The 225,896-nt window shown below is 68.0% G+C and carries 218 protein-coding genes, 1 tRNA gene, 3 rRNA genes and 1 pseudogene (2 of these 223 only partly in view); 100 read left to right on the plus strand and 123 right to left on the minus strand.

Going from position 1 to position 225,896, the window contains the following annotated elements; genetic code table 11:
- The 4 genes from DOE79_RS06485 to DOE79_RS06500 all read right to left on the minus strand — a co-directional run.
- On the minus strand, positions 1–4,097 hold the 5' portion of the coding sequence (locus DOE79_RS06485) for an Ig-like domain-containing protein (RefSeq protein WP_162942627.1). 1,831 nt of this gene lie to the left of the window's left edge; the window shows 4,097 of its 5,928 coding nt (coding positions 1–4,097); the start codon lies at positions 4,095–4,097; its stop codon lies beyond the left edge, outside the window.
- The gene (locus DOE79_RS06490) at positions 4,094–5,527 is read right to left on the minus strand and encodes a serine/threonine-protein kinase (RefSeq protein ID WP_120337786.1); all 1,434 of its coding nucleotides are present in this window, start codon (positions 5,525–5,527) and stop codon (positions 4,094–4,096) included. The genes DOE79_RS06485 and DOE79_RS06490 overlap by 4 nt, the downstream gene beginning before the upstream one ends.
- A 120-nt stretch (positions 5,528–5,647) precedes the next feature.
- Entirely contained in the window at positions 5,648–6,457 is an 810-nt protein-coding gene (locus DOE79_RS06495) for a PP2C family protein-serine/threonine phosphatase (protein WP_120337787.1), read from the minus strand.
- A gap of 48 nt (positions 6,458–6,505) precedes the next feature.
- The gene (locus tag DOE79_RS06500; protein WP_120337788.1) at positions 6,506–7,576 is read right to left on the minus strand and encodes an FHA domain-containing protein; all 1,071 of its coding nucleotides are present in this window, start codon (positions 7,574–7,576) and stop codon (positions 6,506–6,508) included.
- Between the two features lie 142 nt (positions 7,577–7,718).
- Here DOE79_RS06500 and DOE79_RS06505 point away from each other — a divergent pair, with 142 nt between their 5' ends.
- Both DOE79_RS06505 and DOE79_RS06510 read left to right on the plus strand, forming a co-directional pair.
- A complete protein-coding gene (locus tag DOE79_RS06505; RefSeq protein WP_120337789.1) occupies positions 7,719–8,201 on the plus strand; it encodes an Lrp/AsnC family transcriptional regulator in 483 nt (160 codons plus the stop codon).
- A gap of 131 nt (positions 8,202–8,332) precedes the next feature.
- Positions 8,333–9,667 (plus strand): aspartate aminotransferase family protein, encoded by a 1,335-nt coding sequence (locus tag DOE79_RS06510; protein WP_425455716.1) that lies wholly within the window; start codon positions 8,333–8,335, stop codon positions 9,665–9,667.
- Between the two features lie 5 nt (positions 9,668–9,672).
- Here DOE79_RS06510 and DOE79_RS06515 read toward each other — a convergent pair whose 3' ends face one another.
- Positions 9,673–10,920, minus strand: coding sequence for a DUF4192 domain-containing protein (locus DOE79_RS06515; RefSeq protein WP_120337790.1), 1,248 nt, complete (start codon positions 10,918–10,920; stop codon positions 9,673–9,675).
- A 218-nt stretch (positions 10,921–11,138) separates the two neighbouring features.
- Between DOE79_RS06515 and DOE79_RS06520 the strand changes: the two genes are divergently transcribed.
- Together DOE79_RS06520 and DOE79_RS06525 are read left to right on the plus strand one after the other, a co-directional pair.
- Positions 11,139–11,774, plus strand: coding sequence for an acetate uptake transporter (locus DOE79_RS06520; protein WP_245977164.1), 636 nt, complete (start codon positions 11,139–11,141; stop codon positions 11,772–11,774).
- A gap of 308 nt (positions 11,775–12,082) precedes the next feature.
- Positions 12,083–13,252: an IS30 family transposase gene (locus tag DOE79_RS06525; protein ID WP_120340204.1), complete on the plus strand. Its 1,170-nt coding sequence runs from the start codon at positions 12,083–12,085 to the stop codon at positions 13,250–13,252.
- Between the two features lie 74 nt (positions 13,253–13,326).
- On the opposite strand, the gene DOE79_RS06530 is transcribed toward DOE79_RS06525, so the two are convergent.
- The 3 genes from DOE79_RS06530 to DOE79_RS06540 all read right to left on the minus strand — a co-directional run bounded on the left by DOE79_RS06530 (position 13,327) and on the right by DOE79_RS06540 (position 18,062).
- Positions 13,327–15,285: an ABC transporter ATP-binding protein gene (locus DOE79_RS06530; RefSeq protein WP_120337792.1), complete on the minus strand. Its 1,959-nt coding sequence runs from the start codon at positions 15,283–15,285 to the stop codon at positions 13,327–13,329.
- A complete protein-coding gene (locus DOE79_RS06535) occupies positions 15,282–17,015 on the minus strand; it encodes an ABC transporter ATP-binding protein (RefSeq protein ID WP_120337793.1) in 1,734 nt (577 codons plus the stop codon). The genes DOE79_RS06530 and DOE79_RS06535 overlap by 4 nt, the downstream gene beginning before the upstream one ends.
- Positions 17,016–17,099: 84 nt before the next feature.
- Positions 17,100–18,062: an aldo/keto reductase gene (locus DOE79_RS06540; RefSeq protein WP_120337794.1), complete on the minus strand. Its 963-nt coding sequence runs from the start codon at positions 18,060–18,062 to the stop codon at positions 17,100–17,102.
- 132 nt (positions 18,063–18,194) lie between these two features.
- On the opposite strand from DOE79_RS06540, the gene DOE79_RS06545 reads away from it, so the two are divergent.
- Together DOE79_RS06545 and DOE79_RS06550 are read left to right on the plus strand one after the other, a co-directional pair.
- Positions 18,195–18,704, plus strand: a complete 510-nt coding sequence (locus tag DOE79_RS06545; protein WP_120337795.1) for a methylated-DNA--[protein]-cysteine S-methyltransferase — start codon at positions 18,195–18,197, stop codon at positions 18,702–18,704.
- Complete coding sequence (locus tag DOE79_RS06550) at positions 18,701–19,303, plus strand: DNA-3-methyladenine glycosylase I (RefSeq protein ID WP_120337796.1); 603 nt, start codon at positions 18,701–18,703, stop codon at positions 19,301–19,303. Before DOE79_RS06545 ends, DOE79_RS06550 begins: the two co-directional genes overlap by 4 nt.
- Here DOE79_RS06550 and DOE79_RS06555 read toward each other — a convergent pair.
- The 15 genes from DOE79_RS06555 to prmC form a co-directional block, all read right to left on the minus strand.
- Entirely contained in the window at positions 19,300–20,235 is a 936-nt protein-coding gene (locus tag DOE79_RS06555) for a malate dehydrogenase (RefSeq protein WP_245977297.1), read from the minus strand. The two genes, DOE79_RS06550 and DOE79_RS06555, sit on opposite strands and share 4 nt — an antisense overlap.
- A gap of 72 nt (positions 20,236–20,307) precedes the next feature.
- Entirely contained in the window at positions 20,308–21,063 is a 756-nt protein-coding gene (locus tag DOE79_RS06560; RefSeq protein ID WP_120337798.1) for a YaaA family protein, read from the minus strand.
- Between the two features lie 20 nt (positions 21,064–21,083).
- Positions 21,084–21,350, minus strand: a complete 267-nt coding sequence (locus tag DOE79_RS06565; protein ID WP_066593688.1) for a F0F1 ATP synthase subunit epsilon — start codon at positions 21,348–21,350, stop codon at positions 21,084–21,086.
- 2 nt (positions 21,351–21,352) lie between these two features.
- Complete coding sequence (gene atpD / locus DOE79_RS06570) at positions 21,353–22,816, minus strand: F0F1 ATP synthase subunit beta (protein WP_120337799.1); 1,464 nt, start codon at positions 22,814–22,816, stop codon at positions 21,353–21,355.
- Between the two features lie 18 nt (positions 22,817–22,834).
- Positions 22,835–23,734, minus strand: a complete 900-nt coding sequence (locus tag DOE79_RS06575) for a F0F1 ATP synthase subunit gamma (RefSeq protein ID WP_120337800.1) — start codon at positions 23,732–23,734, stop codon at positions 22,835–22,837.
- Positions 23,735–23,822: 88 nt separating this feature from the next.
- Positions 23,823–25,460: a F0F1 ATP synthase subunit alpha gene (atpA, locus tag DOE79_RS06580; protein ID WP_120340205.1), complete on the minus strand. Its 1,638-nt coding sequence runs from the start codon at positions 25,458–25,460 to the stop codon at positions 23,823–23,825.
- 88 nt (positions 25,461–25,548) lie between these two features.
- Positions 25,549–26,346: a F0F1 ATP synthase subunit delta gene (locus DOE79_RS06585; RefSeq protein WP_120337801.1), complete on the minus strand. Its 798-nt coding sequence runs from the start codon at positions 26,344–26,346 to the stop codon at positions 25,549–25,551.
- Positions 26,347–26,350: 4 nt separating this feature from the next.
- A complete protein-coding gene (locus DOE79_RS06590; protein WP_120337802.1) occupies positions 26,351–26,920 on the minus strand; it encodes a F0F1 ATP synthase subunit B in 570 nt (189 codons plus the stop codon).
- Between the two features lie 31 nt (positions 26,921–26,951).
- Positions 26,952–27,185, minus strand: a complete 234-nt coding sequence (gene atpE / locus DOE79_RS06595) for an ATP synthase F0 subunit C (protein WP_066593671.1) — start codon at positions 27,183–27,185, stop codon at positions 26,952–26,954.
- 48 nt (positions 27,186–27,233) lie between these two features.
- A complete protein-coding gene (gene atpB, locus DOE79_RS06600; protein WP_084020674.1) occupies positions 27,234–28,121 on the minus strand; it encodes a F0F1 ATP synthase subunit A in 888 nt (295 codons plus the stop codon).
- Positions 28,122–28,245: 124 nt separating this feature from the next.
- On the minus strand, positions 28,246–28,713 hold the full coding sequence (locus DOE79_RS06605) for a Cg1360 family ATP-synthase-associated protein (RefSeq protein ID WP_120337803.1): 468 nt from the start codon (positions 28,711–28,713) through the stop codon (positions 28,246–28,248).
- Positions 28,710–29,936, minus strand: coding sequence for an MraY family glycosyltransferase (locus tag DOE79_RS06610; RefSeq protein ID WP_120337804.1), 1,227 nt, complete (start codon positions 29,934–29,936; stop codon positions 28,710–28,712). Before DOE79_RS06610 ends, DOE79_RS06605 begins: the two co-directional genes overlap by 4 nt.
- Positions 29,936–30,634 carry an L-threonylcarbamoyladenylate synthase gene (locus DOE79_RS06615; protein ID WP_120337805.1) on the minus strand — a complete coding sequence of 233 codons (699 nt, stop codon included), beginning with the start codon at positions 30,632–30,634 and terminating at the stop codon, positions 29,936–29,938. Before DOE79_RS06615 ends, DOE79_RS06610 begins: the two co-directional genes overlap by 1 nt.
- A 60-nt stretch (positions 30,635–30,694) precedes the next feature.
- Positions 30,695–31,210 (minus strand): GNAT family N-acetyltransferase, encoded by a 516-nt coding sequence (locus tag DOE79_RS06620; RefSeq protein WP_120337806.1) that lies wholly within the window; start codon positions 31,208–31,210, stop codon positions 30,695–30,697.
- The gene (prmC, locus tag DOE79_RS06625) at positions 31,207–32,109 is read right to left on the minus strand and encodes a peptide chain release factor N(5)-glutamine methyltransferase (protein ID WP_425455695.1); all 903 of its coding nucleotides are present in this window, start codon (positions 32,107–32,109) and stop codon (positions 31,207–31,209) included. Before prmC ends, DOE79_RS06620 begins: the two co-directional genes overlap by 4 nt.
- A gap of 147 nt (positions 32,110–32,256) precedes the next feature.
- Here prmC and cysK point away from each other — a divergent pair, with 147 nt between their 5' ends.
- The 3 genes from cysK to DOE79_RS06640 all read left to right on the plus strand — a co-directional run bounded on the left by cysK (position 32,257) and on the right by DOE79_RS06640 (position 34,967).
- Entirely contained in the window at positions 32,257–33,195 is a 939-nt protein-coding gene (gene cysK / locus DOE79_RS06630; protein WP_066593652.1) for a cysteine synthase A, read from the plus strand.
- A 41-nt stretch (positions 33,196–33,236) separates the two neighbouring features.
- Complete coding sequence (gene epsC, locus DOE79_RS06635; protein ID WP_120337807.1) at positions 33,237–33,824, plus strand: serine O-acetyltransferase EpsC; 588 nt, start codon at positions 33,237–33,239, stop codon at positions 33,822–33,824.
- Between the two features lie 117 nt (positions 33,825–33,941).
- The gene (locus DOE79_RS06640) at positions 33,942–34,967 is read left to right on the plus strand and encodes an isopenicillin N synthase family dioxygenase (RefSeq protein WP_120337808.1); all 1,026 of its coding nucleotides are present in this window, start codon (positions 33,942–33,944) and stop codon (positions 34,965–34,967) included.
- A 3-nt stretch (positions 34,968–34,970) separates the two neighbouring features.
- On the opposite strand, the gene DOE79_RS06645 is transcribed toward DOE79_RS06640, so the two are convergent.
- The 10 genes from DOE79_RS06645 to argS all read right to left on the minus strand — a co-directional run bounded on the left by DOE79_RS06645 (position 34,971) and on the right by argS (position 47,686).
- A complete protein-coding gene (locus DOE79_RS06645) occupies positions 34,971–35,612 on the minus strand; it encodes a LysE family translocator (RefSeq protein ID WP_120337809.1) in 642 nt (213 codons plus the stop codon).
- Between the two features lie 2 nt (positions 35,613–35,614).
- Complete coding sequence (locus tag DOE79_RS06650) at positions 35,615–36,097, minus strand: GNAT family N-acetyltransferase (RefSeq protein ID WP_120337810.1); 483 nt, start codon at positions 36,095–36,097, stop codon at positions 35,615–35,617.
- 72 nt (positions 36,098–36,169) lie between these two features.
- On the minus strand, positions 36,170–37,249 hold the full coding sequence (gene prfA, locus DOE79_RS06655; protein WP_066593635.1) for a peptide chain release factor 1: 1,080 nt from the start codon (positions 37,247–37,249) through the stop codon (positions 36,170–36,172).
- A complete protein-coding gene (gene rho, locus DOE79_RS06660) occupies positions 37,249–40,167 on the minus strand; it encodes a transcription termination factor Rho (RefSeq protein WP_120337811.1) in 2,919 nt (972 codons plus the stop codon). The genes prfA and rho overlap by 1 nt, the downstream gene beginning before the upstream one ends.
- Positions 40,168–40,218: 51 nt before the next feature.
- Positions 40,219–41,172, minus strand: a complete 954-nt coding sequence (gene thrB, locus DOE79_RS06665; RefSeq protein WP_120337812.1) for a homoserine kinase — start codon at positions 41,170–41,172, stop codon at positions 40,219–40,221.
- The gene (thrC, locus tag DOE79_RS06670; RefSeq protein ID WP_245977168.1) at positions 41,169–42,290 is read right to left on the minus strand and encodes a threonine synthase; all 1,122 of its coding nucleotides are present in this window, start codon (positions 42,288–42,290) and stop codon (positions 41,169–41,171) included. Before thrC ends, thrB begins: the two co-directional genes overlap by 4 nt.
- Positions 42,290–43,627 carry a homoserine dehydrogenase gene (locus DOE79_RS06675; protein ID WP_120337813.1) on the minus strand — a complete coding sequence of 446 codons (1,338 nt, stop codon included), beginning with the start codon at positions 43,625–43,627 and terminating at the stop codon, positions 42,290–42,292. Before DOE79_RS06675 ends, thrC begins: the two co-directional genes overlap by 1 nt.
- Positions 43,624–45,060, minus strand: a complete 1,437-nt coding sequence (gene lysA, locus DOE79_RS06680; protein ID WP_120337814.1) for a diaminopimelate decarboxylase — start codon at positions 45,058–45,060, stop codon at positions 43,624–43,626. Before lysA ends, DOE79_RS06675 begins: the two co-directional genes overlap by 4 nt.
- A gap of 145 nt (positions 45,061–45,205) precedes the next feature.
- A complete protein-coding gene (locus tag DOE79_RS06685) occupies positions 45,206–45,997 on the minus strand; it encodes an LmeA family phospholipid-binding protein (RefSeq protein ID WP_120337815.1) in 792 nt (263 codons plus the stop codon).
- A gap of 12 nt (positions 45,998–46,009) precedes the next feature.
- The gene (argS, locus tag DOE79_RS06690) at positions 46,010–47,686 is read right to left on the minus strand and encodes an arginine--tRNA ligase (RefSeq protein WP_120340208.1); all 1,677 of its coding nucleotides are present in this window, start codon (positions 47,684–47,686) and stop codon (positions 46,010–46,012) included.
- Between the two features lie 43 nt (positions 47,687–47,729).
- Here argS and DOE79_RS06695 point away from each other — a divergent pair, with 43 nt between their 5' ends.
- From DOE79_RS06695 to DOE79_RS06705, 3 genes are all read left to right on the plus strand, one after another.
- Positions 47,730–48,377 (plus strand): iron ABC transporter ATP-binding protein, encoded by a 648-nt coding sequence (locus DOE79_RS06695; protein ID WP_120337816.1) that lies wholly within the window; start codon positions 47,730–47,732, stop codon positions 48,375–48,377.
- 108 nt (positions 48,378–48,485) lie between these two features.
- Positions 48,486–50,111, plus strand: a complete 1,626-nt coding sequence (locus tag DOE79_RS06700) for an HNH endonuclease signature motif containing protein (protein WP_162942628.1) — start codon at positions 48,486–48,488, stop codon at positions 50,109–50,111.
- 91 nt (positions 50,112–50,202) lie between these two features.
- Positions 50,203–50,274: transfer RNA gene (locus tag DOE79_RS06705), tRNA-Arg, on the plus strand.
- A 31-nt stretch (positions 50,275–50,305) separates the two neighbouring features.
- Here the strand turns inward: DOE79_RS06705 and DOE79_RS06710 are convergent.
- Positions 50,306–50,935: a recombinase family protein gene (locus DOE79_RS06710; protein WP_120337818.1), complete on the minus strand. Its 630-nt coding sequence runs from the start codon at positions 50,933–50,935 to the stop codon at positions 50,306–50,308.
- A 2,178-nt stretch (positions 50,936–53,113) separates the two neighbouring features.
- Between DOE79_RS06710 and DOE79_RS20445 the strand changes: the two genes are divergently transcribed.
- From DOE79_RS20445 to DOE79_RS06740, 6 genes are all read left to right on the plus strand, one after another.
- Positions 53,114–53,335 carry a hypothetical protein gene (locus DOE79_RS20445; RefSeq protein WP_162942629.1) on the plus strand — a complete coding sequence of 74 codons (222 nt, stop codon included), beginning with the start codon at positions 53,114–53,116 and terminating at the stop codon, positions 53,333–53,335.
- Positions 53,336–54,389: 1,054 nt separating this feature from the next.
- Positions 54,390–54,536, plus strand: coding sequence for a hypothetical protein (locus DOE79_RS20450; RefSeq protein WP_162942630.1), 147 nt, complete (start codon positions 54,390–54,392; stop codon positions 54,534–54,536).
- 165 nt (positions 54,537–54,701) lie between these two features.
- Positions 54,702–54,935: a hypothetical protein gene (locus DOE79_RS20455; protein ID WP_162942631.1), complete on the plus strand. Its 234-nt coding sequence runs from the start codon at positions 54,702–54,704 to the stop codon at positions 54,933–54,935.
- Positions 54,936–55,662: 727 nt separating this feature from the next.
- Positions 55,663–56,106 carry a hypothetical protein gene (locus DOE79_RS06730; RefSeq protein WP_120337822.1) on the plus strand — a complete coding sequence of 148 codons (444 nt, stop codon included), beginning with the start codon at positions 55,663–55,665 and terminating at the stop codon, positions 56,104–56,106.
- Between the two features lie 462 nt (positions 56,107–56,568).
- Positions 56,569–57,723, plus strand: a complete 1,155-nt coding sequence (locus tag DOE79_RS06735; RefSeq protein ID WP_162942632.1) for a hypothetical protein — start codon at positions 56,569–56,571, stop codon at positions 57,721–57,723.
- 139 nt (positions 57,724–57,862) lie between these two features.
- Positions 57,863–58,471, plus strand: coding sequence for a DUF4232 domain-containing protein (locus tag DOE79_RS06740; RefSeq protein ID WP_162942633.1), 609 nt, complete (start codon positions 57,863–57,865; stop codon positions 58,469–58,471).
- An 828-nt stretch (positions 58,472–59,299) separates the two neighbouring features.
- On the opposite strand, the gene DOE79_RS20460 is transcribed toward DOE79_RS06740, so the two are convergent.
- The gene (locus tag DOE79_RS20460; protein WP_162942634.1) at positions 59,300–59,785 is read right to left on the minus strand and encodes a hypothetical protein; all 486 of its coding nucleotides are present in this window, start codon (positions 59,783–59,785) and stop codon (positions 59,300–59,302) included.
- Positions 59,786–59,954: 169 nt separating this feature from the next.
- Here DOE79_RS20460 and DOE79_RS21125 point away from each other — a divergent pair, with 169 nt between their 5' ends.
- The 3 genes from DOE79_RS21125 to DOE79_RS20465 all read left to right on the plus strand — a co-directional run bounded on the left by DOE79_RS21125 (position 59,955) and on the right by DOE79_RS20465 (position 61,608).
- On the plus strand, positions 59,955–60,323 hold the full coding sequence (locus DOE79_RS21125) for a PadR family transcriptional regulator (protein ID WP_120337826.1): 369 nt from the start codon (positions 59,955–59,957) through the stop codon (positions 60,321–60,323).
- Between the two features lie 281 nt (positions 60,324–60,604).
- Entirely contained in the window at positions 60,605–61,066 is a 462-nt protein-coding gene (locus DOE79_RS06755; RefSeq protein ID WP_120337827.1) for a hypothetical protein, read from the plus strand.
- Entirely contained in the window at positions 61,063–61,608 is a 546-nt protein-coding gene (locus tag DOE79_RS20465; protein WP_162942635.1) for a hypothetical protein, read from the plus strand. The genes DOE79_RS06755 and DOE79_RS20465 overlap by 4 nt, the downstream gene beginning before the upstream one ends.
- A 251-nt stretch (positions 61,609–61,859) precedes the next feature.
- On the opposite strand, the gene DOE79_RS06765 is transcribed toward DOE79_RS20465, so the two are convergent.
- From DOE79_RS06765 to DOE79_RS06785, 5 genes are all read right to left on the minus strand, one after another.
- A complete protein-coding gene (locus DOE79_RS06765; protein WP_162942636.1) occupies positions 61,860–62,564 on the minus strand; it encodes an ArsR/SmtB family transcription factor in 705 nt (234 codons plus the stop codon).
- 4 nt (positions 62,565–62,568) lie between these two features.
- On the minus strand, positions 62,569–62,934 hold the full coding sequence (locus tag DOE79_RS06770; RefSeq protein ID WP_120337830.1) for an amino acid-binding ACT domain-containing protein: 366 nt from the start codon (positions 62,932–62,934) through the stop codon (positions 62,569–62,571).
- Positions 62,934–63,380, minus strand: coding sequence for an OsmC family protein (locus DOE79_RS06775; protein ID WP_120337831.1), 447 nt, complete (start codon positions 63,378–63,380; stop codon positions 62,934–62,936). Before DOE79_RS06775 ends, DOE79_RS06770 begins: the two co-directional genes overlap by 1 nt.
- A gap of 476 nt (positions 63,381–63,856) precedes the next feature.
- Entirely contained in the window at positions 63,857–64,324 is a 468-nt protein-coding gene (locus DOE79_RS21130; RefSeq protein WP_120337832.1) for a GNAT family N-acetyltransferase, read from the minus strand.
- Positions 64,325–64,548: 224 nt separating this feature from the next.
- Positions 64,549–64,827 (minus strand): hypothetical protein, encoded by a 279-nt coding sequence (locus DOE79_RS06785; RefSeq protein ID WP_120337833.1) that lies wholly within the window; start codon positions 64,825–64,827, stop codon positions 64,549–64,551.
- Positions 64,828–64,983: 156 nt separating this feature from the next.
- On the opposite strand from DOE79_RS06785, the gene DOE79_RS06790 reads away from it, so the two are divergent.
- Positions 64,984–65,532 carry a hypothetical protein gene (locus tag DOE79_RS06790; RefSeq protein WP_162942637.1) on the plus strand — a complete coding sequence of 183 codons (549 nt, stop codon included), beginning with the start codon at positions 64,984–64,986 and terminating at the stop codon, positions 65,530–65,532.
- A 233-nt stretch (positions 65,533–65,765) separates the two neighbouring features.
- Here the strand turns inward: DOE79_RS06790 and DOE79_RS06795 are convergent, their stop codons facing one another.
- From DOE79_RS06795 to DOE79_RS06820, 5 genes are all read right to left on the minus strand, one after another.
- Positions 65,766–66,404, minus strand: coding sequence for a DUF4232 domain-containing protein (locus DOE79_RS06795; RefSeq protein WP_120337835.1), 639 nt, complete (start codon positions 66,402–66,404; stop codon positions 65,766–65,768).
- A 1,088-nt stretch (positions 66,405–67,492) separates the two neighbouring features.
- Entirely contained in the window at positions 67,493–68,029 is a 537-nt protein-coding gene (locus DOE79_RS06805; RefSeq protein WP_120337837.1) for a DUF1697 domain-containing protein, read from the minus strand.
- Positions 68,030–68,051: 22 nt separating this feature from the next.
- Positions 68,052–68,453, minus strand: coding sequence for a RidA family protein (locus tag DOE79_RS06810; RefSeq protein ID WP_120337838.1), 402 nt, complete (start codon positions 68,451–68,453; stop codon positions 68,052–68,054).
- Positions 68,454–68,772: 319 nt separating this feature from the next.
- The gene (locus DOE79_RS06815; RefSeq protein WP_120337839.1) at positions 68,773–69,672 is read right to left on the minus strand and encodes a helix-turn-helix domain-containing protein; all 900 of its coding nucleotides are present in this window, start codon (positions 69,670–69,672) and stop codon (positions 68,773–68,775) included.
- A gap of 51 nt (positions 69,673–69,723) precedes the next feature.
- Entirely contained in the window at positions 69,724–70,260 is a 537-nt protein-coding gene (locus tag DOE79_RS06820) for a GNAT family N-acetyltransferase (protein ID WP_220094293.1), read from the minus strand.
- 81 nt (positions 70,261–70,341) lie between these two features.
- Here DOE79_RS06820 and DOE79_RS06825 point away from each other — a divergent pair, with 81 nt between their 5' ends.
- Entirely contained in the window at positions 70,342–70,602 is a 261-nt protein-coding gene (locus DOE79_RS06825) for a hypothetical protein (RefSeq protein WP_120337840.1), read from the plus strand.
- A gap of 600 nt (positions 70,603–71,202) precedes the next feature.
- Here the strand turns inward: DOE79_RS06825 and DOE79_RS06835 are convergent.
- On the minus strand, positions 71,203–71,856 hold the full coding sequence (locus DOE79_RS06835; protein WP_162942638.1) for a Pr6Pr family membrane protein: 654 nt from the start codon (positions 71,854–71,856) through the stop codon (positions 71,203–71,205).
- 152 nt (positions 71,857–72,008) lie between these two features.
- Here DOE79_RS06835 and DOE79_RS21135 point away from each other — a divergent pair.
- Positions 72,009–72,185 (plus strand): annotated as a pseudogene (locus tag DOE79_RS21135) (DUF6226 family protein); the annotation flags it as partial.
- Between the two features lie 118 nt (positions 72,186–72,303).
- Here the strand turns inward: DOE79_RS21135 and DOE79_RS06840 are convergent.
- Both DOE79_RS06840 and DOE79_RS06845 read right to left on the minus strand, forming a co-directional pair.
- Positions 72,304–72,546 carry a hypothetical protein gene (locus DOE79_RS06840; protein WP_120337843.1) on the minus strand — a complete coding sequence of 81 codons (243 nt, stop codon included), beginning with the start codon at positions 72,544–72,546 and terminating at the stop codon, positions 72,304–72,306.
- A 175-nt stretch (positions 72,547–72,721) separates the two neighbouring features.
- Positions 72,722–73,315 carry a TetR family transcriptional regulator gene (locus DOE79_RS06845; protein ID WP_120337844.1) on the minus strand — a complete coding sequence of 198 codons (594 nt, stop codon included), beginning with the start codon at positions 73,313–73,315 and terminating at the stop codon, positions 72,722–72,724.
- A gap of 104 nt (positions 73,316–73,419) precedes the next feature.
- On the opposite strand from DOE79_RS06845, the gene DOE79_RS06850 reads away from it, so the two are divergent.
- From DOE79_RS06850 to DOE79_RS06860, 3 genes are all read left to right on the plus strand, one after another.
- Positions 73,420–74,244 carry an SDR family NAD(P)-dependent oxidoreductase gene (locus DOE79_RS06850; RefSeq protein WP_120337845.1) on the plus strand — a complete coding sequence of 275 codons (825 nt, stop codon included), beginning with the start codon at positions 73,420–73,422 and terminating at the stop codon, positions 74,242–74,244.
- A 300-nt stretch (positions 74,245–74,544) separates the two neighbouring features.
- Positions 74,545–75,144, plus strand: a complete 600-nt coding sequence (locus tag DOE79_RS06855) for a hypothetical protein (protein WP_220094294.1) — start codon at positions 74,545–74,547, stop codon at positions 75,142–75,144.
- An 819-nt stretch (positions 75,145–75,963) separates the two neighbouring features.
- Entirely contained in the window at positions 75,964–76,749 is a 786-nt protein-coding gene (locus DOE79_RS06860; protein WP_162942639.1) for a CPBP family intramembrane glutamic endopeptidase, read from the plus strand.
- Positions 76,750–77,330: 581 nt separating this feature from the next.
- Here the strand turns inward: DOE79_RS06860 and DOE79_RS06865 are convergent.
- On the minus strand, positions 77,331–77,732 hold the full coding sequence (locus tag DOE79_RS06865) for a cupin domain-containing protein (protein ID WP_120337848.1): 402 nt from the start codon (positions 77,730–77,732) through the stop codon (positions 77,331–77,333).
- A gap of 238 nt (positions 77,733–77,970) precedes the next feature.
- On the opposite strand from DOE79_RS06865, the gene DOE79_RS06870 reads away from it, so the two are divergent.
- From DOE79_RS06870 to DOE79_RS06880, 3 genes are read left to right on the plus strand one after another with little or no spacing between them, the layout of a single operon-like run.
- Complete coding sequence (locus DOE79_RS06870) at positions 77,971–78,438, plus strand: SecDF P1 head subdomain-containing protein (protein ID WP_162942640.1); 468 nt, start codon at positions 77,971–77,973, stop codon at positions 78,436–78,438.
- Between the two features lie 5 nt (positions 78,439–78,443).
- Positions 78,444–78,650 carry a hypothetical protein gene (locus tag DOE79_RS06875; RefSeq protein ID WP_120337850.1) on the plus strand — a complete coding sequence of 69 codons (207 nt, stop codon included), beginning with the start codon at positions 78,444–78,446 and terminating at the stop codon, positions 78,648–78,650.
- 43 nt (positions 78,651–78,693) lie between these two features.
- Entirely contained in the window at positions 78,694–79,131 is a 438-nt protein-coding gene (locus tag DOE79_RS06880) for a VOC family protein (RefSeq protein ID WP_120337851.1), read from the plus strand.
- Between the two features lie 74 nt (positions 79,132–79,205).
- Here DOE79_RS06880 and DOE79_RS06885 read toward each other — a convergent pair whose 3' ends face one another.
- Positions 79,206–79,721: a GNAT family N-acetyltransferase gene (locus DOE79_RS06885; protein WP_120337852.1), complete on the minus strand. Its 516-nt coding sequence runs from the start codon at positions 79,719–79,721 to the stop codon at positions 79,206–79,208.
- A 26-nt stretch (positions 79,722–79,747) separates the two neighbouring features.
- On the opposite strand from DOE79_RS06885, the gene DOE79_RS06890 reads away from it, so the two are divergent.
- The 5 genes from DOE79_RS06890 (at position 79,748) to DOE79_RS06910 (ending at position 83,883) form a co-directional block, all read left to right on the plus strand.
- Positions 79,748–80,662, plus strand: a complete 915-nt coding sequence (locus DOE79_RS06890; RefSeq protein ID WP_245977170.1) for an MBL fold metallo-hydrolase — start codon at positions 79,748–79,750, stop codon at positions 80,660–80,662.
- Between the two features lie 24 nt (positions 80,663–80,686).
- Entirely contained in the window at positions 80,687–81,388 is a 702-nt protein-coding gene (locus tag DOE79_RS06895) for a GAF and ANTAR domain-containing protein (RefSeq protein ID WP_120337854.1), read from the plus strand.
- Entirely contained in the window at positions 81,385–82,134 is a 750-nt protein-coding gene (locus DOE79_RS06900; protein ID WP_120337855.1) for a GAF and ANTAR domain-containing protein, read from the plus strand. Before DOE79_RS06895 ends, DOE79_RS06900 begins: the two co-directional genes overlap by 4 nt.
- Positions 82,131–82,754 carry a dihydrofolate reductase family protein gene (locus DOE79_RS06905; RefSeq protein ID WP_120337856.1) on the plus strand — a complete coding sequence of 208 codons (624 nt, stop codon included), beginning with the start codon at positions 82,131–82,133 and terminating at the stop codon, positions 82,752–82,754. Before DOE79_RS06900 ends, DOE79_RS06905 begins: the two co-directional genes overlap by 4 nt.
- A gap of 109 nt (positions 82,755–82,863) precedes the next feature.
- Positions 82,864–83,883 (plus strand): NYN domain-containing protein, encoded by a 1,020-nt coding sequence (locus tag DOE79_RS06910; protein WP_120337857.1) that lies wholly within the window; start codon positions 82,864–82,866, stop codon positions 83,881–83,883.
- 28 nt (positions 83,884–83,911) lie between these two features.
- On the opposite strand, the gene DOE79_RS06915 is transcribed toward DOE79_RS06910, so the two are convergent.
- Entirely contained in the window at positions 83,912–84,862 is a 951-nt protein-coding gene (locus tag DOE79_RS06915; RefSeq protein ID WP_120337858.1) for an SDR family NAD(P)-dependent oxidoreductase, read from the minus strand.
- 87 nt (positions 84,863–84,949) lie between these two features.
- Here DOE79_RS06915 and DOE79_RS06920 point away from each other — a divergent pair, with 87 nt between their 5' ends.
- The 3 genes from DOE79_RS06920 (at position 84,950) to DOE79_RS06930 (ending at position 88,423) form a co-directional block, all read left to right on the plus strand.
- Positions 84,950–85,492, plus strand: a complete 543-nt coding sequence (locus DOE79_RS06920; protein WP_120337859.1) for a TetR/AcrR family transcriptional regulator — start codon at positions 84,950–84,952, stop codon at positions 85,490–85,492.
- A gap of 194 nt (positions 85,493–85,686) precedes the next feature.
- On the plus strand, positions 85,687–86,214 hold the full coding sequence (locus DOE79_RS06925) for a class I SAM-dependent methyltransferase (RefSeq protein ID WP_220094295.1): 528 nt from the start codon (positions 85,687–85,689) through the stop codon (positions 86,212–86,214).
- A 166-nt stretch (positions 86,215–86,380) separates the two neighbouring features.
- Positions 86,381–88,423 (plus strand): glucose PTS transporter subunit IIA, encoded by a 2,043-nt coding sequence (locus DOE79_RS06930; protein WP_120337860.1) that lies wholly within the window; start codon positions 86,381–86,383, stop codon positions 88,421–88,423.
- 76 nt (positions 88,424–88,499) lie between these two features.
- On the opposite strand, the gene trxA is transcribed toward DOE79_RS06930, so the two are convergent.
- Complete coding sequence (gene trxA, locus DOE79_RS06935; protein WP_066593520.1) at positions 88,500–88,895, minus strand: thioredoxin; 396 nt, start codon at positions 88,893–88,895, stop codon at positions 88,500–88,502.
- Between the two features lie 204 nt (positions 88,896–89,099).
- On the opposite strand from trxA, the gene DOE79_RS06940 reads away from it, so the two are divergent.
- Positions 89,100–89,933 (plus strand): class I SAM-dependent methyltransferase, encoded by an 834-nt coding sequence (locus tag DOE79_RS06940; protein ID WP_120337861.1) that lies wholly within the window; start codon positions 89,100–89,102, stop codon positions 89,931–89,933.
- A gap of 38 nt (positions 89,934–89,971) precedes the next feature.
- On the opposite strand, the gene DOE79_RS06945 is transcribed toward DOE79_RS06940, so the two are convergent.
- Positions 89,972–90,160: a hypothetical protein gene (locus DOE79_RS06945; protein ID WP_120337862.1), complete on the minus strand. Its 189-nt coding sequence runs from the start codon at positions 90,158–90,160 to the stop codon at positions 89,972–89,974.
- 96 nt (positions 90,161–90,256) lie between these two features.
- On the opposite strand from DOE79_RS06945, the gene DOE79_RS06950 reads away from it, so the two are divergent.
- From DOE79_RS06950 to DOE79_RS06960, 3 genes are all read left to right on the plus strand, one after another.
- Positions 90,257–91,168 (plus strand): alpha/beta hydrolase, encoded by a 912-nt coding sequence (locus DOE79_RS06950; protein WP_120337863.1) that lies wholly within the window; start codon positions 90,257–90,259, stop codon positions 91,166–91,168.
- A 90-nt stretch (positions 91,169–91,258) separates the two neighbouring features.
- Entirely contained in the window at positions 91,259–92,653 is a 1,395-nt protein-coding gene (locus tag DOE79_RS06955; RefSeq protein WP_245977172.1) for an AAA family ATPase, read from the plus strand.
- Between the two features lie 25 nt (positions 92,654–92,678).
- Positions 92,679–92,906, plus strand: coding sequence for a hypothetical protein (locus tag DOE79_RS06960; RefSeq protein WP_120337864.1), 228 nt, complete (start codon positions 92,679–92,681; stop codon positions 92,904–92,906).
- Between the two features lie 35 nt (positions 92,907–92,941).
- Here DOE79_RS06960 and DOE79_RS06965 read toward each other — a convergent pair whose 3' ends face one another.
- The 3 genes from DOE79_RS06965 to DOE79_RS06975 are packed head-to-tail and all read right to left on the minus strand — an operon-like array spanning position 92,942 to position 95,067.
- The gene (locus DOE79_RS06965; protein WP_120337865.1) at positions 92,942–93,130 is read right to left on the minus strand and encodes a hypothetical protein; all 189 of its coding nucleotides are present in this window, start codon (positions 93,128–93,130) and stop codon (positions 92,942–92,944) included.
- A gap of 53 nt (positions 93,131–93,183) precedes the next feature.
- Entirely contained in the window at positions 93,184–94,356 is a 1,173-nt protein-coding gene (locus tag DOE79_RS06970; RefSeq protein ID WP_162942641.1) for a hypothetical protein, read from the minus strand.
- A 39-nt stretch (positions 94,357–94,395) separates the two neighbouring features.
- A complete protein-coding gene (locus DOE79_RS06975) occupies positions 94,396–95,067 on the minus strand; it encodes a CG0192-related protein (RefSeq protein ID WP_120337867.1) in 672 nt (223 codons plus the stop codon).
- 108 nt (positions 95,068–95,175) lie between these two features.
- Here DOE79_RS06975 and ypfJ point away from each other — a divergent pair, with 108 nt between their 5' ends.
- On the plus strand, positions 95,176–96,060 hold the full coding sequence (gene ypfJ / locus DOE79_RS06980) for a KPN_02809 family neutral zinc metallopeptidase (RefSeq protein ID WP_120337868.1): 885 nt from the start codon (positions 95,176–95,178) through the stop codon (positions 96,058–96,060).
- A 15-nt stretch (positions 96,061–96,075) separates the two neighbouring features.
- Here ypfJ and DOE79_RS06985 read toward each other — a convergent pair whose 3' ends face one another.
- Together DOE79_RS06985 and DOE79_RS06990 are read right to left on the minus strand one after the other, a co-directional pair.
- Positions 96,076–96,261 carry a YegP family protein gene (locus tag DOE79_RS06985; protein WP_066593492.1) on the minus strand — a complete coding sequence of 62 codons (186 nt, stop codon included), beginning with the start codon at positions 96,259–96,261 and terminating at the stop codon, positions 96,076–96,078.
- Positions 96,262–96,296: 35 nt separating this feature from the next.
- Positions 96,297–97,016, minus strand: a complete 720-nt coding sequence (locus DOE79_RS06990) for a TetR/AcrR family transcriptional regulator (RefSeq protein ID WP_245977174.1) — start codon at positions 97,014–97,016, stop codon at positions 96,297–96,299.
- A 166-nt stretch (positions 97,017–97,182) separates the two neighbouring features.
- Between DOE79_RS06990 and DOE79_RS06995 the strand changes: the two genes are divergently transcribed.
- Positions 97,183–98,697 carry an MFS transporter gene (locus tag DOE79_RS06995; protein ID WP_120337869.1) on the plus strand — a complete coding sequence of 505 codons (1,515 nt, stop codon included), beginning with the start codon at positions 97,183–97,185 and terminating at the stop codon, positions 98,695–98,697.
- On the opposite strand, the gene DOE79_RS07000 is transcribed toward DOE79_RS06995, so the two are convergent.
- The gene (locus tag DOE79_RS07000; RefSeq protein ID WP_120337870.1) at positions 98,694–99,674 is read right to left on the minus strand and encodes an EamA family transporter; all 981 of its coding nucleotides are present in this window, start codon (positions 99,672–99,674) and stop codon (positions 98,694–98,696) included. The genes DOE79_RS06995 and DOE79_RS07000 overlap by 4 nt on opposite strands.
- Positions 99,675–99,757: 83 nt before the next feature.
- Here DOE79_RS07000 and DOE79_RS07005 point away from each other — a divergent pair, with 83 nt between their 5' ends.
- Entirely contained in the window at positions 99,758–100,351 is a 594-nt protein-coding gene (locus DOE79_RS07005; RefSeq protein WP_120337871.1) for a CGNR zinc finger domain-containing protein, read from the plus strand.
- On the opposite strand, the gene DOE79_RS07010 is transcribed toward DOE79_RS07005, so the two are convergent.
- A complete protein-coding gene (locus DOE79_RS07010; protein ID WP_162942642.1) occupies positions 100,308–102,308 on the minus strand; it encodes an ABC1 kinase family protein in 2,001 nt (666 codons plus the stop codon). The two genes, DOE79_RS07005 and DOE79_RS07010, sit on opposite strands and share 44 nt — an antisense overlap.
- Positions 102,309–102,429: 121 nt before the next feature.
- Here DOE79_RS07010 and DOE79_RS07015 point away from each other — a divergent pair, with 121 nt between their 5' ends.
- Entirely contained in the window at positions 102,430–102,870 is a 441-nt protein-coding gene (locus DOE79_RS07015; protein WP_120337873.1) for a hypothetical protein, read from the plus strand.
- On the plus strand, positions 102,863–103,192 hold the full coding sequence (locus tag DOE79_RS07020) for a DHCW motif cupin fold protein (protein WP_120337874.1): 330 nt from the start codon (positions 102,863–102,865) through the stop codon (positions 103,190–103,192). Before DOE79_RS07015 ends, DOE79_RS07020 begins: the two co-directional genes overlap by 8 nt.
- Before the next feature lie 31 nt (positions 103,193–103,223).
- Here DOE79_RS07020 and DOE79_RS07025 read toward each other — a convergent pair whose 3' ends face one another.
- The gene (locus DOE79_RS07025) at positions 103,224–103,724 is read right to left on the minus strand and encodes a MarR family winged helix-turn-helix transcriptional regulator (RefSeq protein WP_120337875.1); all 501 of its coding nucleotides are present in this window, start codon (positions 103,722–103,724) and stop codon (positions 103,224–103,226) included.
- Positions 103,725–103,825: 101 nt separating this feature from the next.
- On the opposite strand from DOE79_RS07025, the gene DOE79_RS07030 reads away from it, so the two are divergent.
- Both DOE79_RS07030 and DOE79_RS07035 read left to right on the plus strand, forming a co-directional pair.
- Positions 103,826–104,764: an NADP-dependent oxidoreductase gene (locus tag DOE79_RS07030; protein WP_120337876.1), complete on the plus strand. Its 939-nt coding sequence runs from the start codon at positions 103,826–103,828 to the stop codon at positions 104,762–104,764.
- Between the two features lie 170 nt (positions 104,765–104,934).
- Positions 104,935–106,584 (plus strand): ABC-F family ATP-binding cassette domain-containing protein, encoded by a 1,650-nt coding sequence (locus DOE79_RS07035; protein ID WP_120337877.1) that lies wholly within the window; start codon positions 104,935–104,937, stop codon positions 106,582–106,584.
- 33 nt (positions 106,585–106,617) lie between these two features.
- Here DOE79_RS07035 and DOE79_RS07040 read toward each other — a convergent pair whose 3' ends face one another.
- A complete protein-coding gene (locus tag DOE79_RS07040) occupies positions 106,618–107,067 on the minus strand; it encodes a hypothetical protein (protein WP_120337878.1) in 450 nt (149 codons plus the stop codon).
- A gap of 179 nt (positions 107,068–107,246) precedes the next feature.
- Between DOE79_RS07040 and DOE79_RS07045 the strand changes: the two genes are divergently transcribed.
- Entirely contained in the window at positions 107,247–108,005 is a 759-nt protein-coding gene (locus tag DOE79_RS07045; protein ID WP_120337879.1) for a LysM peptidoglycan-binding domain-containing protein, read from the plus strand.
- A 40-nt stretch (positions 108,006–108,045) separates the two neighbouring features.
- Here the strand turns inward: DOE79_RS07045 and DOE79_RS07050 are convergent, their stop codons facing one another.
- A complete protein-coding gene (locus DOE79_RS07050) occupies positions 108,046–108,831 on the minus strand; it encodes a hypothetical protein (RefSeq protein WP_120337880.1) in 786 nt (261 codons plus the stop codon).
- Positions 108,832–108,940: 109 nt separating this feature from the next.
- Positions 108,941–109,891 carry a DMT family transporter gene (locus DOE79_RS07055; RefSeq protein ID WP_245977175.1) on the minus strand — a complete coding sequence of 317 codons (951 nt, stop codon included), beginning with the start codon at positions 109,889–109,891 and terminating at the stop codon, positions 108,941–108,943.
- Between the two features lie 53 nt (positions 109,892–109,944).
- On the opposite strand from DOE79_RS07055, the gene DOE79_RS07060 reads away from it, so the two are divergent.
- Positions 109,945–110,532 carry a hypothetical protein gene (locus DOE79_RS07060; protein ID WP_120337881.1) on the plus strand — a complete coding sequence of 196 codons (588 nt, stop codon included), beginning with the start codon at positions 109,945–109,947 and terminating at the stop codon, positions 110,530–110,532.
- Here DOE79_RS07060 and DOE79_RS07065 read toward each other — a convergent pair.
- Positions 110,529–111,647, minus strand: a complete 1,119-nt coding sequence (locus DOE79_RS07065; RefSeq protein WP_245977176.1) for a low temperature requirement protein A — start codon at positions 111,645–111,647, stop codon at positions 110,529–110,531. The two genes, DOE79_RS07060 and DOE79_RS07065, sit on opposite strands and share 4 nt — an antisense overlap.
- Positions 111,648–111,779: 132 nt before the next feature.
- Positions 111,780–112,124 (minus strand): metal-sensitive transcriptional regulator, encoded by a 345-nt coding sequence (locus tag DOE79_RS07070; RefSeq protein WP_120337883.1) that lies wholly within the window; start codon positions 112,122–112,124, stop codon positions 111,780–111,782.
- 133 nt (positions 112,125–112,257) lie between these two features.
- On the opposite strand from DOE79_RS07070, the gene DOE79_RS07075 reads away from it, so the two are divergent.
- Positions 112,258–112,521 carry a heavy-metal-associated domain-containing protein gene (locus DOE79_RS07075; RefSeq protein ID WP_120337884.1) on the plus strand — a complete coding sequence of 88 codons (264 nt, stop codon included), beginning with the start codon at positions 112,258–112,260 and terminating at the stop codon, positions 112,519–112,521.
- Positions 112,522–112,550: 29 nt separating this feature from the next.
- Positions 112,551–114,758 carry a heavy metal translocating P-type ATPase gene (locus DOE79_RS07080; protein ID WP_120340213.1) on the plus strand — a complete coding sequence of 736 codons (2,208 nt, stop codon included), beginning with the start codon at positions 112,551–112,553 and terminating at the stop codon, positions 114,756–114,758.
- Here the strand turns inward: DOE79_RS07080 and DOE79_RS07085 are convergent.
- Positions 114,755–115,216: a hypothetical protein gene (locus tag DOE79_RS07085; RefSeq protein ID WP_120337885.1), complete on the minus strand. Its 462-nt coding sequence runs from the start codon at positions 115,214–115,216 to the stop codon at positions 114,755–114,757. The two genes, DOE79_RS07080 and DOE79_RS07085, sit on opposite strands and share 4 nt — an antisense overlap.
- 26 nt (positions 115,217–115,242) lie before the next feature.
- Positions 115,243–116,781, minus strand: coding sequence for an MFS transporter (locus DOE79_RS07090; RefSeq protein WP_120337886.1), 1,539 nt, complete (start codon positions 116,779–116,781; stop codon positions 115,243–115,245).
- 105 nt (positions 116,782–116,886) lie between these two features.
- Here DOE79_RS07090 and DOE79_RS07095 point away from each other — a divergent pair, with 105 nt between their 5' ends.
- Positions 116,887–117,417 (plus strand): TetR/AcrR family transcriptional regulator, encoded by a 531-nt coding sequence (locus DOE79_RS07095; protein ID WP_120337887.1) that lies wholly within the window; start codon positions 116,887–116,889, stop codon positions 117,415–117,417.
- On the opposite strand, the gene DOE79_RS07100 is transcribed toward DOE79_RS07095, so the two are convergent.
- Positions 117,414–118,208: a gamma-glutamyl-gamma-aminobutyrate hydrolase family protein gene (locus DOE79_RS07100; RefSeq protein WP_245977177.1), complete on the minus strand. Its 795-nt coding sequence runs from the start codon at positions 118,206–118,208 to the stop codon at positions 117,414–117,416. The genes DOE79_RS07095 and DOE79_RS07100 overlap by 4 nt on opposite strands.
- A gap of 140 nt (positions 118,209–118,348) precedes the next feature.
- On the opposite strand from DOE79_RS07100, the gene DOE79_RS07105 reads away from it, so the two are divergent.
- On the plus strand, positions 118,349–120,511 hold the full coding sequence (locus DOE79_RS07105) for a TPM domain-containing protein (RefSeq protein WP_245977178.1): 2,163 nt from the start codon (positions 118,349–118,351) through the stop codon (positions 120,509–120,511).
- A 248-nt stretch (positions 120,512–120,759) separates the two neighbouring features.
- Here DOE79_RS07105 and DOE79_RS07110 read toward each other — a convergent pair whose 3' ends face one another.
- From DOE79_RS07110 to DOE79_RS07125, 4 genes are read right to left on the minus strand one after another with little or no spacing between them, the layout of a single operon-like run.
- Positions 120,760–121,869 carry an FAD-dependent oxidoreductase gene (locus DOE79_RS07110; RefSeq protein WP_120337889.1) on the minus strand — a complete coding sequence of 370 codons (1,110 nt, stop codon included), beginning with the start codon at positions 121,867–121,869 and terminating at the stop codon, positions 120,760–120,762.
- A complete protein-coding gene (locus DOE79_RS07115; RefSeq protein ID WP_120337890.1) occupies positions 121,866–122,366 on the minus strand; it encodes a GNAT family N-acetyltransferase in 501 nt (166 codons plus the stop codon). Before DOE79_RS07115 ends, DOE79_RS07110 begins: the two co-directional genes overlap by 4 nt.
- Positions 122,363–123,694 (minus strand): M20/M25/M40 family metallo-hydrolase, encoded by a 1,332-nt coding sequence (locus DOE79_RS07120; protein ID WP_120337891.1) that lies wholly within the window; start codon positions 123,692–123,694, stop codon positions 122,363–122,365. The genes DOE79_RS07115 and DOE79_RS07120 overlap by 4 nt, the downstream gene beginning before the upstream one ends.
- Positions 123,694–124,245, minus strand: a complete 552-nt coding sequence (locus DOE79_RS07125) for an RBBP9/YdeN family alpha/beta hydrolase (protein WP_120337892.1) — start codon at positions 124,243–124,245, stop codon at positions 123,694–123,696. Before DOE79_RS07125 ends, DOE79_RS07120 begins: the two co-directional genes overlap by 1 nt.
- A gap of 158 nt (positions 124,246–124,403) precedes the next feature.
- On the opposite strand from DOE79_RS07125, the gene DOE79_RS07130 reads away from it, so the two are divergent.
- From DOE79_RS07130 to DOE79_RS07155, 6 genes are all read left to right on the plus strand, one after another.
- Complete coding sequence (locus DOE79_RS07130) at positions 124,404–125,135, plus strand: PspA/IM30 family protein (protein ID WP_120337893.1); 732 nt, start codon at positions 124,404–124,406, stop codon at positions 125,133–125,135.
- A 70-nt stretch (positions 125,136–125,205) separates the two neighbouring features.
- Entirely contained in the window at positions 125,206–125,865 is a 660-nt protein-coding gene (locus DOE79_RS07135; protein WP_120337894.1) for an NADPH-dependent F420 reductase, read from the plus strand.
- Between the two features lie 82 nt (positions 125,866–125,947).
- Positions 125,948–126,781 (plus strand): arginase family protein, encoded by an 834-nt coding sequence (locus DOE79_RS07140; RefSeq protein WP_120337895.1) that lies wholly within the window; start codon positions 125,948–125,950, stop codon positions 126,779–126,781.
- A 38-nt stretch (positions 126,782–126,819) separates the two neighbouring features.
- A complete protein-coding gene (locus DOE79_RS07145; RefSeq protein ID WP_120337896.1) occupies positions 126,820–127,611 on the plus strand; it encodes a crotonase/enoyl-CoA hydratase family protein in 792 nt (263 codons plus the stop codon).
- Positions 127,612–127,700: 89 nt separating this feature from the next.
- Entirely contained in the window at positions 127,701–129,206 is a 1,506-nt protein-coding gene (locus DOE79_RS07150) for a dihydrolipoyl dehydrogenase family protein (protein ID WP_120337897.1), read from the plus strand.
- Entirely contained in the window at positions 129,206–129,616 is a 411-nt protein-coding gene (locus DOE79_RS07155) for a Fe-S oxidoreductase (RefSeq protein ID WP_120337898.1), read from the plus strand. Before DOE79_RS07150 ends, DOE79_RS07155 begins: the two co-directional genes overlap by 1 nt.
- Here the strand turns inward: DOE79_RS07155 and DOE79_RS07160 are convergent.
- The 5 genes from DOE79_RS07160 to DOE79_RS07175 all read right to left on the minus strand — a co-directional run bounded on the left by DOE79_RS07160 (position 129,576) and on the right by DOE79_RS07175 (position 134,436).
- Positions 129,576–130,511, minus strand: a complete 936-nt coding sequence (locus DOE79_RS07160) for a siderophore-interacting protein (protein ID WP_120337899.1) — start codon at positions 130,509–130,511, stop codon at positions 129,576–129,578. The two genes, DOE79_RS07155 and DOE79_RS07160, sit on opposite strands and share 41 nt — an antisense overlap.
- Before the next feature lie 70 nt (positions 130,512–130,581).
- On the minus strand, positions 130,582–130,746 hold the full coding sequence (locus tag DOE79_RS20470; RefSeq protein WP_162942644.1) for a hypothetical protein: 165 nt from the start codon (positions 130,744–130,746) through the stop codon (positions 130,582–130,584).
- 118 nt (positions 130,747–130,864) lie between these two features.
- Positions 130,865–132,370 (minus strand): catalase, encoded by a 1,506-nt coding sequence (locus DOE79_RS07165; RefSeq protein WP_120337900.1) that lies wholly within the window; start codon positions 132,368–132,370, stop codon positions 130,865–130,867.
- A gap of 34 nt (positions 132,371–132,404) precedes the next feature.
- On the minus strand, positions 132,405–132,953 hold the full coding sequence (locus DOE79_RS07170) for a transcriptional repressor (protein WP_120337901.1): 549 nt from the start codon (positions 132,951–132,953) through the stop codon (positions 132,405–132,407).
- A 55-nt stretch (positions 132,954–133,008) separates the two neighbouring features.
- On the minus strand, positions 133,009–134,436 hold the full coding sequence (locus tag DOE79_RS07175; RefSeq protein ID WP_120337902.1) for an amidase: 1,428 nt from the start codon (positions 134,434–134,436) through the stop codon (positions 133,009–133,011).
- Positions 134,437–134,637: 201 nt separating this feature from the next.
- Between DOE79_RS07175 and DOE79_RS07180 the strand changes: the two genes are divergently transcribed.
- Entirely contained in the window at positions 134,638–135,462 is an 825-nt protein-coding gene (locus DOE79_RS07180; protein WP_245977179.1) for an SDR family NAD(P)-dependent oxidoreductase, read from the plus strand.
- A gap of 15 nt (positions 135,463–135,477) precedes the next feature.
- Here DOE79_RS07180 and DOE79_RS07185 read toward each other — a convergent pair whose 3' ends face one another.
- From DOE79_RS07185 to DOE79_RS07200, 4 genes are read right to left on the minus strand one after another with little or no spacing between them, the layout of a single operon-like run.
- The gene (locus DOE79_RS07185) at positions 135,478–136,056 is read right to left on the minus strand and encodes a GNAT family N-acetyltransferase (RefSeq protein ID WP_120337903.1); all 579 of its coding nucleotides are present in this window, start codon (positions 136,054–136,056) and stop codon (positions 135,478–135,480) included.
- 30 nt (positions 136,057–136,086) lie between these two features.
- On the minus strand, positions 136,087–136,809 hold the full coding sequence (locus tag DOE79_RS07190) for a uracil-DNA glycosylase (RefSeq protein WP_120337904.1): 723 nt from the start codon (positions 136,807–136,809) through the stop codon (positions 136,087–136,089).
- A 5-nt stretch (positions 136,810–136,814) separates the two neighbouring features.
- A complete protein-coding gene (locus tag DOE79_RS07195) occupies positions 136,815–137,546 on the minus strand; it encodes a Type 1 glutamine amidotransferase-like domain-containing protein (protein WP_120337905.1) in 732 nt (243 codons plus the stop codon).
- Positions 137,543–138,079, minus strand: a complete 537-nt coding sequence (locus DOE79_RS07200; protein ID WP_120337906.1) for a phosphoribosyltransferase — start codon at positions 138,077–138,079, stop codon at positions 137,543–137,545. The genes DOE79_RS07195 and DOE79_RS07200 overlap by 4 nt, the downstream gene beginning before the upstream one ends.
- A gap of 152 nt (positions 138,080–138,231) precedes the next feature.
- Between DOE79_RS07200 and DOE79_RS07205 the strand changes: the two genes are divergently transcribed.
- Positions 138,232–138,498 (plus strand): hypothetical protein, encoded by a 267-nt coding sequence (locus DOE79_RS07205; protein WP_120337907.1) that lies wholly within the window; start codon positions 138,232–138,234, stop codon positions 138,496–138,498.
- A gap of 22 nt (positions 138,499–138,520) precedes the next feature.
- Positions 138,521–139,132: an MOSC domain-containing protein gene (locus DOE79_RS07210; protein WP_245977180.1), complete on the plus strand. Its 612-nt coding sequence runs from the start codon at positions 138,521–138,523 to the stop codon at positions 139,130–139,132.
- On the opposite strand, the gene DOE79_RS07215 is transcribed toward DOE79_RS07210, so the two are convergent.
- Genes DOE79_RS07215 through DOE79_RS07235 form a run of 5 tightly spaced genes read right to left on the minus strand, consistent with a single transcriptional unit; the run spans position 139,065 to position 144,322 of the window.
- Entirely contained in the window at positions 139,065–139,910 is an 846-nt protein-coding gene (locus DOE79_RS07215; RefSeq protein ID WP_120337908.1) for an NAD-dependent epimerase/dehydratase family protein, read from the minus strand. The genes DOE79_RS07210 and DOE79_RS07215 overlap by 68 nt on opposite strands.
- 28 nt (positions 139,911–139,938) lie before the next feature.
- Positions 139,939–141,129: a bifunctional 2-methylcitrate synthase/citrate synthase gene (locus tag DOE79_RS07220; protein ID WP_120337909.1), complete on the minus strand. Its 1,191-nt coding sequence runs from the start codon at positions 141,127–141,129 to the stop codon at positions 139,939–139,941.
- A gap of 57 nt (positions 141,130–141,186) precedes the next feature.
- Positions 141,187–142,095, minus strand: coding sequence for a methylisocitrate lyase (prpB, locus tag DOE79_RS07225; protein WP_120337910.1), 909 nt, complete (start codon positions 142,093–142,095; stop codon positions 141,187–141,189).
- Complete coding sequence (locus tag DOE79_RS07230; protein WP_120337911.1) at positions 142,095–143,630, minus strand: MmgE/PrpD family protein; 1,536 nt, start codon at positions 143,628–143,630, stop codon at positions 142,095–142,097. The genes prpB and DOE79_RS07230 overlap by 1 nt, the downstream gene beginning before the upstream one ends.
- Before the next feature lie 23 nt (positions 143,631–143,653).
- Positions 143,654–144,322 carry a GntR family transcriptional regulator gene (locus DOE79_RS07235; protein ID WP_120337912.1) on the minus strand — a complete coding sequence of 223 codons (669 nt, stop codon included), beginning with the start codon at positions 144,320–144,322 and terminating at the stop codon, positions 143,654–143,656.
- A 104-nt stretch (positions 144,323–144,426) separates the two neighbouring features.
- On the opposite strand from DOE79_RS07235, the gene DOE79_RS07240 reads away from it, so the two are divergent.
- The 3 genes from DOE79_RS07240 to DOE79_RS07250 all read left to right on the plus strand — a co-directional run bounded on the left by DOE79_RS07240 (position 144,427) and on the right by DOE79_RS07250 (position 148,549).
- On the plus strand, positions 144,427–146,454 hold the full coding sequence (locus tag DOE79_RS07240; protein WP_120337913.1) for an AMP-binding protein: 2,028 nt from the start codon (positions 144,427–144,429) through the stop codon (positions 146,452–146,454).
- Positions 146,455–146,570: 116 nt separating this feature from the next.
- Complete coding sequence (locus DOE79_RS07245) at positions 146,571–146,918, plus strand: DUF485 domain-containing protein (protein ID WP_120337914.1); 348 nt, start codon at positions 146,571–146,573, stop codon at positions 146,916–146,918.
- Complete coding sequence (locus DOE79_RS07250) at positions 146,915–148,549, plus strand: solute symporter family protein (RefSeq protein ID WP_425455700.1); 1,635 nt, start codon at positions 146,915–146,917, stop codon at positions 148,547–148,549. Before DOE79_RS07245 ends, DOE79_RS07250 begins: the two co-directional genes overlap by 4 nt.
- A gap of 105 nt (positions 148,550–148,654) precedes the next feature.
- Here the strand turns inward: DOE79_RS07250 and DOE79_RS07255 are convergent, their stop codons facing one another.
- Entirely contained in the window at positions 148,655–149,464 is an 810-nt protein-coding gene (locus DOE79_RS07255) for an SDR family NAD(P)-dependent oxidoreductase (protein WP_120337915.1), read from the minus strand.
- A gap of 29 nt (positions 149,465–149,493) precedes the next feature.
- Here DOE79_RS07255 and DOE79_RS07260 point away from each other — a divergent pair, with 29 nt between their 5' ends.
- From DOE79_RS07260 to DOE79_RS07295, 8 genes are all read left to right on the plus strand, one after another.
- Positions 149,494–150,606 (plus strand): acyltransferase family protein, encoded by a 1,113-nt coding sequence (locus tag DOE79_RS07260; RefSeq protein WP_120337916.1) that lies wholly within the window; start codon positions 149,494–149,496, stop codon positions 150,604–150,606.
- A gap of 140 nt (positions 150,607–150,746) precedes the next feature.
- Positions 150,747–152,075, plus strand: a complete 1,329-nt coding sequence (locus tag DOE79_RS07265) for a bifunctional o-acetylhomoserine/o-acetylserine sulfhydrylase (protein ID WP_120337917.1) — start codon at positions 150,747–150,749, stop codon at positions 152,073–152,075.
- Positions 152,076–152,247: 172 nt separating this feature from the next.
- Positions 152,248–153,522, plus strand: a complete 1,275-nt coding sequence (gene metX, locus DOE79_RS07270; protein WP_120337918.1) for a homoserine O-acetyltransferase MetX — start codon at positions 152,248–152,250, stop codon at positions 153,520–153,522.
- 37 nt (positions 153,523–153,559) lie between these two features.
- Positions 153,560–155,065, plus strand: a complete 1,506-nt coding sequence (locus DOE79_RS07275; RefSeq protein ID WP_245977181.1) for a DUF4389 domain-containing protein — start codon at positions 153,560–153,562, stop codon at positions 155,063–155,065.
- Complete coding sequence (locus DOE79_RS07280; protein ID WP_181445868.1) at positions 155,052–155,777, plus strand: hypothetical protein; 726 nt, start codon at positions 155,052–155,054, stop codon at positions 155,775–155,777. The genes DOE79_RS07275 and DOE79_RS07280 overlap by 14 nt, the downstream gene beginning before the upstream one ends.
- 108 nt (positions 155,778–155,885) lie before the next feature.
- Positions 155,886–157,004 (plus strand): sensor histidine kinase, encoded by a 1,119-nt coding sequence (locus DOE79_RS07285; RefSeq protein ID WP_245977182.1) that lies wholly within the window; start codon positions 155,886–155,888, stop codon positions 157,002–157,004.
- A complete protein-coding gene (locus tag DOE79_RS07290; RefSeq protein WP_120337920.1) occupies positions 157,001–158,284 on the plus strand; it encodes a hypothetical protein in 1,284 nt (427 codons plus the stop codon). The genes DOE79_RS07285 and DOE79_RS07290 overlap by 4 nt, the downstream gene beginning before the upstream one ends.
- Positions 158,285–158,405: 121 nt before the next feature.
- A complete protein-coding gene (locus DOE79_RS07295) occupies positions 158,406–159,011 on the plus strand; it encodes a response regulator transcription factor (RefSeq protein WP_245977300.1) in 606 nt (201 codons plus the stop codon).
- A 27-nt stretch (positions 159,012–159,038) separates the two neighbouring features.
- Here the strand turns inward: DOE79_RS07295 and DOE79_RS07300 are convergent, their stop codons facing one another.
- The 4 genes from DOE79_RS07300 to DOE79_RS07315 form a co-directional block, all read right to left on the minus strand.
- Entirely contained in the window at positions 159,039–160,316 is a 1,278-nt protein-coding gene (locus tag DOE79_RS07300; RefSeq protein WP_120337922.1) for an MFS transporter, read from the minus strand.
- 34 nt (positions 160,317–160,350) lie between these two features.
- Positions 160,351–160,662, minus strand: coding sequence for a YkoF family thiamine/hydroxymethylpyrimidine-binding protein (locus DOE79_RS07305; RefSeq protein ID WP_120337923.1), 312 nt, complete (start codon positions 160,660–160,662; stop codon positions 160,351–160,353).
- Between the two features lie 2 nt (positions 160,663–160,664).
- Complete coding sequence (locus DOE79_RS07310) at positions 160,665–161,978, minus strand: glycosyltransferase 87 family protein (protein WP_220094297.1); 1,314 nt, start codon at positions 161,976–161,978, stop codon at positions 160,665–160,667.
- Positions 161,979–162,259: 281 nt separating this feature from the next.
- Complete coding sequence (locus DOE79_RS07315; protein WP_120337924.1) at positions 162,260–163,102, minus strand: ADP-dependent NAD(P)H-hydrate dehydratase; 843 nt, start codon at positions 163,100–163,102, stop codon at positions 162,260–162,262.
- Between the two features lie 22 nt (positions 163,103–163,124).
- Here DOE79_RS07315 and DOE79_RS07320 point away from each other — a divergent pair, with 22 nt between their 5' ends.
- A complete protein-coding gene (locus DOE79_RS07320) occupies positions 163,125–164,243 on the plus strand; it encodes an NADH:flavin oxidoreductase/NADH oxidase (protein ID WP_120337925.1) in 1,119 nt (372 codons plus the stop codon).
- A gap of 4 nt (positions 164,244–164,247) precedes the next feature.
- Here the strand turns inward: DOE79_RS07320 and DOE79_RS07325 are convergent, their stop codons facing one another.
- Positions 164,248–164,721 (minus strand): VOC family protein, encoded by a 474-nt coding sequence (locus tag DOE79_RS07325; protein WP_342767961.1) that lies wholly within the window; start codon positions 164,719–164,721, stop codon positions 164,248–164,250.
- A 99-nt stretch (positions 164,722–164,820) separates the two neighbouring features.
- Here DOE79_RS07325 and DOE79_RS07330 point away from each other — a divergent pair, with 99 nt between their 5' ends.
- The gene (locus DOE79_RS07330) at positions 164,821–165,684 is read left to right on the plus strand and encodes a Cof-type HAD-IIB family hydrolase (RefSeq protein WP_120337926.1); all 864 of its coding nucleotides are present in this window, start codon (positions 164,821–164,823) and stop codon (positions 165,682–165,684) included.
- Here the strand turns inward: DOE79_RS07330 and DOE79_RS07335 are convergent.
- From DOE79_RS07335 to guaB1, 3 genes are all read right to left on the minus strand, one after another.
- The gene (locus tag DOE79_RS07335; RefSeq protein WP_120337927.1) at positions 165,681–166,739 is read right to left on the minus strand and encodes a hemolysin family protein; all 1,059 of its coding nucleotides are present in this window, start codon (positions 166,737–166,739) and stop codon (positions 165,681–165,683) included. The two genes, DOE79_RS07330 and DOE79_RS07335, sit on opposite strands and share 4 nt — an antisense overlap.
- Positions 166,736–168,133 (minus strand): hemolysin family protein, encoded by a 1,398-nt coding sequence (locus DOE79_RS07340; protein WP_120337928.1) that lies wholly within the window; start codon positions 168,131–168,133, stop codon positions 166,736–166,738. The genes DOE79_RS07335 and DOE79_RS07340 overlap by 4 nt, the downstream gene beginning before the upstream one ends.
- Positions 168,134–168,236: 103 nt before the next feature.
- Positions 168,237–169,676 (minus strand): GMP reductase, encoded by a 1,440-nt coding sequence (guaB1, locus tag DOE79_RS07345; protein ID WP_120337929.1) that lies wholly within the window; start codon positions 169,674–169,676, stop codon positions 168,237–168,239.
- A gap of 134 nt (positions 169,677–169,810) precedes the next feature.
- On the opposite strand from guaB1, the gene DOE79_RS07350 reads away from it, so the two are divergent.
- On the plus strand, positions 169,811–173,620 hold the full coding sequence (locus DOE79_RS07350; protein ID WP_120337930.1) for a multifunctional oxoglutarate decarboxylase/oxoglutarate dehydrogenase thiamine pyrophosphate-binding subunit/dihydrolipoyllysine-residue succinyltransferase subunit: 3,810 nt from the start codon (positions 169,811–169,813) through the stop codon (positions 173,618–173,620).
- A 73-nt stretch (positions 173,621–173,693) separates the two neighbouring features.
- On the opposite strand, the gene DOE79_RS07355 is transcribed toward DOE79_RS07350, so the two are convergent.
- From DOE79_RS07355 to DOE79_RS07365, 3 genes are all read right to left on the minus strand, one after another.
- Entirely contained in the window at positions 173,694–175,916 is a 2,223-nt protein-coding gene (locus DOE79_RS07355; protein ID WP_120340219.1) for an MMPL family transporter, read from the minus strand.
- Positions 175,917–176,057: 141 nt separating this feature from the next.
- Positions 176,058–176,321 carry a GlsB/YeaQ/YmgE family stress response membrane protein gene (locus DOE79_RS07360; RefSeq protein ID WP_066593261.1) on the minus strand — a complete coding sequence of 88 codons (264 nt, stop codon included), beginning with the start codon at positions 176,319–176,321 and terminating at the stop codon, positions 176,058–176,060.
- Between the two features lie 103 nt (positions 176,322–176,424).
- Positions 176,425–176,880, minus strand: coding sequence for an Asp23/Gls24 family envelope stress response protein (locus DOE79_RS07365; protein WP_120337931.1), 456 nt, complete (start codon positions 176,878–176,880; stop codon positions 176,425–176,427).
- Positions 176,881–177,198: 318 nt separating this feature from the next.
- Between DOE79_RS07365 and DOE79_RS07370 the strand changes: the two genes are divergently transcribed.
- Positions 177,199–177,528: a hypothetical protein gene (locus DOE79_RS07370; RefSeq protein WP_120337932.1), complete on the plus strand. Its 330-nt coding sequence runs from the start codon at positions 177,199–177,201 to the stop codon at positions 177,526–177,528.
- Between the two features lie 27 nt (positions 177,529–177,555).
- On the opposite strand, the gene DOE79_RS07375 is transcribed toward DOE79_RS07370, so the two are convergent.
- Positions 177,556–177,798, minus strand: coding sequence for a zf-HC2 domain-containing protein (locus tag DOE79_RS07375; protein WP_120337933.1), 243 nt, complete (start codon positions 177,796–177,798; stop codon positions 177,556–177,558).
- Positions 177,795–178,412, minus strand: coding sequence for a sigma-70 family RNA polymerase sigma factor (locus DOE79_RS07380; RefSeq protein ID WP_066593248.1), 618 nt, complete (start codon positions 178,410–178,412; stop codon positions 177,795–177,797). The genes DOE79_RS07375 and DOE79_RS07380 overlap by 4 nt, the downstream gene beginning before the upstream one ends.
- A gap of 173 nt (positions 178,413–178,585) precedes the next feature.
- Between DOE79_RS07380 and aroA the strand changes: the two genes are divergently transcribed.
- From aroA to bcp, 3 genes are read left to right on the plus strand one after another with little or no spacing between them, the layout of a single operon-like run.
- Positions 178,586–179,947 carry a 3-phosphoshikimate 1-carboxyvinyltransferase gene (gene aroA / locus DOE79_RS07385; RefSeq protein ID WP_120337935.1) on the plus strand — a complete coding sequence of 454 codons (1,362 nt, stop codon included), beginning with the start codon at positions 178,586–178,588 and terminating at the stop codon, positions 179,945–179,947.
- A complete protein-coding gene (gene rsgA / locus DOE79_RS07390) occupies positions 179,944–181,008 on the plus strand; it encodes a ribosome small subunit-dependent GTPase A (RefSeq protein WP_120337936.1) in 1,065 nt (354 codons plus the stop codon). Before aroA ends, rsgA begins: the two co-directional genes overlap by 4 nt.
- A gap of 18 nt (positions 181,009–181,026) precedes the next feature.
- Positions 181,027–181,500, plus strand: a complete 474-nt coding sequence (gene bcp, locus DOE79_RS07395; RefSeq protein ID WP_120337937.1) for a thioredoxin-dependent thiol peroxidase — start codon at positions 181,027–181,029, stop codon at positions 181,498–181,500.
- On the opposite strand, the gene DOE79_RS07400 is transcribed toward bcp, so the two are convergent.
- Positions 181,497–181,937: a hypothetical protein gene (locus DOE79_RS07400; protein WP_220094298.1), complete on the minus strand. Its 441-nt coding sequence runs from the start codon at positions 181,935–181,937 to the stop codon at positions 181,497–181,499. The two genes, bcp and DOE79_RS07400, sit on opposite strands and share 4 nt — an antisense overlap.
- A gap of 184 nt (positions 181,938–182,121) precedes the next feature.
- Between DOE79_RS07400 and DOE79_RS07405 the strand changes: the two genes are divergently transcribed.
- A complete protein-coding gene (locus DOE79_RS07405; protein ID WP_035837005.1) occupies positions 182,122–182,370 on the plus strand; it encodes a WhiB family transcriptional regulator in 249 nt (82 codons plus the stop codon).
- Between the two features lie 102 nt (positions 182,371–182,472).
- Here the strand turns inward: DOE79_RS07405 and DOE79_RS07410 are convergent, their stop codons facing one another.
- Entirely contained in the window at positions 182,473–183,966 is a 1,494-nt protein-coding gene (locus DOE79_RS07410) for a sensor histidine kinase (protein ID WP_066593230.1), read from the minus strand.
- Positions 183,967–184,045: 79 nt separating this feature from the next.
- Between DOE79_RS07410 and DOE79_RS07415 the strand changes: the two genes are divergently transcribed.
- Both DOE79_RS07415 and DOE79_RS07420 read left to right on the plus strand, forming a co-directional pair.
- On the plus strand, positions 184,046–184,552 hold the full coding sequence (locus tag DOE79_RS07415; protein WP_245977183.1) for an LpqB family beta-propeller domain-containing protein: 507 nt from the start codon (positions 184,046–184,048) through the stop codon (positions 184,550–184,552).
- Positions 184,549–186,255, plus strand: coding sequence for a DUF5671 domain-containing protein (locus tag DOE79_RS07420; RefSeq protein ID WP_245977184.1), 1,707 nt, complete (start codon positions 184,549–184,551; stop codon positions 186,253–186,255). The genes DOE79_RS07415 and DOE79_RS07420 overlap by 4 nt, the downstream gene beginning before the upstream one ends.
- A 62-nt stretch (positions 186,256–186,317) precedes the next feature.
- Here DOE79_RS07420 and DOE79_RS07425 read toward each other — a convergent pair whose 3' ends face one another.
- Together DOE79_RS07425 and DOE79_RS07430 are read right to left on the minus strand one after the other, a co-directional pair.
- Positions 186,318–187,811, minus strand: coding sequence for a CpaE/TadZ family protein (locus DOE79_RS07425; protein WP_120337938.1), 1,494 nt, complete (start codon positions 187,809–187,811; stop codon positions 186,318–186,320).
- Positions 187,808–188,464 (minus strand): hypothetical protein, encoded by a 657-nt coding sequence (locus DOE79_RS07430; protein ID WP_120337939.1) that lies wholly within the window; start codon positions 188,462–188,464, stop codon positions 187,808–187,810. The genes DOE79_RS07425 and DOE79_RS07430 overlap by 4 nt, the downstream gene beginning before the upstream one ends.
- Before the next feature lie 251 nt (positions 188,465–188,715).
- Between DOE79_RS07430 and DOE79_RS21140 the strand changes: the two genes are divergently transcribed.
- Positions 188,716–189,075, plus strand: a complete 360-nt coding sequence (locus tag DOE79_RS21140; protein ID WP_120337940.1) for a helix-turn-helix domain-containing protein — start codon at positions 188,716–188,718, stop codon at positions 189,073–189,075.
- Here DOE79_RS21140 and DOE79_RS07440 read toward each other — a convergent pair.
- Positions 189,054–189,647, minus strand: a complete 594-nt coding sequence (locus tag DOE79_RS07440; RefSeq protein ID WP_120337941.1) for a hypothetical protein — start codon at positions 189,645–189,647, stop codon at positions 189,054–189,056. The two genes, DOE79_RS21140 and DOE79_RS07440, sit on opposite strands and share 22 nt — an antisense overlap.
- Positions 189,648–189,854: 207 nt before the next feature.
- Here DOE79_RS07440 and DOE79_RS20790 point away from each other — a divergent pair, with 207 nt between their 5' ends.
- Entirely contained in the window at positions 189,855–190,394 is a 540-nt protein-coding gene (locus DOE79_RS20790) for an Rv3235 family protein (protein WP_220094299.1), read from the plus strand.
- 109 nt (positions 190,395–190,503) lie between these two features.
- On the opposite strand, the gene secA is transcribed toward DOE79_RS20790, so the two are convergent.
- The 6 genes from secA to mtrA all read right to left on the minus strand — a co-directional run bounded on the left by secA (position 190,504) and on the right by mtrA (position 199,128).
- Positions 190,504–193,320: a preprotein translocase subunit SecA gene (gene secA, locus DOE79_RS07450; RefSeq protein WP_120337942.1), complete on the minus strand. Its 2,817-nt coding sequence runs from the start codon at positions 193,318–193,320 to the stop codon at positions 190,504–190,506.
- 100 nt (positions 193,321–193,420) lie between these two features.
- Positions 193,421–194,122: a ribosome hibernation-promoting factor, HPF/YfiA family gene (hpf, locus tag DOE79_RS07455; RefSeq protein WP_120337943.1), complete on the minus strand. Its 702-nt coding sequence runs from the start codon at positions 194,120–194,122 to the stop codon at positions 193,421–193,423.
- Between the two features lie 99 nt (positions 194,123–194,221).
- Entirely contained in the window at positions 194,222–194,962 is a 741-nt protein-coding gene (locus DOE79_RS21020; RefSeq protein ID WP_120337944.1) for a ComF family protein, read from the minus strand.
- Between the two features lie 141 nt (positions 194,963–195,103).
- Complete coding sequence (locus DOE79_RS07465) at positions 195,104–196,786, minus strand: LpqB family beta-propeller domain-containing protein (protein ID WP_162942645.1); 1,683 nt, start codon at positions 196,784–196,786, stop codon at positions 195,104–195,106.
- Positions 196,779–198,422 carry an MtrAB system histidine kinase MtrB gene (gene mtrB / locus DOE79_RS07470; protein ID WP_120340223.1) on the minus strand — a complete coding sequence of 548 codons (1,644 nt, stop codon included), beginning with the start codon at positions 198,420–198,422 and terminating at the stop codon, positions 196,779–196,781. The genes DOE79_RS07465 and mtrB overlap by 8 nt, the downstream gene beginning before the upstream one ends.
- Before the next feature lie 25 nt (positions 198,423–198,447).
- Complete coding sequence (gene mtrA, locus DOE79_RS07475; RefSeq protein ID WP_066593182.1) at positions 198,448–199,128, minus strand: MtrAB system response regulator MtrA; 681 nt, start codon at positions 199,126–199,128, stop codon at positions 198,448–198,450.
- 133 nt (positions 199,129–199,261) lie between these two features.
- Between mtrA and DOE79_RS07480 the strand changes: the two genes are divergently transcribed.
- Genes DOE79_RS07480 through DOE79_RS07500 form a run of 5 tightly spaced genes read left to right on the plus strand, consistent with a single transcriptional unit; the run spans position 199,262 to position 204,700 of the window.
- Positions 199,262–200,452 carry a hypothetical protein gene (locus DOE79_RS07480; RefSeq protein ID WP_120337946.1) on the plus strand — a complete coding sequence of 397 codons (1,191 nt, stop codon included), beginning with the start codon at positions 199,262–199,264 and terminating at the stop codon, positions 200,450–200,452.
- Positions 200,449–201,117, plus strand: a complete 669-nt coding sequence (locus DOE79_RS07485) for a DUF4129 domain-containing protein (protein ID WP_120337947.1) — start codon at positions 200,449–200,451, stop codon at positions 201,115–201,117. Before DOE79_RS07480 ends, DOE79_RS07485 begins: the two co-directional genes overlap by 4 nt.
- A complete protein-coding gene (locus tag DOE79_RS07490; RefSeq protein WP_120337948.1) occupies positions 201,114–202,367 on the plus strand; it encodes a DUF4350 domain-containing protein in 1,254 nt (417 codons plus the stop codon). The genes DOE79_RS07485 and DOE79_RS07490 overlap by 4 nt, the downstream gene beginning before the upstream one ends.
- Positions 202,364–203,389 carry an AAA family ATPase gene (locus DOE79_RS07495; protein ID WP_120337949.1) on the plus strand — a complete coding sequence of 342 codons (1,026 nt, stop codon included), beginning with the start codon at positions 202,364–202,366 and terminating at the stop codon, positions 203,387–203,389. Before DOE79_RS07490 ends, DOE79_RS07495 begins: the two co-directional genes overlap by 4 nt.
- Positions 203,390–203,392: 3 nt before the next feature.
- Positions 203,393–204,700, plus strand: coding sequence for a DUF58 domain-containing protein (locus tag DOE79_RS07500; RefSeq protein ID WP_120337950.1), 1,308 nt, complete (start codon positions 203,393–203,395; stop codon positions 204,698–204,700).
- A 22-nt stretch (positions 204,701–204,722) separates the two neighbouring features.
- On the opposite strand, the gene DOE79_RS07505 is transcribed toward DOE79_RS07500, so the two are convergent.
- Positions 204,723–205,718: a stage II sporulation protein M gene (locus DOE79_RS07505; protein WP_120337951.1), complete on the minus strand. Its 996-nt coding sequence runs from the start codon at positions 205,716–205,718 to the stop codon at positions 204,723–204,725.
- Between the two features lie 77 nt (positions 205,719–205,795).
- Here DOE79_RS07505 and DOE79_RS07510 point away from each other — a divergent pair, with 77 nt between their 5' ends.
- Positions 205,796–206,590 carry an RDD family protein gene (locus DOE79_RS07510; RefSeq protein ID WP_245977185.1) on the plus strand — a complete coding sequence of 265 codons (795 nt, stop codon included), beginning with the start codon at positions 205,796–205,798 and terminating at the stop codon, positions 206,588–206,590.
- Positions 206,591–206,936: 346 nt separating this feature from the next.
- Here DOE79_RS07510 and rrf read toward each other — a convergent pair.
- The 4 genes from rrf to DOE79_RS07530 all read right to left on the minus strand — a co-directional run bounded on the left by rrf (position 206,937) and on the right by DOE79_RS07530 (position 213,112).
- Positions 206,937–207,053, minus strand: a 5S ribosomal RNA gene (gene rrf / locus DOE79_RS07515).
- A gap of 120 nt (positions 207,054–207,173) precedes the next feature.
- A 23S ribosomal RNA gene (locus tag DOE79_RS07520) occupies positions 207,174–210,302 on the minus strand.
- A 467-nt stretch (positions 210,303–210,769) separates the two neighbouring features.
- Positions 210,770–212,290 (minus strand): 16S ribosomal RNA (locus DOE79_RS07525).
- The 16S, 23S and 5S rRNA genes sit together here, the layout of an rRNA operon.
- Before the next feature lie 624 nt (positions 212,291–212,914).
- Positions 212,915–213,112 (minus strand): DUF3499 family protein, encoded by a 198-nt coding sequence (locus tag DOE79_RS07530; RefSeq protein ID WP_245977187.1) that lies wholly within the window; start codon positions 213,110–213,112, stop codon positions 212,915–212,917.
- Between the two features lie 227 nt (positions 213,113–213,339).
- On the opposite strand from DOE79_RS07530, the gene DOE79_RS07535 reads away from it, so the two are divergent.
- The 3 genes from DOE79_RS07535 (at position 213,340) to DOE79_RS07545 (ending at position 216,431) form a co-directional block, all read left to right on the plus strand.
- Positions 213,340–213,648 (plus strand): hypothetical protein, encoded by a 309-nt coding sequence (locus tag DOE79_RS07535; RefSeq protein ID WP_342767955.1) that lies wholly within the window; start codon positions 213,340–213,342, stop codon positions 213,646–213,648.
- A 252-nt stretch (positions 213,649–213,900) separates the two neighbouring features.
- Positions 213,901–214,587, plus strand: coding sequence for a hypothetical protein (locus DOE79_RS07540; protein ID WP_120337955.1), 687 nt, complete (start codon positions 213,901–213,903; stop codon positions 214,585–214,587).
- A 260-nt stretch (positions 214,588–214,847) separates the two neighbouring features.
- A complete protein-coding gene (locus tag DOE79_RS07545; RefSeq protein ID WP_120337956.1) occupies positions 214,848–216,431 on the plus strand; it encodes a glycosyltransferase family 39 protein in 1,584 nt (527 codons plus the stop codon).
- A 16-nt stretch (positions 216,432–216,447) separates the two neighbouring features.
- Here the strand turns inward: DOE79_RS07545 and DOE79_RS07550 are convergent, their stop codons facing one another.
- Positions 216,448–217,860 (minus strand): glycosyltransferase family 87 protein, encoded by a 1,413-nt coding sequence (locus DOE79_RS07550; RefSeq protein ID WP_120337957.1) that lies wholly within the window; start codon positions 217,858–217,860, stop codon positions 216,448–216,450.
- Between the two features lie 109 nt (positions 217,861–217,969).
- On the opposite strand from DOE79_RS07550, the gene DOE79_RS07555 reads away from it, so the two are divergent.
- Complete coding sequence (locus DOE79_RS07555) at positions 217,970–219,241, plus strand: molybdopterin-dependent oxidoreductase (RefSeq protein WP_120337958.1); 1,272 nt, start codon at positions 217,970–217,972, stop codon at positions 219,239–219,241.
- Positions 219,238–219,720, plus strand: a complete 483-nt coding sequence (locus DOE79_RS07560; RefSeq protein ID WP_162942646.1) for a hypothetical protein — start codon at positions 219,238–219,240, stop codon at positions 219,718–219,720. The genes DOE79_RS07555 and DOE79_RS07560 overlap by 4 nt, the downstream gene beginning before the upstream one ends.
- Here DOE79_RS07560 and DOE79_RS07565 read toward each other — a convergent pair.
- The 3 genes from DOE79_RS07565 to DOE79_RS07575 are packed head-to-tail and all read right to left on the minus strand — an operon-like array spanning position 219,669 to position 221,664.
- Positions 219,669–220,361: a methyltransferase domain-containing protein gene (locus DOE79_RS07565; protein ID WP_120337960.1), complete on the minus strand. Its 693-nt coding sequence runs from the start codon at positions 220,359–220,361 to the stop codon at positions 219,669–219,671. The genes DOE79_RS07560 and DOE79_RS07565 overlap by 52 nt on opposite strands.
- Positions 220,358–220,999, minus strand: coding sequence for a TIGR04282 family arsenosugar biosynthesis glycosyltransferase (locus DOE79_RS07570; RefSeq protein WP_120337961.1), 642 nt, complete (start codon positions 220,997–220,999; stop codon positions 220,358–220,360). The genes DOE79_RS07565 and DOE79_RS07570 overlap by 4 nt, the downstream gene beginning before the upstream one ends.
- Positions 220,996–221,664: a glycosyltransferase family 2 protein gene (locus tag DOE79_RS07575; protein ID WP_120337962.1), complete on the minus strand. Its 669-nt coding sequence runs from the start codon at positions 221,662–221,664 to the stop codon at positions 220,996–220,998. The genes DOE79_RS07570 and DOE79_RS07575 overlap by 4 nt, the downstream gene beginning before the upstream one ends.
- Before the next feature lie 119 nt (positions 221,665–221,783).
- Between DOE79_RS07575 and DOE79_RS07580 the strand changes: the two genes are divergently transcribed.
- Together DOE79_RS07580 and DOE79_RS07585 are read left to right on the plus strand one after the other, a co-directional pair.
- Positions 221,784–222,551, plus strand: a complete 768-nt coding sequence (locus DOE79_RS07580) for a response regulator transcription factor (protein ID WP_245977189.1) — start codon at positions 221,784–221,786, stop codon at positions 222,549–222,551.
- On the plus strand, positions 222,548–223,699 hold the full coding sequence (locus DOE79_RS07585) for a sensor histidine kinase (protein WP_120337964.1): 1,152 nt from the start codon (positions 222,548–222,550) through the stop codon (positions 223,697–223,699). The genes DOE79_RS07580 and DOE79_RS07585 overlap by 4 nt, the downstream gene beginning before the upstream one ends.
- Positions 223,700–223,729: 30 nt before the next feature.
- Here DOE79_RS07585 and DOE79_RS07590 read toward each other — a convergent pair whose 3' ends face one another.
- Both DOE79_RS07590 and DOE79_RS07595 read right to left on the minus strand, forming a co-directional pair.
- A complete protein-coding gene (locus DOE79_RS07590) occupies positions 223,730–224,824 on the minus strand; it encodes an NAD-dependent epimerase/dehydratase family protein (RefSeq protein WP_245977190.1) in 1,095 nt (364 codons plus the stop codon).
- A gap of 43 nt (positions 224,825–224,867) precedes the next feature.
- On the minus strand, positions 224,868–225,896 hold the 3' portion of the coding sequence (locus DOE79_RS07595; protein WP_162942647.1) for a DUF5719 family protein. The gene runs 429 nt beyond the window's last position; only the last 1,029 of its 1,458 coding nucleotides appear in the window; its start codon lies off the right edge, out of view; its stop codon occupies positions 224,868–224,870.

Genomic DNA, 225,896 nt, shown 5'->3' on the forward strand with positions numbered 1-225,896 from the left:
CCGAGCACGATCCGGCCGGCCTTGCCCGTCGCCAGGGCGTCGCGCACCCCGATGGTGACCGAGCTGCTGCTGCCCTTGCCGGTGCCCTCGAGGGCTCGCACGGTGAGCAGGCTGCCGGCCAGCGAGTAGTCGAAACCGGTGGGCTGCGGGTCGAGCACGGTGAAGGCGAGCTCGTCCCGGTCGTCCGGGTAGGGGTAGGAGGTGAGCCGGGCCAGGTCGATGACCTTCTCCTGGCCGGGTTCGAAGTCGATCAGGGCGCCGTCGAAGGAGGGCGGTTGGTTCTCCCGCGGGGTCACCGTGATGGGCAGCACGATCGTGGCGGTGCGGCCGGCCGGGTCGGTGGGGGTGGCGCCGTCGGTCACCTCGAAGGAGATCGAGGCCGGGCCGAAGTACTGGTCGGCGCTGGTGAAGCTGAGGGTGCGGGGGCCGGTGGTGAGGTCGGCGCCGTTCGCGTGGGTGGCGCGCACGGTGTTGCGGTCGGTGAGCTGCACGGGCGCATCCCCCACGGCGACGACGTAGTCGTTGATGTCGATGCTCAGCGTCGCCTCGCTGGCCACGACGAGCTTGGCCGCGCCGGCGCGCAGCTGCGGGAGGGCGTCATCGGTGCCGGGCACCCAGACGAACGCGTAGGACACGATCCCGGGGTCCTGCGGGTGGGTGGCGCTGAACGGGATGATCTGGCTGGTCTGTGCCACCGTGACCCGGATGCGCTGGGTGTCGGTGACGCTCGCCGCTCCGGCCCCCGCATTGCCGGGCAGCACCGCCAGGGTCAGCGAGCGCGCAGGACCCTCCGCGAAGAACACCCGGGCCAGCACGTCGACGTCCACGGTGGCACGGCCGAGCACCTCCGACAGGCTGAGCCTCGTGTCGGCGGCCTCCGGGTAGGCGCGTGGGGCATTCGCGGCCACGACGACGGTGAGGAACGCCGAGCTTGAGCCGCCGCGGTCGTTCTGGATCTCGTAGACGAAACCGAACCGGCCCTCGATCGTCGGGGCCTTCACCACGATGAGGTCGCCGTCGACGGTCGCGGTGCCGGCCGCGGTGTCTCCGGTGCCGGTCCCGTCGACGCCCGCGATCGTCAGCGCGCCGCCGTAGGGGTCGGAGTCGTTGCCGAGCACCCGCACGGAGACCCGGGAGCCGGGCCGCACCGTGACCTCGTCGGGTACGGCCACCGGGTTGCGGGCGCCGTCCGGGCGTGGGCTGATGCCCACCCGCACGGTTCCGACGGCGCGGGCGCCGAGGGCGTCGATGACGGCGTAGGTGAAGGTGTCGGTTCCGGCCGAGTACTCCCCGGCGCGGTAGCTGAGCGAGTCAGCGTCGGAGGAGATGACGGCACCCTTCTCCGGGTTGGTCTCCTGGCCGAGCAGCTGCACGGAGTCGCCGTCCGGGTCGATGCCGGTGCGCGGGATGGGGATGCGCACCGTGTCGCCGGCGAGAACCCTGGCGGTCACCGTGGTGGGCCGCGGCGGGTTGTTGCTGGCGAGGTCGGTTTCACGGACGGAGATGCGCACCTCGGCGTTGGCGAACTGGCCGTCCGGCGCGTTCACCCGGTAGACCGCGGTGAAGTTGCCCGCGGTCAGCGGCGCCAGGTAGCGCAGCACCCGGCCGGACGCGAAGAGCAGCCCGGCGCCATCGGGCAGCGGGGTGGTCAGTGCGGGGTCGAGGGTGAGGTCATCGCCATCCGGATGCGTGTCGTTGGCGAGCACCGGGATGTCGACGGTGTCGCCCACCCGCACCGAGACGGTGTCCGGGGTCGCCACGGGCGGCTGCCGGGTGGCGGCCGCCGGAATCTCGATCACCGTGACCGTGCCGGTGGCTTCCGCCAGGCCGTTGCTCACCGTGTAGTCGAAGCCCGTCGTGCCGGAGGGCAACGGCCGGGTCAGGGTGACGCGCAGCAGGTGTTGGTCGAGGATCTCGACGGTCAGACCGCTGACTGCCGGCTGGTTGCTGCTCCCGGTGACCAGGAGCACTCCCCCGGCCGGGTCGATGTCGGTCGCCAGCACGTCGATCACGGTGGGCTGCTGGGCGCGGAGGAAGGCCGTGTGCGGCACCGTGATGGGCCGCCCAGGACTGTCCGGCGCGGGGGCCACATCCACCCGGATGATGCCGGTGGCCGTGGCCACCCCGTCGGTCACGGCGTAGTCGAGGTAGTGCACCCCCACCGTGTCGCTGTGGAAACGGAAGGTGCCGCCGGCGAAGTCGGCGGTGATGGTGACGTCGGGCCGGGCCGGCACGGCACCGAGCCGCAAGGGTCCCGCCCCGCCGCGGGCATGCTCGAGCGGGGACACCGTCACCTCGGTTCCCGCGGTGGCGCGCACGGCGAAGCCGTCGGCGACGAGCGGAACCGTGCCGGCGGGGCGAACGGTCACGTCGAGGGTGCCCGTGCCGGTGAGACTGCCGTCGGACACGGTCAGGCCGACCTGCGCCCCGCTGCCCCCGTCGCCCCCGTCGGTGAACACCACGAGTCCCTGCGGGGTGGCGGTGGCGGTGTCCGGGGCGATGGCGGTGGCGGCGGTGAGATAGAAAGGATCGCCGTCCGGGTCGACCCAGTCGCCGAGCACCTGGCTTTCGACCCGGCCGCCGGCCTCGACCGTTGCGCGGGTCGGGCGTTGCTGCTGCGGCGGCGAGTTCTCGTCGGGGCCGTGCACCGTCACGGTCACCCGGGCGGAGTCGCTGCCACCGCGTCCGTCGCTGATCGTGTAGTCGACGGTGAGGACGCCGGTTGCTTCGGCCGTGAGGGTGAGCTGGAGTTGCTGGTTGGCGGCGACGAGGTCCACCCGGCCCTGGCTCGCCGGTGGTTGGCTGACGGTGTCGATCACGAGCACGTCGTTGTTGGGGTCGTAGTCGTTCAGCAGCACCGGAAGGGTGACGGTGCGGCCCGGGCGGGCGCCGAACTCGTCGTCGACGGCCACGGGAGGCGCCTGGGTGTCCTCGTACTCCGGCGGGCTGTCGTCGGCGGCTGACGTCACGACCTGCCGGTCGGAGACCGGGTCGATCAGGTCGTCCCAGTTGTCGATGACGGTGTTGCCGTCCTGGACGTTCCAGGTGGTGCCGTTGCGGGAGTCGTTCAGCAGCAGCCGGCTGCCGTTCTGCCGGTAGTCCAGGCGCGCGTCGCCGCTGAGTCCGGCGAGGGTGGCCGTGCTGCCGGCCGGGGACCCGATGCCGCAGGCCTGCCAGGCTGTGCCGTCGGCCCAGGCCGCATAGGCGCACCGCCCGGAGACGGCGGGTCGGGCCGGGGTGCCCGCCGCGGCGCCGCCGGCGAGGAGTTCCGTGGCCGCCCCGCCGCCCACCGGCACGGCGAGGAGGCCCGCGCTGTGGGCGATGAGCACCCGGTCGCCGCCGGCGGCCGCGTCCTGCAGCCGGGACTCGGCATCCGCGCCGAGGTGTTCGGAGAGGTCGATGGCGCCGCTGGGCAGCAGCAGGGTACCCGTCGTCGTGTTGAGCAGGGCCCAGCTGCCGTTCACCTGGCTGAGCTGGTAGGCGTCGTCGGGGTCGCCCGCGGTGAGCGTGGTCGTCTCGGCCACGGCGTCGGCGTGGCCGGGGTCGATGCGCACGAGGGTCTGCGTGGAGGGAGTGAACGCGAACAGCTCACCGGAGGGCGCGAGGCTGAACAGGGTGCCGCCGCCGAGCGTGAGAGCGGGTGCCGCCGTGCCGTCGAAGTCCGCCAGCGTGTCGGGTGTGGTGGTCCACAGGTCGCCGTCGGACCAGATCGCGGCGAGGTCGCCGGCCAGCTGCACCTCGGGGGTACCCGGCGGCAGGGCCACGCTGTCGGCCAGGGTCGCCGTGGCGGGGTCGAGGATGCCGAGGGTGCCGGTGCCGCCGTCCACGACGAGGACGGTGCCGCCGCTCTGCACCACAGTGCTGGTGCCGGACTCGACAGGCACCACGGTGTTCAGCTCGGCGATCTCGGTGTTGACCCGTCCCACGAGCTGCCGGGTCTCGCTGGCCACCCAGACCGCGGCGTCGCCGAGGTCGACCTTCTGGGCGGAATAGCCGCCGGAGACCACGGCCAGGGTCGCGACGAGGGCGGTCACGACGGCGCCGCCCGTGACGGTCGCCGCGAGCGACCGGTGGCCGGCGAGCCAGGCGCGCATCATCGATCGAACGCGCCGGGGTCGACGCATTTCTCGGTGCTGGCGGCCCCGGTGCGGCCGTCCCGATTGACGCTCACGGTGACGCAGACCGGTTCGGTCTGGCCGGCGGCGGTTTGGGTCTGGTCGGTCTGCACGGTGTCGGTCTGCACGGTGAACTCGGTGCCGCGCTGCAGGCTGGTCTCGCCGGTGCCCAGGCGCACCAGGTAGCTGTCGTCCGGCAGGGTGCCTGGGTCGGCCCAGCTGAACACCACGGTGCCGGCCGAGCTGCTGCCGGCCACGTCGCTCACCCGGGGGATCCCGGTCGTGCCGGTGCTCGCCGCCGGCGGGGTGAGCAACGGGGCGATGAGCAGGACCCCGGCGATCACTCCGGTCGCGAGCAGTCCGCTCGTGATGCCCGCGACGATCAGTCGCCGTGGCCGCCTGGGCACGACTGCCACTGCAGCAGGGGCCGGGCGGGGGCCGGGCTCGCGGCGCCGGCGCCGCTCGGGACGGGCGGCCACGCCCACGAGGGCGGTGATGCGGGTCTGGTCGACCGCATCGCCGGCCACGTGCGCCTCCCACTCGGCGCTGGCGAGCTCGAGCGGGGTCTGCGGGAGCCCGAGCTCGGCCTCCACGGCTTGCAGTTCCCGGGCGAATTCGAGCGCGCTCGCCGGCCGCCGTTCGCTTCGTTTGGACAGTGCCCTGGCCAGCAGCAGCTCGAGGCGCGGGGGAACATCCGCCCGCCCGATGGCCGGCAGCGCCGCCTTGCCGATGCGTGAGATCAGCTGGGCGGGGCTGTTCTGGTCGCCGGGTAGCTCGAACGGTGACCGGCCGGCCAGCAGGGTGTACAGGGTCGCGCCCAACGACCAGACCTCCGCGGCGACCGAACCGGCACAGTCCTCGAGCAGCACCTCGGGAGCCGACCAGGGGATCGAGAGGCCCACCTGGTCGGCGGCCTCCACCTCGCCCAGCGTCGCCGCGATGCCGAAGTCGGCCAGCACCGGATGCCCGTACGCGGTGATCAGGATGTTCGACGGTTTGATGTCGCGGTGCAGCACGCCGGCCCGGTGGGCGGTTTCCACGGCGCTGGATATCGTCACGCCGATGCGGAGCAGTTCGGACACGGGCAGCCGGCCGGAGCGGTACCGTTCGTCGAGGGCGCTGGAGCAGTACTCCATCACCAGGTAGGGGCGGCCGTCTGCCGACACCCCGGCCTGGAAGACCGTGAGCACGGACGGATGCGCGGACAGCTGCGCCATCAGGTTCGCCTCGGCCTGGAACAGGCGCTGCACCGGGTCGCTCACGACCTCGGCGAGGAGCACCTTCACGGCAACCTGGCGGCGCGGCAGGTTCTGTTCGTACAGGAACACATCGGCGAATCCGCCGGAACCCAGCAGACGCAGATAGGAGAATCCCGGCAGGGCCGGGGGCGTCGACGGCAGTCGTCCTGCCATGGCGCCTCCCGTGATTCGTGTCGGCCGGTCGCTCGCGCGCCGGATTGCCTGCCGGTTACGGTGTGTCGGGCGTCGTCACGGGTAAACGACGACCCGGGTCAATTCTAGGGCCGTGGGCATTCAGGCTCCCGGAGCGTCGTCGGTGATGTCGTCCACGGCCAGCACGTCGAGCACGATCGCGGTCACGTTGTCGCGGCCGCCGTTCTCGAGCGCGGCGGTCACGAGAGCCGCCACGGCGTCGTCGGCGTTCGGGTTCGACATCAGGAAGTGCCGGATGCCGTATGCCGTGAGTTCCTTGGTGAGGCCGTCGGAGCAGACCAGGATGCGCAGGCCCTCGTGCAGCGGGAGGATCCGGTAGTCCGGCACGGGGGGTTCGTGGAAGCCGACGGCGCGGGTGATCACGTTGCCGTGCGGATGCACATCCGCTTCTTCGCGGGTGATCCGGCCGGCGTCTACGAGTTCCTGCACCACGGAGTGGTCGATGGTCACCTGTTCAAGCACCCCTGAGGTGAGCTGGTAGACCCGGGAGTCGCCGATATTGAAGGCGATGAGTTGCGCGGCATCCGAGACGATGGCCAGGGCCACGCCGGTGACGGTGGTTCCGGTGCCGAGGTCGGTGACGCCCTCACCGGCCTTCATGTCGTCCACGGCCAGGGCGAGGGCCTGGTTGAGCGACTCCGCCGTGGTGGTGGGGGTACCGCCGAGTTCGGCGAGCCGGGTGACCACGGCTTTGCTGGCGACATCGCCGGCCGAGTGGCCGCCCATGCCGTCGGCGACCGCGAACACGGGCCACGCCGTCACCAGGCTGTCTTCATTGACCTCGCGGCGGTGACCGACGTCGGTGAGCGCGGACCACGCCAGGGTGACTGATTTCTTCACCGCGGGGAGCGCGATCGTGTGGCTGGGAGAGCCTTGACCTATCTGGGTCACGGGTGGTGCCTTCCGAATGCGAACGTGCGGCTAGTCAACGAGAGACGCTCAACCCGCTGGCAGTATCTCGATCAGGTTACCTTCCCCGATGTCCACCGTCGTACCGGGCAGCACCGTGAGGGAGGCTCCGGAGCGGAGTCTCTGGGTGCGGCCGCGGGCGAATCGTACGAGAGTGCCGTTGGTGGAGCCGAGATCGGTGAGCACCACGGCGGTGCCTGCCTGACGGATTTCCAAGTGGCTGGCCGACACGAGAGCGTTCGGCGAGTCCACCGTCACCAGCTCGAGCACCTCTCCGGCCAGGATGCGGCGGGTGCGTGGGCTCCGCCCGATCCGGTACACCCGGTCGAGCCTGGCCTCGCGGCCGGTGGCCAGGCGGATGCCGCAGGGTCCCGTCGGCGCGGCAGCCGGATCGGCGCTGCTGTCGACGGTTCGGTCGGCGGTTGGGCCGACGGTTGGGTCGTGCGTCTCCGCCTCGTCGCCGGTGCCGGTGAGGGGGGCGGCGGCCCGTCGTTCGTCGGGGTCGCCGGTGCGCGTGAGGAGCACGGTGTCGTCCACGATCCTCCGGGGGCGCAAGACGGTGTCCGCCGCCCCGGCGCCGCGGCCGGCGACCGACCAGAACAGCGTGTCGCCGGCGTCGATGCCCTCGCCGAGCACCCGTCCGGCGCCGAGCTGGTGTGACCGGGCGACCGCGGCCAGTGGCGAGCCGATCACGAGCCCGGTCACGGCCTGGAACTCCGCCAACAGCCACGGCCGGATGTTGCGATCGGTGAACCGGCGCGACCCGCCGATGGAGAAGACGTCGACGGCGATGGCGCCGCGCACCAGGGCGTGCACGGGGATGCCGTCGTGCGGCGGCCCGTCGGGTGCCGGCGTGCTCTCCGGCCGCACACCGGGCACGATCACCGCGAACGAGTCCACGTCGTCCGGGCTGCCGAGCGGGATCAGGGCCACCAGGTCCTCGATCGGCACAATTGTCTGGGCGGCCAGACCGTGCAGGGCGGCGACGACAGGGGTGGGCGTGCCGACGGGCAGCACCACCAGGAATCCGCGGCCGACCACGAAGGTCCACTCGGCACTCTCCCCCGGCGCCGTCTGTCCCCCGACCCGTCCCAGTTGCATGATGCTCCCTCGTCCCTTCGATGCTAGACCTGCCGGCCCCGGGCACGCACACCCGCGAGCGGGGTACGGTAATCAGTTGTGAAACAGCCTGAAAACAACTGATTCGCTTGCCGCAGTGCAATTCGGCTGTCACAATCGGACGATGAGCAGCAATACACGCGGAAGTGCGGGCAAACCGGCACAGCTGGACGACGTGTCCAAGAAGATCATCGAACAGCTGCAGGTCGACGGCCGCCGCTCCTATGCCGAGATCGGCAAGGCTGTGGGGCTCAGCGAGGCCGCCGTGCGCCAGCGGGTGCAGAAGCTCACCGAGGCCGGCGTCATGCAGGTGGTCGCGGTGACCGATCCCATGCAATTGGGCTTCTACCGCCAGGCGATGATCGGCATCCGCGCCACCGGCGACACCCGGGTGCTCGCCGACCAGCTCGCGGCCATACCGGCGGTGGACTACGTCGTGCTCACCGCGGGCTCCTTCGACATCCTCGCCGAGGTGGTCTGTGAGAACGACGACGAGCTCATCGCCCTGCTCAACTCGCAGATACGCGCCCTCGAGGGGGTCTCGTCCACCGAGACCTTCGTCTACCTGAAGCTTCACAAGCAGCTGTACAACTGGGGAACACGGTGACCGACATGACCACGACAGAACAGACCACGACCGACCAGCCGACGGCACCGACCGCGCCGGCCAGCGCACCACGCGTCTACTCCGACGCCGAGAACGCGGATCTGCAGCAGAAGGCCAAGGACCATCTGTGGATGCACTTCGCCCGGCAGTCGGTGATGGAATCCGGCGCGGGCGTGCCCATCATCACCAAGGGGCAGGGCCACCACATCTGGGACTCTCACGGCAAGCGCTACATCGACGGCCTGAGCGGTCTGTTCGTTGTCAACGCCGGGCACGGTCGCACCCGCCTCGCCCAGGCCGCTGCCGCGCAGGCCGAGGAGCTGGCATTCTTCCCGCTCTGGTCATACGCGCACCCCAGCGCGATCGAGCTCGCGGACCGGCTCGCCGACCAGGCGCCGGGCGACCTCAACCGGGTGTTCTTCTCCACCGGAGGCGGCGAAGCCGTGGAGACGGCGTTCAAGCTCGCCAAGTACTACTGGAAGCTGCAGGGCCGACCCACCAAGCACAAGGTGATCTCCCGTTCCGTCGCCTACCACGGCACCACGCAGGGCGCCCTGGCGATCACGGGCATCCCCGCCCTCAAGGAGATGTTCGAACCGGTCACCCCTGGCGGCTTCCGGGTGCCGAACACCAACTTCTACCGGGCCGACGAGATGGGCTCCGGGCACGGTGACGACGTCGAGGCCTTCGGCCTGTGGGCCGCGAACCGCATCGAGGAGATGATCCAGTTCGAGGGTCCGGAGACCGTCGCCGCGGTGTTCCTCGAGCCCGTGCAGAACTCCGGCGGCTGCTTCCCGCCGCCGCCCGGCTACTTCAAGCGGGTGCGAGAGATCTGCGACCAGTACGACGTGCTCCTGGTGGCCGACGAGGTCATCACGGCGTTCGGGCGGATCGGCAATATGTTCGCCTCCACGACCTTCGGTATCGAACCCGACATGATCACCTGCGCCAAGGGCATGACGAGCGGCTACTCCCCGATCGGCGCCACCATTGTGAGCGACCGCATCTACGAGCCGTTCAAGCACGGCGATACGGCGTTTTATCACGGCTACACCTTCGGCGGGCACCCGGTCTCGGCCGCGGTGGCACTGGCCAACCTCGACATCTTCGAGGAGGAGAAGCTCAACGAGAACGTGCGGGAGAACTCTCCGGTGTTCCGCGCCGAGCTGGAGAAACTGCTCGAACTGCCGATCGTGGGCGATGTGCGCGGCGAGGGCTACTTCTTCGGCATCGAACTGGTCAAGGACAAGGCCACCAAGGAGACGTTCTCCGACGATGAGTCCGAACGCCTCCTCCGCGGCTACCTCTCCGGGGCCCTCTTCGAAGCCGGCCTGTACTGCCGGGCCGACGACCGGGGCGACCCCGTGGTGCAGCTTGCCCCGCCGCTGACGATCGGACCCGCCGAGATCCGCGAGATCGGCGACATCCTGCACGGCGTGCTGTCGGAGGCGCCGAAGCACCTCTAGCCGCATCAGGCGTCCACCTCCCTGGGCACGTCGAACGCCCACTCCGGCAGGTGGCCGCTGCCGAGCACCTGATGCAACAGCAGCGCCATGCCGTAGTCGCCCTCGATGTCCAGGGCCGTGTCGATGTAGATCCCCGCGACCGAGCCCTGGCCGAGGGCCCAGCAGAGCCAGGCCAGCATGCACAGCGGAGCCGGCCGGGCCGACCGCGGGGCCATCGCCACAAGGAGTTTGAGCAACTGGATGCCCCGGGCCACCCGCTCCGGATCCGGCCGTTCGCGGCTGAGGCCCAGCATCAGGTCGCCGGTGGTCGGTGGCGTCTCCTGGAAGGACCGTCCGGTGGCCATCTCCGCCTCGACCAGGTCGTCCATGCTCAGACCGGTTTCGCGTTGCCGTTGGGCGTAGTGCCGGTTGAGCGCGTGGCTGCGCGCGCCGATCTCCGCACCGAAGGCGAACTGCAGCATCATCTGGTCGCGGGTGGCCGGGCTCTGCACGAGGAAGAGCAGCACGGCGGCCTCGTCGATACTGAGCTCTGCCGGGGTGAGCCCGAGCGCGGTCTCGGCGGTGCCGACCGGGTCGAGCATGTCGCCCACCATCTCGACGAGTTCAGGGATGGGCCCCATGTCCGGGCCGAGCCGCTGGTAGCGGGCCAGCCTGCGCGCACAGCGTTCCCGCGTGGGCAGGTCCACCTTGGGCAGTTCGGCGCCGGTCTGCAGCCGGGCGAGTTCCCGGCGGTCACCCGGCGGGACGACCTCGGTCACGGTCGACTCCGCGATGTCGCTGAGCGGATGCCGCAGCATGCGACCCCGATCCCCGGGAACCGGTCCCGTCTGCCCCGGAACCTGCTCGAGGTCGAGGTAGGACGCCCACCCATCCGCTGCGACGCAGAGCGCATCCCGCACCAGGAAGCCGGACTGCGCGGCCCTGGCCAGGACGGCACGCAGGAACGCGCCCTCCGGCAGACCGGTACCGGAACCCACCGCCTCGTCGCCGATCTCCTCGTCGGTGTAGAGCACCGGCACCAGGGCGTCCACACCGGGAATCTTGCACAGCGTGCCCAGCAGCGTGCCGGCGATGCGGCGCAGCTCGGTCACACCGGCGTGCTCGTGGGGCAGGTTGAACCGCAGCGCACCGCAGGTGCGGTTGCCGCGGAAGGCGACCAGAACGAGGCTGCGTTCCGGCAGGAACCCCACAAGCTGGGGCACGAGGGCGAGAAAGTCCTGGGGAGTCGGGGTCTTCACGATTGTCTTCTGCATGCGCACCACCGTGCGCCCGCATTAGGCACCCCCACCGGGCGCCGCCGAAGCTGTGCAGAGTTTCGCCGTGCTCCCCCGCCTGTGGATAACGACTGTGCAACGGCCGTGCACACGACCGTGCATCCGCCGCCACAGCCCCGTGCACGACTGTGCAGGCCTGTGCATGACAGGGCCAACGACCCGGGCGCCGGTCCCGGCGGCTGATAATCTCAGAACAAATGACTCAGAATAATATGACTATTCCGGATGCTTCCCCGGCGTCCGCGACAGCACCCTCCGCACCAGCACTCGCAGCACCGTCCCACTCCGCCCTGGCCGACCCCGGCGCGCTGGGCCTGGCCGCATTCGCACTCACCACCTTCGTGCTCAGCATGTCCAACACGGGCATCGTCCCCTCCAGCGCCGCGGTGCTCGGCCTTGCCCTGTTCTACGGCGGAATCGCCCAGGTCATCGCGGGTATCTGGGAGTTCCGCAACCACAACACGTTCGGCGCGACTGCGTTCACCTCGTTCGGCACGTTCTGGCTGGCGTTCTGGTACCTCGAGAGCACCGGGGGCAACATCGCCGCCGGAGCGTCAGGCATGGGCACCTTCCTGCTCGCCTGGGCCATCTTCACGGTGTACATGACCGTGGCGGCCAAGAAGACCAACGGCTCGATCTTCGCGGTCTTCGTGGCCCTGTCGATCACGTTCGTTCTGCTGGCCATCGGCGCCTTCACCGGCATCACCGCCATTCACCAGCTCGGCGGTTGGTTCGGCATCCTCACCGCGCTGCTGGCCTGGTACGGCTCCTTCGCCGTCGTCTACAACTCCACCGCCGGCCGCGCCGTCCTCCCCGTCTGGCCCTCCAAGTAACTCGCGAACCGTGAGAAAGCCCCAGAAACTCGACGCTTGGGTTCTAGCGGTCGTTGCAACACCCCGCATATCTGGGAGTTGCAACGACCGTGTCTTGGGGCAAGAGAGTTTCGAAGAATCGTAGGTACTCGCAGGCGGATAGAGATGCGTTCTTTTCCGCTGTCGCCAGGCTCGGAACCCGGGCTGCAGCGGCAGCTGAGCTCGGCTTCAACGAGCGCACCTGTTATGGCTGGAATCCGACCAAAGGCGTCCCTGGTCGTGGGCCACACCCGTGCAAGGACGAGTACCTCCAGTTGCGTGCTGCGGGTATCCGTCGTTCAGAAGCGGCACGGCAGGTCGGCGTGCATGTTCGCACCGCCCATGACTGGGACCGTGGGATCCGACAGTCGGGGCACAAGAGAATTCACCCTGACGGACGGGTGATCGACTACACAAGTGGTGTGACCACGATTGTTCCTTCGGTGCCGGCGGCGCTGGCTGACCCGATCCATGCTCGTTACTTGTCATTGCTCGAACGGGAGAAGATCCGCGACATGACCGTGGCAGGTGCGTCGCTGCGGTCGATCGCGGCGGTGTTGCGCCGGTCGCCATCCACGATCAGTCGGGAAATCGCGCGCAATACCGTGCCTGAGCGCGGCTACCTGCCTTATGCGGCGCACCGCGCCGCTGCCACCCGACGGCCCCGACCCAAGCCCCGGAAGCTGGAAACGTCACCCCGACTGCGCGCGTTCGTCACGACGGGACTGCAATTCCACTGGTCACCAGAACAAATCAGCCACACTCTGATCAAGACTTATCCCGATGATCAGGAGATGCGCGTGACCCACGAGACGATCTACCAAGCCTTGTATCTCCAAGGCCGCGGTGGATTACGCCGGGAACTTACTGCGGCGTTACGCACCGGCCGGGCCCGCCGCAAAACGCAGAACACCGGCGACGCCCGCCGGCCTCGTTTCGTGGACCCCATGGTCATGATCTCCGAGCGTCCTCCCGAAGTCGAGGACCGGGCCGTTCCCGGGCACTGGGAAGGGGACCTCATCACCGGCACCCTCAACCAGAGCGCGATCGGCACTCTGGTCGAACGCACCACCCGCTACGTCATGCTGCTCCACCTGCCCCACGACCACACCGCCGAGTCCGTCCGCGACGCCCTGATCAGCACGATCGGCACCCTGCCCGAGCACCTGCGCGGATCACTGACCTGGGACCAAGGATCAGAAATGGCCGCCCACAGGACGGTCAAGACGGACACCGGTATGAACGTCTACTTCTGCGACCCCGCCAGCCCCTGGCAGCGCGGAACGAACGAGAACACCAACGGGCTCCTGCGCCAATACTTCCCCAAAGGCACAGACCTGAACATCTACGGCCCCGAAGACCTCGAACACGTCGCCCAAGAACTCAACGCCCGCCCACGCAAAACGCTCGACTGGGATACCCCAGCCGAGCGCTTACGTGATCTACTTTTCAGTACCTAAACCATCCGGTGTTGCAACGACCACTGGAAACCGCCACGTTTCTGGGGCTTTTCTCACACCTCAAGGCGGTGGGGTTACTCGATCGCCGCCGCGAATTGGGAATCGTAGAGGGCCCGGTAGGCGCCGTCAGCGAGCAGGAGCTGGTCGTGGTTGCCCTGCTCCACTATGCGGCCGGCCTCCATCACCAGGATCAGGTCGGCATCCCGGATGGTCGACAGGCGGTGCGCGATCACGAAGCTCGTGCGGTCGGCCCGCAGCGCGCTCATAGCGTGCTGCACGAGCACCTCGGTGCGGGTGTCGACCGAGCTGGTGGCCTCGTCGAGGATCAGCACGCTCGGCCGGGCCAGGAACGCCCGGGCGATGGTGAGCAGCTGCTTCTCCCCCGCGCTGACGTTGCCGCCCTCGTCGTCGAGCACGGTGTCGTAGCCCTCCGGCAGCGAGTGCACGAACCGGTCCACGTAGGTGGCCTTCGCCGCCTCGAGGATCTGCTCCTCGGTGGCGTCCGGTCGCCCGTAGGCGATGTTGTCGCGGATACTGCCGCCGAACAGCCAGGTGTCCTGCAGCACCATACCCATCCGGCTGCGCAGGTCGTTGCGGGTCATCTTCGAGATGTCCACGCCGTCCAGGGTGATCCGGCCGGCGCCGATCTCGTAGAAGCGCATCATGAGGTTCACCAGGGTGGTCTTACCTGCCCCGGTGGGGCCCACGATCGCAACGGTCTGGCCGGGTTCGGCCACCAGGTTGAGGTTCTCGATGAGCGGCTTGTCCGGGCTGTAGCTGAACGACACGTTCTCGAACACCAGGCGCCCGTGCGTCTCGACGGGGGTCTCTGCGGGCTCCTCGTCGGGCGTCTGCTCGTCGGCATCCAGCAGCTCGAACACCCGCTCGGCGCTGGCCACACCGGACTGCAGCAGGTTGGCCATGGAGCCCAGCTGCGCGAGCGGCTGGGTGAACTGGCGGGAGTACTGGATGAACGCCTGCACGTCACCGAGCTGCATGGCGCCGGAGGCCACCTGCAGACCGCCGACGACGGCGATGCCGACGTAGACCAGGTTGCCGATGAAGGTCATCGCGGGCATGATCATGCCGCTGACGAACTGGGCACCGAAGCTGGCCTCGTAGAGTTCGGCGTTCTTGGCGGTGAAGCGCTGCTCCACCTCCTTCTGGCGGCCGAAGACCTTCACCAGGGCGTGACCGGAGAAGGTCTCCTCGATCTGGCCGTTCAACTCGCCCGTGTGGGTCCACTGCGCCACGAAGAGCTTCTGCGAGCGCTTGGCGATGAGCACGGTGGTCACCAGGGTCAGCGGCACCGTCACGAGTGCGATCACAGCGAGCAGCGGCGAGAGCAGGAGCATCATCACGATCACGCCCACCACGGTGAGCAGCGACGTGACGACCTGGCTGAGCGACTGCTGCAGGCTCTGCGAGATGTTGTCGACGTCGTTGGTCACCCTGCTGAGCAGCTCGCCGCGCTTGACGGTGTCGAAGTAGCCCAGCGGCAGGCGGTTGATCTTCGCCTCGATCTCTTCGCGCAGCCGGTAGACGGTGCGCTGCACGACGGCGTTGAGCACCAGGGCCTGCAGCCAGCTGAACACGGAGGCGAGGATGTACAGCGCCAGCACCCAGAACAGAACGCTGGACAGCGCCGCGAAGTCGATGCCGAGGCCCGGCGTGAGCGTCATGGCGCTGAGCATGTCGGCCTTGGCCGTGTCGCCGGATGCGTTCAGCCCGGCGATGATCTCGGCCTGCGTCATGCCGGCGGGGAGCGTCTTGGACACGATGCCGGAGAAGATCAGGTTGGTGCCCTCGCCGAGCAGGCGCGGGCCGATCACCGAGAAGGTGACGCTGACCACGGCGAGCACCAGCACGAGGACCAGCCAGAGCCGTTCGGGGTGGAGCTTGCCGATCAGGCGTTTGGCGCTCGGGCCGAAGTTCATGGCCTTCTCGGCGGGCATGTTCATGCCGCCGAAGGGCCCGCCGCCGCGCGGCGGCCGGGCGGGAACCTTCACGTCGTCGTCGGTGCTGTCGCTCATTTGGTGGCCTCCGCTGCCAGCTGGGATGCCGCAATTTCCTGATACGTGGTCGAGGTCTCCAGGAGCTCCTCGTGGGTGCCGCTGGCGACGATCCGGCCGTCTTCGACGACGAGGATCTGGTCGGCGTCGATGATCGTCGACACCCGCTGGGCGACGATGATCATGGTGGCGTCGGAGACGTCCTCGGCAAGCGCCGCGCGCAGCCGGGAGTCGGTGGCGAGGTCGAGGGCCGAGAAGGAGTCGTCGAAGATGTACAGCTCCGGTCGTTTCACGAGCGCCCGGGCGATGGCGAGACGTTGCCGCTGCCCGCCGGACACGTTGGTGCCGCCCTGCGAGATCGGGGCGTCGAGGCCGCCCTCCAGCTTCTCGACGAAGTCTCGCGCCTGCGCGGTCTCCAGCGCCTGCCAGATCTCCGCCTCCGACGCATCAGGCTTGCCGTAGAGCAGGTTGCTGCGCACGGTGCCGGAGAACAGGTAGGGCTTCTGCGGCACCAGGCCGATGTGCCCCCAGAGCAGGTCGGGGTTGAGCTCGCGCACGTCGACGCCGTCGAAGAGCACGGTGCCGCTGGTGGCGTCGAACAGGCGCGGCATCAGGTTCACCAGGGTGGTCTTGCCCGAGCCGGTGCTGCCGATGATCGCGGTGGTGTAGCCGGGGCGGGCCACGAAGCTGATGTCGCTGAGCACGGGCTGCTCGGCGCCCGGGTAGGCGAAGCCCACCCCGCGCAGCTCGAGTTCGCCGCGCCCGATCGTCTCGTTCACCGGGTTCGCCGGCGGCCGCACGCTGGACGGTGTCTCGAGGACCTCGCCGATGCGGTCGGCCGAGACCGTGGCCCGCGGGATCATCACGGCCATGAAGGTGGCCATCATCACGGCCATCAGGATCTGCATGAGGTAGCTGAGGAACGCGATCAGGGTCCCCACCTGCATCGACCCGTCTTCGATGCGGAACGCGCCGAACCAGATCACGGCCACGCTGGAGACGTTGAGCACCAGCATGACGACCGGGAACATCAGCGCCATCAGCCGGCCGGCCTGCAGGGCGGTTGCGGTGACATCCGTGTTGGCCTGGCCGAACCGGCGGGTCTCCACGTCTTCGCGTACGAACGCGCGCACCACACGGATGCCGGTGAGCTGTTCGCGCAGCACCCGGTTGACGGTGTCGATGCGCACCTGCATGACGCGGAACAACGGCACCATGCGCACGATGATGAGTCCGACGGCCACCAGCAGAACGGGCACGCTGACCGCGATCAGCCAGGACAGCTCGAGGTCCTGGCGCATGGCCATGATGATGCCGCCGACGCAGAGGATCGGTGCGGAGACCAGCAGGGTGCACGTGGTGAGCACCAGCATCTGCACCTGCTGCACGTCGTTGGTGGAGCGGGTGATCAGCGACGGGGCGCCGAACCGGCTGACCTCCTGCTCGGAGAACTCACCCACCCGGGTGAACACCGCGCCACGCAGGTCACGGCCGAGGGCCATGGCCGCCTTGGCGCCGAAGTACACCGCGATGATGGCGCAGATGATCTGACCGAGGGTGATCAGCAGCATCACCCCGCCGACGCGCATGATGTACCCGGTGTCGCCCGTCGCAACACCCTCATCGATGATGTCGGCGTTCAGCGAGGGCAGGTAGAGCGACGCTATCGACTGGGCGAGTTGGAACACGACGACCGCGACCAGCAGCCGCCAATGCGGCCGCAGGTAGCGTACGAGCAATTTCCAGAGCATCCGGTGTCCTTGGTGTGGGGTGGAGCGAGGTGTGAATGGAGCGGGTGTGGGTGGAGCGTCGGGGTGAAGCCGGGTGCGGGCAGGTCAGGCGAAGAGGGCCGAGATGTAGGCGACATCCTCGTCGGTGGGCCGCCAGCTGGTGGCGGCCTCGGCGTTCTGCACGATCTGGTCGGGTTTGGTGGCCCCGGCGATCACACTCGTGAGGCCGGGCTGGGCCAGCAGCCAGGCCAGCGTCGCGGCGAGCATGGTGACGCCGCGGTCGTCGCAGAACTGCTGGTACCGCTCGATGGTGTCCCAGGGGGCGTCGTCGAGCAGGTGCCGGCGCACCATCATAATCCTGCTGTCGGCCGGCCCGCCGTCGCGGTTGAACTTGCCGGTGAACAGGCCGTTGTAGAGCGGGAAGAACGGCAGGAAGCCCAGGCCGTAGGCGTTCACGGCGGGCAGCACCTCTTCCTCGGCTTCACGCACGAGCAGGCTGTACTCGTTCTGCGCCGAGATGAACGCCGGATGCCCGCCGGCGCGCGCGGTGAACTCGGCCTCGGCGATCTGCCAACCGGCCAGGTTGGAGTGGCCGATGTAGCGGATCTTGCCCTCGCGGATGAGGTCGTCAAGCACCGACAGGGTCTCCTCGATGGGCGTGTTGGGGTCGGGTCGGTGCAGCTGATACAGGTCGATCCAGTCGGTCTGCAGCCGGGTCAGCGACGCCTCGACGGCCAGGCGCACGTAGCGCCGGGAACCGCGGGCGTCCCAGTCCGGCCCGTTCGCACCGCTCATGTCCATGCCGAACTTGGTGGCCAGCACGATCTGATCGCGTTTGCCGCGCAGCGAGTGCCCCATCAGGGTCTCGCTGAGGCCCCGCTCAGCGCCGTAGATGTCGGCGGTGTCGAAGAAGGTGACGCCGGTGTCGATGGCAGCGTCGATGACCAGGGAGGTTCCCGCCTGGGTCTCGGTGGTCGTGCCCGACCGCCCGAAGTTGTTGCAGCCGAGCCCGATAGTCGAAACGACGAGTCCGGAGTTGCCGAGAGTGCGATAGTCGATCTGAGCCATTGCTCCAGACTATTCCTCTCCGGCGCCAGAATGAGGGCCTTCCGCCCCTCCTCCACAGCCCGCCGTCCGGCCGGAAATTCCAGTGTCCGAAATCCGCCGGTTCCGCCCGGGCCCGCCGACTACAGTCGCAGTATGAGCAGCCCAACCCTCCTTCCCCCGAACCTGATTCGCCTCTCGAGTCCGCTCGGCGACCTCGAACTCACCGGCGACGACCGCGAGGTCTGGTCGTTGGCCATCGTGCGGAACGGCCACCTGCCTTTCGAGGGTCTCCCCGAGGCCCCCAACCCGTTGTTGCGCCGCGCGGCCGCACAGCTCACCGAGTACTTCGCGGGCGCGCGGACCGACTTCGACGTGCCCGTGCGGCTGTCCCGCGGCACCGAGTTCCAGCGGAGCGTCTGGCAGGGGTTGGCCTCGATTCCGTTCGGCGCGCACCTCTCCTACGGCGAGCTGGGCCGGTCGATCGGCAAGAGCGGAGCCGGCCGCGCGATCGGCGGCGCCGTGGGTGCCAATCCGGCGCCGATCCTGGTCGGCTGCCACCGCGTGCTCGCGTCCAACGGACGTATCACGGGCTTCAGCGCCGGCGAGGGCATCCCCACCAAACAGTGGTTGCTGCGGCACGAGAGCATCGAGTACGTCGGATGACCGAACGACCCTCCGTCCTGATCGGCGACGACGGCGTGGGCCGGTGCGGATGGGTCGGGACCGATCCCGAATACCGGCGCTATCACGATCAGGAGTGGGGACGCCCGCTGCGGGACGACCGGGCCCTGTTCGAGAAACTCTGCCTGGAGGGGTTCCAGGCGGGTCTGTCCTGGATCACCATCCTCAAGCGGCGGCCGGCCTTCCGGGCGGCGTTCGCCGGGTTCGACGTCCCGACGGTGGCGGCCTTCACCGACGACGACGTGGAGCGCCTGCTGACCGACGCGGGGATCATCCGCCACCGGGGCAAGATCACCGCCACCATCGGCAACGCCAGGGCCACGGTTGCCCTCGACGGGAGCCTCACCGAGCTGATCTGGGGTTTCGCTCCCACCGCCCGACCGGAGCCACTCCCCGGTCTGGCTGACGTCCCGGCGATCACCCGGGAATCCGAGGCTCTCAGCAGGGAACTGCGCTCCCGCGGCTACCGCTTCGTCGGGCCCACCACGATGTACGCGCTCATGCAATCCAGCGGGCTGGTGAACGACCACGTGGCCGGCTGCCACCTCGCGCCGTCGTCGGGTGGGGACTCTTCCGTCTAGGCCCGCCCGGGTCCCAGCAGCCCCAGCGCGCTGACGGCGTCGCGTTCCGACACCAGGTCGGCGATGGACGCGTCGATGCGGGCGCGGGAGAACTCGTCGATCGAGAGCCCCGGCTCGACGGCCCAACGGCCGCCGAGGGAGCGCACCGGGTACGACGACACCAGCCCCTCCGGCACCCCGTAGGAGCCGTCAGAGAACACCCCCGCGCTGGTCCAGTCGCCGCCGGTGCCGTTCACCCAGTCGTGCACGTGGTCGACGGTCGCACTGGCGGCGGAGCCCATGGATGAGGCGCCGCGCACGGCGATGATCTCTGCCCCACGGTTTGCCACCCGCGGGATGAACTCATTCGTGATCCAGTCCTCGTCGACGAGGTCGCGTACGGGCCGACCGTTGACGGTGGCGTGGGAGACGTCGGGGTATTGCAGGGCGGAGTGGTTGCCCCAGACGATCACGCCGTTCAGCTCGGTCACCTGCACCGACAGTTTCGCGGCCAGTTGGGCCACCGCCCGGTTGTGGTCCAGCCGGGTGAGGGCGGTGAACCGGTCGGCGGGCACGTCGGGGGCGTGGCTCGACGCGACAAGGGCGTTGGTGTTGGCCGGGTTGCCGACCACGACCACCCGGATGTCGTCGGCGGCCCCGGCGTTGATGGCGGCCCCCTGCGGGCCGAAGATCCGGGCGTTGCCCTCGAGCAGGTCGGCGCGCTGCTGGCCGGGGCCACGAGGCCGGGAGCCGACCAGGATCGCGACGTTGGTTCCGTCGAACGCCTGACCCGGGTCATCCGTGACCATCACGTCGCGGAGCAGCGGGAACGCGCTGTCCTGCAATTCGAAGGCGCTGCCCTCGGCGGCGCGAATGCCCGTGGGGATTTCCAGCAGCCGCAGGGCCACGGGAACATCGGGCCCGAGCAGCTGGCCGGAGGCGATGCGGAACATCAAGGCGTAGCCGATGTTGCCTCCGGCGCCGGTGACGGTGACGTTTACTCGTTGTCTCTGCACGCCTTCATCCTAGGCGTGCGAGTTCACGACCAGTTCGAGTTCTCCGGGGGCACCGGGCCGGAGAGTGAGGTCGGCGGTCGGGGCCCACTCGAGGAGCTCGTCGACGGCATGGAAATCCCGTGCGTTCTCGAGCAGGGCACGGGTGAACTCGCCCTTCGCCTTCTTGTTGAAGTGGTTCAGCGCCCGCATCCGGCCGTCGGCGCCCTCTGTGACCACCCGCAGGAAGTACCGCTGCGGGTGCCCGGCCGCGGAGCCGAGCCCGACGTACCCTTCGGAGCGCAGGTCGAGCAGCAGCCCCTCCGCCGCCTCGAGCACGGCGGACACGTCGGTGGCCCAATGCTTCTTCAGCGGCAGCGCGGGCAGCCTGGAGTCGTGCGAGAGCCGGTAGGCGGGGACCAGGTCAAGGCCGGCCACGGGCCCGAGCAACGCGGAGTGCACGAGAAGGTGCCGTCCGGCGAAGGCGCGAGCCTCAGCGGACAGGGTGTCGGCGGCCAGGGCGTCGTAGAGCACGCCGGTGTAGCGGTCGATGACCGGGGTCGTCGGGGACGAGTCGATGGTGGCGTTCCGCTCGACCTCGGCCAGTTGGGTGCGGCCGAGCTTGAGGGCGCGCACCGTGGCATCCGGGTCGCCGGCCAGGGCAGTCAGCGCGGTGACCAGAGTGCGGCGGCGGCCGGTCAGCTCGGGGAAGGCCAGCGAGTCGATGTCCAGGGACGCAAAACCGCCGCCGGAGCGTTTCGTCTCCGACGGCGGTAGCAATACAAACACAGTGTCCTAGCGGGCAGTTCCTAAACGAGTGCGGCCTTGCGGGCCACGATGGTGATGGTGTCGTTCTCGACCGAGAGGAACCCGTCGGCCGCCTCGGCGACGACCTTGGTGCCGTCCAGCAGGGTCAGACGAACCTCACCGCTGGACAGGATGGCCAGCAACGGCTCGTGGCCGGCGAGAATACCGATCTCGCCTTCCACGGTGCGCGCCACGACCATGGTGGCCTCGCCGGACCAGACCTGCTGGTCCGCCGAGACGACACTCACGGAAAGCGGAGCCGAAGCCATGCTTAGCCGTTCTCCTTCTGGATCTGAGCCCACTTCTCTTCGACGTCGTTGATGCCACCGACGTTGAAGAAGGCCTGCTCCGACACGTGGTCGAAGTCACCGTTGGCGATGGCCGTGAACGACTCGATGGTGTCCTTGAGCGACACCGTCGAACCCTCGACGCCCGTGAACTTCTTCGCCATGTAGGTGTTCTGCGACAGGAACTGCTGGATGCGCCGGGCGCGGGCCACGGTCACCTTGTCTTCTTCAGAGAGCTCGTCAACACCGAGGATCGCGATGATCTCCTGGAGTTCCTTGTTCTTCTGCAGGATCGCCTTGACGCGCACGGCCGTGTTGTAGTGGTCGGCGCCCAAGTAGCGGGGGTCGAGGATACGGCTGGACGAGGTCAGCGGGTCGACGGCCGGGTAGAGGCCCTTCGATGCGATCTCACGGGAGAGCTCGGTGGTGGCGTCGAGGTGCGCGAAGGTGGTCGCCGGAGCCGGGTCGGTGTAGTCGTCAGCAGGCACGTAGATGGCCTGCAGCGAGGTGATCGAGTGGCCACGGGTCGAGGTGATGCGCTCCTGAAGGATGCCCATCTCGTCGGCGAGGTTCGGCTGGTAACCCACGGCGGACGGCATACGGCCCAGCAGGGTCGACACCTCAGAACCGGCCTGGGTGAAGCGGAAGATGTTGTCGATGAAGAGCAACACGTCCTGCTTGGCGACGTCACGGAAGTACTCGGCCATGGTCAGCGCGGAGAGCGCGACGCGCAGTCGCGTTCCCGGCGGCTCGTCCATCTGGCCGAATACGAGGGCGGTCTTGTCGAAGACGCCGGCTTCTTCCATCTCGCCGATGAGGTCGTTGCCCTCACGGGTACGCTCGCCGACACCGGCGAACACCGACACACCACCGTGGTCCTGCGCGACGCGCTGGATCATTTCCTGGATGAGGACGGTCTTGCCGACACCGGCACCACCGAAGAGGCCGATCTTTCCACCGAGGACGTACGGCGTGAGGAGGTCGATGACCTTGATGCCGGTCTCGAACAGCTGGGTCTTGGATTCCAGCTGGTCGAAGGGCGGCGGCTTGCGGTGGATGGGCCAGCGCTCGGTGATCTCGATCTTCTCGCCCGGCTTGGCGTTGAGCACCTCGCCGATGACGTTGAAGACGCGACCCTTGGTGACGTTTCCGACCGGAACCATGATGGGCGAGCCGGTGTCCCGGACCTCCTGGCCGCGGACGAGTCCGTCGGTCGGGTTCAGGGCGATGGCGCGCACCAGGTCGTCGCCGAGGTGCAGGGCGACCTCGAGGGTGATCTCGGTCGACTCGTCGCCGATGACGATGGTCGTCTTGAGCGCGTTGTACATACCAGGGATCGAGTCGTGCGGGAACTCGATGTCCACGACGGGTCCCGTAACGCGTGCGATCCGGCCCACAGCGCCGGCTGTGTCCTCCGCGAGGACTGGCGCGATTGCGGTGTCAGTCATTGCTCTCTCTTCTCTGGGTTAGTTCTTGGCGGATGAGAGCGCATCGGCCCCACCCACGATCTCGGAAATCTGCTGCGTGATCTCGGTCTGACGCGCGTTGTTGGACAGCCGCGTGAAGTCCTTGATGAGCTTGTCGGCGTTGTCGCTGGCCGACTTCATCGCCTTCTGTCGGCTGGCGTGCTCGGAAGCGGCGGACTGCAACATGGCGTTGAAGATGCGGCTTTCGATGTACACCGGCAGCAGGGCGTCGAGAACGGTCTCGGCCTCGGGCTCGAATTCGTAGAGCGGCAGGACGCTGGCCACGTCGGAGGCTTCGCCTTCGACGACCTCGAGCGGCAGCAGACGAACGACCTCTGGCACCTGGGTGACCATGCTGACGAAGCGGTTGTAGACGATGTGGATCTCGTCCACGCCACCGTCGTCGGCTCCGCGCAGGAACGCCTCGAGGAGGGCCTCGCCGATCTCCTGCGCCGTGTCGAACACGGGCTGGTCGGTGGCGCCGGTCCAGGATCGCTCCGAGACACGACGGCGGAAGCTGAAGTACGCGAGCGCCTTGCGGCCGACGAGGTAGTAGACAACGTCCTTGCCCTGGCTGCGCAGCAGCTCGGTGAGCTGCTCGGCCTCACGGAGGACCTGGGAGCTGAACGCTCCGGCCAGACCGCGGTCCGAGGCGAAGATGACGACCGCGGCGCGGTTGATGGTCTCCGGTTCGGTCGTCAGCACGTGCTCGATGTTCGAGTAGGTGGCGACGGCTGAAACGGCGCGCGTGATCGCACGCGAATACGGGGTGGACGCAGCAACCCTCGCCTGCGCCTTCTGGATGCGCGAGGCGGAGATCAGCTCCATGGCCCGAGTGATCTTCTTGGTCGTCTGGGCAGATTTGATCTTCTGCCGGTAGACCCGAAGTTGCGCTCCCATGTGTCTCCTGTGCTTACTTGTCTGTCGTGTCGGTGGGTGTCGAGCAATCCGGTCCGCGCCTCCTGGGGAGGCGCGGACCGTACAGCGGCTAGCGCTTGTGCTTGACGATCTTTTCCTGGTTGACGTCTTCTGCCTTGGTGGCGACGAACTCTTCGCGGCCGACGGAGGCGAGTGCCTTGCCCTCACCGGTCTGGAATTCGCGCTTGAAGGTGTCGACGGCCGCGGTGAGCTCGGCGACGGTGTCGTCCGAGAGCACGTTGGTCTCGCGCAGGGTGGTGAGGATGCCCGTGTTACGGCCCAGGTAGTCGAGCAGTTCCCGCTCGAAACGCAGGATGTCTTCGAGGGGAACCTCGTCGAGCTTGCCGTTGGTGCCGGCCCAGATCGAGACGACCTGGTCCTCGACGGGGTACGGCGAGTACTGGGGCTGCTTGAGCAGCTCGGTCAGGCGGGCGCCACGAGCAAGCTGGCGACGGCTGGCCGGGTCGAGGTCGGAGGCGAACATGGAGAACGCCTCGAGCGAGCGGTACTGCGCCAGTTCGAGCTTGAGGGTACCGGAGACCTTCTTGATCGACTTGACCTGTGCGTCACCACCGACTCGGGAGACCGAGATTCCCACGTCGACAGCGGGGCGCTGGTTGGCGTTGAAGAGGTCGGACTGCAGGAAGATCTGGCCGTCGGTGATCGAGATCACGTTGGTCGGGATGTACGCGGCGACGTCGTTGGCCTTGGTCTCGATGATCGGGAGTCCGGTCATGGAGCCGGCGCCCAGCTCGTCGGAGAGCTTGGCGCAACGCTCGAGGAGACGGGAGTGCAGGTAGAACACGTCGCCCGGGTAGGCTTCGCGTCCCGGCGGGCGGCGCAGCAGCAGCGACACGGCACGGTAGGCCTCGGCCTGCTTGGACAGGTCGTCGAAGATGATGAGGACGTGCTTGCCGGCGTACATCCAGTGCTGGCCGATGGCCGAACCGGTGTACGGGGCGAGGTACTTGAAGCCGGCCGGGTCGGACGCGGGAGCGGCGACGATGGTCGTGTACTCCATCGCGCCGGCGTCCTCGAGAGCACCCTTCACCGAAGCGATGGTGGAGCCCTTCTGGCCGATGGCGACGTAGATGCAGCGAACCTGCTTGTTCGTGTCGCCGGACTCCCAGTTGGCCTTCTGGTTGATGATGGTGTCCACCGCGATAGCGGTCTTACCGGTCTGGCGGTCACCGATGATCAGCTGGCGCTGGCCACGGCCGATCGGGATCATGGCGTCGATGGCCTTGATGCCGGTCTGCATCGGCTCGTGCACGCTCTTGCGGTGCATGACGCCGGGCGCCTGAAGCTCGAGGGCGCGGCGGCCTTCGGTCTTGATCTCGCCGAGACCGTCGATGGGGGCGCCGAGCGGGTCGACGACGCGGCCGAGGTAGCCATCGCCGACGGGCACGGAAAGGACCTCGCCGGTGCGGTACACCTCCATGCCTTCGACGATGCCGGCGAACTCGCCGAGGACGACGACACCGATCTCGTCTTCGTCGAGGTTCAGCGCGAGGCCCAGGGTGCCGTCGGCGAACTTGATGAGTTCGTTGGCCATGACGCCGGGGAGACCCTCAACGTGGGCGATGCCATCGCCCGCGGTGGTGACGTAGCCGACCTCGGTCGTTGCGGTCTTGTTCGGCTCGTAGGACTTGACGAAGTCCTGGAGAGCGTCACGGATCTCATCGGGGCTGATCGTTAGTTCTGCCATCATCTTCCCTTTTCTGTACAGCAGTACAGGCTTTGTCTTTTCGACACGTTACCGTCTCGAGGTTTGTGTGTTCTGGGAAACCCGAAGGTTACCCAGCAAGCTGCAGTCTCAAGTCCTTGAGACGAGTGGCGATGCTGCCGTCGATGACGTCATCGCCGATCTGTACTTTCAGCCCGCCGACGACGGATGCGTCGATGACCTGATTGATAGTGAGGTTGCGGCCGTATCGAACCGAGAGGCTCTTCGCGAGTCGGTCCAGCTGAGTGCTGTGCAACGGCGTCGCGGAGATGACGGTGGCGATGATGGTGTCGGCCTGGTCGGCCACGATCGCGGCGGCGTCGCCGAGCAGCTCACCGATGCGACGGCCGCGGGGCTGCTGCACGAGGTGACGCACGATGACGAGGGTCTGCGCGCTCGCCTTGCCGGAGAGCAACGCGTCGACGAGGCTGACCTTGGCCGCGGCCGGGGTGAGCTTGCTGGTCAGCGCCAGTTCGAGTTCGGCATCGGAAGAAACCGCCGCGCCGAACGTGAACAGCTCTGAGTCGATCGACACGTCCGCCGGAGCGGACGCGGCGGTCACACGCAGGCCGAGTTCTTCGATCCCTGCGAGCAGGTCCTGGTGGCTCGACCAGCGCGCTGCCGCAGCCGACTGCAGCAGCTCGAGGGCTGCCGGTGTCAGCGTCGGAGCGAAGACAGCCTTGACCAGGGCGGCCTTGGCGGTCGCATCGGCTGAGGCGTCGCCGATGGCGGCCAGCAGCTGAGAGGAGTCGCCGATGACCCGGCCGGCGTCGAACAGGCTTTCGCCCGTCGCCAGATCGGCCGAGTCGGCGTGGGCGGCCAGGGCCGTCCGCGACGAGGCCAAGGCTTCTCTGGTGGCGCTTCCCATGTGTCTAGTGCTTTCCGGCCGAGGGGGCCGTGTTCTCGGAGGACTCGATGTCGGCGAGGAACCTGTCGACGATGGCGCTGGCGCGCGCGTCGTCGGTCAGGCTTTCACCGATGACACCGGAGGCCAGGTCGAGAGCCAGGGTGCCGACCTCGCTGCGAAGCGAGGTGATGGCGGCCTGGTGCTCTGCTTCGATCTGGGTCTTGGCCGTGGCCATGATCCGGGCGGCGTCGTTGGACGCCTGCTCACGAAGCTCGGCGACGATCTGCTGACCGTCGGTGCGAGCCTGCTCGCGGATCTGGCCGGCTTCGACGCGCGCCGCAGCGAGCTGAGCGGTGTACTGCTCGAGGGCAGCTTCCGCCTTGCGCTGAGCTTCGTCGGCCTTCGCGATGTTTCCTTCAATGGCCTCTGCGCGGTCATCGAGGAGCTTCTGCATCCGCGGAAGAACGAGCTTCCAGAAGAACAACAGAATGATGACGAAGACGAAGGACGACCAAATGATGTCGTAGATCGCGGGAATGAGCGGGTTGACCGCCTCTTCCGCTTCTGCGGCGGCTGCAATCACTGAGTGAAGCATCGTGCCTCCTAACTAGTTGTAGAAAAGAGGACTAAACGAAGATGAAGTACGTGGCAATACCGATGAACGCGAGCGCCTCGGTGAATGCGATACCGATGTACATCAGTACCTGGAGACGGCCGGCCAGCTCAGGCTGACGTGCGACACCCTCAATGGTCTTGCCAACGACGATACCAACGCCGATTGCCGGGCCGATAGCCGCCAGGCCGTAGCCGACGGTGGCAATGTTGCCGTTGATTTCCGCGAGAACGGTAACTGCGTCCACGTGTGTTTCCTTCCGTAGTGACGTATCCGGCGAGCGCCGAATGCGAGGTTAGTGCTCGTCAGCCAGCGCGAGCTGGATGTAGACAGCGGTGAGCAATGCGAAGACGTACGCCTGGAGCGTCGCCACCAAGAGTTCGAACAGCGTGAACACGAATCCGAACGCCAGGGTACCGACACCGAACAGCTTGAAGCCGCCGTCAGCGGTGAAGAAGAAGAACTGCGTGGCCGCGAAGAACAGCACCAGCAGGAGGTGGCCGACGACCATGTTCATCAGGAGCCGCAGGGTCAGCGTGACGGGGCGGATCAGGAACGTGGAAACGAACTCGATCGGCGTCACGATGATGTACAGCACCGGGGGCACGCCGGGCGGGAAGAGCGAGTTGCGGAAGAACTTGCCGGGGTGCTTCTTGATGCCGGCGTAGAGGAACGCGGCGTAGGCGACCAGGGCGAGCACCAGTGGGACACCGATGACCGAGGTTCCCGCGATGTTCAGGAACGGGATCACACCGGTGAGGTTCATGAACAGAACCATGAAGAAGATCGTGGTGATCAGCGGAAGGAAGCGCTTGCCGTCCTTCTTGCCGAGCAGGTCCTCCGCGATGTTGACGCGCACGAGGTCCAGGCCCATTTCGACCAGGCTCTGAAGGCGGGTCGGGACGATCTTCATACGACGGGTACCGGCCCAGAAGAGCAGCATCATCACGGCAACCGCGATGAAGCGGATGAGGATGATGCGGTTCATCTCGAACGGGGTGTCCGGGAAGAAGATCGCGGGCGGGAAGAACTCGTTGATCGTCGGACCGTGGAATTCACCGTCGTCGGACGCGAACGGAACGAGCAGGTTTACGGCGGTTTCTAGCAGCGCTTTCTCCTGGTTCGGGGCGTGGAGCTCTGCTCTCGCAACGACGAATATAGATGCCGGCCCTCGCGCCAGCATGGGCAACGTCGGACCGGGGTGAATCGCTCATAACCCTAGCAATAAACGAGCCCAGCTTACGAATCGGGTGGGCCCGGCTCAGTGCCTGATTGGCCCCTGCGGCGAGTCGCGAGTTAGGTCAGCCTCAGTCATCGTGCGGCGCGGGCGGGAGCACGACGTCGCTGGCGTACGGCATCCGGCTCTTGAAGAGTACGATCGCGTCGACCACGAGGGACCCCACGACACCGGCGATGATGCTCAGGAAGAGCACCAGCGGGTTGATCCACGGCTGGTCCTTGAGCAGGATCAACAGCACCAGGAAGACCACGAACTTGAGCAGCCAGCCGCCCATGACGATGCCGAAGAAGGCGCCGATGGCGGACTCCCGGCCCGCATAACGATTGGCCAACAGAATGCTGGCCGCGGTGATGCCCATGAACACGACCGCCATCAGCGTGCCGATCAGGGCGCTCAGCACGCCCACACCACCCACGGTCAGGCCGCCGACGACCATGCCGATCACGGCGATCGTGAGGGCCAGCACACCGCCGTAGACGAGCACCTGGCGGAAGACAGGGATCGAGGTGGGCTGGGTGCTGGGTGCGGGGGTCATACGGTCTCCTTGGCGTCAGACGCCTCGTCGAGGGGATCAAGCCGGGCAATGGTCGGGATGCCGATGGCATCGGTCACCGGCGCGAGCTGGCTGGCCGCTTCGATGGCCTTGCGTCGGCTCAGCGGGGCAAGCGTCACCACGGTGCAGATCACCAGGGCGGCCACCAGGAAGACGGTGGCCCACCAGGTGGGCAGACCGAAGAACACCGGCAGCACGTAGTAGAGCAGGCAGCCCACGGATGCCGCGGCGGTCCAGCCGTAGAAGATCAGTACGGCGTGCAGGTGCGAGTGGCCCATGTCGAGCAACCGGTGGTGCAGATGTTTGCGGTCGGCGCTGAACGGCGATTTACCGGCACGCACTCTCCGGAACACGGCCAGGCCGAAGTCGAGCAGCGGGATGATGAGGATAGCCACGGGCAGGATCAGCGGGATGAACGCGGGGAAGAGCTGCGCGCGGTTCATCGAGGTGGGGTCGACCTGGCCGGTGATCGCGATAGCGGAGGTGGCCATCAGCAGGCCCACCAGCAGGGCGCCGGCGTCGCCCATGAACATCTTGGCGGGGTGCCAGTTCAGCGGCAGGAACCCCACGCAGGCGCCGATCAGCAGGGCCGCGATGAGGGAGGCGAGGTTGAAGTAGTTGGTGGGCGAGGTGTCGCGCACCAGCAGGTAGCTGTAGATGAAGAAGACGCCATTGGCGATGAGGGCGACGCCGGCGACCAGGCCGTCGAGCCCGTCGATGAAGTTGATCATGTTCATCACGATCACGATCGCCATCACGGTGATCACGATCGACATCCAGGACGACCCGACGGTGAGCCCGCCGATGGGCAGCGAGAACACCTGCACACCCTGCCAGGCCACCAGGCCGGCGGCGATGAACTGACCGAGCAGCTTGGTCATCCAGTCGAGGTCCCAGATGTCGTCGGCCACGCCGAGCAGCACGATCAGCAGTGCGGCGCCGAGGATGGCCATGATCTGGTGCGGGTCGGCGAAGATCAGCCGCAGCGGCGCGAACTGCGACGCGACCAGGTAGGACACCCCGAAAGCCACCAGGATGCCCAGGAACATCGCGATGCCGCCGAGCCGGGGTGTGGGCCGGGTGTGCACATCGCGTTCGCGGATCTTGGGATACAGCCGGTATTTGTGGGTGAGCTTGAGCACCACGATCGACATGAGGAACGTGACGACGGCCGAGACGAGGGCCAGGAGGATGAAAAGGGTCATTACTCGGCCACCGGGGCGAGCGCGTCGCCGATCACGGCTTCGATGGCGGCCCGGGAGATCACGCCGTTCCGCACGATCACAAGCTTGCCGCCGTTGTCGGCGAAGCCGGTGGCGTCGACGATGGTGGACGAGGTGTCGCCGGGGCGGTCGCCGATGGCGTCGTAGTCCAGACCGGCCACTCCCCCGTCGAGGTAGACGGCGACGCTCTCGCCGAGCATGTCTTCGGCGCCGATCACGTCGATGGCCGATGGCAGGCCGCTGGTGTTGGCGCTCGAGACGGCCAGCGGGCCGGTCTCGGACAGGAGGTCGAGGGCCACCTGGTTGCGCGGCATTCGTAGAGCCACGGTGCCCTGGGTCTCTCCGAGGTCCCAGACCAGCGAGGGCTGGGCGTTGAGCACCACCGTGAGGCCGCCGGGCCAGAACTCCGCCACGAGCGCGCGCACGGGCTCGGGCACATCCGTGGCGAGGGCGTCAAGGGTGGGGATGCCGGGGATGAGCACCGGCGGCGGCGACTGGCGGTCGCGGCCCTTGGCATCCAGCAGCCGTTGCACGGCCTCGGGGTTGAAGGCGTCAGCGGCGATGCCGTAGACGGTGTCTGTGGGGATGACAACGAGCGCGCCGCGGCCGATCGCCGAGCGTGCCAGTCGCATGCCGGTCGCGAGTTCTGCGTCGACCGAGCAATCATAGATACGTGTCATCGGGCACGATTCTAGTGCAGCCTGCCTGGGAGGCCCGGGCGGCTGGCGGTGCGGCCCGTTTCACCGTTCGCGGGAAGAGAGCGTCTTTTCCAGGTAGATCTTGGTGGGTTCGTAGGCCAGAGACGCGTAGAGGGACCGGGCTGCCGCGTTGCGGGCGAACACGTTGAGGCTGAGTTTGGCGGCACCCAGCCGGGCGGCTTCGGTCTCGGCGAGCAGCATCGCCCGGCGGCCGTGGCCGTGGCCCCTGAATGGCTCGAACACGACGATGTCGAGGATCCACCAGTTGGTGGGGTCGTCGGCCGGTCCGGCGGCCAGCCACAGCACACCGACATGCTCACCGGAGACCGTCACCGCGTAGACGTGCTGCCCCGGTGCGGGGATACCGCCCGGGAACTCGCGCGCGGTGGACTCGTCCGCTTTTCTTTCGGCCGCGGCGCGGCTCAGTCCCGCGGCCTCGAGGTCGTCGGCGTAGTCGGTCGTGCTGGTGGCGAGCCAGGCCGCGAGTTCATCCGACGTCAGCGGGCGCAGGGCCGCCGCCGCCGCCGCGTCAGCGTCCGGCCGCCTGGATGCGGTCACGGCCGCAGCGCCGTCGTCGTGCGGTCGCGGGTGGTGAGGTCACGGTGGGTGGCGGTGGCCCGCCAGCCGTCGGCATCCAGCAGCGCCCGGATCTCGGCGCCCTGCAGTTCGCCGTGCTCGATGATGAGCACGCCGCCGGCGCGCAGCAGCCGGAGGGCCGTCTGCGACACCAGCCGCACCACGTCCAGCCCGTCCGGTCCTCCGTAGAGGGCGTGGGCCGGGTCGAACAGGCGCACCTCGGGGTCACGCGGAATCGCGTCGGCAGGGATGTACGGCGGGTTCGACACGACGACCGACACCGTGCCGTCGAGCTCTGGAAAGGCTTCGGCGAGATCGGCGAACACCAACCGGGCGTTGGGGGCGGCAACCTCGGCGAAGTTGCGGCTGGTCCACGGGAACGCGTCGGTCGAGTTCTCGCAGGCGAACACCCGGGCGTGCGGCACCTCGGTGGCCAGCGCCAGGGCGATGGCACCGCTGCCGGTGCCCAGGTCCACGCCGATCGGCTCGGGGTCGGCCATCGAGCGCAGGGCGTCGATGGCGAGTTGCGCCACCCCTTCGGTCTCGGGGCGGGGCACGAAGACGCCCGGGCCCACATTGAGTTCCAGCGCCCGGAATGGCGCCCGTCCGGTGATGTGTTGCAGGGGTTCGCGGCGGGCGCGGCGCTCGACGAGGGCCAGGACGCTCGTCGCATCCGCGTCGCTGAGGGCATTGCCCATGATGGCGGCAGCCTGCACCTGGCCCCGGCTCTGGCCGAGCACGAAGCCGATCAGCAGATCGGCGTCGACCTCCGGGTCAGCGATTCCGGACTGGCTGAGCGTGGCGGTCGCCTGCTCGCGCAGACGGGTGACCGTCGTCGGATTCGGGGAGGGCTGGGCTGGCGTGTTGCTGGGAGCTGTCACAAAGTGGAATCTTACGCAACTCTCTGGGTATCGTCTGGCTCTAGGCTGAACGAGGGACACAACAGAAGTCCCCGATGGCGGCGCTAACTCCCCGCGGCACGTCCGCACAAGTCGGGCTCCAGGTGAGCCCCCAGGAAAGGTCTACCGATGTCCGCACGGATCTACTCAGACATTACCAAGACGGTGGGTGGCACCCCTCTGGTCAAGCTCAACCGACTGACCGGCGACTCCACCGCCACGGTGCTGGCCAAGCTCGAGTTCTACAACCCGTCCAGCAGCGTGAAGGACCGTATCGGCATTGCCATCGTCGACGCCGCAGAGGCCTCGGGGGAACTGCTGCCCGGTGGCACCATCGTCGAGGGCACCAGCGGCAACACCGGTATCGCACTGGCCCTCGTGGGCGCGGCCCGCGGCTACAAGGTGATCCTGGCCATGCCGGAGACCATGAGCAAGGAGCGCAAGATCCTGCTGCGCGCGTACGGTGCCGAACTCGTTCTGACCCCGGGGGCCGCCGGCATGCGCGGCGCCGTCGAGAAGGCGCAGGAGATCGTGGCCGAGACGCCCGGTGCGATCTGGGCCCGTCAGTTCGACAACCCGGCCAACCCGGCCATCCACAAGGCCACCACGGGTGTGGAGATCTGGGACGACACCGACGGAGCCGTCGACCTGCTCGTCGCCGGCATCGGAACCGGCGGAACCATTACCGGAGCCGGCCAGCTGCTCAAGGAGCGCAAGCCCTCGGTGCGCGTGATCGGCGTCGAACCCAAGGACTCCCCCATCCTCAACGGCGGCGCACCCGGCCCGCACAAGATCCAGGGCATCGGCGCCAACTTCGTGCCGAGCGTTCTCGACACCCACGTGTACGACGAGGTCACCGATGTGACCCTCGCCGACTCGGTGGCCACCGCTCGCGCCCTCGGCACCCAGGAAGGCATCCTCGCCGGTATCTCCGGCGGAGCTGCGGTCTGGGCCGCCCTCGAGCAGGCCAAGCTGCCCGAGAACGCCGGCAAGACCATCGTCGTCATCGTCCCCGGCTTCGGCGAGCGGTACATCAGCACCGTGCTGTACGAAGACCTGGTCGACTAGGCCTCCGTTCCATCCGACCGACGAGAAGACTGGTGCCCGGTATGGGAGTGTTCGCCCGCGTTCGCGAAGACATTGCGATGGCGCAGCGACACGACCCCGCCGCGCACAGCAAGGCCGAGGTGGTCCTCGGCTACAGCGGCGTGCACGCCGTCTGGGCCTATCGGATCACGCACCGGCTATGGCTCGGCGGCTACCGGCTGCCGGCCCGGTTGCTCTCGCAGTTCGCCCGCTTCCTCACCGGGGTGGAGATCCACCCCGGTGCGAGCATCGGCCGTCGCCTGTTCATCGACCACGGCATGGGCGTGGTCATCGGCGAGACCGCCGTGGTCGGTGACGACGTGATGCTCTACCACGGGGTCACCCTGGGCGGGAAGAGCCGGCACGGGGTCGTGGCAGGCGCCCGGCGCCATCCGCTGCTGCACGACGGGGTGACGGTGGGAGCAGGCGCCAAGATTCTGGGCCCCATCACCCTGGGTGAGTGGTGCACCGTGGGGGCCAATGCCGTGGTCACCAAGGATGCTCCGGCGCGTTCGATCCTGCTGGGAATCCCCGCCCGCGTGCAGCCGGGCACGGCCGAGGACATCAAGGCCGCGCGCTGCCTGCTCAGTTCGACGCCTGAACCCGCCTGATCCGCGTTTTCTGCGAAACGGCCGCGCACAACGGATGCCGTCCCGCAGGATCTTCGAGCCCGGCAATCCGCTGTAACACCCGGCCGGATTGTGTCTGTTCTTGGCAGAATAGTTGTCATGACAACTTCAGCCGACGCCCCCACCGCCGCTCTCTCCCTGCCGATCCTGGACCTCTCCAGGCTCGACGCAGGCCCAGAGGAAGCCGCGGCGTTCCGTGCGGAGCTGCGCGAGGTGACCCACGAGTACGGGTTCTTCTACCTCACCGGCCACGGCGTTCCGGCCGAGCTGATCGAACGAGTCATGACCACGTCCCGCGCGTTCTTCAACCTCCCCGAAGGCGACAAGATGGCCATCGAGAACCTCCAGAGCCCGCACTTCCGCGGCTACACCCGGGTGGGCGGCGAACTCACCCAGGGCAAGGTGGACTGGCGCGAGCAGATCGACATCGGCCCCGAGCGCCCGGCGCTGGAGCTCACGGCGGACGACGCCGACTACCTGCGCCTCGAGGGACCCAACCAGTGGCCGGAGAACCTGCCCGCCCTCGAAGAGGTCATGACCCAGTGGCGCGCCGAGCTCAATGACGTCGCCCTCCGGTTGATGCAGGCGTGGGCGCTCTCCCTCGGCGCGCCGCAGGACATCTTCGACGCGGCATTCGCCGAGAAGCCCTCGACCCTGATCAAGATCGTGCGCTACCCGGGCAAGTCCGACCCCACTCCCAAGCAGGGCGTCGGGGCGCACAAGGACTCCGGGGTGCTCACGCTGCTCTTCGTGGAGCCCGGCAAGGGCGGCCTGCAGGTGGAGAAGGACGGCGAGTGGATCGACGCTCCCCCGCTCGACGGCGCGTTCGTGGTGAACATCGGCGAGCTGCTCGAGGTGGCCACGGATGGCTACCTCAAGGCCACCGTGCACCGGGTGATCTCCCCGCTGATCGGCACCGACCGCATCTCCATCCCGTTCTTCTACAGCCCGGCGCTGGACGCCACCATCCCGGTGCTCACGCTGCCGGACGAACTGCACGCCCCCGGCATCACCGTGGACCCGGAGAACCCGATCTTCGCCACCTACGGCGAGAACTCACTGAAGAGCCGAATGCGCGCGCACCCCGACGTCGCGGCCATCCACCACGCCGACCTGCTCACCTAGCGGTCAGGCCGCGGGAGCGGGGGCGTCGAGCGCGAGCTTGACGCCCACCGCGCCCAGCAGGGTTCCGGTGATCCAGCGCTGCACGACCAGCCAGGTGGGCCGGCTGCGCAGGAACACCGCGATGGCGCCGGCCGCCAGCACAATCGCAGCGTTCACCAGCATGCTCACGGTGATCTGCACCCCGCCGAGGATGAAGCCCTGGAGCATCACGTTTCCCGCGGAGGGCGTCACGAACTGCGGGATCAGGGCGAGGTACATGATGGCCGCCTTGGGGTTGAGCAGGTTGGTGACCAGGCCCATCCGGAACAGCTTCGCCCGGGAATCCACCGGCAGGTCCCTGGCCTCGAACAGCGACAGCCCGCCCGGCTTGAGGGTTTTCCAGGCCAGGTAGAGCAGATACGCCGCACCGGCGATCTTCACGGCCGTGTAAAGCCACGGCACCAGTAGGAACACCGCGGCGAGCCCCACATTGGCCATGGTCATATAGACGAGGAATCCCACCAGGGTGCCGGCCAGCGATACCATGCCGGCGCGCCAGCCTTGCCCGATGCTGCGGGAGACCAGGTAGATCATATTGGGGCCCGGGGTGAGGACCATGCCCAGGGCCACGAGGGCCATGCCGATGACGGCGGGTAACGTGACCATGATCAGGACAGCTCCTTCGCGAGCCAGTGCTCGGCATACGGTTCGGTGTTGAACGGGTCGACCTCGGCGTAGCCGGATCGGGCATAGAGACGGCGGGCCTCGACGAGATCGCTGCGCACCGTCAGCCGGAGAGTGCTCAGGCCCGCCGCCACGGCGAGGCCGTCGAGGTGGGCGAGCAGCCCGGCGCCGGCGCCGCTCCCCCGGGCCGCGGTCGCCACGTACACGCGGGTCAGCTCGCCGACGCCGTGGCCGACGAAGCGCACCCCGCCGCAGGCCACCGGGTCGCCGTCCAGCATCCCGATCACGAGCACGCCGGTGTCGCCTGTCAGGTCGTCGCTCGGCTCATCCGCCATCGCGGAGTCGACCTCGGCGGGCAGCGCGGCCCGGCCCCAGTACCGGCCGACGATGTCGTCGTAGTACTCCCTCAGCAGGGCCGCGGCAGCGGGCGAGCCCGGGTCGGTGGTGACAAAGGTGAGCCCGGGCATGGTTGAAATCCTAGCGGCACAGAAAAAGACGCCCGGGCCGAAGCCGGGGCGCCTTTTCAGGTGGAGCAGGAGCTAGTCGTGGTCGCCGATCTCGGCGAGGCGGGTGGCCTCGTCGGCGGTGATGCACGAGTCGATGACGGCATCCAGGGCGCCGTTCATCACGGTGTCCAGGTTGTACGCCTTGTAACCGGTGCGGTGGTCCGCGATCCGGTTCTCCGGGAAGTTGTACGTGCGGATGCGCTCTGACCGGTCCATGGTGCGGATCTGGCCCTTGCGCACCAACGAGGCGGCCTCGTCGATCTCTTCCTGCTGCCGGGCGAGGACGCGGGCGCGGAGCACCCGCATACCCGCTTCCTTGTTCTGCAGCTGGCTCTTCTCGTTCTGCATCGCCACCACGATCCCGGTGGGAAGGTGGGTGATGCGCACGGCGGAGTCGGTCGTGTTGACCGACTGGCCGCCGGGGCCGCTGGAGCGGTACACGTCGATCTTGAGGTCGTTCGGGTGCAGCTCTACCTCTTCGGGCTCATCGACCTCGGGGAAGACGAGAACGCCCGCCGCCGAGGTGTGGATGCGTCCCTGCGACTCGGTGGCCGGCACCCGCTGGACGCGGTGCACACCACCCTCGTACTTGAGGTGCGCCCAGACGCCTTCAGCGGGGTCGGCCGAGTTGCCCTTGATGGCCAACTGGATGTCCTTGATGCCGCCGAGGTCGCTCGTTGTCTGCTCGATGATCTCGGTCTTCCAGCGCTTGGACTCCGCATAGTGCAGGTACATGCGCAGGAGGTCGGCGGCGAACAGTGCGGACTCCGCACCACCCTCCCCCATCTTGATCTCCATGATCACGTCGCGGGCATCCAGCGGGTCACGCGGGATCAGCAGGCGGCGCAGCTTTTCGGCTGCGTCCTCCAGCTGGTCCACGAGCCCGGGAATCTCGTCGGCGAAGGACTCATCCTCGTCGGCGAGTTCACGAGCGGCTTCGAGATTGTCGCCAATCTCTTTCCACTCGTTCCACGCGGCGATGATGCGGCTGAGCTCGGCGTAACGACGGTTGACCTTCTTGGAACGGGCGGGGTTCGCGTGCAACTCCGGGTCCGCCAACTGGGACTGCAGCTCGTCGTGCTCAGCCTGCAGAGTCAGGACAGACTCGAACATCAGTGATCCTTGTCTGACCCGTTCGGGGTCGGCATCGACTTCTGAACCTGCATCAGGAACTCGACGTTGGACGAGGTCTCCTTCAGCCGGCCCAGGATGACCTCGAGCGCCTGCTGCTGCTCGAGTCCGGCCAGCGCGCGGCGCAGCTTCCAGGTGATCTTGACCTCATCGGCGCTCATCAGCATTTCTTCGCGGCGGGTGCCGGATGCGTTGACGTCGACGGCCGGGAAGATGCGCTTGTCGGCCAGGTGGCGCGACAGGCGGAGCTCCATGTTGCCGGTGCCCTTGAACTCTTCGAAGATCACCTCGTCCATCTTGGACCCGGTCTCCACCAGAGCGGAGGCGAGGATGGTGAGCGAGCCACCGTTCTCGATGTTGCGGGCAGCACCGAAGAACCGCTTGGGCGGGTACAGCGCGGATGCGTCGACGCCACCGGAGAGGATGCGACCCGACGGCGGGGCCGTCAGGTTGTAGGCGCGGCCGAGGCGGGTGATCGAGTCGAGCAGCACGACGACGTCGTGGCCCAGCTCGACGAGGCGCTTGGCGCGCTCGATGGCGAGCTCGGCGACCGTGGTGTGGTCCTCGGCCGGACGATCGAAGGTGGAGGCGATGACCTCACCCTTCACCGTGCGCTGCATGTCGGTGACCTCTTCGGGACGCTCGTCGACCAGGACGACCATGAGGTGGACCTCGGGGTTGTTCGTGGCGATGGCGTTGGCGATCTGCTGCATGACGATGGTCTTGCCGGCCTTGGGCGGTGCGACGATCAGGCCGCGCTGGCCCTTGCCGATCGGGGCGACGAGGTCGATGATGCGCTGGGTCAGCTTGCCCGGCTCGGTCTCGAGGCGCAGACGCTCCTGCGGGTAGAGCGGGGTGAGCTTCTGGAACTCGACGCGGGTCGCGGCTTCCTCGACGGTCAGGCCGTTGATGGAGTCGACCTTGACGATCGCGTTGTACTTCTGGCGGCCGCTCTGGTCACCCTCGTGCGGCTGACGGATCGAGCCGACGACGGCGTCACCCTTGCGCAGGTTGTACTTCTTGACCTGGCCGAGCGAGACGTAGACGTCGCTGGCGCCGGGCAGGTAGCCGGAGGTGCGCACGAAGGCGTAGTTGTCGAGGACGTCCAGGATGCCGGCAACCGGGATGAGCACGTCATCGTCGGTCAGCTCGGGCTCGAAGTCGTCGTTCGTGGTGGCGCCGCGACGCTTGCGGTCACGGAAGCGGCTGCGGTTGTTGCGGCCGTTCAGCTCATCCTCGGGGCCGGAGTTGCGGTCAAGGCCCTGGTTGCGGTCCTGACCCTGACGCTCCTGCTGGGCGCGGTCGCTCTGCTGGCGGTCGTTCTGACGGTCCTGCTGACCCTGGCCACGGTTGCCCTGCTGGCGCTGGTTGGCCTGGCGGTCGCCCTGCTCGTCGTTGCCACGGTCATCCGTGGACTGCGTCGAACGGTCACCCTGGTTGCGGTCACCCTGGTTGCGGTCGCCGCCGCGGCTGCGGTTGCGGTTGCGGCCCTGGCGCGGCTGCTCGACGAAGTCGGCCGCCTCGGCGGTCTCGCCGGCCTGCGCGTTGTCGGCGGACTCGGTCTCGGCGGGCACGGTCTCGGCCTGCTGGGTGTCGCTCTGCTGGGCGTCGGCCTGCTCGGCCGGCTCGGAGCGCTCGGTGCGGGCACCGCGCTGGTTGCGCTGGCGTCCGCCGCGCTCGTTGCGCTCGGCACGCACAACGCCCTCGGGGCGCTGGATGCGGGATTCGGTGCTCTCGGCCTCGACGACGTCGGCCTCGGCCGCTGCGGTCGTGGTCTCCTCGGCGGGAGCCTCGTAGCCGTCTTCGGCGTTCTGGGCTTCGATCAGCGCGCGGGCGTCGAAGGCGTTGCGCGCCGTGGAGGCGTTGTTGTTGTTGCGGTTGTTTCCGCCGTTGCGAGAGTTGTTGCGGCCCTCGTTACGGTTGTCGCCGCGGCCCTCGGTGCGCGCCTCGTTGCGGCCGTTGCCGCGACGGTTGCGGCCGGTGCCGGACTGCTCGGTGGCCTGCTCGGTGCCGGACTGCTCCGGAGCGGACTGCTGGGTGGCGGTCTGCCGGCCGGTCTTGGCGGCGGGCGCCTCGACGGCGGGCGCGGCGGCCTCGGCGGCGTTCGCCTTGGCGACGGCCTCGGAGATGGCGGCCTCGGTGATGGTGGCGGTGCTGGCGCGCTTGCGGGCCTGGCGAACCGGCTTCTCCACGACGGGGGCATCGGCGACGATGTCGCCCTCGGTGGCGCCGGCGTAGGTGGTGGGGGCCGTGGTCTTGCGGGTCTTGGCTGCCTCGGGGAGGATCAGGCCGAGACCCAGGTCGCCGTCGGCGTTGACGTGGGCGACGGCGGGGGCCGCGGTGGCGGTGGTGACGCGGCGCGAGACGCGCTTCTTCGGCGCGGCCTCAGCGGGCGCCTCGGCGACGGGCGCGCTCTCGACGGGCGCGGCGGCGACCTCGACGGGGGCGTCGATCACGATAGCGTCGGCCGCGGCGGGCTCGGTCGTCTGGGACTGGTTCGCGGTGATTGCATCCACGAGCTCTCCTTTACGAAGTTTTGATGCGCCCTGGATACCCAGTTCGCCCGCCAGAGCCTGAAGCTCGGCGACGCGAAGGGTGGCAAGGCGTGAGATATCCACACCATCGGTGTGGAGATTGACGTTGGTCACGAAGTATTGTCCTTTCCCCTGGCGCCTCTTGGCCGGCCAGAGAAGATGTTGCAGCGCAGGTGGGCTGCGGGTGATCCAGTCCCACGCAGTGGCGGATTGGAGTGAACACACACAGCCACGCACAAATACGCAATAGCAGTGAGTTACAGGGAATACACCAGAGAACAGATCCGCGCAGGCGGTTTCTATCGGGTGCGCAACCACTCTAGCAGGTTCGGGCGCCCGGATCAGGTGAGCTCTGCACCGAAACATGAGAAGAGCCCCGTCCCGGTGCCGGGAAGGGGCTCTCTACTCAGGCATCGGTCAGACGTCGGTACGGATGACCGTGGCGCCCTTGAAATCGACGGCCAGCATGAGCGTCTGCCAGGGCGTCTCGCTCTTCTCGGCCACGAGTTCCGCGGCCACCAGACGCTGGCCGGGGTCGCTGGCCAGCACCAGGATCGACGGTCCCGCGCCCGACACCACAGCGGCGAAGCCGTGTTCGCGCAGCAGCGTGATCAGCCGGTTGGTCTCGGGCATCGCGGCGGCGCGGTAGCTCTGGTGCAGCTTGTCCTCCGTTGCCGCGAGCAGCAGCTCCGGGCTCTGGATGAGCGCCGCGATGAGCAGTGCGGAGCGGGACAGGTTGAAGACGGCGTCTTCGTGCGGCACCGATTCGGGCTGCAAGCTGCGGGCGAGCGCCGTGGACATGGCGTGCACGGGCACGAAGACCAGCGGGGAGACGCCACGGTGCACCATGAGCTTCTTGTGCTTCGGGCCCTCCGGGGTCATCCAGGCGATGGTGAGTCCGCCGAACAGGGCGGGCGCCACGTTGTCGGGGTGCCCCTCCATCTCGGTGGCGAGCACGAGCAGCGCGTCCGAGTCGATGTCGACGATGCCCTCGAGCAGACCCTTGGCGGCCATGATGCCCGAGACGATCGCGGCACCGGATGAGCCCATGCCGCGGCCGTGCGGAATCACGTTCTCGGCGATCAGCTTGAGCCCCGGCATCGGGATGTCGTAGGCGGCGAAGGTGTGCGCGATGGCGCGCACCACGAGGTTGCTCTCGTCGGTGGGCACCTCGCCCGCGCCGATGCCGTGCACCTCGACGAAGACGCCGGGCTCGTCCAACACTTCCACCTGCAGGTGGTCGTAGTGGGCAAGGGCCAGGCCCAGGGTGTCGAAACCGGGGCCGAGGTTCGCGGTGGTGGCCGGAACCTTGACGACGACCGAACGGCCGGCCAGCGCGTTGCGTCCCGCTACGGGGAGCGCGGTGGTCATTTCTGGCCCAGGCCCAGGAGTTCGGCGATCGCGGAGGTGTCGACGGGCACGATCGTGGGCTTCACGTCGCTGCCGTCGGCCGTGCGGAGGGCCCACTGCGGGTCCTTCAGGCCGTGGCCGGTGACGGTGAGCACCACGGTGGAGCCGGCCGGGATCTGGCCGGCGTCGGCACGCTCGAGCAGGCCCGCGACGCTGATCGCGGAGGCCGGCTCGACGAAGATGCCCACCTCGGCGGAGAGGATGCGGTAGGCCTCGAGGATCTTTTCGTCGCTGATGGCGCCGAAGTAGCCGTCGCTCACCTCGCGGGCGTTCAGGGCGAGGTCCCAGGAGGCCGGGTTGCCGATGCGGATCGCGCTGGCGATGGTCTCGGGGTGTTCAACGCGGTGACCGAGCACGATCGGGGCGCTGCCTGCGGCTTGGAACCCGAACATCCGGGGCAGTTTGGTGGTGGCGCCGCGGGCGAGCTCTTCGCTGTAGCCGCGGAAGTAGGCGGTGTAGTTGCCGGCGTTGCCGACGGGCACGATGTGGATGTCGGGGGCGTCTTCGAGCACCTCGACGACCTCGAAGGCCGCGGTCTTCTGGCCCTCGATGCGGTCGGGGTTGACCGAGTTGACCAGGTGCACCGGGTAGTTCTTGGCCAGGTCGCGGGCGATGTCGAGGCAGTCGTCGAAGTTGCCCTGCACCTGCAGCAGCTGCGCGTTGTGCGCGATGGCCTGGCTGAGCTTGCCCATGGCGATCTTGCCCTCGGGCACCAGCACGACGGCCTTGATGCCCGCGTGGGTGGCGTAGGCCGCGGCGGAGGCCGAGGTGTTGCCGGTGGAGGCGCAGATGACGGCCTTCGCACCGTCTTCGACGGCCTTGGACATGGCCATCGTCATGCCGCGGTCCTTGAACGACCCGGTGGGGTTCATGCCTTCGTACTTCACCCACACCTTGGCGCCGGTGCGCGCGGAGAGCGCGGCGGCGGGGATCAGCGGGGTGCCGCCCTCACCGAGCGTGACGATGGGGGTGGCATCGCTGATGTTCAGCCGGTCGGCGTACTCGCGGAGCACACCCCGCCACTGACGGGACTGGGTTTTCACCATCTGGTGCTGACCGGTCTCTCGTTCGCTGGACATCAGACTCCTTCAACTCTTAATACGGATGCGACATTGGTGACGACACTGTTGGCGGCAAGGTCGATCACGGTCGCGGCAAGCGCAGCCTCCGTGGCCTCGTGCGTTCCAATGACTAGGGTAGCTGTGCCCGACACGGCGGCGTGACTGCCGCTGACGGGCTCTGCGGGCGTCATCGACTGTTCGACGAGCGCGAGCGAAACCTCGTTCTTGCTGAACACGCCCGCGATCGTGGCGAGCACGCCAGGTTCGTCGGTCACCTCGAGGGTGACCGCGTACCGCGTGGTGACCTTGCCGATATCGAGCACCGGCAGGTCCGCGTGGATGGAAGCGGCGAATCCCGGGCCGCCCACGACGTGGCGGCGGGCCACCGAGACGAGGTCGCCGAGCACGGCGGATGCGGTCTGCACTCCCCCGGCACCGGCGCCGTAGAACATCAGCGGGCCGGCGGCCTCAGCCTCGACGAAGACGGCGTTGTTGGCGCCGTGCACCGAGGCGAGCGGGTGGCTGTGGTGCACCATCGCCGGGTAGACGCGGGCGGAGACGCCCTCTTCGCCGGTCTCCGGGTCGATCAGGCGTTCGCAGATGGCAAGCAGCTTGACCACATAACCGGCCTTGGTCGCCGATTCGATCTGCTGCGGCGTGACGCCGGTGATGCCCTCGCGGTAGACCTTCTCCAGCGGCACGTGGGTGTGGAACGCGAGGCTGGCCAGCAGCGCGGCCTTCTGTGCGGCGTCGTACCCGCCGATGTCGGCCGTGGGGTCGGCTTCGGCGTAGCCGAGCTCGGTGGCGGTGGCGAGGGCCGCTTCGAGGGTGTCGCCGGCCACATGCATCCGGTCGAGGATGAAGTTGGTGGTGCCGTTGACGATGCCGAGGATGCGGTTGACCGTGTCGCCCGCGAGGCTGTCGCGCAGGGGACGCACGATGGGGATTGCACCGGCGACGGCGGCCTCGTAGTTGAGCTGGGCGCCCACCTGGTCGGCGGCTTCGAAGAGTTCGGCGCCGTGTTCGGCCAGCAAGGCCTTGTTGGCGGTGACGACATCGGCGCCGGAGTTGATCGCCGTGAGGATGTAGCCGCGGGCCGGCTCGATGCCGCCCATGAGCTCGATCACGATGTCGGCGCCGAGGATCAGCGAGTCGGCGTCGGTGGTGAGAAGCTCCCGGGGCAGGTCAGCCGACCGCGGGGCGTCGAGGTCGCGCACCAGGATGCCGACGAGCTCGAGGCCCGCACCCACCCGGTTGGCGAGCTCGTCGCTGTGCTCGAGCAGGAGCCGGGCCACCTGGGCGCCGACGGATCCACCTCCGAGCAGGGCGACTCGCAGATTGCGGTATTCGATCATCGGGTGCTTTCCTTCATGTCGTTGGTCGAGCCAGCCTCGCTGGTCGAGCGTGTCGAGACCCCCGCGTCCCGCGCCAGCAGATCGTCAATCGTTTCCCCGCGAACGATGACCCTGGCTTCTCCGTGAACGACCGCCACGACGGCGGGCCGCCCCACATAGTTGTAGTTGCTCGCGAGCGACCAGCAGTACGCGCCGGTCGCAGGCACCATGAGCAGATCACCCGGAGCCACATCCCCCGGCAGGTAATCGGCGTCCACGACGATGTCGCCGCTCTCGCAGTGCTTGCCGGCCACGCGCACCAGCGCGGGTGCGGCATCCGAGACCCGGTCGGCGATGCGCACGGAGTACTCTGCGCCGTAGAGGGCAGGTCGGGCGTTGTCGCTCATGCCGCCGTCGACGCTCACGTAGAGCCTGGTGTTCTCGCCGATGCGCACGGGCTTGGTGGTGCCGACCTCGTAGAGGGTGACGCCGGCCGGTCCGATGATGACGCGGCCGGGTTCGATGGCGATTACGGGCACCGGGATGCCGCGGCGGGCGCACTCGTCGGCCACGATGTCGGCCAGGGCTGCGGCCAGGTCGGCCACCGGGCTGGGGTCGTCGACGCTGGTGTAAGCGATGCCGAAGCCGCCGCCGAGGTTGAGTTCGGGCACCGGGCCGCCGGCCAGCAGGTCGGCCTGCAGGCTGAGCAGCCGGGAGGCCGACTCGGCGAAACCGTCGACGCCGAAGATCTGCGAGCCGATATGGCAGTGCAGCCCGAGGAAGTTGAGGCTCGGCTGGGCGCGGATCGCGGCGACGAGCGCCGGGGCGTCCTCGAAGACCACGCCGAACTTCTGGTCTTCGTGCGAGGTGGCGAGGAACTCGTGGGTGTGCGCGTGCACCCCGCTGTTGACCCGCAGGCGCACGTTCTGCACCAGGCCGTGGCGGCCGGCGGCCTCGGCGACCCGCTCGATCTCGATGGGACTGTCGATGATGATGGTGCCCACGCCCACGCGGGTGGCGTCGTCGATCTCGGCGCGGGACTTGTTGTTGCCGTGGAAGCCGATGCGGCCGGGAGCGACGCCCGCGGCGAGGGCCACGGCGAGTTCACCGCCGCTGCACACGTCGATGTTGAGGCCCGCGTCGACCATCCATCGGGCCACCTCGGTGGAGAGGAACGCCTTGGCGGCGTAGTAGACGCGCACGGTGGTGCCGATGCGGGCGAACTCGGCGTCGAACGCCGCGCGCAGCTCGGTGGCGCGGGTGCGAGCATCCGTTTCGTCGATCACATAGAGAGGAGTGCCGAATCGGGCGGCCAGGTCGACGGCGGTGACGCCGCCGATCGTGATGGCGCCGCCGTCGGTGCGCCGGGCCGAGGACGGCCAGAGGGCGTCGGTGAGCGTGTTGGCATCAGCTGGGGAGCTGAGCCACTCGGGGGCGAGTGGGTTATGGGCCACGGGTGAAAACCTCACAGGAGTCAAGTGGGTGTCTCACGAAGTGGCGAGCGAACCCGGATTGGTCCCTGAAGCCAGCGAAGAGACGCGCCGAAAGGGGCGCGGGAATCTACCGGAATTCTAGCGACTGCGAGTTGCGCACGCCGAATCAAGCGGGGGAACAGCTGCCCAGGGTGGTGAGCGACTGTTCGGTGAGCGTCAATGTGCTCGACTCCAGCGTAATGGTTACACGCTCGGGCGTTGTCTCCACGTCGCTGAGCGTGACCCCCTGGGGCAGGTAGTCGGCCACGCACACGCTGATCGGTTCACCGCCGAGCACCAGGTCCATCAGCCGGCTCACGTCCAGGCCGCCGGAGCCCGCGGTGACCTCGGCGCCGGTGGGAGTGAGCACCAGGGCGTCGGGGGTGACGCTCGGCGCGGCCGTGGCCTGGTAGCCGATGGTCACGCCGAAGATGCTGAGCTCGCCCGTGTAGGTGACCTCGTCAGTGCCGAGCTCGAGTTGGGCGTCGCGCGCCTCGGGAGCGGCATCCGCATCGGCCAGCGCGGTCTGCAGCAGCGCGTTGAGGGCGACCTGGTCGAGTTCGATGGCACCATCGACGTGGCCGATGGGCTGGCTGGTGTCGGTGGGCACATCCATGGCGTCAATCGACACGGATGCCGGCACGCCGTTCACGGCCAGCGCCGGCGCGGTCAGCTGCACGCGTTCGAAACTGCCGGTGAGGTACTGGACAATGACCGAGGTTCCGCCGATGGCCACGTTCACGTCACCCGTGACGCCCTCCGGCAGGTTGGCGTCGATCTCGCTCGCGATGCGGTTCTGCGCGTAGCCGCGGAGCCCGGCGTCGACGGCGAAGAAGATACCCACAAGCGCGAGCACCGCCACGACCGCCACCAGCAGGCGGCGGGCGGGTCGGCGTCGTTTCGGCGGCGTGGCAGTCAAGCGGGCGACTGCCTACATCCGCTCGGGCGCCGAGACGCCGAGCAGGCCGAGGCCGTTGCGGATGACCTGGCCGGTGGCGTCGTTCAGCCACAGGCGGGTGCGGTGCAGATCGGTGACCGGCTCCTCGCCCAGCGGGATGACGCGGCAGTTGTCGTACCAGCGGTGGTAGTAGCCGGCGACCTCTTCGATGTAGCGGGCGATGCGGTGGGGTTCACGCAGTTCGGCGGCCTGGGCCACCACGCGCGGGTACTCCTGCAGCACACCCAGCAGCGCCGATTCGCTGTCGTGGGTGAGCAGTTCGGGGGCGAACGCGCTCTGGTCCACACCGGAATCCACGGCGTTGCGGCCCACGGAACAGGTGCGGGCGTGCGCGTACTGCACGTAGAAGACCGGGTTCTCGTTGGTGCGCTTGCCGAGCAGGTCGAGGTCGATGTCCAGCTGCGAGTCGCTCGAGGAGCGCACGAGCGCGTACCGGCCGGCGTCCACGCCCACCGCGTCGACGAGGTCGTCGAGGGTGACGATGGTGCCGGCGCGCTTCGACATGCGCACGGGCTCGCCGTCCTTGAGCAGGTTGACCATCTGGCCGATGAGGATCTGCAGGTTGACGCCGGGCACGTCACCGAACGCCTCGACCATGGCCATCATGCGGCCGATGTAGCCGTGGTGGTCGGCGCCGAGCATGATCAGGTTCTGGTCGAAGCCGCGCTCGCGCTTGTCGAGGTAGTAGCCCAGGTCGCCCGAGATGTAGGCCGGTTCACCGTTCGAACGGATGATGACGCGGTCGCGGTCGTCGCCGAAGGTAGTGGTGCGCAGCCAGATGGCGCCATCCGCTTCAAAGATGTGGCCGAGCTCACGCAAACGCGCGATGGCCTTGTCGACAGCGCCGGACTCGTGCAGGGAGTCTTCGTGGAAGAAGACGTCGAAGTCGACGCCGAAGCCGTGCAGCTTCTCCTTGATCTCGGTGAACATGAGGTCGACGCCGATGGCGCGGAAGATCTCCTGCTGTTCCTCGCGGGGCAGGGCGGCGATGTCGCCCTCGTAGATCTCCACGACCTTGGCGGCGATGTCGCCGATGTACGCTCCGCCGTAGCCGTCCTCGGGGGTGGGCTCGCCCAGGTAGGCCGCGAGCACGCTGCGGGCGAACCGGTCGATCTGCGAACCGTGGTCGTTGAAGTAGTACTCGCGCGTCACATCCGCGCCCTCGGCCTTGAGCACGCGAGCGAGGCTGTCGCCCACCGCGGCCCAGCGCACGCCGCCCATGTGGATGGGGCCGGTGGGGTTGGCCGAAACGAACTCGAGGTTGATCTTGATGCCGTCGTACATGTGGCCGGTGCCGTAGACCTCGCCGGCGTTGACGATGGTCTGGGCGAGGGCTCCGGCGGCGGATGCCTCGAGGCGGATGTTGATGAAACCGGGGCCGGCAACCTCCACAGAGGCGATCTCGGGCATGGCTTCTAGGCCGGCGGCGAGCTCGGCGGCCACGGCGCGCGGGTTGGTGCCCAGCGGCTTGGCGATCTTCATGGACACGCTCGACGCCCAGTCGCCGTGGTCACGGTTGCGCGGGCGCTCCAGGGACACGTCGGCGAGGCTCAGAGACAGGTCAGCGACCTCGATGCCTTCCCCGCGTCGTCGCCCAACCAGGTCGTTGACGAGGTTGAGCAGGGACTGAGAAAGTTCGGCAGGGGTCACGGCGAACAAGCTTACCCGGCGTCCCTCTTGGTAAGGTCAACGCGTGACCCACTCCAGCACGTCTTCCCTCGCCACCGGCCGCCGACTGCGCGCTGGACTCGCCCTTTCCGGCGCCGCTCTCGCATTGATCGCCCTGGCCGGATGCGCGCCGGCCGGTGATTCCGCGTCGTCGGCCACGCCCACCCCCAGCGTCTCGGCCACTCCGACGCCCACTGCGTCGGCCACGTCCACCGCTGAGCCCACCGAGTCGGCCCCTCCGGCGCCTGTCGCCGAAGGCACCGCCGTCGACAAGACCTGCGACAGCATCCTGACCGCCGATGACGTCTACGCACTCAACCCCAACTACAGCGTCGACCCGGGCTATGCCCCGTCGAGCGACACCGCCGTTACCGCAACCACCTACAACGGTGTCTCCTGCGGGTGGATCAACCAGTCGAGCGGAGAGGTCATCGAGGTTTCGCTGGCGCTGCCCAACGAGACTCTCACCAATGCGCTCAAGGATGCGGCACTCGCGAACGGCGACATCGTTCCCACCTACGGCACCGCGCCCGAGGTCGAGGGCTACTTCAGCCAGTCCGCCAGCACCGCCCAGGTCTTCACCAACGGCTACTGGGTAGCCGTCGCCTCCCCCGGCATGGTGGAGCCCGGCGACGCCGAGCGCATCGTGGGCACGGTTCTCGGCAACCTGTAGGGCATCTCGCGGGGGTCGCCGCTCCTCCACAGGCGGTCGTGTTTTCGGGTTCTCCACCGCTGATTCATTGGGATGCAGGGTGTCGGTGGCTGGTGCTTCACTGTCCCTATGGCCACCTCGAATGCCACACCAGACAGCACCCCGGATCACACCCCGGATGATGCCGAACGCCTCACCGGACACTCCGCCACGGCCGGCGTTACCGACGAGCCGGACGACTATGCGGATCCGGTCGCGGAAGCGATCAGCGCGGTCATCGACCCGCTGATCGAGAACGAGAAGGCCATCGCAGCGGGGTACGCCGAGCGCACTCGGCTCCTGGCCGAGCTGGACCGGCTCGGCCACGACCGGAGGATCATCGCCGGCCTCTGCGGTGACCCCATCGAGTCCGGCCGGGGCGACCCCGACACCCAGAAACACGGCCCGGCGTGGGACGACGTTGAGTTGGCCCGTCGGGCGATGGCTGCCGAGGTCGGTTGTGCGTTGCGGATGCATTTCCAGACCGCCGGCATGATGATCTTCGACGCCGCCCGGCTCACGGAGCAACTACCGCGGTTCCACCGGGCGTTGGCGGAGGGCCGGATCGGCTGGGGCCACGTGATGAAGATGCTCGACGTCACCGCCGCCCTCCCCGTCGACCTGCCCGACCATGTGCTGCCGAAGCTCGAACAGATGACGCTCACGGCGGCGGAGAAACTCACTCCCGGCAAGTTCGGCAAGGTCGCCCGGGAACTCCTGGAATCCCTCCACCCGATCCCGCTGCAGGAGCGGGTCAACGCCGGCATCCGCGAACGCCGGGTGGTGCTCCGCCCCGACATCAACGGGATGTCGTGGCTGAACGCGTACCTCAAGGCCGACGAAGCCCAGGCGATCTACGAACGCCTCACCCAGATCGCGAAAACCCTCAACGACGACGCAGAAGCCGACGTCACGACCAGCGAGACCACCGGCGCCGCGCCCGGCGCTGCGCCCGGCGCTGCGTTCACCGCGCCGCGGCCCGACGCTACCGTCCGCCGCTCCCGCGACCAGCGCCGCGCCGACGCCTACCGCGACCTGCTGCTGGACGGTATCGGCCCCGACGGAAAACTCGGCCGCGGTATCCGCGGCACCGTGCACATCACCGTCCCGGTGCTCACTTTGCTCGGCCAGAGCGACCAACCGGCGATCCTCGACGGTTACGGGCCCATCGACCTGGAGACCGCCCGGCGCCTCACCGGTACGGCGACGAGTTTCACCCGCATCCTCACCCACCCGACCACCGGCTGCGTCCTCTCCGTCGACCGGGAGTCGCATAACCCGCCGGCGGATCTGCGCCGGTACGTGCAGATCCGCGACAACACCTGCCAAACCCCCGGCTGCAACCGCCAAGCCGTCTACAGCGAGATCGACCACACCCAGGCGTGGAACACCGGCGGCCCCACCAGCGCCACCAACCTCGTCAGCCTCTGCCGACCCGACCACCGGCTCAAACACCAAAGCAGCTTCACCACCCGACAAGCCCCCGACGGCACCCTCACCTGGACCAGCCCCGGCGGCAAGACCTACACAAACCCCCGCGCCCACGACCTCGTCCGCGCCGCCCTCCAGCCGCCCGCGACAACGCAGCCGCCCGGGCAACCAGCACAGACAAAGCCGCCGAAGATAGCCGGGCCGACACCCACCACCATGTCACCACCCCTCTCCCTACCGGTTTCTGGGCCTCCTCCCGAGCCCGACGAGACCCCGCCCTTCTAGCCCGCATCCGCGCACCCGGTGCGTCTCCGCTCCCCCGCCCCTCTGAGGGGCCAACACCGCAGCCCAGGGATGCTAACCTAGAGTTTCCTGGGCCCCCATAGCTCAGGGGATAGAGCACTGCCCTCCGGAGGCAGGGGCGGCAGTTCGAATCTGCCTGGGGGCACACTTCTTGGGGCCACGCCGCTCGGTGCCTATCAGTCGGCGTCCTCGCTTTCCGCTGTCTCTCCCCCGGCTTGATCTGACATCAGTCCCAGGGTGCGGGCGCGACGATAGAAGGTGGCGCGGGACATCCCGAAATCGCGCACTACCTGTGCCGTCGGCTCTCCGGCTTCGATGAGTCGGTTGGCGTTACGGATTTGTCGGTTCGTGATTCTTCGTGGCCGGCCACCAAGATTCTTGCCGGCCCTGCGGCGCCTGTCGATCGAGTCGAGCACGCGCTCGCGCTTGATTTCGTGCTCCATCTGCCCCAGAGCAGCCATGGTCGTGTACAGCATGGATCCCGGCTGTGTCGCCGTGTCGACGTCGCCGCCGCCAAAATCGAGGACTCGAAGCTCAACCCCGCGGCTGCTCAGGCTTTCGGCGAAGGCAAGCACATTCTGCGTCGATTTGCCCAGCCGGTCTAAAGACACGATCACGAATGTGTCGCCAGGCTCAAGCGCCATGACAGCGAGATCAAGCTGAGGACGAGGTGCCCGTGCTCCAGAACTCCCCTGATCGATATATAGGTCGTCACGCCGCACGCCCGCCGCCAAGAGTTCGGCCCGCTGTCCGTCCGTGGCTTGCTGCCGAGTCGAGATTCGGGCGTATCCAATCAGCTTGATCACAGCACTCCTTCGTTGTCTCATAACTGATACTGCGCACCGCAATTTAAGCCAACGGTTATGCGACGTAGTTACGAGATTCGACTCGCCCAACATGGAGATAATTTCAGAGGAAGCCCAGATCAAGGCTTGGAGATGTCTCGAAACCCTAGGGTTTCGAGACACAATTCGCACTTGAATGGGCCTGGAATGAAAGGCTGGTGCGCCGGCACCGTAGCAGCGATCCTCGGCTATGGTCGCGCGACGAACTCGGGTGAATCCGTGAGCGTAGTCGGAAACAACGGAAGCACCTGCAGCTCAGAGGATTGGGCGTACAGTCACGGAACACGAGCCGACTCGGCTTCGAAGCGGAGGTTATGTTGACCATTCTGATGGGAGTGCTGTTGGTGGTCGCGGGACTGGTTGTATCTACATTTTCAGGGGTTGTCGAGGCACGCGCTGCAAGCGGGCTGCAGGTCACTTTGTGGAAGAATCCGACGGGGTATCGACGCCCATTGGCCAGCTCACTCCTGCTCGTGGCTGCCACGCTACTTGTTGGTATCGGGGCATTCTTTCTCCTTCTCGACTGGGGGCCGGCGGCTATGTTGTTACTCAGCCTGGTCTTCGTACCTCCTTTCTTGGTCGTCGCAATTCACAACAGATCAAATAAGGCGAGCACATAGCGCTGTCGCTGGGTGAGTTTCACCCAGCGCGACGATGGTCTGGTCGCGTGATACCACGACCGGGCATAGCGGTGAAATCCTCGTATCCCATGGGATGGGAGACGTAAAAGATGCTTCTCGCCTCCGATGCCCCGGAAACTGAAGGTGGACCAGCTTGGCCGCATGACAACCCGAACCGCAACAGCAGTGCTCGTGCGGGCCATCCTCTGGTTCGTCGCTGGGGTAGCTCTCTCGATCTACGGGGAGTCTCTGTGGTGGCGGTTGTCAGGTGTCCTCTTGTATGCGCCAGCCATCGGCCTGATCATCTGGGCAGGACGCTCACTCCGCGCTGCACGTAACAGAATCGACCATGCATAGCTGGCTCCCACAAGGGATGGTGTCTCCTAACCGCAGCGCCTAATAACCCATGGGATACGAGACGGTGGTGTCGATGCCGATGACAGCCGGACAAGCGTTTCATCCCTAGGCGCGTGACGGCCGGTGGCGACTAATCTGACGAGTATCTCCGTCCCAGTCGGTAGGTGAAAGATCAGATCAGATCGAATATTCCCTTGTGCTAGCTTGGCGAAATGACTTGGGATGCATCCGCCGTTGGAGCAATGTGGTTAACCGTCGCTATTCTCGCTGGAGGCTATGCGCGCACACGTAACAGATCCGCTTGGACCTGGTTTCTCTTGACGCTGTTTCTGGGGCCGTTGGCGGCATATCTGCTCGTGGTATGGCCCACCCGTGAACGCATCACGGCCGGCACTGAACTGACGAACGGGCCCTCCGCCAGGTAGCTAACGGATGCCCCCAACTGGCAACGCCGAAGCTTGACCATTGCCTTCCTCGACAAGTGAGGAACGTGTCGCGAAACCTAACCGCCGCATATCCCATGGGATACGAGACACCGGGGTCTCGGTGCGTAGGGTTTCGAGAAAGCAGCTGTATCGTGCCGGTGACGTATCGCTCGGCTGAGAGCGTAGGGCAGCAAAGCAGCCAGGCTCTAGCGCTCTTCGTTTGACTTCGCTCGGAACCAGACCAAGAGCCCTGCCACCACGAGGCCGAGTCCTGCAAATCGGCCCAAGTAAAGCGCGAGAGAGTCTCTTGGCAAGAAGCCCGCAAGCAAAATCGTCGAAAGAAGAACGATTCCCCCAGAATGAGGAGGCTGAGCACAACCTTGCGCGCTCGAGTCTTACCTCGCATCACTCCTCCTTCATTGGCCTTCTAGCCGAGCGCGACTGTAACTAGCGGGTCGTCGCATACACGGACGCGCTTTGATTAGTGCTTCAGGCCATGTCCAAAAACTATGCTCATCAGCTCACATCCGGTAGGTCTTGCCGACGTGACTATCAGAAGCTGCCTCCTCACGGCCCGGAACGTCTGGTGCTTCAAAACCGATGCGTCTTGGACGGTATGGGATGTGAGGCCAGCACGTAGCCATGCCAGCCACCAGATTTTCGCCTCGCCGCCGCACAGGGGCAGCCTGCGGTCGATTCCCGTATTCAGAATGGCAGGTCATAGGTATGGTCCAGATATGGCAGACCCAACCCCCACTCCTGAAACGAAGGGTGCTCAATCAAAGAGCATCTACGGATGGCAAATCGCTAGCAGCAGCCTCCTGATCGTCTCGATGACTTGCACCGCGCTTGCTTCAGTTGGCTCGGGGATCTTCGTTGCAGCAATCGTCATCGGCCTCTCGGCAGTCGTCCTGCTGATCATTTCAGTCGTTCAGTTTCGTCGCCACAGACGGCTGTAGCTGCGCCTCTCGACGAACAGCTTCTTGCCGAGAGCCCGGACTGGATCCGTTCGCAATGTGTCTCATTACCCGAGTGCTCCATAACCCATGGGATTCGAGACGCTCGAGGTCGACTGTTCCCGCGGCGGGCGACGGTGACTTGTCTCGCATCCGGACCTGTCTCGGATCGGTACGGTTATGAGACAAGCACGTATGCCAGCCACAGTGGGATTGAGAGCGCTAGCGAATTACTGCTGGAAGATGATGTCCGCTACCGATGTCATCACCAAGACGTCTGATTCCGAGTTCTCGACGCAGCTGCGGATATCGTCGACTTTGAATCGGTCGTCAAGCGTGCCGGCCTTCATATAGAAACCGTGCGACTCGCTGAGGAGTTGTCCCACTGTGGCTTGGCCGTTTGGCCAGACGAGTGCGACCGGGTCTGCACCCTCAAGAACCCCGAATTCCGGCCAAACCACTGGAGCGGTCTTTCGTCATCTAAGGAGATCGAGACACAGGAGTCGTCGAAAACGATTGTGCCGGTCACTGGTATTGGTTCGTAGGGCGCGTCAGGAATTACCTTGGCTGACAGCATGATGGGGCTGGTTGGCGGGGAATTGGCTGGCGGTGTCGGGGACGCTGCGCAACCGGACAGCCCAAGCGCGACCACTCCAGCGCCTGCAAGCCACCTTGCGGACTTCATCATCTTGTACCCCTTAGGAGGGCTAGATCCATATCGCCACCGGTCCTATTGTGGAGCCGCCGTGGGGCTAATCGCTGGATGAGTCATCTCATCCCTTAATGTCCTGAACCAGTGGATTAGTTTCAAACGGCCCCGAACTCGGAATATAGCGAGAATGGACCCCGGTCACCACATCGCTGTAGACATGAGGGCTCTCGGTTCATCCGACTACACGACATATTCGCAGGCAGCGTCTCCAAACCAAAGCGCCTCATAAGCCATGGGATGCAAGACACCGCGCGAGCCAATCGGTGGGATAAAAGCGGATCCACCCATAAAGTCCGAGCGTCCAGAAGCTGAGGGGCTAGGCTCCCAGCAACGAAGGGTGTAGTCATGAGAGTCCTCCGCAGAGTCGGACGTGCGCTTAGCCTGGTGGTTCTCACGATCGCAAAGACCATCGGCGGCATGTCAGAGAAGAAGACCTTCGACCACGACAACGCCACGTCGGCCTACGCGCGCCGCGAGAGTTATCGGCCGTAGCAGAATCCGCTCTGGACGCTTGCGCTCGAGATGGTGCCTCGTTACCTGCGCGCCTCGAAACCTATGGGATACGAGACATAGGACATTGCCCTGCGACGCCTCGAGCGGCAGGCGACTTGTCTCAAATCTTGACCTGTCTCGCATCGGTAGGGTTATGAGACGCTGGTGAACTTTTTTCGACTCCAGCAGCAACTGGACCTTTCAGAGTGGACGCTAGCCGGTCCGACGGACATACATCAGGGGTGTGCCAACGACGAAGCACAGGATGCAGCTCCCGACCAGTGCCATTACCAGGCCGCCTTGCGGGTGCCCCTGGAAAGTGCCAATGAGAACAACAACCGCTCCAGCCAAGGCAAGAACGACGCCGCACAACACGAGCGCACCACCAAGACGAGCTGATCGAGAGAACCCCGATCGAGAGGTCCCTGCTGCAGTGATATCGCGGCCGGATCCGTCCGGCTCTCGCGGGAGCGTCGTCGGCGGTGTCAGTATCCGGTCACTGTGTCGTCTCGCAGTTTCGAAGGCCACAGGTGACGGGTGGGCGACGTAGCTGCCGGGCTGTGGGACGCCTGCGATAACCATGAAGTCATCGAATCGGTCCGGGCGAACCAGGTACATCGTGGGAACGGTCTTGTAAGTGGAGTACATGCTCAAGCCAATGTGCTGTGCCGCGAGTGCTCCCGCACGCCGTTTCAAAACTGTTCCGACGACCATTGCACCCATCACGACCGGGAGCACTCCCACGAAACCGACGACGAGTAGCGCAGCACCGTACTGCTCCGGCGCAGACACCATACGGCCTCCGAAAGTAGCCAACATGATGGTTCCGATGCCCGCTGCCACCGCCCCAAACATGATCGGGTCGGCCCTACGGCGCACTCTCGCTGCTTCCGAGCCGATTCGCTGAACCCACGCGTCGGTTTCTTCGCCCTTAGGCATTGATTTCCTCGTTTCGGCGACTGTCGAGTGCGGAGTGGCAGGTGCTCGTATGCGCGACGATTGACACCTTAGGACATGGGACGGCAATCGCATGATCGATGTGCGTGACCACCGGCTCCGGGAGGTCGCATATGCTCGGGCCATGTCGCGAAGATTTTCGCTAGCCACCCGAACAACTGTTGGCTTGATGGGCGGGCTCGTTTCAGCGTGGCTGCTGGCGGGGTGCAGCCTCCTCGAGCTGAGGACGTCGTCTCCCGACGAGGTCGAGACAGCGAACCTGCGGATCTCAGCTGATCAGATCAGCTACTCCTTCGACGGCTACTGCGGAGTCGGAGTGAAAATCGAGAACGTCAGCCCCACGCCGATCGAGTTCAACGAAAGCGACCTTGCAGTCTTCGACGGCTCAAGCTCGACCGAGTGGGATCTTCCCTTTGGCGGTCGCGCCGGATCAGTGACGCCGGAGCACCGAGGTTATGCAATCGGCGAGTTCCCCTCGATCATCGAGCCGGGCGGCACCGCTACGGATGCCTTCGTCGTGTACTGCAAGGAAGGCAACACGTACACAGTCACCGTCGCCTCATTCGACGGCGACAGCGCCTCATTCGATTTCACCAGCACGCCAGGCGGTTGACATGGGCGCAACTACGATCGGGCTCCAGCGGGCTCCTGCTGGTCGTCGTCCTGTGCATCTGCGCCGGGCTGTTGTTCGGCGTATAGGTGCCGGGTTGTTGCGTATGGGTATCCGCGTGCGGGCGCCGACTCCTTCTCTGAGCCCTTGAAGTGAACCTATTCCGTGCGCTCGCGGATGCGCATACGGGCGAGTATCCCGAAATGGGGGCAGAACGCGAGGATCGGGGACCAGAAGTGGATGGAGCTTGCCATTACAGTCGCAAAAGGAGCCGTGTTGTTCTTTCGCCCGGACAGAGGAGGACGATCAGACGACCCGCTCCGTTGTTCCAACGCCAATGCAACTGCGGATAGGACCTGATGCGGATCGACTGCGCACCTTCGCCAGGCGACTAGGCATGTTCAGCGTCGTTGGCTAGAGACCCTAGATACCCCGTCTGTCCGTTTCGTTCAAAGGATTCGCCGTATGCGCACGACCCGGACTGGCCGCATCGCCCTCACGCCGGGTGTTTTGCTCGTCATCGTGGTCCTCAGCGGATGCACCGCGGGGCGCCCGATAGAACCGTCAGCGTCAGTCGCACCAACACCAGCGGCAGCGAGCGTGTACACCTGCGACGACATTGCCGCCCTCGATGACGTGGCACCCGTTTTCGTCACCGCCGACGGAACCGCGCCGACCCCGGTTGCCGCGATCCAGCCAGCGCTTAACCTCATTGACTACGCCGTGCCAGCCCTGGGCGGTCTGTCCTGCTCCTGGCGGGTCGGCCCGGCGGCAACCACTCCGTTGTACGACCCCGTCGATTTCGACTGGGCTTACGTCAGCGTCAAGGTAGTTCCCGGCGGCGCCGACTCCTGGGCGCCCAACACGGTGGGCGACGACGCCTTATCGGTCGGCGACGGCCCTTTCGACACCGCGATGACCATCGGAGGCATTGAAGCGGCGACCGGGTGCGGCTACGACACCGGCTGCTTCATCAGCGCGCCGGTCGGCGATGCCTGGGTCGAAATCGTGTTGAGCACGAACTGGATCCAACGCGACGGTTGGTATTTCTCCGGGCTGACGCCCGACGCGATCCTGGCGCAGATGCAGCCGCTCGCGGCATCCGTTTTCACCGCTCTGACGGATGCTCAGCCCGGCCAGTTGGTCTGGCCGACGGTCGATCTGGTCGAACACGAACCGGACTGCACCCGCGCGCTCGGGTCGGAGGGCATCGCCACGGCCCTCGGCGTCGACTCGCTCGACTACGAAGTCCGGTCCGTATCAAGCGGCTCGACCTCCTTCGAAAACTACGTGTCGCAGCGGTCCGAGGTATTCAACTGCGCTGTGCAGGCCGACGGCGTCCCGGTCGACTTGATCGCCGCCGGGGTTCTGGGTACGTCGGTCACGGTCGGTTACGACCTGGCCGGACTCGTCGACACGATGGTCTCCACACCAGACAGCCAGGCCCTGCCGACGATTGCGCTGAAGGGCGCGGTCGAGGGTGAGCACGCCGTGCAGATGTGCTCCGACATAACACCGTTCTGCATCGTGATCTTCTCACTCGGCCAGTCGGCCTACCAGGTCGCGTCGAACAGCGACACGGTGGCTATCGCCGAAGCGATCATCGCCCACACCCGCTAGTGGTCATGTTTGCAAGTTCGTCGAGGGTTATTGACTGTCCGGCACCGCGCCACTGTCAATGGACGACAGCCCCCATCGCCTGACTGGCAAAAGAGACCTTAGATGCACCTTCTGTCCGTTCATTCAAAGGATTCGCCGCATGCTCAAGACCCGGACTGACCGCATAGCCCTCACCGCGCTGCTGATGCTGCCCACTCTCGCGCTCGTAGGATGCGCCGAAGGGGCCGCCGAGGCTCCGGAGCCCACTGTGGCCAGCGCACCCGCGTCGAGCTCGACCCCGACTGCAACCCCCCAAGCCGAAGCGGCGGAACCTGTGTGGCCAAACGACCGGTGTCAGGACGAACAGCTCGCCGCTGAGCTTGTGGAGCGTCCCGCGCTTTCTACAGCGACCCGGGAGGGGCTCGCGATCGTGCTCACGAACGTGTCGGAGCAATCCTGCTCCTACTACGGGGGACCAGGAGTGCTGTTGCTCGGCGCCGACGGCACCAATCTGGCCAGCCGTGACGACAAGATATTGGGCCCCATCGAGCCGGAGGCCGGGACGCTCGCCCCGGGCGAGTCGGCCCAGGTGGAAGCGCTCCTCACGTACGTCGCCACGTACGACTGCACGCCGGCGACCGTGACGACCATCCGGGTGCTCGTCACATCGGACGGTGCTGGCCCGGGCATCGACGCGCCAGCCGATCTGCAGGTCTGCGGCGATGCTTGGACCGACTTCACGGTCGGGTCACTCGTTCCTGCATCCTGACTCCGCCGGATGCCGCGCTGCGCTCGGCAGGCAGTCGTCCTGTCGAGACTGCACATCTGAAGCACTGTCTCGTTACTCATGTGTGTCATATCCCATGGGTTACGTGACGCAGCTAGTCAGCGTCCCATGCCCGTTTTGGTGGGGAGTTGGAGTATGCCCACAGCACCATACTCATCATGAACGCAAGAACGCCACTCCCCATCAAGCCCATCGCGGGCACTACCAGGTACGGACTGAAAGTGCTCCTCTCCGGCATTAAATATATCCAGAGTCCGCATGAGAACCCAGTGGCGGAGACGAGCAGTGCGGTCGGGCCGAACCGCAAGAAATGCCAGAGGACTCCGCGTGGTGGGGTTTCGGTGTTTGCTAAGCGGTTGTTCATGTGCTGGGCGAGAAGCCACCAAGTGAATATTGCCGGGGTGAGGGTCAATGAGATAGCGAGGACGAGCCAGAACACAACTGAACCAACGGGAGACTCCACTGGATCCACCGAATCACTACCCTCCTCGTGCCATCGCACTATGTGCAAACCCTCGCTGAGCGTACAAAAAAGTCATCTGGCCCGAGCACGAACTAAGACGAGATGTCTCGTATCTTATGTGCCTCGTATCCCATGGGTTTCGAGACAAAGGAGACCGCCTGTGCGGCGATCGAGCTGCAGGTCATTTGTCTCGCATCTGGACCTGTCTCGAATCCGTAGGGTTGCGAGACACAGATCGTTGCCGTGAGAGCAGCGCTGCGAATCGCCGCGAAACGAAACTGGTCAACCGTCAGGTTTGCGAGTAGTTGCGTTCCTTTCGGAGCGAAGTGTGCGCAATTATCAGAGGGCTAATGGGCACGCAATTCGGCCTTCTGGCTTCGGCCGCGATGTTCGACCCAAACCATCACACTGCTATCGCGACGATCAAACAGCTGTAGGCCGACATCGAGATCATCTCCGCACCACTGCAGGGGGCTGGGCTCGTCTGCCCAAACTCGCTCGGACGAGCCAAGAATCTGAGAGAGTGAAAAGGTCAACGACTCATACACCTCCTTGGTTTCCGCATTGTTTGAATCGGCGGCCGAGGCTATAAAAAAAACTACTCCTGTAGGCTCACCGTCTAATGTCGACAAGGATGCTTGATCTATCCCAGGAGGAGGCTCTAGCTCGCGCTGGACCACACCAGGTGACAGCTCCTCACCCGGTCCGTTACGCATTGAAAACCCCAGCCTCCACAGCTCGTCGGCCGTCGCCTTTTCGCTTTCGAGCCACCCTCCTTCGAGTAACGACGAGATGATCTTCAGAGCCTGCTCTGTATCCATGTCATCAACCATGGCCCAACGCGGACACATTTGGACCTGTCTCGCATCCGTAGGGTTACGAGACGCCTCAACCGCGGCATTCCAACCGACCCGGGATTGACTACTGCCCAGATTCAGCGCCGCAGTCAGGCTCGCCGTGGGGAACTTGCGAATAGGAAGCTATCTTCCTATAGCTGCACCTATGGCACGCAGACGACCAGGCACTTTGTTTCCGATCGAGGTTGACATTCTCGAGAGCGGGCTCGCGCTCCAAGCGAGCGAGGGCAGTTTCTACGGCTTCGCGCTGGCAAAACATCTCGCCTCCCGTGATGGTTCCGCCCTCACCGGGCACGGGACGCTGTACAAAGCGCTCGCTCGGATAATCGAAGCAGGTGTCCTCGAGGCCAGCTGGGAAGACCCAGCCCGTGCTGAAATCGAAGGGCGGCCACGACGTCGGCTGTACACAGTGACAGCCGAGGGCTCACGCGCACTGGAGAAAGCTCAGGCGGAGACGAGCCGTCAAGTGGCACAGGTACCTCGAATCACGCAGACAGGGGCGACCTTCGCATGAGTGTCCTCACATCCGCGCCGTACCACCACGCTGTTGCCCGTGTCGCTCGCTGGTGCTCGTGGTACACCCGACACGTTGATCCCCGGGCCGCCGAGAGCCGGCGGGATGAACTTGCGTCAGACCTGTACGAACACGCTATCTGGGCCGATGAAGTAGGGGCCACACCAAAGTCGGTGGCGCGCGCCATTCTCAGCCGCGCAGTGAGAGGCGCGCCAGCAGACCTAACCTGGCGTCGCGCACAACGCAGGAGACTCGCCCTCGCCGACCCGGTCGGCTTTCGAGTGAAGCGGGTCGACGGCGTTGTGTCTGCGCTCGTTCTGATCGTGGCCTGCACAGTCTTGGGTTGGGGGATCTTCGTCCTCGCGCGGATTGCGCTCACCGTGGGTGCGGAACAGATCCGGCCGAACTCAGTCACGTCCTTAACACTCGCCGCCTTCACCGTCCTCGCCATCGGTGGGGTGGCGCTGCTATCCCGCTCACGAACACGCGCTCTGGGCGCAATGATCATGGTGCTTCCGAGTATCGGCCTTGTCCATTTGGGTCTTTTCCAGCTGTACTCCCTCAGCGCCACCGTGGGAGCCCTGACCTTCACCATGCCGGGCTGGGAACTCGCCAGCAACAGCCTCATCGCCGCGTTCAGCCTGTTCTTCGTCGCGGCAGCCCTCTGGTCATGGCCCCAACAGCGCAACTCCCCCACTAGCACCGGCACCCGACTCAAAACCCTTGGAGAGATGGCCCGATGAAAAAGAAACTCGCACTCGGACTCGCCCTGATCGGAGCCACATCGCTGGCGCTCTCGCTGACGGTCTTTGCGATGGGAGCCGCGGCGACACTGAACCCCACGGCCACCAACTCGCCATCCGCACAGCCGCCAGAAACCTCACCGGCACCAGTTAGTGACGTTGTTCCCACTCCGACCGTGTCCCCGGCCGCACCTGCCGGGGAAACGAGCGAGGTCGCCGACAGCGCCGATCCATTTACATCAGACAAATTCATGGCCCTGACCCCCGACGAACGGGCCAACGGTAGGGATTGGATAGAAACACAGACGATCACCGCCGCCTGCATGAAAGACCAGGGATACGCCTACACATTCGAACCGTACTGGGAGAGAGCGCCCGGCGTCATGCCAGAGTCATGGGAGAGCACGCTTCCGAACAGCCAGCAAGCGGGAGCCCGCCTCGCGCTCGACGGCGACACTGGCGGCGGCGCGGACTACCACTGGGACGAAGCCGGATGCTATGGCTACGCGGTACACGTCATGGGCAACGACAACGCGCATTGACCCCACCAGCCATCCCTTAAGAGAACAACGTGGCAGCCACGCTGCGCTCGATATGGAGAATAGGCTCGCCGCAGCATTGGGCAGCCTGCCTACGGTGGGGATCAGTATCGCCCAAATTATGGCCGCTACATCCTGATTTCAAGACCCCGTCCTGAGACAGCGGAACGATTGAAAACGATCAGTTTCGAGGGATTACGGAAACCTACAAGCGGCGCCCCTGCCGGCGCTGAACTTCCGATTCCATCACGACGTCAGGAATGGATGATGGTGGATGCGTCAGCTTCCAGAGAACGAGTAGCTTCCTCGCCTCTCGGGGTGAGTCGGACAGCTCGACTGGTGGCCATCCTTGCCACCCAGTTGTTCGCCTCGAGAACCTCTAGCACCTGCGCTCCAAGTTGCCCGCCCGCGTGCGGGCGTCTGCCGCTCCAGTCGAGGCAGCCACGCGTCCAGGGGCGACGACCTTCCGGTGCTCGCAATCCCAGCGTTTCGACGATAACTCCGTGCGGGAACGGCTGCGGAGCATTTGCGACGATGCCTACGGTGAGGGTCGGCGTGATGCCCGCGGCAACCAGTAGATCGGTGAATCGCAGCCCAAGATCCCCGGCCAGGTGGTCGTAGCAGGTCCGAGCGGATCGAAGATCCGCCGAGATGGTCGACTGGCGAAGGGAACGCACCTGACGTGTCGGGCTTACCGCTTGCAGGGCTTCGATCGCGCGGGCGACGTCCTCGTTCGCCAGGCGGTAGAACCTGTTCCGCCCACGATTCTCAACCTCAATGAGACCTGCCCCCATCAGGACGTGAAGGTGTTCGCTCGCTGTCGAGGGAGAGACCCCCGCGATGCGTGCGAGCTCCCCCGCGGGTATTTGCCGGTTGCCGAGGAGAGCAGAGGCGATGAGCCCACGAGCGGAATCACCCAACGCGCGCGCTGGCACGGAAACGTCAGGCTCACCATCCATGCTTCTATGCTGCCCCAAGCACCTCACGAGCGCGGACCGGATCGTCGACCACGAGCACCTTCCGGTTGTCGTGGTCGCTGTACTGAAGCTGAAGCGTGACACCCGCATCAATCAACCGCTTCATCATTCGACCCAAGGCTCCGGGGACATCGGCATCCAACTCTGCGAGAACAACGGGTCGAACGATGACGGTTCCCCATCCAGCGTCCGCAAGGGCACGAACCGCGGTGTCAGCGTCCTCGATCAGGTAGTGCGCCACTCCCGACCACATGCCGCCCCCTTCGAGACTGACGCCGGCTTGACCGAGTGCGTGCCCGATCTGCATGAGCGATTCCGCACCGCCGGGCGCCATCACTTCGATATCGAACATCACACGACCTCGATGGAGGGCTCAACGATGACCTCAGTCGACAGACTGTTGGCGATGTAGCACTGCGCGTGCGCCTTGTGGACCAGCCGCTCCACCCGCTCGACGCTCGCACCCGCAACGACGATGTGCGGGCGAAGAACGATCCGGGTCAAGCGCATCGGCCGGCCACTCGTCGGCATCTCACCCACAGCGCTACCGCGATACTCGACCACGTCCACACCGCCGAGAGCCGCGACGGCGAGAAACGACAGAAGCTGACACGAACTCACCGCCGCGACGACCAGTTGCTCGGGATTGGGCAGAGATGAGTCGCCACGGAAGTCGGCGTCCGCACTCATCGCCAATCGCGTCCCCGCGACCGTCACATCGTGTCGCCGGTCGTAGCTGTCATAATCCTGCGTCCGGCCGCGCCAGTCCACCATCGTTTCGTATGTATGCGTCGTCATGAGATGAACCTACGTCCGAATTACTTCGGCATGCGCCGAAGCATGAATGACCTCAAGTCAGGTACTTGGACCGAACCGATCTACCCCGCGCCTCTGTGACTTAAAGCGAACCGCAGTGGGCCACAGCAGTCCGCCAGCACTGGCAGACGGGCCGAAACTCCGCCCCGAAACCGATCGTTCGGTAACTCGGTTTCGATACGGGCCACGTTTACGGTCGCAGCGCAGCGCACCCGGGAGAAGCCTCCCGTAAACGATGGGATAAGAGACGTGGGAAATCGCCCACACTTGCGACGAGCGGCACCTCACTTGTCTCACATCTTGACCTGTCTCGCATCGGTAGGGACATGACACGCTAGATCGTGCTGTAGATAGGGCACCCTTTCGGGCATATAACTCGGGCGGGGTAAACGGGCATCCCGATAACGACGCGGGCACTGCATCGCGACCAACGTTGAGGCGCCCGGTGGCCGACCGTCTTACGGGCGGTCGGAGATTGGATATGCCATCGCTGTGAAATGAGGGCGCTCGGGATCAAGGATTTCTTTGAACCCAGCTCGCCGGTAGGCCTTCACTGCAGGTTCGTTGTCCGTCACGACTGCCAGACGGACTTCGCTTATTCCGAGGCCCCGAGCTTTCTCGATTACAGCCCGGGTGAGAGCCTGTCCCAGGCCTTGTCCTCGGTATCGGGGGTCGATAATCACCCTTCCCAGGCGGGCCGCACGACCTTGCATGGTGAGGTCGAAATGTCCCCACGCGGCCTGATGTTCGTCATCTGCTGCCATCCAAGCGCTCAGACCTGGTCTCTTTGCGAGCTCTTCGAACTGTCCCACGGTAGGCGGCCAAACCAGGCTCGGACCGGCGAATAGGTACAACGCGGCGGCGTCGGGCACCCACTCCACAAGACGCGCATAGTCGGCAGCAGTTACAGGACGGGTCACAACCATGTCAAAGACAATAGTGTGCCTGTCATCGGTGCGCGCTGGGGGGATCGGCAAACGGGCATCTGCGCGGTCCTCACTAAGACTCCCGGTGTCTCGTAGCCGATCTCTCTCGTAACGTGGGATACAAGCCAGTGAGCTCGATCATGACAACCGCAAAAGCTGCACTGACGCGGCCGATCCGGTCAGCTACCTAGGGAGATGTGGCCCGCCGCCCAGCGTGCTGAACCTCAGTCGAGAACGCGCCATTCGCGTACGAACTCCTCGACGGTCTTGGTTTCGAGGTCGCGGCGCACGGTGTCCAAGAGGACGTGGGGGTCGCCGACGTCAGCGGCAGTGCGTAGAACCTCGGCCCCGCCCGCGCGCCGGCGGATGACAAGGTCGGCATCGACGTCGACGTCACCCCATGCTGCGCGAACCAATGCCCACGCCCGACGAAGTAGGAGTCGAGTGCGCGTGCCCGATGGCTCCTCGAGCTCTGCGATGAGGTGGTTTGAGGCGCGTTCCATTCCAATATCTTGTCGCATAGCGGAGCGCCCCTGTCAGTCGGACGTGTCTTGCAACCTCAGCGTGTCGGAACCCATGACATGTGAGACACAGAGTGCCCTCGCCTGAGCCGCGAGAGGCGCGGCGTCGGAATGCAGAGCGGCGATACCCTCGACATCATGAGACCACTCGCCCAGACTTACGCATCCGCCGGCCTTGCCTTGATTCTGGTCACCGGTCTCTCCGGATGCGTTGCTCCAACTCAACCCGAGACGGGCACCAAGAACGAATTGGCAACCTGCGACGAAATTCTGCCGGGAAAATTGCCTCAGGACCTCTTCGGGAGATCCGCCACGGTCGTGCAACTCCACGAAAAGGAGCCTGACGCAGTCGACCCCCTCGTCGACAAAATGGTTACCGATGGCATAGCCTGCGGGGGCCTCCTCAACGAAACCGTGATGTCCGATGGCGCTGTGGTCATTGGCCAACTGGCGATGGATGAGAATCAGTGGTCCGCGACTCAGTCCAAGTTCACCGAGGACGGTCATGAGGTGGCCGATGAGATCGTCCAAGGATGGGTGTACGTGTCTAAGCCCGGCGCCGACCCGACACTTGGCAGCGGCTTCGCTTGGCGCGACGGGGTGCTCTACTACGTACAAAATCCCTTCTTGCTTGCGCTCGTGTCACCCTTCGCTTCAGAATTCGCCGAGAATGCCCCTGCGTCATGACCGTTTGAGGAACGGAACAGACAGCGGTTCTTGCAACAGGCGAGCCAGAACGCGGCGCTGTGGCTATGGAAGGTTTCCGGTTGAAGCGGTGAGGTCGGCCAGGGTCGGCTCGGCCCGCCTGGCGAGGACTTGTCTCGTTGGTTCCGCTCTGACAGCAGGTGACCGACGGCATAAAATCCGGTTGCTACTCGTTCGCGGCATAGGCGTAATCAGTCACTGCCCGTGCCTTTAGATCAGAAGAGGCTGGTCGCGCTGATCCACGACACGTTGTAGGTAGCGGGGGTGTTGCATACGGTGACGGGGCTTTCCAGCGTTATGGTCCGCGACGAATCCCAGTTGGGTGGACTCACTTTGGCCACATCGGCGACGGCGGTGGCACAGTCGTACGCTCCGGCATTGCTGAAATGGATGGTGCTGTAAGCAGACGCTCCAGGAGCGAGTTGCACCACCTCCGGCATGCCGCTGTCCGCCGCGCGCTTCCCAACGACTGCCCCCGTAGCGCTGTCCGCGAGGTTGAAGATGGAAGGCGGTCCCTCAACCAAACAGTCGTCGCCGCTGGTGTTAGTAAACGTGATCTCGGAGAAGAACGAACCGGCTCCGCTGGCCATCGGCTGTGCGGCGATGGAGATATCCAGGTCGTCTCCGCCACACTCAGCGGCTTCGCCGGGGATCGGCGTCACATCCGGGTCAATTGCGGTGACCGATGCTTCGTCAGTGGGCTCGGACTCCACTGGATCAGGCGCTTCGGGCGAAGCGGAAGCAAAAGAGGGCGACGGCGTCGAAGGCTCTGCCTCACCGCTCACCTGGCCAGCACACCCAGTCAGAAAGAAAATGACGGCTATTCCGGAGCAGAGTGCAGAAGTTCTCTTCATGATCTTCCTCGAAGGGTCGTGGTGTCAGTTGATGCATGCGCCTGCGGTGTACGACTTCTGGGCGGCGGTCTCGGGTGATGGGTCCTAGAGGTACGTTATCTATGACACCCCCACGTGTCTCGTAATCCTCGTGTCTTAAAACCCATGGGATACGAGACGGTGGTGTCGATGCAGATGACAGCCACACGAGCGTCTCATCTCTAGACGAGTGACGGCCCGTGGTGACCAATTGCGACGGCGGGGCGTCTCGTTTCCCTAGGGTTTCGAGACACCGGGCGACGTTCTCGAGCTCGTTCGCAATACATTCCGTCATTGGCGGCGCTGGCGCTGCTAGGTTCACGACATGCTCCGCATTCGACAGGCACGTTGGAAAATTGCGTACGTTGTCGCCAGCAGCATCTTGCTCGCGCTCAATGGTCTGTTTTTCGTCTCCCTGCTTCCGTGGCAGGCCGGCTGGGTGATCGCACTTCTTATCCTGTTAGCTCGCGGTGGAACACGATCCTTCCGAGGTGCGGGCGAATCTCTCGCGGCACCCCGCGCCCGGTGGCGGATGACCTCTCGGCCTCGATCTGGCTTCGTTGTTGGCTCGCTATTTGTCCTCAGTTCTGCCACTAACGTCTACTCCGCGTTCTCCATGCCAACGAGCCTCACGTCCTTCCTCTGGAGGATGTCTTGAAGTTTCGACGTGACTACGTGAACAGCATCCCTCCGGAAGCGGCGCTGGTACTGCTCACGATCCGCGGATTCCTTTTGTGGCTGGTCCTTCCGATTGGGTTTGTCGCGTGGCTCACCTACTTCCGTTGGGCTCAGTCGGCGTCGCTGGGGCAATGTCTGGGATGGTTCGACCTCAACCTCGTGGCGTTCCTGCAGCGTCTCCTGAAACGCTTCATCCCTCGTGCAACTGTGCGGCAGATATCTAGCCGACAGATGTCAGCAGTAACCCACCGCGTCACATCAATGAGCTTGTTGTAACAGCCTTGAGGCACCGCCGGGAGAAGGCGACTTTGTCCCACTCGTCCGACGAGGGATGGCCCGACAGATTGTTTGTTCACTCAGTGGCAAAGCAGGCTATGTCAGGGACCCGTAACTCAGGTGTCGAGTAGCTTCATAAGCCGGGTCGTGACGCTCCATGTCCGCACGGTCATCTGCTGGAACATGGGCATTGCATAGAGCCGTTGGATACGGGTTGTGGTCGCCAGAGCGGCGACGCGGGAGAAGTAGAGCGCTCCCGGGCCGATCGCAACCGAATCGACTCCTTCGCGCAGCTCGGGTAGCCCAGCGAAAGCAGCTTCGGCCGTGAGCGGAAGCTTGAGGAAGAACACGTCGCTGCGCAATTGATCCGAGCCGTGATTGGTCGGTGCTTGCGCGACGGTCGCGGTCAGTTCTTGGTGCGAACGAATCAAGACGAGGATCGGGAGGCCAAAACGGTCGTGGAGAATGTCCTGGATCGAGTTTTCAAGTTCGATTCCCACACCGTCTGCTGCGAACAGGACGTTGCCGCTTTGGCCATAAGTGCTGACCTTCGTGAAGCCGGCCGCTCGAAATGACGTCGCAACGTCGCTCATTGCGATCAGGTTGTGACCGCCGACGTTGATTCCACGCAGGAGCGCCACGAACGAAGTCACTGCACACTCAAGATGGAACCACTCATCGCAGGACAGCGGCGATGGCAGCGATTTCGACCAGGGCTCCGGGAACGCCGAGCCCTGCAACGAGCGCGCTGATGACAAGCGGTGGTTCATCAGATGCCAGGTCGGCGGCAATGGCTCCATACGCGGCCGCGACGTCCACGCCATCAACGAAGAGCACCGTCCACTGCACGACGTCGTCGATACTTGCGCCGACCGACTGCAGTGCTGTTTTGGCGTTTGCAAGTGCACGGGTCGACTGAGCGGCCACGTCACCCACACCGATGAGTGCGCCGTTCGCGTCGACCGAGTTCTGCCCGCCGACATAGATTGTTGTCGCGCCAGGCGGTATCACGGCGACGTGGCTAAAGGCTGGGCTGGAGACGAGGTCCTCCGGGCGAAAACGTCGAATCGAGGTCATGATCCACGATGATACGCACCATCCACAAAGAAGCTATGGGTACGGACTGCACCTACAGCGATGTGCTCTGGGAACCACATCTGGAGGAGCGGCTGGGCAACGATGATCGCTTCCGCCGCCCAACGGCGGCGGCTCAGCCCATCCGCTGCTCGGGATCTTCAAGGCTCCGACCCAGAACTCGCTCGAGCCATGTCGGACGTGCGAGCCGACATCGAGCGGGGCCAGCGAGGGTTCTGAAGTCTCGCCGCGCCGGTATGAGCCGATGCCGCGTGGGGCCTCAAAACCTGAGTGCTTCATATCCCCGCGGCTGCAGGCCCACTTAGGGCGCCGGCGCCGCCGCCGCGCCGAGTTGTACCGCCAGCTCCATGCTTCGCAGGCGGGCCGGGGAGAAGTCGTAGGGCATGCTCCGGATGATCTCGCCCGCACTCCTGATGCGTGAGCCCTTTGCCGGCGTGGGGTCGGGCGCCGCGTCGGCGTCCTCGGGCGGGTGCAGCTCGTCCCAGGCGTTGAAGATAGCGTCGTCCTCCTCCAGCTGACCGGACTCCTCGATGACGCGCATCAGCGCGGTCTCGAAGGCGTGCCGCTCAGCCGCCACCTGCGCCACCCGGGGGTCGTCGACGGCGACCGTGTCGTCGAGCGCCTCCTCGGCGACATCGACGCGGTCGGACTCGGCGCGCAGCCCAGGATCGAGGGCCAGAGTGAGGAAGCGGCCCGCCTGCATGACGGCGCCGAGCGGACCGAAGATTCGTTCGGTGACCAGCAATACGTCCAGGTCGTCCTGGCGCAGCGAGCCCTCGGGCGCGCCCTCGAGGCGGTTGGAGACGAGATCGTCGAGCAGTCCCAGTCGGCTGCCGAGGGTCCGCATGCGCTGCACCGAGGCGCGCTTCCGCTGCAGCTCGGCCTCCTGCACGGCGAGGGCGTCCTCAAGTCGCGCGAGGACGCCTGCGATCTCGTCCTCGCCGTCGGGGCCACTCGGCGCGGCGCCGTCGAAGGCGTCCCGGATGTCGTTTAGGGCGATCCCGGCGTCGGCCATGCGGCGGATCCAGAGCAGACGGATGATCTCCGCGTAGGCGTACCGGCGGCGGCCGTCTCTGCCCCGCTCCCGCTCGGGCAGCAGGCCGACCTGGTGGTAGTGGCGGATCGTCCGCGGAGTGACGCCGACGAACGCCGCGGCATCGCCGATCAGGACCTCTCGGGGCGGTTCAGGGAACGGGCGCATGGCAAACCTCTCGGATCGGGACAGGATGTGCTTCCAGCAGACCACATGACGCTACGGCAGGAGCAACTCGCTCTGCCTCATATCGCATGGACTCTGGGCCACGCGAACCATCCGGATCTCTCGCACACCGTCTTCGACCTTGACCTTGCCGTCGGTGCGAAAGCCGTGCTTTCGGTAGAAAGCTTGCGCGCGCGGGTTGGGGTCGGCGACCCACAGCGCAGCAGGAGAACTCCAATCAATGACGGCGTCGAGGAGCGCGGCCCCGACCCCAGAGCCGTGAAACTCGGCATATGTGTAAAGCACGTACAACTGCTGCGGCACGCCGGAGGCGTCGAGCGACGGGCCCGACATCGCGATGCCTATCAGCGAGCCTGCGTGCGAGGCCACGGCGACGACGTTCTGGTGGAAACGCGGATCGGTCAGTGCTGCGGACCAGAAATCCTCGCGCCAGTTCAGAAGACCGGGATCGTCGAGCGTGGCGTCACTCATCAGACCGCGGTAGGTCTCCCGCCACGTGCCGACGTGAACCTTTGCCATCTCGTGCGCGTCAGCCGGCACGGCGGGACGGATCGCGTAGTCGATGACCATCAGCCCACGGTAGTGCCATCGGTGGCGCCCGTGACAGGCGGACTTCGGGACTACGGAACACACTCAAACTAGATTGGAGCGGTGAACTGGATAATTCTCGCAAGCATCGTCACCGTGATCGCGGTCGTAGCGTTTGTCGGGCAGCGCAAGGGGTGGGTCGACTTGTCGTGGAATCAGAAGCGTCGAGGCGGGTCAATGACGATCGCCGATGAGGCATTCAATCCGATACGTCACGAGGCGCAGCTAGAGCTGGACCGCCAGACGATCTTGCCCGCGCCGGCCCCACTGGCCGGCGACGACGACAAGGGCACTTACCGAGGAATTGTTCGCATCAATACTTGACGCTGTTGGCTGGGCCGATGCATCCGAACGGAATTACCGACGATACGTTGCGGAGGTTGAATCCCGCGGATGTCCGCTTGGAATGCCGTCAGTATGAGCATGGGCACGGCGATGATGCGGTTGGGTCACCAAAGGAGATGGTCAGGATCAGGACGAGTGCTTCGTGTTGTGGACGCCCGGGAAACGCTTGAAGGCTGGAAGGAATGAAGTTGAGTGCCTACAGAACCAGGGCCCGTCACGGAACCCTCGAAGGGATGCGCCGAAGCCGTGGGGCATCTGCGACCATGAGTCCATGGACATAGGTAATCAAGCAACAATCGGCGGGTGGTGGTTCGCCCTCACGCTCGTCAATGCAGGCCTTGCCGAGTCGAAGGGGCGCGGCCGACTGATCTGGTGGCTGCTATCTCTAGTCCTAGGTCCGCTCGCAACGTTCCTCATCGTTGTCATGCCGCGCGGCACTATCCCGTCCTGACTTTCAAGCGGGCATCTGAACAGATCCCCAGGGCCTGATCCATCTTCGACAGTGCGGCCGGGCTTGAATGCCCGCGAAGGAGGCTTGCTCGCAGCGCTGATTGTCGCGCAGGGGTGCGAGTGCCAAAGTCACTCTTGTTGCGGGCCCGGTCCCTGCACAAAGGCGATGCCGCGTAATCTGCTGGCAGCCCAAACGAGCGCTCCAGCGGCGACGATGGCGGCAAGTAGCCCGACGATGTGAACGGCGAGGGAGGCCAAACCGCGTTCGGGGAGGAGGAAACCGTACGGGACCCAGCCGTCGGTCACGCCACGGATCAGGACCGTGATCAGCCACAGCACCGGATATGGAAGGAGCAGCCAGAGCCTTCCCCACGGTAGGGGCGCGCGGTCGCCGAGGAAGAGCCAATCGCATGCAACAAGGAACGGGAAGAGCACATGGAGAAGGGCGCTCATCCAGGGAGGCGCCGATCCTGTGCCCGGGACGAGCAGGTTGTAGATGACTGCGACGACAAGCAGATACGACGTGGCCATTCCTCGGAGGAGGGTGAGCGTAGGCGAGATGCGTCCGCCGCGGATGGCGAGCACTCCGGTAACGATGAGGATGGCGCTCGCGAGCAGGCTCGTTTGGTTGGTGAAATATCCAAAGTAGTCGAACAGGTTATTGTCTCCGGCAGCGATGCGTAGGGAGTACCCGTAGACGAGAACCGCGACGACCACGATGCCGCTGCCGGCACGGCAGATCCCGACCAGGGCAGAGGCGGGGCGGAGAGCTGCGTCAGGCATCACAAGCGTCAGCCTAACGAGGACTGTCCGGGCGGGTTCAATTGGCCGCCCCTGCTTGCTCGCACGCATCCAACGGCGTCAGCTAGACGTCGCCCTTCCCCGGCCTCTTCCTCCACGCGGGTTCCCTCCACGATTTCCATTGCCCAGCATGCGGCTGCGATGCCTGTGACGACACAGTCCCGGATCTCATAGATCAACTCGAGTGGACCGTGCGTACCGTCGCATCAGGGGGCTACTCAGAGAGCTTCGCGCCTGGCTCGGGCGAGTGGATCGAATATCGGCTCGATGAATCGGGGGGTGGGAATGCAATCGGGGCGCAGACACACTGAGGAACTACCTGACGAGCGGGTGGCGGCCGCCCGAGCTGCACTACCGGCTTCGGGTCACTGGAACTCCTGACCCGTGCGCCCCGAAGCAGGGCCGACGCCGACGCCTGGCGGGTGAGCTTCAGGCCACCTCGTATAGGCCCTCGAGTGCGCTCGTGATCGAGTCAAAAACGCCGATTGCGTGCGTCTGATCGTCCCTGAGCAGGAATCCTCGAGGCGTGCGCTGGATGATGCCAGCCAATTCATTGGTCACCTCGTGCCGCACTTCCCACCGCGCCGGCCCTGCCGAGACGACGGCGAACAGTTCTGCGTAGTTCAACGAAAACCCTTCACGCTTCCGAATTCCCCCGCGGACGTCTTTCACACCACCAGTGTGATGCCAGTTCGGGCACGAACTCGCTGTCCATAGCAGGAACAACAGGCGACGAGCATCTAACCCAGGGGTAGCCCAGTCATGGACACTCGAATCGAACTGGACTGGGGCTACGAAGGCACGTCACAACGCGATGTGACCGAAGCCGGAAGCTGCGCGGTGAGGATCACGAGCCCATGCGCACGGCTGCGACCGCGCGATCGTAGAGAGCCGCGAGATCGCCCACGCCGCCGCCAGCGACCCAGATCTCCCCTGCCACGTCCAGGCAGGTGATCGCGCTAGCGACGATCGCGGTGGGCGCCGGGTCGTAGACGTCGTCGTCGGCCAGTCCGAGACGCCTCCGGATGTCGGGTACCAGCAGCGACTGCCAATGCAGGTGCTTCTCGATACTGCGCGCCCGCAGCGACGGCGTCCCGTACATCATCGTCGCGATCTTCCAGGTGACACCGGGCTCGACCTCGAGCGCATCCACGGCGTGCAATGCCTGCCGAAGAGCTTCCCAAGGCCCGACGGCCTGCGGCACCTTCTCGAGCGCATCCCGCATGAGTTCGCCCTGGCTCGCCAGATCGCCCAGCACGATGTCTTCCTTGGTGCCGAAGTAGCGGAAGAACGAGCGCCGCGAGATGCCGGCCGTCGACGCGATCTGATCAATGGTCGTCTGGTCGAAACCCTGATCCAGGAACAGCCGCATAGCGATACTCGTGATCTCGGCATAGGCCGACTGACGCGATCGCTGCCACAACGTCGGTTCAGTGCTCATGTCAGCATCGTAGCCTAAATGCCTGATTGACACTGAGTGCCAGTTAGGCATACATTCTCCTCGGGCGCAGATCGCGGCCACCCTCACGTTTATTGGAGCTGCTCGTGCCCGTACTGGACTATCCCACCCACACCATCCTCATCACCGGAGCGTCATCCGGTATTGGCGCGACCTTTGCCCGCTCTTTGGCTTCTCGAGGCGCCAACCTCGTGCTGGTCGCCCGACGCGGGGATCGCCTCGATGCACTCGCCACCGAGCTCACCCAGGCCCACGGCGTGACCGTCACTGCGATCACCCAGGACCTCGGTTCGCCCTCGGTGGGCGTCGAGCTCGCAGCTGCGGTGGCAGCGGCAGGGCTCCATGTCACGGGCATCATCAACAACGCCGGTTTCGGCACATTCGGCGACTTCGTCAAGGAAGACCCCGACCGCCTTGCCCAAGAGATCGCCGTCGACATCAGCGCACCCGTCCACATCAGCTCCGCGTTCCTGCCCGACATGGTCAAGGCGGGCACAGGCTTCCTGATCAACGTCGCCAGTATGGCCGCCTACACACCCACCCCGAGGATGGCCGTCTACGGAGCGGCGAAAGCGTTCGTGCTGAGCTTTACCGAGTCCCTCTGGGCAGAGACCCGCGCATCAGGAGTCACCATCTTCGCAGTCTCGCCCGGCGCGACGAGCACCGAGTTCAACGCCGTCGTCGGCACCGACGATGCCACCGCGGGAGCCCGGATGCGTACCCCGGACGACGTCGTGGCCACCGCGCTCGCCCACCTCGACCGGCGCAACCCGGGCCCGAGTGTGATCGATGGCTCCTCCAACCGGGTCGGCGCGAACATCGGCCGAGTGATGAGCCGACGCGGAACCGTCACAATGATGCACCGCCTCACCGACCCCGCACGGCGCAACCGCACCGCCGCGGCGAGATAGCGCTGCGAGATTCGCGGCTCGGCGGTGACCATGCCAACGAACCTCTCGTCCAATGCCGTCGGTGACGCGGTGGTGGGTGCGGCGTTAGCGTTCTTGTTCCTCCGGTCGTCAGTCCAGATGCAAAGGGTGCCGCCGGAGACAGTGCCCGATCCTGCCCCGCGCCACAGTGGAAGCCGATCCAGCGCTCTCCGACCTGAGTAGGCTCGGACCCGTGCCACCGGAATATCGAGCCGACAGCCGGCCAGTCGAGTTTTCTGGCCTGATGAAGCGCGGTGGCTCGGCGACCCGAAGGGGATGAACATGTTCATGTATCGGGCAGTGCGCTTGATCGACGCGGTCGGATGGTGGCTTCTCCTCGCCGCTTTGCTCGTGATCCCCGTCAGTTTTATCGTGCAGGACTCGTCATCCCGCTCAGGTCTGTTGACCACGCTCCCCGGTGCAGTCCTGAGCGAGACTCTCCTGGTCCTGGCCTTAGCAGGTGGGTACGCATTCCGCGTTCGATCGCGGCGCATCACACTCGCTCAACTCACGGACCTCCGCCCATCAGAACTTTCTTTCGTGACCGCCCTGGACGGTCAGACGTTTCGCTGGCTTGCCCAGCGGAGCACGAGCCCCAGTCTCTGGTCTGCTCCGCCGTCAGTCGTGAACGCAGTTGGGACCAATGCGGGATTGGAATTTTACTGGCCGCTGCAGGCGCACCCGCTGCACCTGATTCATCTCATCCCTTGGCCAGAGATTTCGTCGGTCACCTTCAAGAGAAGTGGTTGGAATCCAGGGGTCCTCATCGTGCAAGTCCGGACAGCACCCGCCAACCTGCGCTTCGTCCTGGCCCGCACCACCCTGATTCCTCTGAACGACGGACAACGCCTGGTCGAGGCCATTGATAGGAGGAGGAGCTGATTGCTGTCGCAATCGCCCATTCATGAGCATTGGGCGCGGTGGAACGTGGGCAAGTTCGACGGTAGTTTCGTTAGCCAACGAACTCGCGCAAACACGTTTAGAGAGCAGAGACAGAGCGGGTGAGACTCAGTCGAGTTCGTTTGTCTAGATCTCCGCTCGTCTTCGTTGTGATCAGTTCAGTCGCTGTGCCGATTCTCCAGCTGGTAAGTCGACGCCCCTGGGACTCGCGGTGGACGGCACTGACTGTCGCACTATATGCGGTGGGAGTTCTTCTCATGACGAGTTGGCGGTTCTACGGGCGGACGAGACTGGTCTTCGGTTTTACGGCAAGTCAGCCGTCCTCTTCGACGTGGGTTGGAGCGATGTGAGTGCACTTTCAGTGCATGCCATAGTTGGCACCGCTGCCGAGACCATTCAGATTCTCGATGACTCTCAATCCATCGTTGCTCGGTTCCTGTTCATGAAGCCGAGTGGGACACACCACGTACCCGGTTGGAAGAACGACGAGCTACTCAAGCAGATCGCTGCCCGTCGCCCGCAGCCAAGGCCTTGAACCCTGGCGTCTCGTGAAGCACGGGATTCGAGACGCGAACTCGGAGGTCATCCATGAGATGCCTCGACTCCCTGCGCTGTTGAGGCACACGTGGTGTGTCCGGTTGTCGCTCATGCGACGTAGACGCCAACTAGCGACCCCCGGCGTACGGCATAGTGGAACCGCCTCACGCAACATCAGTCACATCGCACCACGGCCCGTACCTGGGCCGGCGTCAGGGCGAACCGGAACGGTCTCGTTCTCACCTCTCCTCAGAGATGAAGTGCATGACAAACAAGCGCATCGTTGCAATGCTCGCTACTTTCCTCGCGGTTGCGACAGTAGCGTCCCCACTCCTTTCCCTGCTTCAAGGGGTCGTCGGGCTGGACCCCGAGATCCTGCGCCTGCCCACTCTCGCGACAGCAATCGGGGCCGCTGTTGTGTGGTGGAATTGGCGCGAGAGCTTCAGATTTCCGCGAGTGACCGGACGAAGCGCCAGGCGAGCTGCCGTTCTGGCGGTGCTCTTTGCTGCCGCGACGATCGCTGTCTTGATTGCTCTCAACTGGGCCGAAGGCAGCGCGTGGTCGCCACTCGAAGCGTCAACTCTGCCGACGTCGCTCGGGCTCATCCTTATTCTGCAAATGCTCGGTGCGGCCGGTGAGGAGGTTGGGTGGCGAGGTGTGGTGCAGCCTCTTTTCGAGATCCGATTTTCGTTGATCTGGTCAGGGGTGTTCACGGGCGCGCTGTTCGGTCTCGGTCATTTCTACGTTCTGCTCGCGGCGGGTGTGGTTGTGTATCTGGCATTTGTCGTCGCCGCGATCGGCCTCTCCGTGACCTTGGCGGTTCTGACCACGGGGAGGTCCTTCGCCGCGCGCGTTCTGATTGCGACGTTCTTCCATTGGATGGTGAACGCGGCGACGCTCGTGGTCTTCTCAGGTGGCGATGAGTCTCTGCTCTGGACCATCAACACTGCAATCGCGACCGGACTTGTTGCAGTCCTCGCCGTAGTTGCCACCCGCACCGTAAGAGAACGACGTGCAGACCGTGCCGAGACAGAGACGGTTGCTGTGTAGCCGCCCTTCGGGCTTTCTGTTCTGCGGATAGGACGAGAACCAAGCCCACCATCGCCAGGCAGAGTAGGGCGAAGGCCGCGAAATACTCGATCGTCAGCATGCTGTGAATGTAGCCCAGCCTTACAGCGTCGTCTTCTGAATTCGGCCATCGGGCCTGAGTAGTCTTCGTCCATGAGTGGGGCCATCGCAAACCTGCTCGACGCGAAGGGAGACGTGGTGACGTCGGTGATCCCACCCGGCTACGAATCGTACGTTCGTGTCCTCAATCCGATCGAACTTCGAGACGGCAGGGACCGACCGCGATGTTCTCTCGGTACCAACGCGAGATGGTGCTCTACTCAGGCAGCTTGGTCGATGAGAATCGCACCCATACAGCTCTCCGAACACCGCCGGGTTCTCGGCGGAGTACCGGATCACGTCGCTGTCGCTGTCTGTGCTCATACTTGTACTTGCTCTCCCGACACAAACAAGTTCAATCTCCGTCGACGCCCACGGAACAGCCGGGTGCCCTGACGACGCCAAGCGCGGCGAGAATGATCGAGCGGCGCAACTCGTTTCTCAGGGCATCGACCGCTAGGTACTCAGGAGCCGAGTCCGGGCAGGTTCAGGTTGCCTAACTGTCGTTCGAGCGGCACGGTGCCCTCTACGATCACATCTCCGGTGTGTGCGGTGGTCACGGTCTCGATGAGGACGATGTGCACCTCCTCGTCGGCAACCGGGTTGTGCAGCACTCCTCGGGGTACGACGTAGAACTGTCCAGGGGTGAGCACAACCTCCTGGTCGTCTGGCAGTTGGATTCGAAGCCGACCCGAGACGACGATGAACATCTCGTCCTCTGCGTCGTGGGCGTGCCAGACCAGTTCGCCGAGGAGCTTCGCAACCTTGACGTACTGATCGTTCACCTGCCCGACCACTCGCGGCGTCCAGTGCGCTTCAACCTGCCGGAGCTCTGCGTCGAAATCGATGCCGGGGATGAGTGTCATGGGACCATTCTGCTTCACGGCGTGCGCGTAAGGCTCCGTGACGTGTTTGCCTGGGGCGTGCTGATCCCGCAGGGGAACAGGGGTCTGTGAGGACTGCTGTGCCGATCCGGCCGCCCGAAGTGGGGCGGTCCGAGAGCCCGCGGGCGCCCCGAGACGCTGGCGCTTGTCTGCCGGGTCCTCTACGGTCGCAGGTAGGAGTCGTTTCGGCTCCCACGTGCCGCCCAGAGAACGGACAGTCATGGCTTCTCGAACCGCCAAGCTAACTTTGGCCGCACTCGCCCTGCTTGCTCTGAGCGCCTGCTCCTCCCCCGCCGGTTCTGGCGAGGCAGCGACGGGGAGCGGGGGAACGATCGAGATGGCGGTCTCGAACACGTGCACCACGGAGGCGGATTCCCAGTGTGAGATGGTCAACGGCGAGAGTGTCGTGCTCCCCTCCACATTCCAACAAGTCGGCGTTCAGGATTCGAGTGTCGCCGAAGATCAGCAGAGTGCGGTCGACGTCAAGTTCACGAGCGACGGCGCGAAGGTGTGGCAGGAACTCACGGAGGAAGCCGTCGATGCCGGGGACTCAGCGCGCCTGCTCATCAGGATCGGCGACAAGCTTCAAACGGCGGTCCGCGTCATGGATGCCTCCACCGACGACCAGGTGCAGATCGCTCTCTCGGCAGACGTTAACGCCCAGGACCTCGTCGACCTCATAGGTTGAGTCACATGACTACTCGTCGGATCGTCATTGTTCTTGCCGGTGGCGCTCTTCTGCTCGCCATCGCCGGCGGCGGCGTCGCCGTATCGTTGTTGTTCGCCACCGGCGGCGTGGATACCGCTCGAACAAACCTGATGGTGTGGTGTCTTTCCATCTCAGTACTGCTGATCCTTGCCGCGCTCATTGTGAGCCGCCGAGAGAAATCACACTTGTAGCGGAACCTAGGGGGCGACTGGCCCGCTCGATAACATGAACCGCATGTCCATCAAGCTTGAGAATGTCGGCATTGCAGTTCGCGACCTTGAAGCAACGATCTCCTTCTTCACAGACCTCGGCCTCACGGTTCTGGGCAGAGACGAAGTGAGTGGCGAATGGACCGACACTGCTGTCGGTCTGGACGGCAACCACGCCAAGATCGCCATGCTTCAGACACCAGACGGACACGGACGTCTGGAACTCTTCGAGTACCTCCGCCCCGACGCGATTGAGTCGGAGCCCACCCGACCCAACGAGATCGGCATGCACCGGATCGCCTTCTCGGTCGATAACCTCGACGCCGCCCTCGCGATAGCCGCGACGCACGGATGCTTTCCGTTACGCGGTGTGGCGACCTATCAGGATGTCTACAAGCTCACCTACGTGCGCGGGCCCAGCGGCATCATCGTGATGCTGGCCGAGGAGCTGCAGAAGAACTGACTTATCGAGGGGAACCGCACGCGGGCACTCGCGGCGCCCGAGCGGCCCCAGACAGTGAGGTACCTCACCGCTCTCTAACGAGCGGCGCCAGTTGCGCTCAAGGGTTGAGCGCGCTCCATGCAAAGAAGTCGTGGCCGTTCTTCCCATGACGCGACCGGGACGAACCCGCGACGGCCGTACAAGCGGATGGCGTCGTCGCGCCACTCCCACACCGTCAGGCGGGTCGGCAGGTCTTGTTGGCTGAGCGCCGCATCGATCAAGGCGGAGCCGACTCCATGCCCACGCGCGGCCGGATCGACCCAGACGCGCTTGAGTTCGTACGCGGTTGGCGTGTGCTGCACAATCACCACTCCGACCGGCGAGCCGGCCAGGTGAGCAAGGTATACACGCGCGTTCTCGTAGGCACGTGCCGGATCGTCGACCTCAGCGCGGTAGCGCTCCGGCAGCCGGGCGCCCGCGCCGCCCAGGTACGTGGCCTTCTCGAGTTCGGTGTGCGTCAGATAGGCCTCCACGAGGTGACTCACAGCCCCGGCATCGGCGCCCGTGAGATCCGCGAGACGGATGCTGAGTTCGTTCTGTTCGCCGACCATGGCTCCATTCTTGCAAGGTGCGCGGCATGCACCTGCCGGACCATCTGTCAGCCGCTTCGCCCGGATTGCTTGCACCCGTTCGCCAGCAGGAATACCGTCTCAACAAGCTGTTGACCACCACAAGCGGAAGGCACTGCATGTTGAAGCGCGTCGCCTCGGGCGTTCTGGTTCACGAGGCCGAGTTCCTGCAGAGTAACTGCGTTGTCGTGCAGGGGCAGCACGGCGTGCTGCTCATCGATCCCGGCATCACCCGCCAGGAGCTGGCAGCCATCGCACACGACCTTCGCGAGTTGGGCCAACCCGTCGTTGCCGGATTCTCCACCCACCCGCACTGGGATCATGTGCTGTGGCACGTGGAGTTCGGTGACGCGCCCCGGTACGGCACGTCTCGCAACGCGACAGTGATGCGTGAGTTCCTGTCGAACGCGGACTGGAAGGACCAGATCGCCGAAGGACTCCCGCCGGAACACGCCGAGGACATCCCGATGGAGCTGCTCGGTCTGGTGTCGGGCCTGCCCGACGGCGCCGCGCAGATCCCCTGGGATGGCCCGACGGTGCGCATCATCGAGCACCGGGCCCATGCCGTCGGCCATGCGGCGCTGGTCCTCGAGGAGAGCCGAGTGCTCGTCGCGGGCGACATGCTGAGCGATACCCTGATGCCGTTCCTCGACCTGGCGGCCGAGACACCGCTCGAGGACTACCTCGCCGCGCTGCAGCTGTTTGAGAACGTGGCCGGCCAAACGGATGTCGTCATCCCCGGTCACGGCTCCATCGGCGGGGCCGACCAGTTGCAGGAACGGATCGCGCAGGATCGCGCGTACGTACAGGACCTGCGCGACGGCAAGACGACCGACGATCCCCGGGTCGGCCCGGATGCGCCATTGGAATGGCTGCCCGACGTGCACAACTGGCAAGTCCAGCAGCTCACCCACACACAGTAGAAGAACGAGGGAGGAGTTGTAGCGATGGCACAGGATGCGTTCCGGATCGCATCGGATGCCCTCTCTGATAGCCGAGGGCAGATCTCCGAGCTTGCGCGCCCGTTCCTGCACTTTCTGCCCGTCTCGGGCGCGTCGGTGTCGACCTTCGGGGCGTTCCTGCAGGCCGAAACGGTCTCGGCCACGGACGCCAGGGCCGGGCGGGTGGACGAGCTCCAATTCGATCTCGGCGAGGGACCCTGCTGGGACGCGCTAGCCCAGCGTCGGCCGATTCTAGCCCCGGACCTCGCCGCAGGCACCGAGTCGTGGCCGGCCTTCTTGGCTGCCATCCAGGCCGAGCAGATCGGGGCGATCTTCGCCTTCCCCCTGCTCTTCGGCCCCCTCGAGATCGGCGCCGTCGACCTCTACTCGGCCGAACCCGTCGCCCTCTCGGACGAACAACAACGGCAGACCCTGGTTCTCTCGGCCATCGTCAGCCGCATCCTGCTGCGCCGCGCCATCATCGACGAGGGCGGCGACGACGAGACCACGATGTACTCCCGACGGCTGATCCACCAGGCGACGGGCATGGTCCTGGCCCAACTCGGCACGACCGCCGAGGACGCCCACCTGATCCTTCAGGCCCGCGCCTTTGCCGAGAACCGCCCGATGCGCCACATCGCCCAAGACGTCATCGACCGGCGGATTCGATTCACCGCGTTACCCGATCCGGGCAAGGAACACCCATGAATGAGACAACCCGTATCGAACGGCTCTTTGACGCGTTTGCCACGCTGGCGGATACCCTCGTGGCCGGCTACGACGTGATCGATCTGCTGCAAACCCTGGTGGAGACCTGCCACCACCTCCTCGATGTCGATTCCGCCGGCATTCTCCTGGCCAACGCCAGCGACGATCTGGAGGTCGTGGCCTCCACGAGCGAGGCCAACGCTCTCGTGGAGATGATGCAGTTGGACGCTGACGCGGGCCCGTGCCTGAAGTGCTTCCGCACCCGTTCGGTCGTTTCGGTACCGGACATCGACGTCGATTCGGGCCGGTGGCCGGATTTCTGCACCACCGCCCTCGCCCAGGGCATCCACTCGGTGTACGCCATCCCGCTACGCCTCAGGGAGACCACGATCGGCACCCTGAACCTCATGCGAAACGAACGTGGGGAACTCGGCGAGCGCGACATACGGGCCGCCCAAGCCCTGGCGGATGTCGCGACCATCGGCATCCTGCAGGAACGCACGATCCGGGATGCCTCGAAGCTGCGCGACCAGCTGCAGGAGGCCCTGTCCAGCCGGATCATCATAGAACAGGCCAAGGGCGTGGTCGCCGAAACCGCCGATGTGTCGATCGAGGCAGCGTTCGCCCTCATCCGGCACCACGCCCGCTCCCACCAATTGCCCCTGAGTCAGGTGGCCCGACAACTCGTCGGCCGCGACCTCCGCTTCGGACCCGGCGACACAGCCCAGGAGAAGACCCCAGCATGACCGGCCGTATCCACATCGACCACTTCACCACCCTCGACGGCGTCGCCCAGGCCCCCGGCGGGCCCGACGAAGACACCGACAGCGGCTTCAGGTTCGGCGGCTGGCAGGCGCCCCTGATCGGCGAAACCGACGGCGCCCAGATCTCCGCGGGTATCGAGGCCATGGACGCCCTGCTCCTGGGTCGCCGCACCTACGACATCTTCGCCGGCTACTGGCCCCACCAGCTGGAGGGCGCCGACTCCAGCATCGCGCGCAAGTTCGACGCGATACCCAAGTACGTCGCCTCGAGAGGCCGACCTCAGCTGGACTGGCGCGACTCGCACCTGCTCGGCCGCGATCTCGCCGCGGAAATGACCGCCCTGCGCGACCGGCACGAGGAGATCCACGTGATCGGCAGCATCGACCTGTCCCGCACCCTGGTGGCCCAAGGCCTGTTCGACCAGCTGAATCTCTGGGTGTACCCGATCGTGGTCGGCCCCGGTAAGAGACTCTTTCCCGATGACGGGCCGCCCGCGTCCCTGACGCTGCTCGCCGCCGATGCAGCGAGCGAGAAGGGCGCCGTTCTGCTGCGCTACGGCTGGACGGGATCGGTGCCCCAGGTAGGAGACATGAGTCGGTGAGCGTGCGCCCGCCGGGGGTGCGCAACTTGCCCTCGCCGCACCCCGCGCACCAGACTGGAGATACCGGATCGCTATTGAGTCTTCCGCCTGCGGCCAAGAGGAGCTCACCATGACCGAACCGACCGATGCCCGTGTTGGCCTGTACATCGACTTCGACAACATCGTCATCTCGCGCTACCAGCAGCTGCACGGCCGCAACGCGTTCCAGCGCGACGGCATCCGCGACTTCGACCGCACCAGCCGGGACGCCGACCCGGAGGTCGCCGCACGCCTGGCCGCCGCCACCGTTGACTTCAACGCCATCATCGACTTCGCCGCCTCGTTCGGCACCCTCGTGGTCAACCGCGCCTACGCGGACTGGTCGGTGCCGGTCAACGCCAGCTACCAGCGTCAGCTGATGAGCCGCGCGGTGGACCTCACCCAGCTGTTCACCACCACCACCCGCGGCACCAAGAACGGCGCCGACATCCGCCTGGCCGTCGACGTGGTCGAAGATCTCTTCCGGCTGCCCGACCTCACCCACGTGATCATCGTCGCGGGCGATTCGGACTACATCGCCCTCGCCCAGAAGTCGAAGCGCCTCGGCCGCTTCGTCGTGGGCATCGGCGTCGCCGGCTCCACGAGCACCTCGCTCGCGGCCGCGTGCGACGAGTTCGAGGATTACGACTCGCTCCCCGGCATCGACAAGGCCACCGCAGCAGCGGCCGCCGCGACCTCCACCGAGCGCCCGAAGTCCGGCCGTCGCTCGTCGGAGCGCGCGGAGACGCAGCCCGACACTCCCCCCAGCACCGCCCGCAAGCTCACGACCATCCCGATGTTCTCGCACACGGAGGACTCGCAGTTCGATGACCTGGAACCGGCCGATGACATCGACCCGCAGTCACTCGCCACCGAACTCCTCGTGCGCGCCCTGCAGATCGGTCACGCCAAGGGTGACGCCGACGAGTGGCTCAACACCGGCACCGTGAAGAACCAGATGCGCCGCATGGACCCGTCCTTCAACGAGAAGCCGCTCGGCTTCCGGTCGTTCACCGATTTCCTCTCGTCCCGCAGCGACGTGGCCGAGCTGCAGGAGGACGGCCCGCAGCGGCTGATCCGGCTGCGCCCTGAGGCCGACTCCCGCCGCTGAGGCGGTAACCTTCCCCGCGGCGAGGGGCCTACCCGGCTGCCTGGCCGACCAGGCCGGGGATACTGATTCCGGCCAGCGCCTCGACCTGGTGCCACACCTGGTCGGCGATCCCGGCGGGCGGTGTGGCCGTGCGCACCAGGGGCGGCACCGACACCGGTCGACCACGCAGGCTTCCGGCCGGCGCGTAATACTCGCCGCCCCGCACGGACGGATCGGTGACCGCCCGCACTGCCGACCACGCCGCCGTGTCCTTGCCCTGGGCCCACGGTGTGTACGGGTTGCGCTGGTACGGCGTCGTCGCATCCCGGATCCCGGGTCGCTCCGGGGTCTTCGCGTCGACTCCGACGCCGGGCCTGGTCACGACCGACAGCACCGGCAGGCCGGTCGCTTGCAACCGCCGGTCGAGCTCGAAGGCGACAACCTCGGTGACGGTCTTCGCCTTCGTGTAGGCGCCGACGCCGACCACCGGAACACGCGCGAGATCGTCGAGGTCATAGCGGAATCGACTGACAAACCCGGTGGAGGTGTGCACCACCCGGCCGACCGTCTCGTGGGCCGTCGCCGTCGCCGCCAGCGCCGGAAGCACCCCGGCGAGCAGGCGAAAGTTGGCGACGACGTGGGTGCCCAGAAGGATCGGAAGTCCGTCGGTGGTCCTGGCTCCCCGACCGAAATTCATCACGCCGCCGTTGAGCACGATGCTGTCGAGCCGGGGCAATGCCGCCAGCTCCGCCGCGGCGGCGTCGACGGAGGCGAGCAACCCCAGCTCGACCACGACGGATCGTACCGAGGCTCCCGGGACACGACCCAGTATCGCCTCCCGCGCCACGCGAAGCTTGACTGCGGAGCGTGAGGCGAGAACAACATCCGCGCCGGCCGCGGCGAGCTGCTCCGCGGCGAAGTAGCCGATCCCCGCCGTCGCGCCGGTGACCACGATGGTGCGTCCGGATTGGCTGGGCAGGTGTTCTGGGTTCCAGGTCATTGCTGTCCTCATCTCTAAGTGGATTGATTATCCGATTGGACGCTAGCACAATACGGATGAGTCATCCACTTCGGCTAGACTGGCGGCATGACCGTGCTCCGTTCCGATGCCGCCCGCAGTCGCGCCCGGATCCTCGAGGTCGCCAGAACCCACGATGCCCACGACCTCCGACTCAACGACATCGCCCGGGAGGCTGGCGTCGGCGTCGGCACGGTCTACCGGCACTTCCGCAGCGTGGGTGCTCTCGTCGAGGCCCTCACCGCCGACACGATCGAGCGGATGCTGCAGATCTCCCGCCGCGCCGCAGCCGAACCCGAGCCCGGCGCCGCGTTCTCGCTCTACCTACGCTCCGCCCTCACCCTGCAACTCGAGGACGACGGCCTCCAAACCGTCCTCCTCTCACGCGACGACGAGTCAGACGTGGTGCATGCAGCCAAGCGAGAGATTTTCGACACCTTTTCCAGCCTCCTGGACGGCGCAAAGAACGCCGGTGCTGTTCGCGCGGATCTCACCGTGGACCAGGTCTCGCACCTTGTCTGCGGCATCGAACACGCGGTGCGACTCGGCACCCCCGCCGACAGGGCCCCGCTCCTGGAGATTCTGTTCACCGGGCTCCGCCCCACGGTCTGACAGCACCGGGTTGCCGGATCGGCAAGCCGATTTCGCCACCAGCCGCCCAGCCTGCATGCTGCTGTGATGGACCAGACCAGCGACCACACCCCCGCCGTTCACACGCCGCAGGACCCCCACGACATCCAGGACGTCTGGGACCAGCGGTACGCCGGTGCTGAGAACCTGTGGAGCGGCAGCCGAACGCGACCCTGGTGGCCGAACTGGAGGGGATGCGGCCCGGCCGCATCCTGGACGTCGGCTGCGGTGAGGGTGCCGATGCGCTCTGGCTTGCCGCACACGGCTGGGACGTGACGGCGTTGGACGTCTCCCAGGTGGCACTGACCCGGGCGTCAGAGCGCGCCGACGACCTCGGCCTTCAGGTGCACTGGCTGCACGCCGGCCTGGTCGAAGCCGAACTCGCTCCGGGGTCCTTCGACGTGGTCTCGGCGCAGTACCCCGCGCTGCTTCGCACCGACGACGCCGCGGCCGAACGCGCCCTGCTTGATGCGGTGGCGCCGAATGGTGTGCTGCTCGTCGTGCACCACTCCCTGCCTAGCGTGGAGCAGGCCGCCGCGCACGGGTTCCACCCCCAGGACTACGTAAGTCCGGCGGATGTTGCCGCGCGGCTGGATGGCAGCTGGATCGTCGAGGTCGACGAGATTCGGCCCCGCCATGTGAGCAGCGGCGCCGGGGCGCACCACACCGAAGATGTGGTGCTACGCGCCCGCCGGCTACCCTGAGCACACTTTCCCGGGACCTTCGACCCAAATTTCGATGCCCAAACAGTGTAAATTTCAAGTGGTGTGTGAAATTTGACAGGATATTCTCAGTCGGCCAACCCGGTTTGTACTGAGCTGTGCCAGGCGGGAACCACGCGTTTGGCATCCACATCATAAGGAGATCCAGGTGGCGACCTCGCCCGCTAAAGACATTATTCAAAGCATCGGAGGGGCGTCGAACGTCGTCGCCCTCACCCACTGTGCGACTCGTTTGCGCTTCACGCTCAAGGACGCATCCGGAATCGATCAGGCTCAGGTAGAAGCCATCCCAGCCGTTCTGGGTGCCGTTCCCCAGTCAGGGGACCGCTTCCAGGTCGTCATCGGTGGCGCCGTCGAGACCGTGTACAACGAGATCCTCGCGCTGCCCGAGATGAAGAAGGTCGGCACCGGCGAAAGCGCCGACGACATCAAGGCCGCCGAGCGCGCCAAGGGCCCCCGCGGCAAGTTCGCCGGGCTCGACACCTTCTTCGAGGTCCTCTCCGACTCCTTCCGACCGATCCTGGGCGCGCTGCTGGGCGCCTCGCTCTTCATCACCTTCATGGCGCTGATGGCCACCCTCGGTGTCATCCCCGCGTGGAACGCCCCGGGCGTCACGCTCGAACCCGGCTGGGCCTTCATCAACCTGATGTGGCAGGGCGTGTTCGTCTTCCTGCCGCTCATGGTCGCCTACAACGCCTCCAAGCGCCTCGGCGCCGACCCGTGGGTCGGCTTCGGCATCATGGCCGTCGTCATGCTGCCGGGCTTCTCGGCCCTGGCCGCCTCCGACGGCGCCCAGACCGTGTTCGACGGCAAGGCTGCCATCGTGTCGATCTTCGGCCTGCCGTTGACCGTCACCGACTACAGCTCGCAGGTCTTCCCGCCGCTGCTGATGGCGGCCGTTCTCGCCCTCCTCACCAAGGGCCTGAAGAAGATCATTCCCTCCAGCGTCCAGCTGATCTTCGTACCGTTCCTGAGCATGCTCGTGATGATCCCCGTCACGGCCTTCCTCATCGGCCCGATCGGCGTCTTCGGCGGTGCGGCCATCGGCGAGTTCCTCAAGTCCATCAACGACTTCTCACCGCTCATCTTCGCGATCGTCATCCCGCTGGCCTACCCGTTCATGGTTCCGCTGGGCCTGCACTGGCCGCTGAACGCCGTCATGCTGCTGAACATCCAGTCCCTCGGCTATGACTTCATCCAGGGCCCGATGGGTGCCTGGAACTTCGCCTGCTTCGGTGCCACCGCCGGTGTGCTCGTCCTCGCTATCCGCGCCAAGAACAGCCAGATGAAGCAGACCGCGACGGGTGCTCTCGCCGCCGGCCTGCTCGGCGGTATCTCCGAACCGTCGCTGTACGGCATCCACCTGCGGTTCAAGCGCATCTACCCGCGCATGCTCGTCGGTTGCCTCGTCGGTGGTGTCATCATCGGCCTCGGCGGTGGCGTCACGACCAACGCGTTCGTGTTCACGTCGCTGCTGACCATCCCGGCCTTCAACAACATCCCGCTGTACGCGATCGCCGTTGCCGCGTCGTTCTTCACCGCGATGATCCTCGTGATCCTCTCCGGCTACCTCTCGCCCGAGCAGAAGGCCGAAGCGGCCGCTCAGCTCGCCGCCGACACCGCGATGGAAGAGGCCAAGCACGCTCCCGTCGCGACTCCGGTTGCCGTCGCATCCAGCACGGCTACCGCCACGGCACCCGCCGCCGCCGGCACGGCCACCCTGGTCGCCACAGTCCTCGCCACGATCGGTTCGCCGGTCGAGGGCATCGTCGTACCGCTCGACGAGGTACCCGACCCCGTGTTCAGCAAGGGCATCGTGGGCCTCGGCGTTGGCGTCGACCCGACCGGGGACACCGTCTTCGCGCCGGCCGCCGGCAAGGTCCTGGTCGCTCAGCCGACCGGCCACGCCTTCGGCCTGATGCTCGACGGCGGCATCGAAATGCTCATCCACGTGGGCATCGACACCGTCAACCTGGCCGGCAAGGGCTTCGACGTCAAGGTCAAGGCCGGCGACCGGGTCGAAGCCGGCACCCCGCTGGTGACCTTCGACCGCGCGATCATCGAGGAGGCCGGCTACTCGCTGGTCACCCCGGTGCTCGTGACCAACCCGAAGAAGTTCGGCTCCATCGACCAGGCCGCCACCGGCCACGTCGCCGTCGGAGACGCGCTGATCACGGTGACCGCCAAGTAACACCTGCACCAACACACAAGGTGGGCAGAGAGAAATCTCTGCCCACCTTTTTTGTGGCGTATGGTGCGAAGTCGCCTTACTCGGCGCCCTGCTGAGCGGCGGCCTGCTGCTCGGCCTTCTGCGCCGCCACCTGGCGGTGCACGTCGGCCATGTCCAGGCCCTTCACGGCCGTGACCACCTGCTCGAGCGCGGCCGGCGGCAGCGCGCCGGGCTGGGAGAACACCAGCACGCCTTCACGGAAGGCCATCAGGGTGGGAATCGACTGGATGCCCGCGGCCGCGGACAGCTGCTGCTCGGCCTCGGTGTCGACCTTGGCGAACACCACGTCCTGGTGCTGCTCCGACGACGCCGCGTAGGTGGGGGCGAACTGCTTGCACGGACCGCACCAGTCGGCCCAGAAATCCACCAGCACGATCTCGTTGGCCGCCAGGGTCTCGCCGAACGTGGTCTCGGTGACGTCAATGGTGGGCATGGGGTCTCCTTGCGTTCTCGAAAGATGAATTGACTAGTCTCGCAGGTGCCGCTGGGCGTTTCTCGGGTCCGGCCTGGGAACCGGCCCGGCGGTGCGTCTCATCGGCACAGTGGGGTTAACGCCGAGCGGCGCGCGCTCTATTCCTCACCGCCCGCTCTGCGCTAGTCTGGTCGGCTCGCCAACCCGGGCAGGACGAGGACCACCATGCAGCATTTCCTGGACACCAACCGCGCCAATTGGGACGATCGGGCATCCGCTCACGCAGCGCGCACCGGTCTCGGTTACCAGGTGCAGCGCTATGTGGACGACCCAGCGCGGTTATCGGATGTGGTGCGCTTCGACCGCGACCGGTTGGGCGACGTCACGGGGCTGCGCACGGTGCACCTGCAGTGCCACATCGGAACCGACACGCTCTCCCTGGCCCGCCTCGGCGCCCACGTGACCGGCCTGGACTTCTCCCCGGTGGCCCTCGCCGAGGCTCGTACCCTCGTGCACGAGACCGGTGACAGGGTGGACTTCGTCGAGTCCGACGTGTACTCGGCACTCTCCGTACTCGAACCGGGTGGTTTCGATCTGGTCTACACGGGAATCGGGGCACTGTGCTGGTTGCCGAGTATCGACCGCTGGGCGGCCGTCGTGGCCGGACTGTTGGCGCCGGGCGGTCGACTCTTCCTCCGGGAGGGGCATCCGATTCTGTGGGCGATGGACGAGAGGCTGGGAGACGACTTGCACCTGCGGTTCCCGTACTTCGAGCACGAGACGCCGCTGGAGTGGGACGACGATTCCACCTACGTGCAAACAGACCGACCGATGACGGCCACGAAGACCTACGAGTGGAATCACGGCCTGGGTGAGATCGTGACCGCGCTCCTGAACGCGGGCTTGAAGCTCACGATGCTCGTGGAACACGACAGCGTGCCGTGGGAGGCGCTGCCCGGCCAGATGGTCGAGCGGCCCGGTGGGGAGTTCGCGCTGAGCACGCGGGCCGGCGTCGCGCCGCTGTCGTACACGCTCCAGGCCGTCAAGCCCCCGCGGTAAGGGCGGCACCCGACACCCGGGAGTGGCGTCGTCGGGCGTTACCGGCGCCCCACCGAGACCGCGCCGACGCCGAAGGTGAAAAGCCCCAGTGCGACAAGCATCGCCAGGAACGCCGGCTCGAAACCGGTGGCGAAGACCACGACGGCGGCCACGAAGACCAGCACCGCCACCACCAGGCACCACATCCCGAGGTGTCGCATCCAGTCGCTGAGCAGCGGTGTGATCATGGCCTCATTATGCCTGCCCCGGGTGAACCGGTGAAGGCCGCGCGGCGACGATCGGGCGACCGAACATCGTCCGCCGATGTCCGCGAGAATGAAGGCATGGTCACTCTCCCGAGCAGCGTCATCGTTCCCGCTCTCCGACTGATGCGCGCGAACCGGGTCTTCGTCACGGCGGAAGGAGCGCGCCGGCATGTGCGCGAGCGCGAGCTTCGGCCGACGCCGTACGGGCCGCCGAGCCGGCTGCGCCGTGACGTTCAGGTGACGGTGTCCAGCGCGGCGTGGCCGGTCTACACGATCACGCCCCGGGGCGGCACCCCCACCGGCAGCGTGGTGTACGTGCACGGAGGCGGTTGGGTGAACCAGATCGCCGGGCAGCACTGGCACCTCGCGGCCCAGATCGCCGCGGAGGCGAACACCACCGTCACCGTGCCGATCTATCCGCTCGTACCGTTCGGAACCGCCGCGGCCGTGGCCACCGGCGTCGTCGACCTCGTGCGGGGCAACCTGGAGCGGTACGGCAGCACCTGCCTGGCCGGCGACTCCGCCGGAGGACAGATCGCGCTGTCCGCCGCCCTCGTGCTGCGGGACAAACACGACCTCACGCTGCGCCGCACCGTCCTGATCTCCCCAGCTCTTGACCTCACCTGGGCCAACCCGCTCATCCCCACTGTGCAGCCGAGCGACCCCTGGCTGGCGACCCCCGGCGGTGAGGTGCTCGCCGATCTCTGGAAGGGATCCAGTGACATCCTGGACCCCGTGGTGAGTCCGCTGATGGGCGACCTGGCGGGCCTCGGGCCGCTGACCATGTTCAGCGGAACTCGAGATGTGCTGAACCCCGACGCCCATCTCCTGGTCGACAAGGCGGCCGCGGCCGGAGTCGACCTGGAGTTCCACGAGGGCACCGGGCAGGTGCACGTCTACCCGCTGCTGCCCACCGCGGTGGGCCGTGCGGCCCGGGCGGCCATCGTGGAACGACTCCGACTGGCCGTGGCTGAGCCGCTCTCCGCCTAGGCACCCGGAGGGAACGGTAGGCACTAGCCTCGTCACAACAGCACCATCGACGATGCGGGGGTAGACGTGGACGATCGGCAGACAGCTTTTGTGGACACCTTCCGCCGCTTCATGGACGAGCTGATACTCGTTCCGCGGCCACAGGTCGACATGCGCACCCCGCTCGCGGATCTGGTCCAGGACTTCTTGCAGACGGATGTTTTCGCACTGCCCCTGGTCACCGAAAATCTTCCACCGCATCGCCTTGTCGATGCTGACATCGCCCTCGACGAGCTGGGAGCGGCATCCACCGCCCAGGTGGTCGGAGTGACCGGCGGTCAGCAGCGCGAGAACACGCCATTCCCGGAATTGCTGAGCAACCCCTACATGCGGTTCGCGCCAGGGCCGATCGATTACATCTCGGCGGCGACCGGCCCGGACACTGAGCGCCAGGTCGTGTCGTTCGGCGTGCGGCTGCTCGTCGTCGACGGGCACCGGGTGGCCGTGCTGCAGCGCGATGCCAGACCGGACCGTGGTCTCAACACGGCCAGGCTCGAGATACTGGCCGCAGACGAGGGTGGTGCTGCGGCGCTTCTCGGCGCGCTTCGCCGGCTGATGCTCCTGCGCAGTGTCCTCCGCGGGCAGGTGCTCTCCTTCAGCGGCAACGCTTTCGGCGCCGGCGCGGCCGGCGTGGACTTCCTGCCGCGCCCACAGGTACCGGCAGAGGACGTGATCCTGCCCGACGGGGTTCTCACGAGCATTGTGCGCCATGTGGTGGGGATCGGTCTGCACCGGGACGTGCTGCGCGCGGCCGGCCGACACCTCAAACGCGGCGTCTTGCTCTACGGCCCTCCCGGATCGGGCAAGACCCTCACCGTGCGCCATCTGCTCAGCGCCACCCCCGGCACGACAGCGGTGGTGCTCGCCGGCAACAGCATCCGGTTCGTCACCGAGGCTGCCGAACTCGCGCGCGCCATGCAGCCCGCGATCGTGGTGCTCGAAGACGTGGACCTGATTGCCGAGGACCGGAATCTGTCGCACGGCGCGCAGCCGCTGCTCTTTGCCATGCTCGACGCCCTGGACGGCCTGGACGGGGACGCCGATGTGGCCTTCGTGCTCACCACGAACAGGGTCGAGGTCCTGGAACATGCGCTGGCCGACCGGCCGGGCCGGGTTGACCTTGCGGTGGAGATTCCGCAGCCCGATGCGAGCGCACGGCACCAGCTGTTCCAGCTGTATGCGCGGGGCCTGCCGTTGTCGGCATCGGCGATCATGGATGCCGCCACTCGCTCTGACGGAGTCAGCGGCGCCTTCGCCAAAGAACTCATGCGCCGAACCGTGCTTCTCGGTGCCGAAACGGGACGGGAGGCGACGGACGATGATCTCGATAGCGCGCTCACGGCCCTGCTCGACGGTCGCGACAGGTTGACGAGCCGGTTATTGGGCTCCGGCGCGCCTGCCACGGCGGGCCCTTCGCCGGCCCAGGAGGATGCCCGTCCCGCATGACCATGCTCGAACGTAGACTCGGACCATGACTGACCTCTGGGTGGGCCTGTTCCTCGTCACCGGCGTGGCCGGTTTGATGGTGACGCTTGGTCTGCTCGCGCACCGCCTTCGGCGCGGCAGCGCCGGACCGGCGATCGGCGCCGCGATGGCCGCATACGACGAGGCTATGCACTCCACCGCGTACGACACCTTCGTCGAGACCCAGGCTCAAGCGGGTCGCGCGATACCGCTCCCAGCGCCCGGCAAACGCTAACCGCCCGAGGCTCTCCACCGACGGAGCCGATACGGCTACCTGTCGCTGAGCCCGGGAATCACGATCACGAGTTTGCAGCGCGGGCAGCGGTGACAGGACTCGAGCCCCTCGGCCGTGTCAACGCCATCCTCGGTCATCTCGGTGCCGCAGACCGGGCAGGGCGGACCGGGCTCGTCGATATCGATCTGCTCGAGGTCCTCCTCGTCGAATCCGTCCTCGTCCATCGCTCCAGTGTGCCGGTTTCGCGGGCCGCGCACCGACCGGTGCGTCCGGCAGGTCAGCGGGCCTGCGCGAGGATCGAGTCTGCGACGGCTCTCGAGTCCGTCGAGGTGGAGGCGACGTATATCGCATCACTCCCGAGCGTGAACCAGAGGTCGCAGTCCGGAATCCCGTCCACGCAGTTGGACACCGCGGTTTCGTCGTTCACCTGAAGTTCGAGGGGCTCGAGATGCAAAGCGCCCGGGGGCGCCAGGTGCTCGGCCATGTCGTTCACGAGGGCGGCGTTATCGAGCATCAGGGTGAAGGTCAGTCTGGCGTTGTCGCCGGCATCGGCGGTGCAGGTCACGAAGTGCGTTCGTTCCAGGGCGGCCACACGGAGGCGGAAAGGCGCACGGTCGCTCGGGCCCTCGACGTGCGTCTGGTATTCGGCGCCGCCCGGCACCCCGAGCGCCATCGACAGGTCGGTCTTCTGCAGGAAGCTCGAACAAATATCGACAACCGGGTTGATGGGACGCCCGGGACTGGACGGCCAGCTTATTTGTGCCGCCGATGCATTCGCGATGGAGGAGAACACGGCCGTCGCGGCCGGCGTGAGCTTGGCGAAGACCCCCTCCGAAGTCGAGGCGATCCCCGCAAAACCACCGGCCTGGCTGGGCACGTGCACGATGATGCTGACCCACGCATCATTGATCGCCGCGGTCGCGGTGCACCCCGGATCGCCACAGGAATGCGCGCCGACGAACCCGGCGAACGGCAGGGACTCGCCACCGTCCAGGTCATCGCCTCCGATATACGGCGTCCATTGTGCGGCAGCGCCCGGCAGCACTTCCACGTCGAGCCACGGCACGCCGGGCGGGCCGAGCAGGATCGGGGACCTGTCCACCGAGCCGTCGGCCAGCCAGACGCAGCGGATGCCTCCGGCGGCCGTGGGGGCGAAATCGGCCGGGGCGAGGTAGGGCTGGGCGGTCGCGATATCGCTGGCCACCGATGCCGAGCCAAGCGCCTCGTCCACGTCCGCCTGACCGACGAGGTCGGCACACGTGAGGGGCGCGTCAGCAGAAGATTGCGTGGTTTGTGGTGGCACGGTCGGTACGGGATCGCTCGGTGCGGGCGCGGCCCGGGTGGGCGGCGGGGGCGTCTCGGAGGCCGCAAGCTCCCCGCCTGGCGCGGACGCGCATCCGCAGAGCAGGAAAGCCAGCATGCCTGTGACAACGATCCGCGACAGCCCCATGGGCTGACGCTAGCAGTGCCGGGCGTCCAGGTGCCCGGGTTAGTCGGCGACGACCCCAACCAGCACAAGTGTGCGCAGGCTCGGTTGCTCGGTCCAGGTTCCGGCGAGCACCTCGTGGACGGCCGAGTCGGGCACCTGGTCCGCCAGCACGTCGTTGTCGCCGAGCTCCCGGGCCACGACGATCCGTAGCGGGCCGGCCGTCACGATGGTGGCGCCCGATGTCTCGCTGATGCTGATCTCGCCGACGGCGGGCAGCGTCACGGCAGGTCCGCCGGGCGCTCCGCTGCCGGCGACCACGGCCGTGGGTTCGCGGAGGACCATTTGGCCGTCGATCTCGATCTGCAGCTCGGCCTGGCGACCACCGGTGAACGCAGCCGTGGCGACGGCGGCGAGGTAGACCGGGTCGCCGACTCCGTCGTAGACCCACCGCTTGCCCAGCACCGAGTGCTCGGTCGTTCCGATGAGGGCGGCGTCGGCGCCCGTGAGCGGCGCACTCCGGTACGTCACGGGCACCTGCAGCGCCGGGCCGGTGCCGGCACTCACGAGGAGGGTCTCGACGCCCACCTCGCCGTCTGGGTCGTCGAAGCGGTACGCGGCGACGTTCTCGAGCGGCGCATCCGCCTCACCGGAAAACCACGGCTGACTGGGTACCCAGCCGCTGAGCAGTTCGATCTTGGTGGGCGTCAGGTCTGCTGTGTGGAGGAGGGCCATGAACCCGATCCTACGGGGGCGTGCCGTGAGGCCCGCGAGCCGCCAGGATTCGGCCGCGCGGCGCCGTGGCGACACCGGCCGGAACTGAGGATCGCTTAGTGTCGAGGAATGAGTTTTAACGACGACGCCAAATACTCCGGCCGCGGGGTCCGCAAATCGGGCCGCCGCACCGGCCTCGCCGTCGGCGGCGGCGGCCTGGGCCTCGTCGCCATCGTGCTGCTCTCGCAGCTGCTCGGGGTGGACCTCACCGGCCTCGTGGGCGGCGGCACGAGCGGCACGAGCAGTCAGAGCGAGGGCACCGCCCTGACGAACTGCGACACCGGTGCCGACGCCAACGCCGACGTGGATTGCCGGGTGGGCTTGACCTACGACTCCCTCGACGCCTATTGGTCCGAGCAGGCTCCGGCGATGGGCATCGGGTACGCCTCCCCCATGATTTACCTGTTCGAGCAGGCGGTCGACACCGGGTGCGGCTCGGCGACGAGCGCGGTGGGGCCGTTCTACTGCCCGAGCGACCAGCAGATCTACCTCGACACCGCCTTCTACGACGAGCTGCGCAGCCAGTTCGGAGCCACGGCCGGCCCGCTCTCCCAGCTCTACGTCGTGGGGCACGAGTTCGGCCACCACATCCAGAACCTCGCGGGCACGTTCGCCAGCGCCGACACCTCCCAGACCGGGCCCACCTCAGACGCCGTGCGCCTCGAGGTGCAGGCCGACTGCTTCGCCGGCGCCTGGCTGGGCTCGGCGACCGAGACCACGGATGCCGACGGCGTCCCGCTGCTCGACCCGATCACCGACGCCCAGATGGCGGACGCGCTGAACGCCGCGTCGGCCATCGGTGATGACCGCATTCAGGAGAAGGCCCAGGGCCAGGTGAACCCGGAGACCTGGACGCACGGCTCGAGCGAACAGCGTCAGAAGTGGTTCCAGACGGGCTACACCGGCGGGGCCGCTGCCTGCGACACTTTCGCGGTGGCCGACACCGAGCTCTAGGGGCGGTGGCCGGGCCTACTTGGGCTCGGTGAGGTCGACGACACGGCCCTTGGCATCGGCCTTGACGATCTCGATGCCCTTGAGGGCGTCCGCCTTGGTCTGGTAGCTCTCCGAGGTCATCAGCACCTGGCCGTTGTGGGCCTTGAGCTTGAAGACATAGCCACCGGATCGGTCTGCAGTCAATTCATACTTGCCGGACATGACACGCTCTCTTCGTCGAGATGGAACTCCGCCGGCTACGAGGCCGGTGGCGCAACCTTACCGCGCCGCGCCGTGTCACCGCCGCGCAGACCGAGCGCCGGCAGCAGCACGCCGTCGATGAGCGAGATGAGAAAGTCCCGGTCAACGGGCTTACGTTCGATGAGCGTGCGGTAGGTGGCCATGGCGGGGGTGACGAGGCACAGGGCGTCTATGTCGCAGTCGGCGTCGACCTCGCCGCGATCGATCGCCCGCTGAATCAGAAACCGGTTGGCCGCGGCGCGCGGCTTGATGAGAGCATCGTTGGCCGCGTCCGCGAGGTCGGGGGTGGCCGAGATCATCGACATGACACCGGCCATGATCTGCATCTTCTTGACGGCGTCATCGATCGTGCGGGGCTTGATCATCGCCACCAGGTCGCCGCGCAGCGTACCGGTGTCCGGCAGCCGGGACTGGTCAAGGTCGGCCTGCTTCATGCACGCGACCGCGTCTATGACGAGTTCGTTCTTGGACGGCCACCGCCGGTACAGGGTGGCCTTGCCGGCCTTCGCCCGGGTGGCGACCATGTCGATGGTCATGCCGTCGAAACCCGTCTCGGCGAGAATTTCGAGCGCAGCGGCGAGGATCTCAGGGTCGCGGGTGTGGTCACGCTTGCGGCCGAGCTTGGTTCCGACCACTGTAGGTTCGACCACCGTGGTCTCCGCCACAACACTCTCCAGCGCACCGGGTTCGACCTGCGTCATTGCGGCGATCTCCATTCTGTCGGTCCTGATTCCGGCCCCTGCCGGGTCCTGAAATTATGCGCCACCAGTCTGTACGTCGGCAGGCACCGGACCTTCCCTGTACAACTCCACATGTTACCGGGGCGTAAATTCAGGAACTGTTAAGATCCGGAACTCCACAGTATCGTATAGAGTCGCGTTTATGTCTAAAACGATCCCCGCTTCGTCTCCCGCGACGAGCACCCCCGTGCCCCATTCCCGCCGGTGGTGGACCCTGAGCGTGGTGGCCCTCGCCCAGCTCATGGTCGTGCTCGACTCCACCGTCGTGAATATCGCCCTCCCTTCCGCCCAGGCCGACCTCGGCTTCTCCAACGGCGACCGCCAGTGGATCGTGACCGCCTACTCCCTCGCCTTCGCCAGCCTGCTGCTGCTCGGCGGCCGGCTCTCCGACCTGATCGGCCGCAAGCGCACCTTCATCATCGGGCTCATCGGCTTCGCCATCGCCTCCGCGCTGGGCGGTGCCGCCGACAGCTTCGGCTGGCTCGTGGCCGCCCGCGCCCTGCAGGGCGCCTTCGGCGCACTGCTGGCGCCCACCGCCCTGGCGGTGCTCACCACAACCTTCACGATCCCCAAGGAGCGCGCACGCGCCTTCGGCGTCTTCGGCGCGATCGCCGGCGCGGGAGGCGCCGTGGGCCTCCTGCTGGGCGGCTTCCTCACCGAGTACTTCGACTGGCGCTGGAACCTCTACATCAACGTCGTCATCGCGATCGTGGCCGTGATCGGTGCCGCGATCTTCGTCGACACCCTCAAGCGCACCGGGCCCCGCCCCAAGCTCGACATCCCCGGCACCCTCCTCGTCTCCGCGGCCCTCTTCGGGCTGGTCTACGGGTTCTCCAACGCCGAGACGGATGGCTGGGACTCGCCGTTGACCTGGGGCATGCTCGGCGGCGCCGTGGTGCTTCTCGTCGCGTTCGTGCTCTGGCAGCGGAAGGCCACGCATCCGCTGCTGCCGCTCTCGATCGTTCTCGACCGCAACCGCGGCGCCGCGTACCTCTCGGTGATGATCGCCGGCGCGGGCATGTTCGGAATCTTCCTGTTCGTCACCTACTACCTGCAGACCTCACTGGGCTTCACCCCGATGCAGACCGGCTTCTCGTTCCTGCCGATGATCGCGATGCTGGTGCTTTCTGCGCAGCTGTCGACGAACATCTTCGTGCCCCGGTTCGGCCCGAAGATCATGGTGCCGTTCGGCATGGGGCTGGGCATGATCGGCATGATCCTGCTCACCAACCTGGACCTCGACAGCACGTATGCGGCCAACGTGCTGCCGCCGCTGCTGATCCTGGGCTTCGCGATGGGCTCGATCATGCCCGCCTCGATGCAGACCGCCACGCTGGGCGTCGACCGCCAGTTCGCCGGCGTCGCATCGGCCATGGTGAACACCAGCCAGCAGGTCGGTGGGTCCATCGGCACGGCTCTGCTGAACACTCTGGCGGCCACCGCGGCGGCCGACTACGTGGCCGCGCACCTGCCGGCCACGGCCGAGGTGGCCGCTCAGGCCGCTGTCACCAGCTACGCCACCGCGTACTGGTGGGGCGCCGGGTTCTTCGCCGTCGGCGGCATTATCGCGGCGCTGCTCTTCCGCCGGATGGGCCACGGCCTGTCCCTGGCCAACGCGCACCTGAGCGAGGATGCCGAGCCGGTCGTCGCCCACTAGCCCGGTCGGCCGGGCAGCCCCTCGCTTTCGAGGGGCTCTCCCAGGGGGACGGATGCCGGTTCGATCACGGCATCCGTCTTCTCTGAGCGCACAAATCCGATGCCGATGAGGATCAGCAGCCCGCCGAGCAGCTGCGGCACGGTGAGCTGCTCGCCCAGCAGCAGCCAGGCGTAGAAGGTGGCGGCCACCACCTCGAGCAGGCCCACGAACGACGCCAGCCGGGAGCCGAGCATCTCGCTGGCGGCGATGCTTGTGGAGTAGGCGACGGCCGTGGCCACCACGCCTATGATCATCAGCGGCAGCCACCACGGTACCTCGGCGCCGAACATCGCCACATCGGCCGTGGACGTGCGGAACGGTACGAGCCCGGACAGCCCGACGAGGCCCAGCAGCAGACCGCCGAGCAGCAGGCCGAATCCGGCCAGCGCCACGGCCGGCAACCCGTCGCTCGGATGCGCCGCCACGAGATAGTAAATGGCGCACCCCACCATCGCCCCCAGGGCGAGCAGCAGCCCGAGCACATCGAAGCTGGCCGACCCGCCCGGCGACACCACGAGCACCAGGCCGGCCAGGGCCACGACCGAGCCGATCAGCACCACGGCCTTGGGGCTCTGCCGGCTGCGCGCCCACGCCCAGCCCACCAGCAGCAACGGCGCCATGTACTCGATGAGCACGGCGGTGCCCACGGGGATGCGTTCGATCGCCCCGAAGTAGAGCAGCTGTGTGGCCGCGACGCCGATCAGGGCCATCGCCAGCACCCGCCAGCGCGCCCGCCAGAGCAGTGCCCACTTGCCGTGCAACGACAGCACCGCCAGCGGCGACAGCACGATCCCGCCGATCAGCACCCGAGCGGTGACCGCAGCGGCCGGGCTCCAGCCGCTCTCCAGCAGCGGCTTGGCCAGGGCGCCGGACAGGCCGAACGTGGCCGCGGCGACGACCGCGATAACCAGGCCGAGCGAGGTGGACGAGCGGTTCATGGGGCTCCTGTGCGCCGGGCGGGTCAGAGGTCTTGCCGGGGCGCTAATCATGAAGATAGTGTGATCGTGAGTAAGGAGTCAATTTGCATTTTGCCCCTGACACCGAGGCGAGTCTCGCCTTCACCGTCGACCTCGCCAACACCGTGGCCGGAGCCACCAAAAGCGGGCTCGACGAGCTCATCTCCCCCGCCCAGGTCGTGCAGTTATTCGAGTCTCACCGGTTCTCCGGGCGCCTGGACCGCAACGAGACCGAGTTGGCCGAGGTACGAGCCACCCGCCAGCGGCTGCGGCGAATTTGGACGCTCGATCGCGACGATGCGGCCTTGGAGGTGAACGGACTGTTGCAGAGCGCTCAGGCGCTCCCCCGGCTGATGCGGCACGACGGCATGGACTGGCACCTGCACGCCACCGACCCGGCCGCGCCGCTGGCCGAACGCATCCTGGTGGAGGTGGCGCTGGCGCTCGTCGACGTGATCCGCAGCGACGAGAGCGCCCGGCTCCGCGCCTGCGCGGCGGAGGATTGCGACGGGCTGCTGGTGGACCTGTCCCGCAACGGGTCGAAGCGGTTCTGCAGCATCCGTTGCGGCAACCGGATGAACATGGTCGCGTTCCGGCAGCGTGCCGCAGGCGACGTTATTGCGGATGCCGCAGGAACAGTTGCCGGAGCGCCCGGATGATCAGCACGAAGCCGACCAGGCCGATGGTGGCGCCGAGGAAGGCGTAGAGCCGCACCCCGGAGACCAAGTCTGGGCCGGCGTCGGACACCACGAGCACCACGCCCAGGCTCACGGCGGCGATCGCGATGAGGGCGCCGATGGTCTCGATGACCACGGAGCCCAGCCACCAGCGGTCGTCCGGTTCGGAGAAGGCGCGGATACGCACGCTGAAGGTGCCCTTTTCCAGCGCGGCGCTGATAGTCTCCAGCCGGCGCGGCAGCCGACGGGCGGTGGTGCGCAGCACGGCCACCTGCGCCTGGGCCGAGCCGAGCACCGACTGCGGGGTGAACAGCCGGCGCAGGAAGTGCGGCACCCGTTCGAATGCGGTGCTCACCATGTCGAAGCTGGGGTCCAGGATCGCCAGGCAGCGCTCGAGCGTGGTGAGCGAGCGCAGCGCCAGGCCGAGGGTCGACGGGATCGCCAGGTGGTGTTCCCGCACGATGTCGAGCATGGCCGTGAAGATCGATCCCTCGCCCTCGGCGCTGTGCCGGGCGAGGGTGAGCATGCGGCCCAGGTCGCGTTGCAGGCCCTTGATGTCAGCGTCGGCCGGCGCCTCGACCACGAGCAGCAGCGCATCCGTCGTGGCGACGTCGTCGTCGTGGGCCGCGGCCAGCAGCAGGGTGACCAGGCCCTCCCGCATGCTGCGCTCGAGCACCCCGACATTGCCGAAGTCGATCATGCCCAGCCGGCCGTCGCCGAGTAGCATCAGGTTGCCCGGGTGCAGGTCGCCGTGGAAGATGCCGGTGACGATCAGCTGCTCGAGCACGGCGTCGAGCAGCGCCGCGGCGAGCGCCGCGCGCTCCTCCGGCCACATCTGGTCGAGCTGCTCCCCCGCCGCGTTCAGCGGCACCCCGTCCATGAGATCCATGGTGAGCAGCCGCCGGGTGCTCGCTTCTGAGTAGACCCGCGGCACCACGAGCACCTCGGCGGCGGCCGACGAGGCGACGACACTGCCGATCTGTTGGGTGCTGGCGAATTCGATGCGGTAGTCCAGCTCGTTGCGGAGCGACCTGGCGAACCCCTCCGCGAGCGACACCGCCCCGAAATCCCGGCCCCAGCTGGTCTGGTTCTCCACCCGCTGGGCAAGCCGCACGATGATGTCGATGTCGGCGGCCACCTGGGCGGCCGCGGCGGGCCGCTGCACCTTGAGCACCACAGCGGTGCCGTCGAGCAGGGTGCCGGTGTGCACCTGCGCCACGGATGCCGCCGCGAGCGGCTCCTCGTTCACCGTGGCGAACACTGTCTCCAGCGGGGCCTTCAGCTCAGCCTCGATCACGGCGCGCACGGCCGGCCACGGCAGAGTCGTGGCCCCCGACTGCAGCGACGAGAGCGCCACCGTGTAGCTGTGCGGCAGCAGGTCCCGCCGAGTGGAGAGCAGCTGACCCAGCTTGACGAAGGTGACGCCGGCGTCGTTGATGGCCGAGACCAGGGCTTCCGGCGCCCGGCCGCCCACCCGCTGCTGGCGCGCGGCGGCGCCGGGGCGCTCCTGCACGATCCAGCCGATGCCGTGCCGGGAGAGCAGGGTGAGGATCTGCAGGTACCGCTTGGTGCGCCGACGCCGGTGCAGCGCGGCCCGGAACGCATCAACGGGGTTGGCGGCGGTGGTCGGCCACAGTGCCTCCGTCGCCACCAGGAGAGCCATGCCGAACGCGAACACCCAGCCGAAGGCCAGCGCGACGAACAGCACCAGCACGACCGCGGGCACCTTGAGGTCGCCGTTCTCGGTGATCAGCCGCGCCTGAGTGGCGGTGAAGTAGGCGAACGGCCAGCAGCCGATGAACACCAGCGCCGCCACGAGGGTGGTGCGCAGCCATCCCACCGTGGTGCCGAGCAGAGACCGAGTGGCGAAACCGATGGCGGCCGCGTAGCCGAGAGCGATCAGGCCCAGCACGATCCACACCCAGAACGATCCCAACACCGCACTCCCCGCAATCTCTCGCTTGGCCTCAGGGTAGCGCGGGCAGGTTGACTAGTCTCGACCTGACACTGTGAGCTGCCGCAGAGCGATCCGATCGCGCAGCCGTTTCGAAGGAGTACGCATGCTCGGGCGCAAGACCTACACTCTCGACGAGATCAACGCCGCGCGGTTCAGCGTGGCGGAACAGCTCGCCGCCTATGCCACCCTCGCCGCTGAAACGACGGGAGACACCGCCCAGGCGGCGTTGAATGACTTCGAACCGCTGTTCTGCAACAACCTGGTGCTGGCCCTCGACAGGTTCTTCGTGCACCGGGTGCGCGCGATCACCGGCACCGACAGCAATGCGCTCAACGAGGTGGAGCTGATCGCCGCCTCCCTGCTCACAAATCACGCCGTGCTGCGCGGCGACACCGTGCTGAAGTACGTGCCGGCGAAGACCGTGCTGAAGCTCGAGGTGGGCGACGACATCCGCCTCACGGCCGCGGAGTTCGAGAGCCTGTCGAACGCGTTCTTCGCGGAGCTCGAGGCCCGCTTCCTCGACGCGAGCACCTCCGATGCTTGAGCCGGGGCTGGCATTCCTCACCACGACCTGGGCCGATGTGCCCCGCACCGTGCACAACGGCACGACCGGTGAGGCGATCTGGCGCACCGTGACGGTCGGCGACGTGCGCACCCGCATGGTGGAGTACAGCCCCGGCTACGAGGCCGATCACTGGTGCTCGCGCGGCCACGTGCTTCTGGTGCTCGACGGCGCCCTCCGCACTGAACTCGACGACGGTCGCGTCGTGCTGCTGACGGCCGGCGAGAGCTATACGGTCTCCACCGGCATGGAAGCGCACCGGTCGAGCACCCAGACGGGCGCCCGGCTGTTCATCGTGGACTAGGTGCTTCTCGGGAGCCGGGTGGCACCGGGTCTTAACCGGTCTTGCGGCGCCGTGGCGCGGCCGACCGGGGCGGGGCCGCGCGCAGATGGTCGCGCACCGAGGTCAGCGACCCGGCCAGGGCTTCCACGTCCGGGCGGCTCAGCGGGGCGAAAAACAGGTTCTTGAGCACCTCGATGTGCCCGGGGAAGACTTCGGCCAGCACGGAGCGCCCAGCGTCGGTGATGGTGATCGTGACGCTCCGTTCGTCGTCGACGGACGGCGCCCGGGTCACCTGACCGGCCTTCTCGAGCAGTCCCGCCTGGTGGGTGAGACCGCTGCGACTGTAGACGATGCTGTCCGCTAGATCGGTCATCCGCTGGCTGCCGCGCGGCGAGTCTCCCAGCCGGGCCAGGATCTGGAACTGCACGTAGCTGAGCCGGCCCACGTCCATGAGTTGCTGCTCCACCGCGTGGCGAATCAGGCTGCCCACTTCCATGAACGCGAAGTACGCGCCCAGCTCAACGGGGTCTAGCGACGGCGTCTGTTCTGGCATTCCCCCATCGTAGTTGCTTTGACGTCGAAGCAATGCTACGTTTTCTCTCACTTGCTTCGACGTCGAAGCAATAGCCGTTTTCCGAAAGAGAGAGAATTCCCATGAAGGCAGTACGTTTCCACCAGTTCGGGTCCCCCGAAGCCCTCCGCTACGAAGACGCCCCGCAGCCCCGTGCGGCCGCGGGCCAGGTGCTCATCCGGGTGGCGGGCTCCGCGTTCAACCCGGCCGACAACGGCATCATGGCTGGAACCCTGCCGTTCCCGGTGACCCTGCCGCACGTGCCCGGCTACGACGTGTCCGGCACCATCCACGCCGTCGGCACCGGTGTCACCGGCATCCAGGCCGGCGACGCCGTCGTGGGCTTCCTTCCCATGGTCGAGGATGGCGCGGCGGCGGAGTTCGTCGTCGCTCCGGCCGATGCGATCGTCACAGCGCCCTCGAGCATCCCCCTCGCCGACGCGGCCGCACTGCCGTCAGTCGCACTCACCGCGTGGCAGGGCCTGTTCGACCTGGGCGGGCTCACGAAGGGCCAACGGCTGCTGATCACCGGTGCCGGTGGCGCGGTCGGCGGATACGCCATCCAGCTCGCCAAGCGGGCCGGCGCCTATGTGATTGCCACCGCGAGCCCGCGCAGCAGGCGCGCCGTCGCGGCGGCAGGCGCCGACGAGATCATCGACCACACCGACGCCGCGGTCCTCGATTCCGTCGCCGAGCCCGTCGACGTCCTGTTCAACCTGGCGCCGATCAGCGAGGAGGAGTTCGCCGCGCTCGTCCCGCTCGTGCGCGACGGCGGTATCGTCGTCGCCACAACCGCCTGGATGACGACACCGGGCGACGCGGAGCGCGGCGTGCGCACCGCTGGGGTCTTCGTCCGTGCCGACCGGGATCAGCTGGCCCAGCTGGTCGCCCTCGTCGACAGCGGCGAACTCACCGTCGAGGTCTCGCAGCGCGTCTGGCTGAGCGAACTTCCCGCTGTGCACGCCCGGGCCGCCGCCGGCGACCTGCACGGCAAGGTCGTCGCCGTGCCCGATGCGGGGTGACCCGGCTCGCCACAAACGCCCGGGCCGTGGCAGACTGGAGCGGTCCCATTCCCCAGAGTCAGGTTCAGCCAGTGAAGTTCTTCGCCGTTTTCGCGCTCACGCGCTGACCCTGTCGATCGGCCGCGCCGCGGCATCCGGGGTCAGTGCATTCACTGACGACGGGGAGCCCCATGGCTGCGACACACACTTCACCTGCACACGCCTCGACCATTGTTCTGACGGATGTGGGCCTCACTTGGCCCGACGGTTCCGCGGCCCTCACGGGTCTCTCCGCCGCCTTCGGCCGGGGACGCACCGGCCTGGTCGGCGCCAACGGCTCCGGCAAGTCCACCCTGCTGCGCCTCATCGCCGGCCAGCTGCGCCCCAGCACGGGCAGCGTCGTGCTGTCCGGCGATGTGGGCTACCTGCCGCAGACGCTCACCCTGGGCGTGACCGCCACGGCGGCCGACCTGCTCGGGGTGCGCGCCAAGCTCGACGCGCTGCGGGCGATCGAGGCCGGCGATGTCGAGGAGCGGAACTTCGACGTGCTCGGCGACGACTGGGACCTGGTGAGCCAAGCCGGCGAGGCGCTGCGCTCGGCCGGGCTGGCCGAGGCCGATCTCGACAGGCCCGTCGGCGCGATGTCCGGCGGCGAGGCCATCCTGGTGGCCGTCGCGGGCCTTCACCTGACGAATGCGCCCATCACGGTGCTCGATGAGCCCACCAACAACCTCGACCGGGCGGCCCGGGCGCGGCTGGCAGCCCTGGTGCGCTCCTGGCCGGGCGCGCTCGTCGTGGTCAGCCACGACACCACGCTGCTCGAGCTCATGGACGACACCGCGGAGCTGTACGCGGGCGGCCTCACGGTTTTCGGCGGACCGTACAGCGCCTTCTTCGAGCACCGCGACCGCGAGCAGACCGCCGCGATGCAAGCACAGCGCACCGCCGACCAGGCCGTGAAGAAGGAGAAGGCGCAGCGCATCGAGGCCGAGACCAAGCTTGCCCGCCGGGGACGGTTCGCGCGCAGCGAGTTCGAGAACAAGAGCGTGCCCAAGATCGTGATGGGGCTTCGCAAGTCTGCGGCGCAGGTCTCGGCGGGCAAGTTGCACCGTGAGGCCGACGGCAAGGTGGCGGATGCGCGCAGGGTGGCGGCCGACGCATCCGCCCGGGTGCGCTCAGACGAGAGCATCCATGTGGACCTGCCCGACCCGCAGGTGCCCAGCGGCAAACGGCTGGCCGAACTCGCCGGCAGCAACCGCACGTTCCTGCTGCACGGCCCCGCCCGGGTGGCCCTCACCGGGCCCAACGGAGTGGGCAAGACGAGCCTGCTCGAAACGCTCGTGCATCCCCAGACTGCGCGGGCGGGCCTGGCCACCGCGATCGCGCACACCGGGCGCATCGGGTACCTCAGCCAGCGGCTCGACGGGCTCGATGAGGAGCTGACCGCCCTGGAGAATCTGGGCGCGGCGGCCCCGCAGGCCTCCATTGGTGAGCTGCGCAGCCGGCTCGCCCGGTTCCTGCTGCGCGGGGAGGCGGTGGGCCGGCCGGTGCGCAGCTTGTCCGGCGGTGAGCGGTTCCGGGTGTGCCTGGCCCGGCTGCTGCTGGCCGACCCGCCGGCACAGCTGATCGTGCTCGACGAGCCGACCAACAACCTCGACCTGCAGAGCGTCGACCAGCTGGTCGGGGCCCTGGGCACGTACCGCGGCGCATTGCTGGTGGTCAGTCATGACGACGCCTTCCTCGGGCGGCTGGGCATCACCGACTGGCTCACCCTTGACGCCGATGGGCGGCTCACCGAGGAACACCCGTCCGGGCAGGCCCGGGGAGAGGAGAGGCCGTGACCGGAGGCGCCGACACCCCGCGCAGCACCGGGCTCACATGCCGATGGTGTCGCGCATCGCCCGGGTCGGCCAGCCGGTGGGAGCCCAGCTGGAGGCGGGCCGGGCGGACAGCGCGGTGAAGGCCGCTGCGGCGCTCGGGTTGTCGGCCGGCAGCTCGCTGCGGAACCGTCGGCTGGCCACGCCGGCCTCGTAGGTTGCGAACTCGACGTCGAAGCCGGCACCGAGCTGCACCGCCAGACGCAGGGCAAGGGCGACGCCATCACTTGTGAAGGCGCTCGCGTGGGCGGGGCTCTGCCAGTTGAAGCCGGCGTCGAGGGCGTCGTAGTACCCGAGCTCCCAGCGGATCAGGTCGGTGATCAGGTCGGGATGCAGCCGGGTGTGCGCGTAGGCGACCGGATGCGGAAACCAGAGCACAGTGCCCGCATAGTCGGGCACGAGCCGCACCACCCCGCCGTGTGCCGCCCCGAGCCCCCGCTGCGTCATGGTCGCGCTCTCTCCGTCGTGTCTGATTGGACCTCGCGCTCGAAGCCCCCCACTGCATAGAGTTTCAGGTGCACGCCGAGTTTGCAATTCCCGTAGCGCTGTGTGCGGCTGACCCTGCACTGCTAGATTGCAGCCGGGGGGTCACGGTGACGGGTGCGACTGGGCGGCGGGTGTGGGGCATGGCCCTGGTTCTGGTGACTCTGAGCGGGTGCACGGCTGATCAGGGCCTCACCTCTCCACCCAGCCCGAGCATCGCCAGCCCGGCGCCCCAGCCCATCACCGAGTTGTACGAGCTGGCTGCCGGCACCGTGCTGGGCACGGGCACCTTCGACGCCAGCACCAAGGTGCCCGTTTCGGGAACCGTCGAGATCAGCACTGATTCCGGCCGGCTGACTCTGAGCGTGCTGAACCTCGACCTCGGCCCCACCGAGAGCACCGTGACCCTCGAGCTCAACGCCCTCACCGACGACTCGTCGGCGGCCCGATTCCGGACCGCCCGCAGCTACGTCGCCGACGCCCCGGTGCTCACGACAGACCGGCAGACCTTCGACATCGCGGCCGGCAACGGATACGGCGACCAGCTGATAACGAACGATCCCAGCTGGATGCGCACGGCCGTGCTCTGGGAGCAGGTCGACGGGATCACCTTCGGGCGGGTGATGGCCACGGCCGAACTCGTCTGGGCGGTACCGGATATGCACCCCGACCTGGCGGTCGTGGATTCCGGAGAAGTAGCCACCGCTCGAGGGACCGTGATTTACGACAGCGCGGGAAACCCGTCGGGGTACGTGGTGGCGCCACAAGACGCGCTGGAGACCATCGCCGACCGGTTCGGCATCACCGTGGCCGATCTGCTCTGGTTGAACCCGATGCGCGGCTGGGCCGAGGCCCGGGCCGACGAGACCATCAACCTGAGCCGGTACGAACGCGGCCGGTGAGCGCGTGCGGCACCCTCGTCGGCCACCCTGGCCGAGTGCGCTAGTGGCCGCTGGTGCTCACGACGGCCGCGTTGGCGCAGGATGAGGTCTGCGCCGCGCTGACCCGGCGGTCGTCTTCCGGCACGGAGCCCGACACGGCCGTATAGCCGTTCATGGCGGAGAGCCCGTTCTCGGAGACCGTGATTCCGGTGGCCATCAGGGCATAGGTGTCCCCGTGCTTTTCGGCGACTTGCAGGCCGTTCAGCTCGAGCCCGCCCTCCACCTCGAGGCAGCCGACGCCGGTGCCGTTGCCGCGCAGGTTCTGCATGTCGAAGGTGTACGGCCGGCCGTCCACGCCGATCGGTGTGACGTACTCGCAATCCACGAATGCGTGCAGGCTGGCGCTGCGACCGTCGTCGAGAACCGTGACGACCACCCCATTGTGCAGCGTCGCCGTCCAGCCGCTGTGCGTCCCCGGCCCGGCCAGATCGTCGGTGAGGGTGTGCGTGGCGCCCGATGCCGTGGTGATGCCGTAGGTGAATGGCGAGCTGGCTTCGGAATACCACTCGGTGTCGTTCTCGCCGTCGCCGTCGACATCCGCGATCTCGGCGCTGGCGGCTCCGGCCGGCATCTCGGCGGGGGTGGCAGGGCAGCCGGCGGCCTCGGCGGCAGGCTCCTCGGCCTCCGCGGTCGCAGTGGCGTCACCGGAACCGTCGATGTCTGATGACGTCACCAGAGAGCTCTGGGCCACCCCGGCCGCACCGCACCCCGTGAGGACGAACAGCAGCACACCGAGTACGACGAAAGACCGGCCTGCGCGGTGGGTTTTCGAATGAACGGTTGACATCAGATCGATGCTACCCACGTTGGCTGGGCGCCCTCCGTGATTCGGCCGTGCTTTCGGAGGGTATTGCCAGTGTGCCACTGGAACCTGGTTCAGCACCTGGTTCGGCGGCCTATTCCGGCCGTGCCGGTTCCAGCGTCGACTGCGGCCGGTGCCGGGACAGCCCGACGACCCCGAAGGCGGCCACAGCACCGGCGAGCACGAAGGCCACCAGCGCATAGGGTGGCGCGGCGGAGGCCTCCCCCAGCACCACGATGCCGATGCCGACCGCCACGAGCGGGTCCACCACGGTCAGCCCGGCGATGACGAGGTTGGGCGGTCCGGAGGAATAGGCGATCTGTACGAAGATGCCGCCGACGACGGCCGCGGTGAGGACGCCGCCCACGCACAAGAGGGTGAGCAGCGAGATCTGGCCCGACACGAGCTGGGTGATGGTGAGCTTGGCGAGCGTGGCGACGAAGGCGTAGAGCACTCCGGCGCCGACCACCCAGGCCACGGCCGTGAGCCGGGCGCGCAGGAACACGAAGACCAGGCCGAAGCCCACCAGCACCGCGGCCAGCAGGATCAAGATGATGGTCACCTGCGGTGGCCGGATCGGCCGGTCGGCGGCGTACACCGCGGCGATGGTCACGAAGACAACGATCCCGCCCACGGAGAGCGCCACCGAGCGCAACACCGTGCCGTCGAGCCGGGTGTGCGCGAGCCGGGAATCGACGACGGTGGAGAGCACCAGGGCGGCCACACCGAGCGGCTGCACCACGAGCAACGGCGCCAGGCCCAGGCTGGTGAGCTGCAGCAGGATCGCGCAGCCCAGCAGCAGCGTGCCGAGCAACCAGGACGGCCGGCGCAGCAGGGCGAGGAGTTGGCCGGCGCTCATCCGCTGCCGGTCGGCCGCGCGGATCCGGGCGGCCTTGCCCACCCCGCGGTGTTGCAGCTGGGCCCCGAGGGCCAGGAAGATCGTGCCCAGCAGCGCCACGGCGATGCCGAGATTCTTGCGCGCGGCCGGGTCGAGGAACCCCACGATCGCGTCGGTGACTTCGGAGGTGGTGAACGGGTCGGGCACATGCCGACTTTACCCGCTGCCGACGTGTCCGCCGCTGGTGCTAGCGTGCCAGCATGAAGCAGAGAGAGCTCTTCCTCCAGGCGGATGCCGCGTTGCGCTCCGTCATCGACCGGATCACTCCCCAGCAACTCGACCTGCCCGCGCCGGCGGAGTGGTCAGCCACGCCCGACCCGACCCTGCGCGATGTGCTTGCCGCGCACGCCCGCGACGAGGCCTGGGTGCCCGATGTGCTGCTCGGGCGCACCATCGAAGACGCCGGCGGCACCTACGACGGCGATCTGCTCGGCGCCGATCCGATCGCCGCGTACGACCGGCTCAACGACCTCGCCACCAGGGCCGTGAGCGAGGACCTCGACCCCGAGAAGATCGTGCACCTGAGCTACGGCGACTTCCCGCTGCGGGAGTACCTCGAGCACGTGAGCATCTACCGGGCCTTCCAGGCCTGGTCGATCGCCCGGCAGCTCGGCTGGGACTACTCCCTGCCCGCCCCGCTGGTGGACACCCTCTGGGACGTGATCGGCCCGCAGGTCGAGGGGTTCCGGGCCATGGGCGTGTTCCCTCCCGAGGTGGAGGTCCCCTCCGACGCCGACCGGGAGACCCAGCTGCTGGGCCGGGTGGGCTACTGGGTGCCCAAGCCCTAGCCGCGGGCGCGGCGTAACTGGTCGGCCACGGTGAGCGCCACGATGAGCACGCACAGGGCGGCGATGACCAGCACCACCACGGTGACCCCGACCGTGCCGGCGAGCAGCGGAACGAGCAGCACGGCCGCCGCCGCGGGCAGGATCACGGCCGGCCGCACCTGCGACCGGGTATCCAGTACGGCGTGGGTGGCCCAGAGCAGCAGCAGGAAGGCACCGACCGGCAGCGCCACGGCGAAGGCGAGGGTCGTCGCCGACGCTTCGACGTGATGACCGGCGTCGGCCACGGCCACTTCGAGTCCGGCGCCGAGGGCCGCCAGCGACACGAACACCCCGTAGTGCCCGTAGCCCCACAGATAGGAGCGACCGCGGTTGGCCGAGAGTCCCTCCCCGGCCGGTTCGAGGAAGTAGAGCCACCAGAGCGCGAACACCGCGATGAACGACGCCACGGACACGAGCACCAGATCGCCGCTGAACCCGCGCGCTTCGAGCGCATCCTGCACCCCGTAGATGGCGGCGAGCACACCCTCGCCGAGCAGGATGATCGTGAACAGTCCGTACCGTTCACTGATGTGGTGCGGGTGCCAGAAGGTGCTGCCGGAGCGCTCGGCCCACGGCGGCACGGCCAGCTCAAGCGCCACGAGCACCACGAACGACGCCAGGCCGAGCTCCTCTGGCAGCGCGAGCCGGGCCAGCCAGCCGAGCTGTACGAGGCTCACCCCTGCCGCATACCGCCATGCCGTCGCGCGACCGTCCGGATGCTCGGCGCCGGCCCGTATCCACTGGGCCACGAGACCCAGCCGCATGATGAGGTAGCCCACCGTGATGGCCCGGAAATCCTGGTCGAGGAACGCGGCCGGAACCCCGGCCGCGAGCACCAGCACCCCGCCCATCTGCACCAGGGTGAGCAGCCGGTACGGCACGTCATCGGTGTCGTACGCCGAGGCGAACCAGGTGAAGTTCATCCACGCCCACCAGATGGCGAAGAACACCATCAGGAAGGGGGCGATCTCGTCGGCCCCGTGGCCGCGCTCGAGGCCGTGCGCCAGTTGCACCACGAGCTGGGCCACGGCCACCACGAAGGTGAGGTCGAAGAGGAGCTCTAGCGGGCTCGACACCCGGTGTGGCTCTGCGGTGTCGCGCGCAGTCATCCGACGGTGCAATCTGATGCCAGGCGCGTCTGTCATGCGCTCAGCCTAGAGAGGCCTGCGGCTTGAATGCCAGCGCATGTCGCACCGCGCGCCGAGGGGTCAGGAACGCACCAGCCGGGCGATGGCGTCGCCGGCTTCCTTGAGCTTGAGTTGGGCCTCCTCGCCGCCTGTCGCGACGGCGTCCACGACGCAGTGGCTGAGGTGGTCGTTCAGCAACCCAAGGGCCACCGACTGCAGGGCACTGGTCATGGCAGAGACCTGGGTGAGGATGTCGATGCAGTACTTGTCGTCGGTGACCATGCCCTGCAGGCCCCGCGCCTGGCCCTCGATGCGGCGCAGACGCTTGAGGTAGTCGTCCTTGTTGGAGATGTAGCCGTGCGGACCGTCGTGGGAATGCCCGGCGTGGGGATCGATGGCGTCGGGAACGGCGGCGTCGGTCGTCATGGTGTGCTCCTGGTGTCGGCTGGCCCTATACCCCCTCACGGTATCACGAAAGTGCGCTAGAGTACCCGGAGGGGGTATCCAAACCTCCCATCAGTTTCGTCAGCATCCGCTTCAACACGAAAAGGTTCGTCCCATGGCTCAGCTCGACAGCACCTCCGACACCGTCACCGACTACCTGGTGAGCGGCATGACCTGTTCACACTGCGTGGCCAGCGTGATCGAGGAGGTGTCCACGGTCACCGGCGTGAGCGCGGTGACCGTTGACCTCGTGGCCGGCGCCGTGAGCACCGTGCACGTCACGAGTGCCGGCTCCCCCGACCTGGCCGAGATCCGGGCCGCCGTGGATGAGGCCGGTTACGAACTGCAGGGCCCGGCCGACACGGGCGCCGCCGAGTGAGCGACCCCGTCGACCTTCTCGTCGGCGGCATGACCTGCGCGTCCTGCGCCGCCCGGATCGAGAAGAAGCTCAACCGGCTGCCGGGGGTCGAGGCCACGGTGAACTACGCCACCGACAAGGCCACCGTGCGGCTCCCCGAGGGCACCAGCATCGACGACGCCATCGCCACCATCGTCGCCACCGGGTACACGGCCACCCTGCCCGCTCCGCCACCGGTCCAACCCCCAGCCGGCGCCGACGCCCCGGCGGCCGCCCCTGATGCCGAGACCGCGGCGCTCCGCCAGCGCCTGTTGATCTCCACCGCCCTGGCGATCCCGGTGACCCTGCTGTCGATGATTCCGGCCCTGCAATTCACCAACTGGCAGTGGCTGGCCCTCATGCTCGCCGCTCCCGTGGCCGTCTGGGGCGCCTGGCCGTTCCACCGCGCCGCCTGGCTGAACGCCCGCCACGGCGCCGCGACCATGGACACCCTGATCAGCGTGGGAGTGCTGGCCGCCTTCGGCTGGTCGCTCTACGCCCTGTTCCTCGGCGACGCGGGGCTCGCCGGCATGACCATGCAGCTCAGCTTCAGCATGACCGGCGGCACGGAGATCTACCTCGAGGTCGCTGCTGCCGTCACGGTGTTCATCCTCGCCGGACGCTTCGCCGAGGCCCGCGCCAAGACCCGCTCGGGTGCGGCACTGCTCGCGCTGCTCAATCTGGGGGCGAAAGATGTGGCGGTGCTGCGCGACTCCCTCGAGCAGCGCATCCCCATCGCCGAACTGTCGGTGGGCGACCTCTTCGTGGTGCGCCCCGGCGAGAAGATCGCCACCGACGGTGTCGTCGTCGACGGCATCTCGGCCATCGACACGAGCCTGCTCACCGGCGAGACCGTGCCCGTGGAGGTGGGCCAGGGCGACGCCGTCGTCGGCGCCACCGTCAACTCGGGCGGCCGGCTCACCGTGCGCGCCACCCGGGTGGGCGCCGATACCGAACTGGCGCGCATCGGCCGCCTCGTGGAGCAGGCCCAGTCGGGCAAGGCCCCCGTGCAACGCCTCGCCGACCGGGTGTCGGCGGTGTTCGTTCCCATCGTGTTCGTCATCGCGCTGGGCACCCTGGCCACCTGGTTGGCGCTCGGCGCCGGCGCTGAGCAGGCGTTCACCGCCGCCGTGGCGACGCTGATCATCGCCTGCCCCTGCGCGCTCGGGCTGGCCACCCCCACCGCGCTGCTGGTGGGTACCGGGCGCGGCGCCCAGTTGGGCGTGCTCATCCGCGGACCGCAGATCCTCGAGTCCACCCGCCGGGTCGACACCATCGTGCTCGACAAGACCGGCACGGTCACGACCGGGAAGATGGCGCTGCTGGCCGTGCACGGCCTGGCCTCGGCCTCGGCCGCCTCCCACACCGAGCTGCTGCGTCTCGCCGGAGCGGCGGAGGCCGGCTCGGAGCATCCGATCGGCGTCGCGATCGCTCACGGGGCGCTCGAGAGGGTCGGCGTGCTGCCGGCTGCCACGGAGTTCGCCTCTGCGCAGGGTTTCGGCGTGCAGGCCTCGGTCGACGGCCGTCGGGTGCTCGTCGGTCGACCGCGCTGGCTGGCCGACGCGTGGCAGATCACCCTGCCGGGCGAGCTTCGGACAGCCCTCGACACGGCGGAGGCGGCCGGCCAGACCGGTGTCGCCGTAGCCTGGGACGGGGTCGCCCGCGGCATCCTGGTCGTGGCCGACGAGGTCAAACCGTCGAGCGCCGCCGCCGTGGCGCGGCTGATCGACCTGGGCCTGACACCCGTGCTGCTCACCGGCGACAACGAGACCGCGGCCCGCGCCGTGGCCGCGCGGGTGGGCATCGACGAGGTCTTCGCGGGCGTTCTGCCGGCCGACAAGGTCGACCGGGTGCGCGCCCTGCAGGCCGCCGGGCACGTCGTGGCCATGGTGGGCGACGGGGTGAACGACGCCGCCGCGCTGGCCGCGGCCGACCTCGGCATCGCCATGGGCACCGGAACCGACGTGGCCATCGAGGCCGCCGACATCACCCTGGTGCGATCGGATCTGCTGGCCGTCGTCGACGCAATCCGGCTGTCGCGGCGCACCCTCGGCACCATCAAGACCAACCTGTTCTGGGCCTTCGCGTACAACGTGGCCGCGATTCCGCTTGCCGCCCTGGGGCTGCTCAACCCGCTGATCGCGGGCGCCGCCATGGCGCTCTCCTCGGTGTTCGTGGTGACCAACAGCCTGCGGCTGCGCGGGTTCCGGGCGGTCTAGCGAGCTGCGGCGGTCGCGCCGTGCCTGGCCGAGGGCAACCGCCAGGCCAGGTACGCCGTGGCCGCGCCGACCACGCCGAACACGGCCTGCAGCGGATGTGGGCCGATCACCGTGAACTGCACGATCTCGAAGGCCACCAGCCCGACACCGGCGGCCAGCGACACATGCCTCGCGTAGGGTCCCCTGCGCCACTGCCAGACCGCGCCCACGCCGAACCCCACGCCCACGAAGAGAGTGAGCGCGGCGCCGGGCAGCAGCCAGTCGTCGAACGGGCTGCCCTCGAGCACGGCGGGGTCCGCGGCGAGAAGCGCCCCGTCGGGACCGAGCATCAGCAGAATCCCGCCGGCCAGAGCGCTGATGCTGGTGACGGCCTCCACTGTGACCAGCGTTTTCTCCGTGCCGGAGCGTGCGGGCGGACGGCTGGGCGCGAGGGTGCGGTGACTGCCGGTTGAGGTCATGCCCCGAGTATCACCCCGGGCCGCGCTTACCGCGAGGGGCGCATGCTGCGGTGCACGGCAGCCGCGGCGACGAGCATCAGGAGCACGGCGATGAGGGAGGTCACGCCCACCCCGCTGTCGAAGGCCGCCCGGGCCGACTCGGTGAGCGCGGCCGCCGACGCGGCAGGAAGGTCGCCGGCCACTCCGAGCGCCCCGCCGAGGGTTTCGCCGGCCTGGGCGGTCTCGGCGCGACCGAGCCCCTCCGGCAGCACCACGCTGGCCCGGTACGACGCCGCGAGGATGGCGCCGAGCACGGCCGTGCCGAGCACCGCGCCGAGCTCGTAGGCGGTTTCGGAGACACCGGCGGCGGCCCCGGCCTTGTCGGCCGGTACCGAGCTGAGGATCGTGTCGTTGGAGATGGTCTCGGCGGCGCCCACGCCGACCGACAGGATGCCGAAGGCGAGCGCCACCACACCGGCGGTGAGGTTGTCCCGCAGCAGGATGATCACGCCGAAGCCCAGGGCCGAGAGCAGGATGCCCGCCACGATCACGAGACGCGGCGGCACGAGGCGCACGACATAGGCCGCGGTCAGGCCGGCGGCCACCGAGAGCACCGCGCCGGGGAGCAGCAGCAGGCCGGCGGCCAGCGGGTCGAGGCCGAGCACCAGCTGGAGGTGCTGGGAGACGAAGAACAGGAAGCCGACCAGGCTGAACACGGCGAGGAAGTTGGCCAGCACCGACCCGGCGAACGGCGCGTGGCGGAACAGGCTCAGGTCGAGCAGCGGGTTGGCGATGCGCAGCTGGCGGCGGAGGAACACAGTTCCGGCGGCCAGTCCGAGTGCCAGTGCGCCGATGCCGACCAGCCCAACGCCGTCGTGCGTCAGGGTCTTGATCGCGAAGACCAGCGGCGCGAGGGTCAGCAGCGACAGGCCGACGCTGACGAGGTCGATCCGGAGCGGCGCGGGGTCCTTCGACTCGGGGATGAGGAACCCGGCGAGCGCCAGGAGCGGCAGCAGGATGGGCACGGCGATCAGGAACACCGCTCCCCAGGAGAAGTGCTGCAGCACGACACCGCCCACGATGGGGCCCAGGCTCGAGCCGGCCGCGAAGGCGCCGGCCCACACGGCGATGGCCAGGGTGCGCTGGCGCGCATCCAGGAACAGGCTGCGCAGCAGTGACAGCGTGGACGGCATGATCATGGCACCGAAGAAGCCCATGACCGCACGGGCCGCAATGAGCAGCTCGGCGGTGGGCGCGAAGGCGGCCAGGGCCGACACCACGGCGAAACCGGTGGCGCCGATCAAGAGCAGCTTGCGGCGGCCGACGCGGTCGCCGAGGGTGCCCATGGCCACAAGCAGGCCGGCGAGCACCAGCGGGTAGATGTCGACGATCCAGAGCAGCGTGGTGCTGCTGGGTCGCAGGTCGAGGCTGATGGCCGGCAGGGCGAAGCTGAGCACAGTGTTGTCCACCGAGATGAGCAGCACGGGCAGCATCAGCAGCACCAGGCCGAGCCACTCGCGTCGGCCGGCGCGGGGAATGGCCGACTCGGCGTCCGAGTGAGTGCGGATGGGGCGTGTGGTGCTCATATCAACCTGGCTGGAGAACGGGTTCCTGGCGGAACGACGGGCTTTACTGCACCATCTGGTACAGCAGAATAAGACTATACCACCAGGTACAGTAAAGTGGCGGTCATGGCCCAACATCGCGACAGCGCGCGGGAGAGCATCCTCACCGCGTTCCAGGAACTGCTCATCGACACGAGCGGGTCCGGTGCCTCGCTCGACGCCGTCGCGCAGGCTGCTGGCGTGACCAAGGGTGGCCTGCTCTATCACTTCGGCTCGCGGGACGGCCTGGAAACCGCCCTGATCGAGCGGTTGGAGACGCTCGCCGCGGCCGAATACGACCGCATGCGCGCGGCACCGAACGGCGCGGCCGCCTACTACGTGACCCTCACCGAGTACGTCGACAGTCCTCTGGACCGGGCCACGCTGGCCGGCGGCACACTGGCCCGCCGCAACCCCCGTGCCCGGGGCGTGGTCCTTGAGATGCGCCGCCGCTACTTCGCCATCCTGAACGACGACCTGCGCGACCCCGAACTGGCCCGTGCCACGATGCTGCTGGCCGACGGGCTGTACTACGACGCCACCACTCTTGCCGAACCGTTCGAGCACGAACTCGACGTGCCCGCCTTCCTCGCCCGGATGCGCCCCGCGCGAGGTTAGGCGGCGCGGGCGGCCTCGGAGCGGGTGAGCGCGTTCTGCAGGGATGCCAGCAGCAGGGGCAGCTGGGCGGCCGGCGCATCCGGAGCCTCGGGGTGCCACTGCACACCCGTGATCGGTGCGGTGCGGTGCTCAACGGCCTCGACCAGGCCGTCGGGGGCGGTGGCCACGGGCGTGAGGCCCGCGCCGAGCCGGCCGACGCTCTGGTGGTGGGCGCTCTGCACCGAGATGCGGGTGTCGCCGAGGGCCTCGGCGAGGGTGCTCGTGGAGCGCAGCACGACGGCGTGGGTAGAGAGGATCTCGTCGATGGGCACGCCGACGTTACGGTGGATGCCGTCGTCGATGTGCTGCACGAGGTCGCCGCCGAGGGCCACATTGATGATCTGCAGTCCGCGGCAGATGCCCAGCAGCGGGGTGCCGCGTTCGGCGGCGCGCTGCACGAGCGCGATCTGGCCCGCATCGGCGTCGGTGAAGTGCACCGTCTCGCCCTCATAGCCGGAGTCGGCGCCGTAGAAGCGCGGGTCGATGTCCTCGCCGCCTACGATCACGACGGCGTCGGCCGAGTCGGTGAGGTCGAGCAGGTCGGCGGGGTCGAGGTCCGCGGCGGCCAATCGCACGACGGTCCAGCCGCCGTCAGTGCCGGCGTCCACGACGGTGGCGTTGAGGGTCTGCACCTTGGCGTGGTACTCGGGGCGGTCCGGCCGGCTGCGGGTGACTTCGACGACGGCGAGAGTGGGCCGGTCTTCGCGGGCCGTCGGCAGGGCGGTCATCGTGGCGAGCGTCTGGGTGGTCATGGCTCGCCTTTCGTGACGTGCAGGGTGCAGCGGGTGCTGGTGTCGTTCCAGTGTGCCCGAGGCGACCGGCCGGCATCCGGGCGGCGGTAACAGAGCGCAACAGAGCGAGGGGTTCTATGCTCGAGGGAAATACGCCGCACGTGAGCGCTTCCGAGGAAATGGACCCCATGCAGCCAGGCCACCCGCGCATCCGACCGACGATCTCCGGGCTTGCCGCCCGCGTGGCAGCGCTCGTCGCGATCGTCGCCCTTGCGCTGGTCGGGACCGGGCTGGGCGCGGCCGCACCGGCCAGGGCGGATGACCCGGTGAACTTCGGCGAGAGCCACATCGTCGACACCGTCGGGGCTCTCGGCGACCGGGAGCCCGAGGTGGTTGCCGCCCTCGACGCACTGTTCGCCGACACCCAGATCGACCTCTTCGTGGCCTACGTGGCGAGTTTCGAGGGCGTGGACGACCCGTCGACGTGGGCCGATTACACAGCGGTGGACAACGGCTTCGGCGACAACGACGTGCTGTTGGCCGTGGCCACAAATGACCGGCAGTACCAGCTGTCGGTCGCCACCGATTTTGTGCTCGACGAAGCCCAGCTCGCCGAGGTGCAGAGCACCGCCATCGAACCGTCGCTGCGGGTGAACGACTGGGCCGGCGCCGCGATCAACGGGGCCACAGCCATGCAGCAGAGCGTGGCCGGCGAGCCGCTCAGCGATCCGGTGATCACCCCCGGGGACGCCAGCCCGTCCAGCGGCGGCGGGTTTCCCAATTGGGTCACGGTGCTGCTCGTGCTCGCCGTCGTGGGCGGTATCATCGCCGTGGTGATCTGGGCGCTGCGGCGCCGCGGCACGGCCCCGGTGGCGAGGCCGGGTGGCGCCGAGGCGTCGACGCCTGAGCTGAAACGCGACGCCTCCAGCGCGCTCATCGCGACCGACGACGCCATCAAGACCAGCGGCCAGGAGGTGGGCTTCGCCGTTGCCCAGTACGGCGCCGATGCCGCCGCGCCCTTCCAGGCGGCGGTGGGCGCCGCCACGGCGAAACTGTCCGAGGCGTTCACCCTGCAGCAGCGGCTCGACGACGCCGAACCCGACACCGAAGACCAGGTGCGGGCCTGGTACCGGCAGATCATCGCGCTGTGCGCCGAGGCCAACCAGCTGCTCGACGAGCAGGCCGCCGACTTCGACGAGCTGCGGAAGCTCGAGGCCAACGCGCCGGCCGCGGCCGCCGGGCTGGAGACCGAGCTCGGGGCCATCGACGCCCGCCTCGACCAGGCCGAGGCCCGGGTGGAGGAGCTGTCCGCCCGCTACACGCCCGAGACCATCGCCACGGTCGCCGACAACCCCGACCAGGCTGCCGAACGGCTCACCTTCGCCACCAATGCGCTGGCTGAAGCCCGCGCGCGACTGGCCGCCGGCGAACCGAGTGCCGCGGCGGTCGGCATCCGCGCCGCGGAGGAGGCCGTCGACCAGGCGAAGCTGCTCGTCGACGCCGTCGACAGGCTCGCCGCCGACCTGCAGCGCGCGGAGTCGGGCATCCCGGCGGTGCTCGCCGACCTCGACACCGACGTCGCGATGGCACGCGGGCTGCCCGCTACCGGGGTGGCGTCGGCCGATGTTCCGGGCGTGATCGCCCGCACCGAGCAGACACTCACCGAGGTGCGCTCCGCGCTCGCGGCCCCGCCGGTGAACCCGGTCGACCTGCTGCAGCGCCTCGAGGCCGCCAATGCCACCATGGATGCCACGCTGCAGGGCGTGCGGAACGCCCAGGTGCAGGCAGAGCGGCTGCAGGCCGCGCTGGCACAGAGCCTGCAGGCGGCCCGCAGCCAGGTATCCGCCGCTGAGGACTTCATCACCGCCCGGCGGGGCGCGGTCGGCGCTGAGGCCCGCACCCGGCTGGCCGAGGCAGGCCGGTTGACCGCCCAGGCCGAGTCCCTCGTGGCGAGCGATCCGGCCGCCGCCCTCGCCGTGTCGCAGCGAGCCGGCTCCCTGGCCGCCGAGGCCACAGCCATGGCCCGGCGCGACGTGGACGGGTTCTCCACAGACAGCGACGACTTCGGGGACTTCTTCGGCGGCGGGGTCAGTCGCCGCGGCGGCAGCAACGGGTCGATGGGCGCCGTCCTCGGCGGCATCCTGATCGGCCAGATCCTGGGCGGCGGCGGGGGCGGCGGGATGTTCGGCGGCGGGGGCGGTTTCGGCGGGATGGGCGGCGGCGGACGGCGCTCGAGCGGCGGAGGCTTCGGGGGCGGCCGCAGCCCGGGCAGCTTCGGCGGTGGGGGCACACGCGGTCGGCGCGGCGGCGGCGGCCGGTTCTGAGCCGCCCGGGCGACCTCCCCTTCCGGGCCCCTCGGCCAGCCTCCCTCGCCTGCTGAGGCTGCTGAGCCTGCTGTCCAGCCTCCCGACCACACAGCCCTCGAGTTGCCGCAAAGCTGCCCTTCCGCGCGCGCGAAGGGGCGCTATGCCGCAAGTGGGCGACATGTCCTTCGCCGACTTGCCGCCAAAGTCCCCTTCCCCGCTCGCGAAGGGGCGCTATGCCGCAACTCGCGAGGAGCCCGCTCGATAGCTCAGCGGGCCAGCGCGAACAGGGGCGGGGCGGGCACGTCGACCGTGAGGTCGGCGAGGATCCGGCCGACGGTGGGGGTGAACTTGAAGCCGTGGCCGGAGAAGCCGGCGCCCACGATGACCGGGCCGCGGCGGTCGAGCACGAAGTTGGAGTCCGGGGTGGTCGTGTAGGTGCAGCTGATCTCGGTGAAGGCATCCGGGTCCGCGCCGGGCAGCCACTCGCGGGCGTAGCGGCGGAGGGCCAGCAGCTGCTCGGGCTCCGAGGTGAAGTCGCGAAGGTCGGGGTCCACGACCGGCCCCACACCGTGCCAGCCGGCCTTGATCCCCTCGCCAGGGGTGTGCATGCCGTAGACCGGTGAGCGCCAGTACTCGTACCCGGGCGTGCCAGGCCGGTAGCCGTGGTTGAAGCCCGGCCAGGTGAAGCTCGTGTCGAGCACGGCGAAATGCGCCGGCTGTTCCTGCGTCACCACGAGGCGCGGCAGCGGCAGCACGCCTTCCAGGAGCGAGCCGGTCCAGGCGCCGAGCGTGACGATCACCCGTCGGGCCCGGAACTGCTCGGTGTCGGTGTCGACCAGCACGCTGTCGTCGCCCTGCACCGTGAGGCGGGTGGCCGCCATGCCGTGCTGCACCCGGGCGCCGCGCGCTATCGCGGCCTGTTGCAGAGCCGTCACCGACGCATCCGCGTTCACCCGGCCGGCTTCGGGCGTGTAGAGCACCTCGGTATCGAAACGGATGCCCGGCCACCGCTCCGCCGCCGCCTCGACACCGAGTAGCTCCGGGTCGAAGCCCACGGCGGACAGCGCTGCGTGCACCTCGGCGAACGGCTGGCCCTGCCCGTGGTTGACCAGGCCCACCTGCTCGAGCAGCCGGGTGTCGGTCTCGTCCTCCAGCTCGCGCCAGAGCCGCAGCGCCTCCACGAGCATGGCCACATAGGTGGGGTCAGAGTAGCTGAGGTTGAAGTTGCGCGAGGCGCCGTGCGACGCGCCGTTCTTGTGACCGGGAGCGAAGCGCTCGAGCAGGGTCACGTCGCGGCCCCGGCGAGCGAGCTCCCAGGCGGCGGCCGAGCCCATGGCTCCGCCGCCGATGACGAGAGTATCGACGTGCGTAGTCATGCGGGCAGCATCCTTTCGTAGCAGAGCGAGAACCAGATCGCACTGTAGGGAGGATAGATCGGGATCGGGGTGTAGCCGAGGTGTTCGTAGAGGCGCACGGCCTCGGGCTGGCGGTCGCCGGTCTGCAGGACCAGCCGGCGGGCGCCTCGCTCGGCCGCCGCGTCCTCGATGGCGCGGATGAGTGCTTTGCTCAGGCCCCTGCCCCGGTACTCCGGCAGGGTGACCAAGCGCTTCAGCTCATATTCCGTGCCGAGCATGCGCAGGGCGGCGTGCGCGGCGGGCACGCCGCCGACGGTGGCGACGAGGGTGAGCACCATGGTGTCAGGGTCGATCGCGAACGCCTGCGCCAACTCGGCGGCGGTCTCGGCCGACGGGTTCTCGAAGCGGTCGGCGTAGCGGGGACCCACTTCGTCGTCCATGGCCCGGCGCAAGGCGACGGCCCTCGGGTCGGTCCAGTCCACGACGTGGAGCTGTACGAGTCCGGTCGCCGCGGTCATGCCAGCACCTCACGCACGGTGAAGTCGAGGGCGGCCACGGTGAGCGCGATCGAGTCCACGTCGATGCGTTCGTCGTTGCCGTGGAAGAGCATCCGGAAGGTGCCGTAGTCCCAGCGCCGGCTGAGCAGGCCGAACCCGTAGGCGGGGATGCCCCGGCGGCGGTAGAAGCGGGCGTCGGAGCCTCCAACGCTGAGCACCGGCAGTAGGTCGGCGTTCGGGTAGGCCCGGGCCACGGCTGCGCTCAGCGCGGTGAACAGCGGGGTGTCGACGGGCGACCGGGTGGCCGCCTCGAACCTCTCGCCGACGATCTCGATGTCCACCATCAGTTCGCCGAGGGCATGGCGCAGGTAGCCGTCCACCTGGGCGGCGTCGACACCGGGCAGCACCCGGATGTCCAGGTCCACCGTGGCCAGCGACGGGATGACGTTTTCCTTCTCGCCGGCGCGCACGATGTTGGGCGAGATGGTGGTGTGGCTGGAGGCGTGCGCGAAGCCGGCCAGGCTGCCCAGCTCGTGCACGGCGTCGTCGATGTGGGCCGGGTCGGTGAGCCGTTCGGCCAGTTCGGCGGGCAGGCCGAGAACCGAGACGTAGTGCCGCCAGTCCGCGGTGATCTGCACGGGGGCCTCGAACCGCGCCAGCCGGCCCACGGCCTCGGCCGCGATCACGGCCGCGTTGCGGGCGCCCCACGGGGCGGAGCCGTGACCGGGCGTGCCGCGCACCACCAGCCGCCGGCCGGCGATGCCCTTCTCCCCCACCGTGGTGGTGATCGACGGGCGCACGCCCACGGGCGCCCCGCCGGATTCGGTGAGCACGAACGACGCGTCGATGGGGTCGAGCCGGTGCTCGGTCATCCAGCCCACCCCGTAGCGGCTGCCGCTCTCCTCATCGGCGACGGCCGCGAAGATCAGGTCGCCCCGCGGCCGGAACGGCCCCATGGCGATGTCGCGGATCACGACGGCGTAGCTGGCGGTGAGGTAGAGCATGTCGAGGGCGCCGCGTCCCCAGATCTCACCGTCGACGAGTTCGGCGGCGAACGGGTCCCGGCTCCAGCCGTCCCGGTCCACGGGCACGACGTCGATGTGGCCCACGAGCGCGAGCGACGGGGCGGCCGGGTCGGTGCCGCGGATGCGCGCGATCAACGACGCCCGCCCGGGGTGCGGCTCCACCACCTCGAGTTCGAGGCCGGAGCCGGCGAAGAAGCCCTCGAGCGTGCGCACGCTGCGGATCTCGCCGCCGGAATCGGGGGTGCCGTCGTTCACGCAGGCATTGCGGATGAGGTCGCGCAGCAGGTCGACGGTCTGGCGGGTGAGCACATCCGGGTCGGTCATCAGCGCACCATCCCGCCGAGGCTCTCGGCGAACTCATCGAGCAGGGCACGGCCGGCCGGCCAGGCGCCGAGCTTGCTGATGATGTTGATGTGGCCCAGGTTGCCCACCTCGACGAACCCGGCGCCCCACGACGCCGCAAGGGTGCGCGCGACGCCGAGAGCACAGTACGGGTCATCGGCGCTGGCGACCACGAGGGAGGGGGTGCCGAGCACGGCCGGTTCGGCATCCCGGAAGGTCGGGGCCGCAGACGGGAACCCGGGTCCGAACCGGTCGGGCGGGGCCACCAGCAGGGCACCGCGCACCCGGCCGGGGTTGTCCGCCAGCCAGGCCCCGACGGCCAGGCAACCCAGGCTGTGCGCCACGATGATCGTGTCCGGAGTGCTCACGGCCGCATCCACCGCGGCGACCCAGTCCTCGAGATCGGGTGCGTCCCACGAGGTGGGGCGGATGCGCACGGCATCCGTCTGCGTCGCCTGCCAACGGGTCTGCCAGTGCTTCTCGGTGGAGTCGTTGATGCCCGGCACGATCGTCAGGCTCAGGGGGGTCGGCATGATCGGGATCCTCGACAGTTGTTCGGCTGGGCGTTTCGGCGTGTGAACACACACTATCCGTCCCCAATCCATCCCGTCCTGACCGGTGGTCACACAGGCACTTGTGGAGGTGAACGCGGTAGTTTCTAAGCGTTGACCCCCTTCGAAAGGACATTCACATGACCAAGCAGTCGATCTTCGGCCGCATCGCCCAGCTCACCAAGGCGAACATCAACGCGATGCTGGACTCCGCGGAACACCCGAAGAAGATGCTCGACCAGATGGTGCGGGACTTCACTAACAGCATCGCCGACGCCGAAAGCGCGATCGCAGAGACCATCGGCAACCTGCGGTTACTCGAAGACGACCACCGCGAAGACGTGCAGGCCGCAGGCGAGTGGGGTCGGAAGGCCCTCGCCGCCAGCCGCAAGGCCGACGAGCTGCGCGGAGCCGGCAACACCGTCGACGCCGACAAGTTCGACAACCTCGCCAAGGTGGCCCTCGGCCGCCAGCTGCAGTCCGAGAAGGAGGCGAAGGACGCCGAACCGCAGATTGCCAGCCAGACGGCGATCGTGGAGCAGCTCAAGACCGGCCTGAACACGATGAAGACCAAGCTGAGCCAGCTCACGTCCAAGCGCGACGAGCTCATCGCCCGCTCGAAGACCGCGGCCGCGCAGGCCCAGGTGATGGACGCCGTGAAGAGCATCGACATCATGGACCCGACCAGCGAGGTCAGCCGGTTCGAAGACAAGATCCGCCGCGAAGAGGCCAAGGTGCGCGGCGCCAGCGAGCTCGCCGCATCCAGCCTCGACGCGCAGTTCGAGAGCCTCGACGACCTCGGCGAGCTCACCGAGGTGGATGCCCGCCTGGCCGCTCTCAAGGCCGGCACGCCCTCCTCGATCGAGCAGTAACAGGCCGGTCACAGCAGCATCCGAAAACGGCCGCGGGAACAACCCGCGGCCGTTTTCAGTTGGGTCAAGCATGACTACTCTCGGAATCATCGGTGCCGGTAACATCGGCAGTCAGCTCGCCCGCCTCGGCGTGGCCAACGGATACGACGTCGTGGTGAGCAATTCACGCGGCCCCGCCACCCTCGAGGCGTTGATCGCTGAACTCGGGCCACGCGCCCGCGCGGCGCTCCCCGCGGAGGCCGCCGCCGCCGGCGACCTGGTCATCGTGACCATCCCGCTGCACGCCATCGACACCCTGCCGCTGCCCGAACTGGCCGGCAAGCTCGTGATCGACACCAACAACTACTACCCCCAGCGCGACGGCAACATCGACGCCCTCGACGAAGAGACCACGACCACCGCCGAAATGCTGCAGGACCTGCTCACCGAGTCCCGGGTCGTGAAGGCGTTCAACCACATCTACGCCGCCGACCTCAGCACGGATGGCCTCCCCTCGGGCGCTGAGAACCGTCGCGCCCTCGTCATCGCGGGCAACGACCCCGAGGCCCGCGAGACCGTCACCGCCCTGCTGGACGCCTTCGGCTTCGACACCGTCGACCTCGGCCCGCTCACCGAGAGCTGGCGCATCCAGCGCGACACCCCGGGTTACGGCCCGCGGATGGACGCGTTCGAGCTGCGCGAAGCCGTGAGCGCGGCCATCCGCTACCGCGACATGCCGCAGGCGGTCTAACCCACAGACGCGCCGGCTCCACGGCACCTGACCCGCGAACTGGCAGATGCGGCGGGCAGGGGCCGAGGAGCATACTGAGGGGGTGTCCCCCAACTACGTGGTCGTCCCACAGTGGCAAGGTTCTGTCTCCCCGCGCGCGATGCGCCTGGTCGACGGGGCGGAGGCGATCCAGGGCGACCTGCCCTCCTCGGTCACCTACCCCGTGGACGTGCCCGTCGAGGCCGGCGACTCGCTCGACACCGGCATCCACCGGTTCTCGTCACTGCTGACGGTGCGCGACCGGCAGCTGGCGGTGCTGCGCACCAGCACCGAACCGGTGCTCACCATCGGCGGCGACTGCGGGGTCTCCTTCGGCGCCGTCGAGCACGCCTCCCGCCGGCACCCCGGCGAGATCGCGCTGGTCTGGTTCGACGCCCACCCCGACCTGCACACGAGCGACTCCTCGCAGTCCGGCGGTTTCGGCGGCATGGTTCTGCGCGCCATCCTCGGCGACGGCGTCGACGGCCTCGCGCTCGGCCCCGATGAGCGTCTCACGGCCGACCGGGTGGTGCTGGCCGGGGTACGCGACATCGACCCGGCCGAGGATGTCTACATCACCGAGCAGGGCATCCCCCTGGTGCCGGTGGAGAACTTCGGCACTCCAGAGGCCATCCTGGCCGCGGTCAAGCGCACCGGCGCCGGCCACATCTACCTGCACATCGACCTGGACGTGCTCGACCCGGCCACCATCGTGGGGCTGTCGAACATCTACCCGTTCGGGCTGGCCGTGGAGAACCTCACGGCCGCGATCGTGGCGTTGCGGGCCGAGTTCACCCTGGCCGGGGCAACCATCGCGGGCTTCGCGCCGTCCTCCCCCGAGGCCGCCGGCGACGACCTGCCCAGCATCCTGCGCATCATCAGCGCCCTCACCCGCTAATCCTTCGGGACGGACGGAACGATCGAAGGAGATCACACGTGACCACGGATGACGCGCGCGTCCTGCTCGAACGACGGGGGCACCTGCTCCTGATCGGGCTGAACCGGCCGGAGAAGCGCAATGCGGCGGACTTCGCCCTGCTACAGCAACTCGCCCTGGCCTACGGGGAGCTCGAGCGTGACCCCGAGCTACGGGTGGGCGTGCTGCACGCCGTGGGCGAGCACTTCACCGCCGGGCTCGACCTGGCCGACATCGGCCCGCGGCTGGGCCCAGACGGGCTGGACATGGTGCCGGAGGGAGGCATCAACCCCTGGCAGGTCGACGGCACCGCCCTGAGCAAGCCAGTGGTGATGGCCGTGCAGGGCACCTGCCTCACCCTGGGCATCGAGCTGATGCTGGCCAGCGACATCGTCGTCGCCGCGGAGTCCGCCCGGTTCGGCCAGATCGAGGTGAGCCGCGGCATCCTGCCGTTCGGCGGCGCCACGATCCGGTTCCCGCGCGCCGCCGGCTGGGGCAACGCCATGCGCTGGCTCCTCACCGGCGACCTGTTCGACGCCCGCGAGGCGCACCGGATGGGCCTGGTGCAGGAAATCACGCCGAACGGCCGCGAGCTGCACCGCGCCATCGAACTCGCCGAGCGCATCGCCGCACAAGCCCCACTGGCCGTGCAGGCCACCCTGGCGAACGCCCGCACCGCCCTGCGCGACGGCCCGGCCGCAGCCGAGGCCGAACTGCAGCCCGCCCTGGCCCGTCTGGCCGGCAGCACGGATGCCCGTATCGGCATGGAGGCGTTCCTCTCCCGCACCCCGGCCGAGTTCCAGGGCCGCTAGAGGCCGCCGCCCCTCCCCCGCTCGCCAGCGGCAGAACATCCAGAGGCTTGGTCTGGATTCTTCGGAGGTACGGTCGGTAGGCTGCGACGATGAGCGACACGACCTCGACAGCGCCCGCCCCCAGCGCCCCTGACAGCACGACCCGCAGCTATGACGTCATCGTGATCGGCGCCGGCGCCGTGGGCGAGAACGTGGCCGACCGCACGGTGCAGGGCGGCCTGACGACCCTCATCGTGGAGGCCGAACTGGTGGGCGGCGAATGCTCCTACTGGGCCTGCATGCCCTCCAAGGTGCTGTTACGCAGCGGCGCGGTGCTCGCCGCCGCCCGCCGGGTGGCCGGCGCAGCCGAGGCCGTCACCGGGCAGCTCGACGTGGCGGCTGTGCTCAAGCGCCGCACCGAGTTCACCCACGACTGGAACGACGACAGTCAGGCCGAGTGGCTCGATTCCGCCGGCATCGACCTGCTGCGCGGGCACGCCAGACTCAGCGGCATCCGCGAGGTCACCGTCGAGACCACGGATGGCCCGGTGATCATCACCGCGAAACACGCCGTGGTGCTCAGCACCGGCTCCAGCGCGCTACTGCCCGACATCGACGGCCTGGCCGACGTCTCCCCGTGGACCAGCAGGGACGCCACCTCGGTGAAGCATGTTCCCGGCCATCTCGCGATCATCGGCGGCGGTGTCGTGGCCGTGGAGATGGCCGCCGCCTACCGCTCGCTGGGCGCGCAGGTGACCCTGCTCGTGCGCAGCTCGCTGCTGCGCGACCAGGAGCCCTTCGCCGGCGAGATGGTGGCCGCCGCGCTCGCCGACGCGAGGGTGGAGGTGCTCACCGACGCGAGCCCCACCGGAGCCCGCCGCACCGACGAGGGCGAGGTGACCCTGGTTCTCGCCGACGGTCGCACGGTCACGGCCGACGAGGTTCTCGTGGCCACCGGCCGAACCCCGCGCACCCAGGACCTGGGCGTGGAGACCGTGGGCCTGACGCCCGGCGACTGGGTGAGCGTGGACGACACCATGCTCGTGCAGGGCGACTCCCCCGCGCTGGCCGGCGAGTGGCTGTACGCCACGGGCGACCTCAACCACCGGGCCCTGCTCACCCACCAGGGCAAGTACCAGGCCAGGGCCGCGGGCGACGTCATCGCGGCGCGCGCCGCCGGCCTCGTCGTGGACGACGCCCCCTGGGGCACCCACGTCGCCACCGCCGACCACGCGGCCGTGCCGCAGGTCACCTTCACCGACCCCGAGGTCGCGTCGGTCGGGCTCACCGCCGCCGCGGCGGAGAAGGCCGGTTTCCGAACCCGGGTGCTCGACTACGACCTCGCCTCAGTGGCCGGGGCAAGCGTGGTCGCCGACGGGTACACGGGCCGGGCCCGCGCGATCGTCGACCTCGACACCGAGGTGCTCCTCGGCGTCACCTTCGTGGGCGCCGGGGTGGGCGAGCTGCTGCACGCGGCCACCATCGCCGTGGTCGGCGAGGTGCCGGTCAGCCGGCTCTGGCACGCCGTGCCCAGCTACCCCACCCTCAGCGAGGTCTGGTTGCGGCTGCTCGAGGAGTACGGCCGCCCGCCCGCCGCCGGCACCCGGAGCGAGTGATGCGGCGCATCCTGTTCGACTCGCCGATCAGCCGGGCCGGGTACCTCTACGCCACCGCCGTCGGCCTGGTCTGGGGTTCGATCTGGAGCACCGGCCGGGTGGAACGCCGAGAAGGACTGTTCGTCTTCCGCGGGCTGCCGGCCTGGGCGTTCGGCCGCGGCGGCTCCTGCGTGGGCGGCTGCTACCTCACCAACCAGAATGTGTCGGCGGATGTGCTCGAGCACGAGGCCGTGCACAAGGCGCAGTGGCAGCGCTACGGCATGCTGTTCCCGCTGCTGTACTTCATCGCCGGGCGCGACCCGCTGAAGAACCGGTACGAGATCGAGGCCGGCCTCGAGAAGGGCGGCTACCTGCGGAAGAAGCGGGTGGTCACGCGTGCTCCGCGCGACCGTTCCGCCAGTACCCCATGAAGGCCACCTGGCGTCGGTCGATGCCGACCTCGGAAACCAGGAACCGGCGCAGCCGCTTGATCACACCGGCTTCACCGGCCAGCCAGGCGTAGAGCTCGCCGTCCAGGGCGGACCCGTCGGGCACCTCCCAGAGGATGGACTCGTCGATGTCGATGTCGGGGAGCACGGTGCCGCTGTGGTGAGCGGTGATGAACCTGGCAGTCCAGCCCTTCACCGCGGACTCGAGCGCCGCGCCGTGGCCGGCGCCGTTGCGGGGCAGCCAGGTGACGGTGACGCCATCCGGGGCGTTCGTCTCGTGCGCGTCGCCGGCCTCTGGCACCTCGATGTAGGCGCAGCCGCGGGCCGTGCGGGGCAGGGCGGAGAGGATGGCGCAGATCGCCGGCGCCGCGGTCTCGTCGCCCGCGATCAGCACGGTGTTGGCGTTGCCGGGGGCCCATTCGATGCCGACGATGGGGTTGTCGCCGTCGGCGACGGGTCCCACGATGGCGACCTCGTCGCCGACGATGGCGGCGCGCACCCAGCGCGACGCGGGTCCGGCGTCACCGTGGGTGACGAAGTCGATGTCGACCTCGCGGTGCTCCGGACGGGCGTGCCGCACCGTGTAGGTACGGATGGGATTGCGGCGCTCCTCGGGCAGATCCCGCCAGGTCTCGTACCAGGAGTCGCTGCGGGGGAAGGACGAGACGCCCACCCCGGGCAGCGGGAGCACGATCTTGATGCGCTGGTCGAGGCCGGCGGTGCCGAATTCGTGCAGGTCGGGGCCCGTGAAGGTCACCCGGGTGAAGTTGGTCGACAGCCGTTGAACGCGCGCCACGGAGACGGCAAACGGGCGGTAGCTGGGGCGCGGTGCCCGCACACGTGCGGCCGGCGCGGGAGCGACTGTCGAAGTAAGCATGGCCTAAGTATGGCATGCCTAACCTTCATTGCACCCCGAGAGTTCCCTGAATCCTGCCCACTGGCGGGTGTTACGCGGCGGTGACCCAGTCGCTGCTGACGTAGCTTCCGGCGCCGGGGCGAGTGGCGGGGCTGACGTAGCCGGTGGGGATGCCGGCCGGCCGGCCGGTGCTGACGTAGCCGGCCTGTTCGCTGCTGCGGTCGGTGTGGGCGGTGGTGCTGATGTAACCGTTCATGATGCTCCTGTCGGGGATGGTGCCGGTCGACGCAGAGCTTCATTGGACGCGTGCTGGTGGGGGTCGTGCGGGGCCGCGCGGCCGGTGTCCGACCGCGCGACCCTGTGGTGGTGCTGTGTTACTCGCCGACGCCGACGGGCTCGGCGGACACGTTGGCCGAGGTGGCCTCCGCTTCGCCGTCGGCCAGGTTCAGCCGCAGGCTCGCACCGAGGGTGGCGTCCACGTTCGTCCAGTACTGGATGGCGCGCTCCTTGACCTCGGGGCGGGTGACGCCGCCGACGGCACCGGTGATGGTGTCGAGGAATCGGGCCTTGGCCGCGTCGTCGAAGACGTCGCGGTACAGCGTGCCGGCCTGACCGAAGTCATCGTCGTCGGCTCGCAGGATCGCGGCGCTGCGCACGAGCGCACCGTCGCTCTCCCAGGTGCCGTCGCCCGCGAGGGCCTCGTCGGCGACGGGGCCGCCGAGCGAGTTGGGCGCGTAGTTCGGCGCACTGGCGTCGTTGAAGTGGTACCGGGCCGCGCCATCCTGTGAGTAGTTATTCACCGGAGCCTGCGGGGCGTTGATGGGCAGCTGGTTGTAGTTGGTGCCCACGCGGTAACGCTGCGCGTCCGGGTAGGAGAAGATGCGCGCCATGAGCATCTTGTCGGGGCTGGCCGCGATGCCGGGCACGAAGTTCGCCGGCGAGAACGCGGCCTGCTCGATCTCGGCGAAGAAGTTGCCCGGGTTGCGATTGAGGGTGTGCGTGCCCACCTTGATCAGCGGGAAGTCGCTGTGCGGCCACACCTTGGTGAGGTCGAACGGGTTGAACCGGTAGGTCTTGCCCTCTTCGTACGGCATGACCTGCACGTGCACGTCCCAGGACGGGAAGTCGCCGGCGTCGATGGCCTCGTAGAGGTCGCGGCGGTAGTAGTCGGCGTCGGCGCCCGCGATGAGCTCGGCCTCGGCGCCTTCCATCTCGACGTTGCCCTGGTTGGAGGTGAAGTGGTACTTCACCCAGAAGCGCTCACCGGCGGCGTTGATCCACTGATAAGTGTGCGAACCGAAGCCGGGCATGGTGCGCCAGGAGCGCGGCAGGCCGCGGTCGCCCATCAGGTAGGTCACCTGGTGCGCGGACTCTGGCGAGAGGGTCCAGAAGTCCCACTGCATGTCGGCGTCGCGGAGGCCCGAGCCCGGCAGGCGCTTCTGCGAGTGGATGAAGTCGGGGAACTTGATGCCGTCGCGGATGAAGAACACCGGGGTGTTGTTGCCGACGATGTCGTAGTTGCCCTCGGTCGTGTAGAACTTGACCGAGAAGCCGCGCACGTCGCGCCAGGTGTCGGGCGAGCCCTGTTCGCCGGCGACGCTGGAGAAGCGCTGCAGGGTGTCGGTGCGGGCGCCGGGCTGGAACAGCGCGGCACGGGTGTAGGCGGACACGTCGCCGGTAACCTCGAAGACGCCGTGCGCTCCGCCGCCCTTGGCGTGCACGATGCGCTCCGGGATGCGCTCACGGTTGAACTGGGCGAGCTTTTCGACCAGGTAGCGGTCGTGCAGGGCGGTGACGCCCTCAGAGCCGGCGGTGAGGGAGTGCTCGTCGCTCGGGACCGGGGTTCCGGTCTGGGTGGTGGTGGGGGGCAGTGTTGTCATGGTGCTCCTTTGTGTCATGTGCTCGTCGTTCACGTCATTCAAAAGGTGTGGGTCGAAGATCGGGGGCGGATACCGCGGCGCCGGCCTGGCAGGCGGGGCAGAGACCCCAGAAGGTCACCTCAGCGGTCTGCACGATGAAGCCGGCGGAGTCGCTGGGAGTGAGGCACGGGGCCTCGCCCACGACGCACTCGACGTCGGTCACCGAGCGGCAGCCGGTGCAGATGAGGTGGTGGTGGTTGTCGCCCACCCGGCGTTCGAACAGGGCGGCGGACCCGGCCGGTTCGATCCGGCGCACGAGGCCCGCGCTGGTGAAGGCATTCAGCACGCCGTAGACCGCCTGCAGGCTGGTGCCGGGGAGCCCCGCGCTCACGGTGTCGAAGAGCTGCTCGGCGGTGGCGTGAGCCGACTCAGCCAGGCCGGTGAGCACGGCCAGGCGGGGAGCGGTGACCTTGAGGCCGGCGGCGCGGATGACCGCGGCGAAGTCATCCGCGTGGCCATCGATCGCGTGGTCGGCGGCGTGGTGGCCGGTCGCATGGTGACCGGCAGAGCGCTGCTCCGCGGTGATCGTTCCGCCTGTGGCCATGCCTCACGGTAGCAGTTGTTTTGAACTCCTCAAAATAAGACACGCCGCGCCGGGGTCACACCCCGGGCGGAACCCGGTCCTGCCAGCGCAGCCGGCGCTCCAGTTGCGCGCCAAGGGCCAGCAGGGTGGCCTCACCGCCCGGCCGGCCGATCAGCTGCACGCCCATCGGCAGGCCGTCCGAGGTCTGCGCCACGGGCAGGGTGATGGCCGGCAGTCCGGAGACGTTGACCATCGAGGTGAACGGCGTGTACTGCACCTGCTGGGCGAAGTTGCGTTCGCCGTCTTCGGCGTCGTACCAGCCGACCGGCCGCGGGGTGAGCGCCAGCGCCGGGGTGAGCACGGCGTCGAACCGGCCCAGCTGGCGGATCAGGGAGCGCTCGTAGGTGGCCAGGGTGGTCAGCGCCTCGGCGACGTCACGGCCGGTCAGCGCCCGGCCGCGGTGCATCAGCCAGCGAGTGAGGGGTTCGAGCAGGGCCTCCTGCTCGGCGGTCTCGGCCGGAATCCGGGCGGCGCTGAGCTGCCAGAGCGCCCGGAACGCCGGCGCGTAACTCGGGTCCGGCTCCAGCGCGGTCTGCTCGATGCCGTGGCCCATGGCCGCGAAACCGTCCACGCCCACGGCGAGCGCCGCCAGCGCCTCCGGGGCCAGGCTGATCTCGTAAGCATCGTCCCAGGCCGAGGTGGTCATCACACCCAGCTGGTAGCGCCCCTCGCCCCGCACGGCGGCGCCGAGCAGTTGCTGGTCTGCCCCGGGTGCCCGCACGGCGAACGGATGTGCCGGCCGACCGCCGGCGGGCGCGATCATGGCATCCAGCAGCAGCGCGGCATCCGCCACGGTGCGCGCCAGCGGGCCGGCCACGGGGAGACCCCCTGGCACGTCGAGGCCACTCGCCGCGGGGATCCGGCCGCGAGACGGCTTGAGGCCGACGAGCCCGCAGGCGGCCGCGGGGATGCGCACCGACCCGCCACCGTCGCTGCCGGGGGCGAACGGCAGCATGCGGGCGGCCACGGCCACGGCGGCGCCGCCGCTGGATCCGCCGGCGCCGAGATCGGGGTTCCAGGGGTTGCGGGCGGGAGAACCGGCCACGGGCTCGGTGTACGAGGGCAGGCCGAATTCAGGGGTGGCGGTCTTCCCCAAGCTCACCCCGCCGGCCTCGTCGAGAGCCTGCACGAGCAGGTCGCTGGTCTCGGGCACCGTGCCCTGCATCAGCCGGGAGCCGAACCCCACGGGCACCCCGGCGCGTTGCTGCAGGTCCTTGTCGGCGAAGGGCAGCCCCCACAGCAGTGCTGTCCTGGGCACCTCGGTTTCCACGTGCCGCGCGCGGGCCAGGGCGGCCTCGGCGGTCACGGTGACGAAGGCGCCGAGGCCGGGGTTCAGCCGGTCGATGCGGGCCAGGTAGTGCCTGGTGAGCTCGGTGGGGCTGATCTCGCCCTGCTGCAGGGAGCGCCACTGTTCGAGGGCGGTCAGTTCGTGGAGGTCGGCCATCCCCCGAGCCTAGCGACCGGCCCTGACGAGGCCCCGGACCGGGGCCGCTGGCGAAGGGCAGGTTGCGCGCCAACTGTTCCCGCTCCGGACATCTGCGTCCGGTGCGCCGGGCGCAGATGTCCGCTTTGGCAACAATCCGCCGGCGGATGCTGCGGATGCGCGGACTGGCTCTGGCCGCCCACGCCCGGGTAGCCTCGAAGGATGACCCGCACTGACGCTGCCGCTCTGTACAACCCGATGGGCACGACCGCACTGATCACCGGGGCGTCGAGCGGGCTGGGGGTGGGCTTCGCGCACGAACTCGCCCGCCGGGGCGCCGACCTGGTGCTCACCGCACGCCGGCTGGACCGGCTCGAGGCCCTCGCCGTGGACCTGGCCGAGAAGTACGGCACGGTGTCCACCGTGATCCCGCTCGACCTCGCCGCCCCCGGCGCGGTCGCCGAGCTCGTGCGGGACCTCGCCGACCGGGATATCCGGGTGAGCACCCTGGTCAACAACGCCGGCTTCGGCCTGTTCGGCAGTCTGGTGGATGCGCCGGCCGCGCCCGTGCACGACCAGGTGGCGGTCAACGTCCAGGCGCTCACCGACCTCACCCACGCCCTCCTGCCTGGCCTGCTCAGCGCGGCGCTCACGCATCCGCAGGGCGCGGCGCTGGTGAACGTCGCGAGCACGGCGGCGTTCCAGCCGGTGCCACGACTGGCCGTGTACGCCGCGAGCAAGGCCTACGTGCTCAGCCTCACCGAAGCGCTCTGGTACGAGACCCGCAGCACCGGTCTCAAGGTGACCGCGCTGTGCCCCGGCCCGACCGAGACCGAGTTCTACACCGTCGCGCAGCGCTCCACGGCCGGCCCACGCCGCCTGGCGAGCGTGGACGAGGTGATGCGCACGGCCTTCGCCGCGCTCGATGCGCCCCACACTCCCCCGCACGCGGTCAGCGGCGGGCAGAACCGGGTGCTGGCCTGGCTGGCCGCGGTCTCGCCCCGGCGCACCGTGGTGACCGTGACCGGGCGGCTGTCGCGCCGCTGAGCGCCGGGCTGCGGCCTACTTGAGGCTCTTCTGCAGCAGAACGGTGCCGAGCCAGCGTTCGAACTTGAAGCCGACCTTGCCCATCCGGCCGATCTCCTCGAACCCGAAGTCCTGGTGCAGCTTGATCGACGCCTCCGCGCCCTGGTCGGCGATGACGGCGATGATCTCCTTGAGCCCGGCGGCCTTGGAGCGTTCGATCAGCTCGGCCAGCAGCACCCGGCCCAGGCCCTTGCCGGTGGATGCGGCGCCCAGGTAGATGGAGTTCTCCACCGTGAACCGGTACGCCTTCTTCTGCTTCCACGGGCTCACCAGCGCGTAACCGAGCAGCTGCCCGGCCGGCGACTCGGCCACGATGAACGGCATGCCGAGCTTGGTCAGGTAGGCGAACTTGTCGCGCCACTCGGCGAGGGTCATCGCATCCTCGTCGAAGGTGACAGTGCTGTTGGCCACGTAGTAGTTGTAGATCTCCCGAATGTCGGGCAGGTCGGTGTCGACCGCATCCCGCAGCGAGTACTCGAACGCCGCCTCGGGCACCGGCGCCGGTGTCAGGTGGCGCGGCAGCCGTCGACGCGGCTGGTATTCCTCTTCTAGCACCGGATGGGTCCTCTCCACATGGGAATCAGATTACTGCAGCGACCAGTCCACGGCTTGCGCGCCCTGCTCGGCCAGCAGCGCGTTGGCACGGCTGAAGGGGCGGGAGCCGAAGAATCCGCGGCGGGCCGAGAGCGGGCTGGGATGCGCCGCGACGATTGCGGGGGTCGACCCGAGCAGTGGCAGGAGGTTCTCGGCGTCCTTGCCCCAAAGAATGGCGACCAGCGGCGTGCCGCGGCCGGCCAGCGCCCGGATGGCTTGCTCGGTCACGGCCTCCCAGCCGTGCCGGCGGTGCGACCCGGCGGCGCCGGCCTCGACCGTGAGCACCCGGTTGAGCAGCAGCACCCCGTGCCGAGTCCAGGGCGTGAGGTCGCCGGCGACCGGTTTCGGCAGGCCGAGGTCGTCGTGCAGCTCGGTGAAGATGTTCGCCAGGCTCCGCGGCACCGGGCGCACCTCCGCGGCCACCGAGAAGGACAGGCCCACCGGATGCCCGGGCGTGGGGTACGGGTCCTGGCCCACGATGAGCACCCGCACCTCGTCGAACGGTTGCCGGAAGGCGCGCAGGACGTTCTCCGGCGCCGGCAGCACCTCGGCGCCCGCCGCGGCCCGCTGCCGCGCGAAGGCGAGCGGGGCCGCAAACGGGGCCAGGGCGCTGACGTCGAAGGGGCCGGTGTGGTCTCCGAGCCCGAAGGCGCGCGCCCAGCCGGGCTCGATCAGGGCCGGCCCTGTCGGGTCAGTCGGCGAGGGTGCGGGCATCCGGCTCAGGAGCCGAAGGTGCTCACCAGCACCCCGCCCTCGGATTCGCTCACGGTCCAGACGCTGCCGCTGCCGGCGACGCCCAGGGTGCCCTGGCCCACGATCAGCACGGTGCCCTCGTCCACGGCGAGGCCGCCACGGATGAGTCCGGCCTCGGTGGCGGCGACCATGCGGGAGAGCGTGCCCCACTGGGCGGCGTGCACGTCCACGGTCACGTCGAGCAGCCCGATGCCGTTCTCGATGGTGATCTCGTCGAGTCCCTCAGAGGCGTCCTCGGGGCTCACCGGCACGCCGCCGATCTGCCAGCCGCCGAGCACGGCGCGTTCGGCGGCGATCATGGCGCCCGCGGAGTAGCCGAGGTAGGGGATGCCGGCCGCCACCTGGCGGCGGATCTCACCGGCGATGGGTGTCACGGCCGTGAGGTAGGCCGGGGTGAGGCCGCCGCCGATCACGATGCCGTCGACATCCGCCACGGCGAGCAGGGTGGCTTCGTCGGTGAGGCCGAGTACCGTCAGGTGCGGGTCGACGGGGCCGGCGGCACCGAGGGCCGCAACGAGCTTCGCGGCGTGGTCGTCGCCGTCGCCGTCACGCACGACCAGAACGGCCACGCGGGGTTCCTCGCGGCCGGCCGCGGTGGCGCGCAGGGCGGCTTCGGCCAGGAACGGTCCGTAGACCACGGCGTCGTTCTCGGTGGCGTTCTCGGCAGCCCAGCCGCCGCCGACGAGGTGGATGCTCATGCGTCCACCACGCTCGTCAGCGGGGTGGCGGTCACGGGCGGCAGCGCCGACCACGGGAAGACGATCCAGCCGTCGGTCTCCCGCCAGGTGAAGTCGGGCACGTGTACCGTGCGCGGCTTGGTGTACAGGGTCGCCGAGCGCACCTCGCCGGCGGATTCCTTGAGGATGCCGACCACGAGGGCCAGGGTGTGGCCGGAGTCGGAGACGTCGTCGACCAACAGGACGCGCTTGCCGGCCAGCGCCGGGGCGTCGAGCATCGGGCCGGAGAGCACGGGCTCCGGCAGGCGCTCGTCGATGCCGGTGTAGAACTCCACGTTGATGGAGCCGCAGTTCTTGGTGCCCAGGGCGTAGGAGATGGCCCCGGCCAGCAGCAGGCCGCCGCGCGCGATGGCGATGACGACATCGGGCTGGAACCCGCTCGCCAGCACCGTGCTGGCCAGCGACCTGGACGCGTCGGCGAATTCAGTCCACTCCAGCACCTCACGGGGCGGATCGACGGTAACGGGGGTCTCGGCGTGCTGGTCCTGTTGCATTTGTCAATGGTAGAACCTCCCGCGCCCGCCGCGCGCGGACGAAGGGCCCGGTGCGGGCCCGGTGTGTACCCGGTATGGGCATAGTGAGGGCCCGGCGTCACGGCCGGTACGGGGCGGTGTCACGGCCGGCGCGGATACGGAAGACTAGCGGGATGATCACACTGCAGCAGGATGCCGACGGCTTCGTCCGCATGAACCGGCATTTCCCCGCCAAGACGCCCATTGCCATCCGTTTCACCGACGGCACGACCGGCGAGTACACCGGCGCGCGGCTCAACGAGTTGTACGACGCGGCCCTGGCCATCTTCCGGGCCGAGAACCGCCTCGACGCCAAGGGCTTCTCCCGGTCGCCGGCCAAGACCGTGCACCCCACCCACAACGTCGAGTTCGTGCCCGTGCAGTCCGGAATGACCCCTTAGGTCACATCCGGGAGACCGCCCCATGAGCCAGCAGCTGAGTGACCTGCCGTACAGCGCCGAGGTGGAGATCGTGCTCCTGCACGCCTCCCCCGTGCACCGGTACGAGGGGCGCCCGGCCGACGGGCCACTGCCGGCGGTGGGCGGAGAGAGTAACGAACGCATCGAGGTGCGCGCGGGCCTGGGCATCGTGGGCGACCGGCACTACGCCCGGCGGGCGCACGTGCAGGCGTCCGTCACGGTGATGGACGCCGAGGTGCTCGACCGGGTCGCCGCCGAGCTGACGTTGACGCACCCGCTGGATGCGGCCGCCACCCGGCGCAACATCCTGCTGCGCGGCGTGGAGATCGATGCCCTGCGCGGGGCGACCTTCTCGCTCGACAGCGGCGACGGTCCCGTCGAGCTCAGGGCGCACCGGCCCGCGAACCCCTGCGCGTGGATGGACGTGATGCTCGCCCCCGGCGCCCACCGCGCCCTCCGCGGGCGTGGGGGCCTGCGCTGTGAACCGGTGACCGACGGGATGCTGCGGCTCGGCCCGGCCACCATGCGGTGCAGTGTGCCGATGGTGGTTACGGGTGCCGCACTCCCTGGCCGGCCAGAACGGCCCGGTAGCCCTCCCGGTAGCTCGGGTAGCTGAAGCTGAAGCCGGTCTCGAGGATGCGCCGGTTGCTCACGCGCTTGTCACCGCCACGCTTGCTGCCGGTCTCGACGATCTCGGGCACGGGCAGGCCGAGCTCACCGGCGACGAAGGCCAGCACCTCCGCGGCGGGCACCGGGGTGGAGTCCACCCCGAGGTAGAGCGGGTCGGGCGCCTTGGCCCGGAGCAGCAGGTGCACGATCATCGCGGCGGCGTCGTCACGGTGGATGCGGTTGGTCAGGCGGGTGCGCTCGCCCACGGTGGCGCGTCCAGAGCGCACCTGGTCGATCAGGCGCTCACGGCCGGGACCGTAGATGCCGCCGAGTCTCAGCACCACGGCCGAGGGGATCCGGCTGCGGAGCAGCTGTTCGGCCTCGAGCAGGATCGCGTCGGTGCCGGGGCCAGGGGTCGCCGGGGTCGTCTCGTCGACCGTGCTGCCATCGTCCACGTCGTAGACGGCCGTCGAGGACACCATCAGGAACCGGCGCGGCGTCACCTGTGCGTCGTCGAGGGCGTCGAGCACGTTTCCCAGGCCGGTCACATAGGCGGCCCGGTAGACCTCCGGGTCGGGGTTGCCCGCCGCGATGGCCACGATCACGAGGTCGGTGTCCGGCGGCACCACGGGCTTCTCCCTGGCCAGGTCGACGGACTGCCCGTCGAGCGCAGCCGGCAGCAGCCCGGCCCGGCGGCGGAGGCCCACCACGTGCTGGCCGAGCGCCGCCAGGCGCAGGCCCGTCTCGGTGCCGAGGTCGCCGCATCCGGCAATCAGTACTGTCATCCCCCCAGTATGGAGGCGCGCCGGACGCTCAGAGCACCTCGCCCGGCGGCGGCGGGGCCAGGTGCCGCTCCGGCGTGCCGTTGTAGAACGACAACGGCCGGATCAGCGAGTTCGCGGCCAGCTGTTCCATGATGTGCGCCGTCCAGCCGGTCACCCGGGCCGCCACGAAGATCGGTGTGAAGCTGGCGGTGTCGAAACCCATCAAGTGGTAGGCCGGTCCGGACGGGTAGTCCAGGTTGGGCAGGATGCCGGTGCGTGCTGCCATGCCGGCGGCCAGGGCCTCGTAGAGCTCGAGCAGGTCAGGGCGGTCATAGTGGTCGATGAGGGTGAGCAGGGCCGCGTGCATGGTGGGCACCCGGCTGTCGCCGTGTTTGTAGACCCGGTGGCCGAAGCCCATGACCTTGCGCTTGTGCGCGAGGGTGTCGTCCAGCCAGCGGTCGGCCCGCTCGGCCGAACCGGCGCCGAGGCCGATCTCGCTGAAGATGTGCATCACGGCCTCGTTGGCGCCACCGTGCAGCGGGCCCTTCAGCGCGCCAACGGCCCCGGTCACGGCGGAGTACAGGTCGGAGAGCGTGGAGGTGATCACCCGGGCGGTGAATGTGGAGGCGTTGAAGGAGTGCTCGGCGTACATGATCATCGACACGTCGAAGGCCTCGACCACGGTCAGTTCGGGCACCTCGCCGAAGGTCATGTAGAGGAAGTTCGCCGAGTAGCCCAGGTCGTCGCGCGGTTCGACGAGCTCGAGCCCCTGCCGGCGGCGCTGGTCGTAGGCGACGATGGCCGGCAACTGCGCGAACAGGCGCAGCGACTTGGCCAGGTTCGCTTCGACCGAGGAGTCCGGCGTCGTGAGGTCGTTCGCGCCGATCACGCTCACGGCCGTGCGGACCACGTCCATGGGGTCGGCGGAGGTGGGGATCTCGTCGATCACCCGGCGCACGGAGTGGTCGAGCCGGCGCAGGGCGCGCTCGGCCTGTTCGAACTCGGCGAGTTCGGCTTCTCCGGGCAGCTCACCGTTCCAGAGCAGGTAGGCCACCTCCTCGAAGCTCTTCTGGGCGGCGAGTTCCTGCACCGGGTACCCCCGGTACAACAACGAGTTCGAGTCGGGGTTGACCTTGGAGACGGCCGTCGAATCGGCCACCACCCCGGCCAGACCACGGTGGATCTCGGGCACGACCGGTGGTTCCGCCGCTGACGTGTGGGTGGGCTGGTTGATGGTCATGTCGCTCCTTTGCGTCCTGATTCGTGGCCGTGCTGGTGATGCTGTCGTGGTGGTGGGTCAGCCTTCGTGTCCGGTCAGCGTGAAGTTGAAGATCCCCGAATCGAAGCGATTGTAGGCCTCGTAGTCGAGCAACTGATAGAGCTCCGCGCGGGTCTGCATGGCCGGAAGCAGGCCGGTCAGCGACCCCTCGGCGACGATGGTGTCCAGGCCCTGTTCGGCCGCGCCCATGGCCAGCCGCAGCAGCGACACCGGGAAGATCACGAGGTTGATTCCGACGTCGGCGAGCTGGTCCACCCGGAACAGTTCACTCTTGCCGAATTCGGTCATGTTCGCCAGGATCGGCACGTCCACCGCGGCCCGGATCGCCTCGAACTCGGCCAGGGTTCCCATGGCCTCGGGGAAGATCGCGTCGGCGCCGGCATCCACCAGCGCCTTCGCCCGGTCGATCGCCGCGTTCAGTCCGTCGACGGCACGGATGTCGGTGCGCGCCATCACGAGCAGGTTCGGGTCGCGCCTGGCGTCGACGGCGGCGCGGATGCGCTTGAGTGCGGTGTCGGTGTCGACCACCTGCTTGCCGTCCAGGTGGCCGCAGCGCTTGGGGTTGACCTGATCCTCGATGTGGAGGCCTGCCACACCGGCATCCTCGAGGGTCTGCACAGTGCGGGCCACGTTCATCGGTTCGCCGAAGCCGGTGTCGGCATCCACCAGGGTGGGCAGGTCGGTCATCCGGGAGATCTGCTGGCTGCGGCCGGCGACCTCGGTGAGGGTGGTGAGGCCGATGTCCGGCAGGCCGAGGTCGGCGGCCAGCACCGCCCCTGAGATGTAGACGCCCTCGAAGCCCTTGGCCTGGATGAGCTTGGCGGAGAGCGGGTTGAACGCGCCGGGGAAGCGCAGCAGGCCGCCGCCGGCGAGGTCGGCACGCAACTGGGCGCGCTTGGCGGCGGGGGTGAGGGCGGAGTAGAGCATCAGAAGATTCCGTTCAGGCTGGGCAGGGCGTCGAAGAGGCCGGGCCGGGCCACGAGGGTGAGCGAGCCGAGCTCGGCGCCGGAGAGCTCGGGGAGCCGCTGGGCGAGGTCGAGGAACCGCTCGATCTCCGGCGGCTCCAGGGCGTCGGCGGCGAGCAGCCGGAACTTGGCGACGTAGTCCTCCCGCACGAAGGGGCGGGCGCCGAGCGGATGCGCATCCGCCACGGCCAGTTCGTCGACCAGGCGGGTGCCGTCGGCGAGCAGGATCTCCACCCGGCCGCCGAACGCTTTCTCGGCCGGGTCGGTGGAGTGGTAGCGGCGGGTCCACTCGGCGTCCTCGCTCGTGGTCACGGTGTTCCACAGGGCCACGGTGTCGGCCCGCCGGGCCCGTTCGGGCAGGTAGGAGTCAACGTGGTGCCAGGTGCCGTCCTGCAGCGCCACGGTGAAGATGTACGGCACCGAGTGGTCCAGGGTCTCCCGGCTGGCCCGCGGGTCGTATTTCTGCGGGTCGTTGGCGCCGGAGCCGATCACATTGTGGGTGTGGTGCGAGGTGTGGATGACGATCGACCGCACCGCGCCGGGCACCAGGATCTCGGGGTGCTCGCGGTTGAGCTTCCGGGCCAGGTCGACAAGGGCCTGGGCCTGGTATTCGGCCGAGTGCTCCTTGGTGAAGCTGTCCAGGATCGCGCGTTTGGGCTCGCCGCCGGCCGGTAGCGACACGTCGTAGGACGCCTCGGGCCCGTCGAGCAGCCAGGCGATGACACCGTCCTCGCCCTCGTAGATCGGGGTGGGGCTGGTCTGGCCGCGCATGGCCCGGTCCACGGCCTCGATGGCCATTTTGCCGGCGAAGGCCGGCGCGAAAGCCTTCCAACTGGAGATCTCGCCCTTGCGGGACTGCCGGGTGGCAGTGGTGGTGTGCAGGGCCTGGCCGATGGCCTGGAAGATCGTGTCCGGGTCCAGGCCCAGCAGGGTTCCGATACCGGCCGCGGCCGACGGGCCCAGGTGGGCGACGTGGTCGATCTTGTGCTTGTGCAGGCTGATCGAGCGGGCCAGGTCGATCTGCACCTCGTAGCCCGTGGCGATGCCGCGCACGAGCTCGTGCCCGGTGAGGCCGCGGGCGGCGGCCAGGTGCTGGGCCACGGCCACGATCGGCGGGATGTTGTCGCCCGGGTGCGAGTACTCGGCGGCGAGGAAGGTGTCGTGGTAGTCGAGCTCCCGCACGGCCACACCGTTGGCCCAGGCCGCCCACTCCGGCGACACCCGGCGGCCGCTGGGCGGACCGAACACCGTGGCGCCGTCGCCGCCGCCTGAGCGCGGATGCGCCAGCGCCTGCGAGCGGGCCGCGGCGACCGGGTCGCGGGTGAGCGAGGCCGCCGCGACGGCGGCGTTGTCGATCACGCGGTTGATGATCATCTCGGTCACGTCATCGTCGACGGGCACCGGGTCGGCCGCGCAGGCGGCGAGCTTCCAGGCCAGTTGTTCGGTGCGGGCGGGGCTGTCCTCGCTCGGGTGAACGCGCACTTCGGTGGACTGCACGGGTGGTCCTTTCGGTCGGGAGGTCAGGAAGCCTGGTCGGTGGAGCCGAGCACCGCGAGCACGCTCGCCAGGCTCAGGTGGAGGTGCACATGGGTGGCGTGCGCGGCGAGCGCCGCGTCGCCGTCGATGATCGCGTCGAGGATCAGCAGGTGTTCGGCCGCCGCCTGGCGCAGCCGCACCGGGTTGCCGCGCGCGACCCGGCGGATGCGCGCCAGATGCGTGCGCACAGTGTCGAGGGCTCCCACCAGGAAGGCGTTGTCGACGGCGGCATCGATGGCCGCGTCGAACTCGTCGATGAGGGCGTAGTACTCGTGGATGCCGGTCTCCCCGTCGTCGAGCAGCGCGGGAGCGGCGAGGAACCGCTCGCGCAGCATCCCGAACGCCGAACGATCGGCGCCGCGGGCGGCCAGGGTCGCCGCGCGCTCCTCGAGGGCCTCGCGCAGCTCGTAGAGATCGTTGATCGACTCGACCGACATCGCGGTGACCGAGAAGCCCCGGCCGCTGCGGCCGGCGACGAGGCCGTCGGTGACCAGCCGGGCCACGGCGGAGCGCAAGGGGGTGCGGGAGACCCCGAGTCTGGCGGACTGTTCCACCTCCAGAAGCACGGTTCCGGCCGGGAGCACACCGTCGAGAATCTCGTCTCGCAGCACCCGGTAGGCCCGGTCGCTGGCCCGCTCCGGTGCGGTCCTCACGGTTTCTGTATACACAAGCGCATTCTATTCCCCTATTGCCGCGATTGTGCAAGACTAACCGCACCTTGTGTATACATGAGAGCTTCAATGGAGAGGTTCACACCATGACCGACCACACCGTAAGCACTCGCACCACACCGCTCACCGACGCGCCCGACACCCCGCGGGCCACGCCGCAGCCCGCCCCGCCGGAGGCCGGCACCGGCACCGGCGCGTACCGCGCGGCCTGGCGACGCAGCATCGAGCAGCGCGAGGAATTCTGGCTGGACGCCGCTCGGCTCGTCGACTGGGTCGACCCGCCCCGCGCGGCGCTCACCGAGCGCTCCCCCACCGACTACCGCTGGTTCGCCGGCGGCACCCTCAACACGAGCTACAACGCCCTCGACCGGCACGTGCTGGCCGGCCGTGGCGACCACACCGCGCTCATCTACGACTCCGCCATGACCGGCACCCGGGCCCGGATCAGCTACCGCGACCTGCTCGACCGGGTCGCCCGCTTCGCCGGCGTGCTCCGCGCGGCCGGTGTGGGTCGGGGCGACCGGGTGGTCGTCTACCTGCCGATGATCCCCGAGGCCGTGGTGGCCATGCTCGCCTGCGCCCGCATCGGGGCCGTGCACTCGGTGGTCTTCGGCGGTTTCGCCGCCAGCGAGCTCGCCGTGCGCATCGACGACGCCCGGCCGTCCGTGCTCGTCACGGCCTCTGGCGGGCTCGAACCGGGCAAAGCCGTCGAGTACCTGCCGCTCGTGCGGAAGGCCCTCGACCAGAGCGCCGGGTCGGTGCACACCGTCATCGTGCAGAACCGGCAGGCCATCCCGGGGTCCGCCGCCGACTACGCGTCCGGTGCCGACTCCGATACCGGGCCGGCCGTGCGCTGGCTGGACTGGGCCGAAGCCGCGGCCGCGGCCACCCCGGCCGAGCCGGTCACCGTCGCCGCCGACGACCCGCTGTACATCCTCTACACCTCCGGCACGACCGGAAACCCGAAGGGCATCATCCGCGACAACGGCGGCCACGCCGTGGCGCTGACCTGGTCGATGCGGAACATCTACGACATCGGCCCCGACGATGTCTTCTGGGCGGCGTCCGACGTGGGCTGGGTGGTCGGGCACTCCTACATCGTCTACGCGCCGCTGCTGGCCGGGGCCACCACCGTCATCTACGAGGGCAAGCCCATCGGCACCCCGGATGCCGGCGCCTTCTGGCGCGTCGTGCAGGACTACCGGGTGACCGTGCTGTTCACCGCTCCCACCGCCATCCGCGCCATCCGCCGGGTCGACCCGGAGCTGGCCGAACTGGCCAGGTACGACGTGTCCAGCCTCACCGCGCTGTTCCTGGCCGGCGAGCGGCTCGACCCGGAGACCTTCCACTGGGCCAACGACGGCCTGCACTGCCCCGTCGTCGACCACTGGTGGCAGACCGAGACCGGCTGGGCCATCTGCGCCAACCCGCGCGGCATCGAGGAACTGCCCACCAAGCCCGGGTCAACGGCAGTGCCGGTGCCCGGCTACGACATCGCCATCCTCGACTCGAAAGGTGCCCGCATCACCAAGCCGGGCAAGGACGGCAACATCGCCATCCGGCTGCCGCTGCCACCCGGCTCGCTGCTGGGCATCTGGGGCGGCGAGGACAGGTTCGCCAGCGCCTACCTCACCGCCTTCCCCGGGTTCTACGCCACCGGCGACTCCGGCCACATCGATGCCGACGGCTACCTCTACGTGATGGGCCGCACCGACGACGTGATCAACGTCGCCGGGCACCGGCTCTCCACCGGATCCCTCGAGGAGGTGCTCACCCGGCATCCGGCAATCGCGGAGTGCGCGGTGCTGGGCGTGCACGACCCGCTCAAGGGCCAGCGTGCCGCCGGTTTCGTGACCCTCAAGGCCGGCTGGGTCGTCGACCACGACCTGCTCAGCATCGAACTGGTCAACCTGGTGCGCGAGCACATCGGCCCGGTGGCGGCGTTCAGGGATGTGACCGTCCTGGAGCGGTTGCCCAAGACCCGCTCGGGCAAGATCTTGCGTAAGACCATCCGTCAGATCGTCGACGGCGAGCCGTACAAGGTGCCGCCCACCATCGAGGACCCCGCCACCCTCGACGCCCTCGTCCGAGCCGTGCGCCCCACCCCCGACTGACTGTCTCCCATGCGGACATTTGCGCCCGGCACACCGGACGCAGATGTCCGGGTCGGGCGCAGTCGTAGCCCACCCACCACTCAGCCATCCCATTTCACCGGAGCAAAGGAGCCCCCATGAAGGAATCACTGAAAGACACCCGGCCGGAAGGATCGATCGACTACGTCGAATTCGAGACCTCTGAACGCTTCGTCAACCTGCAACGCAGGCGCCGGAGGTTCGTGGTGCCGTTGGCCGTGTTCTTCCTGGTCTGGTACTTCGCGTATGTGCTCGTGGCCGCCTACCTGCCCGAGGTGATGGCGCAGCCGGTGTTCGGCAGCGTCAACCTGGGTCTGCTGCTCGGCCTCGGCCAGTTCGTCACCACGTTCGCCATCACCATCTGGTACGTCGCGTTCTCCAACCGGGTGCTCGACCCGCTGGGCGCGGACCTGCGCGCCGAGCTCGAAGCGAAGGCCACCGCATGAGCGCCCTGGGCATGAGCCTCGGCGCGGTCGCCTCCGCGGTCGAACCGGCCGAGAACAACCCGGTCCTGAACATCTCGATCTTCCTGGCCTTCGTCGCCGTCACCCTGGTGATCGTGATCCGGGCCGGCCGCAACAACCGCACCGCCGCCGACTACTACACCGGCGGGCGCTCCTTCACCGGCCCGCAGAACGGCTTCGCGATCGCCGGCGACTACCTCTCGGCGGCGTCGTTCCTCGGCATCGTCGGCGCTATCGCCGTCAACGGCTACGACGGGTTCCTCTACTCGATCGGCTTCCTGGTGGCCTGGCTCGTGGCCTTGCTCCTGGTGGCCGAGCTGATGCGCAACACCGGCAAGTTCACCATGGCGGATGTGCTCTCCTTCCGGCTGGCGCAGCGTCCCGTGCGCGTCGCCGCCGCCACGACCACCCTTGCGGTGTGCTTCTTCTACCTGCTCGCTCAGATGGCCGGCGCCGGCGGACTCGTGTCGCTGCTGCTGGGCATCAACGACAAGCTCGGCCAGTCCATCGTGGTCACCGTGGTCGGCGGCCTGATGATCCTCTACGTGCTCATCGGCGGCATGAAGGGCACCACCTGGGTGCAGATCGTCAAGGCGTTCCTGCTCATCATCGGCGCCGGCGCCATGACCGTGTGGGTGCTGGTGATCAACGGGTTCAACCTGTCCACCCTGCTCGACGCGGCGGTCGCGAACTCCGCGGCCACCCCGGCCGACGCCATCCTCGCCCCCGGGCTGCAGTACGGCCACAACCCGCTGGACTTCATCTCGCTGGCGATAGCCCTGGTGCTCGGTACCGCGGGCCTGCCGCACGTACTGATGCGCTTCTACACCGTACCCAGCGCCAAGGAGGCCCGGCGTTCGGTGGTCTGGGCGATCTTCCTGATCGGGGCGTTCTACCTGTTCACGCTGGTGCTCGGCTTCGGCGCCGCAGCCCTCGTGGGCGCCGACACCATCCTCGCGTCTCCCGGCGGGGTGAACTCGGCCGCCCCGTTGCTGTCCTTGGCGCTCGGTGGTCCGCTGCTGCTCGGCCTGATCTCGGCGATCGCGTTCGCGACCATCCTCGCGGTGGTGGCCGGACTCACCATCACGGCGGCCACCTCGTTCGCGCACGACATCTACGCGAGCGTGATCAAGAAGGGCAAGGGCGACCCCGACGGCGAGGTCAAGATCGCCCGCCGCACCGTCGTGGTGATCGGCATCCTCGCGATCGCCGGCGGCATCGGCGTGCAGGGGCAGAACATCGCGTTCCTCGTGGCGCTGGCCTTCGCGGTCGCGGCGAGCGCCAACCTGCCCACCATCCTGTACTCGCTGTTCTGGCGCGGCTTCACCACTCGCGGCGCCCTGTGGAGCATGTACGGGGGCCTGGGTTCGGCGATCCTGCTGATCGTGTTCTCGCCGGTGTTCTCCGGCACCCCCACCTCGATGTTCGGTGAGGGCGTGGACTTCGCGCTCTATCCGCTGAACAACCCTGGCATCATCTCGATCCCGCTGGGCTTCTTCCTCGGCTGGCTCGGCTCGGTCACGAGCACCAAGCGGGAAGACCCGAAGCTGGCCGCCGAGATGGCGGTGCGCTCACTCACCGGGTTCGGCGCCGAGAAGGCGAGCGACCACTAGCCACCCGCCCTCGCCCGATCCCACCCGTGGCCCGACTGGGGCCGGAACGGACAATTGCGCCCGGTACGCCGGGCGCAATTGTCCGTTGCGGGAACAGGTACCGGGTCAGGGGCGCGGGGCCAGGGGGCCGCGGGCGACCAGGGTGGTGGAGGCCTGCGCGACGGGCTTGACCACCACGAGGTCGAGGTTCACGTGCGCGGGCAGCTCAACGGCGGCCACGATGGTCGCGGCCACGTCCTCGGCGACCAGCGGGTTGGCCACGTTGGTGTACGCCGCCTTGGCCTTGTCCGGGTCGCCACCGAAACGCACGAGGCCGAACTCCTCGGTCTGCACCATGCCTGGCGCCACCTCGATCACCCGGATCGGCTCGCCGTTCAGCTCCAGGCGCAGCACCTCGGTCATGGCGTGCGCGGCGAACTTGGCGGCGTTGTAGCCGCCACCGCCGATGTAGGCGGTGTGCCCGGCGGTGGAGGTGATGTTGACGATGTCCGCGGACACGTTTGCAGCGCCACCCGGCGCGTCGTCCGCATCCGGTGCCGTGACCGATGCGCGCAGCAGCGGCAGCAACGCGCTGGTGACCCGCTTCACGGCGAGCACGTTGATCTCGTACATCCACGCCCAGTCGTCGAGCGAACCGTGCTCGACCGAGTCGAGCCCTTTGGCGCCGCCGGCGTTGTTGACCAGGGCGTTCACCGGCCCGGATGCGGCGAGGAAGTCCCGCAACGCGTCAACGTCGGACTGCACCGTGAGGTCGGCTGTGAAGACAGCGGCCCCGGTCTCCGCGGCGAGCTCCGCCAGCCGGTCGGCGCGTCGGGCCACGCCCACCACATCCCAACCGTGCTCCCGGAACAGGCGCACGGTGGCCGCTCCGATTCCGCTGCTCGCACCGGTGACCACGACTCGTCTTTTGCCCATTGCCCTATTCTGCCCGGAGAATGGACCCGATGAGTTCGCCGACCAAGACCCCGCACGACGCCGGCCCGCACAAGCCGAAGCGCCGGGTTCCGCTCTGGGACAACGCCCGCTGGATCGCGATCACCCTGATGGTCATCGGGCACGCCATCCTCAAGCTCATCGGCGAGTCCGACACCGCCTACGGCGTCTACCTGTTCATCTACGCCTTCCATGTGCCGGTGTTCGTGGCCGTCAGCGGGTATTTCGCCAAGTCCGGCCCGCCAGGACCCCGGCAGATGCACCGCCTCATCACCGACATCGTCTTCCCGTACCTGATCTTCCAGAGCATCTGGACCCTGCTCGGCTGGGGGCTCAGCGGTACCCTCAAGATCGACTATTCGAGCCCGTCCTGGACGCTCTGGTTCCTGATCGCCCTGGCCATCTGGCGGGTGCTGCTGCCCTACCTGGTGCTGCTGCGGTATCCGCTGCTGATCGCCATCGCCATCTCGGTGGGCGCCGGTTACGTCGGCGACATCGACAGCACCTTCTCGCTGTCGCGCACGCTGGGCCTGCTGCCGTTCTTCGTGTTCGGCTGGAAGCTGCGCCAGTGGCCCCTCACCGCCCGGTGGATGCACCTGTCGCCGGGCGCGGTGTGGCGCTGGCGGAGCGGGGCGATCGCCCTGTTCGGGGCGTTGGCGCTGCTCGTCACCGTCAACATCGTGGGTGTGCGGGACCTGCGCCTGCGCAGCTTCACGCTCTACGACGAGGCCTACTGGCAGTTCGGCTACGACCAGTTCTGGGCCGGTGTCATCCGGCTGGGCCTGATGCTCGCCTCGTTCGGGTTCATCCTGGCGTTCCTCATGCTGATGCCCCGCCGGGCCACCTGGTTCACTCCGCTGGGCGCGGCCACCATGTACATCTATCTCCTGCACACCTTCCTGCTCTACCCGTTGCGGGAGACCGGCGTGCTCGACGGGCCGCAGCCGGCCTGGGTGCTACCCGGCATCATCCTGCTCGCCATCGGCATCTCGGTGCTGCTGTCATTGCCCGTCGTCAAACGGGTCTTCCGGCCGCTCGTCGAGCCCCGGCTGCGCTGGCTGTTCCGTCAGGAGCCGTCCACCCACACGGGCACCATCGTGTTGCCGCACGGGCCGGGGAAGTAACCGCTCCGGCAGATGACGTTGTGTGTCCGGAACCGTTGTCGCGCGCGGCCGGGCTGCCTAGGGTTGCTGCAGACGGAGCGAAGCGCTCCGCACACCGCTGCCGGGCATGCCGGCCCACGCACGAACAGGGAGACCGACCCATGAGCGATTCCGCAGACTGGAAGTTCGAAACCAAGCAGGTCCACTCCGGGGCCCGCCCTGACCCCGTGACCAATGCCAGGGCCACGCCGATCTACCAGACCACCTCGTACGTCTTCAACAGCGCAGAGCACGCCCAGAACCTGTTCGCGCTGGCCGAATTCGGCAACATCTACACGCGCATCCAGAACCCGACCCAGGCCGTTGTCGAAGAGCGCGTCGCCGCCCTCGAGGGCGGCACCGGCGCGCTGCTGCTGGCGTCCGGCCAGTCGGCCTCGACCTTCGCGGTGCTCAACATCGCGCAGGCCGGCGACCACATCGTCTCGTCGAGCTCGATCTACGGCGGCACCTACAACCTCTTCAAGTACACGCTCGCCAAGCTCGGCATCGAGACCACCTTCGTGGAAGACCAGGACGACGCCGCAGAGTGGGCGCGTGCCGTGCGGCCCAACACCAAGCTGTTCTTCGCCGAGACCATCGGCAACCCCAAGATCAACGTGCTCGACATCGCCCTCGTCGCCGAGGTCGCGCACACCAACGGGGTACCGCTGATCGTGGACAACACCATCGCCACGCCGTACCTGATCCGCCCGTTCGAGCACGGCGCCGACATCATCGTGCACTCGGCCACCAAGTTCCTCGGCGGCCACGGCACCGTGATCGGCGGCGTCATCGTGGACGGCGGCCTGTTCGAGTGGACGGCCAACGTCGAGAAGTTCCCCGGCCTGACCGAGCCAGACCCGTCGTACCACGGCGCCAGCTACACCGCAGCTGTCGGCGACGGACTCGCCTACATCATCAAGGCCCGGGTCCAGCTGCTGCGCGACCTCGGCAGCGCCATCGCCCCGGCCAGCGCCTGGCAGCTCATCCAGGGCATCGAGACGCTGAGCCTCCGTATCGAACGCCATGTCTCCAACGCGCAGACGATCGCCGAGTTCCTGGAAAACCACCCGGACATCGCATCGGTCAACTACGCGGGCCTGCCATCCAGCCCCTGGTACGCCACGGCCAACACCTACGCCCCGCTGGGTGTGGGCGCCGTGCTCTCGTTCGAGCTCAAGGGCGGGGTGGATGCCGGCCGCGCGCTGGTCGACAGCCTCACCCTGTTCAGCCACCTGGCGAACATCGGCGACGTACGTTCGCTCGTCATCCACCCGGCGTCCACGACCCACGCCCAGCTCACCCCGGAGCAGCAGCTCACCGCCGGTGTCACGCCCGGCCTCGTGCGGCTGTCGGTCGGCATCGAGAACGTCGTCGACCTGCAGGCCGACCTCGAGGCTGGGCTCGCCGCGGCACGCGCCGTGGTGCAGGCGTCCCGGGCGAACGCGTAGTCCGTCTGCGCTGGTCGGGCTGCCCTGGTCGGGACCGCTGAGCCGGTCACCGGGTCTCGACAGGCTCGACCAGCGCAGGCACAATCGACCAGCGCAGACAGGCTCGACCAGCGCAGCGCCGGATGACGTAACAATCGGCGGTCAAGGCCGAAGTTGGCCACAATGGAGCCGTATGGAATGGCAATACTCCGAGGACACCGTCCCGTCCAGCCTCGTGACCGAGGCACAGGTACGGTCCGTCGCGGGTAAACCACCGGTCACCGGGGCGTGGCGCGACGGCGACCCGGTGGGCCACCGGCGCTTCGTCGACATCGGCGGCCTGGATCTCGAGGCCGGCCAGCGCCTTCCGGCGGCCCGGATCGCCTATGAGAGCTGGGGCGAGCTCTCCCCCGCCGGCGACAACGCCGTGCTCGTGCTGCACGCCCTCACGGGCGACAGCCATCTGGTGGGCGCCTCCGGATCCGGGCATCCCACTGCCGGCTGGTGGAGCGGAATCGTGGGACCCGGTCTGGCCCTCGACACCGACCGCTGGTTCGTGGTGGCGCCGAACATGCTCGGCGGCTGCCAGGGCAGCACCGGGCCGGCCTCGCTCGCGCCCGACGGTTCCGAGTGGGGGCCCCGGTTCCCCTACCTCACCATCCGGGACCAGGTGGCGGCGCAGGTCGCCTTCAGCGACCGGCTCGGCATCGACAGGTGGGCCGCCATCGTGGGCGGCTCGATGGGCGGGATGCACGTGTTGGAATGGGGCATCGACCAGCCCCACCGGGTCGACCGGCTCGGCATCCTCGCGGCCCCGCCCGTCACGACGGCCGACCAGATCGCACTCAACTCGGTGCAGATCGAGGCGATCCGCACCGACCCGCTGTTCCGCTCCGGCGAGTACTACGACGCCGACGCCGGCGACGGCCCGAGCCGCGGCCTCGCTCTCGCCCGGCGGATGGCCCTGCTCAACTACCGCAGCCCGTCCGAGCTGAACCAGCGCTTCGAGCGCAGCTGGCAGAGCGACATCACCCCGCTGGGTGCGCACGGCCGGTTCGCCGTGGAGTCCTACCTCGACTTCCACGGCAACAAGTTCACCCGGCGTTTCGACGCGAACAGCTACATCACCCTGGTCGAAGCCATGAATTCCCACGATGTCGGCCGCGGGCGCGGCGGCGTCGAGGCCGCCCTGGCCCGGATCACCGCCCGTACCCTGATCGTCGGCATCGACAGCGACAGGCTGTTCCCCGTCGACGGGCAACGCGTGATCGCCGCCGGCCTCGGCGCAGGCCTCGGCCTGGGCCCAGACCCGGCGGGCGCAGAAACCGTGGTGATCGAGTCCGGCTACGGGCACGACGGCTTCCTCATCGAGGACGAGGCCATCGGCGCCCAACTGCGCAGGCTCCTGGCCTCCGCGGGCCCGACCGGGAGGGTTGACAGTCCCGGCGTTCGGGAGAACTCTGGCTGAATTCGGTAGGTTCGCCCGCGCGAAAGGATCCGCAGCCATGAAGCCCGGCCCCCTCGTGATGCTCCTGATCGGCACGATCCTCACCCTGCTGGGTTTCGGGCTCACCGCCGCCGGGACCGTTGCGGCCATCGCCAACGCGGCGCAGGGCGACAACGGCTACTTCTCCACCCGCACAGCTTCGTTCGTCGCGAACTCGTACGCGCTCACCAGCGCCACCGTGGGCCCGGTCACCACCACGGACACACCGCCGCCGCTGAACCTCGATATCGCCCGCATCCGTCTGGAGGCCACCAGCAGCAACGGGAGTGACGTCTTCATCGGGATCGCGCCCCGCACCGAGGTGGACAGCTACCTGGCCAGCGTCGCGCACACCGAGGTGAGCGGCATCCAATCCGCCCCGTTCCGGGTGACCTACCGGGAGATCGCCGGTTCGGACCGGCCCGAACTTCCCGCGGAGCAGTCCTGGTGGACCGCGTCGGCCGCCGGTCCGGGCACGCAGGAGATCACCTGGTCGGTGCAGCCGGGGTCGTGGGCGGTCGTGGTGATGAACGCGGATGCCAGCCGGCCCGTGGCCGTGGACCTGCGGGCGGGTGTGCGGTCAGGGCTGATCGCCCCGGCAGCGGCTGCACTGTTGCTCACCGGTCTCGTGACCCTCATCATCGGCCTGGCCCTCGTGATCCTCGGCGTGATCGGCCTCGGCCGCAACGGACCGCCCCCGTCGAGCCGGCCCGACGCCCATGGGCCCCAAGCGCCCGTCGATCCGGACCGGCCCGGCGCTGACTACCCGGCGCGCCTGAACGGCTGGCTCCAACCCGATCTCTCGCGGGCGCTCTGGCTGGTCAAGTGGGTTCTGGTCATCCCGCACTACATCGTGCTGTTCTTCCTGTGGTTCGGCTTCTGGATCAGCACCATCGTGGCGGGCTTCGCCATCCTCTTCACCGGCCGGTATCCCCGGGCGATCTTCAATTACAACGTCGGGGTGCTGCGCTGGAACTGGCGGGTGGCGTTCTACGCGTATTCGGCCCTCGGCACCGACCGGTACCCGCCGTTCACGCTCGCCGCGACCGACTATCCGGCCGACCTCGAAGTGGATTACCCTGAGCGCCTCTCGCACGGCCTGGTCCTGGTGAAGTCCTGGCTGCTGGCGATTCCGCACCTGATCATCGTGGCCATCATCACCGGGGGCACCTGGGCGTGGACGACGAGCTGGAACAACTGGGCCACGGGCGGCGGTGCCGGGTTCTCCCTGTTGACCGTGCTGGTACTCATCGCGGCCGTGGTCCTGCTGTTCAGCGGCCGGTACCGTCGCGGCATCTTCGACCTGGTCCTGGGGCTGAACCGGTGGCTCTACCGGGTGATCGTGTACGCGGCGCTGATGCGGGACGAGTACCCGCCGTTCCGGCTCGATCAGGGCCCCATCGACCCCGGATCCCTGGCACCGGCCGGCTCGGCACCCGCCGCACCCGCACCCGCACCCGCACCCGCACCTGCACCTGCACCTGCCGTGCCCGGCCCCACCCTCGCTCCCGATGACGGTCGATAGAAGCGCCGCAGCGCCCCCGCCACGCGCCCATCCCGACCTCGTCGACCGATTCCTGCGGTACTGGGTGCTGTGGGTCACCCTCGGCGAGACCGTGGGCTTTGCGGCTCCGGCGCTCGCCCAGCTGGCTTTCGCCGGGTCGCCCGTCGCCACCGCCGCGCTCATCCTCGCCGGGGCGGTCGAGGGTGCGGTGCTCGGCTGGACCCAGGCGACGGTGCTCCGGGTCGTGCTGCCGGCACTGGACCGGTCCCGCTGGGTCGGCGCCACGGCACTCGGCGCTGCCGCGGCCTGGTTCGTCGGGCTGCTGCCCGCCGAGTGGGCCGATGTCTGGCAGCGCTGGCCGACTGTCGCCCAGTTGGTCACCGCCGCGCTGCTCGCCACGTTCCTGCTGTGCACCCTGGGGTTCGCCCAGTGGTTCGAACTGCGTCGGCACCTGCCCAGTGCCGGCTGGTGGATCGCGGGAAGCGCGGCGGCCTGGTGCGCGGGCCTCACGGTCTTCTTCGCGGTCGCGACGCCGCTCTGGCAGCCCGGGCAGTCCGCCGCGCTGGTCCTCGCGATCGGGTTGCTCGCCGCCGTGTTGATGGCCCTGGCCATGGCCGTCGTCAGCGGCGTGGTGCTCCGCACCCTCCTGCGCCACGCCCGCTCGGGTTCCCGGCGGCATATTCGACGCCGAGACCACCCCGCCGGCGGCGAAAGTCCTAGTCAAACGGCGTAAAACCGACCCCGGCCCGATAGGGTGCTGTGTAGAGCACTCACGAGGAGCACTGCATCCATGCCACGCATTGCCAGAGAGCGAGACCGGGTCCTCCGGCGGGTCAGCCGCATGGTCGGATTGACCGCCTCGGTGACGACCTTGGCCTACCTGGCTGTACCCGGCGGGCTGGACCCGCGCGTGACTCTGGTGGTCGTTCCCCTCCTCCTGCTCGTCATGGGCTGCCAGTACCTGCTCGGCCGCAGCAGCGCCCTCCGCTGGGCGCTGGGCGTCGTGCTTCTAGGCAACACCACCATCCTCATCATGGGGATGTCCCTGCCCCAGGGGCTCGGACTCAACGTGCTCGAAGAGGCCGTGATCGCCTCTATCGCGGCCGGCGCGATCAGCTGCGTCGCCCCCGTGCTGGTCGTCGGGCCGGGGAGACAAATCGTCCTCTTGACGTCGTTCGGGCTCACCGTGGCTGCCGTGGCACTCGTCACCATCTCGGCGGGCGGGTCGGTGCTCCCCCTCGCCTTGACCGTGTGCGGCTGGGCGGCGCTGTCGTTGGGCGGCTGGTGGATCGCGCAGAGCGTACCCCGGGTGCTGCAACGCATCGCGGCCATCGGGCGGGCCCATCAGGCCGAACGACACGCCAGCGAACTCGAGGCCCAGCGCCGGCAGGGCGCCCGACTGCTGCACGACACCGTACTCGCCACTCTCACCCTCCTGGCCCATTCCGGAGTGGGCGTCAGCCCCGCGGCGTTGCGACAGCAGTCCGGCGACGACGCCCGGCTCCTGCGGCAGCTCCGCCTCGGCGGGCTGCCCACCCCGAGCAGGTCCGGCGTGTACACCCTTGAGCCGGCGAAGGCCTCGATGCTCGGCAGCACCCTCGAGTCGGTCAAACAACGCTTCGGCAGGATGGGCCTCGAAGTGGACTGGCACGGCAGCGGCCAGGTGTTGCTGCCCAGCGACGTGCTCGATTCGTTCCTGCTGGCCCTCGGTGAGTGCCTGGAGAACGTACGCCGGCATTCCGGCGTCACCCGCGCGGACGTCACCATCTCCGACGACGACACGACGGTGCGCGCCATGGTGACGGATGCCGGCAAGGGTTTCGACCTCAGCGCGGTCAGCACCGAACGGCTCGGATTCGCTGAGTCTGTGGTGGCGCGCCTTCGTGACGTCGGCGGATCGGCACGCCTGTTCTCCTCCCCCGGCGCCGGCACGACAGTTGTCCTCGAGGTGCCCAAATGACCTCCGGAACCGTACCGGCACCGTTGAGCACTGGCGGGTCGTCCTCGTCCCGCGCGCACCGCCAGCTACTCGAGGAACAACGCGACGAGCGTCGGCGCGCGTTCCGACGCCCGCAGCGCACCGTCAACACCACCAGGGCCAACGGCGCCGGGCTCGGCGGGCGCCATCTCGGTGTCGGGATCTCCCTGAGCGGCGGCTTCTTCGCGCTCTTCCTGCTGTGGCGGTTCGCCATACAGTGGGACCGTTATCCGAACCCGTTGCCGACCCTGGCCGCCTGGGTGATCCTCGTCCTCGCCACGGCCCTCACGATGGTGTGCGTGAACCGGCTGTCCGGCCGGATGCCCACCTGGATGTTCCTGACCGTGCTCGCCATCGGCGAGGTCATTGTGGGCCTCGACCTGGCCGGCTACGGCCGTGGCGATGCCATGGGCACCTACCCGACGGCCGCGGCCGGGGTGGGCGCCCTGTTCGCCATGCTGGTCACCGTGCGACGCGGCAGGGAAGTGGTCGCCGCCACCCTGGTGCTGGGCGCCGTCATCGCCGCGGGCTCCCTCACGGCCGCGGCCACCCTCCCGTTGACGTTCGCCCCGGCCATCCTCACCATCAGCCTGTGTGTGTTCCCGCCCCTCGTCGGTGTCTCGATCGTCCGCGGCTTCCGCCGCATGGTGCAGCGGGAACTCGACCTGGTCCTGGTGCAGAGCACGGTCACCCAGCTGTCCTCCGCCGTCGGGATGCTCGCCTCCGAGGAACTGGCCCGCATCGACCTCGACGCCGAGACGCTGCTCGACGACGTCGCGACGGGGCGCACCGCCCTGCCGCTCAGCTCGGCGAAATCGGCCGCCGCGGCGACCCTGGCCACCCAGCTGCGCCTGCACCTCATCGAGGGCCGCCGTGAGACCTGGCTGCGCCACGCGCTCACCGAGTCGGAGTTCCTCGGTCCGGCCGTCAACCTCGACGACCCGGCCGGGCTGGCCGGCCAGCTCTCGCCCGAGCAGCGTGATGCGTTGCTTCTGGCGATATGGCTTCTCATCAGCGACACAGAAGGTGCTGAACCGACGGTTTCGCTCGTATTCGGGCCTTTAGGCCGTACTAGCGGCCGAGAAATCGGTGAGATGCTGCGGTTTCCGATCAAAATGATCGTCGAGGGTGTGCCTCGGCGACGCGTGGACCCGGAGACGTGGCAAGCTATCCGAGTAGTCGGCCCTCACATCGATTCGGTGCGTAGTGGGCAGCTCCACGTCGACATCGAATGCAGTATTGACAATCCTGCGGACGCCTGACCGTGCCAGCCGGCACGAGTGCGTCTGACGGGGGAACATGCAACAGGAGGCAGCAGTGACGAACACAGCAGTGACGCTCATCGACAATCCCATCCGGTTGGCCCTGGTCGACGACCACCGGATGCTCTTGGGGGCGCTGACCGAGTGGATCAGGGGAGCCGCGGACGACATCAACATGGTGGCCGCCGTGACCACCTGGTCGGAGCTCCTCACCCATCCGGAGTTCCCGGTCGATGTGGTCCTGCTCGACCTGGACCTCAAGGACAACATCCCGGTCTCGCTCAAGATCTCCACGCTCAAGACGGCCGGGGTGAAGACTGTGCTCATGAGCACCTACTCCGAGCCCGCCCTGGTGCGCGAAGCCCTGGCCGCCGGAGCGCTCGGCTACCTCGTGAAGACCGAGGAAGCCAGCACCATCGTCGAAGCCATCCACGCCGCGAACGAAGGCGACTCGTACATCTCCGCCGAACTCGACCTGGCCCTGCACAGCGGAACGGCCGGCACGTCGCCTCGCCTGAGCGCTCAGGAGCGCCGGGTCATGGCGCTGTACGGCGCCGGCGAACCGGTCAAGGCCGTGGCGCACCAGCTCGGCATCTCCGAGGAGACCGCGAAGTCCTACCTCAAGCGGATCCGCGAGAAGTACCGCCTGGCGGGTTTCGACGTGGGCACCAAGGTAGCGCTGCGGAAGCGCGCCATCCACGACGGCATCCTGCTGCAGTCCGACTAGGCTCCACCGGGCCGGTCGGCGCGCGACTCAGTTCGCGTCCACCACGGTGATGAGGGCGGTGCCGTATGGAACGGGCCGCCCTCTCCGGCGTCGGGCGCGGTCGATCCCGAAGGTGATCACCGCGAGCGCCAGGCCCACCACGCTGAGCCCGAAGCCGACCCAGATCGGGGCGAGGTAGCCCAGGCCGCCGGCGATGACGACGCCGCCCAGGAACGCGCCGAGGCTGTTGCCGAGGTTGAGGGCCGAGTGGTTCAGGGCCGCCGCGATCGACTGGCTGTCGTGCGCCACATCCATCAGCCGGGTCTGGATGGTCGGCGACAGCGCCGCCGCCGACGCGCCCACCAGGAACACCCCGATCAGCAGGCCCGCGAGGTGCTGGGCGGAGAGGGCCAGCAGCAGCAGGGCCGCGAGCATCACGGCGAAGAAGGCGTACATGCTGCGCCGCACACTGCGGTCGGCGAAGACCCCGCCGGCGAAGTTGCCCACGGTCATGCCGAGCCCCACCACGATGAGCACGAGCGGCACGGCGAAGGCGGGCAGCCCGGTGATCTCGATCACGAGCGGCGCCACATAGGTGTACACGGCGAACAGCCCTCCGAAGCCCACGGCTCCGATCATCAGGGCGAACCAGACCTGGAGGCGACCGAACGCCCGCAACTCGTTGCGCATGGTGGCGCCGGCGTCTCCGGCATGGAAGGGCACGGCCACGATCACGGCAACGAAGGTCACGGCGAACAGCGCGGCTACCGCGATGTAGGCCACCCGCCAGCCGGCCAGCTGGCCGAGCCAGGTGATCGACGGCACCCCGATGACGTTGGCTATGGTGAGCCCGGAGAGCACGATCGCGACCCCGCGGGCCCGGTTACCCGGCCCCATCAGCTCCGCCGCGACGAGCGAGGCGATGCCGAAGTAGGCGCCGTGGGGCAGCGCGGCGACAAACCGCGCCACGAGCACGAGGCCGAAGGTCGGCAGCAACGCCGACGCGATGGTGGCCAGGGTGAAGCAGGCTAGCAACACCAGCAGCAGTTGCTTGCGCGGCCAGCGGGCCGCCGCCGCCGCGATGGTGGGCGCCCCCACAACCACGCCGAGCGCGTAGGCGGAGATGATCCAACCGACCTGCGCGTTGGCGAAGTCCGGGGAGTAAGCGTAGAGACCAGGCAGCAGATCCGCGGCGAGGTTGGGCAGCAGGCCCATGGCCACGAATTCGGTGGCACCGATGGCGAAACCGCCCAGGGCGAGGGCGAGCAGCGCGAGGCGGACCCGGGCCGGCGTCAGTGCCGCCGTCCCGTCGGTGAGTGAGGGCATCGACCCAGGATACGCACCCGTCGTGTCGACGGTGTTACGCGGGTTCGTCCGTCTGCTCCATGGCCGCCTCGAGGCGGTCCAGTTTGGCGGTCAACTCTCCCGAATAGCCGGGGCGGATGTCGGCCTTGAGCACCAGCGAAACCCGGGTGCCGAACGCGCCCACGGCATCCGCCGCCGCCTTGACGACCGCGAACACCTCGTCCCAGTCGCCCTCGATGGTGGTGAACATGGAGTCGGTGTGGTTGGGCAGGCCCGATTCGCGCACCACGCGCACGGCGGCGGCGACGGCGTCGTGCACCGAGTCGGTGGGGGCTCCGGAGGGGGCCAGTGAGAATGCGACAAGCATGATTACTCCTTCAGGATCGAACGGTACAGGCCGGCGTCCGGCGCGACCTGCGATTGTGCTCCTGGGCCGACGGGCTGGCTGCCCAGCCGCCACAGCCGCACCGCCATCCAGCCCAGCAGCACCACCTCGAGCAGGTTGCGCACCGTGAGGATCAGCACCATGGCCGGGGTGGTGGCGAGCAGGCCGTCGTAGAAATACGGATAGACCACCTGGGTGAGCGCCGCCATGACCAGGGCGACCAGGGCCGGCCGCCACCACGACCGCGGCGAGCTCACCAGCCCGAGGATCAGCGGGGCAGCCAGCCAGGTCATGAACTGGGGCGACCCCACCTTGTTGACGACGATCAGCGTGAGCACCAGGGCCAGCAGGAGCGGCGGGAAGAGCCTGTCGACGGAGGCGCCGCGGCGTTGGGCCCGCCAGCCGAGCGCAAGCACGGCCGCCACACAGAGCACGAGCAGCGGGGTCATCACCGCGATGGCCAGCTCGGTGCCGGTGCCGATCACCTGGTAGGTGAGGATCTGCTGGTCGTAGTACACCAGCGTGCCCGGGATGCCCAGCGCCGACTGCCACAACCACCAGTCGGCCACCGGGGCCTCGATCTGGATGCCGCGGTTGGTCTGCTCCGTGACGAAGCTGAGGATGGTGAGCCCGCTGCCCATCGTCAAGGCCACCACGATGATCAGTGCGGAGGTGCCGGCGAAGGCGGCGAGCACCTGCCAGCGGCGCCGGGATGCCACCACGAGGGCGACGATCGCCGCGACCGGCCAGACCTTGACCCAGGTGGCCACGCTGAGCAGCACGGCGCCCCAGAACGGACGGGTGCGCAGCCACAGCAGACCCAGGATCACCAACGGCGCCGTCACCGAGTCGATCCGGGCCAGCGCGACGGGTCCGAGCAACAGCAGGAAGCCCAGCCACCACCAGGCGGCCCCGGCAGCGGCCCGGCCGGGCCGGCGGCCGGTGAGGACGCCGAACGCGACGCCGTTGAGCACCGTGACCAGGCCGAGCCAGGTGAGCGCGTACAACGGCGCCCCGAACGCCAGGGACGCGAGGATCGGGGCCAGGGCCAGGATCGGGTAGACGAAGTCGGTGTCGATGCCCAGCCGCACGGCACCGGAGACGGTGCCCTCTGCCCAGCCCAGGTACACCCGTTCGACATCGCCGAGCGGCCAGCCGACACCGCTGAGGTTGAGGCCGATGAGCACGGCGTGCACGAGCGCGAAACCGCCCCAGAGAACGAGAGGCCGGCGCAGGAACCGCGGGCGAACGGTCGATGGTGCGACCGATGCTGCGGCGGGGATCGGGGATTCAGGCACGCTCCACTGTGGCACATCTCCGGGGCGACGCTACCGGGAAGGAACGCAGCCTCGACCAGACCCCCGGCACGGCCTCCTGCAGAGGCGGCGGGGACGCCCGGCCCCGTAGGCCCGAGGGCTGGGTCGCCCAGGCTCCAGCAGAGGTCGCATCCCGGCTCGGGCGAGCATGAGCACCACGATGAGTGCGGTCACCTGGAAGAAGCGTCCCAGCTGGACCGAGCCCTGGAAGCGAGTGTAGCCACCGTCACCGAGGGCCGCCAGACTCCGACGGGTCGGTAGGGTCAGGCGAGCAGCGCGGCCAGGGTCGCCGGAACAGCCTCGGCCACGTCCAGCGCCACGAGCGGTCCCCCGGCGCTGGCCCGGTGCGCCGCCGCCGCGTGCACGAACGCGGCCGTGGCGGTGAGGGCGGCGAGGGCATCGGCATCCGCCTCGATGCGCGCGGAGTGGGTGGCCAGCAGCGCGCCGAGGATGCCGGCGAGCACGTCGCCGGAGCCGGCCGTGGCCAGCCAGGCCGGTGCGCCCGAGACGGTCAGGCGGATGCCGGACGGTGAGGCGATGTGCGTGACACTGCCTTTGAGCAGCACCGTGCAGCCGAGCGTGCCGGCGGCCCGCACGGCCCACTCCCCGGGGTCGCCGGCGATCTGGTCGGCTGTGACGGTCTGGCCGGAGCGGCCCAAGACGCCGGCCAGCTCACGGAAGTGCGGGGTGATCACCGTGGGCCCGGCCGTGCCGCCCACCAGATCGAGGGCGCCGGCATCGACGACCGTCGGCAGTCCCTGCTTCAGGGCCTTCCGCAGCCGCGCCGTCTCCTCGTCGCTGCGGGCACCGGCGTCCATACCCGACCCGAGCAGCCAGGCCTGTACCCGGCCGTCGGCCGTGACGACCTCCGGGCGGCGTTGAAGCACCAGGGCGGAGACCCGCTTCGGGCCGAGGTAGCGCACCATGCCCACGCCCGTGCGGCTCGCTGCTTCGACGCCGAGCACCGCAGCCCCCGGGTACGCGGTGGAGCCGGTGCGCACGCCCAGCACGCCGCGGCTGTACTTGTCGTCGGTCGCCTGCGGAACCGCGATCCAGTCGCGGGCCTGGGCGGCCTCCCATTCCAGCCATCGTCGTGGTTTCGCCATGCACTCACGATAGGTTGTTTCGGTGCCCGATACCTCCACAGCTCCCTCCACGGCCCCAGCCGTCTCGCTCTTCGACCCGATCACCCTGCGCGGTGTCGAGATCCGCAACCGGCTCTGGGTGGCTCCGATGTGCCAGTACTCCGTGCACCGTCTGGACGGCATCCCCACCGACTGGCATCTCGTGCACCTGGGCTCCCTCGCCGCGGGCGGTGCCGGCCTGATCGTGACCGAGGCGACCGCGGTCAGCCCCGATGGCCGCATCACCGACCGGGACACCGGCATCTGGAACGATGCCCAGACCGAGGCCTGGACCCGGATCGTCGCCTACCTGCACGAGCAGGGCGCCACGGCGGGCATCCAGCTCGCCCACGCCGGCCGCAAGGCCTCCACCTTCCCGGCCTGGGGCACCGCCGAACACGGCAGTATGCCCGCCGAGCAGGGCGGCTGGGCGGCCCTCGCCCCGTCCGACATCGCGTTCGGCGGCTACGCCACCCCGACGGCGCTCGACGCCGCCGGCATCGCGGCCGTCATCGCCGACTTCGCCGCGGCCGCCCGCCGGGCCCTGACCGCGGGCTTCGACGTGCTCGAGCTGCACGCGGCGCACGGCTACCTGCTGCACCAGTTCCTCTCCCCGCTCAGCAACGAGCGCACCGACGAGTTCGGCGGTTCGCTGGAGAACCGTGCCCGTCTGCTGCTGCGCGTGATCGAAGCGGTGCGCGCCGAGGCCGGCGAGAGCGTTCCCCTGCTCGTGCGGTTCTCCGCCACCGACTACGCCACCGACGGCTGGAGCGTCGAGGAGACCGCGATCGTGTCCGGCTGGGCCGCGGCGGCGGGTGCCGACTTCTTCGACATCTCGTCCGGCGGCAACGTCACCGGGGTGCAGATCCCGCTCGCGCCGGGCTACCAGGTGCCGCTGGCGCAGTTCGTCAAGGACAACGCCCAAGTGCCGGTCAACGCCGTCGGTCTGATCACGACGGCCAGGCAGGCCGACGAGATCGTGGCCTCAGGCGCCGCCGATGCCGTGATGCTCGGCCGCGAATTCCTGCGGGACCCGCACTTCGCCCTGCGCGCCGCTCATGAGCTCGGCGTGCAGCTTGACTACTGGCCCGGCCAGTACCTGCGGGCCGCCTGGCCGGCCTGACGCCTCAGCGTTCCTCCGCAACACGTTCCTCAGCAACACGTTCTTCAGCAACACGTTCTTCAGCAACACGTTCTTCAGCAACACGTTCTTCAGCAACGCAGAGGATGTTGCCCTCTGAGTCTTTGAACCACGCGGCGCGTTCCTGATCGGTCGTCGCGATCCCGTTCTCGGTCTTCAGGCCGGGCAGGTCGTACTCCTCGAACACCACGCCGGCGTCCCGCAGGCGGGCTACCTCGGCGGGCAGGTCGTCCGTCGTCCAGAGCAGGGCCGTGTTCTTGGCCGTGCCGGCGTTCTCGGTCTCGTAGACCAGCACCGACGCGCCGGACGGTGCGCGGAACCGCAACTCGCCCTCACGTTCCTCGGCCGGCTGCAGGCCCAGTTTCTCCGTGTAGAACGTCCGCGCACGCTTGATGTCCCGCGCCGGGAGCACGGCGGACGGTTCCAGTTGACTCAACATGATTTGTTCCCTCGCTTCCATTTTCACCCAACACGGTACGCCCGCTGCGCTCGTGCGGCGAGAGCCCCGGCCGGGCCGGCAACACGCCAGCCGGGACCGCCCGGCGGTAAACTCTGCCAAATGACCTCTTCCCTGCCCGCCGACATCCGTTTGATCGCCTCGGACATGGACGGGACCCTGCTCGATGCCGACGGGCGCGTGCCCGACCGGTTCTGGCCCCTGCTCGATCGCCTGCAGGCGGCCGGCATCGTCTTCGTTCCGGCCAGCGGACGGCAGTACCAGACCCTGCACGCGGTGTTCGGCAGCCGGGCCGGGCTCGTGTACATCGCGGAGAACGGCACCAACATCGTGCAGGACGGCGTCAGCATCGCCCGGGAACCGGTCATCGGGTCGATCATCGCCCCCGTGGTGGACTGGGTGCGCCGCGCCGCCGCGGACGGGGCCGATGTGGGCATCGTCGTGTGCGGCGCCGGATCCGCCTATGTGGAGCGCGCCGATGAGGGCTTCCTCCGGCACGTGCGCCCCTACTACGCCGCCCTCGAGGTCGTGGCCGATGTGCGGGCGGCCTCGGCGGAGGACGACGTGCTCAAGCTCGCCGTCTTCGGGCTCGGCCAGGCGGAGACCCGGATCGCACCCGCCGTGCGGGCGCTCGGCCTGAGAGCCGACGTGGTCATCTCCGGCGACAACTGGGTGGACATCATGCGCCCTGGCGTCAACAAGGGCACGGCGCTCACCCGGCTGCAGCAGAGCCTCGGCATCCACCGGGAGCAGACCATGGCGTTCGGGGACTTCCTCAACGACGCCGAGATGCTCGGAGCGGCCGGGCAGTCCTACGCCGTCGCCAACGCCCACCCCAGCATCCGGGCCCTGGCCAGGCACCAGGCTCCGTCGAATGTCGACGAGGGCGTCATCACGAGCATCCTCGACGCCCTGCCTGAACTGCCTGAACTGCCTGAGCCGGTGCCTGTGCCGACCCTGGCCTAGAGCCGCCTGGTGGCGTCCTGCACCTCGCCGACCAGTTCCTCGATGATGTCCTCGAGGAACAGGACCCCGGTGGCGTCGCCCGTGGCGGTGAAGGTACGCGCCAGGTGGGCGCCGGAGCGGCGCATGGTCGCCAGGGCGTCCTCGAGGTCGGTGTCTTCGAAGATCGAGACCAGCTGGCGGATGAGCTTGGCCGGGATCGGGTCGGTGTACCCGTTGCGGCCGCTCTCGACGGGATCGACGTTCAGCCCGAGCACGTCCTTGAGGTGGATGTAGCCGGCCGGTTCGCCGTTCGCGCCGTCGAGCACGTACCGGGAGAAACCGTGCCGGGTGACGGCCTTCTCGACGTCGGCGGGCGTCGCGGACTCCGGCAGGCTGACCAGTTGGTCCAGCGGCACCGCGATGTCCCTGGCCTTGCGGGTGGTGAACTCGAACGCCGCGGTCAGCGCGCCGGAGTCGTCGGTGAGCACGCCCTCGCGGGTGGACTGCGTGACGATGGTGGCGACCTCGTCGAGCGTGTAGGTGCTCGTGGCCTCGTGCTTGGGCGCCACCCCGAACAGCCGCAGCACGCCGTTGGCGGTGGAGTTCAGCGCCACGATGACGGGCTTGACCAGGCGGCCGAAGAAGACCAGCGGCGGGGCCAGGATCAGCACGGCCTGGTCGGGGACCGAGAACGACAGGTTCTTGGGCACCATCTCGCCGAACACCACGTGCAGGTACGACACGATGAACAGGGCGATCACGAACGCGATGGTGCCGATGGCCTCTTCGGGCAGCCCGGTGAGGTTCAGCGGGATCTCGAGCAGGTGGTGGATGGCCGGCTCCGACACGTTCAGGATCAACAGGGAACACACCGTGATGCCCAACTGCGAGGTCGCCAGCATGAGAGTGGCATGTTCCATCGCCCACAGCGCGGTCTTGGCGCTGCGCTTGCCGGCTTCCGCGAGCGGCTCGATCTGCGAGCGCCGCGCCGAGATCACGGCGAACTCCGCGCCGACGAAGAAGGCGTTGCCGATCAGGAGCACGACCAGCCAGCCGAGTCCGGCCCAGTCGCTCATCGGCCGCTCACCCCATCACGTTCTGACTGTGTGTTCACGTCGGCTTTCTGGATGGTGCGGACCGCGCCTGTCGCGCCGGTCGGGGGTTCGACGGGGTCGGGGGTGTAGCGCAGCCGGTCGATGCGGCGGCCGTCGAGCCGCTCAACGCGTAGTTCGCCGGTGGGGATGCGCACGATGTCGCCCACCACGGGCAGCCGGCCGAGTTCGCTCATCACGAAACCGGCGACGGTCTCGTAGGGGCCGTCATCCGGCACCGCGAGGCCGGCGCGTTCGTCGAGTTCGTCGGGCCGCAGCATGCCGGGGAAGGTGAGCGAGCCGGGCGAGCGCACGATGCCGGCGCGGGTACGGTCGTGCTCGTCGGCGACCTCGCCGACGAGTTCCTCGACCAGGTCCTCGAGGGTCACCACCCCGGCGGTTCCGCCGTATTCGTCGACCACGACGGCCATCTGGAAGCCACGGCCGCGGAGTTCCGCGAGGAGCCCGTCGAGTTTCATCGTCTCCGGCACCCGGAGGGCCTCGGACTGCAGGGCAGACACCGGCACATCCGCCCGGCGGAACCGGGGAACGGCGACAGCCTGCTTGACGTGCACGAGGCCCACCACGTCGTCGACGCCCTCGTCGATGACGGGGAACCTGGAGTAGCCGGTCTGCCGGGTGAGGTCGATGACGGCCTGGGCGCTGGCGGTGCGCGGGATGCTGGCCAGCCGGGGGCGCGGCGTCATGACGTCGGATGCGGTGTGGCCGGAGAAGAGCAGGGTGCGGTGCAGCAGCGTCGCGGTGTCCTCCTCGAGCAGGCCCGCGCTGGCGGAGCGGCGCACGAGCGAGGAGAGCTCCTCGGCGGTGCGGGCGCCGGAGATCTCCTCCTTGGGTTCGATGCCCACGGCGCGGAGCAGCCCGTTGGCGCTGCCGTTGAGCACGGTCACGGCGGGCCGGAAGACCGTGGTGAACACGGTCTGGAACGGGATGACGAACTTGGCGGTCTGGATCGGCAGCGCAAGGGCGAAGTTCTTCGGCACGAGTTCGCCGATGATCATAGAGATCAGGGTGGCCAGCACGATCGCCACCGCCGAGCCCACCACGGGGACGGCGATCGAGGGAATCCCGACCGCGCCCAGCGGACCGGACAGGAGGGTACTGATCGCCGGCTCGAGGGCGTAGCCGGTGAGCAGGGTCGTGAGGGTGATGCCGAGCTGGGCGCTGGAGAGGTGCGTCGAGGTGATCTTGAGCGCGGCGATGGTCATCGCCAGCCGGGTCTCCCCGCGGCTCTGCCGCGCCTCGAGGTCAGACCGGTCGAGGTTGACCAACGCGAATTCGCTGGCCACGAACAAGCCCGTGCCGAGGGTCAGGATCAGGCCGATCCCGAGCATGATCCACTCATACACGGGCGGCTCCATCGCAGGTCACGGGCGAGGGTTTGTGTTCGGGCGAATGCGCAGAGGGGGGGTCGTCCATTAGAGGGTCAACTATACCGTTCGCACCTGTTACCGACACTCCCCGTTACCAGGAAACCACCAGTGCCTTGCCCTCTTCGTAACCGGCCGCCGACTGGATGCCGACCCGGGCCCGGTCGTGGAATTCAGCCACGCTGGCCGCCCCAGCGTAGGTGAACGAACTGCGCACCCCGGAGGTGATCATGTCGAGCAGGTCTTCGAGCGAGGGGCGCAGCGGGTCGAGGTAGATCTTCGACGACGAGATGCCCTCGGCGAAGAGGGTCTTGCGCGCCAGCTCGTACGCGTCGAGACGGTCGAAACGTTCCCGCACCGCCTTGGTCGAGGCCATGCCCCAGCTCTCCTTGTACAGGGCGCCTGAGGCGTCGGTGTCCAAGGTGCCCGGCGCCTCGATGGTGCCGGCGAACCAGGAGCCGATCATCACGGAGGCGGCGCCGGCGGCCAGGGCCAGGGCGACGTCGCGCGGGTAGCGCACCCCGCCATCCGCCCAGACGTGCGCGCCGAGACCGGCGGCGGCCTCGGCCGTCTCGATCACGGCGGAGAACTGCGGGCGTCCGACGGCCGTCATCATGCGGGTGGTGCACATGGCGCCGGGGCCCACGCCCACCTTGATGATGTTCGCGCCGGCGCCCACGAGGTGCTCGACGGCGTCGGCGGTGACCACGTTGCCGGCCACGATGGGGATGCCCAGCTTCAGCGCCGAGACGGTCTTCAGTGCGCGGATCATGCCGTCCTGGTGGCCGTGCGCGGTGTCCAGCACCAGAACGTCCACGCCGGCGGCGGCCAGGGCTCGCGCCTTGGCGGCGACGTCGCCGTTGATGCCGACCGCGGCGGCCACGAGCAGCCGGCCGGAGGCGTCCACAGCGCTCTGGTAGAGCGTGGAGCGCAGGGCGCTCTTGCGGCTGAGCGTGCCGACCAGCTTGCCGCGCCGGAGCACCGGGGCGAAGTCGAGGTCCGCGGCGGTCATCACGTCGAAGGCACTGCGGGCGGTGTCGATGTCTTCGGCGTCCAGGGAGGCCAGCCGGCCGTGCAGCAGGTCGCCCAGGCGGGCATCCGGCAGCGCGGTCGCGAGCCTGGACGCGTCGATGCAGCCCAGGTAGTTCTCCTGTGCGTCGTGGATGACCAGGCCCTGGCCCTCAACGGGCGGCACCTGGCGCAGGGCGTCGGCCACGGTGGCGTCGGGCGCGAAGACGAACGGGGTGTCGAATTGCACCGGTTGCGACTTCACCCAGCGGATGGCCGCATCCAGGTCTTGCAGGTGCATGTCCTGCGGCAACACGCCGAGGCCGCCGCGCCGGGCCAATGCCGCGGCGAGGCGAGGGCCGGTGACCGAGTTCATGTTGGCCGAGACGATAGGGATCGTCGCAGCGGTGCCGTCCCCAGGGGCGAGCGACACGTCGAGGCGGCTGTTGATGGCCGACTGGCTGGGAACCAGGAAGACGTCCGAATAGGTCAAGTCGTGGCGGGGAACCGCTCCATAGAACTGCATGTTTTTAACGCTAGTCCCCCGCGGCCGTGCCGGTGCAGCACCTCGATGGGATTAGTCTTGATATCAACACACTGACCCGGCGGTTGTGATCGCCATGGAGAATCAGAATCAACGAAGAGAGTGGGCGATCAGCTGTGTCGAACCAGTTGACCGGCGGTGGGTCCGAAGAAACGGCCTCTGCTGAATTCGGAGCCAACGAATGGCTCGTAGACGAATTTTACGAACGATACCTCATCGATAAGAACTCGGTGGATCGGTCCTGGTGGCCGATCCTGGACAGTTACCACCAGACGGCCACGGGCCAGGCGGGCGCCGACGCCCCGCCGGCATCGGACGGGGCGGCCTCCCCCGCCGCTCCCGCCGCGGCCGAGACGCCGCCGCTGGCCGAAGAACCGGCCACGCCTACCGCGCAGGCGCACCCGGTGACGGCGCCGATCCCCGTGGTCGGCGGTCCGCTCACGGCGCGCACCACGTCGATCGCGCCCAAGCCGGAGCCCGTTCCGGCCGACGCCCCCATCACCAGCCCGCAGCCCGTGGTCTCCGCTGCGGCGCCCACTCCCCCGCAGGACGTCGTCACGCCGCTGCGCGGCATGGCCAAGAGCCTCGCGGCCAACATGGCCACCAGCCTCACCGTGCCCACCGCCACGAGCGTGCGCACCATCCCGGCGAAGCTGCTCATCGACAACCGCATCGTGATCAACAACCACATGAAGCGGGCCCGCGGCGGCAAGGTGTCCTTCACGCACCTGATCGGCTGGGCGCTGATCCGGGCGCTCAAGATGTTCCCGACCCAGAACGTCTACTACGACGAACTGGACGGCAAGCCCTCCGTCATCGCACCGGCGCACGTGGGCCTGGGCATCGCGATCGACCTGCCCAAGCCCGACGGCACCCGGTCGCTCATGGTTCCGGCCATCAAGCGCGCCGACACCATGACCTTCGGTGAGTACCTCACCTCCTACGAGGACCTCGTCGGCCGTGCCCGCAAGGGCAAGCTCACCGCCGACGACTTCTCCGGTGCCACGGTCTCGCTGACCAACCCGGGCGGCATCGGCACCGTGCACTCGGTGCCCCGGCTGATGAAGGGCCAGGGCTGCATCATCGGCGCCGGCGCCCTCGACTACCCGGCCGAGTTCATGGGCGCGAGCGTCAAGACGCTCACCAGCCTGGCCATCTCCAAGACCATCACGCTCACCAGCACCTACGACCACCGCGTCATCCAGGGCGCCGGCTCCGGCGAGTTCCTCAAGATCGTGCACGAGCTGCTCATCGGCCAGCACAACTTCTACGAGGACATCTTCGCGGCCATCCGCATCCCGTACGACCCGATCCACTGGGCGCCGGACATCAGCGTCGACCTGGCGAGCGCCGTCGACAAGACGGCCAGGGTGCAGGAACTGATCAACGCCTACCGGGTGCGCGGTCACCTCATGGCCGACATCGACCCGCTGGAGTACAAGCAGCGCACCCACCCCGACCTGGACATCGCCAGCCACGGCTTGACCTTCTGGGACCTGGACCGCGAGTTCATCACGGGCGGCTTCGGGACCAAGCGCACCATGCTGCTGCGCGACATCCTCGGCGTCCTCCGCGACTCCTACTGCCGCACCACGGGCATCGAGTACATGCACATCCAGGATCCGGCCCAGCGCAAGTGGGTGCAGGAGAAGATGGAGAAGACCTACGTCAAGCCCACGCACGACGAGCAGATGCGCATCCTCGGCAAGCTCAACGAGGCCGAGGCGTTCGAGACCTTCCTGCAGACCAAGTACGTCGGCCAGAAGCGCTTCAGCCTCGAGGGCGGCGAGTCCACCATCGCCCTGCTCGACCAGATCCTGCAGGGCTCAGCGGATGCCGGCCTCGACGAGGTCTGCATCGGCATGGCCCACCGTGGCCGCCTGAACGTGCTCACCAACATCGCCGGCAAGACCTACGGGCAGATCTTCCGTGAGTTCGAGGGCACCCAGGACCCCCGCAGCGTGCAGGGCTCCGGCGACGTCAAGTACCACCTCGGCACCGAGGGCACCTTCACCGGTGGCAACGGCGAGGAGGTGGCCGTGTACCTGGCCGCCAACCCGTCGCACCTCGAGGCCGTCGACGGCGTGCTCGAGGGCATCGTGCGGGCCAAGCAGGACCGCAAGCCCATCGGCACCTTCTCCACCCTCCCGGTGCTCGTGCACGGCGACGCCGCCATGGCCGGCCAGGGCGTGGTGCTGGAGACCCTGCAGATGTCGCAGCTGCGCGGCTACCGCACCGGCGGCACCATCCACGTGGTGGTCAACAACCAGGTCGGATTCACCACGCCTCCCGGCGAGGGCCGCACCTCGGTGTACTCCACCGACGTGGCCAAGACCATCCAGGCGCCCATCTTCCACGTGAACGGCGACGACCCCGAAGCCGTCGTGCGGGTGGCCGAGCTGGCGTTCGCCTATCGGCAGGAATTCAAGCGCGACGTCGTGATCGACCTCGTCTGCTACCGTCGCCGCGGCCACAACGAGGGTGACGACCCGTCGATGACGCAGCCGTTGATGTACAACCTCATCGAGGCCAAGCGGAGCGTCAGGAAGCTCTACACCGAGGCGCTGGTCGGCCGTGGTGACATCACCCAGGCGGAGTTCGAAGCGGCACACGCGGACTTCCAGGACCGCCTCGAGCGGGCCTTCATGGAGACCCACGCGGCGCAGACCGCCTCGATCCCGATCATCACGAGCGATGCCGCCGCCGCGAACCGGGAACTCTCCAACGCAGCGGCACAGGACGACGCCATCGGCGAGCCCCTCACCACCGGGGTACCGGAGAGCGTCGTGCAGCTGATCGGCGACACCTTCAACAACAAGCCCGCCGGCTTCACCGTGCACTCCAAGCTGCAGCAGCTGCTGCAGAAGCGCCTGGACATGAGCCGCAACGGCAACATCGACTGGAGCTTCGGCGAACTGCTGGCGCTCGGCTCGGTACTGCTGGAGGGCACCCCGGTGCGCTTCGCCGGCCAGGATGCCCGCCGCGGCACCTTCGTGCAGCGGCACGCCGTTCTGCACGACAGGGTCAACGGCCAGGAATGGCTGCCGCTGGCGAACCTGAGCGAGAACCAGGCCCGGTTCTGGATCTACGACTCGCTGCTCAGCGAATACGCCGCCATGGGCTTCGAATACGGCTACTCGGTGGAACGCGCCGACGCCCTCGTGCTCTGGGAAGCGCAGTTCGGCGACTTCGCCAACGGCGCCCAGACCATCATCGACGAGTTCATCTCCTCGGCCGAGCAGAAGTGGGGCCAGCGCTCCAGCGTCGTGCTGCTGCTGCCGCACGGCTACGAGGGCCAGGGCCCGGACCATTCCTCGGCCCGCATCGAGCGCTACCTGCAGATGTGCGCGGAGAACAACATGACCGTCGCCCGTCCGTCGACGCCGGCGTCGTACTTCCACCTGCTGCGCCGTCAGGCCTACATGCGGCCGCGCCGCCCGCTGATCGTCTTCACCCCGAAGTCGATGCTGCGTCTGCGCGGGGCGACCAGCCCCGTCGCCGACTTCACCAGCGGCAAGTTCGAACCGGTGATCGACGATGCCCGGATCCAGGACAAGTCCGCCGTCAAGCGGGTGCTGTTCATGGCCGGCAAGCTCTACTACGACCTGTTGGCCGACCTCGAGAAGAACCCGAACCGCGAGATCGCGCTCGTCCGCATGGAGCAGTTCTACCCGCTGCCGGGCGCCGAGCTCAAGCAGGTCGCTGATCTGTACCCCAACGCCGAACTGGCCTGGGTGCAGGACGAGCCGGAGAACCAGGGCGCCTGGCCGTTCTTCTACCTCCAGACCAGCAGCATGGGCAAGGACAAGCTGGGCCGGCAGGTGCGGCTGTTCTCCCGTGCAGCGTCGGCGTCGCCGGCGGCCGGGTCCGCCAAACGCCACGCCGCCGAGCAGGCCGAGCTGATCAAGAACGCCCTGACCCTCTAGGCGTCCGGCGCTCTACGTCCGGACGTGAAAAGGGCCGCACCCCCTCGGGGGTGCGGCCCTTTTCCTATCCCGGCTAGAGGGTTTCGCGCGGAGCTGCCGTGGCGAGCTTGCTCGGCCACCAGATCTTCGGGCCGATGTCGTGCGCGAGCGCCGGCACCAGCAGGGACCGCACCAGGAAGGTGTCCAGCAGCACGCCGAACGCCACGATGAACGCCAGTTGCGCCAGGAACAAGATCGGCAGCACCCCCAGGGCGGCGAACGTGGCGGCGAGGACCAGACCGGCCGAGGTGATCACCCCTCCAGTAGCCACGAGCCCGCGCAGGATGCCCGGACGGGTGCCGAACCGGATCGATTCCTCCCGCACCCGCGTCATCAGGAAGATGTTGTAGTCGATGCCGAGGGCGACGAGGAAGACGAACCCGTAGAGCGGCACAACCGGGTCGGCGCCGGGGAAGCCGAGCACGCCGTCGAACACCCAGGAGGACACGCCGAGGGCGGCGGCGAAGGAGAGCACCACGGTCGCCACGAGCAGCACGGGAGCCAGGACCGACCGGAGCAGGAGCATCAGGATCACCAGGATGACACCGAGGATGATCGGGATGATCAGGTTGCGGTCGTGGATAGCCGTGTCGGTGGTGTCCACAGCGATGGCCGTGGTTCCGCCCACGAGCACGGTGCCCGTGACGCTGTCGAGTTCCACCCGGAGCTCACGCACCGTCTCCTCGGCCGCCGCAGAGTCCCCCACATCGGTGAGGGTCGCCTGCAGCATGACGTCGCCGTCGATCACCGTGGGGTCGCCGGCGGGGGTGCCTGGGGGGCCGAACGCCTGCACGCCGTCGGCGGTGACCGGCAGGGACCCGCTCACGGAGTCCTCGGACAGCACGGTGACCGAGTCGACGCCGTCGTTGGCCAGCAGCACATCCGTCATCGCCTGCAGCTCGGACTCCGGGCCGACCACCACGGCCGGGGTGCCGGAGCCGCCGGGGAAATGCGCCCCGACCACGGCCTGGCCGTCCCTGGCCTCCGAGGTGCCCAGCACGAACTCGCTCTGGGACACCCCGTCCGCCTTGAACTGGAACGCCCCGATGGAAGCCACAGCCAGCAGCACCGTGCAGGCGATCCAGATGAGCCGGGCGCGACGGCTGATCAGGCGGGCCAGCCACGGCCAGACCCCCTTGGCGTTGTCCCCATCGAGGCCCGGGTGCGCGGAGCCGAGCTTGGGGCGTACCGGCCAGAACGCGGCCCGGCCTGCCCACAGCATGAGCGCGGGAAGCAGGGTTAGGGCGCTGAGCAGGGCGAAGGCAATGCCGATAGCCGCCACGGGGCCGAGCGCCTTGTTCGAGTTGAGGTCGCTGAAGAGCAGGCAGAGCAGGCCGACGATCACGGTGCCGCCGGCGGCGAGGATCGGCTCGAACGAGCCGCGCAAGGCCACCAGGGTCGCGTCCCACTTCGTGGCGTTGTCGCGCAGCGCCTCGCGGAACCTGGCGACGTAGAGCAGCGAGTAGTCGGTGGCCGCACCGATCACCAGGATGAACAGGATGCCCTGGGTCTGCCCGGTCAGGATCAGCACGTCGGCGCTGGCCAGTGCCACCACGACGAGAACCGAGGCGCACAGCGCCGAGAGGCTGGTGAACAGCACGATCAGCGGCAGCAGCGGCGACCGGTAGACGATCACGAGGATCACCAGCACCGCCGCCAGCGCCGTGAGCAGCAGGATGCCGTCGATGCCGGCGAACGCGCCGGTGAGATCGGCGATGAGTCCGGCCGGGCCCGTCACATAGGTGTCCACCCCGTCGATGGGGTTGTCGGCCAGGTACGCGCGGATGGACTCCACGGTGTCGGCCGGTTTCACCTGGGTATCCAGGGTGAGGATCGCCTCAGCCGCCTCGCCGTCCTCGGAGAAGATGGCCGGTGACACGCTCTCGGTGACGACACCATCCAGTTCGGCCAGATCGGCGACCTGCGCGGTGATGGCCGTGCGGTCGGCCTCGGTGAGGCCTCCGGCGCGTTCGTACACGAGCACGCCGGGCAGCACGTCGTCGCCGCGGAACTCGGCCTGGAGCGCCTGAACGCGGGTGGCGTCGGCGCTGGCGGGCAGCTGCTGCACCTGGTCGTTCGTGGACACGTCGCTGATCCGGCCGAAGGAGGCTCCGCCGGCGCCGAACATCACGAACCAGATCAGGATCAGCGCGGTGGGGATCAGGATGCGCAGCCACAGCGGCACCCTGCTGGACGAGCCGGTCTTATTCGGCCGGCGGCCCGCATCCGTGGGCGGCTCGGGGGCAGTTGTCTTCATCACAGTCCCGACAGTAGACCGGAGAGCGGCAGGGGGCATCGACCGAAAGTTGGAACACCGGACCCGGAACGCCGACAGGCGGCACCCGAACCCGTGGGTTCGGTGTGCCGCCTGTCATGCCGGTAGGAAAACCGGAGGGAATTACGCCTTGCGACGGCCCACGAGGAGGCCGTAGATGAGGAGAACGATGATGGATCCACCGATGGCCAGGAGCCAGGTCTGGATGGAGAAGAAGTCCTCGAGCGGCGCGTTGAAGAGCAGGCTGCCGAGGAATCCGCCGAGCAGTGCGCCGACGACGCCGAGCAGAAGCGTGACGAACCAGCCGCCGCCCTGGTTGCCCGGGAGGATGAGCTTGGCGATGGCACCGGCGAGGAGGCCGAGAAGAAGGAATCCGAAGAACCCCATGGAGTGTCTCTTTTCTGTTGGTGTGGGTACTGCTGGTGATTCGAACGCGCTGTGCCCGTTCGACCGGGCTCTGGGGAGCCGGCTTGATTACGTGGCCGGAAAGCTAGTCGACGCCATTGTCGACCTGCTCTTCGGCCACGTAAATGTCTGTGATGGTCACGTTCACGGCGGAGACGGGCATGCCCACCAAACCCTCGATGGCACGGGTGACGGATGACCGCACCTGGCCGGCGAGGTCGGTCAGGGGCACCGGGTACCCGGCGACCAGCACGATCTGCACGGTGACGCCGTCGTCATCGAGCTCGATCGAGACGCCGGGGTTGACGTCGGTGCTGGTGACGGCGTCGAGGATCGCGCCGAGCGCCCGGGTCGGCACGCTGCCCAGGGCGTGGACGCCGTCGACCTCGCGCACGGCCAGGCTGGCGACCTTGGCGATGACACCGTCCTTGATGGTCGTCTCCCCCTCGCCGACCCGCTCGGCGGAGGCGTCGGAGACGGCACCGGCGCTAGCGGGCAGGGTCGTCGACGGGCTCGGCTGTTCGGGGCTGATGCTGTTCATCTGGACGTTCTCCTTGGTTCGGATGGGCCACCTGAGGTGCCGGCGCTCGGCTCGACGCTCTCTGGGCGGCGATGGCGCGCCGGCGCCGGTCCTGGTGTCCGCAACGCCCGCATAGGGGGCTGGAGGCTGACGAATGTGGGGGAAGTTGTCGACGATTTCTCAAGGCCGATTCTCAGCCCCGAATCGGGGCAGGATTGGCATCGTCATAGTTATGACGCAGACAGCGGCGGATTCGTCACGAAACTGGCAGGAAAGTTTTTTGGGGGCCCGGGGATCTACACTGATCTGGCCCGCCCGATCCGTCAGACTGGAGATGCCATGAGCACCACAACGAAGCGCACCGCCGAACTGGCCGCTGTCGTCGAGCAGGTCCCCGGCGTCGACGAGGTCTATCCGGCCACACCGGTGCTGACTGCCGTGGTGAACCACGTGGTGGGGGCGCTGACGCAGAAGCCCCGGGACCCGGAGTTCGTGGCTCTCCGGGAGACCGACGAGGGCGTCACGGCATCCGTGTCGATCGGCGTCGCGGACGCCGGAGCGGCCACTGAGGTGTGCCGCAGGGTCTACGACACGATTGAGGAGTACTTCGTGGAGTCCGGCGACCCTGCCGTGACGGCCATCGAAGTGACGGTGGCGCGGATCGGCTGATCCTCCGGCACCGGGTGAGCTACGGCGCTAGTGCGCCGACTGGATGGCGCGCAGGCGCAGCAGCACCTGGTCGCGCAGGTCCTCGGGCGCGGTCTCCTTGCAGGCACGCTGCATCACCTCGGTGAGGGTGCGGCCCACGTTGTGCTCGCTCCGGCAGTCGGGGCAGTGCTCGAGGTGCTCACGAATGTCGAGGGCGTCCTCCTTGCGGAGTTCGTTGTGCAGATACTCTTCGAGTTCGGCCTTGGCCTTCTCGCAACCGCAATCGGTCATTTTCCTGTGCTCCCGGATGTCTTCTTCGTGCTCGTGCCTGTCTGGTTGCCGCCCAGGCCACGCTCGAGGGCGTAACCGGACAGCAGATCGCGCAGCAGCCGGCGCCCCCGGTGCAGACGGCTCATCACCGTTCCGATGGGCGTCTTCATGATCTCGGCGATCTCCTGGTAAGAGAAGCCTTCGACGTCGGCGAAGTACACCGCCAGGCGGAAGTCCTCGGGAATCGACTGGAGGGCGTCCTTGACGGCGCTGTCGGGCAGGTGGTCGATGGCCTCGGCCTCGGCGGAACGGCTCGACGTCGCCGTCGTGGATTCCGCCCCGCCCAGCTGCCAGTCCTCGAGGTCGTCGATGGTGCCCTGGTAGGGCTCGCGCTGCTTCTTGCGATAGGTGTTGATGAAGGTGTTCGTCAGGATCCTGTACAACCAGGCCTTGAGGTTGGTGCCCTGCTCGAACTGCTTGAACGATGCGAACGCCTTGACGAAGGTTTCCTGCACCAGGTCCTGCGCGTCAGAGGGGTTTCGCGTCATGCGCATCGCCGCTGCGTAGAGCTGGTCGATGAACGGCATGGCCTGTGCTTCGAACAGGTCCCGCATATCAGTCGTATCTGTTGTCATCACGGGCAATTCTAGGCCAGCGATAGACGCGGATGCCGCGGGCGTGCGCTCCATGAGCAGAGTTGCTGCCACTGCTTCCTCCCGGTGTGCGGCCGCAGGATGGGCCGCCGTGTTCGGAAACGTACCTGTCAAGGCGGTCCCGGCCAGGATGATCCCGACTATTCTGATAACCGATGTTGATCTCGAGATATTCCAAGCCGGAGTTCGATCCCTACGGAGACAGTTCGCCAGAGGAGATCGATGCGCTCTGGGCCGCGCCCGTCGCCACCGTGCCGCTGGCCGCGACGCTGTCGCTGCCCGGCTCGAAGTCGCTGACCAACCGGGAACTCGTGCTGTCGGCGCTGGCCGACTCGCCGTCGCTGCTGCGCGCCCCGTTGCACTCCCGCGACAGCGACCTCATGGTCGACGCGCTGCGGCAGCTGGGCACCACCATCGAGGCCGTCGACGGTGCCGGCGAGTACGGTGCCGACCTGCGCATCACGCCCGGCGAGCTGTTCGGCTCCACCACGGTCGACTGCGGCCTGGCCGGCACCGTGATGCGGTTCCTGCCTCCCGTCGCCGCGCTGGCGCTGGGCCCCACCACCTTCGACGGCGACGCCGGCGCCCGGCGCCGTCCGATGTCCACGACGATCACATCGCTCCGCGACCTGGGCGCCGACATCAACGACGACGGCCGCGGAGCACTGCCGTTCACCGTGCACGGCACCGGCGGCCTCGAGGGCGGCGAGATCACCATCGACGCCTCCTCGTCGAGCCAGTTCGTCTCCGGCCTGCTCCTCGCGGCGGCCCGGTTCCGCACCGGCCTTCGGCTGCGCCACGCCGGTGAGCGGCTGCCGAGCCTGCCGCACATCGAGATGACCATCCACACCCTCGCTCAGCGCGGCGTCACGGTCACCAGCCCCGAGGAGGGCGTCTGGCTGGTCGAGCCGGGCCCGATCCAGGGCGCGGAGGTCGACATCGAACCCGATCTCTCCAACGCGGCCCCGTTCCTCGCGGCGGCCCTCGTCGCCGGCGGCTCCGTCACCATCACGGGCTGGCCCACGACGACCACCCAGGTCGGCGCGCACCTGGCCGAGCTGCTGCCGCTCTTCGGCGCCACCGTATCGATCGACGGCGACAGGCTCACCGTTACCGGTACCGGCCGCATCACCGGGGTCGACCTCGACCTCTCCACCGGGGGCGAACTGGCGCCCACCCTCGTAGGCCTCGCGGCCCTCGCCGACTCGCCCAGCACCATCACGGGCATCGGCCACATCCGCCACCACGAGACCGACCGGCTCGCCGCTCTGGCCACCGAGATCAACAACCTCGGCGGGCACGTCACCGAGCTGCCCGACGGCCTGGCCATCGACCCCAGACCGCTGCACGGCGGCACCTGGCACAGCTACGACGACCACCGGATGGCCACCACGGGCGCGCTGCTCGGCCTCGCCGTCTCCGGCGTGGAGGTCGAGGACATCGGCACCACGGCCAAGACCCTCCCGCAGTTCGCTGACCTCTGGCACGGACTGCTCGCTGGACCGGGCACCGCGTGACGTGGTGGGCGACGCCGGACGATGACGAACCGGAGTACGACGAGTCCAGCGTGCGGGTGCGGCCGGGCCGCAAGGGCACCAAGCCGCGCACCAAGACCCGCCCGGAGCACGGCGACGCCCTGACCGGGCGCATCCTCTCGGTCGACCGCGGCCGGTACACGGTGATGCTCGACGAGAACGAACCCACCGAACGCCGGGTCACGGCCGCGCGCGCCAGCGAGCTGCGCAAGCACGCCGTCGTCACCGGCGACCGCGTCGATATCGTCGGCGACACCACCGGGGCCGAGGGCAGCCTGTCGCGCATCGTGCGCATCGTGCCGCGGGTGACCCTGTTGCGCCGCAGCGCCGATGACACGGATGCGGTGGAACGCGTCATCGTCGCCAACGCCGACCAGATGCTCATCGTCGTGGCCGCGGCGAACCCGGAGCCGCGCATCCGCCTGGTGGACCGGTACCTGGTCGCGGCGTACGACGCCGGGGTGTCCCCCATCCTCTGCATCACCAAGACCGACCTCGCCGACCCGGCCGAGTTCCTCAACAACTTCGCCGGCCTTGACCTGCCCGTGTTCCAGAGCCGCGACGACGCCATGCCGCTTGAGGCCATCTCGGCGGCGCTGGTGGGCCACGACACCGTGTTCGTCGGCCACTCGGGCGTGGGCAAGTCCACGCTCGTGAACGCGCTCGTGCCCGACGCGCACCGCGCCGTGGGCGTGGTGAACACCGTGACCGGACGGGGCCGGCACACCTCGTCGTCGACGATCTCGCTGCGGCTCGAAACGGACGCCGGCCGCGGCTGGGTCATCGACACCCCCGGGGTGCGCTCCTTCGGCCTGGGCCACATCAACACCGACAACATCCTGCGTGCCTTCACCGACCTGGCCGTCATCGCCGAGAAGTGCCCACGCGGTTGCACCCACCTGCCGTCATCGCCCGACTGCGCCATCAACGAGGCCGTCGCGGCCGGAACCCTGGGCGACACCGGCAAAGCCCGCCTGGACTCCCTCCAGCGCCTCCTGGAGACGTTCGCGGCCGCTCCGTCGCACCGCCAGGGCGAGAACTGACTCGTATAACGTGGGATCATGACGGATTCCACACGGCTTGCAGCCGGCGACACGGCCCCCGAGTTCACCCTGACCGACCAGAACGGCCAGAGTGTCTCCCTGGCCGATTACCGCGGCCAGAAGGTCGTGGTGTACTTCTACCCGGCCGCGATGACACCGGGCTGCACCACTCAGGCCTGCGATTTCCGGGACAACCTCGCTTCCCTGGCCCAGGCCGGCTACCAGGTGCTGGGCGTGTCGAAGGACACCCAGGCCAAGCTGGCGACATTCGCCGAGAACGACCACCTGACCTTCCCGCTGCTCAGCGATGAGGACCTGACCGTGCACCGCGCCTACGGCGCCTGGGGCGAGAAGAACCTCTACGGCAAGGTCGTCACCGGCGTGCTGCGCTCCACCTTCGTGCTCGACGAGGCCGGCGTGGTCACGCTGGCGCTATACAACGTCAAGGCCACCGGGCACGTGGCGAGCCTGCGCAAGAAGCTCGGCCTCTAACTCGGGTCGCGGGTGCTGGTGGCCTCGAGCACGCTGCGGGTGAAGAGAAGCACGATCACCAGCACCGAGGGCACCAGCAGCGCCCAGCCGAGGTCCGGCCGGGCGTAGAGGCCCTGGAAGCATCCGATGGCGACGAAGACCTGCACGAGCTGCCAGGTCACCGCGGCAGCCCGGATCCACGGCCGGGCGCGGAGGGTGGCCACCGCAATCGTGCTGACCCAGAGTGCAGCAACGATGGTGAGCACCAGAATGGCGATCGCGCTGGCGAAAGACGTGGGCTGGTCGGTGAGCAGCTCCAGGATGAGCCAGATCACGGCCGCCCACAGGAGGGCTGCCTCCGCGGCCAGGAGTGCCGCCAAGACGGTCAGTGCGCGGGATCGGCGGGCTCGACGGGGCTCGCCAGGACCCCCCTGGCTGGGGTCGAACGGTTGGCTCACAGCGTTATCCCATACAAAACTATTGATTTGACACCCCTATTATGCGACCATATTTGAGGCCCGGTTGACGCTCACAGGGTGGTGAGCAGATCTCCATGTAGATCCGACCTTCCTGCAACCTGGGCTTCCCCCCGCATCTTCGGCCGATCGGCCAGGCATCCCCCCGCAATAAAGGAGCACCCCTATGGACTGGCGCGATAAAGCTGCCTGCCTCACCGCCGACCCGGAACTCTTCTTCCCGGTTGGCAACACTGGTCCCGCAGTCGACCAGATCGAGAAGGCCAAGTCCGTGTGCGCCCGTTGCAACGTCACGGAGGTGTGCCTCCAGTACGCTCTCGAGACCGGTCAGGACTCCGGCGTCTGGGGTGGACTGAGCGAAGACGAGCGCCGCGCCCTCAAGCGTCGCGCCGCCCGCGCCCGCCGCGCGTCCTGAGACACTCGACGTCACGCTGACGAAGCGGGCGAGGAACGGGAATCCCGTTCCTCGCCCGCTTTTTTGTGCCTGCGTCACACGGTGCCCCCGGTGCCTAAGGCTTCAGTCGAATTCCATGAAGCGCAGCGGGATCTCGATGGTGACCTCTGTGCCGCTGCCCATCATGGTGTGCCAGTCGATCGATCCGCTGAGCTCGCCCTGGATGAGGGTGCGCACGATCTGGGTGCCGAGTCCCGACCCGACCTTGCCCTCCGGCAGTCCGGAGCCGTTGTCGCGCACGCGCACCGTGAGGGTCTCGAGGTCGCGCTCGGCCTCGATCGACACCTCGCCCTCCCGGCCGGCGAGGCCGTGCTCGACAGCGTTGGTCACGAGTTCAGTGAGCGCGAGCGCGAGCGGCGTCGCATAGGCGCTGGGCAGGATCCCGAAACTGCCGGACGACTTGGGGTGGGCCGTGGTGTTGTGCGCCGACGCCACCTCGGCGATGAGCAGCAGCACCCGGTCGAACACGGCGTCGAAGTCGACGTTCTGGCTGAGCCCGCTGGAGAGCGTGTCGTGCACGACGGCGATGGCCGCGACCCGGCGCATGGCCTGGTTGAGCGCCTCACGGGCGGTGTCCGAGTGGGTGCGGCGCGCCTGGATGCGCAACAGCGACGCCACGGTCTGCAGGTTGTTCTTCACCCGGTGGTGGATCTCCCGGATGGTCGCATCCTTGGTGATCAGTTCGCGCTCCTGGTGCCGGAGCTCGGAGACGTCGCGGGAGAGCACGATGGCGCCGATCCGCTCGCCGCGGTTGCGGATCGGGATCGCGCGCAGCGACACCGTCACCCCGCGGGCCTCGATGTCGGTGCGCCAGGGGGCCCGGCCGGTCACGACCAGCGGGAGGGACTCGTCGACGACGGCCTTGCCGCTGAGCAGGCTCGTGGTGACCTCGGCGAGGGACTCGCCCTCCAGCTCGTCGGCGAAGCCCATGCGGTTGAACGCGGACAGCGCGTTCGGGCTGGCGAAGGTGGTCACGCCGTCCAGGTCCAGCCGGATCAGGCCGTCCGAGGCGCGGGGTGCGCCGCGGCGCGGGCCGGTCGGGGCGCCCAGGTCGGGGAAGTCGCCGGAGGCGATCATCGCGAAGAGGTCGTTCGCGCAGTCGTTGAAGGTCAGCTCCTGGCGACCCGGCGTGCGGGTCTCGCTGAGATTGGTGTGCCGGGTGAGCACGGCGATGGGCTCGGGGGTGATCTCGGCGCCGCTGGAGCTGATGCGGCGGCGCACGGGGATGGCGCGCACCCGGGTGGGCGTCTCCTCGTACCAGTCCGGTGCGGTGGTATCGATGATCTTGGCGGTGTCGAAGGCTTCGGTGACCTGCTTGCGCCACTCGGCTTTGATCTCCTGGCCGACGAAGTCGCGGTAGAACAGTGTCGCGGCGCTGGACGGCCTGGCGTGGGCCACGGCGACGAAGCTGCCGCCCAAGGTCGGCACCCACACCACGATGTCGGCGAAGGCGAGGTCGGCCAGCAGCTGGCCGTCGGCGACGAGCATGTGCAACCAGTCGACGTCCTCCGCACTGTTGCGGCCCTGGGCAAGTACGAGATCACTGAGCGTCGACACAAGAACAGCCTACGGCCGCCCGGCGCCCGGCACGCACCGGATGCTGGCGCCACGGCACCGGATGCGCCATGCTTCGCTCATGAGCCCAGACGCCCCCTCCCCCGCTCTCGCCGATGAGCCGGCCCCGCCGGCTCGTCCCGACCCGGCCCTGCTGGTGGTGCTCGGCCTGATCGCCCTGCTTGTGTTGGTGGCACTCGTGGTGGTGTTCACCCGTGGTACGCCAGAGCTTCTGGACGCCGGAACGCCCGGCGGGGTGGTGCAGCGGTACGCGGCCGCCGCCGTGGAGGGTGATGAGGACACGGCGGCGCGGTACCTCACCAGCACCGCCCTGGCGAACTGCGACCGGTACTCCGAAGCCGGCACGAACGACATCCGCGTCACTTTTCTGGACTCCACCGAGCGCGTCTCGAGCGCCGACGTGCGGGTATCGATCGTCACGTTCTACGACGCCGGGCCGTTCGGCTCGTCGGAGTCCGAGTCGGAGGACGTCTTCGAGCTGGTCAGGGCGGACGACGGCTGGCTGATCGATGTCGTGCCGTGGCAGCTGATGGTGTGCCCGTCGACCGGCAGCGGAGACGGACTGTGACCGCGCCGGGCACCGCGCCGGCGGGCATCCCGCCGACGACGGCCGCCCCGCGGCCCTCCGCGGCGCCGGTGCTGCGCCGGGTGGTGGTGTACGGCATCCTCTTCGTCCTCGTGCTGCTCACGGCCGGGGGTCTCGCCGACCTGCTCGGCCGGTTGTTCGACGTGGTGACCGGCGCCACCGTCGTCGGCAGTGACACCGCGGGCCTGGCCGTGTCGCTGAGCTTCACCCTCGTCGGCGGACCGCTCGCCGCACTGCTGGGCTGGTTCGCCTGGCGGCGCCTGGCCGACCGGCCAGAACGGGAGTCGCTGGCCTGGGCCCTGTATGTGGTGGGCATGTGCACCGTGGCGCTCGTCGTGGCCAGCACCGCGCTGTTCTCGGCTCTGTCGGCGGCGGTGCGCGGTGACGGCGCCACTGGGGAGGCGGCCACGGGTCTGGTCTGGGCGGGCGTCTGGGCGGGGCACAGGTTCGTCCTGCGCCGGAGCATCCGTCGTCCCACCCGGCTCCCCGGCACCGCTGCGGTGTTGGGCGGAGTCGTCGGACTGCTGCTCGGGTCCGGCGGCGCGGTCTCAGCGCTCACGGTGCTCTTCGACACGGCGTTGGCCGGCACCACGGATGCGCCCATCGGCGTTCCCTGGTGGTGGGCCGCACTGCAATCGCTGGTCTGGGCGGCCGGCGGCGGCCTCGTCTGGTGGTGGCACTGGGGTCGCGAGGGTGGCCGTGCCGTGCGCACCGGCCTCGGCGCGGTCGCCCTCGTCGGGGTGGGCATCCTGGGCGGCTGCCTGCTGACCCTCGCGGGCGCGGGCACCACCCTGTTCGTGCTGCTCCGCGTGGCCGTGGACCGCACGGACCCGGTGCGCGTGCTGCTCGATCCGCTCGGTGCGGCGATCGCCGCCGCGCTCGTCGGCGGGCTCATCTGGGGCTACCACCGCGCCGTGGCGGCCCGACGCTCGGCGGCGGTGAGCGGCGCAGGGGTCCTGGTGACAAGCGGGGTGTCGCTCGTGGCCGCCGCATCCGGCATCGGCGTGATCGTGAACGCCCTGCTCGCCACCCTCACGACGGCCCTGGCCGCTTCCGACCCGCGCACGCTCCTCCTCGCCGGCCTCAGCTCGCTCGTGGTGGGCGGTCCGCTGTGGTGGTTCACCTGGCGACCGACCACGGCCGTGCTGCCGGAGCGACGCCGCAGCATCGGCCGCAGTGCGTACCTTGTCGTGGTGTTCGGAGTCAGCGCCGTCGTCGCGCTGGTCGCCCTGCTGGTGATCGGGTTCCGCCTCTTCGATTCGCTCCTGGCCGGCGAGGCCGGACTGCTCGACCGGCTCCGGGCGCCGCTGGGTTTGCTCGTGGCCACGGCTCTCGTGGCTGGGTACCACTTCAGCGTCTGGCGGGGCGACCGGGCCGCGATCGCGGCAGCCGCGCCGGCACCCGCCCCGACCCCGGCTGCGTCGCGCGGCCCCGTAACCGGCATCGGCGAGGTGGTGCTCATCATGGGCCCGGGTGCCGAACCGGTGCTGCGGCACCTGCGGCAGCTCACCGGCGCCACCGTGAGCTGGTGGCAGCGCGCCGACGGGGCCACCGTCCTGCCGGACCCGGCTCAGGTGACGAGCGCGCTCGACGGCGTGCACGGCGAGCGCGTGGTGCTGATCATGGGCGCGGACGGGTCGTTGAGCGTCATCCCGGTCGCGGGCCCTCACACGCACGCAGGCTGAGACCACCCGCGGCCGGCCCGCGCCGGTCAGGTCGCCGCTCAGGTCGCCTCTCAGGTCGCCTTTCAGGTCGCCGGCGCTGCGCGCCGCCAGGGCGCCGCACGGCGCCAGGGCCGCCGCGCCGGCGCGGCTTCGGGCCCGGTGAGCAGGTCCCGCTGCACGAAGCCGAGGATTCCGAGCCGGGCCGGTGACCGCGGGGCCGCGTCGCGCAGGGTGCGGCCGGTGAGCACCGCCGCATCCACCCCGGCCTGGTCATGCGGCACCAGCACCGCAGCCTCGATGCCGCCGAACCGGCGCAATGCGCTGCTCACCTGCCCGGCCGCCCCGAGGCCCACCGCGCTGGCGCGCACCCGGTTCATCACGACGTGCACCCGGTGGGTGCTGATGACCTCGGTCAGATCGCCCCAGACACGCAGGAACCTGGCCATGCCGACGGGGTCGGCGAGACCGCACGCCACGACCCGGTCGGCGATGCCCAGGGCGGCCAGGGTCGCTGCGTTCCGGCGCGGAGCGAACAGGTCGCTCGAGATCTCCTCGTCGCTCTCCAGGCTGAACCCGGTGTCGAGGACCACGTAGTCCGCCCAGCCGCGCAGTGTGGCGATGGTGCGGCTCACCCGCTCCGCCGAGAGCTCCGGCCACCGCGACGGCCGCCCGATACCGGTGAGCACCCGGAAGGCGCCGCGCGGCGAGTTGTAGCGGTGCGCGATCCGTTCGAACTCGGACCTGGTCAGCGCGTCGGCGCCCGCCAGCCTGCACGCGGCGGCGAAACCCGGCGCCTCGTCGAGCAGGCCGAGGCTCGGCGCGATCGACCCGCTGTAGGTGTCGACATCCGCCAGGACCACGGTGTGCCCGGCCGCCGCGATCTCGGCGGCGATATTGATCGCCAGAGTGGTGCGGCCCGGCGCGCCGGCCGGCCCCCAGACGGCGATCACGATGCCGGGACCCTCGAGCCCCGCGACCGGCTCCGCGGCGGCCCGGCCACTCGGCGCTGCTGTGCCCTGCTCGGGCCCGGGCACCGGCTGCCGCGCAGGTTTGGCTCGTCGGCCCGGCCCGGCCCGGCGCCCCCGGTGCCGGCCGGGCGGAGGGTCGTCCGGGCTCCCCGAGCTCCCCGAGCTTCCCGAGCTTCCCGAGCCGGTGGTGCGGCCGGGGACGACGTCCGGGGCACCATCGGCGTAGCCGCCACGGTCCGGCGGATCGTCGATCCGCAACGGGATCACCGCACCCATCGTGAGCACCCGTTCGATCTCCACCCAGTCCGCATCGGCCGCGACGACCTCGTGCAGCCCCAGGTCGGCGACGTACCGGCGGTCGTGGTCGGTGGCGGCCAGAGCGACGACCCTGATGCCGTTCGCGTCGCTCGCCGCCAACAGCTCAGCGGTCAGGGTGCCGGCCGAAGCCGCGACGATGAGGGCATCGGGGCCGTGCCTGTCGATCGCCGCCAGGAGCTCGGGTACGTTCGCCGGGCGGGCGACGATCACATGACCGTGGTCGATGATGTCGGGCAGCAGCCGGTCCTCGGTGTCGCGGTCGAGGGCGAGCGCCAGCAGCACCACCGTCATCCGCCGATCGGCGAGTTCACGGCCACGATCGAAATCGCGTCCTCGTTGGCAATGGCCTCCAGGACCTGGGCCACCTTGCCCTTGGGCACCAGCACCTCCACGCTGAGGCCCTCGCCAGACTGGATGAGGCCCGTCGGCTCCAGGATCCGCACGATGCTCGCCCGCCCCACCAGCACCGCCGGGGGCCCGAAGGACTCCCCCTCGGCCTCGCCGGCCGACCACACGTCCACCACCGACCCCGCGGCCAGTCCCGTCGACAGGCGTCCCCGCAGGTCCACGACCAGGCTCGTCATCGATTCGCCGGAGCGGGCGCCCACAGCGGACGTGGGCACCAGCTCCCCGGCGCCGATGGTGCGGGTCACGGTCAGGCCGTAGGCGGGGATCCGTGTTGGCGTGAGGTAGAGGGCGTCGCCGGCCCCCAGACGCACGCGAGTCTCGACGAGGTCGGCCACGTCGAGGCGGTCTCCGACGGTCAAGGGCTCTCGGGCGGCGTACACGGCGACGGTCCGGTCATTTCCGGCGACGACGGCGGCGACGCCCACAATCGACGCGATCACAAGGACCAGGCCGAGGGCGAACCTCGGGTCGACCCAGAACCGGGGCCGTGTCGAGGAGGCGGGCCGGCCCGCACCGCTCTCCGGTCGCGGCTTCACCGCCCCGCCCTGCCCGTCGGGTACCGCACCACTGCGTGATCCGACGCTGTGTGAGCCAACGCTGTGTGAGCCAACGCTGTGTGAGCCAACGCTGTGTGAGCCACCCCATCACCGCCCTGTCTCCCGACCGTTCGGGTCGAGATTCCCTGTGTGGTTACCATCGTGACCCACCGAGGGAGAACGCGTTGAAGTTATCCACAGCTCGGCGCCAGGCCGTGCGGGACAGCCCTGATCGACGGATAATCGTTCGCATGAGCGATCCCGTCTCCTCCGCGTCCGTCGGCAGATTCCTGACCCTCGCCGACACCGCAGAGATCCTGAACCTCTCCCTCGCCGCCGCCCTCGACCTGGTGCGCACGGGTGAGCTTCCGGCCATCCGAATCGGCGCAGCCGGCGCCTGGCGAGTGGAACGGGTGGTCCTCGAGTCGTACATCGAGGCGAAATACGAAGAGGCACGACGGATGTCGCTGTGGGAGCAATCCGACTTCGCGAATATCCCGGAGCTGTCCGGAGGCCGGATTCTGCGCCCCGGCGGTCCCGGGCCGTTGGACGGCGAGACCGGGCGCAGCGACGGTGATGCCGGCGGCGCTCAGTCCAACCGCACCAGCTGAATCTGCGGGATCGGCACGATCCGCAGCTGCTGCACTTCCGACGCCCGCCTGAGTGTGCCGGCCGCGTGCACGGCCACGTCGATGTGGTCGCGCCCGACCCTGTCGATGGTGCCGGTGACCTGACCCACCCCGGTCCGGATCTGCAGGCTTTTGCGCCGACGGCAGAGATCACGCAGCACGAAGGGCAGACCGATGCGGTCCACCATCCGGGCGGGCTCGTCGACGACCTCCGCGAGCGACGGCGCTACCTGGTCGGTGTGCAGCACGACGGCCGCGATGGCCCCGAACGGCAGGATGCACTGCGGGGTGCCGGCGCCGGCCTCGAGCAGGTCGGCGGCCAGCCAGTCCCGCCCGAAGACGGTGGGCCGGAGGGTGATCGTCTGCGCGCCCACCAGCACCACCTGCAGCACCCGGGAGCCCGTCGGGCCGTCACGCACCCCGGCGAGCCGCTGGCGCAGCCCGAGCCGGCCCAGTCGCAGGCGTTCCTCTTCCGCGCGCAGTTCGGCGTCCTCTGCGGTCAGCTCGTTCTCGAGCTGACCCTCGAGGTCGTCGAACAGGTTGTCCCAGCGCACACCACGACCGTAGTCGGCCGCTGCCCCGGACGTTGACGTTATCCACAGCCGGCAGAGAAGCCTAGACACGCGGGTTTACGGGTGGTTGAGTGTCGGCCAAGGCCTCGGGTTCCACGGGGGTCGATCCGGTGTTCCACTCGCACGACAGCGCCAGCAACGCCCTGTTCTCCTCGCCGACACCACGGATCCACGCATCTGGAGCAACCCATGAGCGATCCACTTGCCGGGCCCCAGCCCCGACCCACGCCGCAGGCCAACGCGCCCAACCGGCCCGACGCAGCACCCGGCACGGCCGGCGCACCTGCTGGTGCGCCGGCCGCCCCACCAGCCCGGCTCGGTGGCCACGAATCCGCCGAGGCCTTCCTCGACGACGACTTCTTCGGCCATCAGCCCAGCTCTCGCAGCACGCTGCCGGATCCGGAACCGTTGCTGGTCAACCTGACCCGGTGCGTGATCGAGGTTCTGGCTGGGGCGAGGGAGCTGGACCAACTGGCCCGCTGGGTGAGCGACGACGTCTACCGGCACCTGCTCAAGCGCGTGGTGCTCTCTGCCCGCGCGAGGGCGGTGAAGGGCCAGCGGGCTCAGCGTCCCGCCATCATGATCGGCCGGGTCACCATCAACGAGCCCAGAGACGGCATCATCGAGGCCGTGGTGATCGTGCACAGCAAGGTTCGGGTGCGAGCGGTGGCTGTGCGCCTCGAGGGGCTGGACAACCGCTGGCGGGCCAGCGCCATCAACGTGCTGTGACCCGGCGCCCGCAGCGAACGGGCCGCCAGGTGTTTCCCGGGCGGACAATTGTGCCCGGTGTGCTGGACGCAGTCGTCCGCACCGGGCACAATCCCCTCGACGGGAGCCGCTACTTCTTCTTGCCCTGCGCGCGTCGCTCGGTGCGGTTGTTGGCCGCCGGGGTGTCGCCCTCGGCGCGCTGGCCGAAGGCGCCGCGCTGGGGCGGGCCGGCGGGAGCGGCCTCGGCCGGTTCGGCAGGAGCGGATGCCACGGCGGCGCGGCGGGCGCGGTCCGTTGCAGCCTGCTGGATCTGGCCGCGCTGGTTGCGCACCTCGACTCCGCCGGAGTCGCTCGGAGCGGTGAAGCTCAGCTTCTCCTCCGCCGATTCGGCGGGGGGCGTGAGGCCCTTCGCTGCGACGACAGGGGCGTCGACGGCGCCGGCCGGCTGGGACACCTCGACCTCGAGGTTGAACAGGAAGCCGACGGTCTCCTCGCGGATCTGGCCCATCATCTGCTGGAACATGGCGAAGCCCTCGCGCTGGTACTCCACCAGCGGGTCGCGCTGCGCCATGGCGCGCAGGCCGATGCCGTCCTTGAGGTAGTCCATCTCGTAGAGGTGCTCGCGCCAGCGACGGTCGATGACCGACAGCACCACGCGGCGTTCGAGCTCGCGCATGGCCGGGGAGCCCAACGATTCCTCACGACGGGCGTAGGCGACCTTGGCGTCGGAGATGATCTCCCGGCGCATGAAGTCGCGGTTGATCTTGCCCTTGTTGCCCGCCTCTGCGATGACCTCGTCGATGGTCAGGCCCACCGGGTAGAGGGTCTTCAGCTCGGTCCACAGGGCGTCGAAGTCCCAGTCGTCGCCGTTGCCCTCGCCGGTGTGCACCTCGAGCACCTCGTCGATGACGTCTTCGAGGAAACGCTGGGTGCGCTCGTGCAGGTCGTCGCCCTCGAGGATGTGCCGGCGGTCACCGTAGATGGCTTCGCGCTGGCGGTTGAGGACGTCGTCGTACTTGAGCACGTTCTTGCGGATCTCGGCATTGCGACCCTCGACCTGTGACTGGGCGCTGCGGATGGCGCGGCTGACGACCTTGGACTCGATGGCCATGTCGTCGGGCACACCCTGGCGGCCCATCAGGCTCTCGGCGGCACCGGCGTTGAACAGGCGCATCAGGTCGTCGGTCAGCGAGAGGTAGAAACGGCTCTCACCCGGGTCGCCCTGACGGCCGCTGCGGCCGCGGAGCTGGTTGTCGATACGGCGGGATTCGTGGCGCTCGGTGCCGAGCACGTAGAGTCCGCCGGCGGCGATGACCTTCTCGGCTTCCTCGGAGACCTCGGCCTTGACGGCGGCGAAGACGTCGTCCCATTCCTTCTCGTACTCGTCGGGGGTCTCCACCGGGCTCAGGCCCTTGGCGTTCATCGCGGCGACGGCGAGGAACTCGGCGTTGCCGCCGAGCATCACGTCGGTTCCACGGCCGGCCATGTTGGTGGCGACGGTGACGGAGCCGAGGCGCCCGGCCTGGGCCACGATCGCGGCCTCGCGGGCGTGGTTCTTGGCGTTCAGGACCTCGTGGCGCACACCCTTCTTCGCCAGCAGGCGGGACAGGTATTCGCTCTTCTCGACGCTCGTGGTGCCGACCAGGACCGGCTGGCCCTTCTCGTGCCGTTCGACGATATCCTCGACGACCTGGCCGAACTTGGCTTCCTCGTTCTTGTAGATCAGGTCGGACTGGTCGATGCGCTGCATCGGCTTGTTGGTGGGGATCGCGACGACGCCGAGCTTGTAGGTGCTCATGAACTCGGCGGCTTCGGTCTCGGCTGTTCCGGTCATGCCGGAGATCTTGGAGTACAGCCGGAAGTAGTTCTGCAGGGTCACCGTGGCGAGCGTCTGGTTCTCCGCCTTGACGGCGACGCCTTCCTTGGCCTCGATGGCCTGGTGGATGCCCTCGTTGTAGCGGCGGCCCATCAGGATGCGGCCGGTGTGCTCGTCGACGATGAGCACTTCGCCGTTCATGACGACGTAGTCCTTGTCCTTCTTGAACAGGGCGTTGGCCTTGATGGCGTTGTTGAGGAACGAGATCAGCGGGGTGTTCGCGGACTCGTACAGGTTGTCGATGCCGAGGTAGTCCTCGACCTTCTCGATGCCGGGTTCGAGCACACCCACGGTGCGCTTCTTCTCGTCGACCTCGAAGTCCTCGTCGGCGACGAGGCGCTTGGCGAGGCTGGCGAACTCGGTGAACCAGCGGTTCGCCTCGCCCGACGCGGGGCCGGAGATGATCAGCGGGGTGCGGGCCTCGTCGATGAGGATCGAGTCCACCTCGTCGACGATGGCGAAGTAGTGGCCGCGCTGCACCATGTCGGTGGCCTGCCACGCCATGTTGTCGCGCAGGTAGTCGAAGCCGAACTCGTTGTTCGTGCCGTAGGTGATGTCACAGGCGTACTGCTCGCGGCGCACCGCGGGCGTCTGGCCGGAGACGATGCAGCCTGTGGTCATGCCGAGGGCGCGGAACACGCGGCCCATCAGCTCGCTCTGGTAGCTGGCGAGGTAGTCGTTGACCGTGATGACATGCACGCCGCGGCTGGTGATGGCGTTGAGGTACGCCGCCGTCGTGGCGACAAGGGTCTTGCCCTCACCGGTCTTCATCTCGGCGATGTTGCCGAGGTGCAGCGCCGCCCCGCCCATCAGCTGCACGTCGAAGTGACGCAGCCCCAGGGTGCGGGTGGAGGCTTCGCGCACGGCCGCGAACGCCTCGGGCAGCAAGTCATCCAGTGACTCGCCGCCCGAGTAACGCTCACGCAACTGCACGGTCTCGTTCTTCAACTCCTCATCGCTGAGGGTGCTGAAGTCATCTTCCAGCGCATTGATGGCCTTCGCATAGCTCTCGAGCCGGCGCAGAATGCGCCCCTCGCCAACACGAAGAACTTTTTCCAGGATTGAGGCCACGAATGCACTCCACTAGTCGTCACGGCGTGTGAACACGCCTGTCGTCCGGTCGGACGCACGTAGCGCCGACCTAGCCGGCAACTATAGCAATGCTAGTTGGTCAGGAGCTGGACTCGCTGGACGCCGTCGCCAGCACCCTGCCCTCTTCGGAGTTCGGGTCCAATTCGATGACGCCGTAGTCCCACCCCTTGCGGCGGTAGACCACGCTGGGCCGGTGCGTCTCGGCGTCCTGGAACAGGTAGAAGTCGTGTCCGACGAGTTCCATGAAGTAGAGGGCATCGTCGACGGTCATGGGAGCGGCCGAGAAGACCTTGCGGCGGATCACCACCGGGGAATACGCCTCTTCGACGTCCTCGGCGGCCGTCTCGTCCTGTACGACCGGGATCGCGCCGGTGCGCACACGCTCCAGGGTCTCCCCGTCGGCCGGGATGATGTCGATCACCGCGAAACCCGTCGCAGAGGCGTCGTGCAGCGACGTGGGGCGGTGTGCGCCGCCGCGGTGCACCTTCTTGCGGTCCTTCGCGCGGCGAACCCGTTCGAGCAACCGTCCGAGAGCGATGTCGAAGGCGGCGTACTTGTCGCCTCCCTCGGCCTCGGCCCGCACGATGGGGCCCTTGCCGATGAGGGTGAGTTCGACCCGGTCGTTACCGGCGGCACCGCTCTTCTCGGTGTGACGACTGACCTTGATTTCCAGGGCGAGGGCCTTCTCGGCGAGGCCGGCGATCTTCTCGGCCTTCTCCGTCGCATAATCCCGGAAGCGATCAGTGATCCCCAGGTTTCGTCCAACGATGTTAGTTTCCATGACGACCTCCAGATCTGGCGAACCGCCCCTGATCCGGGCGATTGGTACGCGCCTTTGGCCCTACCGTAGTCGTGCCGGCTGGATAAGTCACAGTATTTGTCAATCTGTTTCCGGTGAACTCTCGGTGACGGGATGATGCCGCCGTGTTTCCGCCACGGTCGCCGCGCCGATCACCTCCCCACCGGCGAGGAGGATGGCGCGCCGCGCGTCGAGCAGGGTGGCCCCGGTCGTGACGATGTCGTCCACGAGCAGCACCCGCTGCCCCGCGAGCCGCCGGGCGGCGACCAGCGCGCCGGTGCGGTTGTCCAGGCGCGCCTGCCGGCCGAGACCCACCTGGTCGGCGACCCGGCCGCCCGGCCGCAGCAACCGAAGGGGCCGGAGTCCGGCTCGTCGAAGGAGCAGGTCGACGGGGGCGAATCCCCGGGCCCGCCAGGCCCGGCGGGAGGACGGCACGCCCGCCAGCAGCACGCCCACCGGAGCCTCCGGCGGCCGCCCGGCCGCTCCCGGTGCGATGGGCGCGGCTGCGGCCGCCAGAGCCGCTCCCACGGCGGCGCGCAGGGCTCCGGCGAGCGCCGGGGCGGCGTCGGTGCGACCGCCGTCCTTGAAGGCAACCAGGACCCGGGCGGCCACATCGCGATACTCCAGGGCCGACCAGATCGTGAGGTCGTCGCGGCTGCACAGCGCCGGGGCGGGCCGGAGGGCGGCGGCGCAGGCGGCGCAGAGCGCCCGGTCCACCGCCCCGCAGCCGCTGCAGTCGGTGGGCATCAGCACCGCCCAGGCATCCAGGACCGCGGCCGGCGCGGCGGCGATCAGGGTGTTGACGGCCCGCGATGAGATCATCGCGCCAGCCTGGCCGCCGTGGCCGGGGCGGAGACGCTGCCGGCGGCATCCGTGCACGACCGGCGCCCGGCGGGCCCTGTGCAGGAGCGGGCAGAGCCGGCTCAGCAGACAGAGCCGGCTCAGCAGACAGGGCCGGCCGGGTCAGCCGCCGATGCCCTGCTGGGTGGCCACCAGGGTCACCCCGTCGATGCGTTCCTGCCAGCCGACGCCGCGCTGCACCAGCAGGGCGCCGTCGCTGGTCAGCGCGCGCAGGTCACGCAGCAGGTTGCTGCCCGTGATGCTGCTGATTCCCATCGACGATTCCAGAGGTACGCTCGTGCCGCCGATCTCGTGGGAGACCATGCGGTCTTCGCCGTCGGGCTGCACGCTGAGATACGCCACGGTGCTCTGGTCGATCCACGTCGCGTCCACCGGGGTCCCCGTGTCGGTCGCGAGCTGCACGGGATCGCCCAGTCCGACGGGTGCACCGTTCTCCCGCAGCACCGCGGCCACGACCAGGCGGGTCTGTCCCGCGGTGTTCAGCAGTGCGATCAACCGGGTGCCGTCCCTGGACACCCTGAGGGCAGCGATCGTCGACGCGTCCTGCCAGGGCGTCGGAACCGCCACAGCCACTCCCTGGGTGTTGTACACGAAGAGCTCATTGGGCCGGTCGCCGGGCACCGACCAGACGTACGCGGATCCGTCGATGGCCGGCGCGATCAGGTTCTGCCTCGGGTCGAGCAGTCTGGCGTCGTCGCCCACCCGGATGCCGTACACCCCGTCGTTCGTCAAGACGGCGGCCGCCGTCTGCGACGGCGAGAGGGTGACCGCGGTGGGCTGGAGGGCCGCGATGCCTTCGGACAGCCCCGGCAGGGCGGTGACGGTCTTGCCGGTTGCGGCCAGGAAACCGAATTCGCCGCCGCGCAGCACCAGCGCCCGCGCATCCACCCGCGGGTTGACCTCGGGCTCGTTGGCGCCGAGCGCGCCGATGTCCTGCGAGTTGCGGTTGATGGTGATGGTCACCGTGAGCCCGCTCGGCAGGCTCTGCTCGAGTTGGCGTTTCATCCGTTGCAGGGTGATCCGGTCGGCGTTGAGGGCCTCGCTGTTGAGGTCCACCTTCGCGTCCCTGGCCACCACGGTGACGGCGTCTGCGGTCAGGGCTGTGCCCTCGGGGAACGCGCTCGACACGGCTCCGGCGAGCCACTCGCTGGGGCCGCCGAGTACGCCGTTCACGATCTTGGTCGGTGTGGACGCGCCGCGCGGGAACCAGCGCACATCGGGCACCAGGAACAGGAAGTCCGGGTCGTAGAAGTACAGCGACTGGGCGCTGAAGACATCCTTGAAGGTGGTCTGGTCGAGCACCGTGCCGTTCGGGGCGGCACTGATCCGCCACTGCCCGTCGATCTGGGTGAACTCGTAGCGGAGCGGCACACTGGCCGGGAGGGCTTCCTCGTGGTACTCGCCGATGGCATTCACCTCGGCGACCGGGCGCACAGAGAACTGCATGGTGTGGTCGTCGACCGGGGTGATGCTGCGCCCGGAGAGGTCGTCGACGGTGACTCCGGTGTCGGATTTCCAGGAGTCGGCGAAGTCCGCGGTGAGGAACTCCCTGGCGATCTCGTAGTTGTTGTCCGGGCTGGTGCCCGCGGCGATGAATCCGGTGAGGATCTCCTCCATGCTGGCCCCGGCCTGGGGCCGGAACGGCAGGAACACCGGCGGTGGGTTCTCACCCGTAACGGCATCCTGGCCGGTCTGCACGGACCCGCTCCGGGGGATGCTCGAGCATCCGGTGAGCAGCACGGCCAACGCCGTGACGACGGCGAGAAGCCTGGTCGGGCTACGCATGGTGGTCTCTTCTCGGCTCGGCGTGCGGCGACACGAATCCGGGCGCGGCGGCATCCGCCGGCGGCAGGGGGTTCGGCGACACCTTGAGCGAACCGCTCTTCTGACGCGGCAGGGTCAACCGGAAACAGGAGCCGGCACCGGGGCTGGACCAGACCTGCAACCAGCCCCGATGGGCGGTCGCGTCCTCCAGGGAGATCGCCAGGCCCAGACCGGTGCCGCCGATGGTGCGTTTGCGGGACGGGTCGGCTCGCCAGAACCTGTCGAAGACGTGCAGGATCTCGGCCTGGGACATGCCCATGCCATAGTCGCGCACCGACAGGGCCACGGCCGACTCGTTGCTGTCCACCGACACCACGATGGGCTTGCCCTCACCGTGTTCGATGGCGTTGCCGATGAGGTTGTTGACGATCCGGCGCACCCGGCGCGGGTCGACCTCCGCGGCGAGATGCCCGCCCGGCGCGATCAGGCTGATCTCGCTGCCCTTGGACTCCCCGAGCGAGCGCATGCCGTCGATGACGTCTTCGGCGAGATGGACCAGATTGGTGGGTTCGGATTCCAGTTCGACGGAGCCGGCGTCGTACCGGCTGATCTCGAGCAGATCGGACAGCAGCAGCTCGAAACGTTCCACCTGTGTGTGCAGCAGCTCAGCGGTGCGTTCGGTGGCCGGCGGGAAGGTGGTGCGCTGGTCGTAGAGCAGGTCGCCGGCCAACCGGATCGTGGTCAGCGGTGTGCGTAGCTCGTGCGAGACGTCGGACACGAAGCGCTGTTGCACCTCGGACAGATCCGCCAGTTCCTTGATCTGGCTCTGCAGGCTGTCGGCCATGCCGTTGAACGACCGGGCCAGGGTGGCGATCACGTCCTCGCCCTTCTCGGGGATGCGCACGCCCAGATCCCCCGACGCCAGCTTCTGGCTGGTTTCGGCGGCTACCTGGATGGGGGTGACCACGAACCGCACGACGATCCAGGTGACCGCGCCGATCAGCAGGATCAGGGCTAGCCCGGCGCCGCCCAGGGTGCGCTGCACGAACAGGAGCGTCGATTCGGCGTCGGCCAGGCTGTAGCCGATGTAGAGCTCGTAGCGGCCGGCGACGGGAACCGTGATCTGGGAGCCCACGACGATGCCAGGGACCGAGGATCCATCGTCGGAGGACAGCGTCACGGATTGCCAGAACTGCCCGTCACCGTCCTGTTGCACGGCTTTGCGCAGTTCGGGGGCGATGACGGCCGTGGAGGTACCGAAGGTGGAGGAGTCCTGCGGTGCGATGGTCGAGGACTCCTGGCCGGGGACCCGGAACAGGGCCACGAGCCGGCTGGAGGACGCGGCAGAGATCGAGGTGCGCGCCGATTCCAGCAGCGTCTGCACCTGCACCCGGTCGACGGCGTCGGACGAGTCGAGGATACCCTGGGCCGCGGCCGTTGCCCGGTTCGAGTCCACCAGCACCTGGTTGAGCCGGGACTGGAAGAGGTCGTTGCCGACGCTGACGGACATGTAGACACCCACCAGCGCGATGGCCGCGCTGGCCGCCGCCACCGTGATGGCCACGGTGCGCCATTGCAGCGACCGCCGCCAGCCGCGGCGAAACCGTCGAATCGAACGCCGCCACGACCCCCACGAGCGCCAGTCGACCCTGTTCACGTCGAACCGCGCAGACACCGCAGACCTAGCCGGCCGCGCCGGCCCGGTAGCCGACACCACGCACGGTCATCACGATGCGCGGGTTGTCCGGATCGTCTTCGACCTTTGCGCGCAGCCGCTGCACGTGCACGTTCACCAGTCGGGTGTCAGCCTTGTAGTGGTAGCCCCACACCTGCTCGAGCAGCATCTCGCGGGTGAAGACCTGTTGCGGCTTGGAGGCCAGCGCCAGCAGCAGGTCGAACTCCAGCGGCGTGAGGTTGATGCTCTGGTCGCCGCGCTTGACCTCGTGGCCGGCGGCATCCACGATGAGGTCACCGATCTGCAGGCTCGCGGGCGCCTCGGCGGGAACGGGGCGCAGTCTGGTGCGGATCCGGGCGACCAGTTCCTTGGGGTTGAACGGCTTGACCATGTAGTCGTCTGCGCCGGATTCCAGGCCCTTGACCACATCCGTCGTATCGGACTTGGCCGTGAGCATGATGATGGGGGTACCGGATTCGGCGCGGATGAGCGTGCAGACCTCGATACCGTCCAGACCCGGCAGCATCAGGTCCAGCAGCACCAGATCGGGGGCGACGCTGTGGAACGCGTCCAGCGCCAGTGAGCCGTCCGCGCAGAAATGCGGCTCGAAGCCTTCACCCTGGAGCACGATGCCGATCATCTCAGCCAGTGCGGGGTCATCGTCGACAACCAAAATGCGTGAGTTCATACATCCGTTTTCCGCCCGGTCACCGGGCAATTACGCGCACAACGCGGGCAATCTCTGGCACAAGAGTAGTCGACGCGGCCCTGAGATTTCTGACAGGGACCCGCGCGGCGCCAGGGTATGCCAGCATGGAGGCGTGACGGACCCCGACTGGCACCCCCCGACGAACACTCCGGACGTACCGCGCTACGGCGCGTACGGCCCTGGCGGGCAGCCCGGATACCCGCCGCCACCCGGTGGACAGTGGGCCAGCGCCCCGCCGCCGGCCTGGACCCCGCCGCCCAAGCCGGGCCTCATCCCGCTGCGTCCGCTGGGCTTCGGCACCCTGCTGGGCGCGCCGTTCCAGGTGTTGCGCCGCAACCCCAAGGCCACCTTCGGCAGTGCGCTGCTGGTGCAGGGCGTCACCGTGCTGGCGACCCTCCTGATCGTGGGCGTGGTCACCTGGATCGCGTTCGGCCGGGTGGACGCCGCCCCCGCCGACGAACAGGATGCGGTCGAGGCCGGGGCGGTCCTGGCGATCGTGCTGTCCGCCCTCGTGCCGATCGCGCTGTCCATCGTGGCGTCGGCCTTGCTGCAGGGTGTCATCGTGCTCGAGGTCGCCCGGGCCACACTCGGTGAGAAACTCCGGCTGACGGCGTTGTGGCGCCAGATCGGCCGGCGGGTGTGGCCACTGGTGGGCTGGACCGTGCTCCTGGGCGCGGCGCTCATGGTCGGGGTCCTCCTGGTCGGCGGCCTGGTCTTCGTCTGCGCGCTGCTCGGCGGCGCCTGGATCGCCCTGGCCGTGGTCATCGGCATCTTCGGCGGCCTCGCCCTTCTCGCTGCCGCCGCGTGGGTGGGCACCAAGACGGCCATCGTGCCGAGCCTGATCGTGCTGGAGCGGCTGGGCATCCGCCGCGCCATCCGCCGGTCCTGGTCGCTCACCGGTGGTTTCTTCTGGCGCACCTTGGGTGTGCTGCTGCTCATCGCCCTGATCGTGAACGTCGTCGCGCAGATCGTCACCACGCCGTTGAGTCTGCTGTTCAGCGTGGTCATCAGCCTGATCGACCCGACTGCGGCCTTCGAGGCGTACATCCCGGCGGCGCTGCTCTACATCCTCACGATCCTGATCGCCGCCGTGATCGGCGCGGTCACGGCCGTCGTGCAGTCCGCGGCCGTCGCTCTGGTCTACATCGACCTGCGGATGCGCAAGGAGGGGCTCGACCTCGAGCTGCAGCGTTTCGTCGAAGCAGTCCCCGGTGACCGCGCCGCGGACCCGTATCTCGTGACGGCCCAGGGTGCGCCCGCGGCCGATGCGCCCCCTGCCGGCCCGGGGGCGCCCTGGGCATGATCGTGGTGTGGGGGCGTGGACTGGCGTGGCTCGGGATCCCGGTGGATCCCGACGCGCCCGAGGCGCAGCAGTGGCTGCGGGATGAGCTTGCCAAGGCTCCGTACCAGGCAGCCCAGCCGACCTGGTTCGACCGGCTGAGCCAGGCGATCCTCGACTGGCTCTCCTCGCTCTCCTTCACCGGCGACGGCAGCAGCGCGTGGATCCCCGTGGTCGGCGCCCTCGTGGGCATCGCCGTTCTCGTGGCGGCGGTGCTGATCTTCGGACTCCCCCGGCGCGACCGGCGCCGCCAGCGCGCCGCCGGACTCTTCGCCGCCGACGACCGCCGGAGCGCCGACCAGATGCGCCGCGCCGCGCAGGCCGCCGCCGGTGCCGGTGACTGGTCCCTGGCCAGTGCGGAGCAGTTCCGGGCGATCGCCCAGTCCCTGGCCGAACGCACGATTCTCCGGCCCACGCCGGGCACCACGGCACACAGCGTCGCCGAGCTGGCCGCGGAGGCCTTCCCGGCGGAACGCGACAGGTTGCGAGAGGGCGCGACAGTGTTCGAGAGCGTGCGCTACCTGGGCGGCACGGGCACCGAAGCCGGTTATCGAGCATTGCTCGCCCTTGACGCCGCCCTCGTGGCTGCCCGCCCCCGGCTGACGGCACCGACGCCGGTGGCGCCGTGAGCGGCCCCGTCGCGCCGGCCCGGCCGGCCGCGCCCGTCTCGAGCACGCCCACAGTGCGCGCCGCGCTGCGTCGATCGGTGTTCTGGGTGGTGGCCGGGCTCGGCGCACTGCTCGTCGCCGTCATCGCCTTCGTCATCACCGGCGTCGCCGGCACCAGTGGTCCCCCGCTCGCCGCGGACAGCCCGAACCCGGGTGGCGGCATGGCCGTCGTCGAGGTGCTGCGTCAGCAGGGGGTCACCGTGCTACCGGTCGACACGCTCGACGAGGCCGCCGCGGCCGTCGACGGCGACCCGACGGCCACCGTGTTCGTCTCCGACGCATCCGGGTATCTCACCGCCGAGCGGCTCACCGAACTGGGCACGCTGGCCCCGCGCACCGTCGTGGCCGACCCCGATTTCAGGCTCTTGCAGGCGCTGGCACCCGAGGTGGGATTCGGCGGTGTCTCCACCGCGGACGAGCTCACCGCCCAGTGCGCGCTCCCGGCCGCGGAGCGAGCCGGCACCATCTCCCCCGGCGGCAAGACGCTGGGCTTGCCGCCGGGCAGCATCGGCTACACGGGTTGTTTCCCCGGCGACGGCTCCACGTTCTCGGTCGTCGAACGGGTCACGGATGACCGCACTCTCACACTGGTCGCCGACACCTCGGTGTTCGCCAACGATGAGATCGCCACCTTCGGCAACGCCGCGCTGGCCCTCAACCTGCTCGGCCAGGACGACACCCTGGTCTGGTATCTCCCGACGCTGGGCGACGTGCCCGTCACGGGCCCGCCGTCGCTCGGCGACCTCACTCCCGGGTGGGTGACGCCGGTGATGGTGCTCCTGTTCATCGTGGTCCTCACGGCCATGGTGTGGCGGGGCCGCCGTTTCGGTCCCCTCGTGGCCGAAGACCTGTCCGTGGTGGTGCGTGCCAGCGAGACCATGGAGGGCCGCGCCCGCCTCTACGCCAGGGGCAACGCCAGGTTGCGCGCGATCGACGCGATCCGCATGGGTGCCGTCTCCCGCCTGGCCCGCGCCGCCGGGGTGCCGCGGACGGCCGCGTTGGACCACGTGGTGCGCACGATTTCCGCGCTCACCGGCCGCGACCCCGTCGGCGTGCATGCGCTGCTCGTCGGCGACGTGCCGAACACCGACGCCGACCTGATGCGGCTGTCCGATGCCGTCGCCCAGCTCGAGGCCGACGCCTCCCGGGCCGTGCGCCCGCCCGGATCCGCCCCCGACTCTCCCCCGTCAACCGGAAGAATGGAACCATGACCAGTCACGCCGCGACATCCGCCGAGACCTCCCCGCCGACCGAGGGCACCGCACCAGACGCCGCCACGCCGGTCGAGGATCTGCGCCGGGCCCTGGCCCAGGTGCGCACCGAGGTCGGCAAGGCCGTCGTCGGTCAGGACGGCGCGGTCACCGGCCTGATCATCGCCCTGCTGGCCCGCGGGCACGTGCTCCTCGAGGGTGTCCCAGGGGTGGCCAAGACGTTGCTGGTGCGCTCGCTCAGCCACGCGCTGAGCCTGGACACCAGGCGGGTGCAGTTCACCCCCGACCTGATGCCCGGCGACGTCACGGGCTCGCTCATCTACGACGCGAAGGCCGGCGAGTTCGAGTTCCGCAACGGGCCGGTCTTCACCAACATCCTGCTCGCCGACGAGATCAACCGCACGCCGCCGAAGACGCAGTCCGCGCTGTTGGAGGCCATGGAGGAACGTCAGGTCAGCGTGGACGGGCTCTCCCTGGCCCTGCCAGAGCCCTTCATCGTCGCGGCGACCATGAACCCGATCGAGTACGAGGGCACCTACACGCTGCCCGAGGCGCAGCTGGACCGGTTCCTGCTCAAGCTCGTGCTCGACATCCCCGAGCGGGACGTGGAGCTCGAGGTGCTGCGCCGGCACGCGACCGGGTTCAGCCCGCGCGACCTGACCGCGGCCGGGGTCACCCCGGTGCTCGGCGCGGCCGACCTGGCCGCCGCACAGGCATCCGTCGCCGCCGTCGGCGCCAGCCCGGATGTGCTCGCCTACATCGTCGACCTGGCCAGGGCCACCCGGCAGAGCCCCTCGGCCAAGCTGGGCGTGAGCCCCCGCGGCACCACAGCCTTGCTCGCCAGCGCCAAGGCCTGGGCCTGGTTGAGCGGGTACGCGTCGATCACGCCCGACCATGTGCAGGCCATGGTGCTACCGGTCTGGCGGCACCGCATCCAGCTGCGCCCCGAGGCCGAGTTGGAGGGCATCACCGTCGACGCCATCCTGCACGGTGTGCTGCAGCAGGTCCAGGTTCCGATCTAACCGATGACGCTGACCGGCCGGTTCGTCCTCCTCGTCGCCCTCGGCGTCGTGCCCATCGTGCTGCTCGGCGACAGCCCGGAGCGGGCCCTGGCGGTCCTGGGCGGCTGGGTGCTGCTCACGGTGGCGCTCGGCGGCCTCGACCTGGGCCTTGCCGCCTCGCCGCGCCGACTCGCCCTCACCCGAGTGCTTCCGGCCCGGGTGCGCCTGGGCGAGGCGGTGACGAGCGAGCTGTACCTCACCAACGAGGGTCCCCGCCGGCTGCGCGGAACCGTGCGGGACGCTTGGCAGCCCTCGGCCGGGGCCGGCAACAACCGCACGCCCGTGACCCTGCCCGCGGGCGAACGACGCCGGGTCGCGCTCACGCTCCGGCCCTACCGGCGTGGGGAGCGTACGGCCTCGCACGTGACCGTGCGGTCCCAGGGGCCGCTCGGACTGTGGTCCCGGCAGGCCACGCTGCAGGCGCCCGCTCGCATCCGGGTGCTGCCGCCCTTCCACTCGCGCAAGCACCTGCCCTCGCGCATCGTCCGGCTCAAGGAGCTCGACGGGCGCACGAGCGTGCTGGTGCGCGGTCAGGGCACCGAATTCGACTCGCTGCGCGAATATGTGCGCGGCGACGATGTGCGCTCGATCGACTGGCGCGCCACGGCCCGCCGCAATGACGTCGTGGTGCGCACCTGGCGCCCCGAGCGCGACCGGCGCATCGTCATTGTGATCGACACTGGCCGCACCTCCTCCGCCCGGGTGGCGGACGAACCACGCCTCGACACGGCGTTCGAAGCGGCGCTGCTGCTGGCGGCACTGGCCTCCCGGGCCGGCGACCGGGTGGATTTCCTGGCCTGGGACCGCCGGGTGCGGGCCCGGGTGCAGGGCGCATCCGGTGCCGAGCTGCTCAGCCGCATGGTCGACGGTATGGCGCTGATCGAACCCGAACTCATCGAGATGGACTGGACGGCGCTGCCCGGTCAGATCCGGGCCATCACGGGCCAGCACGCGCTCGTCGTACTGCTCACCCCGATGGATGCGCCCGGTGCGTCCACCGGGCTGCTGTCGGTTCTCGGCCAGCTCACCCAGCGGCACACCGTGCTGGTGGCCTCGGTGACCGACCCCGGCGTGGTCGATCTCGTGCAGAGCCGCGCGACCCGCGAGGAGGTCTACCGCGCGGCATCCGCCGAACGCACCATCCTCGACGGCGCACGCGTCGAGGCCGCCGCGAGGCAGCTGGGCGCAGATGTCGTGACCGGCTCGCCGGAGCGGCTGCCGCCGGCGCTGGCCGACCGGTACATCGCGCTCAAGGCCGCCGGCCGGCTCTGACCGGCCTGGCTCCGCCGCGGGCTCAGCCGGCGAAGACCCGGGCGCTCCCGGCTTCGAACTCGGCCAGGTCCCCGGTCTCGCCGGCTCGGGTCGCCTTCCCGCCGAGCACGAGCATGTAGACGAGGAACGCGAGCAACGCCGCGGCACCGATGCCGATCTTCACCGGCCACGGCCAGGGCGCCGGCGTCACGAAGCCCTCGAGGATGCCCGACACCAGCAGCACGAAGACCAGGCCGATCGCCACGGTGAACAGGGCGCGGGCGTCCTCGGCCAAGGCCTGCCCACGCGTGCGTGCGCCCGGGGCGATCCACGCCCAGAAGATCCGCAGCCCGGCCGCCGCCGCCACGAAAATCGCGGTGAGCTCCAGCAGACCGTGCGGGGCGATGTACAGGAAGAAGGTGTCCGCCTGGTCATACGAGAACATCACGGCCGCGGTGACGCCGAGATTCTGGGCGTTCTGCAGCACGATGTACGGAACGTACACGCCCAGGATGCCGAAGGCCACACACTGCGCGGCGATCCAAGCGTTGTTGGTCCACACCCGCCCGGCGAACGAGGCCGCCGGATTCTCGGAGTAGTACGACACGAAACTCTGGTTGGCCAGCTGCTCGAGCTCGGCGGGCGAGCCGAAGTTGGCCAGCACCGCCGGGTTGTTCAACGCCCAGACGGCGTAGAGCGTGGCGACCAGCACGGTCACCACCGCGACCGCCAGGGTCAGCCAGCGCAGGCGGTACAGCGCGGCGGGCAACTGCACGAGGAAGAACCGCGGAAGCTGGGACAGCACGTTCGTCCCAGCGCCGGTGAACCGCAAGCGGGCCCGGGACAGGATCACCGACAAGCGGTCGCCCTGCAACGTCGAACCCGCCGAGGTCTTGATCACGGACAGTTGGGTGGCCCCGGCCTGGTAACCCTGGATCAGGTCGTCGGACTGGGCACCGCTGAGAGTCCGCCGGCGGCCAAGGGCGGCCAGGCGGTCCCACTCGGCGCGGTGCGCCGCTGAATACGCGTCGAGATCCATCTGGTTCAATAGTAGACATGGCGGAGCCCTGGAAAGCAGCCGATCATGGTGAAGATTCCCTGATCGAGCATGAGCTGGTGACCGGGGAAGCCGTTGCCCTGGACGTTCGCCCGGCTAGCGTCTTCCTGCGCGGGGCCGGCACCATGATCGATTGGGTGGCCTACGTGGGGCTGTTCCTGCTCATGGCGCTGGTCGTGTCCGTGGTCTTCGGCGACGGCATCGACGAGGCCCTCGCGCAGGCGCTGGCCATCTCCGGCCTGGTCTTCTCGTTGTTGATCGTGCCGATGCTCGTGGAGACGGTGTCGCACGGCCGGTCCCTCGGCCGGTGGGCAATCGGGGCGCGGATTGTGCGCGACGACGGCGGGGCCACCGGCCTGCGGCACTCGTTCATCCGCGCACTCATGGGCGTCATCGAGATCTTCCTCACCTTCGGCGGCCTCGCGGTCACCTGCGCCCTGCTCAACTCCCGGTCCAAGCGGCTCGGCGACCTCCTCGCCGGAACCTACAGCCAGCATGAACGGGTACCGCGGATCAGCGAGCCCACCTTCGTGCTGCCGCCCGTGCTGGAGTCCTGGGCGGCTACGGTGGACGTCGCGCGCCTACCCGACCGGCTCTCCCGCCGCGTTGCTCAGTTCCTCCGCCAGTCCCACCAGCTCTCCCCCGCCACCCGGGTACGTCTGGCCCAGAGCCTGGCCGACGAGGTCGCGCCATTCGTGTCGCCCCTGCCGCCAGTGCCGCCGGAATACCTGCTCATCGGGGTGGCCGAGGTGCGCCGCAACCGCGAGTACGCCGGCCACCTGCTCGAGCGCGCCCGCCTCGAGACCCTGGCCCCGGTGCTCACCGGTCTCCCCCACGACTTCCCCAACCGCTGACCCCGCGGTGCTCGCTGGCACCTCCCGCGACCTGTGAGTGAAGCTTCACAATCGCGCCCGTTCCGGTGCTCGCCTCACGGTTCGCGGATGCTGGCCGGTCCCGCACGCGCGCTCATCCCGGACGCCTGCGACACGCATCCGATCGCTGGTCGAGCCCGTCGAGACCCGGCGACCAACCCTGTGGACATACCCACCTCGTCGGTCGAGCCTGTCGAGACCTGGTGACCCGCCCTGCGGTTCGTGCCCGCCTTGGTGCTCGAGCGTGTCGAGGCCTTGGGCTGGGTGGGGGTTAAACGCAAAATGGCCACCCCGTGTGGGGTGGCCATTTTGTGTGTTTCTAAGTTAAGTCCGGCGGTGTCCTACTCTCCCACAGGGTCCCCCCTGCAGTACCATCGGCGCAAAGAGTCTTAGCTTCCGGGTTCGGAATGTGACCGGGCGTTTCCCTCTTGCTATAGCCGCCGAAACATCTTTCGATGAATCGAATCTATATTTTTAGTTATAGAGCCCCCGCTAAGGGGCGTTTGTTCTCGACCGTACATCGAGAACCACATAGTGGACGCATAGCAGCTTATTCAAACTGAGTGTTATCAAATTATCGGCTTATTAGTACCGGTCAGCTCCAAGAGTCTTTAGTCCTCTCTTCCACATCCGGCCTATCAACGCAGTAGTCTAGCTGCGAGCCTCTCCCCCTAAGGGATGGAAATCTCATCTCGAAGCCGGCTTCCCGCTTAGATGCTTTCAGCGGTTATCCGTTCCGAACGTAGCTAATCAGCGGTGCTCCTGGCGGAACAACTGACACACCAGAGGTTCGTCCATCCCGGTCCTCTCGTACTAGGGATAGATCTTCTCAAATTTCCTGCGCGCGCAGCGGATAGGGACCGAACTGTCTCACGACGTTCTAAACCCAGCTCGCGTACCGCTTTAATGGGCGAACAGCCCAACCCTTGGGACCTACTCCAGCCCCAGGATGCGACGAGCCGACATCGAGGTGCCAAACCATGCCGTCGATATGGACTCTTGGGCAAGATCAGCCTGTTATCCCCGAGGTACCTTTTATCCGTTGAGCGACAGCGCTTCCACAAGCCACTGCCGGATCACTAGTCCCGACTTTCGTCCCTGCTCGACTTGTCAGTCTTACAGTCAAGCTCCCTTGTGCACTTACACTCGACACCTGATTGCCAACCAGGTTGAGGGAACCTTTGGGCGCCTCCGTTACTTTTTAGGAGGCAACCGCCCCAGTTAAACTACCCACCAGGCACTGTCCCTGAACCGGATCACGGTTCGAAGTTAGGTATCCAATATGACCAGAGTGGTATTTCAACGATGACTCCACCTGAACTAGCGTCCAAGCTTCACAGTCTCCCACCTATCCTACACAAGCCACACCGAACACCAATACCAAGCTGTAGTAAAGGTCACGGGGTCTTTCCGTCCTGCTGCGCGTAACGAGCATCTTTACTCGTAATGCAATTTCGCCGAGTTCGCGGTTGAGACAGCTGGGAAGTCGTTACGCCATTCGTGCAGGTCGGAACTTACCCGACAAGGAATTTCGCTACCTTAGGATGGTTATAGTTACCACCGCCGTTTACTGGGGCTTAAATTCTCAGCTTCGCCTTACGGCTAACCGTTCCTCTTAACCTTCCAGCACCGGGCAGGCGTCAGTCCGTATACATCGTCTTGCGACTTGGCACGGACCTGTGTTTTTAGTAAACAGTCGCTTCCCACTGGTCTCTGCGGCCTTCGAACGCTCCAGGAGTAAATCCCTTCACGCCTCAGGCCCCCCTTCTCCCGAAGTTACGGGGGCATTTTGCCGAGTTCCTTAACCACGATTCTCTCGATCTCCTTAGTATTCTCTACCTGATCACCTGAGTCGGTTTGGGGTACGGGTGACTAAAACCTCGCGTCGATGCTTTTCTTGGCAGCATAGGATCACTGATTTCACCCTTACGGGCTACCCATCGGGTCTCAGCCTTATATGAGAGACGGATTTGCCTATCTCTCGGCCTACATCCTTAGACCGGGACAACCATCGCCCGGCTCAGCTACCTTCCTGCGTCACACCTGTTAATACGCTAACCGCACCAGCATAGGGTCGCACGCTAGGCCTCACGCTTCACCCCGAAGGGATCCATCTAGAGGATTCAGATGCTTAGCATTACTGGATTAGCTTGGACGGTTTTTCATCAGTACGGGAATATAAACCCGTTGTCCATCGACTACGCCTGTCGGCCTCGCCTTAGGTCCCGACTTACCCAGGGCGGATTAGCCTGGCCCTGGAAACCTTGATCTTTCGGAGGACGGGTTTCTCACCCGTCTTTCGCTACTCATGCCTGCATTCTCACTCGTGTAGCCTCCACGGCTGGTTTACACCGCCGCTTCGCTGGCCACACGACGCTCTCCTACCCATCAACACGGCTGAACCAACACCACAAGGGTGCGGCTTACCAAAAATATCAATGCCACAACTTCGGTGGCGTGCTTGAGCCCCGTTACATTGTCGGCGCGGAATCACTTGACCAGTGAGCTATTACGCACTCTTTCAAGGGTGGCTGCTTCTAAGCCAACCTCCTGGTTGTCTATGCAACTCCACATCCTTTCCCACTTAGCACGCGCTTTGGGACCTTAGATGGTGGTCTGGGTTGTTTCCCTCTCGACGATGAAGCTTATCCCCCACCGTCTCACTGCTGCGCTCTCACTTACCGGCATTCGGAGTTTGGCTAACGTCAGTAACCTTTTAGGGCCCATCGGCTATCCAGTAGCTCTACCTCCGGCAAGAAACACGCAACGCTGCACCTAAATGCATTTCGGAGAGAACCAGCTATCACGAAGTTTGATTGGCCTTTCACCCCTATCCACAGCTCATCCCCTCCATTTTCAACTGAAGTGGGTTCGGTCCTCCACGACGTCTTACCGTCGCTTCAACCTGGCCATGGATAGATCACTTCGCTTCGGGTCTAGGACATGCGACTGAATCGCCCTATTCAGACTCGCTTTCGCTACGCATTCCCCTCTCGGGTTAAGCTCGCCACATATCACTAACTCGCAGGCTCATTCTTCAAAAGGCACGCTGTCACACCAACAAAGGGTGCTCCAACGGTTTGTAAGCAAACGGTTTCAGGTACTATTTCACTCCCCTCCCGGGGTACTTTTCACCTTTCCCTCACGGTACTTGTTCACTATCGGTCATGTAGGAGTATTTAGGCTTATCAGGTGGTCCTGACAGATTCACACGGGATTTCTCGGGCCCCGTGCTACTTGGGATACTCTTCGGGCGATTGCTGCATTTCGACTACGGGGTTCGCACCCTCTATGACCAGGCTTTCAATCCTGTTCGTCTATACAACGTTCTAACCCTCACTGTTCGGCAGAAGCAGCAGAAAAGTCCCGCAACCCCGACCATGCAACGCCTGCCGGCTATCACACATGATCGGTTTAGCCTCTTCCGGGTTCGCTCGCCACTACTAACGGAATCACTATTGTTTTCTCTTCCTGTGGGTACTGAGATGTTTCACTTCCCCACGTTCCCTCTACCCGCCCTATATATTCAGGCGGGAGTCACCAGGTCACCTTGCGGGCCTGGCGGGGTTTCCCCATTCGGACATCCTCGGATCACAGTTCGTTTATCAACTCCCCGAGGCTTATCGCAGATTACTACGTCCTTCTTCGGCTCTACATGCCAAGGCATTCACCGTTTGCTCTTAGAAATTTGAAATCACATGAGTTTGAATCGATTAAGTATCCTGACCGAAGTCAGAATCGAAATTGACCAATGATTAGCCAACGAATAAATTCGCTGGCTAGTCTTTGTAATTTGCTGTCCGAAGACAGTCAAATTTAAGATGCTCGCGTCCACTGTGTAGTTCTCAAAGTACGGGCGGTACCCCTTACGACCAACGGCTCAAAGAGCGCGACTGTTGACCGAAAAAGGTCCAGAGGAAAAGTTCACTCACCACTCAAGAGCGGTTCGTGTTCCGGTCCCTCAGGACCCAACAGCGTGCATATACATTCCCTCGACAACCAAACCGGTCCAACCGCAAGCGGCGTACTGGATTCAACTGTTTTGTTTCTGTATCAATGTCAATGTTCCACCCATGAGCGCCATCGAAGAACATTCGTCTTCGTATGACTTGGCACCTGTTGATCTCCCTGTATACAGAGGAGAGGTGCTGTGCTCCTTAGAAAGGAGGTGATCCAGCCGCACCTTCCGGTACGGCTACCTTGTTACGACTTAGTCCTAATCACCGATCCCACCTTCGACAGCTCCATCCCTTGCGGGTTTGGCCACTGGCTTCGGGTGTTACCGACTTTCATGACTTGACGGGCGGTGTGTACAAGGCCCGGGAACGTATTCACCGCAGCGTTGCTGATCTGCGATTACTAGCGACTCCGACTTCATGAGGTCGAGTTGCAGACCTCAATCCGAACTGAGACCGGCTTTTTGGGATTCGCTCCACCTTGCGGTATTGCAGCCCTTTGTACCGGCCATTGTAGCATGCGTGAAGCCCAAGACATAAGGGGCATGATGATTTGACGTCATCCCCACCTTCCTCCGAGTTGACCCCGGCAGTATCCCATGAGTTCCCACCATTACGTGCTGGCAACATAGGACGAGGGTTGCGCTCGTTGCGGGACTTAACCCAACATCTCACGACACGAGCTGACGACAACCATGCACCACCTGTATAGAGACCTTGCGGGGCGACTGTTTCCAGCCGTTTCCTCTATATGTCAAGCCTTGGTAAGGTTCTTCGCGTTGCATCGAATTAATCCGCATGCTCCGCCGCTTGTGCGGGCCCCCGTCAATTCCTTTGAGTTTTAGCCTTGCGGCCGTACTCCCCAGGCGGGGAACTTAATGCGTTAGCTGCGACACGGAGACCGTGGAATGGTCCCCACATCTAGTTCCCAACGTTTACGGCATGGACTACCAGGGTATCTAATCCTGTTCGCTCCCCATGCTTTCGCTCCTCAGCGTCAGTTACGGCCCAGAGATCTGCCTTCGCCATTGGTGTTCCTCCTGATATCTGCGCATTCCACCGCTACACCAGGAATTCCAATCTCCCCTACCGCACTCTAGTCTGCCCGTACCCACTGCAGGCCCGAGGTTGAGCCTCGGGTTTTCACAGCAGACGCGACAAACCGCCTACGAGCTCTTTACGCCCAATAATTCCGGACAACGCTTGCACCCTACGTATTACCGCGGCTGCTGGCACGTAGTTAGCCGGTGCTTTTTCTGCAGGTACCGTCACTTTCGCTTCTTCCCTACTAAAAGAGGTTTACAACCCGAAGGCCGTCGTCCCTCACGCGGCGTTGCTGCATCAGGCTTGCGCCCATTGTGCAATATTCCCCACTGCTGCCTCCCGTAGGAGTCTGGGCCGTGTCTCAGTCCCAGTGTGGCCGGTCACCCTCTCAGGCCGGCTACCCGTCGTCGCCTTGGTGAGCCATTACCTCACCAACTAGCTGATAGGCCGCGAGTCCATCCCAAACCGAAATTCTTTCCAACTCCTAGCCATGCGGCTGAAGCTCGTATCCGGTATTAGACACCGTTTCCAGTGCTTATCCCAGAGTTTGGGGCAGGTTACTCACGTGTTACTCACCCGTTCGCCACTGATCCAAGGAGCAAGCTCCTCTTCACCGTTCGACTTGCATGTGTTAAGCACGCCGCCAGCGTTCGTCCTGAGCCAGGATCAAACTCTCCGTAAATGTTTAATAGCCGCACCACGCAAGCGCGATGGGCACATCTAGTGCTGAAAGCCACCGGAATAGGCGAACAATCAGCAAGTTTGAAACTGACAGAACAAATCATTACTGACTTGCTTTGTTGTTTAAATGTTTTCCAAAGGAATCTCTTCCGCGGTACTCCCTAGAAAGGAGCCCTACGACCGAGGTTTTTGGCATTTGACATTGTGCACGCTGTTGAGTTCTCAAGGATCGGACGCACCCGACTTCAGGCCTGAAAGGCTGTCGCTCCGGGGCAACTTTACGATCTTAGCGTCCGCGCTGATCCGTGTCAAATCAACTGAACGGCGTGTCCCGGGCAAACTAGTGCCTTAGAACGCTTCGTTCGATCAATTTGAGTGATCGTGCGAGGAGCTGGTTTCCGACCACAGCAACAGAAAACGTCTATGACGAGTTGTGTACTGAAGGTGGGAGGTGGTCCCGCTTGAGGCCGGAAGCTCTGCGGCTTTTCCGAACCTGTGGGGTGACGAGAGATGACATTACGGGGATTCGGGAGGCGGGGCAAATCACCCCAAACTCCCGGGCGTGTCACGCATGTCCGGCGCCCCCGAGCAGGCCGGAACCGGGGTGCCCACCGGGTGCCGCGAGCTAGTGCGGAGTGACCGGGCGGTCCTGCGCGACGACCCCCTCGTCCGTGAGGCGATGTCGGATCATCTGCCACCCCTGCGGCGGAGTGGTGAGGCGGGCATGCCTGTCACAGAGGTCGTAACTATGCGGCTCGTGCGTTCCGGCAAGAGGCCCGAGCACCGCCATCGAGTCGGCGTAGGAGAAGGTGAGGGTCGCCACGGCCTCATCACTACAAGAGATACGGGAGCACGCTCTGGCTGACATGGTGATTCAGGATACCGCCGATGGCCCGGAAGTAGACTGGGGACATGTCTCGTTCACGCCGCACAACCGTGCAGACTCCGACCCAGCGCGGTCGGGGGCGGGACCGTCACGGGCGCGGCATCCGCAGTTCTGCGACCGGGCCGTTTCTCCCGCCGCTACGGACGCGCATCGATACGTTCGACATGACGATCGCGTCAACCGTGGACTATCTACGGATGGTCTGGCCGGCGGAACTGTCGGATGTGACCTTCGAGGTTGCGCCCGGCCCCGTCGCCGTGATCGAGGGTGTCGGAGTGGAACGGTATGCGGTCGACGCACGCGCACGCCGCATCACGTTCTATCGGCTGCCCATTCAACGATTGAGCCGGTTGCACCGCAATGACGAGTTCCATCAGCGGATGGTCATCGAGAGCTGCGTGTTCCGCGGAGTGGCCGAGTTGCTCGGTAAGGACCCCTGGGACTTGGCGCCGGACCGCTTCCGTCGCTACTAGACCAAGGCTCTCCCCCGCACCTATAGAAGTCTTGACAGGCTCGACCAGCGTTGGGGCGCCACACACGCGCACGTCACCGGGTCTTGACAAGCTCGACCAGCGTTGGGGCGCGACACACACGCACGTCACGGGGTCTCGACGAGCGATCGCGGAAAAGTTTTTCAGATCGACCAAACCCTTTCTGTCAGGGGGCCGAACCACCTGCATACCAAGCAACACCCCGCAGGAACCCCCACAGCAAAGGAACACATCATGCGCAGCTTCACCAAGACCGCACTCGGACTGACCACCGCCGGCCTCCTCGTCGCCGGCCTCGCAGCCTGCTCCATGGACGAAGGCACGGCCTCGACGTCCTCCTCCAGCTCCTCCTCGAGCAGCAGCTCCGCCGAAGCCACCCCCACCCCGGTCGCCTCGATCCCCGCCCTCACCGGCGTCGACACCGCCGTCCTCCTGGACGCCGACTTCGCCGCAGCGCTCACCAGCCTCGGCCTGACGCCCGGCACCGTCGGCACCGCCACCCTCGAAGAAGGCAGCCTGCACTTCCCCATCACCGGCGGAAACGTGGACTACTACGACCCGGCCGAAGACTACCGCCCCTACGTCCAGGGCAACATCGAGCACGAAGGAAGCGGCTTCTCCCTCACCGCCGGCGACACCGTCGTCGAACTGACCAACTTCACCATCGACCCCGGCACCTCAGAACTCTTCGGAGACGTCACCGCCAACGGCGAATCCGCCGCCACCCAGGTCAAGCTCTTCGACCTCTACGGCGGAACCCTCAAGCCCCTCCAGATGGACGGCGACAACGCCATCCTCACCGGCACCACCGTGCACATCTCCGCCGACGCCGCCGGCCTGCTGAACACCACCTTCGGCACCGACGCCATCGCCGACCAACTCCTCGTCGGCATCGCCACCATCACCGTCAACACCAAGTAACACCCGCACTACCCCGCAACACACAAGAACGGCCGAGCCAACGCTCGGCCGTTCTTCTGCGTCACAACACGACCCACACGCACGTCGCGGGGTCTCGACACGCTCGACCGACGACACGGGAACGTGCGGGAGAGCGTGCCTTGCCGCACTGCCGGAGCCCCGCTCCGGGTAGATTCCCGGGAAGGTCGCCTACGCTCGAACGGGGGTCGTCGCGGCCACAAGCCCAATACGACCTGGCAGGAATCGGAGAGCGCACGACCATGGCCACTGCCCTTCCGTCCTCGCGTGCGCTACCCGCGCCGAACGGCCGCATCTCCGTGCGACAGACATGGCCTGATTCGCTGCTGATCGGCGCCTTCGGCACCCTTCTCACCCTCGCGTTCGCGTGGCAGCCGTCGCTCTGGTTCGATGAGGCCGCCACGGTCTCGGCCACCATGCGCAGCTGGCCCGAGCTCGGCCGGATGCTGCACAACGTCGACGCCGTGCACGGCCTGTACTACGCCGGCATGCACCTGTGGCTCGACCTGGTGGGCTACTCCCCGATCGCCCTGCGGCTGCCGAGCGCCGTCGCCGTCGGCGTCGCCGCGGCCCTGATCGTGCTGCTCGTGCGCACCCGGGCCGGCCGGGGCACCGCGGTGCTCGCCGGCGTGGCCTTCTGCCTGCTCCCCCGGGTCACCTGGATGGGCACGGAGGGTCGGTCCTATGCGCTCACGGCTGCCCTCGCGGTGGCTCTGACCCTGATTTTCCCGGCCGCCTGGCGGCGCGGACCCGCACCACGACGCATCCGTGCGCTCTGGTGGACTCTCTACGCGGTGGCCGCCATCGCCTGCACCCTCGTTTTCATCTACCTCGCGTTCCTCGTCGCCGCCCACGGCGCCACTGCACTGTGGACGGTCTGGGCCGGTCGCCGCCGCGACCGGGCGGTCCGGGCATCCTTCACCGGCTGGGCCATCGCCGCGGGCTCCGCCGCGATTCTCCTGCTGCCGTTCGCGTTGTCCGTTGTACGCCAGTCCGGTCAGGTGAGTTGGATCGCCCCGATCAGCTGGGGAACCTGGAACGGCGTTTTCGTGACGCAGTGGTTCTACCTGAACCCGCCCTTCGCCGTGGTCGGCTGGGTCCTGGTGGCGTTGGGCATCCTGTTCCTGATTCTCGCCGGCCGCCGCATCCGCAGCACGGGTGCCGGCGTGCCCCGCCTGCTGTCGGGCAACCCGTCGTTGCTCGCGATCGCGGTTCCGTGGCTGGCCGTGCCGACCATCGGCGTGATCGTCGCATCGCTGCTGGTCTCCCCGCTCTACTCCCCGCGCTATCTCACCTACTGCGCCCCGGCCGTGGCGATCCTGATCGGTGTGGCCCTTGACCGGCTGCGGCGGCGCTGGCTCGCCGTGACGGCGGTGCTGCTTCTGGCCGCGCTGGCCGCACCACAATACGTGGCCCAACGCCAGCCGGAGGCCAAGCAGAATTCCTCGTGGAGCGAGGTGGCCAGCCTCATCGAATCGGAGCGCGCCGCGCGCCCCGGCGAGAACGCCGCCATCGTCTACGGGCCGGTGCGGCAGCATCCGGCGGCGACAACCCGGGTGATCGCCTACTCCTACCCGGATGCATTCGCCGGGCTCCTCGACGTGAAGCTCAAGACGCCCGCGGCCGAGACCGGGCAGCTGTGGGAGACCCGGTACCCACTGGACGAGGTGACCGACCGGTTCGACGGCGTGGACGCCGTCTGGCTGGTCACGAGCAACAAGCAGGACTGGCGGCCGAGCGTCACCACCAAGCTCGCCGCGCTGGGGTACTCGCTCACCGAGGAGTGGGCGCTCACCGGTGTGAACGTGCTCCGCTACGAGCGCTGACCCGGCTTCCCGGCGTCTAATTCTCTGCCGGACGGTGCCGGTCGGGGTCCCTGGACCCGATGCGGGCGAGCGCGGCACGGCCACGCCCCAGTGCGCCCGGCCCGGCCCGGCGCACCGATACGACCACGATCACCAGGAGGGCCACGGCCAGGGAGACCCGGGTGACGGTGAGGGACGGGACCAGCAGGCGCAGGGTGAGGGCGAGCGGGATCGCCAGCCACTCCCACCGGCCGCTGAGCGCCACGAACGGCAATAGCAGCAGCGCGTACCAGGGGTAGCGGGGGCTGAGGATCAGCAAGGTGCCGCCGATCATCACGAGTTGGCCGAGCCACGGGCGCTCCGGGTCCGTCTTCCAGATCGTGAAGGCGGCCAGGCCGGCCAGCAGCACCGCGACGAGCACGATGCCGGCGCCGCCGGGGGCGATCAGGGATACCAGGGCGAACCTGGAGCCGTCTTCATATCCCTCCTCGCTGAGGTAGCCGGGCAGATAGCCGAGCACCGCGATCCCGGTGGAGAGCACATAGGGCACGTAGAGCAGGGCGAAGGTGGCCACGGCCGCCACGACGACCTTCCAGCCCTGCCGTTTGAGCATCGCCGGCGCCGCGATCACGGGGATCAGCTTGACCCCGATGGCCACACCGAGCATGATCCCGCCGCGCACGCGTTTGCCGCTGCTCACCCAGAACACGGCCGCGAGGGTGAAGGCGACACCGAGCAGGTCCACATGGGAATTGGTGATGCCCTCGGTCGCGACGAGCGGGCACCAGGCCCACAGAGCGGCGTGGCGCTGGTCGATACCGCGCCGGCGCATCCCGACCAGCAGCATCCCGGTGATGCCGAGACTGAGCAGCAGGCCGGTCAGCTGCAGCGGCCAGTAGGCGGCGTCGGCGCCGGCGACGGCGCGCACGGCCGCGAAGTAGATCTCCGCCGCGGGCGGATAGATGGTGGGCACCGTGGTGCGGTTCAGCGCGGAGCACAGCGGCTCGCCGGATTCCCGTTGCACGGTCGCGATGCGCTCGCCTGTGCAGACCAGGGCGCCATCGACCTCGGTGGGGGCGGGGTAGAGCCAGGTCGGCCGCAACTCGTCGAGCCGCTCGTCGGCGGGCACATAGGCGTAGGGAGAGATCCCGGCGTTCTGCACCACGCCGTCCCAGGCGTACCGGGCGGAGTCGGTGCTGGTGTTGGGCGGTCCGGCCATCGCGGCACCGCCGATCAGGAGCGACCCGGCCAGGACCAGTACCCCCACGGCGCGGCCGCGCACCCCGCGCAGGGCGATCAGCGCGGCGGCGAAGAGCAGCCAGAGCAGGGCGGTGCCGATCAGGAGCTCGGCGGTGTCCCGGTGCGGGCGGAACAGGTCGAATGACACCACCACGACCCCGGTGACGGCCGCGCTGACGGCCAGGAGAATCGAGACGACGGCAATACGCACCCTGCCATCCTCCCCGAGCGGGCACCGGGGTTCCGGCCGAACCGCGCCCCGTCATCGAACCGTAAGGATTGCATACACTGCCGCGAGCGACAAGGTGGTGGAATGGACTATGCGCCGATTGATGTACGAGGCCAGGGCTCAGCTCGCCTCTCCGGCGCGGACACCGCGGATGGCCACCGTGATCGGCCGGCTCCTCGGCCTGGCGTTCCTGCTCTGTTTCGGCACCGGCCTCTATAGCCATTTCCTGCAGCAGCCCCTGCCCTGGATGCGCTTCCCGACCCGGCCGACCGGGCTGTACCAGTGGACCCAGGGCACCCACATCATCGCGGGCATCGCTTGCTTCCCGCTGCTGCTGGCCAAGCTATACGTCGTGTTCCCGCAGCTGTTCCAGTACCCGCCGGTGAAATCGTTCGCCAACTTCCTCGAACGCGCGTCGATCGCGCTCTTCGTCGGCGCCTCCCTGGTTGAGATCACCATCGGCCTGCTGAACACGTACCAGTGGTACCCGTTCCCGTTCTCGTTCAAGCAGGTGCACTTCGCGCTCGCGTTCGTGATCATCGGGTCGCTCCTGGTGCACATCGGCGTGAAACTGCCCGTGATCGCGGCGCACTGGCGGGCCACGCCCGCGCCCGGCCCCGACGAACGGCACCCCGTCGACACCGGTGAGGACACCGCAGAGGACGCCCCGGCCGACGGCGACGACGGCCAGGGCCTGCCCCGCACCCGCGGCCTCACCGGTCGTCTGCTCGCCTACATCGACGCGACACCGCGGATGGCGCCCCGGACGAGCCGACGCGGCTTCCTGACCACCGTGGCCCTGGGCGTCGCCGCCGTGGTGGGTCTCACGGCCGGGCAGACCGTGGCGCCGCTGGACGGGGCGAATGTGTTCGGTCCGCGCAAGAAGGGCGTCGGCCCGCAGGGTGTCCCCGTCAACCGCACCTCCGCCCAGGCGAAGGTTGCCACCGCCGCCCTGGCCGCCGACTGGGTGCTGACCGTGGCCCACGGGGGCACCGAACGCAGCTTCAGCCGGGACGAACTGGCCGCCCTGCCGCAGACCGACGTCGACCTGCCCATCGCCTGCGTGGAGGGCTGGAGCCAGATGGCATCCTGGCGCGGCGTGCGCCTGCGCGACCTCGTCGACCAGGTCGGCGCCTCCCCCGACGCCGATTTCCGGATCATCAGCCTGGAGCAGCGCGGTGGGTTCAAGCAGACCGAGATGGGCCGGGAATATGTGCGTGATTCACTCACCCTCGTCGCCCTCGAGCTCAATGGCGGCATCCTCGACCTCGAGCACGGCTACCCCGCCCGCATGATCGCGCCCGGCCGACCGGGTGTGCTGCAGACCAAATGGCTCAGCCGGATCGAGGCGATCGACGCATGATGACGACAACCCCCGCCGTGTCGCAGCGGATGCGCGCCGCCCGCGTCGCCCTCATCGGCCTCGGAGTGCTCGGGCTCGCCTGGGGCGCCTATGTCCTGGTCGACACCGTCGCGGTGCAGCGGCTGCCCGGGGTGGCGCTGTGGATCGGCGCGGCCATCGTGCTGCACGACGCCGTGCTCTCCCCCCTGGTGTTCGGGCTTGGTGTGCTCACCCGTCGGGCGGGCCATCGGCTGGCCGGCGGCATCATCGTGACCGTCCAGGCCGCGATCGTGCTCGGCTCGCTGCTGAGCCTGATCGTCGTGCCGGCGATCATCGCCCAAAGCCTCGGCGCGAAGAACCCCACGGTGCTGCCGCTCGACTACGCCCTGAACCTAGGCGTGGCGTGGCTCGTGCTCGCGGCCGGCAGCATCGCGGTCTCGGTGTGGTTCTACGCACGCACCAGGCGGGCGAACCAACGTCCGTCGCTCTTCCAGTCCTGAACCACACGCAGTCCGGCCTCGCCGGCGCGGGCCCGGAGCGGACCGATGCCCACCTCGGCCCACGGGAAGACCGCACTGGTGCGACCCTGCGCGTCTTCGAGGGTGCCGTCGAACGCGTGGTCGCGTTCGGGATCGGCATGGACCTCGACGAGGACGGCGCCGTCGGACGAGATGAGTTCGCCGCAGCGGCCGAGCAGGGCGACGATGTCGCCGCCGATGCCGATGTTGCCGTCGAGCAACAGGGCGGTGCCCCAGTCACCCTCCCCCGGCAGAGCGGAGAAAACCGAACGCTCCAGCACGGTCAGGCCGGACTCGGCGGCGATGCGCACCGCCGTAGGCGACACATCGACGCCGATGGCGGCCAGGCCCTGCGCCAGCGCGGCGCGCACCATGCGCCCTGGGCCACACCCGATGTCGAGGACGGGACCGGCTGCCCCGGCGAGGAGTTGCATGTCGGTGTCGTCGGCTGCGGCGCTCCAGCGGCCCGCGTCCATGGTCGCCGCGGCGCGGCGCCGGCCGGTGGCGTGCCGGAGGTAGAGCACGGCCGATTCGTTCTCCAACGCGGCCGCGTACGGTTCGGCCCCACCCGACCCGAAGGTCGTGGCGCCGGGGACGAGCCGGCGGGGCGACAGCAGGGTCATCGGGTCGCTCCGCTCAGCTGCAAGGCGCCGAATCCGGCCAGGGTCTGCGCGAAGCTGCCGCGAGGGGACAGGGCCGCGACGGTGAACGCGTCCTCGATGTGGTCGACGTCGGTGAGGGTCGGCAGCATCCGCACCCGGAGACCGGCGGTACGGAGCCGTTGCAGCTGACGGGCGCCCGTGTCCGACCGGGACATCGGCACGCCCCGGATCAGGTCGCCGTCGGGAATGCGGAGCGCGAGCGCCCAGAAACCGCCGTCGGCGGCCGGACCGAACCACGCGTCGACGTCGTCGGGCCACGGCTGGAACACCGGGGCGAGCAGTTCGGCCGTGACCTGCGGGGTGTCCATGCCGATCAGCACCGCCGGCTCGGTGCACCCGTCGAAGATGGCGCCCAGACGCGCATCGAGGCCACCATCGACCTGCGGCACGACGTCGTATTCGGCCGCGGCTGCCGGCACGACGGTGCCGTCGAAGGCCAGCACACGGCGGGTGGCGGGCAGCGCTGCGACAGCGGCGAAGGTGTCGTCGAGGCTGGCGGCGGCCAACCGGGCCGCCTGCTCGAGACTGAGCGGAGGATGCAGTCGGGTCTTCACCCGGCCGGGCAGACATTCCTTGGCGATCACGATCAGAGTGGTCATTTGCGCGCCTCCTTCAGCAGTCTCGACATGTCGGCGACGGCCGTGAGGGTGCCGCGCACCGTTCCGGTCACCTTGCTGCGTCCCACGCGGGGGGCATACGAGGTGTCCACCTCGCGGATGCGCCAGTCCCGCGCCGCCGCCTTCAGGAAGACCTCGAGCGGATAGCCGCTGCGCCGGTCCTGCAGATCGAGGGCCAGGAGGTCTTCTCGTCGCGCGGCCCGCATGGGGCCCAAGTCGTAGATGTTCACACCTGTTATTCGGCGCAGTCGCCAAGAAAGAGTGGAATTGGCTATCCGGGCGTGGACCGGCCAGGATCCGGCCGTCGTCGGGCGCCGGCGTCCGAGCACCAGATCGGCCTCGCCGGCGGCCACCGGATCCACCACGAGGGGCAGGTCCTGCGGGTCCATCGACGCGTCAGCGTCGCAAAAGGCCACGATGGGCGCGGTCGCGTGCAGCAGCCCGGCGTGTGCCGCTGCCCCGAACCCGCGGCGCGCCTCGTGCACGACGACGGCGCCGGCCTCCTCGGCGATGCGAGCGGAATCATCCGTGGACCCGTTGTCCACCACGATGGCGCGGTATCCCTCCGGCAGCCGGGCCAGCAGCCACGGCAACGCGCCCGCTTCGTTCAGGCAGGGCATAACCACGTCGACCCGAATCTCACTCATTATTCGACCCTATGTCGGGGGGTCCGCGCGACACTCCGCGCAAACGTTACGGAGTAGGGAAGGATTGCCGCCGCGCCGGATGTGCTGTGTGTCCCCCGTGCACCGTTTATCCTTCAGAGGTGACTCCACCGCCCCCGACGGGACCACCCCGTGCCGACACCGAACGCCGCATCCTGGTCATCGACGACGACCCGACGGTGTCCGAGATCGTCTGCCGGTACCTGGTCGCCGCCGGTTTCGCTGTCGAGCAGGCTCCGGACGGCCAGGCCGGGCTCACCCAGGCGGCCGCGCAGCGGCCCGATCTGGTTGTGCTCGACCGGATGCTGCCCCTGCTCGACGGCATCGAGGTGTGTATGCGGATCAAAGCGGCCTGGGACACCCCGGTGATCATGCTCACGGCGCTCGATCAGGAGGAGGACCGGATCGACGGGCTGGAGGCCGGCGCCGACGACTACCTCGCCAAGCCGTTCTCCCCCCGCGAGCTGGTGTTGCGGGTGCAATCGGTGCTCCGGCGCACCGTGCCGGAACCCGTGCACGACGGCGCCGTCGATGCGGGCCCGTTCACGCTGGACCTCGCGGCGCACGAGGTGCGGTTGAACGGTGATCCCCTGGTACTCACGGCCCGGGAGTTCGACCTTCTCGCGTACCTGATCGGGCATCCGCACCGGGCGTTGAGCCGGGAGGATCTGTTGAAGTCGGTGTGGGGCTGGGACTTCGGCGATCTGTCCACGGTGACCGTGCACGTGCGGCGCCTCCGGGAGAAGATCGAGGCCGATCCCACCCAGCCCACCCTGTTGAACACGGTCTGGGGCGTCGGGTACAGGTTCGACCCCGAGCCGCTGGTCGCCGCGCACGCCGATGACCGGGATGCCGGGGCGCGGCGATGACCCCATACGGGCTGGTGAGCGTGGTCGTCATCGCCCTCGCGACGGCCGTCATCGTCGGGGCGGCGGGCCTGATCATCCTGCGGCTGCTGGCGCGGTACTCCCTGGTTCTGCAGTTGCTCGTGGTGGCCCTGGCTACGGTGGTGTCAGTCGTCAGCGGGATGGCTGCCGCCGCATCGCTCATGTATGTCTCCGCTCACGACCTGACGGTGTTCTACTTCGTGGCCGCCGCCGCTGGCAGTGTGTCGCTGGCCATGGCCGGGCTCCTCGGGCGCTGGATCGTGCGCGACAGCCAGTACCTCACGCTCGCGGCGGCCAGCCTGGGCCGCGGTGAACCCGTCGCGTCCGCGGAGCGGCACAGCAACAACGAATTCGCGGCGCTGGCGGGCCAACTCGCCGCGACCGGGGAGCGGCTGCAGGAGTCCAGGGACCGGGAAGGCCGCATCGAGGCGTCCCGCCGGGAACTGGTCGCCTGGATCTCGCACGACCTGCGCACCCCGCTGGCCGGCATCCGGGCCATGGCCGAGGCCCTCGAAGACGACATGGTCGAGGACCCGTCCCGGTACTACGGCCGGATCCGCAGCCAGGTGGACCGGCTGAACGGCATGGTCGACGATCTCTTCGAGCTCTCCAGGATCCAGACCGGCACGCTGCGCCTGACCCTGGAGACCGTTGCGCTGTACGACCTGATCAGTGACACCGTCGCCGACCTCGGGCCGGTCGCGAGGGCGAAGTCGCTCGACCTGCGCTTCGAGGGAGCCATGGGCCTGTCGATCCTCGCCGACCCCCGCGAGATGTCCCGCGCGGTGGGCAACCTGGTGATGAACGCGGTGCAGCAGTCGGCGCCAGGCAGCGCCATCGTGGTCGCGGTCACCGAGCACGGCGACGGCCGGGCCGCCATCTCGGTGCAGGATGCCGCGGGCGGGATCGACCCCGCCGACCTGCCCCGGGTGTTCGATGCCGGCTGGCGCGGCAGCGAACCGCGCACGCCCGACGCCGACCTGGTGCACGTGGGCCGAGCCGGCCTCGGCCTGGCGATCGTCGCGGGAATCGTGGCGGCACACCACGGTGAGGTCACCGTGCGGAACATCCCCAATGGATGCCGCTTCGACGTCCTGCTCCCCCGGCACCTCGAGGCCGTCGGGGCCTGATCGCCGCAGCGCTTCCGGAGCGACCGCCGGTCAGAGCACCGCGGCGCGCAGGGGCGCCGTGGCGAACTCACGCATGCCGTCCTCGAAGCTCACCGAGGGTTCCCAGCCCAGCTCGTCGCGCAGCCGCTGGGACGACGCGGTGATGTGCCGCACATCGCCCAGCCGATATTCGCCCGTGACGACCGGGGCGGGTCCGTTCGCGGCCACGCTGAGAGCACCGGCCATGTCGCCGATGGTGTGCACGATGCCGCTGCCCACGTTGAAGGCCCGGAAGGCGCCGGCTGTGGCGGGGCCGGTCCACTCGATGGCGGCGAGATTGGCCGACGCGATGTCCCGCACGTGCACGAAGTCCCGGCGCTGGCGGCCGTCCTCGAACACCGTGGGGGCCTCGCCGCGTTGCAGCGCCGACCGGAAGAGCGATGCGACGCCCGCGTAGGGCGTGTTCTGCGGCATCCCGGGTCCGTAGACGTTGTGATAGCGCAGGGCGACAGCGCGTCCGCCGGTGCTGCGACTCCACGTCGTCGCGAGGTACTCCTGGCCCAGCTTGCTGCTCGCGTACACATTGCGAGGGTCGAGCGGGTCGTCCTCGCCGACCAGGAGCGGCTCGAGCGGCTCGCCGGTCTCCGGGTCGAGCGGGTCGAAGATTCCGGCGTCGAGGTCGGCGGCGCGCCGGGGTCCCGGCCGGGTGAAGCCCGCGGAGCCGCGGTAGCTGCCCTCCCCGTAGACGACCATCGACGACGCGAGAACCAGGCGGTCGATACCGGCGGCGGCCATGCCGGCGAGCAGGACGGCGGTGCCCACCTCGTTGCTGTGCACGTAGTCGGGAGCGTCGGAGAAGTCCACCCCCAGACCCACCTTCGCGGCCTGATGGCACACCACGTCGATGCCGGCGAGAGCGTGCGCGACCACGCCGGGGTCGGTGACGTCGCCGACCAGGAACTGGATCCGCGGGTCGGGCGTCGGCAGTCCGCCGTGCACGTCGCTGCGGAGGGAGTCGAGCACCCGCACGCGCCAGCCGCGGCCGAGCGCGGCCTCGACGACTGCCTGGCCGATGAAGCCGGCGCCGCCGGTCACGAGCAGGTGCGGTCCGGCGGCGGCCGGGATCACTGCGGTGGTGTCGGTCACGACGGGCTCCTTCGGAGGGTGGGACACAGCGGTGCCCTCTGGGTCAGTGCGAGTAGACCGTTATGGCCGTGGCCATCGGCCCGATCGGGCTCAGTGCGTAGGCGGAGGACTGCCCATCGCCCGAATATCCGACCGTGGCCGCGATACCCGTTCCGCCCTCGACCAGGTAGCGGGCGGATGCCTCGACCGGCACGACGACGGACTGCCCCGCCGATACGGACAGCTCGGTGGCGGGCCCGCTCTCGGGGGTGAGGGTGAGCGCGATCTCCCTGCCGGTGGCGTTGGCCAGGTGCAGGGTCGGGGACGGCCCGGCGGCGACGGCGACCAGGAAGTCGCTGTCCTGGGTGGCGGCGGCGGACGACCAGGTGAAGTCGGGGCTGATGGTGCCGCTGGTTGTCGTGACGACCCCGGCGACGACAGGCTGGTCGGCGCTCAGGCGCACCGTGTAGTTGCCCGCTCCCACACCGCTGAGCGGCACCTCGGTGGCGACACCGGCCTGGATGTCCACCTCGAGCGATGTGCCGGTGGAGGAGCCGTCCTCGCTCTGCACCCCGACGCTGACCGTGGCCGGGGTGCTGCCGGGCACGAGGATGCGTACCGACGGGGTGTCCTCGGACACGGCGCCGGCGTCGACCGAGGTGTCGGCGGCCTGCTGTTGGCCCACCACCACACCGGGGATGATCTGGGTGGTCGACGGTACTGTCGTCGGTCCGGCCAGCTCGACACCGCCGGGCTGGATACCACGCACCACGCTCTGCTGGAGCGCCGCGGCGACCTGGCCGCCGGTGGCCTGCACGCGCACGACGGGTGAGCGCAGGTTGGGGGCCAGGCCCGCGAGGGACACGATGCGTTGCGCGCCCGGCTGAACCAGGATCCCGGTGGAACCGGGGGCTTCGACGAGGCCCGCCTCGCCGTAAACCGTGAGGTTGACGGAGGCGACGACGGTGGTCGGGTTGCTGAGCAGCACCAGGCTGGTGCGGCCGACATCTGTGGACCCGCTGACCAGCCACGAGTCGCTGGACGCCTCGGTGCACGCGGCGACGGCGAGGCCGCCGACGGTCTCGCTCGCGAC

The organism is Cryobacterium soli (assembly GCF_003611035.1).
Classification (GTDB): Bacteria; Actinomycetota; Actinomycetes; order Actinomycetales; family Microbacteriaceae; genus Cryobacterium; species Cryobacterium soli.

Coding starts and splice junctions, on each gene's coding strand:
- DOE79_RS06490 (WP_120337786.1), bottom strand. CDS start 5,527: ATGGCAGGACGACTGCCGTCGACGCCCCCGGCCCTGCCGGGATTCTCC.
- DOE79_RS06500 (WP_120337788.1), bottom strand. CDS start 7,576: ATGCAACTGGGACGGGTCGGGGGACAGACGGCGCCGGGGGAGAGTGCC.
- DOE79_RS06505 (WP_120337789.1), top strand. CDS start 7,719: ATGAGCAGCAATACACGCGGAAGTGCGGGCAAACCGGCACAGCTGGAC.
- DOE79_RS06510 (WP_425455716.1), top strand. CDS start 8,333: ATGCACTTCGCCCGGCAGTCGGTGATGGAATCCGGCGCGGGCGTGCCC.
- DOE79_RS06515 (WP_120337790.1), bottom strand. CDS start 10,920: ATGCAGAAGACAATCGTGAAGACCCCGACTCCCCAGGACTTTCTCGCC.
- DOE79_RS06520 (WP_245977164.1), top strand. CDS start 11,139: ATGACTCAGAATAATATGACTATTCCGGATGCTTCCCCGGCGTCCGCG.
- DOE79_RS06530 (WP_120337792.1), bottom strand. CDS start 15,285: ATGAGCGACAGCACCGACGACGACGTGAAGGTTCCCGCCCGGCCGCCG.
- DOE79_RS06535 (WP_120337793.1), bottom strand. CDS start 17,015: ATGCTCTGGAAATTGCTCGTACGCTACCTGCGGCCGCATTGGCGGCTG.
- DOE79_RS06540 (WP_120337794.1), bottom strand. CDS start 18,062: ATGGCTCAGATCGACTATCGCACTCTCGGCAACTCCGGACTCGTCGTT.
- DOE79_RS06545 (WP_120337795.1), top strand. CDS start 18,195: ATGAGCAGCCCAACCCTCCTTCCCCCGAACCTGATTCGCCTCTCGAGT.
- DOE79_RS06550 (WP_120337796.1), top strand. CDS start 18,701: ATGACCGAACGACCCTCCGTCCTGATCGGCGACGACGGCGTGGGCCGG.
- DOE79_RS06555 (WP_245977297.1), bottom strand. CDS start 20,235: ATGTTCCGCATCGCCTCCGGCCAGCTGCTCGGGCCCGATGTTCCCGTG.
- DOE79_RS06565 (WP_066593688.1), bottom strand. CDS start 21,350: ATGGCTTCGGCTCCGCTTTCCGTGAGTGTCGTCTCGGCGGACCAGCAG.
- atpD (WP_120337799.1), bottom strand. CDS start 22,816: ATGACTGACACCGCAATCGCGCCAGTCCTCGCGGAGGACACAGCCGGC.
- DOE79_RS06575 (WP_120337800.1), bottom strand. CDS start 23,734: ATGGGAGCGCAACTTCGGGTCTACCGGCAGAAGATCAAATCTGCCCAG.
- atpA (WP_120340205.1), bottom strand. CDS start 25,460: ATGGCAGAACTAACGATCAGCCCCGATGAGATCCGTGACGCTCTCCAG.
- DOE79_RS06585 (WP_120337801.1), bottom strand. CDS start 26,346: ATGGGAAGCGCCACCAGAGAAGCCTTGGCCTCGTCGCGGACGGCCCTG.
- DOE79_RS06590 (WP_120337802.1), bottom strand. CDS start 26,920: ATGCTTCACTCAGTGATTGCAGCCGCCGCAGAAGCGGAAGAGGCGGTC.
- atpB (WP_084020674.1), bottom strand. CDS start 28,121: ATGCTGGCGCGAGGGCCGGCATCTATATTCGTCGTTGCGAGAGCAGAG.
- DOE79_RS06605 (WP_120337803.1), bottom strand. CDS start 28,713: ATGACCCCCGCACCCAGCACCCAGCCCACCTCGATCCCTGTCTTCCGC.
- DOE79_RS06610 (WP_120337804.1), bottom strand. CDS start 29,936: ATGACCCTTTTCATCCTCCTGGCCCTCGTCTCGGCCGTCGTCACGTTC.
- DOE79_RS06615 (WP_120337805.1), bottom strand. CDS start 30,634: ATGACACGTATCTATGATTGCTCGGTCGACGCAGAACTCGCGACCGGC.
- cysK (WP_066593652.1), top strand. CDS start 32,257: ATGTCCGCACGGATCTACTCAGACATTACCAAGACGGTGGGTGGCACC.
- epsC (WP_120337807.1), top strand. CDS start 33,237: ATGGGAGTGTTCGCCCGCGTTCGCGAAGACATTGCGATGGCGCAGCGA.
- DOE79_RS06640 (WP_120337808.1), top strand. CDS start 33,942: ATGACAACTTCAGCCGACGCCCCCACCGCCGCTCTCTCCCTGCCGATC.
- DOE79_RS06645 (WP_120337809.1), bottom strand. CDS start 35,612: ATGGTCACGTTACCCGCCGTCATCGGCATGGCCCTCGTGGCCCTGGGC.
- DOE79_RS06650 (WP_120337810.1), bottom strand. CDS start 36,097: ATGCCCGGGCTCACCTTTGTCACCACCGACCCGGGCTCGCCCGCTGCC.
- prfA (WP_066593635.1), bottom strand. CDS start 37,249: ATGTTCGAGTCTGTCCTGACTCTGCAGGCTGAGCACGACGAGCTGCAG.
- rho (WP_120337811.1), bottom strand. CDS start 40,167: ATGTTTCGGTGCAGAGCTCACCTGATCCGGGCGCCCGAACCTGCTAGA.
- thrB (WP_120337812.1), bottom strand. CDS start 41,172: ATGACCACCGCGCTCCCCGTAGCGGGACGCAACGCGCTGGCCGGCCGT.
- thrC (WP_245977168.1), bottom strand. CDS start 42,290: ATGTCCAGCGAACGAGAGACCGGTCAGCACCAGATGGTGAAAACCCAG.
- DOE79_RS06675 (WP_120337813.1), bottom strand. CDS start 43,627: ATGATCGAATACCGCAATCTGCGAGTCGCCCTGCTCGGAGGTGGATCC.
- DOE79_RS06700 (WP_162942628.1), top strand. CDS start 48,486: ATGGCCACCTCGAATGCCACACCAGACAGCACCCCGGATCACACCCCG.
- DOE79_RS20445 (WP_162942629.1), top strand. CDS start 53,114: ATGGCAGACCCAACCCCCACTCCTGAAACGAAGGGTGCTCAATCAAAG.
- DOE79_RS20450 (WP_162942630.1), top strand. CDS start 54,390: ATGAGAGTCCTCCGCAGAGTCGGACGTGCGCTTAGCCTGGTGGTTCTC.
- DOE79_RS06730 (WP_120337822.1), top strand. CDS start 55,663: ATGGGCGGGCTCGTTTCAGCGTGGCTGCTGGCGGGGTGCAGCCTCCTC.
- DOE79_RS06735 (WP_162942632.1), top strand. CDS start 56,569: ATGCGCACGACCCGGACTGGCCGCATCGCCCTCACGCCGGGTGTTTTG.
- DOE79_RS06740 (WP_162942633.1), top strand. CDS start 57,863: ATGCTCAAGACCCGGACTGACCGCATAGCCCTCACCGCGCTGCTGATG.
- DOE79_RS20460 (WP_162942634.1), bottom strand. CDS start 59,785: ATGGTTGATGACATGGATACAGAGCAGGCTCTGAAGATCATCTCGTCG.
- DOE79_RS21125 (WP_120337826.1), top strand. CDS start 59,955: ATGGCACGCAGACGACCAGGCACTTTGTTTCCGATCGAGGTTGACATT.
- DOE79_RS20465 (WP_162942635.1), top strand. CDS start 61,063: ATGAAAAAGAAACTCGCACTCGGACTCGCCCTGATCGGAGCCACATCG.
- DOE79_RS06765 (WP_162942636.1), bottom strand. CDS start 62,564: ATGGATGGTGAGCCTGACGTTTCCGTGCCAGCGCGCGCGTTGGGTGAT.
- DOE79_RS06770 (WP_120337830.1), bottom strand. CDS start 62,934: ATGTTCGATATCGAAGTGATGGCGCCCGGCGGTGCGGAATCGCTCATG.
- DOE79_RS06775 (WP_120337831.1), bottom strand. CDS start 63,380: ATGACGACGCATACATACGAAACGATGGTGGACTGGCGCGGCCGGACG.
- DOE79_RS21130 (WP_120337832.1), bottom strand. CDS start 64,324: ATGGTTGTGACCCGTCCTGTAACTGCTGCCGACTATGCGCGTCTTGTG.
- DOE79_RS06785 (WP_120337833.1), bottom strand. CDS start 64,827: ATGGAACGCGCCTCAAACCACCTCATCGCAGAGCTCGAGGAGCCATCG.
- DOE79_RS06790 (WP_162942637.1), top strand. CDS start 64,984: ATGAGACCACTCGCCCAGACTTACGCATCCGCCGGCCTTGCCTTGATT.
- DOE79_RS06795 (WP_120337835.1), bottom strand. CDS start 66,404: ATGAAGAGAACTTCTGCACTCTGCTCCGGAATAGCCGTCATTTTCTTT.
- DOE79_RS06810 (WP_120337838.1), bottom strand. CDS start 68,453: ATGACCTCGATTCGACGTTTTCGCCCGGAGGACCTCGTCTCCAGCCCA.
- DOE79_RS06815 (WP_120337839.1), bottom strand. CDS start 69,672: ATGCGCCCGTTCCCTGAACCGCCCCGAGAGGTCCTGATCGGCGATGCC.
- DOE79_RS06820 (WP_220094293.1), bottom strand. CDS start 70,260: ATGGTCATCGACTACGCGATCCGTCCCGCCGTGCCGGCTGACGCGCAC.
- DOE79_RS06835 (WP_162942638.1), bottom strand. CDS start 71,856: ATGCCTGACGCAGCTCTCCGCCCCGCCTCTGCCCTGGTCGGGATCTGC.
- DOE79_RS06845 (WP_120337844.1), bottom strand. CDS start 73,315: ATGAGCACTGAACCGACGTTGTGGCAGCGATCGCGTCAGTCGGCCTAT.
- DOE79_RS06855 (WP_220094294.1), top strand. CDS start 74,545: ATGTTCATGTATCGGGCAGTGCGCTTGATCGACGCGGTCGGATGGTGG.
- DOE79_RS06860 (WP_162942639.1), top strand. CDS start 75,964: ATGACAAACAAGCGCATCGTTGCAATGCTCGCTACTTTCCTCGCGGTT.
- DOE79_RS06865 (WP_120337848.1), bottom strand. CDS start 77,732: ATGACACTCATCCCCGGCATCGATTTCGACGCAGAGCTCCGGCAGGTT.
- DOE79_RS06870 (WP_162942640.1), top strand. CDS start 77,971: ATGGCTTCTCGAACCGCCAAGCTAACTTTGGCCGCACTCGCCCTGCTT.
- DOE79_RS06875 (WP_120337850.1), top strand. CDS start 78,444: ATGACTACTCGTCGGATCGTCATTGTTCTTGCCGGTGGCGCTCTTCTG.
- DOE79_RS06880 (WP_120337851.1), top strand. CDS start 78,694: ATGTCCATCAAGCTTGAGAATGTCGGCATTGCAGTTCGCGACCTTGAA.
- DOE79_RS06885 (WP_120337852.1), bottom strand. CDS start 79,721: ATGGTCGGCGAACAGAACGAACTCAGCATCCGTCTCGCGGATCTCACG.
- DOE79_RS06890 (WP_245977170.1), top strand. CDS start 79,748: ATGCACCTGCCGGACCATCTGTCAGCCGCTTCGCCCGGATTGCTTGCA.
- DOE79_RS06895 (WP_120337854.1), top strand. CDS start 80,687: ATGGCACAGGATGCGTTCCGGATCGCATCGGATGCCCTCTCTGATAGC.
- DOE79_RS06900 (WP_120337855.1), top strand. CDS start 81,385: ATGAATGAGACAACCCGTATCGAACGGCTCTTTGACGCGTTTGCCACG.
- DOE79_RS06905 (WP_120337856.1), top strand. CDS start 82,131: ATGACCGGCCGTATCCACATCGACCACTTCACCACCCTCGACGGCGTC.
- DOE79_RS06910 (WP_120337857.1), top strand. CDS start 82,864: ATGACCGAACCGACCGATGCCCGTGTTGGCCTGTACATCGACTTCGAC.
- DOE79_RS06915 (WP_120337858.1), bottom strand. CDS start 84,862: ATGACCTGGAACCCAGAACACCTGCCCAGCCAATCCGGACGCACCATC.
- DOE79_RS06920 (WP_120337859.1), top strand. CDS start 84,950: ATGACCGTGCTCCGTTCCGATGCCGCCCGCAGTCGCGCCCGGATCCTC.
- trxA (WP_066593520.1), bottom strand. CDS start 88,895: ATGCCCACCATTGACGTCACCGAGACCACGTTCGGCGAGACCCTGGCG.
- DOE79_RS06940 (WP_120337861.1), top strand. CDS start 89,100: ATGCAGCATTTCCTGGACACCAACCGCGCCAATTGGGACGATCGGGCA.
- DOE79_RS06945 (WP_120337862.1), bottom strand. CDS start 90,160: ATGATCACACCGCTGCTCAGCGACTGGATGCGACACCTCGGGATGTGG.
- DOE79_RS06950 (WP_120337863.1), top strand. CDS start 90,257: ATGGTCACTCTCCCGAGCAGCGTCATCGTTCCCGCTCTCCGACTGATG.
- DOE79_RS06960 (WP_120337864.1), top strand. CDS start 92,679: ATGACTGACCTCTGGGTGGGCCTGTTCCTCGTCACCGGCGTGGCCGGT.
- DOE79_RS06965 (WP_120337865.1), bottom strand. CDS start 93,130: ATGGACGAGGACGGATTCGACGAGGAGGACCTCGAGCAGATCGATATC.
- DOE79_RS06970 (WP_162942641.1), bottom strand. CDS start 94,356: ATGGGGCTGTCGCGGATCGTTGTCACAGGCATGCTGGCTTTCCTGCTC.
- DOE79_RS06975 (WP_120337867.1), bottom strand. CDS start 95,067: ATGGCCCTCCTCCACACAGCAGACCTGACGCCCACCAAGATCGAACTG.
- ypfJ (WP_120337868.1), top strand. CDS start 95,176: ATGAGTTTTAACGACGACGCCAAATACTCCGGCCGCGGGGTCCGCAAA.
- DOE79_RS06985 (WP_066593492.1), bottom strand. CDS start 96,261: ATGTCCGGCAAGTATGAATTGACTGCAGACCGATCCGGTGGCTATGTC.
- DOE79_RS06990 (WP_245977174.1), bottom strand. CDS start 97,016: ATGGAGATCGCCGCAATGACGCAGGTCGAACCCGGTGCGCTGGAGAGT.
- DOE79_RS06995 (WP_120337869.1), top strand. CDS start 97,183: ATGTCTAAAACGATCCCCGCTTCGTCTCCCGCGACGAGCACCCCCGTG.
- DOE79_RS07000 (WP_120337870.1), bottom strand. CDS start 99,674: ATGAACCGCTCGTCCACCTCGCTCGGCCTGGTTATCGCGGTCGTCGCC.
- DOE79_RS07015 (WP_120337873.1), top strand. CDS start 102,430: ATGCTCGGGCGCAAGACCTACACTCTCGACGAGATCAACGCCGCGCGG.
- DOE79_RS07020 (WP_120337874.1), top strand. CDS start 102,863: ATGCTTGAGCCGGGGCTGGCATTCCTCACCACGACCTGGGCCGATGTG.
- DOE79_RS07025 (WP_120337875.1), bottom strand. CDS start 103,724: ATGCCAGAACAGACGCCGTCGCTAGACCCCGTTGAGCTGGGCGCGTAC.
- DOE79_RS07030 (WP_120337876.1), top strand. CDS start 103,826: ATGAAGGCAGTACGTTTCCACCAGTTCGGGTCCCCCGAAGCCCTCCGC.
- DOE79_RS07035 (WP_120337877.1), top strand. CDS start 104,935: ATGGCTGCGACACACACTTCACCTGCACACGCCTCGACCATTGTTCTG.
- DOE79_RS07040 (WP_120337878.1), bottom strand. CDS start 107,067: ATGACGCAGCGGGGGCTCGGGGCGGCACACGGCGGGGTGGTGCGGCTC.
- DOE79_RS07045 (WP_120337879.1), top strand. CDS start 107,247: ATGGCCCTGGTTCTGGTGACTCTGAGCGGGTGCACGGCTGATCAGGGC.
- DOE79_RS07050 (WP_120337880.1), bottom strand. CDS start 108,831: ATGTCAACCGTTCATTCGAAAACCCACCGCGCAGGCCGGTCTTTCGTC.
- DOE79_RS07060 (WP_120337881.1), top strand. CDS start 109,945: ATGAAGCAGAGAGAGCTCTTCCTCCAGGCGGATGCCGCGTTGCGCTCC.
- DOE79_RS07070 (WP_120337883.1), bottom strand. CDS start 112,124: ATGACGACCGACGCCGCCGTTCCCGACGCCATCGATCCCCACGCCGGG.
- DOE79_RS07075 (WP_120337884.1), top strand. CDS start 112,258: ATGGCTCAGCTCGACAGCACCTCCGACACCGTCACCGACTACCTGGTG.
- DOE79_RS07080 (WP_120340213.1), top strand. CDS start 112,551: ATGACCTGCGCGTCCTGCGCCGCCCGGATCGAGAAGAAGCTCAACCGG.
- DOE79_RS07085 (WP_120337885.1), bottom strand. CDS start 115,216: ATGACCTCAACCGGCAGTCACCGCACCCTCGCGCCCAGCCGTCCGCCC.
- DOE79_RS07090 (WP_120337886.1), bottom strand. CDS start 116,781: ATGAGCACCACACGCCCCATCCGCACTCACTCGGACGCCGAGTCGGCC.
- DOE79_RS07095 (WP_120337887.1), top strand. CDS start 116,887: ATGGCCCAACATCGCGACAGCGCGCGGGAGAGCATCCTCACCGCGTTC.
- DOE79_RS07100 (WP_245977177.1), bottom strand. CDS start 118,208: ATGACCACCCAGACGCTCGCCACGATGACCGCCCTGCCGACGGCCCGC.
- DOE79_RS07110 (WP_120337889.1), bottom strand. CDS start 121,869: ATGACTACGCACGTCGATACTCTCGTCATCGGCGGCGGAGCCATGGGC.
- DOE79_RS07115 (WP_120337890.1), bottom strand. CDS start 122,366: ATGACCGCGGCGACCGGACTCGTACAGCTCCACGTCGTGGACTGGACC.
- DOE79_RS07120 (WP_120337891.1), bottom strand. CDS start 123,694: ATGACCGACCCGGATGTGCTCACCCGCCAGACCGTCGACCTGCTGCGC.
- DOE79_RS07125 (WP_120337892.1), bottom strand. CDS start 124,245: ATGCCGACCCCCCTGAGCCTGACGATCGTGCCGGGCATCAACGACTCC.
- DOE79_RS07130 (WP_120337893.1), top strand. CDS start 124,404: ATGACCAAGCAGTCGATCTTCGGCCGCATCGCCCAGCTCACCAAGGCG.
- DOE79_RS07135 (WP_120337894.1), top strand. CDS start 125,206: ATGACTACTCTCGGAATCATCGGTGCCGGTAACATCGGCAGTCAGCTC.
- DOE79_RS07150 (WP_120337897.1), top strand. CDS start 127,701: ATGAGCGACACGACCTCGACAGCGCCCGCCCCCAGCGCCCCTGACAGC.
- DOE79_RS07155 (WP_120337898.1), top strand. CDS start 129,206: ATGCGGCGCATCCTGTTCGACTCGCCGATCAGCCGGGCCGGGTACCTC.
- DOE79_RS07160 (WP_120337899.1), bottom strand. CDS start 130,511: ATGCTTACTTCGACAGTCGCTCCCGCGCCGGCCGCACGTGTGCGGGCA.
- DOE79_RS20470 (WP_162942644.1), bottom strand. CDS start 130,746: ATGAACGGTTACATCAGCACCACCGCCCACACCGACCGCAGCAGCGAA.
- DOE79_RS07165 (WP_120337900.1), bottom strand. CDS start 132,370: ATGACAACACTGCCCCCCACCACCACCCAGACCGGAACCCCGGTCCCG.
- DOE79_RS07170 (WP_120337901.1), bottom strand. CDS start 132,953: ATGGCCACAGGCGGAACGATCACCGCGGAGCAGCGCTCTGCCGGTCAC.
- DOE79_RS07175 (WP_120337902.1), bottom strand. CDS start 134,436: ATGGCCGACCTCCACGAACTGACCGCCCTCGAACAGTGGCGCTCCCTG.
- DOE79_RS07180 (WP_245977179.1), top strand. CDS start 134,638: ATGACCCGCACTGACGCTGCCGCTCTGTACAACCCGATGGGCACGACC.
- DOE79_RS07190 (WP_120337904.1), bottom strand. CDS start 136,809: ATGCCCGCACCCTCGCCGACTGACCCGACAGGGCCGGCCCTGATCGAG.
- DOE79_RS07195 (WP_120337905.1), bottom strand. CDS start 137,546: ATGAGCATCCACCTCGTCGGCGGCGGCTGGGCTGCCGAGAACGCCACC.
- DOE79_RS07200 (WP_120337906.1), bottom strand. CDS start 138,079: ATGCAACAGGACCAGCACGCCGAGACCCCCGTTACCGTCGATCCGCCC.
- DOE79_RS07205 (WP_120337907.1), top strand. CDS start 138,232: ATGATCACACTGCAGCAGGATGCCGACGGCTTCGTCCGCATGAACCGG.
- DOE79_RS07210 (WP_245977180.1), top strand. CDS start 138,521: ATGAGCCAGCAGCTGAGTGACCTGCCGTACAGCGCCGAGGTGGAGATC.
- DOE79_RS07215 (WP_120337908.1), bottom strand. CDS start 139,910: ATGACAGTACTGATTGCCGGATGCGGCGACCTCGGCACCGAGACGGGC.
- DOE79_RS07220 (WP_120337909.1), bottom strand. CDS start 141,129: ATGACCATCAACCAGCCCACCCACACGTCAGCGGCGGAACCACCGGTC.
- prpB (WP_120337910.1), bottom strand. CDS start 142,095: ATGCTCTACTCCGCCCTCACCCCCGCCGCCAAGCGCGCCCAGTTGCGT.
- DOE79_RS07240 (WP_120337913.1), top strand. CDS start 144,427: ATGACCGACCACACCGTAAGCACTCGCACCACACCGCTCACCGACGCG.
- DOE79_RS07245 (WP_120337914.1), top strand. CDS start 146,571: ATGAAGGAATCACTGAAAGACACCCGGCCGGAAGGATCGATCGACTAC.
- DOE79_RS07250 (WP_425455700.1), top strand. CDS start 146,915: ATGAGCGCCCTGGGCATGAGCCTCGGCGCGGTCGCCTCCGCGGTCGAA.
- DOE79_RS07255 (WP_120337915.1), bottom strand. CDS start 149,464: ATGGGCAAAAGACGAGTCGTGGTCACCGGTGCGAGCAGCGGAATCGGA.
- DOE79_RS07260 (WP_120337916.1), top strand. CDS start 149,494: ATGAGTTCGCCGACCAAGACCCCGCACGACGCCGGCCCGCACAAGCCG.
- DOE79_RS07265 (WP_120337917.1), top strand. CDS start 150,747: ATGAGCGATTCCGCAGACTGGAAGTTCGAAACCAAGCAGGTCCACTCC.
- metX (WP_120337918.1), top strand. CDS start 152,248: ATGGAATGGCAATACTCCGAGGACACCGTCCCGTCCAGCCTCGTGACC.
- DOE79_RS07275 (WP_245977181.1), top strand. CDS start 153,560: ATGAAGCCCGGCCCCCTCGTGATGCTCCTGATCGGCACGATCCTCACC.
- DOE79_RS07280 (WP_181445868.1), top strand. CDS start 155,052: ATGACGGTCGATAGAAGCGCCGCAGCGCCCCCGCCACGCGCCCATCCC.
- DOE79_RS07285 (WP_245977182.1), top strand. CDS start 155,886: ATGGTCGGATTGACCGCCTCGGTGACGACCTTGGCCTACCTGGCTGTA.
- DOE79_RS07290 (WP_120337920.1), top strand. CDS start 157,001: ATGACCTCCGGAACCGTACCGGCACCGTTGAGCACTGGCGGGTCGTCC.
- DOE79_RS07295 (WP_245977300.1), top strand. CDS start 158,406: ATGCTCTTGGGGGCGCTGACCGAGTGGATCAGGGGAGCCGCGGACGAC.
- DOE79_RS07300 (WP_120337922.1), bottom strand. CDS start 160,316: ATGCCCTCACTCACCGACGGGACGGCGGCACTGACGCCGGCCCGGGTC.
- DOE79_RS07305 (WP_120337923.1), bottom strand. CDS start 160,662: ATGCTTGTCGCATTCTCACTGGCCCCCTCCGGAGCCCCCACCGACTCG.
- DOE79_RS07315 (WP_120337924.1), bottom strand. CDS start 163,102: ATGGCGAAACCACGACGATGGCTGGAATGGGAGGCCGCCCAGGCCCGC.
- DOE79_RS07325 (WP_342767961.1), bottom strand. CDS start 164,721: ATGGAAGCGAGGGAACAAATCATGTTGAGTCAACTGGAACCGTCCGCC.
- DOE79_RS07330 (WP_120337926.1), top strand. CDS start 164,821: ATGACCTCTTCCCTGCCCGCCGACATCCGTTTGATCGCCTCGGACATG.
- DOE79_RS07335 (WP_120337927.1), bottom strand. CDS start 166,739: ATGAGCGACTGGGCCGGACTCGGCTGGCTGGTCGTGCTCCTGATCGGC.
- DOE79_RS07340 (WP_120337928.1), bottom strand. CDS start 168,133: ATGGAGCCGCCCGTGTATGAGTGGATCATGCTCGGGATCGGCCTGATC.
- guaB1 (WP_120337929.1), bottom strand. CDS start 169,676: ATGCAGTTCTATGGAGCGGTTCCCCGCCACGACTTGACCTATTCGGAC.
- DOE79_RS07355 (WP_120340219.1), bottom strand. CDS start 175,916: ATGAAGACAACTGCCCCCGAGCCGCCCACGGATGCGGGCCGCCGGCCG.
- DOE79_RS07360 (WP_066593261.1), bottom strand. CDS start 176,321: ATGGGGTTCTTCGGATTCCTTCTTCTCGGCCTCCTCGCCGGTGCCATC.
- DOE79_RS07365 (WP_120337931.1), bottom strand. CDS start 176,880: ATGAACAGCATCAGCCCCGAACAGCCGAGCCCGTCGACGACCCTGCCC.
- DOE79_RS07370 (WP_120337932.1), top strand. CDS start 177,199: ATGAGCACCACAACGAAGCGCACCGCCGAACTGGCCGCTGTCGTCGAG.
- DOE79_RS07375 (WP_120337933.1), bottom strand. CDS start 177,798: ATGACCGATTGCGGTTGCGAGAAGGCCAAGGCCGAACTCGAAGAGTAT.
- DOE79_RS07380 (WP_066593248.1), bottom strand. CDS start 178,412: ATGACAACAGATACGACTGATATGCGGGACCTGTTCGAAGCACAGGCC.
- aroA (WP_120337935.1), top strand. CDS start 178,586: ATGTTGATCTCGAGATATTCCAAGCCGGAGTTCGATCCCTACGGAGAC.
- bcp (WP_120337937.1), top strand. CDS start 181,027: ATGACGGATTCCACACGGCTTGCAGCCGGCGACACGGCCCCCGAGTTC.
- DOE79_RS07405 (WP_035837005.1), top strand. CDS start 182,122: ATGGACTGGCGCGATAAAGCTGCCTGCCTCACCGCCGACCCGGAACTC.
- DOE79_RS07415 (WP_245977183.1), top strand. CDS start 184,046: ATGAGCCCAGACGCCCCCTCCCCCGCTCTCGCCGATGAGCCGGCCCCG.
- DOE79_RS07425 (WP_120337938.1), bottom strand. CDS start 187,811: ATGACGGTGGTGCTGCTGGCGCTCGCCCTCGACCGCGACACCGAGGAC.
- DOE79_RS21140 (WP_120337940.1), top strand. CDS start 188,716: ATGAGCGATCCCGTCTCCTCCGCGTCCGTCGGCAGATTCCTGACCCTC.
- DOE79_RS20790 (WP_220094299.1), top strand. CDS start 189,855: ATGAGCGATCCACTTGCCGGGCCCCAGCCCCGACCCACGCCGCAGGCC.
- hpf (WP_120337943.1), bottom strand. CDS start 194,122: ATGGAAACTAACATCGTTGGACGAAACCTGGGGATCACTGATCGCTTC.
- DOE79_RS21020 (WP_120337944.1), bottom strand. CDS start 194,962: ATGATCTCATCGCGGGCCGTCAACACCCTGATCGCCGCCGCGCCGGCC.
- DOE79_RS07465 (WP_162942645.1), bottom strand. CDS start 196,786: ATGCGTAGCCCGACCAGGCTTCTCGCCGTCGTCACGGCGTTGGCCGTG.
- mtrA (WP_066593182.1), bottom strand. CDS start 199,128: ATGAACTCACGCATTTTGGTTGTCGACGATGACCCCGCACTGGCTGAG.
- DOE79_RS07485 (WP_120337947.1), top strand. CDS start 200,449: ATGATCGTGGTGTGGGGGCGTGGACTGGCGTGGCTCGGGATCCCGGTG.
- DOE79_RS07495 (WP_120337949.1), top strand. CDS start 202,364: ATGACCAGTCACGCCGCGACATCCGCCGAGACCTCCCCGCCGACCGAG.
- DOE79_RS07500 (WP_120337950.1), top strand. CDS start 203,393: ATGACGCTGACCGGCCGGTTCGTCCTCCTCGTCGCCCTCGGCGTCGTG.
- DOE79_RS07505 (WP_120337951.1), bottom strand. CDS start 205,718: ATGGATCTCGACGCGTATTCAGCGGCGCACCGCGCCGAGTGGGACCGC.
- DOE79_RS07535 (WP_342767955.1), top strand. CDS start 213,340: ATGACGATCGCGTCAACCGTGGACTATCTACGGATGGTCTGGCCGGCG.
- DOE79_RS07540 (WP_120337955.1), top strand. CDS start 213,901: ATGCGCAGCTTCACCAAGACCGCACTCGGACTGACCACCGCCGGCCTC.
- DOE79_RS07545 (WP_120337956.1), top strand. CDS start 214,848: ATGGCCACTGCCCTTCCGTCCTCGCGTGCGCTACCCGCGCCGAACGGC.
- DOE79_RS07555 (WP_120337958.1), top strand. CDS start 217,970: ATGCGCCGATTGATGTACGAGGCCAGGGCTCAGCTCGCCTCTCCGGCG.
- DOE79_RS07560 (WP_162942646.1), top strand. CDS start 219,238: ATGATGACGACAACCCCCGCCGTGTCGCAGCGGATGCGCGCCGCCCGC.
- DOE79_RS07565 (WP_120337960.1), bottom strand. CDS start 220,361: ATGACCCTGCTGTCGCCCCGCCGGCTCGTCCCCGGCGCCACGACCTTC.
- DOE79_RS07570 (WP_120337961.1), bottom strand. CDS start 220,999: ATGACCACTCTGATCGTGATCGCCAAGGAATGTCTGCCCGGCCGGGTG.
- DOE79_RS07575 (WP_120337962.1), bottom strand. CDS start 221,664: ATGAGTGAGATTCGGGTCGACGTGGTTATGCCCTGCCTGAACGAAGCG.
- DOE79_RS07585 (WP_120337964.1), top strand. CDS start 222,548: ATGACCCCATACGGGCTGGTGAGCGTGGTCGTCATCGCCCTCGCGACG.